The sequence below is a fragment of the Kribbella aluminosa genome, assembly GCF_017876295.1.
GTDB classification, from domain to species: Bacteria; Actinomycetota; Actinomycetes; order Propionibacteriales; family Kribbellaceae; genus Kribbella; species Kribbella aluminosa.
The window spans coordinates 3,758,314-3,988,999 of the sequence record NZ_JAGINT010000002.1; the positions used below are offsets into that span (position 1 = coordinate 3,758,314).

199 protein-coding genes, 5 pseudogenes and 1 riboswitch (2 of these 205 running past the window's edge) are annotated in these 230,686 nt (G+C 69.3%); of the genes and pseudogenes, 121 read left to right on the forward strand and 83 right to left on the reverse strand.

The window, feature by feature from the left end:
- The 10 genes from JOF29_RS39080 to JOF29_RS39125 all read left to right on the forward strand — a co-directional run.
- Positions 1–501, forward strand: the 3' portion of a protein-coding gene (locus JOF29_RS39080; RefSeq protein ID WP_209699342.1) for a class I SAM-dependent methyltransferase. It extends 204 nt beyond the left edge of the window; 501 of the gene's 705 nt are visible here — the last part of the coding sequence; its start codon lies off the left edge, out of view; it ends in the stop codon at positions 499–501.
- Positions 498–1,454 (forward strand): glycosyltransferase family 2 protein, encoded by a 957-nt coding sequence (locus JOF29_RS39085; RefSeq protein WP_209699343.1) that lies wholly within the window; start codon positions 498–500, stop codon positions 1,452–1,454. The genes JOF29_RS39080 and JOF29_RS39085 overlap by 4 nt, the downstream gene beginning before the upstream one ends.
- Positions 1,455–1,496: 42 nt before the next feature.
- On the forward strand, positions 1,497–2,753 hold the full coding sequence (locus tag JOF29_RS39090; protein ID WP_209699344.1) for a polysaccharide pyruvyl transferase family protein: 1,257 nt from the start codon (positions 1,497–1,499) through the stop codon (positions 2,751–2,753).
- A gap of 88 nt (positions 2,754–2,841) precedes the next feature.
- The gene (locus tag JOF29_RS39095) at positions 2,842–4,191 is read left to right on the forward strand and encodes an MATE family efflux transporter (protein WP_209699345.1); all 1,350 of its coding nucleotides are present in this window, start codon (positions 2,842–2,844) and stop codon (positions 4,189–4,191) included.
- Entirely contained in the window at positions 4,173–5,348 is a 1,176-nt protein-coding gene (locus JOF29_RS39100; RefSeq protein ID WP_209699346.1) for a glycosyltransferase family 4 protein, read from the forward strand. The genes JOF29_RS39095 and JOF29_RS39100 overlap by 19 nt, the downstream gene beginning before the upstream one ends.
- 196 nt (positions 5,349–5,544) lie before the next feature.
- On the forward strand, positions 5,545–7,038 hold the full coding sequence (locus JOF29_RS39105) for a sugar transferase (RefSeq protein WP_307863910.1): 1,494 nt from the start codon (positions 5,545–5,547) through the stop codon (positions 7,036–7,038).
- Between the two features lie 164 nt (positions 7,039–7,202).
- Positions 7,203–8,132, forward strand: a complete 930-nt coding sequence (locus tag JOF29_RS39110; RefSeq protein WP_209699347.1) for a GDP-L-fucose synthase family protein — start codon at positions 7,203–7,205, stop codon at positions 8,130–8,132.
- Entirely contained in the window at positions 8,129–9,124 is a 996-nt protein-coding gene (gene gmd, locus JOF29_RS39115) for a GDP-mannose 4,6-dehydratase (protein WP_209699348.1), read from the forward strand. Before JOF29_RS39110 ends, gmd begins: the two co-directional genes overlap by 4 nt.
- Entirely contained in the window at positions 9,121–9,864 is a 744-nt protein-coding gene (locus tag JOF29_RS39120) for a WecB/TagA/CpsF family glycosyltransferase (RefSeq protein ID WP_209699349.1), read from the forward strand. The genes gmd and JOF29_RS39120 overlap by 4 nt, the downstream gene beginning before the upstream one ends.
- 14 nt (positions 9,865–9,878) lie before the next feature.
- On the forward strand, positions 9,879–11,147 hold the full coding sequence (locus JOF29_RS39125) for an MATE family efflux transporter (RefSeq protein WP_307863911.1): 1,269 nt from the start codon (positions 9,879–9,881) through the stop codon (positions 11,145–11,147).
- Here JOF29_RS39125 and JOF29_RS39130 read toward each other — a convergent pair.
- On the reverse strand, positions 11,134–12,651 hold the full coding sequence (locus JOF29_RS39130) for a fibronectin type III domain-containing protein (protein ID WP_209699350.1): 1,518 nt from the start codon (positions 12,649–12,651) through the stop codon (positions 11,134–11,136). The genes JOF29_RS39125 and JOF29_RS39130 overlap by 14 nt on opposite strands.
- A gap of 57 nt (positions 12,652–12,708) precedes the next feature.
- Positions 12,709–13,005, reverse strand: coding sequence for a hypothetical protein (locus JOF29_RS44175; RefSeq protein ID WP_245359857.1), 297 nt, complete (start codon positions 13,003–13,005; stop codon positions 12,709–12,711).
- 539 nt (positions 13,006–13,544) lie between these two features.
- Here JOF29_RS44175 and JOF29_RS44180 point away from each other — a divergent pair.
- Positions 13,545–13,745, forward strand: a complete 201-nt coding sequence (locus JOF29_RS44180) for a hypothetical protein (RefSeq protein ID WP_245359859.1) — start codon at positions 13,545–13,547, stop codon at positions 13,743–13,745.
- A gap of 107 nt (positions 13,746–13,852) precedes the next feature.
- Here JOF29_RS44180 and JOF29_RS46240 read toward each other — a convergent pair.
- From JOF29_RS46240 to JOF29_RS39140, 3 genes and pseudogenes are all read right to left on the reverse strand, one after another.
- Positions 13,853–14,239: pseudogene (locus tag JOF29_RS46240) on the reverse strand (fibronectin type III domain-containing protein); the annotation flags it as partial.
- A 149-nt stretch (positions 14,240–14,388) separates the two neighbouring features.
- The gene (locus JOF29_RS44185) at positions 14,389–15,078 is read right to left on the reverse strand and encodes a LamG domain-containing protein (protein WP_307863912.1); all 690 of its coding nucleotides are present in this window, start codon (positions 15,076–15,078) and stop codon (positions 14,389–14,391) included.
- Complete coding sequence (locus tag JOF29_RS39140; RefSeq protein WP_245359861.1) at positions 15,002–16,663, reverse strand: PQQ-binding-like beta-propeller repeat protein; 1,662 nt, start codon at positions 16,661–16,663, stop codon at positions 15,002–15,004. Before JOF29_RS39140 ends, JOF29_RS44185 begins: the two co-directional genes overlap by 77 nt.
- Positions 16,664–16,841: 178 nt before the next feature.
- Here JOF29_RS39140 and JOF29_RS39145 point away from each other — a divergent pair, with 178 nt between their 5' ends.
- Positions 16,842–18,446 (forward strand): Wzz/FepE/Etk N-terminal domain-containing protein, encoded by a 1,605-nt coding sequence (locus JOF29_RS39145; protein WP_209699351.1) that lies wholly within the window; start codon positions 16,842–16,844, stop codon positions 18,444–18,446.
- The gene (locus JOF29_RS39150; protein ID WP_245359863.1) at positions 18,446–19,732 is read left to right on the forward strand and encodes an O-antigen ligase family protein; all 1,287 of its coding nucleotides are present in this window, start codon (positions 18,446–18,448) and stop codon (positions 19,730–19,732) included. Before JOF29_RS39145 ends, JOF29_RS39150 begins: the two co-directional genes overlap by 1 nt.
- On the opposite strand, the gene JOF29_RS39155 is transcribed toward JOF29_RS39150, so the two are convergent.
- A complete protein-coding gene (locus JOF29_RS39155) occupies positions 19,718–21,235 on the reverse strand; it encodes a right-handed parallel beta-helix repeat-containing protein (RefSeq protein WP_209699352.1) in 1,518 nt (505 codons plus the stop codon). The two genes, JOF29_RS39150 and JOF29_RS39155, sit on opposite strands and share 15 nt — an antisense overlap.
- A gap of 29 nt (positions 21,236–21,264) precedes the next feature.
- Positions 21,265–22,677 (reverse strand): glucuronate isomerase, encoded by a 1,413-nt coding sequence (uxaC, locus tag JOF29_RS39160; protein ID WP_209699353.1) that lies wholly within the window; start codon positions 22,675–22,677, stop codon positions 21,265–21,267.
- A gap of 147 nt (positions 22,678–22,824) precedes the next feature.
- On the opposite strand from uxaC, the gene JOF29_RS39165 reads away from it, so the two are divergent.
- Both JOF29_RS39165 and JOF29_RS39170 read left to right on the forward strand, forming a co-directional pair.
- Entirely contained in the window at positions 22,825–23,844 is a 1,020-nt protein-coding gene (locus JOF29_RS39165) for a LacI family DNA-binding transcriptional regulator (protein WP_209699354.1), read from the forward strand.
- 134 nt (positions 23,845–23,978) lie between these two features.
- Positions 23,979–25,361, forward strand: coding sequence for a mannitol dehydrogenase family protein (locus tag JOF29_RS39170; protein WP_209699355.1), 1,383 nt, complete (start codon positions 23,979–23,981; stop codon positions 25,359–25,361).
- Between the two features lie 1,247 nt (positions 25,362–26,608).
- Here the strand turns inward: JOF29_RS39170 and JOF29_RS39175 are convergent.
- The 4 genes from JOF29_RS39175 to JOF29_RS39190 form a co-directional block, all read right to left on the reverse strand.
- Positions 26,609–26,782, reverse strand: a complete 174-nt coding sequence (locus JOF29_RS39175; RefSeq protein ID WP_209699356.1) for a hypothetical protein — start codon at positions 26,780–26,782, stop codon at positions 26,609–26,611.
- 346 nt (positions 26,783–27,128) lie between these two features.
- Entirely contained in the window at positions 27,129–27,455 is a 327-nt protein-coding gene (locus tag JOF29_RS39180) for a DUF222 domain-containing protein (protein ID WP_209699357.1), read from the reverse strand.
- 63 nt (positions 27,456–27,518) lie between these two features.
- On the reverse strand, positions 27,519–29,198 hold the full coding sequence (locus JOF29_RS39185) for a right-handed parallel beta-helix repeat-containing protein (protein WP_245359865.1): 1,680 nt from the start codon (positions 29,196–29,198) through the stop codon (positions 27,519–27,521).
- A 214-nt stretch (positions 29,199–29,412) separates the two neighbouring features.
- Complete coding sequence (locus JOF29_RS39190) at positions 29,413–31,128, reverse strand: right-handed parallel beta-helix repeat-containing protein (RefSeq protein WP_245359866.1); 1,716 nt, start codon at positions 31,126–31,128, stop codon at positions 29,413–29,415.
- 73 nt (positions 31,129–31,201) lie between these two features.
- Here JOF29_RS39190 and JOF29_RS39195 point away from each other — a divergent pair, with 73 nt between their 5' ends.
- From JOF29_RS39195 to JOF29_RS39215, 5 genes are all read left to right on the forward strand, one after another.
- A complete protein-coding gene (locus tag JOF29_RS39195) occupies positions 31,202–32,413 on the forward strand; it encodes a glycosyltransferase (RefSeq protein WP_245361096.1) in 1,212 nt (403 codons plus the stop codon).
- Positions 32,414–32,486: 73 nt separating this feature from the next.
- Positions 32,487–32,912, forward strand: coding sequence for an adenylyltransferase/cytidyltransferase family protein (locus JOF29_RS39200; RefSeq protein ID WP_307863913.1), 426 nt, complete (start codon positions 32,487–32,489; stop codon positions 32,910–32,912).
- Positions 32,909–33,634, forward strand: a complete 726-nt coding sequence (locus JOF29_RS39205) for a CDP-alcohol phosphatidyltransferase family protein (protein WP_209699361.1) — start codon at positions 32,909–32,911, stop codon at positions 33,632–33,634. The genes JOF29_RS39200 and JOF29_RS39205 overlap by 4 nt, the downstream gene beginning before the upstream one ends.
- Positions 33,631–34,047 (forward strand): FAD synthase family protein, encoded by a 417-nt coding sequence (locus JOF29_RS39210; protein ID WP_209699362.1) that lies wholly within the window; start codon positions 33,631–33,633, stop codon positions 34,045–34,047. The genes JOF29_RS39205 and JOF29_RS39210 overlap by 4 nt, the downstream gene beginning before the upstream one ends.
- A complete protein-coding gene (locus JOF29_RS39215) occupies positions 34,047–35,240 on the forward strand; it encodes a glycosyltransferase (protein ID WP_209699363.1) in 1,194 nt (397 codons plus the stop codon). The genes JOF29_RS39210 and JOF29_RS39215 overlap by 1 nt, the downstream gene beginning before the upstream one ends.
- Here JOF29_RS39215 and nadA read toward each other — a convergent pair whose 3' ends face one another.
- On the reverse strand, positions 35,241–36,422 hold the full coding sequence (gene nadA / locus JOF29_RS39220; RefSeq protein ID WP_209699364.1) for a quinolinate synthase NadA: 1,182 nt from the start codon (positions 36,420–36,422) through the stop codon (positions 35,241–35,243).
- Between the two features lie 175 nt (positions 36,423–36,597).
- Between nadA and JOF29_RS45035 the strand changes: the two are divergent.
- The 9 genes and pseudogenes from JOF29_RS45035 to JOF29_RS39260 all read left to right on the forward strand — a co-directional run.
- Positions 36,598–36,750: pseudogene (locus JOF29_RS45035) on the forward strand (hypothetical protein); the annotation flags it as partial.
- Positions 36,751–36,847: 97 nt separating this feature from the next.
- Entirely contained in the window at positions 36,848–37,135 is a 288-nt protein-coding gene (locus tag JOF29_RS45040) for a nucleotidyltransferase family protein (protein ID WP_307863914.1), read from the forward strand.
- Positions 37,136–37,258: 123 nt separating this feature from the next.
- Positions 37,259–38,134, forward strand: coding sequence for an AAA family ATPase (locus JOF29_RS39230; protein ID WP_209699365.1), 876 nt, complete (start codon positions 37,259–37,261; stop codon positions 38,132–38,134).
- A 6-nt stretch (positions 38,135–38,140) separates the two neighbouring features.
- Complete coding sequence (locus JOF29_RS39235; protein WP_245359868.1) at positions 38,141–39,436, forward strand: vWA domain-containing protein; 1,296 nt, start codon at positions 38,141–38,143, stop codon at positions 39,434–39,436.
- Positions 39,429–40,544, forward strand: coding sequence for an XdhC family protein (locus JOF29_RS39240; RefSeq protein ID WP_209699366.1), 1,116 nt, complete (start codon positions 39,429–39,431; stop codon positions 40,542–40,544). Before JOF29_RS39235 ends, JOF29_RS39240 begins: the two co-directional genes overlap by 8 nt.
- Before the next feature lie 85 nt (positions 40,545–40,629).
- Positions 40,630–41,142: a (2Fe-2S)-binding protein gene (locus tag JOF29_RS39245; protein WP_209699367.1), complete on the forward strand. Its 513-nt coding sequence runs from the start codon at positions 40,630–40,632 to the stop codon at positions 41,140–41,142.
- Positions 41,139–43,538 (forward strand): xanthine dehydrogenase family protein molybdopterin-binding subunit, encoded by a 2,400-nt coding sequence (locus JOF29_RS39250; protein WP_209699368.1) that lies wholly within the window; start codon positions 41,139–41,141, stop codon positions 43,536–43,538. The genes JOF29_RS39245 and JOF29_RS39250 overlap by 4 nt, the downstream gene beginning before the upstream one ends.
- On the forward strand, positions 43,535–44,389 hold the full coding sequence (locus JOF29_RS39255) for an FAD binding domain-containing protein (RefSeq protein WP_209699369.1): 855 nt from the start codon (positions 43,535–43,537) through the stop codon (positions 44,387–44,389). The genes JOF29_RS39250 and JOF29_RS39255 overlap by 4 nt, the downstream gene beginning before the upstream one ends.
- Complete coding sequence (locus JOF29_RS39260) at positions 44,386–45,132, forward strand: SRPBCC family protein (protein WP_209699370.1); 747 nt, start codon at positions 44,386–44,388, stop codon at positions 45,130–45,132. Before JOF29_RS39255 ends, JOF29_RS39260 begins: the two co-directional genes overlap by 4 nt.
- Here JOF29_RS39260 and JOF29_RS39265 read toward each other — a convergent pair.
- From JOF29_RS39265 to JOF29_RS39275, 3 genes are read right to left on the reverse strand one after another with little or no spacing between them, the layout of a single operon-like run.
- Entirely contained in the window at positions 45,097–45,618 is a 522-nt protein-coding gene (locus tag JOF29_RS39265; protein ID WP_209699371.1) for an NUDIX domain-containing protein, read from the reverse strand. The genes JOF29_RS39260 and JOF29_RS39265 overlap by 36 nt on opposite strands.
- Positions 45,611–46,300 carry a deoxyribonuclease V gene (gene nfi / locus JOF29_RS39270; RefSeq protein WP_245359870.1) on the reverse strand — a complete coding sequence of 230 codons (690 nt, stop codon included), beginning with the start codon at positions 46,298–46,300 and terminating at the stop codon, positions 45,611–45,613. Before nfi ends, JOF29_RS39265 begins: the two co-directional genes overlap by 8 nt.
- Positions 46,264–46,659, reverse strand: coding sequence for a VOC family protein (locus tag JOF29_RS39275; RefSeq protein ID WP_209699372.1), 396 nt, complete (start codon positions 46,657–46,659; stop codon positions 46,264–46,266). The genes nfi and JOF29_RS39275 overlap by 37 nt, the downstream gene beginning before the upstream one ends.
- A gap of 176 nt (positions 46,660–46,835) precedes the next feature.
- On the opposite strand from JOF29_RS39275, the gene JOF29_RS39280 reads away from it, so the two are divergent.
- The 7 genes from JOF29_RS39280 to JOF29_RS39310 all read left to right on the forward strand — a co-directional run bounded on the left by JOF29_RS39280 (position 46,836) and on the right by JOF29_RS39310 (position 54,000).
- Entirely contained in the window at positions 46,836–48,032 is a 1,197-nt protein-coding gene (locus JOF29_RS39280; protein WP_209699373.1) for a glycerate kinase family protein, read from the forward strand.
- A 183-nt stretch (positions 48,033–48,215) separates the two neighbouring features.
- On the forward strand, positions 48,216–48,581 hold the full coding sequence (locus tag JOF29_RS39285) for a HesB/IscA family protein (RefSeq protein WP_209699374.1): 366 nt from the start codon (positions 48,216–48,218) through the stop codon (positions 48,579–48,581).
- A 165-nt stretch (positions 48,582–48,746) separates the two neighbouring features.
- Positions 48,747–49,355 (forward strand): ABC transporter permease, encoded by a 609-nt coding sequence (locus tag JOF29_RS39290; RefSeq protein ID WP_245359872.1) that lies wholly within the window; start codon positions 48,747–48,749, stop codon positions 49,353–49,355.
- Positions 49,348–50,514, forward strand: coding sequence for an ABC transporter ATP-binding protein (locus tag JOF29_RS39295; RefSeq protein ID WP_209699376.1), 1,167 nt, complete (start codon positions 49,348–49,350; stop codon positions 50,512–50,514). The genes JOF29_RS39290 and JOF29_RS39295 overlap by 8 nt, the downstream gene beginning before the upstream one ends.
- Positions 50,511–51,332: an ABC transporter permease gene (locus JOF29_RS39300; RefSeq protein ID WP_209699377.1), complete on the forward strand. Its 822-nt coding sequence runs from the start codon at positions 50,511–50,513 to the stop codon at positions 51,330–51,332. The genes JOF29_RS39295 and JOF29_RS39300 overlap by 4 nt, the downstream gene beginning before the upstream one ends.
- Entirely contained in the window at positions 51,329–52,303 is a 975-nt protein-coding gene (locus tag JOF29_RS39305; protein WP_209699378.1) for a glycine betaine ABC transporter substrate-binding protein, read from the forward strand. Before JOF29_RS39300 ends, JOF29_RS39305 begins: the two co-directional genes overlap by 4 nt.
- 299 nt (positions 52,304–52,602) lie before the next feature.
- On the forward strand, positions 52,603–54,000 hold the full coding sequence (locus JOF29_RS39310) for an MFS transporter (RefSeq protein ID WP_209699379.1): 1,398 nt from the start codon (positions 52,603–52,605) through the stop codon (positions 53,998–54,000).
- An 86-nt stretch (positions 54,001–54,086) separates the two neighbouring features.
- Here JOF29_RS39310 and JOF29_RS39315 read toward each other — a convergent pair whose 3' ends face one another.
- Complete coding sequence (locus tag JOF29_RS39315; protein WP_209699380.1) at positions 54,087–55,340, reverse strand: aspartate aminotransferase family protein; 1,254 nt, start codon at positions 55,338–55,340, stop codon at positions 54,087–54,089.
- A gap of 76 nt (positions 55,341–55,416) precedes the next feature.
- Here JOF29_RS39315 and JOF29_RS39320 point away from each other — a divergent pair, with 76 nt between their 5' ends.
- Positions 55,417–56,877, forward strand: coding sequence for an NAD-dependent succinate-semialdehyde dehydrogenase (locus JOF29_RS39320; RefSeq protein ID WP_209699381.1), 1,461 nt, complete (start codon positions 55,417–55,419; stop codon positions 56,875–56,877).
- Between the two features lie 27 nt (positions 56,878–56,904).
- On the opposite strand, the gene JOF29_RS39325 is transcribed toward JOF29_RS39320, so the two are convergent.
- Positions 56,905–57,567 carry a GntR family transcriptional regulator gene (locus JOF29_RS39325; RefSeq protein ID WP_209699382.1) on the reverse strand — a complete coding sequence of 221 codons (663 nt, stop codon included), beginning with the start codon at positions 57,565–57,567 and terminating at the stop codon, positions 56,905–56,907.
- The gene (locus JOF29_RS39330; RefSeq protein ID WP_209699383.1) at positions 57,564–58,292 is read right to left on the reverse strand and encodes a maleate cis-trans isomerase family protein; all 729 of its coding nucleotides are present in this window, start codon (positions 58,290–58,292) and stop codon (positions 57,564–57,566) included. The genes JOF29_RS39325 and JOF29_RS39330 overlap by 4 nt, the downstream gene beginning before the upstream one ends.
- Positions 58,293–58,337: 45 nt before the next feature.
- Here JOF29_RS39330 and JOF29_RS39335 point away from each other — a divergent pair, with 45 nt between their 5' ends.
- Positions 58,338–61,256, forward strand: coding sequence for an FAD-binding and (Fe-S)-binding domain-containing protein (locus JOF29_RS39335; protein ID WP_209699384.1), 2,919 nt, complete (start codon positions 58,338–58,340; stop codon positions 61,254–61,256).
- Between the two features lie 81 nt (positions 61,257–61,337).
- Here JOF29_RS39335 and JOF29_RS39340 read toward each other — a convergent pair whose 3' ends face one another.
- The 3 genes from JOF29_RS39340 to JOF29_RS39350 are packed head-to-tail and all read right to left on the reverse strand — an operon-like array spanning position 61,338 to position 64,515.
- Complete coding sequence (locus tag JOF29_RS39340; protein ID WP_209699385.1) at positions 61,338–62,528, reverse strand: aminotransferase-like domain-containing protein; 1,191 nt, start codon at positions 62,526–62,528, stop codon at positions 61,338–61,340.
- A gap of 5 nt (positions 62,529–62,533) precedes the next feature.
- A complete protein-coding gene (locus JOF29_RS39345; RefSeq protein ID WP_209699386.1) occupies positions 62,534–63,718 on the reverse strand; it encodes a M24 family metallopeptidase in 1,185 nt (394 codons plus the stop codon).
- 23 nt (positions 63,719–63,741) lie between these two features.
- On the reverse strand, positions 63,742–64,515 hold the full coding sequence (locus tag JOF29_RS39350) for a maleate cis-trans isomerase family protein (RefSeq protein WP_245359876.1): 774 nt from the start codon (positions 64,513–64,515) through the stop codon (positions 63,742–63,744).
- A 67-nt stretch (positions 64,516–64,582) separates the two neighbouring features.
- Between JOF29_RS39350 and JOF29_RS39355 the strand changes: the two genes are divergently transcribed.
- The 3 genes from JOF29_RS39355 to JOF29_RS39365 are packed head-to-tail and all read left to right on the forward strand — an operon-like array spanning position 64,583 to position 67,433.
- On the forward strand, positions 64,583–65,563 hold the full coding sequence (locus tag JOF29_RS39355) for a D-2-hydroxyacid dehydrogenase (RefSeq protein WP_209699387.1): 981 nt from the start codon (positions 64,583–64,585) through the stop codon (positions 65,561–65,563).
- Positions 65,560–66,945, forward strand: a complete 1,386-nt coding sequence (locus JOF29_RS39360) for an amidase (RefSeq protein ID WP_209699388.1) — start codon at positions 65,560–65,562, stop codon at positions 66,943–66,945. The genes JOF29_RS39355 and JOF29_RS39360 overlap by 4 nt, the downstream gene beginning before the upstream one ends.
- Positions 66,942–67,433: a DUF3830 family protein gene (locus JOF29_RS39365; RefSeq protein ID WP_209699389.1), complete on the forward strand. Its 492-nt coding sequence runs from the start codon at positions 66,942–66,944 to the stop codon at positions 67,431–67,433. Before JOF29_RS39360 ends, JOF29_RS39365 begins: the two co-directional genes overlap by 4 nt.
- On the opposite strand, the gene JOF29_RS39370 is transcribed toward JOF29_RS39365, so the two are convergent.
- The 13 genes from JOF29_RS39370 to sigJ form a co-directional block, all read right to left on the reverse strand.
- Positions 67,420–68,226 (reverse strand): MerR family transcriptional regulator, encoded by an 807-nt coding sequence (locus tag JOF29_RS39370; RefSeq protein WP_209699390.1) that lies wholly within the window; start codon positions 68,224–68,226, stop codon positions 67,420–67,422. The two genes, JOF29_RS39365 and JOF29_RS39370, sit on opposite strands and share 14 nt — an antisense overlap.
- 20 nt (positions 68,227–68,246) lie before the next feature.
- The gene (locus JOF29_RS39375; RefSeq protein ID WP_209699391.1) at positions 68,247–68,753 is read right to left on the reverse strand and encodes an amidase family protein; all 507 of its coding nucleotides are present in this window, start codon (positions 68,751–68,753) and stop codon (positions 68,247–68,249) included.
- On the reverse strand, positions 68,734–69,579 hold the full coding sequence (locus JOF29_RS39380) for an amidase family protein (RefSeq protein WP_209699392.1): 846 nt from the start codon (positions 69,577–69,579) through the stop codon (positions 68,734–68,736). Before JOF29_RS39380 ends, JOF29_RS39375 begins: the two co-directional genes overlap by 20 nt.
- 33 nt (positions 69,580–69,612) lie before the next feature.
- Complete coding sequence (locus tag JOF29_RS39385; RefSeq protein WP_209699393.1) at positions 69,613–70,740, reverse strand: amidohydrolase family protein; 1,128 nt, start codon at positions 70,738–70,740, stop codon at positions 69,613–69,615.
- A gap of 169 nt (positions 70,741–70,909) precedes the next feature.
- Positions 70,910–72,217, reverse strand: coding sequence for a M20 family metallopeptidase (locus JOF29_RS39390; RefSeq protein WP_209699394.1), 1,308 nt, complete (start codon positions 72,215–72,217; stop codon positions 70,910–70,912).
- A 17-nt stretch (positions 72,218–72,234) separates the two neighbouring features.
- Positions 72,235–73,827 (reverse strand): allophanate hydrolase, encoded by a 1,593-nt coding sequence (atzF, locus tag JOF29_RS39395; protein WP_307863915.1) that lies wholly within the window; start codon positions 73,825–73,827, stop codon positions 72,235–72,237.
- Positions 73,824–75,776 (reverse strand): 5-oxoprolinase/urea amidolyase family protein, encoded by a 1,953-nt coding sequence (locus JOF29_RS39400; protein WP_209699395.1) that lies wholly within the window; start codon positions 75,774–75,776, stop codon positions 73,824–73,826. The genes atzF and JOF29_RS39400 overlap by 4 nt, the downstream gene beginning before the upstream one ends.
- A gap of 2 nt (positions 75,777–75,778) precedes the next feature.
- Positions 75,779–76,396 carry an urea amidolyase associated protein UAAP2 gene (locus JOF29_RS39405; RefSeq protein WP_209699396.1) on the reverse strand — a complete coding sequence of 206 codons (618 nt, stop codon included), beginning with the start codon at positions 76,394–76,396 and terminating at the stop codon, positions 75,779–75,781.
- Positions 76,393–77,058, reverse strand: coding sequence for a DUF1989 domain-containing protein (locus JOF29_RS39410; RefSeq protein ID WP_245361113.1), 666 nt, complete (start codon positions 77,056–77,058; stop codon positions 76,393–76,395). The genes JOF29_RS39405 and JOF29_RS39410 overlap by 4 nt, the downstream gene beginning before the upstream one ends.
- A gap of 227 nt (positions 77,059–77,285) precedes the next feature.
- Positions 77,286–78,869, reverse strand: coding sequence for an amino acid permease (locus JOF29_RS39415; protein WP_209699398.1), 1,584 nt, complete (start codon positions 78,867–78,869; stop codon positions 77,286–77,288).
- A 56-nt stretch (positions 78,870–78,925) separates the two neighbouring features.
- Positions 78,926–79,049: riboswitch (guanidine-I (ykkC/yxkD leader) on the reverse strand.
- A 116-nt stretch (positions 79,050–79,165) separates the two neighbouring features.
- Entirely contained in the window at positions 79,166–80,104 is a 939-nt protein-coding gene (locus tag JOF29_RS39420; protein ID WP_209699399.1) for an NAD-dependent epimerase/dehydratase family protein, read from the reverse strand.
- Between the two features lie 46 nt (positions 80,105–80,150).
- Positions 80,151–81,578, reverse strand: a complete 1,428-nt coding sequence (locus JOF29_RS39425; RefSeq protein ID WP_307863916.1) for a serine hydrolase domain-containing protein — start codon at positions 81,576–81,578, stop codon at positions 80,151–80,153.
- 52 nt (positions 81,579–81,630) lie between these two features.
- Complete coding sequence (gene sigJ, locus JOF29_RS39430; protein ID WP_209699401.1) at positions 81,631–82,515, reverse strand: RNA polymerase sigma factor SigJ; 885 nt, start codon at positions 82,513–82,515, stop codon at positions 81,631–81,633.
- 130 nt (positions 82,516–82,645) lie between these two features.
- Between sigJ and JOF29_RS39435 the strand changes: the two genes are divergently transcribed.
- Positions 82,646–83,014 carry a DoxX family protein gene (locus JOF29_RS39435; protein ID WP_209699402.1) on the forward strand — a complete coding sequence of 123 codons (369 nt, stop codon included), beginning with the start codon at positions 82,646–82,648 and terminating at the stop codon, positions 83,012–83,014.
- Positions 83,015–83,018: 4 nt separating this feature from the next.
- Here JOF29_RS39435 and pulA read toward each other — a convergent pair whose 3' ends face one another.
- From pulA to JOF29_RS39460, 5 genes are all read right to left on the reverse strand, one after another.
- Positions 83,019–88,694, reverse strand: a complete 5,676-nt coding sequence (gene pulA / locus JOF29_RS39440) for a pullulanase-type alpha-1,6-glucosidase (RefSeq protein WP_307863917.1) — start codon at positions 88,692–88,694, stop codon at positions 83,019–83,021.
- Between the two features lie 176 nt (positions 88,695–88,870).
- Positions 88,871–89,599 carry an SIR2 family NAD-dependent protein deacylase gene (locus JOF29_RS39445; RefSeq protein ID WP_307863918.1) on the reverse strand — a complete coding sequence of 243 codons (729 nt, stop codon included), beginning with the start codon at positions 89,597–89,599 and terminating at the stop codon, positions 88,871–88,873.
- Positions 89,596–89,910 (reverse strand): GNAT family N-acetyltransferase, encoded by a 315-nt coding sequence (locus JOF29_RS39450; RefSeq protein WP_209699404.1) that lies wholly within the window; start codon positions 89,908–89,910, stop codon positions 89,596–89,598. The genes JOF29_RS39445 and JOF29_RS39450 overlap by 4 nt, the downstream gene beginning before the upstream one ends.
- A 13-nt stretch (positions 89,911–89,923) precedes the next feature.
- A complete protein-coding gene (locus tag JOF29_RS39455; RefSeq protein WP_307863919.1) occupies positions 89,924–90,136 on the reverse strand; it encodes a sulfurtransferase TusA family protein in 213 nt (70 codons plus the stop codon).
- On the reverse strand, positions 90,133–91,248 hold the full coding sequence (locus JOF29_RS39460) for a cysteine desulfurase family protein (RefSeq protein ID WP_209699405.1): 1,116 nt from the start codon (positions 91,246–91,248) through the stop codon (positions 90,133–90,135). The genes JOF29_RS39455 and JOF29_RS39460 overlap by 4 nt, the downstream gene beginning before the upstream one ends.
- Before the next feature lie 94 nt (positions 91,249–91,342).
- Here JOF29_RS39460 and ctaC point away from each other — a divergent pair, with 94 nt between their 5' ends.
- From ctaC to JOF29_RS39480, 4 genes and pseudogenes are all read left to right on the forward strand, one after another.
- Positions 91,343–92,230: an aa3-type cytochrome oxidase subunit II gene (ctaC, locus tag JOF29_RS39465; protein ID WP_209699406.1), complete on the forward strand. Its 888-nt coding sequence runs from the start codon at positions 91,343–91,345 to the stop codon at positions 92,228–92,230.
- Positions 92,231–92,301: 71 nt separating this feature from the next.
- Positions 92,302–93,918: pseudogene (gene ctaD / locus JOF29_RS39470) on the forward strand (aa3-type cytochrome oxidase subunit I); the annotation flags it as partial.
- Between the two features lie 66 nt (positions 93,919–93,984).
- Entirely contained in the window at positions 93,985–94,380 is a 396-nt protein-coding gene (locus JOF29_RS45780; RefSeq protein ID WP_209699407.1) for a cytochrome c oxidase subunit 4, read from the forward strand.
- 196 nt (positions 94,381–94,576) lie between these two features.
- Entirely contained in the window at positions 94,577–95,815 is a 1,239-nt protein-coding gene (locus JOF29_RS39480) for a L,D-transpeptidase (RefSeq protein WP_307863920.1), read from the forward strand.
- 50 nt (positions 95,816–95,865) lie between these two features.
- Here JOF29_RS39480 and JOF29_RS39485 read toward each other — a convergent pair whose 3' ends face one another.
- Positions 95,866–96,639 carry an alpha/beta hydrolase gene (locus JOF29_RS39485; protein WP_209699409.1) on the reverse strand — a complete coding sequence of 258 codons (774 nt, stop codon included), beginning with the start codon at positions 96,637–96,639 and terminating at the stop codon, positions 95,866–95,868.
- 41 nt (positions 96,640–96,680) lie between these two features.
- Here JOF29_RS39485 and JOF29_RS39490 point away from each other — a divergent pair, with 41 nt between their 5' ends.
- Positions 96,681–97,145 carry a MarR family winged helix-turn-helix transcriptional regulator gene (locus JOF29_RS39490; protein WP_209699410.1) on the forward strand — a complete coding sequence of 155 codons (465 nt, stop codon included), beginning with the start codon at positions 96,681–96,683 and terminating at the stop codon, positions 97,143–97,145.
- A 64-nt stretch (positions 97,146–97,209) separates the two neighbouring features.
- Here the strand turns inward: JOF29_RS39490 and qcrB are convergent, their stop codons facing one another.
- Genes qcrB through ctaE form a run of 4 tightly spaced genes read right to left on the reverse strand, consistent with a single transcriptional unit; the run spans position 97,210 to position 101,394 of the window.
- A complete protein-coding gene (qcrB, locus tag JOF29_RS39495; RefSeq protein WP_209699411.1) occupies positions 97,210–98,883 on the reverse strand; it encodes a cytochrome bc1 complex cytochrome b subunit in 1,674 nt (557 codons plus the stop codon).
- Complete coding sequence (qcrA, locus tag JOF29_RS39500) at positions 98,880–99,932, reverse strand: cytochrome bc1 complex Rieske iron-sulfur subunit (protein WP_307863921.1); 1,053 nt, start codon at positions 99,930–99,932, stop codon at positions 98,880–98,882. Before qcrA ends, qcrB begins: the two co-directional genes overlap by 4 nt.
- Positions 99,929–100,795 carry a cytochrome bc1 complex diheme cytochrome c subunit gene (gene qcrC / locus JOF29_RS39505; RefSeq protein ID WP_209699412.1) on the reverse strand — a complete coding sequence of 289 codons (867 nt, stop codon included), beginning with the start codon at positions 100,793–100,795 and terminating at the stop codon, positions 99,929–99,931. Before qcrC ends, qcrA begins: the two co-directional genes overlap by 4 nt.
- A complete protein-coding gene (gene ctaE / locus JOF29_RS39510) occupies positions 100,792–101,394 on the reverse strand; it encodes an aa3-type cytochrome oxidase subunit III (RefSeq protein WP_209699413.1) in 603 nt (200 codons plus the stop codon). The genes qcrC and ctaE overlap by 4 nt, the downstream gene beginning before the upstream one ends.
- A 142-nt stretch (positions 101,395–101,536) precedes the next feature.
- On the opposite strand from ctaE, the gene JOF29_RS39515 reads away from it, so the two are divergent.
- Genes JOF29_RS39515 through trpD form a run of 3 tightly spaced genes read left to right on the forward strand, consistent with a single transcriptional unit; the run spans position 101,537 to position 103,968 of the window.
- Complete coding sequence (locus JOF29_RS39515) at positions 101,537–102,454, forward strand: cytochrome c oxidase assembly protein (protein ID WP_209699414.1); 918 nt, start codon at positions 101,537–101,539, stop codon at positions 102,452–102,454.
- 46 nt (positions 102,455–102,500) lie between these two features.
- Positions 102,501–102,920 carry an Rv3143 family two-component system response regulator gene (locus JOF29_RS39520; RefSeq protein WP_209699415.1) on the forward strand — a complete coding sequence of 140 codons (420 nt, stop codon included), beginning with the start codon at positions 102,501–102,503 and terminating at the stop codon, positions 102,918–102,920.
- Positions 102,921–102,924: 4 nt separating this feature from the next.
- The gene (trpD, locus tag JOF29_RS39525; protein ID WP_209699416.1) at positions 102,925–103,968 is read left to right on the forward strand and encodes an anthranilate phosphoribosyltransferase; all 1,044 of its coding nucleotides are present in this window, start codon (positions 102,925–102,927) and stop codon (positions 103,966–103,968) included.
- A 47-nt stretch (positions 103,969–104,015) separates the two neighbouring features.
- On the opposite strand, the gene JOF29_RS39530 is transcribed toward trpD, so the two are convergent.
- Positions 104,016–104,690, reverse strand: coding sequence for a hypothetical protein (locus tag JOF29_RS39530; protein ID WP_245359885.1), 675 nt, complete (start codon positions 104,688–104,690; stop codon positions 104,016–104,018).
- A gap of 525 nt (positions 104,691–105,215) precedes the next feature.
- Between JOF29_RS39530 and JOF29_RS39535 the strand changes: the two genes are divergently transcribed.
- Complete coding sequence (locus tag JOF29_RS39535) at positions 105,216–105,836, forward strand: hypothetical protein (RefSeq protein ID WP_209699418.1); 621 nt, start codon at positions 105,216–105,218, stop codon at positions 105,834–105,836.
- Between the two features lie 364 nt (positions 105,837–106,200).
- Here JOF29_RS39535 and JOF29_RS39540 read toward each other — a convergent pair whose 3' ends face one another.
- The 3 genes from JOF29_RS39540 to JOF29_RS39550 all read right to left on the reverse strand — a co-directional run bounded on the left by JOF29_RS39540 (position 106,201) and on the right by JOF29_RS39550 (position 111,768).
- Complete coding sequence (locus tag JOF29_RS39540) at positions 106,201–108,381, reverse strand: hypothetical protein (protein WP_209699419.1); 2,181 nt, start codon at positions 108,379–108,381, stop codon at positions 106,201–106,203.
- Between the two features lie 1,214 nt (positions 108,382–109,595).
- Positions 109,596–109,880 (reverse strand): Lrp/AsnC family transcriptional regulator, encoded by a 285-nt coding sequence (locus tag JOF29_RS39545; RefSeq protein ID WP_209699420.1) that lies wholly within the window; start codon positions 109,878–109,880, stop codon positions 109,596–109,598.
- 79 nt (positions 109,881–109,959) lie between these two features.
- Positions 109,960–111,768 (reverse strand): DEDD exonuclease domain-containing protein, encoded by a 1,809-nt coding sequence (locus JOF29_RS39550; RefSeq protein ID WP_209699421.1) that lies wholly within the window; start codon positions 111,766–111,768, stop codon positions 109,960–109,962.
- Between the two features lie 174 nt (positions 111,769–111,942).
- On the opposite strand from JOF29_RS39550, the gene JOF29_RS39555 reads away from it, so the two are divergent.
- The 7 genes from JOF29_RS39555 to JOF29_RS39585 all read left to right on the forward strand — a co-directional run bounded on the left by JOF29_RS39555 (position 111,943) and on the right by JOF29_RS39585 (position 120,193).
- Positions 111,943–113,250, forward strand: a complete 1,308-nt coding sequence (locus JOF29_RS39555; protein WP_209699422.1) for an NYN domain-containing protein — start codon at positions 111,943–111,945, stop codon at positions 113,248–113,250.
- 108 nt (positions 113,251–113,358) lie between these two features.
- Entirely contained in the window at positions 113,359–113,562 is a 204-nt protein-coding gene (locus tag JOF29_RS39560) for a hypothetical protein (RefSeq protein WP_245359887.1), read from the forward strand.
- 298 nt (positions 113,563–113,860) lie between these two features.
- Complete coding sequence (locus JOF29_RS39565; protein WP_209699424.1) at positions 113,861–114,922, forward strand: C40 family peptidase; 1,062 nt, start codon at positions 113,861–113,863, stop codon at positions 114,920–114,922.
- Positions 114,923–115,011: 89 nt separating this feature from the next.
- Complete coding sequence (locus tag JOF29_RS39570) at positions 115,012–116,469, forward strand: gluzincin family metallopeptidase (protein WP_209699425.1); 1,458 nt, start codon at positions 115,012–115,014, stop codon at positions 116,467–116,469.
- The gene (locus tag JOF29_RS39575; protein ID WP_307863922.1) at positions 116,462–117,709 is read left to right on the forward strand and encodes a M48 family metallopeptidase; all 1,248 of its coding nucleotides are present in this window, start codon (positions 116,462–116,464) and stop codon (positions 117,707–117,709) included. Before JOF29_RS39570 ends, JOF29_RS39575 begins: the two co-directional genes overlap by 8 nt.
- The gene (locus JOF29_RS39580; RefSeq protein WP_209699426.1) at positions 117,706–118,830 is read left to right on the forward strand and encodes a glycosyltransferase family 4 protein; all 1,125 of its coding nucleotides are present in this window, start codon (positions 117,706–117,708) and stop codon (positions 118,828–118,830) included. Before JOF29_RS39575 ends, JOF29_RS39580 begins: the two co-directional genes overlap by 4 nt.
- A 196-nt stretch (positions 118,831–119,026) precedes the next feature.
- Positions 119,027–120,193: an alanine--tRNA ligase-related protein gene (locus JOF29_RS39585; protein ID WP_209699427.1), complete on the forward strand. Its 1,167-nt coding sequence runs from the start codon at positions 119,027–119,029 to the stop codon at positions 120,191–120,193.
- Here JOF29_RS39585 and JOF29_RS39590 read toward each other — a convergent pair.
- The 3 genes from JOF29_RS39590 to JOF29_RS39600 are packed head-to-tail and all read right to left on the reverse strand — an operon-like array spanning position 120,186 to position 122,872.
- Positions 120,186–121,151, reverse strand: a complete 966-nt coding sequence (locus JOF29_RS39590) for an EamA family transporter (RefSeq protein ID WP_307863923.1) — start codon at positions 121,149–121,151, stop codon at positions 120,186–120,188. The genes JOF29_RS39585 and JOF29_RS39590 overlap by 8 nt on opposite strands.
- A gap of 45 nt (positions 121,152–121,196) precedes the next feature.
- Positions 121,197–121,868 carry a hypothetical protein gene (locus JOF29_RS39595; protein WP_209699429.1) on the reverse strand — a complete coding sequence of 224 codons (672 nt, stop codon included), beginning with the start codon at positions 121,866–121,868 and terminating at the stop codon, positions 121,197–121,199.
- Positions 121,865–122,872 carry an ArsR/SmtB family transcription factor gene (locus JOF29_RS39600; protein ID WP_209699430.1) on the reverse strand — a complete coding sequence of 336 codons (1,008 nt, stop codon included), beginning with the start codon at positions 122,870–122,872 and terminating at the stop codon, positions 121,865–121,867. Before JOF29_RS39600 ends, JOF29_RS39595 begins: the two co-directional genes overlap by 4 nt.
- 103 nt (positions 122,873–122,975) lie before the next feature.
- Between JOF29_RS39600 and JOF29_RS39605 the strand changes: the two genes are divergently transcribed.
- The gene (locus JOF29_RS39605; protein ID WP_209699431.1) at positions 122,976–124,142 is read left to right on the forward strand and encodes an MFS transporter; all 1,167 of its coding nucleotides are present in this window, start codon (positions 122,976–122,978) and stop codon (positions 124,140–124,142) included.
- On the opposite strand, the gene JOF29_RS39610 is transcribed toward JOF29_RS39605, so the two are convergent.
- Positions 124,102–124,842 (reverse strand): SDR family NAD(P)-dependent oxidoreductase, encoded by a 741-nt coding sequence (locus JOF29_RS39610; protein WP_209699432.1) that lies wholly within the window; start codon positions 124,840–124,842, stop codon positions 124,102–124,104. The genes JOF29_RS39605 and JOF29_RS39610 overlap by 41 nt on opposite strands.
- Positions 124,843–124,912: 70 nt before the next feature.
- Here JOF29_RS39610 and JOF29_RS39615 point away from each other — a divergent pair, with 70 nt between their 5' ends.
- The gene (locus tag JOF29_RS39615) at positions 124,913–125,797 is read left to right on the forward strand and encodes a LysR family transcriptional regulator (protein WP_209699433.1); all 885 of its coding nucleotides are present in this window, start codon (positions 124,913–124,915) and stop codon (positions 125,795–125,797) included.
- An 11-nt stretch (positions 125,798–125,808) separates the two neighbouring features.
- Here JOF29_RS39615 and JOF29_RS39620 read toward each other — a convergent pair whose 3' ends face one another.
- On the reverse strand, positions 125,809–126,807 hold the full coding sequence (locus JOF29_RS39620) for a LacI family DNA-binding transcriptional regulator (RefSeq protein WP_209699434.1): 999 nt from the start codon (positions 126,805–126,807) through the stop codon (positions 125,809–125,811).
- A gap of 13 nt (positions 126,808–126,820) precedes the next feature.
- Positions 126,821–128,536 carry a glycoside hydrolase family 36 protein gene (locus JOF29_RS39625; RefSeq protein WP_209699435.1) on the reverse strand — a complete coding sequence of 572 codons (1,716 nt, stop codon included), beginning with the start codon at positions 128,534–128,536 and terminating at the stop codon, positions 126,821–126,823.
- Between the two features lie 109 nt (positions 128,537–128,645).
- On the opposite strand from JOF29_RS39625, the gene JOF29_RS39630 reads away from it, so the two are divergent.
- Genes JOF29_RS39630 through JOF29_RS39645 form a run of 4 tightly spaced genes read left to right on the forward strand, consistent with a single transcriptional unit; the run spans position 128,646 to position 133,010 of the window.
- Positions 128,646–129,869, forward strand: coding sequence for a hypothetical protein (locus JOF29_RS39630; RefSeq protein WP_209699436.1), 1,224 nt, complete (start codon positions 128,646–128,648; stop codon positions 129,867–129,869).
- A complete protein-coding gene (locus JOF29_RS39635; protein WP_209699437.1) occupies positions 129,866–131,104 on the forward strand; it encodes an extracellular solute-binding protein in 1,239 nt (412 codons plus the stop codon). The genes JOF29_RS39630 and JOF29_RS39635 overlap by 4 nt, the downstream gene beginning before the upstream one ends.
- Entirely contained in the window at positions 131,101–132,141 is a 1,041-nt protein-coding gene (locus JOF29_RS39640) for a carbohydrate ABC transporter permease (protein WP_209699438.1), read from the forward strand. The genes JOF29_RS39635 and JOF29_RS39640 overlap by 4 nt, the downstream gene beginning before the upstream one ends.
- Entirely contained in the window at positions 132,138–133,010 is an 873-nt protein-coding gene (locus tag JOF29_RS39645) for a carbohydrate ABC transporter permease (RefSeq protein ID WP_209699439.1), read from the forward strand. Before JOF29_RS39640 ends, JOF29_RS39645 begins: the two co-directional genes overlap by 4 nt.
- A 42-nt stretch (positions 133,011–133,052) precedes the next feature.
- On the opposite strand, the gene JOF29_RS45045 is transcribed toward JOF29_RS39645, so the two are convergent.
- The 6 genes from JOF29_RS45045 to JOF29_RS39675 all read right to left on the reverse strand — a co-directional run bounded on the left by JOF29_RS45045 (position 133,053) and on the right by JOF29_RS39675 (position 142,061).
- Positions 133,053–136,403, reverse strand: coding sequence for a S8 family serine peptidase (locus tag JOF29_RS45045; protein ID WP_281067472.1), 3,351 nt, complete (start codon positions 136,401–136,403; stop codon positions 133,053–133,055).
- 201 nt (positions 136,404–136,604) lie between these two features.
- Positions 136,605–137,264, reverse strand: a complete 660-nt coding sequence (locus JOF29_RS39655) for a response regulator (RefSeq protein ID WP_209699440.1) — start codon at positions 137,262–137,264, stop codon at positions 136,605–136,607.
- A complete protein-coding gene (locus tag JOF29_RS39660; protein WP_307863925.1) occupies positions 137,257–138,504 on the reverse strand; it encodes a sensor histidine kinase in 1,248 nt (415 codons plus the stop codon). Before JOF29_RS39660 ends, JOF29_RS39655 begins: the two co-directional genes overlap by 8 nt.
- A 4-nt stretch (positions 138,505–138,508) precedes the next feature.
- Entirely contained in the window at positions 138,509–139,273 is a 765-nt protein-coding gene (locus JOF29_RS39665; RefSeq protein ID WP_209699441.1) for an ABC transporter permease, read from the reverse strand.
- Positions 139,270–140,184 carry an ABC transporter ATP-binding protein gene (locus tag JOF29_RS39670; protein WP_209699442.1) on the reverse strand — a complete coding sequence of 305 codons (915 nt, stop codon included), beginning with the start codon at positions 140,182–140,184 and terminating at the stop codon, positions 139,270–139,272. Before JOF29_RS39670 ends, JOF29_RS39665 begins: the two co-directional genes overlap by 4 nt.
- Positions 140,185–140,273: 89 nt before the next feature.
- Positions 140,274–142,061, reverse strand: coding sequence for an AMP-dependent synthetase/ligase (locus tag JOF29_RS39675; RefSeq protein ID WP_209699443.1), 1,788 nt, complete (start codon positions 142,059–142,061; stop codon positions 140,274–140,276).
- A 105-nt stretch (positions 142,062–142,166) separates the two neighbouring features.
- On the opposite strand from JOF29_RS39675, the gene JOF29_RS39680 reads away from it, so the two are divergent.
- The 7 genes and pseudogenes from JOF29_RS39680 (at position 142,167) to JOF29_RS39710 (ending at position 147,642) form a co-directional block, all read left to right on the forward strand.
- Entirely contained in the window at positions 142,167–142,634 is a 468-nt protein-coding gene (locus JOF29_RS39680; protein WP_209699444.1) for a hypothetical protein, read from the forward strand.
- A gap of 4 nt (positions 142,635–142,638) precedes the next feature.
- A complete protein-coding gene (locus JOF29_RS39685) occupies positions 142,639–143,070 on the forward strand; it encodes an SRPBCC family protein (protein ID WP_131462701.1) in 432 nt (143 codons plus the stop codon).
- Positions 143,071–143,074: 4 nt separating this feature from the next.
- A pseudogene (locus JOF29_RS44200) lies at positions 143,075–143,761 on the forward strand (ArsA family ATPase); the annotation flags it as partial.
- Between the two features lie 313 nt (positions 143,762–144,074).
- Positions 144,075–144,395, forward strand: a complete 321-nt coding sequence (locus JOF29_RS44205) for an ArsA family ATPase (protein WP_245361131.1) — start codon at positions 144,075–144,077, stop codon at positions 144,393–144,395.
- Between the two features lie 382 nt (positions 144,396–144,777).
- On the forward strand, positions 144,778–145,749 hold the full coding sequence (locus JOF29_RS39700; RefSeq protein WP_209699446.1) for an ROK family glucokinase: 972 nt from the start codon (positions 144,778–144,780) through the stop codon (positions 145,747–145,749).
- A 61-nt stretch (positions 145,750–145,810) separates the two neighbouring features.
- Entirely contained in the window at positions 145,811–146,938 is a 1,128-nt protein-coding gene (locus tag JOF29_RS39705; RefSeq protein WP_209699447.1) for an ROK family glucokinase, read from the forward strand.
- Complete coding sequence (locus JOF29_RS39710; protein WP_209699448.1) at positions 146,935–147,642, forward strand: endonuclease/exonuclease/phosphatase family protein; 708 nt, start codon at positions 146,935–146,937, stop codon at positions 147,640–147,642. Before JOF29_RS39705 ends, JOF29_RS39710 begins: the two co-directional genes overlap by 4 nt.
- Positions 147,643–147,736: 94 nt before the next feature.
- On the opposite strand, the gene JOF29_RS39715 is transcribed toward JOF29_RS39710, so the two are convergent.
- The 6 genes from JOF29_RS39715 to JOF29_RS39740 form a co-directional block, all read right to left on the reverse strand.
- Positions 147,737–148,042 (reverse strand): phytanoyl-CoA dioxygenase family protein, encoded by a 306-nt coding sequence (locus JOF29_RS39715; protein WP_209699449.1) that lies wholly within the window; start codon positions 148,040–148,042, stop codon positions 147,737–147,739.
- A 554-nt stretch (positions 148,043–148,596) separates the two neighbouring features.
- The gene (locus JOF29_RS39720) at positions 148,597–149,346 is read right to left on the reverse strand and encodes an enoyl-CoA hydratase-related protein (RefSeq protein ID WP_209699450.1); all 750 of its coding nucleotides are present in this window, start codon (positions 149,344–149,346) and stop codon (positions 148,597–148,599) included.
- 392 nt (positions 149,347–149,738) lie between these two features.
- The gene (locus tag JOF29_RS39725; RefSeq protein ID WP_209699451.1) at positions 149,739–150,158 is read right to left on the reverse strand and encodes a YybH family protein; all 420 of its coding nucleotides are present in this window, start codon (positions 150,156–150,158) and stop codon (positions 149,739–149,741) included.
- Between the two features lie 25 nt (positions 150,159–150,183).
- Positions 150,184–151,413, reverse strand: a complete 1,230-nt coding sequence (locus JOF29_RS39730) for an ornithine cyclodeaminase, nickel-pincer nucleotide-dependent (RefSeq protein ID WP_209699452.1) — start codon at positions 151,411–151,413, stop codon at positions 150,184–150,186.
- A gap of 63 nt (positions 151,414–151,476) precedes the next feature.
- A complete protein-coding gene (locus tag JOF29_RS39735) occupies positions 151,477–152,139 on the reverse strand; it encodes a putative signal transducing protein (RefSeq protein ID WP_209699453.1) in 663 nt (220 codons plus the stop codon).
- Positions 152,132–152,902, reverse strand: coding sequence for an alpha/beta hydrolase (locus tag JOF29_RS39740; protein WP_307863926.1), 771 nt, complete (start codon positions 152,900–152,902; stop codon positions 152,132–152,134). The genes JOF29_RS39735 and JOF29_RS39740 overlap by 8 nt, the downstream gene beginning before the upstream one ends.
- Positions 152,903–153,156: 254 nt before the next feature.
- Between JOF29_RS39740 and JOF29_RS39745 the strand changes: the two genes are divergently transcribed.
- The 7 genes from JOF29_RS39745 to JOF29_RS39775 all read left to right on the forward strand — a co-directional run bounded on the left by JOF29_RS39745 (position 153,157) and on the right by JOF29_RS39775 (position 159,817).
- Complete coding sequence (locus JOF29_RS39745; RefSeq protein ID WP_209699455.1) at positions 153,157–153,921, forward strand: lysophospholipid acyltransferase family protein; 765 nt, start codon at positions 153,157–153,159, stop codon at positions 153,919–153,921.
- A gap of 42 nt (positions 153,922–153,963) precedes the next feature.
- Positions 153,964–155,337: a class II 3-deoxy-7-phosphoheptulonate synthase gene (locus JOF29_RS39750; protein ID WP_209699456.1), complete on the forward strand. Its 1,374-nt coding sequence runs from the start codon at positions 153,964–153,966 to the stop codon at positions 155,335–155,337.
- Positions 155,334–156,371: a threonine aldolase family protein gene (locus tag JOF29_RS39755; RefSeq protein ID WP_307863927.1), complete on the forward strand. Its 1,038-nt coding sequence runs from the start codon at positions 155,334–155,336 to the stop codon at positions 156,369–156,371. The genes JOF29_RS39750 and JOF29_RS39755 overlap by 4 nt, the downstream gene beginning before the upstream one ends.
- A 73-nt stretch (positions 156,372–156,444) precedes the next feature.
- Positions 156,445–157,422 (forward strand): ribose-phosphate diphosphokinase, encoded by a 978-nt coding sequence (locus tag JOF29_RS39760; RefSeq protein WP_209699457.1) that lies wholly within the window; start codon positions 156,445–156,447, stop codon positions 157,420–157,422.
- A 468-nt stretch (positions 157,423–157,890) separates the two neighbouring features.
- Positions 157,891–158,298, forward strand: coding sequence for an SRPBCC family protein (locus JOF29_RS39765; protein WP_209699458.1), 408 nt, complete (start codon positions 157,891–157,893; stop codon positions 158,296–158,298).
- Positions 158,291–159,097, forward strand: a complete 807-nt coding sequence (locus tag JOF29_RS39770) for a MarR family transcriptional regulator (RefSeq protein WP_209699459.1) — start codon at positions 158,291–158,293, stop codon at positions 159,095–159,097. Before JOF29_RS39765 ends, JOF29_RS39770 begins: the two co-directional genes overlap by 8 nt.
- A gap of 30 nt (positions 159,098–159,127) precedes the next feature.
- On the forward strand, positions 159,128–159,817 hold the full coding sequence (locus tag JOF29_RS39775; RefSeq protein WP_209699460.1) for an alpha/beta fold hydrolase: 690 nt from the start codon (positions 159,128–159,130) through the stop codon (positions 159,815–159,817).
- A gap of 17 nt (positions 159,818–159,834) precedes the next feature.
- On the opposite strand, the gene JOF29_RS39780 is transcribed toward JOF29_RS39775, so the two are convergent.
- Entirely contained in the window at positions 159,835–161,394 is a 1,560-nt protein-coding gene (locus JOF29_RS39780) for an HNH endonuclease signature motif containing protein (RefSeq protein WP_209699461.1), read from the reverse strand.
- Between the two features lie 660 nt (positions 161,395–162,054).
- On the opposite strand from JOF29_RS39780, the gene JOF29_RS39785 reads away from it, so the two are divergent.
- From JOF29_RS39785 to JOF29_RS39800, 4 genes are all read left to right on the forward strand, one after another.
- Positions 162,055–162,198, forward strand: a complete 144-nt coding sequence (locus JOF29_RS39785; protein ID WP_209699462.1) for a hypothetical protein — start codon at positions 162,055–162,057, stop codon at positions 162,196–162,198.
- Between the two features lie 702 nt (positions 162,199–162,900).
- Complete coding sequence (locus JOF29_RS39790) at positions 162,901–163,569, forward strand: SAM-dependent methyltransferase (RefSeq protein WP_245359889.1); 669 nt, start codon at positions 162,901–162,903, stop codon at positions 163,567–163,569.
- Between the two features lie 127 nt (positions 163,570–163,696).
- A complete protein-coding gene (locus tag JOF29_RS39795; RefSeq protein WP_209699464.1) occupies positions 163,697–164,089 on the forward strand; it encodes a hypothetical protein in 393 nt (130 codons plus the stop codon).
- A 10-nt stretch (positions 164,090–164,099) separates the two neighbouring features.
- A complete protein-coding gene (locus JOF29_RS39800; protein ID WP_209699465.1) occupies positions 164,100–165,209 on the forward strand; it encodes a Gfo/Idh/MocA family protein in 1,110 nt (369 codons plus the stop codon).
- Between the two features lie 17 nt (positions 165,210–165,226).
- Here JOF29_RS39800 and JOF29_RS45785 read toward each other — a convergent pair whose 3' ends face one another.
- Entirely contained in the window at positions 165,227–168,346 is a 3,120-nt protein-coding gene (locus JOF29_RS45785) for an amidohydrolase family protein (protein WP_307863928.1), read from the reverse strand.
- Positions 168,347–168,486: 140 nt separating this feature from the next.
- Here JOF29_RS45785 and JOF29_RS39810 point away from each other — a divergent pair, with 140 nt between their 5' ends.
- Together JOF29_RS39810 and JOF29_RS39815 are read left to right on the forward strand one after the other, a co-directional pair.
- Positions 168,487–169,011: a histone H3 family protein gene (locus JOF29_RS39810; RefSeq protein WP_209699466.1), complete on the forward strand. Its 525-nt coding sequence runs from the start codon at positions 168,487–168,489 to the stop codon at positions 169,009–169,011.
- A 57-nt stretch (positions 169,012–169,068) separates the two neighbouring features.
- Entirely contained in the window at positions 169,069–170,139 is a 1,071-nt protein-coding gene (locus JOF29_RS39815) for a glycoside hydrolase family 172 protein (protein ID WP_209699467.1), read from the forward strand.
- On the opposite strand, the gene JOF29_RS39820 is transcribed toward JOF29_RS39815, so the two are convergent.
- The 5 genes from JOF29_RS39820 to thiO form a co-directional block, all read right to left on the reverse strand.
- Positions 170,136–171,332: a glycoside hydrolase family 15 protein gene (locus JOF29_RS39820; protein WP_209699468.1), complete on the reverse strand. Its 1,197-nt coding sequence runs from the start codon at positions 171,330–171,332 to the stop codon at positions 170,136–170,138. The two genes, JOF29_RS39815 and JOF29_RS39820, sit on opposite strands and share 4 nt — an antisense overlap.
- A gap of 21 nt (positions 171,333–171,353) precedes the next feature.
- The gene (locus JOF29_RS39825; protein ID WP_209699469.1) at positions 171,354–172,235 is read right to left on the reverse strand and encodes a DMT family transporter; all 882 of its coding nucleotides are present in this window, start codon (positions 172,233–172,235) and stop codon (positions 171,354–171,356) included.
- Between the two features lie 108 nt (positions 172,236–172,343).
- Positions 172,344–174,287 (reverse strand): Stk1 family PASTA domain-containing Ser/Thr kinase, encoded by a 1,944-nt coding sequence (gene pknB / locus JOF29_RS39830; RefSeq protein ID WP_209699470.1) that lies wholly within the window; start codon positions 174,285–174,287, stop codon positions 172,344–172,346.
- A 73-nt stretch (positions 174,288–174,360) separates the two neighbouring features.
- Positions 174,361–175,296: a lytic transglycosylase domain-containing protein gene (locus tag JOF29_RS39835; RefSeq protein ID WP_209699471.1), complete on the reverse strand. Its 936-nt coding sequence runs from the start codon at positions 175,294–175,296 to the stop codon at positions 174,361–174,363.
- Between the two features lie 179 nt (positions 175,297–175,475).
- Positions 175,476–176,603 (reverse strand): glycine oxidase ThiO, encoded by a 1,128-nt coding sequence (gene thiO, locus JOF29_RS39840; protein ID WP_209699472.1) that lies wholly within the window; start codon positions 176,601–176,603, stop codon positions 175,476–175,478.
- Between the two features lie 42 nt (positions 176,604–176,645).
- Between thiO and thiE the strand changes: the two genes are divergently transcribed.
- Genes thiE through JOF29_RS39855 form a run of 3 tightly spaced genes read left to right on the forward strand, consistent with a single transcriptional unit; the run spans position 176,646 to position 178,119 of the window.
- Positions 176,646–177,287, forward strand: a complete 642-nt coding sequence (gene thiE, locus JOF29_RS39845) for a thiamine phosphate synthase (protein WP_209699473.1) — start codon at positions 176,646–176,648, stop codon at positions 177,285–177,287.
- Positions 177,284–177,706, forward strand: coding sequence for a guanyl-specific ribonuclease (locus tag JOF29_RS39850; RefSeq protein ID WP_307863929.1), 423 nt, complete (start codon positions 177,284–177,286; stop codon positions 177,704–177,706). Before thiE ends, JOF29_RS39850 begins: the two co-directional genes overlap by 4 nt.
- The gene (locus JOF29_RS39855; RefSeq protein WP_209699474.1) at positions 177,703–178,119 is read left to right on the forward strand and encodes a barstar family protein; all 417 of its coding nucleotides are present in this window, start codon (positions 177,703–177,705) and stop codon (positions 178,117–178,119) included. Before JOF29_RS39850 ends, JOF29_RS39855 begins: the two co-directional genes overlap by 4 nt.
- Before the next feature lie 13 nt (positions 178,120–178,132).
- On the opposite strand, the gene JOF29_RS39860 is transcribed toward JOF29_RS39855, so the two are convergent.
- Positions 178,133–179,200: a polyprenyl synthetase family protein gene (locus JOF29_RS39860; RefSeq protein WP_307863931.1), complete on the reverse strand. Its 1,068-nt coding sequence runs from the start codon at positions 179,198–179,200 to the stop codon at positions 178,133–178,135.
- 58 nt (positions 179,201–179,258) lie between these two features.
- Between JOF29_RS39860 and metF the strand changes: the two genes are divergently transcribed.
- Together metF and JOF29_RS39870 are read left to right on the forward strand one after the other, a co-directional pair.
- Positions 179,259–180,176 carry a methylenetetrahydrofolate reductase [NAD(P)H] gene (metF, locus tag JOF29_RS39865; protein ID WP_209699476.1) on the forward strand — a complete coding sequence of 306 codons (918 nt, stop codon included), beginning with the start codon at positions 179,259–179,261 and terminating at the stop codon, positions 180,174–180,176.
- A gap of 4 nt (positions 180,177–180,180) precedes the next feature.
- On the forward strand, positions 180,181–180,720 hold the full coding sequence (locus JOF29_RS39870) for a SixA phosphatase family protein (protein WP_209699477.1): 540 nt from the start codon (positions 180,181–180,183) through the stop codon (positions 180,718–180,720).
- Here the strand turns inward: JOF29_RS39870 and JOF29_RS39875 are convergent.
- The 4 genes from JOF29_RS39875 to JOF29_RS39890 all read right to left on the reverse strand — a co-directional run bounded on the left by JOF29_RS39875 (position 180,717) and on the right by JOF29_RS39890 (position 186,385).
- Positions 180,717–182,123: an alpha/beta hydrolase gene (locus JOF29_RS39875; protein WP_209699478.1), complete on the reverse strand. Its 1,407-nt coding sequence runs from the start codon at positions 182,121–182,123 to the stop codon at positions 180,717–180,719. The genes JOF29_RS39870 and JOF29_RS39875 overlap by 4 nt on opposite strands.
- 37 nt (positions 182,124–182,160) lie before the next feature.
- Positions 182,161–184,386 (reverse strand): HelD family protein, encoded by a 2,226-nt coding sequence (locus JOF29_RS39880; protein WP_209699479.1) that lies wholly within the window; start codon positions 184,384–184,386, stop codon positions 182,161–182,163.
- A 102-nt stretch (positions 184,387–184,488) separates the two neighbouring features.
- The gene (locus tag JOF29_RS39885; protein WP_209699480.1) at positions 184,489–185,796 is read right to left on the reverse strand and encodes a phytoene desaturase family protein; all 1,308 of its coding nucleotides are present in this window, start codon (positions 185,794–185,796) and stop codon (positions 184,489–184,491) included.
- Positions 185,789–186,385, reverse strand: coding sequence for a DUF4126 domain-containing protein (locus tag JOF29_RS39890; protein ID WP_209699481.1), 597 nt, complete (start codon positions 186,383–186,385; stop codon positions 185,789–185,791). The genes JOF29_RS39885 and JOF29_RS39890 overlap by 8 nt, the downstream gene beginning before the upstream one ends.
- 162 nt (positions 186,386–186,547) lie before the next feature.
- Between JOF29_RS39890 and JOF29_RS39895 the strand changes: the two genes are divergently transcribed.
- A complete protein-coding gene (locus JOF29_RS39895; protein WP_209699482.1) occupies positions 186,548–188,479 on the forward strand; it encodes an N-acetylmuramoyl-L-alanine amidase in 1,932 nt (643 codons plus the stop codon).
- A gap of 10 nt (positions 188,480–188,489) precedes the next feature.
- Positions 188,490–189,227: a nucleotidyltransferase domain-containing protein gene (locus tag JOF29_RS39900; protein ID WP_209699483.1), complete on the forward strand. Its 738-nt coding sequence runs from the start codon at positions 188,490–188,492 to the stop codon at positions 189,225–189,227.
- On the opposite strand, the gene JOF29_RS39905 is transcribed toward JOF29_RS39900, so the two are convergent.
- The gene (locus tag JOF29_RS39905) at positions 189,220–189,690 is read right to left on the reverse strand and encodes a YbaK/EbsC family protein (RefSeq protein ID WP_209699484.1); all 471 of its coding nucleotides are present in this window, start codon (positions 189,688–189,690) and stop codon (positions 189,220–189,222) included. The genes JOF29_RS39900 and JOF29_RS39905 overlap by 8 nt on opposite strands.
- Positions 189,691–190,138: 448 nt before the next feature.
- Between JOF29_RS39905 and JOF29_RS39910 the strand changes: the two genes are divergently transcribed.
- Genes JOF29_RS39910 through JOF29_RS39935 form a run of 6 tightly spaced genes read left to right on the forward strand, consistent with a single transcriptional unit; the run spans position 190,139 to position 193,857 of the window.
- On the forward strand, positions 190,139–190,552 hold the full coding sequence (locus JOF29_RS39910; protein ID WP_209699485.1) for a DUF6504 family protein: 414 nt from the start codon (positions 190,139–190,141) through the stop codon (positions 190,550–190,552).
- On the forward strand, positions 190,549–191,022 hold the full coding sequence (locus JOF29_RS39915; protein ID WP_209699486.1) for an SAV_6107 family HEPN domain-containing protein: 474 nt from the start codon (positions 190,549–190,551) through the stop codon (positions 191,020–191,022). Before JOF29_RS39910 ends, JOF29_RS39915 begins: the two co-directional genes overlap by 4 nt.
- Before the next feature lie 28 nt (positions 191,023–191,050).
- Entirely contained in the window at positions 191,051–191,278 is a 228-nt protein-coding gene (locus tag JOF29_RS39920; protein WP_209699487.1) for a hypothetical protein, read from the forward strand.
- A 10-nt stretch (positions 191,279–191,288) separates the two neighbouring features.
- On the forward strand, positions 191,289–192,500 hold the full coding sequence (locus tag JOF29_RS39925) for a DUF480 domain-containing protein (protein WP_209699488.1): 1,212 nt from the start codon (positions 191,289–191,291) through the stop codon (positions 192,498–192,500).
- 54 nt (positions 192,501–192,554) lie between these two features.
- Positions 192,555–193,301, forward strand: coding sequence for a methyltransferase domain-containing protein (locus tag JOF29_RS39930; RefSeq protein ID WP_209699489.1), 747 nt, complete (start codon positions 192,555–192,557; stop codon positions 193,299–193,301).
- A gap of 19 nt (positions 193,302–193,320) precedes the next feature.
- Positions 193,321–193,857, forward strand: coding sequence for an SCO2097 family morphological protein (locus JOF29_RS39935; protein WP_245359893.1), 537 nt, complete (start codon positions 193,321–193,323; stop codon positions 193,855–193,857).
- A gap of 59 nt (positions 193,858–193,916) precedes the next feature.
- On the opposite strand, the gene JOF29_RS39940 is transcribed toward JOF29_RS39935, so the two are convergent.
- The 3 genes from JOF29_RS39940 to JOF29_RS39950 all read right to left on the reverse strand — a co-directional run bounded on the left by JOF29_RS39940 (position 193,917) and on the right by JOF29_RS39950 (position 198,612).
- Positions 193,917–196,268, reverse strand: coding sequence for a transglutaminase TgpA family protein (locus JOF29_RS39940; RefSeq protein WP_209699490.1), 2,352 nt, complete (start codon positions 196,266–196,268; stop codon positions 193,917–193,919).
- A gap of 115 nt (positions 196,269–196,383) precedes the next feature.
- The gene (locus tag JOF29_RS39945) at positions 196,384–197,670 is read right to left on the reverse strand and encodes a DUF58 domain-containing protein (protein ID WP_209699491.1); all 1,287 of its coding nucleotides are present in this window, start codon (positions 197,668–197,670) and stop codon (positions 196,384–196,386) included.
- A 3-nt stretch (positions 197,671–197,673) separates the two neighbouring features.
- Positions 197,674–198,612 carry an AAA family ATPase gene (locus JOF29_RS39950; RefSeq protein ID WP_372446431.1) on the reverse strand — a complete coding sequence of 313 codons (939 nt, stop codon included), beginning with the start codon at positions 198,610–198,612 and terminating at the stop codon, positions 197,674–197,676.
- 570 nt (positions 198,613–199,182) lie between these two features.
- Between JOF29_RS39950 and mraZ the strand changes: the two genes are divergently transcribed.
- The 18 genes and pseudogenes from mraZ (at position 199,183) to JOF29_RS40040 (ending at position 218,795) form a co-directional block, all read left to right on the forward strand.
- Complete coding sequence (gene mraZ / locus JOF29_RS39955; protein ID WP_209699493.1) at positions 199,183–199,614, forward strand: division/cell wall cluster transcriptional repressor MraZ; 432 nt, start codon at positions 199,183–199,185, stop codon at positions 199,612–199,614.
- 234 nt (positions 199,615–199,848) lie between these two features.
- Positions 199,849–200,814 carry a 16S rRNA (cytosine(1402)-N(4))-methyltransferase RsmH gene (gene rsmH / locus JOF29_RS39960; protein WP_209699494.1) on the forward strand — a complete coding sequence of 322 codons (966 nt, stop codon included), beginning with the start codon at positions 199,849–199,851 and terminating at the stop codon, positions 200,812–200,814.
- Positions 200,814–201,482 carry a cell division protein FtsL gene (ftsL, locus tag JOF29_RS39965; RefSeq protein ID WP_209699495.1) on the forward strand — a complete coding sequence of 223 codons (669 nt, stop codon included), beginning with the start codon at positions 200,814–200,816 and terminating at the stop codon, positions 201,480–201,482. Before rsmH ends, ftsL begins: the two co-directional genes overlap by 1 nt.
- 424 nt (positions 201,483–201,906) lie before the next feature.
- The gene (locus JOF29_RS39970; protein WP_209699496.1) at positions 201,907–203,688 is read left to right on the forward strand and encodes a peptidoglycan D,D-transpeptidase FtsI family protein; all 1,782 of its coding nucleotides are present in this window, start codon (positions 201,907–201,909) and stop codon (positions 203,686–203,688) included.
- A gap of 68 nt (positions 203,689–203,756) precedes the next feature.
- Positions 203,757–205,307, forward strand: coding sequence for a UDP-N-acetylmuramoyl-L-alanyl-D-glutamate--2,6-diaminopimelate ligase (locus tag JOF29_RS39975; RefSeq protein ID WP_307863932.1), 1,551 nt, complete (start codon positions 203,757–203,759; stop codon positions 205,305–205,307).
- Positions 205,304–206,695 carry a UDP-N-acetylmuramoyl-tripeptide--D-alanyl-D-alanine ligase gene (locus JOF29_RS39980; RefSeq protein WP_209699498.1) on the forward strand — a complete coding sequence of 464 codons (1,392 nt, stop codon included), beginning with the start codon at positions 205,304–205,306 and terminating at the stop codon, positions 206,693–206,695. The genes JOF29_RS39975 and JOF29_RS39980 overlap by 4 nt, the downstream gene beginning before the upstream one ends.
- A 29-nt stretch (positions 206,696–206,724) precedes the next feature.
- Positions 206,725–207,792: a phospho-N-acetylmuramoyl-pentapeptide-transferase gene (gene mraY, locus JOF29_RS39985; RefSeq protein ID WP_245361161.1), complete on the forward strand. Its 1,068-nt coding sequence runs from the start codon at positions 206,725–206,727 to the stop codon at positions 207,790–207,792.
- Entirely contained in the window at positions 207,789–209,222 is a 1,434-nt protein-coding gene (murD, locus tag JOF29_RS39990; protein ID WP_209699500.1) for a UDP-N-acetylmuramoyl-L-alanine--D-glutamate ligase, read from the forward strand. The genes mraY and murD overlap by 4 nt, the downstream gene beginning before the upstream one ends.
- A gap of 4 nt (positions 209,223–209,226) precedes the next feature.
- Positions 209,227–210,468, forward strand: a complete 1,242-nt coding sequence (gene ftsW, locus JOF29_RS39995; protein WP_209699501.1) for a putative lipid II flippase FtsW — start codon at positions 209,227–209,229, stop codon at positions 210,466–210,468.
- A gap of 35 nt (positions 210,469–210,503) precedes the next feature.
- Positions 210,504–211,592, forward strand: coding sequence for an undecaprenyldiphospho-muramoylpentapeptide beta-N-acetylglucosaminyltransferase (gene murG, locus JOF29_RS40000; RefSeq protein WP_425557247.1), 1,089 nt, complete (start codon positions 210,504–210,506; stop codon positions 211,590–211,592).
- The gene (gene murC / locus JOF29_RS40005) at positions 211,589–213,049 is read left to right on the forward strand and encodes a UDP-N-acetylmuramate--L-alanine ligase (protein WP_209699503.1); all 1,461 of its coding nucleotides are present in this window, start codon (positions 211,589–211,591) and stop codon (positions 213,047–213,049) included. The genes murG and murC overlap by 4 nt, the downstream gene beginning before the upstream one ends.
- Positions 213,050–213,067: 18 nt before the next feature.
- On the forward strand, positions 213,068–213,808 hold the full coding sequence (locus JOF29_RS40010; protein ID WP_209699504.1) for a cell division protein FtsQ/DivIB: 741 nt from the start codon (positions 213,068–213,070) through the stop codon (positions 213,806–213,808).
- 150 nt (positions 213,809–213,958) lie between these two features.
- Positions 213,959–215,173 (forward strand): annotated as a pseudogene (gene ftsZ / locus JOF29_RS40015) (cell division protein FtsZ); the annotation flags it as partial.
- A 291-nt stretch (positions 215,174–215,464) separates the two neighbouring features.
- On the forward strand, positions 215,465–216,193 hold the full coding sequence (locus JOF29_RS40020) for a purine nucleoside phosphorylase YfiH/LACC1 family protein (RefSeq protein WP_209699506.1): 729 nt from the start codon (positions 215,465–215,467) through the stop codon (positions 216,191–216,193).
- Positions 216,190–216,909, forward strand: coding sequence for a YggS family pyridoxal phosphate-dependent enzyme (locus JOF29_RS40025; protein WP_209699507.1), 720 nt, complete (start codon positions 216,190–216,192; stop codon positions 216,907–216,909). The genes JOF29_RS40020 and JOF29_RS40025 overlap by 4 nt, the downstream gene beginning before the upstream one ends.
- A gap of 82 nt (positions 216,910–216,991) precedes the next feature.
- The gene (locus JOF29_RS40030; RefSeq protein ID WP_209699508.1) at positions 216,992–217,549 is read left to right on the forward strand and encodes a cell division protein SepF; all 558 of its coding nucleotides are present in this window, start codon (positions 216,992–216,994) and stop codon (positions 217,547–217,549) included.
- 50 nt (positions 217,550–217,599) lie between these two features.
- Positions 217,600–217,905 (forward strand): YggT family protein, encoded by a 306-nt coding sequence (locus JOF29_RS40035; RefSeq protein ID WP_209699509.1) that lies wholly within the window; start codon positions 217,600–217,602, stop codon positions 217,903–217,905.
- A 134-nt stretch (positions 217,906–218,039) separates the two neighbouring features.
- The gene (locus JOF29_RS40040; protein WP_209699510.1) at positions 218,040–218,795 is read left to right on the forward strand and encodes a DivIVA domain-containing protein; all 756 of its coding nucleotides are present in this window, start codon (positions 218,040–218,042) and stop codon (positions 218,793–218,795) included.
- 150 nt (positions 218,796–218,945) lie between these two features.
- Here JOF29_RS40040 and ileS read toward each other — a convergent pair whose 3' ends face one another.
- The gene (ileS, locus tag JOF29_RS40045) at positions 218,946–222,104 is read right to left on the reverse strand and encodes an isoleucine--tRNA ligase (RefSeq protein ID WP_209699511.1); all 3,159 of its coding nucleotides are present in this window, start codon (positions 222,102–222,104) and stop codon (positions 218,946–218,948) included.
- Between the two features lie 524 nt (positions 222,105–222,628).
- Here ileS and JOF29_RS45790 point away from each other — a divergent pair.
- From JOF29_RS45790 to JOF29_RS40075, 6 genes are all read left to right on the forward strand, one after another.
- A complete protein-coding gene (locus tag JOF29_RS45790; RefSeq protein WP_307863933.1) occupies positions 222,629–223,351 on the forward strand; it encodes a TraR/DksA family transcriptional regulator in 723 nt (240 codons plus the stop codon).
- Positions 223,324–223,935, forward strand: coding sequence for a signal peptidase II (lspA, locus tag JOF29_RS40055; RefSeq protein WP_209699512.1), 612 nt, complete (start codon positions 223,324–223,326; stop codon positions 223,933–223,935). Before JOF29_RS45790 ends, lspA begins: the two co-directional genes overlap by 28 nt.
- Before the next feature lie 23 nt (positions 223,936–223,958).
- Positions 223,959–224,867 carry an RluA family pseudouridine synthase gene (locus tag JOF29_RS40060; RefSeq protein ID WP_209700254.1) on the forward strand — a complete coding sequence of 303 codons (909 nt, stop codon included), beginning with the start codon at positions 223,959–223,961 and terminating at the stop codon, positions 224,865–224,867.
- Positions 224,868–225,083: 216 nt separating this feature from the next.
- Entirely contained in the window at positions 225,084–228,635 is a 3,552-nt protein-coding gene (dnaE, locus tag JOF29_RS40065) for a DNA polymerase III subunit alpha (protein WP_209699513.1), read from the forward strand.
- Between the two features lie 113 nt (positions 228,636–228,748).
- A complete protein-coding gene (locus tag JOF29_RS40070) occupies positions 228,749–229,279 on the forward strand; it encodes a hypothetical protein (protein ID WP_209699514.1) in 531 nt (176 codons plus the stop codon).
- A gap of 47 nt (positions 229,280–229,326) precedes the next feature.
- A protein-coding gene (locus JOF29_RS40075; protein ID WP_209699515.1) for a DUF3352 domain-containing protein crosses the window boundary here: on the forward strand, positions 229,327–230,686 show its 5' portion. The gene runs 413 nt beyond the window's last position; the window shows 1,360 of its 1,773 coding nt (coding positions 1–1,360); its start codon is at positions 229,327–229,329; the stop codon falls past the right edge of the window.

Consider the following 230,686-nt stretch of genomic DNA (forward strand, 5'->3'; position numbering starts at 1 on the left):
GACAGGCTCGGCGCGACCTCGTTGCTCGACGCACCGTGCGGCGACTTCAACTGGATGCAGCACATCGACCTCCCGGTCGAGAAGTACTACGGCGTGGACATCGTGGCGAGCGTGATCGCCGAGGACCAGCGCCGGTACGGCGACGACCGGCGGAGCTTCGCCGTCGGCGACCTGACCGAGGCCGACCTGCCGCACGCGGACGTGATCCTGTGCCGCGACTGCCTGGTGCACGTCTCGTTCGCGGACGCCGCGCTGATCATCGAGAACTTCCGCCGTACCGGCGCGACCTGGCTGCTGCTGAACACCTACCCGGAGGTCGAGCGGAACCGGAACCAGTTCACCGGCAGCAACTGGCGGCAGCTGAACTTCGGCCTCCCGCCGTTCGGGTTCCCGGAACCGGTCGAGTCGATGGCCGACGGCGGCGACGTCGACCCGAGCCGGCTCGCGCTCTGGAAGCTGCCGGACCTGCCCACCGTCCAGCCGAACGGAGCATCGCGATGACAACCCCCAGACTCAGCGTCGGCCTTCCCGTCTACAACGGCGAGGAGTACCTGCGACCCGCGCTGGACGCAGTACTCGGGCAGACGTACACGGACTTCGAGCTGGTGATCTCCAGCAACGCGTCGACCGACAGTACGGACGACATCTGCCGGGAGTACGCCGCCCGCGACCCGCGGATCCGCCTCTTCCGGCAGGAGCGGAACATCGGCGCCGCGCCGAACCACGACTACGTGTTCCGGCAGAGCCGCGGTGAGCTGTTCAAGTGGGTCTCGTCGGACGACCTGTACGCGCGCGACCTGTTCGAGCGCTGCATCACGCTGCTCGACCAGCACCCGGAAGCCGTACTGGCGCACTCGTGGGGAGCTGCGATCGACGGTGCCGGCGCCGTGACCCAGGCACTGGAGTACCCGCTCAAGACCGACTCGCCGCGGCCGTCCGAGCGGCTCCGGAGCATGATGCTCGACGGCGACACCCCGGGTGCGTTGTGTGCCGACGACTTCTACGGCGTGATCCGCTCCGACGCACTGCGGAGCGTGAGGCCGCACGGCAGCTTCTACCACGCGGACTACACGTTCACCGCTCAGCTGGCCTTGCTCGGTACGTTCGTGCAGGTCCCGGACTGGCTGTACTTCCGCCGGCACCACGCGGGGCGGCTGTCGCTGTCGGACATCAACACGGCGTGCGCGAACCTCGACCCGAAGCGGTCGAACCGGCGCCGCAATCCCGCCGTACGGCTGGTGGCCGAGTACGTGCTGAGCTGGTTCACCGCCGTCGGCCGGGCGCCGCTGGCGTTCGGGGAGCGGGTCGCCTGCTACGGCCAGATCTTCCGGTGGATCGGGAGCCGGGTGTCGCGGCGGCTGCGGCGCTGGTACCCGGCGGAGCCGCCGTCGACGTTCGGCACGGTCGACGGACTGTCGGTGCGGTCCGTGGTGGCCGGGCAGGAGGCGAGCTGAGTGGCCCGATCAGGGGCCTGTCCACAAGGCCGTGGTCGGCGGGTGGGGTTGTTCGGGCGGATCGGCGCCGGCAACCTCGGCAACGACGCGAGCCTGGAAGCTGTCCTGCGGTACCTGCGGAGGGATCATCCGGAGGCGGTTCTCGACGCGATGTTCACCGGCCCGGAGCCGGTCGGGGAGCGGTACGGTCTGCCGGTCGTCCGGCTGAACTGGCTGCGTCCGGCCGGGAGGTCGCGATCGCGGCTGCTGCACGTCCTGCTGACGGTGCTCCGGATCGGCGTCGGCGCGATCGCGGACGCGATCTGGATCGGCGCGTGGGTGCGCGGGCACGACGTGGTGATCCTGCCGGGGATGGGGCTCTTCGAGACCGACCTCGCGCAGCGGCCGTGGGAGTTCCCGTACTCGCTGTTCCTGGTGTCCGTGGCCGGGAAGCTCTTCGGTACGAAAACCGCGTACGTCAGCGTCGGCGCCACCGTGGTCGAGCAGCCCGTCACCGGCCGGCTGCTCAGGATCGCGTGCCGGCTGGCCGACTACCGGTCGTTCCGCGACCAGCCTTCGCTCGACGCGGCGCGCCGGATGGGCATGGCCGGCGCCGACGACCCGACGTACCCGGATCTCGTGTTCGCATTACCCGTACCTCCCGCGCGTCCGGAACCCACTGGTGTGGTCGCGGTCGGAGTGATGGCGTACGACGGGACGCCGGCCGACCGGAACCGGGCCGACGAGGTCCGGGCCGCGTACGTCCGCAAGATGACGCAACTCGTCCGTGCGCTGATCGACGACGGGCACCGGGTCCGGCTGATGATCGGCGACTTCAACGACGAACCGGTCGTGCGGGAGATCATCGCCGACGCGCGGGCGCGGTGGACCGGTCCGGGCGAGCCGCCGGTGATTTTCGAAGCATTGTCGACAATCCACGATGTCATGGATCAGCTCAGCCAGGCCGACGTCGTCGTCGGTACCCGGTTCCACACCGTGCTGGTGGCGCTGATGCTCGGGAAACCGACGGTGGCGATCGCGTACGGGCGCAAGCACACCGAGCTGATGAACCAGCTGGGCGTCGGCGCCTGGGTACAGCAGATCGCCGAACTCGACGCGGACCTGCTCGAGAAGCAGGTCGCCGCGCTGCAGGCCGACCGCGAGCAGATCACCCGAACCCTGGCAGAACACGCGGCAGCCAACCGGGACCAGCTGAACCACCAGTTCACAAGGCTCTCCACGCAACTGCTCGACGCCCCGAGAGAAACCGCCGCGGGAAATCCGTCGCGAGGGAATCCGCCGCAGGGGTGGCTGTCGTGAGGGAGATCGTCGCGAAGAAGACTGTCGCGGAGGAGTCCGTTGCGGGGGAGACGGCGGCGGGGGCTGGCGGCGACGTTGGCGGTGGCTCGTGACGGGGGCGCATGTGCGGGAGGGGCGGCGTGGGGTCGCCCGGCGGCTCGGGTGGGGGATTGCTGACCAGGCGGTGTCCAGTGTCGGCAACTTTCTGCTCGGGGTGTTCGTGGCTCGGTTGCTCGGGGCAACCGGCCTCGGGGCGCTCGGACTCGCGTTCCTCGCGTACTCCGTGGTCCTCAACTGTTCACGCGCGTTGTCGACCGACGCACTGATGGTCCGCTTCAGCGTGTCCGTCGACACCGACCGCCGGCAGGCGGTCGCGGCTGCCAGCGGAGTCGCCGTGCTGGTCGGCATCGCCGGCGGCCTCGTCTGCGTACTGCTCGGACTCGTCCTGAGGCTGGTCACACCGGGCTCCGAACCGGGCGCCGCCTTCGTTGCCCTGGGCATCGTTCTTCCGGGGTTGACGTTGCAGGACAGCTGGCGGTCGGCGTTCTTCGCGGCCGGCCAGGGCGTGAAGACATTCGTGAACGACAGCCTGTGGACAATCCTGTTGTTGACCGTGCTGTTCTTCGGCCGCAACCTGAACTTCGGGATCACCGCCGCGCTGCTGACGTTCGGCGGTACGGCGGCGATCGCCGGGGTGTACGGGATCCGGCAGGCGGGCGTGCTGCCGCGGCCCGCCGGGGCGATCGGGTGGTTGCGGAGTCACAGCGATCTCGGGCTGCGGTTCCTGGTCGAGAACGTCGTGCTGGGTGCGGGCGGCCAGATCCGTACCTTGATCGTGGCGGCGAGCGGGGGGCTCGCGGCGGCCGGCGCGATCCGCGGGGCCGAGATGTTGATCGGCCCGGTGGCGGCGTTGCTGATGGGTGTCGGGCAGGTCGCCGTACCGGAGGCGGCGCGGGCGTTGAGCCGGGGGCCGCAGGCACTGTGGAAGTTGTGTGCGGCGCTGAGCGGTGGATTGTCGACAATCGCCGTGTCGTGGGGTGTGGTGATCCTGGTCGTGTTCCCGCTCGGCATCGGTGAGCTCGTGCTCGGCAGCGTGTGGCCGGATGCCCGGGCGCTCGTGCTCGGCGTGGTGATCAGTGCGGCAGCCGGGTGTTTGTACGTCGGGCCGTCGGCCGGGTTGCGGGCGTTGGGGCGCGCCGACAAGACGATGCAGTCGCAGATCGTCGCGACGTCGATGTTCGTCGTACTCGCGGCTGTCGGCGGGGTGTTCTGGGAGGCGCAAGGCGTCGTGTGGGGGTCGGCGGTTGCTTCGGTGCTCGGGATCGGCGTCTGGTGGAGCCGCCTGGTGACCGCACGCCGCGAACACGTCGCCACCGCGCCGGAAGGCGCAGCGCAGGAAGGCGCAGCGCAGGAAGGCGCAGCGCAGGAAGGCACAGCGGCATGGGAGACCTCGGCATGAACGGGCGGGAGATTGTTGTCGCGACACCGATGCGGCCGGCCGGTACGTCGGGGTTGCAGAGCCATGTGCGGACATTCCACGAGTACCTGCAAGGAGCAGCACGAACGGCGACCGTGGTCAGTCCGTTCGCGTCACGGTCGCTACTGCTGACGCCGGTGTTCGCGGCCCGGATCGGCCTCCGGTGGGTCAGCAAGCCGGCCGGCGTCTGGTGGTACCGGTACTGGCACGCGCACTATCTCGAGCAGGCGCTCCGCCGTCAGATTGCAGACAATCCTGATGCAGTCATCTATACACAGTGCCCCGTCTCCGCGGGCGCCGCGATGCGAGCGCGTACGACGCAGCCGGTGGTGATGGCCGCGCATCTCAACGTCTCCCAGGCCGACGAGTGGGCCGGGAAAGGCGAGCTCCCGGAAGGCGGCAGGCTGTACCGGTCGATCCGCGCGTACGAGGAGCGGCTGTTGCCGGAGCTGGACGGGATCGTCTACATGTCCGAGTTCGCCCGTTCGGTCCTGGCGGAACGGATGCCGACGATCCGGAACGTCCCGTCCGCCGTGGTCCCGAACCCGGTCAACCCCTCGGCAGCCACCACCACAGGAACTCCGGCCGATCTGGTGACGGTCGGATTCCTTGAAGGACGGAAGAACCAGGCCTACCTGATCGACGTCCTCGGAGCCGCCGCCCGGCGCGGTCACCGCTACACGGCAGACATCATCGGCAGCGGCCCGGACCGCCGGGCCCTCCAGAGCCGCGCGGACGAGCTCGGCATCGGCGACCAGGTGCGGTTCCTCGGCTACCAGGCCGACCCGCCGTCCCTGCTGCCCGGACACCGGCTCTACTGCCACACCGCAACAATGGAGAACCTCCCGATCGCGATCCTCGAGGCGATGGCCGCCGGCCTACCGGTCCTGGCGGGCGCCGTCGGTGGTATCCGGGAGATGGTCGCCCCCGGGATCGAGGGCCGGTTCTGGCCGCTCGACGACGCCGAAACCGCGGCCGGCGTACTGATCGAGACCCTCCAGGACGAGCCTCGCCGAACGGCGATGGCAGCCGCCGCGAAGCGCCGTGCGGACACCGAGTTCTCCCGCGACGTGGTCGGCCGCCGGCTCACCGGATTCCTGGACGGCACCCGACTCAGGCAGGTTGACTCGCTGATTTAGCCGCTGGACCACTCGCCAGGACCAATCGCCTTGTTGAAGGTTCTTGACAAGGTTCGGTATCAGTCGTCGCTCGAGGCCTGCTCCCGTAGTAATCTTCGGTGACCCGCCGCCTAAGCGCGGGTTAACAAGGACACACTGCACGCCACCGCGGACACACTGCGTGGCTGAGCGGTTGCGGGAGGGAACAGGGACCGCTGTGAGCGGAGCAGAAGCGCCGGACGCGGTGGACAGCCTGGACGGTCGTCGCCCGCTCTGGGTCGTCCCGCACGAGGTGCCGGCGATCGTTCCGCTGTCGTCGCGGTCGACCGAGCCGCGCTGGGTCGGGGTGTACCGCTGGGCCGCGGTGGGTGGGGACCTGCTCGCGGCGATGCTCGGCGTCTCGATCGCGTTGCTGACCCGGTTCGGGTACCACGTCGGCTCCAGCTACCTGGTGGTGAGCAGCCTGCTGCCGATCGCCTGGGTCGCGGTCGTCGCGTTGTCGAAGGGGTACGACCCGCGGTTCTTCGGCGCCGGCCCGGACGAGTTCCGGTCGCTGCTGCGCGCCGGCGTCGGGCTGACCGCGGCGGTGGCGATGACGTCGTACGTGACCAAGGCCGAGATCGCCCGTGGCTTCGTGGTGCTGGCGATCCCGGTGCTGGTGATCGCCGCGCTGCTGCTGCGGTACGCGTTGCGGAAGGACCTGCACCGGCACCGGGTCCGGGGCCGCTGCATGCACAGGGTTCTCGTGGTCGGGCGCAGTGGCCCGGCCGCGACGCTGTGTGAGCACCTCGAGAGCCGCCCGACCGACGGCTTCCGGGTCGTCGCCACCTGCCGGCCCCGCGGCGATACCAACGGCCCGCTGCAACCCGACGAACTGGACGCGTCGGACATTCTGGCTGCCGCCGACCGGCACGCGGTGGAGGTGGTCGCGGTCGCGACCGATCCGGAGCTGGCCGGCCAGTCGTTGCGCCGGCTCTCCTGGGCGCTGGAGCAGCGCGGCGTCGAGCTGATCGTCTCGCCGGGCATCATCGAGGTGGCCGGCCCGCGGATCTCGGTCCGCCCGGTCGCCGGCCTGTCGCTGCTGCACCTGGAGCGCCCGTCGGTGAGCGGCGGCCCGCACCTGATGAAGGCGGTCTTCGACCGCGTGGCTGCCCTCGGCATCATTCTGCTGCTGTCCCCGCTGCTGATCGGGCTGGCGGTCGCGGTCAGGCTGACCAGCTCCGGCCCGATGCTGTTCCGGCAGCAGCGCGTCGGCCGCGCGGGTGCCGAGTTCACGATGCTGAAGTTCCGCAGCATGTACGTCGACGCGGAGCAGCGGCTCAGCGACCTGTACGCGTTGAGCGACGGCAACGGCGTGATCTTCAAGATGCACAACGACCCGCGGATGACCCCGCTCGGCCGCTGGATCCGCCGGTTCTCGCTCGACGAGCTGCCGCAGCTGTTCAACGTGCTGCGCGGCGACATGTCGCTGGTCGGCCCGCGCCCGCCGCTGGCCGAGGAGGTCGCGCTGTACGCCGCGGACGACTCGCGGCGGATGCTGGTGAAGCCCGGGATGACCGGCCTGTGGCAGGTCAGCGGCCGCAGCGACCTGTCCTGGGACGAGTCGGTCCGCCTCGACCTCCGGTACGTCGACAACTGGTCGATGACGCTGGACCTGCTGATTCTCTGGAAGACCGTGCGCGCGGTGATCTACGGCGCGGGAGCTTACTAGGGCATGTCTCCTGATCCCACGCCTGCTGCGGGGCACTCGGTGCGGCATCTCGCCGCACGGGTGCAAAGGCCACGATGCTCCGCATCGAGACCTTCGCCCCCGCGCGCCGAGCTACCGCACCGAGCACCTCCTCGCTACGACGTGGGATCAGGAGACATGCCCTGATGGATCTGCACGCACCGGTGTACGTCGCCGGCCACCGTGGTCTCGTCGGTTCCGCGATCTGGCGGCGCCTGGACGCGGCCGGGTACACGAACCTGATCGGCGCGACCTCCCAGGAGCTGGACCTGCGCGATCGCGAGCAGACGTTCGCGTTCCTCCGCGAGCACCGGCCGGCCGCCGTCGTCGATGCCGCGGCCCGGGTCGGCGGCATCCTGGCGAACCGGGACCACCCGACCGAGTTCCTCAGCGACAACCTGCGCATCCAGGTGAACCTGATGGACGCCTGCCTGGAGGTCCGGACGCCGCGGCTGCTGTTCCTCGGCTCGTCGTGCATCTACCCGAAGTACGCCGAGCAGCCGATCCGCGAGTCGAGCCTGCTGACCGGCGAGCTGGAGCCGACCAACGACGCGTACGCGATCGCGAAGATCGCCGGCATCATGCAGGTGCAGGCCGTCCGCCGGCAGTACGGGCTGCGCTGGATCTCCGCGATGCCGACGAACCTCTACGGCCCGAACGACAACTTCGACCCGGTCAGCTCGCACGTCCTGCCCGCGCTGATCCGCCGCTTCCACGAGGCCAAAATCAACGCCGCGGAGGAGGTGGTGCTGTGGGGGAGCGGTACACCGAGGCGTGAGTTCCTGCATGTCGACGACCTCGCGGACGCGTGCCTGCACCTGCTCGAGCACTACGACGAGCCGGAGCCGATCAACGTCGGCGTCGGCACCGATGTCACGATCCGCGAGCTGGCCGAGCTGGTCGCCCGCGTGGTCGGCTACACCGGTGCCGTGAGCAACGACATGTCCAAACCGGACGGCACCCCGCGCAAGCTGCTCGACGTGAGCCGGCTGCTGGCGCTGGGCTGGAAGCCGTCGATCGACCTGGAAGCCGGTGTGGCCGCCACCTACCGCTGGTACGTGGAGAACGTCACATGAAGAAAGCCATAAAAAAGGCACTGATCACCGGGATCACCGGCCAGGACGGTTCGTACCTGGCGGAACTGCTGCTGGCCAAGGGGTACGAAGTACACGGCCTGATCCGCCGGGCGAGCACCTTCAACACCAAGCGCATCGATCATCTGTACGAGGATCCGCACGAGCAGGACAAGCGGCTGTTCCTGCACTACGGCGACCTCACCGACGGCTCGCGCCTGGTCACGTTGCTGGCGTCGATCCAGCCGTCCGAGGTGTACCACCTGGCCGCGCAATCGCATGTGCGGGTCAGCTTCGACGAGCCGGAGTACACCGGCGACACCACCGGCATGGGGACCACCCGGCTGCTCGAGGCGATCCGGATGATCGGGCTGGACTGCCGGTTCTACCAGGCGTCGAGCTCGGAGATGTTCGGCGCGACGCCCCCGCCGCAGAACGAGGACACCCCGTTCCACCCGCGGTCGCCGTACGGTGCCGCGAAGCTCTACGGCTACTGGATGACCCGCAACTACCGCGAGGCGTACGACATGTTCGCGGTGAACGGGATCCTGTTCAACCACGAGTCGCCGCGCCGCGGTGAGACGTTCGTGACCCGGAAGATCACCCGCGCCGTCGCGGCCGTCAAGACGGGTCGCCAGGACCGGTTGTACCTCGGCAACCTGGACGCATGCCGGGACTGGGGGTACGCCCCGGAGTACGTCGAGGGCATGTGGCGGATGCTGCAGCACGACACCCCCGCGGACTACGTGATCGCGACCGGCACGTCGTACTCCGTGCGCGACTTCGTGGCGCTGGCGTTCGAGCACGCCGGGCTGGACTGGGAGAAGTACGTCGACCACGACCAGCGGTACGAGCGCCCGACCGAGGTGGACTCGCTGATCGGCGACGCGTCGAAAGCGAACAGCGAACTCGGCTGGAAAGCCCAGGTACACGTCCCCGAACTGGTTCGCATCATGGTCGACGCCGACCTCGCCGCGCTGCGGGAGGACGCATGAGGGTAGACGTCCTCGGGATCCACGTCAGCGTGACGAATCTGGACCGGACGGTGGAGACGTTCGCGCGCTGGATCGACGACGGCGAGCGGAAGCTGGTCTGTGTGTCGGACATGAACGCGCTGCTGCACGCCCGCGCCGACGCCCGGCTGACCGAGGTCTACAACACGTCCGGCCTGACCGTCCCGGACGGCATGCCGCTGGTGTGGGCGGGGAAGAAGGCCGGCTTCGCGGAGATGGACCGGGTGGCCGGGCCGGACCTGCTCGAGCGGGTCCTCGCGGAGGCGGCCGACCGCGGCTGGACGCAGTACTTCTACGGCGGCGCGGACGGCGTCGCGGAGGAACTGCGCGAGCGGTTCCAGGACCGCCACCCGGCGTTGAAGGTGGTCGGCGTCGAGTGCCCGCCGTACCGCGCCCTGACCGGCGCCGAGGACGCGGAGGCCGTCGCCCGGATGAACGAGGCGCGGCCGGACATCGTCTGGGTCGGGCTCGGCGCGCCGAAGCAGGAGCGCTGGATGGCCGACCACCGCGACCGGCTGAACGCGACGATCCTGATCGGCGTCGGCGCGGCGTTCGACTTCCACACCGGCCGGCTGGACCGCGCGCCGCGCTGGATGCAGCGCGCCGGGCTGGAGTGGAGCTTCCGGCTGTACAGGGAGCCGCGGCGGCTCTGGAAGCGGTACGTGCTGGGCATCCCGCGGTTCCTGCTGGGCGTGCTCCGGCATCCGCCGCGTCCCGTCTAGTTTAGGTTGGGGCGGTGACGTTCCGGCGGCCGAAGTTGCGTCGGCTGGCCGGTCCGGCCGGTCGCGCCACCTGGGGTTTGGCCGACCAGGGCCTGTCGAGCCTCAGCAACCTCGCCGTCGGGGTGGTCGTCGCGCGGTCGAGCACGGTCGCGGACTTCGGCGTCTACGCTCTCGCGTTCGGCGGCTACACGATCGCGCTGAACGTCTCCCGCGCAGTCTCCACCGAACCCCTGGCCGTCCGGTACTCCGGCGCCCGAACCCCCGACTGGCAGCGTGCTGTCCGGGCCGGCACGGCGACCGCCGTCTTCTGCGGTTTCCTCGCGATGCTCGTCGGCCTCGCGATCGCCGCGTTCCCAGGCGTTCCGTCGAGGGGCGTCCTGATCGCCTTCGCCCTCACCATGCCCGGACTCCTTCTCCAGGACGCCTGGCGCTGGGCCTTCTTCGTCGTCGGCGAAGGGCAGAAGGCGTTCCTCAACGACCTGATCTGGCTGCTGGCGATGCTCGCGATCTTCGGCGGTCTTTATCTGACCAGGACCACTTCTGCCTTCACGCTGACGTTCGCGTGGGGCCTCGGCGCGGTGATCGCCGCGATCGCCGGCCGCTTCCAGTCGGGCGTCGCACCCCGCCGGCAGCTGATCCGCGAATGGGTCCGGCGGAACTGGGACCTGAGCCCGAAGTACGTCGGGGAGATGCTCGCGGTCTCCGGCACCATCCAGGTCTACATGCTCGGTATCACCGCGGCCGCCGGCCTCGTCGCCACCGCGGGCATCCGCGGCGCCCAGGTCCTGCTCGGCCCGGTCAACGTGCTGAACCAGGGGATCCGGATGATCTCGGTCCCCGAGGCGGCGCGGGCGCTCAGGCACTCGTACCGCCGGCTGTGGCTGGTCGGCCTGGCGATCTCGGTCGGCGTCGGCGCCGGGGCGCTCGCCTGGGGCGCCGTCTTCCTGCTGCTGCCCGCCGTCGTCGGCCGGGAACTGCTCGGCCCCGGCGTCTGGACCCAGGCGCACACGGTCCTGATCCCGGTCATCCTGCTGCAGGCACTCGGCGCCTCGAACGCGGGCGCCTTCGCCATCCTTCGCGCCCTGACCGCCGCCACCCGCGGCCTGCGCGTCCGGCTGATCTCCTCGGTGATCCTGATCGTCTGCGGTGTCTCCGGCGCCTACCTGTGGGGCCCGAAGGGCGCGGCCTGGGGGCTGGCCGGCGCCTCGTTGACCACCTTGCTGCTGTGGTGGAACGAGGCCCACCGAGCCATCGCCGCCCATCGGCGGATCAGCGCACCGTGACGGTGGCGTAGCCGCCTCGTACGGCGCGACGCCCGTCGGAGACCTCGATGCGATAGGACTGGGTGGTTCTCGACGGAGCAGTGGTGTCCGTGAGCCGGACGGTCGGGCGGGACCAGAACGCTGAGCTGACCCTCGTGGAGGCGACGACGGTGCTGGTCGCCCCGCGGAGCAGACGATAGGTGAGGCGGACGTCGTCGTTGTCCAGCGACGCCCGAACCGTGGCCTGCACCTGACCTATCGCCGGACGGGACAGCGTCGGCACCGCGGGCGTGAGCGGCGCGGCGTCGGCGCCGAGATTGGTGAACCGGGTCAGGCCCTGCTGCCCGGCGCCGTTGACCTCGGTGAAGTCGCCGCCGACCCACAGATCGCCTCCGCCGCTGGCCGCCACGAGGGGACCGACCAGCGTCGGCGGCCCGCCGTTCGTGTTCGGGAACCACGGCCCCAGGGCGCCGGTCGCCGGATTCTGCAGGAGCAGGAAGTGCGTGCCGCTGCCGTCGGCGAACGTACGGGGACAGCTGTGCGCGTGCGACCCCTTGAACAGCCACCCGTCCACCATTGCCAGCGCCTCGGTCGCGCCCAGGCAGTTGCTCTTCCAGAGGAGTTTGCCGGTGGCAACGTCCGCGGCCCAGGTTCCGTCGAAGCAGCCCCGGCCGTCACCGGCGTCGGCGAAGAACACCCGGCTCCCGGACGTCTCGATGTCCTTCACCCGCGAGACGCACGTACTGGTCGGCAGCGGTACGGCGGACGCCGCGGGGAAGGGCAGCAGCGCGCCGGTCGAGGTGTTCACGCTGCCGACCGCCCAGCGACTCGTCCCGCGGAGCGTGCCGAACGTCCCGCCCAGGTAGACCCTCGAGTTGTCGGCGGCAACGCCGATCGCGTACACGTCGTCGTCCGCGTCCGGGTTCCACGGCAGCAGGGCACCGGTGACCGTGCTGAGCGCGGCCGCCCGGTTGCGGGTCACGCCGTTCACGAGCCCGAACGAGCCCCCGAAGTACAGGCTGGTCCGGCCGATCGCGAGCGCCTTCACCCGGTACGACACCCGCGGCGCGATGCTCGCGACGAGCCGGCCGGTCGCGGTGTCGAAGGCGGCGAGCCGGTTCCGGACCAGACCGTCGACCCGGGTGAAGTCGCCGCCGACGTACACCCTGGAACCGTCGGGCGACGCGACCACCGCCCAGACGAACCCGTTCAGGTCGTGGTTCATCGCGGTGTCGAGCGCGCCGGTGCGCCGGTCGAACGCGGCCAGATAGGTCCGGGTCACCTCGCGGGTGCCGGCCGGTGCGCCCGGTGGACGGACGGTCGTGAACCGGCCGCCGACGTACACCCTGCCCCTGGCAACGGCCAGGCCGAGCACGCTGGCATCGGTTTGCCAGGTGGAGGCGGCGACGGCCGTCAGCCCTGCTCCGGCGCTGTGCGCGGGCAGCGGTGGCAGCACCTCCAGTGCCCCCAGTACCCCCAGCCCGATGCCACCGATGCTCAGTGCAACGAAGTGTCTTGTCCCCATGATCGATCCCCCCAGTCACCAAGCTACGACTGAGAGTGCCGATCCGGAAGGGGTCGGTTACGGGATCTTCACCGTCGTGGTAGCGCCCTTCGTGATGTTCCGGCCGTCGTGCACCTCGATGTGGTACGCGTACGTCGAGCCGCGCTTCAGTCCGCGGTCGACGACCTGGTAGGTCTTGCGGGGCTGCCAGAAGTACGTCGTGTACTTGTTCGAGCCGACGTTCAGCGAACCGCGGAACACGTTGTACGTCAGCGACAGGTTGTCGGCGTCGTACGAGTCGGAGTAGCTGACGTAGACCCGGCCGGCCGTCGTCGCGGTCAGCGTCGGTGCCTTCGGTACGGCGGGGGGCCGCACCGCCCGGCGCGTTCGTGAACCGGGTCAGGCCGACCTGCAGCTGACCGTTCACGTGCAGGAAGTCGCCGCCGACCCACAGATCGGTGCCGGTGCCGGCCATCGCCAGCGGGCCGACCTTCGTGGTGCTCTTCGGGTTCGCGTCGGTGTTCGGGAACCACGGCCCGAGGTTGCCGTTGACCGTGCTCTCCACCAGCAGGTAGTGCGTGCCGGTACCGTCCGGGAATCCGTTCGGCGACGAGCTGCAGTTGTGCGCGTGCGAGCCCTTGTAGAGCCAGCTCCCGATCGCCTTGATCGCTTCGGTGGCGCCCAGGCAGTTGTTCTTCCACAGCAGTTTGCCGGTCGACACCTGCGCGGCCAGTACACCGTCGTAGCAGCCGTTGCCGTCGCCGCCGTTGGACACGTACACGTTGTCGCCGAGGGTGTCGATGTCCTTCACCCGCGTCGTGCAGGTCGCGGTCGGCTTCGGGATCGCGGCCGCCGCCGGGAACGTGAAGGCGGCGCCGGTGGTGTTGTTCAGCATCGCCAGCGAGTAGTGGTCCTTGCCGTTGATGGTGCTGAACGGGCCGCCCACGAAGACCCGGGTGCCGTTGTCGGACACGTCGATCGCGTACACGTCGGCGTTGGCGTTCGGGTTCCACGGCAGCAGGTCGCCCTGGATCAGCCGGACCGCGCCGAGGCGGTTGCGGACCGTCCCGTCGATCCTGCCGAACGCGCCGCCGATGAACACGCTGTTGCCGTAGATGGCCAGCGCCTTCACCCGGGCCGCGACCACCGGGTCCCAGGCCGCGACCAGCTTGCCGGTGGCGACCGAGAACATCGCGATCTTGCTGCGCCGGACGCCGTTCACGACCGTGAAGTCGCCGCCGATCACGACCCACTTCCCGTCCGCGCTGGTGGCGATCGCGTACACCGGGCCGTTGAGGGTCGGCGCGAACGCGGTCGGTGCACCGGTCTTGCGGTTGAACGCGGCGACGTACGAGCGCTTCGTCTCCGGCGCCGCGCCGGAGGCCTTCCCAGGCTGCCGGAGCCTGGTGAACAGACCGCCCGCGAACACGGTGTCACCCGCGATCGCCAGCGCGTTCACGCTGTTGTTCGTCTGCCACGACGTCTGCTTGATCGCAGACACCGCGGACGCGAAGCCCGGAGTCGCCGCTTGCACAGGCGGTCCCGAAGGGATCAGCGCCGCGGCCAGAACGGCCGCACCGGTGACAAGGGCCAGCACTAACTTCTTCATTTGTGTCCTAACACAGGCGGGGTCCTACAGCGCGTGCCTCATCACGCACCAGCGTCGGACACTAGCGCTGCAGGAGGCCCACTGGAAACCGGCCTCCTGCTCGCGTTATGACTTTGTGCCAGAGACGCCATTTCACATTGAAACGCAGCTCACCTGGCCGCGTAGTGAGACTGGACCTGGACCGGGGTCAGCGCGTACGGGTACACGGCCGCCTCGTCGATGCCCATCCCGGTCTGCGTCGCCCCGCCGCCCGGCCACGAGTTCGTCAGGTCGTAGCCGACCCGCCACCACCCGTAGTACAGCGAGGCCGGGCCCACCTGCGCACTTCCGCGCAGCATGCCGTCGACGTACAGCTTCATCGCGCCGTTGTCGTACGTGCCGACGACGTGGTGCCAGTTGCCGTCGTTCTTGCCGGACAGGCCGGTCAGGGTGCGCTGCGAGCCGTCGTTGACGCCGAACACGATCGACCCGTTGGTCCGCATGTACAGCATCCGGTCGTTGATCGCACTGCTCGCGGTCTTCGAGTTGCCGAACCCGATGATCCGGCCGCCGCGGTTGGTCCCGCTCTGCTTGACCCAGGCCTCGACCGTGAACTGCTGCGGCATGCTGGAGGCCTTCTCGCCGACCATCCGCCCGGTCGTGGTGCTGATCGTCATCGCGGTGTTGCCCGCGATCGCCCCGGCACCGCCGAGCGTGACACCGGTGAACGGCCCGTTGTTGCTCTGCCCGGAGGAGTCGACCGACGTCGCCGTACCGACCGGCTCACCGAGTCGCCAGTACGCCTGCGGCCCGTCCGCGTTGACGATCTGGTCGTACGCCGTGGACGCGGTCGTGGCCACCGTGATCGGGTCCGAGTAGTTGCCGCGGATCGTCGTACTGCCGTCGGTGACCTCGACGCGGTAGTTGGTCTGCTCGCCGGGCGTCACGCCGGTGTCGGTGTACTGCACCCACGGCCGGTCCCACGGCGTCGACCTGACCGTCCAGGTCGCGATGGTGGTGTTGCTGAAGCCGCGGAGCAGCCGGTACGTCAGCGTGCTGTCGTCGTTGTCGACGACTGTCGGAAAGCTGATCTGCACGGCGCCCGGACGGACGCTGTACGGCGTCAACTTGGCCGGCTTGGCCGGGGGCCGCGCCGGGCAGGGCGTTCGTGAAGTGCGTGAGGCCCTGCTGGGCGGCGCCGTTCACGTGCAGGAAGTCGCCGCCGACCCACAGGTCGTCGCCACCGGTCGCGAACGCCAGCGGGCCGACATTGGTCACGCTGTTCGGGTCGGCGTCGGTGTTCGGGTACCAGGGGCCCAGGGTGCCGTCGGACAGCTTCTCGGAGAGCAGGAACCGGTAGTCGAAGCCCTGCGGGAAACCGCCTGCGCCCTGGTTGGCGCAGTCGTGTGCGTGAGAGCCCTTGTACAGCCAGCCGTTCACGACCTTGACGGCCTCGGTCGCACCGAGGCACTGGTTCTTCCACTTCAGGGTGTTGGTCGCGATGTCGACCGCCCAGGTGCCGTCGAAGCACCCGCCGCCGTCACCGCCGTTGCCGAAGTACACCGTGTCGCCGCTCGCGTCGATGGTCTTCACGCGGGTCGTGCAGGACCCGGTCGGCAGCGGTACGGCGGAGGCGCCGGGGAACGGCAGTACGGCGCCGGTCACCGGGTCGAGGCTGGTCACCGTGTTCTGGTCGGTGCCGTTGACGGCGCTGAACTGCCCGCCGGCGTACACCTTGGACGCCCCACTGACACTGTCGGCCGCGTCCACGGCGTACACGTCGCCGTTGACCGACGGGGCCCAGGGCAACAGCGTCCCGGTGTCGGTGGTGACTGCGGCGAGCCGGTTGCGGGTCAGGTTGTTCACCAGGCCGAACGAGCCGCCGAAGTACACCGTCGTCCCGGAGACCGCGATCGTCTTCACCCGGTACGAGACCGAGGGTTTCCAGTTCGCGACGAGGGCGCCGGTGGCGGTGTCGAAGGCGGCGATCCGGTTCCGGGTCTGGCCGTTGACCGTGGTGAAGTCGCCGCCGACGAAGATCCGGGAGCCGTCCGCCGACGCGGCGACCGCGTAGACCTGACCGTTCAGCACCGGGTTGAACGAGCTGACCAGGGCGCCGGTGCCGGCGTCGAAGGCGGCCAGGTACGCCTGGGCGACCTCGCCGGTGCCGGCCGCGGCGCCCGGCGGCCGGACGCTGGTGAAGCGCCCGCCCGCATACGCCTTGCCGCCGGCGACCGCGAGAGCCTGCACGCTGGCGTTGGTCTGCCAGCTCGAGCTGTTGACCGCCGACAGCGACGCCTCCACGCTCTGCGCGGGTGGCGCGAGCAGTAGGGTCCCCGCGATCGCCAGCAAGGTCCCCGTGATGCCCAGTCGTATGCCCAGTCGTATGCCCAGTCGTATGCCCAGCCGTATGCCCAGCCGTGTGAACAGCCGTCGTTTCGTCATGTCCCCCCTAGGACAATCGGCGCCGCCTCACGACGCCGTACGCAAGCCTTCTCCGAAGCTCCCCCAGACAGAGAGTAGGGCACGAGAGCGAGATCGTCTGCTCAGGGCATCGGGGCCTGTGGATATCCTGGGGCGCTGGCGGGTGTCGGCACGGGTATCGAGTCGAATGAGGTACTGCATGGAACCGGGGACTGTGGTCTGGCGGGAGACCGCGCAGTCACTGCTGCGGCAGAAGTGGCTGATCATGGGCTGCGTCCTGCTCGGGCTGCTCGGTGCCTCGGTGTTCGCGCTTTCCCAGACCATCCGCTGGACCGCGTCCAGCCAGCTGGTGATCGGCCCGGCCGTGCCGCCGGCCCTGGTCGGGAAGCTGTCCGCCGGTGCGGACAAGACCGGGCCGCTCGGTATGGACCTGCCGGCCGAGACCCAGGCCCGCGTGATGGCCAGCCCGACGCTGCTCGCCGCGGTGGTGAAGGCGCTCGGCATGCCGAACAACGACCAGACCATCCAGGAGCTGGCCGCGGTGACCCGGGTGAAGGCGGTCACCGACAACGCGTACCTGATCACCACCGACGGCCCGACCGCGCAGAAGGCGGTCGACCGGGCGAACGCGATCTCCACGATCTACCTGAACCAGCGCAACAACGAAGCCAAGGCGCTGCTCACCAACCTGGCGGAGCAGGCGCAAGGACGCTCGAAGACAGCGACCCAGCAGTCGCGCGGACTGGCCAGCCAGATCGACGAGGCCGTCGGCCGGGGCGACAGCCAGACCGCGGCGGCGCTCCGGGACCAGCGGGTCACGCTGGCGACCGAGGCCCGGCAGGCCGCGGACGACGCGGCCGCGATGCTGAAGGCGCTGTCGACGGTCGGCGCCGGCAGCCAGCTCGTGACGCCGGCCACGACCGACACGGCCAGCTCGTCGCCGATCGTTGCCCGCGACATCCTCGTCGGCGGCATCCTCGGCCTGGTGCTCGGCTTCGGTCTCGCGCTGCTCCGCTCGCACCTGACGCCGTACATCCTGACCCGTGACCAGGCGGCGCGGGCCGCGAGTGCTCCGGTGATGGCGGCCTCCGAGGGGCATCGCCGCCGGATCTGGCAGCGGTCGGCCCCGGAGCTTCCGCAGTACGAGATCACCGCGCTCGGCGCCGAGGCGAGCGGTGCGCTGGCGCGGCGCGAGCTGAACCCGCGCGCGATGGCCGGCGGCAGCCCCGGCGCGCTGCTGGTCGTGTCCGCGTCCCCGACCCCGAACTCCGCGGGTATCGCGCTGGCCATGGCCGAGGCGAACGCCCGCGACGGCCGCGAGACCCTGCTGGTCCTCGCCGACCTCGAAGGTACGCCGGTGCTCCCGCACCTCACCGGTCACGAAGGACTCACCGACCTGGTCAACGAGCCGGCCGCCACCCGGGCGATCCGCGCCCGCAAGCTGTTCCGGCCCGGCACCGTCGCGGACCTGTACGTGCTGCCGCCCGGTCTGAACCACGAGGAGACCGCAGAGGCGGTCGGCCCGTCGCTGGTGCCTGGCATCGTCGCGGACCTGCCGCCCGGGTACTCCGTGGTCGTCCACGGCCCGGCCTCCGTCGGGCGGCACGGGATCTCGCCGCTCGCCGCCGCGGTCGACGCCTCGGTGCTGGTGGTCCAGGTCGGTCTCGACAAGGAGATGGACGTCGCGCGGCTGACCGGCGCGCTGCAGTTCGCCGGCGCTCCGGTGCTTGGCGTCGTACTGATCGGCACGGCGACCCAGGACGAGACGCTGGGCATCCCGCTGAACTACAAGCCGCTGGACTGATGGCTGCGTTGATGTCGTCGGGGACTCTGGCGCCACCCGTCGAGGGCACGGTCGAGAACGCGAACGAGCGACCGGCCTGGTTCTGGCTGATGCTGTGGTGCTTGTTCGTACTCGGCGTCCAGCCGTGGTCGGCCGCGGTCGCGACCCCGCAGGGTACGACGGGATCCACGAACAGCACGGCCAAGGGCCTGCTGCTCGGTGCGGTCTTCCTGGTCGCGCTCGCGGCGACGAAGCCCGGGTTCCGGACCCGGGTGAACCCGGCCAGCTGGATCTACGTCATGTACGTGCTGTTCGCGTGCGCGACGGCGTTCCTGCTGGCCGAGCCGATGGGGCCGCTGACCCGGCTGGCCCGGTTCCTGCTCGGGCTGGTGTTCGTCTTCCTGCTGTGGCGTCCGCTGGTGCAAGTACCGGAGCGGCTGGTCCGCGCGCACCTGTGGGCCCACCTGTTGCTCGGGGCAACCGTCGTACTGAGTCTGGCGTACTCGCCGTCGGAGGCCTGGCGGCCGCTGACCTCGCTCGGCACCGGGTCCCGGCTGCAGGGCGTGATCATCCCGATGCTGCCGCCGCGGGTCGGCGAGGTCGGTGCGATCCTGCTCGGGCTGGCGCTGATCGGGCTGGTCTGCCGGAAGCTGTCCGTGCTGCCCGGGTTCGCGTTGATCGGCCTCGGCGGCGTGCTGATCGCGGCCAGCCGGACCCGTACCTCGGCCGCGGCCGTCGCGTTCGGGCTGGTGATCGCGCTGATCGTCACGCGGAGGACGTGGCTCGCCCGGATCGCCTGCCTCGTCGTACCAGGGCTGCTCGGTCTCGCGTTCCTGACCATCGGGTCGCTGCACGACTGGCTCCTGCGCGGCCAGAGCACCCGGCAGATCAGCTCGCTGAGCGGCCGGACGACCAGCTGGAGCGCGGTCATCGACGAGAAGGTGTCGACCCAGACCGCGATCATCGGCCACGGCCTCGGCAACAAGCGGGTGCTGCTCACCCGCGGCGAGGGCAATGTCGGCGTGATGGCGATCGACAACAGCTGGCTCAGCCTGTACTGGGAGACCGGGCTGCTCGCCGTCGCGATCGTCGCGCTCGCGCTGATCCTCGCGTGGGTGTCGGTGCTGCGCGCGCCGACGCCGTACGTCAGGGCCTGCGGTGCGCTGCTGCTCGGGTACGTGACCGCCGCCTCGCTGAACGAGAGCGGCCTGTCCGACCTGTCCTCGATGACGGTGCACCTGCTGGTGGCGGCCGCGATCTGCGACGCCGACCGGCTCAGGCAGCGGCGACGTTCAGCTGCTCACTGAGTCCTGGTCGAAGCCGGACTGCTGCCACTCGGACCAGGTCAGCGACTTGCCGTGGTACGCGAAGCGATCGGCGCCCTGGTAGCTGTTCCGGCGGAAGGTGATCGCCCCGGGCTGCGTCGGCGAATTCTTGTTCTCCACCACGCCGAGCGTCGACGACGGGTTCGTCATCACGATCAGGTTGCCCTCGATCAGCACGTTCCGCAGTACGTACGTACCGCGCGGCCCGTCGCCCCGGGTCCGGGACTGGATCGACAGCGCGTTCCGGTTGTCCTTGACGAGATTGCCGCGGACCTGTACGTCGGACGACGTGTTGACGTTGATGCCGCCGCCGTCCCAGAGCGTGCCGCCGGAGCCGCGGCCCGTGCCGAACCCGTTGTGCTCGACGACGTTCTGGTCGATCACACCGGTGTAGCTGATCTCGTACCGGATGCCGTCGGCCGCGTTGTCGCGGATCCGGTTCCCGGTGATCCGGCGGTCGTACTCCGCGATGTCGCTCCACATCCCGACGCCCCGGTTCGCGACGATGTCGTTGCCGCTCACCTCGCCGGAGGACCGGGTGGACTTGATCCCGCCGGACTCCCAGTCCGCGATCCAGAACCCGTCGGTGTTGTTGCGGGCGACGAGGTTCGCGCTGATCCGGACGTCCGCGGACCGGTACTGCCCGATGCCGAGCTGCCCGTTGTCGGCGACGGTGTTCCGGGTGACCTCGGCGTGGTCGCCCTCGATCACCATGATCCCGACGGCGTGGTTCCAGCGGACCTCGTTCGACAGCACCTTCCAGCCGGTGCCGGCCTGCAGTGCGCCGGCCTGAGGGCGGCTCGCGAAGTGCTCGATCGTCAGCCCGGTGACGGTCACGTCCTCGGCCGTGTTCGCGATGGCGGTCTGGGTGCGCGACATCTCGGTGAGGTGCCCGTCCGGGTCGTCACCGACGTACAGGGTGTTGGTGTTGTAGTCGCCGTAGAACGTGCCGGGCTTCACCTGGGGCAGGCTCATCACCCGGGCCAGGTGCTTGCCGTCGACGTACAGCTGCTCGCCTCGTTGGCAGGGGTTCGTCGTGTTGTCCTCGCACTGGCCCTTGAGCGGGTACGTCGGGGGCAGGACGCCTGTTAAGGCCCAGCTTGTCCCGGTCCGCTTCCAGCCGGTGAGGCGGACGGCACCGCTCAGTACTGCGCCTGGTTCGCCGCCCAGGGTGTCGCCCTTGCGTGGCTGGATCGCCCGGGTGAGTCGGTGCAGGCCTTTCGCGAAGCAGAACGTCGTGGCTTCGGGGGCGGCGTCGATGATCGGCTGCGGGTCGGTGCCGACCGGGAGCGCCGTTCCGCTGCAGGGCTTCGCCGTACCCGGGCCTGTCGGTCCGAGTACGGCGGCGGCCGCGGCCGGGGGAGCGGTGGGGACGGTTACCGTCACGGTCCGGCCGTTGGTGGGCTCGGGTCCTGCGTCTTTGCTTGAGCAGCCAGCCAGCAACAGCACCGCGGCACCAGCTGCCGCGACGGCCCCACGCCTCATGGCAATCCCTTCAACAAGATTGCGTGAGACTACCTGTTGGAGAGGTACGTGTCCTTCGCGAGGTCGTACGCGAGCGCCTTCGCGACCTGCAGCGCGTCGTCCTCGTCCAGCCGGTGCTGTACGACGAGGTTCGCCAGGTATCCGGCGTCGATCCGGCGGGCCAGGTCGTGCCGCGCGGGAATCGACAGGTACGCACGGGTGTCGTCGACGAAGCCGGACATGTTGTAGAACCCGGCCGTCTCGGTCACCAGCTCACGGAACCGCCGCATGCCGTCCGGACTGTCCAGGAACCACCACGGCGCCCCGAGGCGGACGGCCGGGTAGACGCCGGCGAGTGGCGCGAGCTCCCGGCTGTACACGGTCTCGTCGACGGTGAACAGCACCAGCCGGAACCCGTCCGCGTGCCCGAACCGCTCCAGCAGCGGCCGCAGCGACCGGGTGAACTCGGTCGCCACCGGGATGTCGTGCCCCTGGTCCGGGCCGTACGTCGCGAAGATCGCCGGGTCGTGGTCCCGCAGTACGCCGGGGTGCAGCTGCATGACCAGCCCGTCCTCGGCCGACATCGTCGCGAACTGGTACAGCATGTGGCCGGCGAACGCCGCCGCGTCCTCGGGCTTGACCTCGTTGTGCAGCGCGGCCGCGTAGATCCGCGCGGCCTGGTCGTCGCCGAGCGGTACGGCGGCGGCGGTCAGGTGACCGTGATCCGTGGCGCGGGCACCCGCCTCGATGAACTTTCGGCGCCGCTGCCGGAGCGCCTGCAGGAACCCGTCGTACGTCGTGGTGTCGACGTCGGCCAGCTCGCCCAGCTGCGCGACCAGCTGCGGCCAGCCGTCCCGGTCGACGTGCGCGACCGCGTCCGGGCGGAACGTCGGGACCACCCGGCCGGGCAGGTCCGCGGCGAGCTTCGCGTGCTGGGCGAGGTCGTCGGTGGCCGCGTCGGTGGTCGAGATCAGCTCGATGTTGAACCGGTCGAGCAGCGCCCGCGGCCGAAACTCCGGCTCCGCGAGCCGCACCATGATCTGGTCGTACAGCTCGTCGGCGGTCTCCGCGGACGGGTGCACGGTCAGGCCGAGGACCTCGGCGAACTCGTGCTCCAGCCAGTACCGGCTCGGCGTACCGAGGAACAGGTGCCAGTTGGCGCAGAACTCGCGCCAGATCTCCCGCGGTTCGGCGCTCTGCTTGCCGTCCCGGCGCGGCAGGCCGAGCTTGCCGGGGGAGACGCCCTGGGAGACCAGCATCCGGGTCACGTAGTGGTCCGGGACGACCAGCAGCTCGGCCGGGTCGCCGAACGGGGCGTCGGTGGCGAACAGCCCGATGTCGACGTGGCCGTGCAGACAGAGCAGTGGCAGGTCCTTCGTCGAGTCGTGGATCCGGCGCGCGACGTCACGCGCCGGGCCGGCCGGCAGGGCACGGTCCGGATGGGGCTGCAGGGCCTTCGGCATCTGTCCTCCGAGCTGCGTTGAACTTCTGGGCAGTTCTGCAACGGGCACTGCAAAGGATTGCAGCCGATGCTTGTCAGCACAAGGACGAGTTCTTGACACAGACTGCAACCGATTGCAGACTCGTGCTCGACTGTTGAGGAGATAAGCGTGGCGGCGACGATTCGGGATGTGGCACGGCTGGCCGGTGTGTCGGCGTCCACGGTGTCCCGTGCGCTCTCGCTGCCGGAGATGGTCAACGCCGCCACCAGGGCCCGCGTGGCCGCGGCCGTCGAGCAGCTCGGGTACGAGCCGAACCGAGCCGCCCGCGGCCTGATCACCGGCCGCACCGGGACCATCGGCCTGGTGGTGCCGGATCTGGCCAACCCGTTCTTCGCCGGCGTCGCCAAGGGCGTGCAGGCGCGTGCCCGCCGCCACGACGTCGCGGTGTTCGTCGCCGACACCGACGAGGACCCGGCCGCCGAGTCGGGCCTGGTCCGGGCGCTCGCCAAGCAGGTCGACGGCGTCGTCCTGTGCTCACCCCGCGGCACGGACGACGAGCTGGCCGCGATCGCTCAGGACACCACGGTCGTCCTGGTCAACCGCGCCGCAGCGGGGCTGCCCGGGATCAACTACGACAACGAGGACGGGATGCGGCAGGCCGTCGCGCACCTCGTTGCCCTCGGCCACCGCCGGATCGCCTGGGTCGGCGGGCCGGCCTCGTCGTGGTCGACCCAGCACCGCGGCGTCGGCCTCCGGAACGCGGTCCAGGCGCTGCACGTCGAGCTCGCACCGGTCGGCAACTTCGCGCCGACGTACGAGGGCGGTATGGCCGCCGCCGACCAGGTCGTCGCGACCGGCGCGACCGCGGTGATCGCCTACAACGACCTGGTCGCGATCGGCCTGCTGGCCCGGCTGCACAGCCGCGGCATCTCGGTGCCCGGGGACCTGAGCGTGGTCGGCGTCGACGACATCGCGATGTCCCGGATGGCCCGGCCGGCGCTGACCACGGTCCGGATGCCGAAGCAGGAGGCCGGCCGGTTGGCCGTCGAGCTCCTGCTCTCCCTCCTCGACGACCCGGATGCTGCGGCGGCCGGGACGGTTCCGGCGGCCGCGACGTACGAGGACCTGCACGGGGAACTGATCGTCCGGGATTCCACCGGACCAGCACTCGGAAGGCCCGGCGCCTGAGCTGGCCGGCAAGATCAAGGCCCGGCAGAACGGCGAACCGCGTCGGCATCGACCTGGTGCGACCGAACTCGCGGCCCGGGTGAAGGAAGAACCCTCCGGACAGCCGTGCTTCCCAACAAGAAAGGTATGGACGCTTGACCAGGCTGAGTCTCACCAATCTGCCCGTCGCCCCCGCGGTCGACCCGAACGCGTTGTCGGTCGGCATCGTGCACCTCGGGATCGGCGCGTTCCACCGCGCCCACCAGGCCGTCGTCACCGAACGCGCGGCGGTCGCAACCGGCGAGACCCGCTGGGGGATCACCGGGGTGAGCCAACGTTCGGCCACGGTCCGCGACCAGCTCGCGCCCCAGGACGGCCTGTACTCCGTACTCGAACGCGGCCTCGGTGACCCGTCGATCCAGGTGATCGGCAGCGTCCGCGACGTACTGACCGCGCCCGAGGACCCTGAAGCCGTGGTCGCACGGATCGCGGACCCGGCGGTTTCGGTGGTGACGCTGACCGTGACCGAGAAGGGGTACCGGGCCGCGAGCGACGGGCTGAACCTGGACGACCCGGAGATCCAGGCCGACCTGGCCGGCCGCCCGCCGCGGACCGTCATCGGTCAGCTGGCTGCGGCGCTCGCCCGCCGGGACGAATCGTTGACAATCCTCTCCTGCGACAATCTGGTCGCCAACGGCCCGTTCCTGCGGAAGCTGATGGTGGACTACTTCGATGCCCTCGGCAAGGTTCCGCCGGCGTTCGAGGCGACCCGGTTCCCGGCCGGCATGGTCGACCGGATCGTCCCGGCCACCACCGCCGCGGACCGCGACGAGGCCGCCCGGATGCTCGGTGTCCGCGACGAGGCAGTGGTGGTCGCGGAGCCGTTCCTGCAGTGGGTGATCGAGAACGACTTCGCCGGCCCCCGCCCCGCGTGGGAACGCGGCGGCGCGGTCCTCACCGCCGACGTCGCCCCTTGGGAGCAGGCGAAACTCCGGATGCTCAACGCGACCCACTCGATGCTCGCCTACCTCGGCGCCCTCCGCGGCTACGAGACGATCGCCGAGGCGGTCCGCGACGAGGAACTCGGCGGCCTCGCCCGGCAGCTGATGACCGACGACGTGATCCCGACCCTCACCCCACCCGACGGCCTCGACCTCCCGGCGTACGGCGCGACGGTCCTGGAACGCTTCGAGAACCCGGCCCTCAAACACCGCACCCGCCAGGTCGCAATGGACGGCTCCGTCAAACTCCCGGTCCGGATGCTCGGCACCGTCCGCGACCGCCTCACCGCCGGCGCCGAACCGCACACCATCTCGCTCGCAGTCGCCGCCTGGATGGTCTACGTCCTCCGCACCCCCGACCTCGACGACCCCCAGGCCCCCCGCCTGCAATCCGCCGTCTCCGGCATCACCGACCCCACCAAACTGGTCGACGCCCTCCTGTCGATCGACACCATCTTCACCCCCGACCTCCGCGACTCCACCGTCTTCCGCGACCTCCTGACCACCCACACAACCGCCCTCCTCCACCACCTGTAACGTCCAACCACCCTCACCCACCCGCAGCCCCGGCCCCCCGAGCCCCGGCGTCCCCCGTGCACGGCCCCCGGCGTCCCCCGTGCACGACGCACGGGTGCCCCGTCGTACACGGCGCCCTTCGTGCACGGTGCCTTCGTACACGGCGCCCGGATACCCCCTCGTACACGGCGCCCGGCGTCCCTGGTGCATGGCGCGCAGGTGCCCTTCGTACACGGCGCCCGGCGTCCCTGGTGCATGGCGCGCGGGTGCCCTTCGTGCATGGCGCGCGGGTGCCCTTCGTGCACGGCGTCCGGGTGCCTCTCGTGCACGGCGTCCGGCGTCTCTCGTGCACGGCGCGCGGGTGCCTCTCGTACACGGCGCCCGCGCCCCTCGTGCACGGCGCCGGGGCGCCCCTCGTGCACGGCTGGCGCTGCTCGGAGCGCCACCTCCGACCTGACACGTCGACCGCATCCGCGAAGCGCCGCGCTGCCGATCGCCACGCCGACGTACCCCTGAACATCAGCCAGGGCGTGATCCCAACCCCGCGCCCACTGCGCTCTCGGACTCCGGTCCCGGTCCCGGTCCCGGTGCGGGGCTCGCCGGCCCGGCGCCCCCTGCGCCACGTCAAGCAGCGTCGAGCCTGTCATCATTTGAGTGGTTCACCCCTGAAATGGTCCGTTTGCCGCCCGCATGCGGCTTGCTAACGGACCACTCCAGGGGTGAACCACTCGAACGGGCTCGGCTCAACCGTGAAGGCCTCAAACGTAGGCCTTGAGCTCGGTCGCGACGGTGTCACCCAGTACGGCGAAGCGAGCCGCCGCTGCGAGGGCAACGTCATCGTCTCGCAGTCGTCTCGCGCAGGTGCTCCCGCCGACATGCGCGCGCCTGCGAGTGGTACTTGGTGCGTGCCCGATCAAGCATCGGGTGGTGCAGCAGCGGGCCCACTGGCAGCGGGCCCCGGAGCAGCGGCAAGTCGCGCAGCAGAGGTGCTTCGGTGTCGTGTCGTGTCGTGCAGGCGCGCGTGACCCTCGTTTGCCGCCGCGAGATGCTGGCGTCTCTCGCGTGTGCTGGGCGAGCTTGGGTGCCTCGGATCTTGAGGTACCAGCAGCCCTGGACTGGCAGCGCTTTGCCTGGCAGCGCTTTGCCTGGTCGCGAAGGCATCCGGGCCTGCGGTGCTGGTTTCGGTGCAGGGTGGTGGGTGGTGCAGGACGGTGCTGGGCGGGACGTGTTTTCTGCGTGCGGGGATGGCGTTTGCTTGGTCGCGGCGGTCAGGTGGTGGCGAAGGAGGGTGGGCCGGGGCGGGTTTCGGTGTGGTGTGGTGCTGGGGTGGTGTCGCCCCAGACGGCGAAGCGGACTGCTGCCTGAAGGGTCGCGTCGTCGGCCTGCCAGCGGCTGGTTCGTACGCCGGTCGTGCTGGCCGCGGGCAGACCTGTCCCATCCACGGGTCGTCGTCATCTGTGGACGGTCCGTCGGCGCGAGCACCTGACTGGGCGGGGCGTCCGGAAGTATCACCCGGTGGGGCGTGCGGGGGTACCCGTCCGGCAGGGTGGGCGTGCGGGGGTACCGGCGGGGCGGGGCGGGGCGGGGCGGGGCGTGGCGTGCGGGGGTATCTCCTGGCGGGCGGGGTGTGCGGGGTACCTCCCGGCGGGGCGGGGTGTGTGGGGGTACCTCCCGGCGGGGTGGGGAGTACCACCAGGGTCCGGTCCCGGCGTACCGGATCTGTTTGGTTGGGGTGTTCGCGGTGCGGCGTTTGGTGGCTGGTTGGGCGTGTCGGCGCGTGTGGGGGCGTCACCCGGTGGTCGGCGTGGGGTGTTTGGTGGGTGGCTGGGGGTGCTGGCGGGCGTTGTCGACTTTGGCGTACCTCGGGAGTGCGCGGGCGAGGCGGACGTCGCGGGATGCTTCGGCGCGGTCGTGGCGGTGGCGGAGGGCGAGGAGTTCGACGGTGTCGCGGGCGCCGGGCTCCTGGGCGTGGCCGGTGTCTTCGATGCGGGCGATGACCTGGAGGCGGAGTGCTTGCCGGCGGTTGATGTCGGCGTCGAGTTCGTCGAGGGCGGGCAGGGGCTCGTGGTTGGTCAACGCCACCTGCCGCCCGTTCAGAACATCGAGAACATCCATGCCCCCAACGGTAGCGACCCCCTCCGACAGTTTCCAAAGCCGAAGGCCCTTGTTTTCAAGGGGTCAGCCGTCTGTCGGCAGGATGGTGAGGATGCCGGTGGCGTTCAGGACCGCTCTGCCGAGGGTGAAGATGCTGGAGGTGTCCTGGCCGGTGGCCTGCCACTGTTTGGCGGTGTACCACTGGCCGGTCTTCTGGAAGCGATCCGCGGTCAGACTGTCGAGGATGTAGACGTTGTCGTTGAGGGTGACTGCGCCGGCGGGGATCGCCGCACCGGAGTTCTGGACCATCCCGGTCGCGGTGGTGCCGCCGCGCATCGTCACCTGGTTGCCGGAGACAACGATGCCGCGGAGCAGGTTCTGGCCCCACGGGCCGGAGCCGCGGGTCCGGGACTGGATCGAGATCCCGTTCACGTTGTTCGCCACGATGTTGTCGCGGACCTGGACGTTCGACGACGTGTTGACGTTGATCCCGCCGCCGTCCCACAGCGACGTACCGGAGCCGCGCCCGGTGCCGAACCCGTTGCCGCTGACCGTGTTGTTCTCGATCACGCCGTTGCGGCCGATCTCGTAGCGGATGCCGTCCGCCGCATTGTCGACAATCTGATTGTTGCTGAACGTCCGGCTGTCGTCGTACGCGTCACTCCACAGCCCGATGCCCAGATTGTCTGCAATCAGATTGCCGGCCACCGAGCCGCCGGAGGACCAGGTGGTCTTGATCCCGCCGGACTCCCAGTCGGCGATCCAGAAGCCGTCGGTGTTGTTGCCGCTGACCTCGTTCGCGGCGATCGTGCCCTTCAGCGTGCTGTACTGCCCGACGCCGAGCTGGCCGTTGTCGTGGATCCGGTTCTGCTCGAGGACGGCGCTGTCCGCGTTCACCAGCATCGCGCCGACGGCGTGGTTCCAGCGGATGTCGTTCGCGTACACGTGCCACCCGAGCCCGAGGACCACGGCGCCGGACTGCGGGGGAGTGGCGAAGTGCTCGATCGTCAGCCCGCGGACGACCACGTTGTTCCCGCCGGGCTCGATCGCGGTCGGCGTACTCGCCATCTCGATTGCGTGGCCGAACGGGGTGTCGCCGAGGTAGACGGCGTTCGCCGTGTAGTCCGCGTAGAAGGTGCCGGGGGCAACCTTGTCGCGGGACGTCACCCGGGTCAGGTGTGTGCCGTCGCGGAACACCTGCTCGCGGAAGTAGCAGATGTTCGCCTTGTCGTCCTCGCACTGCCCGGTCTGTGCGTACGTCGGCGGAAGTACCCCGGTGGTCACCCATGCAACGCCGGCGCCGGTGCCGGCGGTGGTGCCAGGTGCGGTGTACGACGGGGTCCAGTGGTTGAGGCGGACCGAACCGGTGAGAACGGCTCCGCGGTCGCTGGCGAGCACCTGGTCGGCCTTCGGGTGGATCGTGTCGCGGATCCGGTGCAGGCCGGCGGTGAAGCAGAACGTCGTACCAGCCGGTGCCTCGTCGACGATCGCGGCGGCGTCGTCAGCGGTGCTGATCGGTACGCCGCTGCACGCGGGCGCGAGCGCCGGCCCGGTCCGGAACGTCCCGTCGGCCGGCGGCGTGGCGGCGGTCTGCTCGTCTCCTGTCAACAATCCGACAGCCTGTTGACCGTCGGGCAGCAAACCGGCGGTCTGCTGGTTTCCGGGTGCCGGGGCGGTCGTGATCGGTGCGCTGCTCGCGGGTAGTGGGCCGACGGCAACCAGACTGGTGCCGGCGACAACGACTGCCAGAAATGCGGTCTTCATAGCGGAGCCTCCGGTGGCACAGGTAGCCCTGAGCGCACCCCCCATGGCGCGGCTTCGCTACGCAGGTTACCCCTACGTCACGTAGTCATGGCAATACGTAGCGCACAAACATGTTGCGAAAGGCAAGCGAAAGGCAAGCGAAACCCCGTACGAACGCCTGGGCATCGCGGGTGTCGGTGAGGCAAGCGAAAGGCAAGCGGCCGCCGAAACGGCGTCAGTTGGCGAGGAAACTGCCGACCTTGTCCAGCCCGGCCTGCCGCCAGCCGGCCGGCGTCAGCTTGGTGCCGAAGCGGGCGAACCGCTGGGTGCCGAGGCTGTCCAGGACGTACTTGTTGCCGCTGAACACGACCTCGCCAGTGGGTACTTCGGCGCCGGAGTTCTGGACCATGCCGGTCGCTTGCGTCCCGCTGGTCATCTCGATCGTGTTGCCGCTGACCTGGACGTTGCGCAGTACATAGGTGCCCCACGGGCCGCTGCCACGCGTCCGCGACTGGATCGTCACGCCGTTGACGTTGCCCGCGACCCGGTTCCCCTTGATCGTGACGCCGGTCGACGTGTTCACGTTGATCCCGCCGCCGTCCCACAGCGACGTACCGGAGCCGCGGCCGGTGCCGAAGCCGTTGCCGGTGATCGTGTTGCCCTCGATCGTGCCGTTCCGGCTGATCTCGTAGCGGATGCCGTCCGCCGCATTGTTGACAATCTGATTGTCGCTGATCACCCGGCCGTTGTCGGCGACGTCGGCCCACATCCCGATGCCCCTGTTCGACTTGATCACGTTACCGCTCACGGTCCCCGACGAGCGGGTCGACTTGATCCCGCCGGACTCCCAGTCGGCGATCCAGAAGCCGTCGGTGTTGTTCGAGCTGACCACGTTCCGGGTGACGTTCGCCGCGGCGGAGCTGTACTGCCCGAGGCCGAGCTGCCCGTTGTGGTGGATCAGGTTCTTGTCGACAATCGTATTGTCTGCGTCCACCAGCATGACGCCGACCGCGTGGTTCCAGGAGACGTCGTTCGCCGTCACCTTCCAGCCGGGTCCGGAGACGAGGGCCCCGGCCTGCGGCGCGCTGGCGAAGTGCTCGACGGTGAGCCCGCGGACCACGACGCCCCGCGCGTTCGACTCGATCGCGGTCGCGGTCTTCGACATCTCGACGTCGTGCCCGGACGGGCTGCTGCCGAGGTAGACCGCGTTCGCCGCGTAGTCGGCGTAGAACGCGCCGGCCCGCACCGCCGACACGCTCGCGACCCGGGTCAGGTGCGTACCGTCGAGGAACAGCTGCTCCCGCAGGTAACAGATGTTCGCCTGGTTGTCCTCGCACTCACCGCTCTTGCCGTACGCCGCCGGCAGCGCGCCGCGGACGACCCACGCGGACCCCGAGCGCACCCACCCGGTGAGCGGCACGGACCCGGTCAGCACGGCGCGCTGCGCACTCGCGAGGACCTGGTTCGCCTTCGGCCGGATCGTGCTGCTGATCCGGTGCACCCCCGCCGCGAAGCAGAACGTCGTACCGGCGGGCTTCGAGCTCACGATCGACTGCGCGTCCTGCCCGGGCTTGATCACCACCCCGACGCACGGACCGGCGACGGCGGGGCCGGCCTTGTCCGAGCTGACCACCGGCGGCTTCGGGACCGTCGGCTCGGCAGGCTTCGTCGGCCTGGTCGCCGTCGCCGTCGGCGTAAGGCCCGTGCCCGGCTTCGTCGTCGGGTGCGACCCGGGCGTCGGCGAAGAGGTCGGCTTCGGCTTGGCGGTCGGCCGGGTTGTGGGCGTCGCACCCGGACGATGCGAAGGCAGCACCCGGGACGCGGCCTGCTCGGACTCCTGGAACCTCGCCGTCGCCGTCCGAGCCTTGTGCTCGTTCGCGATCACCGGCACGGCGACCGCGACCACGGCCACTGCCGCAGCAAGCAGCGCTGTGAGCCACAACTTCCTCAATGCACTCTCCTGGGAGTGGGCGAGACCAGGCTGTAGTTACCGCGGGACTTAAGGTAGTGCCATGCGGGTCGCAATGCTGCACAACCGTTACCGGACCGGTCAACCCAGCGGTGAGAACACCGTTGTCGCGCAAACGGTTGATTTGTTGCGGGACTCCGGCCACGAGATCGACCTCTACGCCCGGAACAGCGACGACATCGCGACCATGAGCCGAAAAGATCGCGCGCTGTTACCGTTCCGTTCCGTTTGGTCATTTTCGGCGGAACGCGATTTAACACACCTATTGCAAGCGCAACGGCCCGATGTGGTGCACGTTCACAACACATTTCCGCTGTTCAGCCCGTCCGTACTGCGCGCGGCTCGCCGGCTGAACCTCCCCGTCGTCGCGACCCTCCACAACTTCCGCCTGCTGTGCGCGAACGCGGTCCTGCAGCGCGACGGGCGGCCCTGCGACTCCTGCATCGGCAAGTTGCCGCTCGCCGCGATCAAGCACAGCTGCTACCGCGAGTCGCGCGTCCAGACGCTCCCGCTGGCGACCAGCATCGGCGTGCACAACACGCTGCACACCTGGCAGCGGTACGTCGACACCTTCGTCGTACCGTCCGGGTTCGTCCGCGATCGGTACGTCGCCGCCGGGTTCGACGCGGAGCGGTTCGTGGTGAAGCCGCACGCCGTACCGCATCCCGCCGGGGTGCGTACCGGAGCGGGCGACGCGATGGTGTTCCTCGGGCGGTTGAGCGAGGACAAGGGGTTCGCGGATCTCCTGCAGGCGTGGGATTCCGGGCTCGGCCGTCTGGTGGTCGTGGGCGACGGGCCGCTGCGCGCCGCGGCCGAGGAACGGGCCCGCGAGGACCTGTCGGTTCAGGTGCTTGGTCAACTACCGTGGGCAGCCGGCATGGATGTGCTGCGATCCGCGCGCGCCGCCGTCGTACCGGCCCGTTCGTATGAGACGTTCGGACTCGTGGTCGTGGAGGCTTTCGCACAAGGAGTACCGGTGGTCGCGTCCCGGCTCGGGGCGCTCGCGGAGCTCGTCGACGACGGACGGACCGGCGCGCTGACCGAGCCCGGCGATCCGGAAGCACTGCGGAAGGCGATCGGGATGGTGGCTGATCCCGTGACTTCGATAGCCTGCGGCGAACGAGCCCGCGAGGACTACCTGAAGCGCTTCACACCGGAGCGTGACCTGGTGGCCACGGAAAGGATCTACACCGATGCGATCGCCCGGCACACCGCCCGTGGCAGGTCGGGTGCGGAACGTTGGGCAGGTCGTGCCCGACAGGTATAAGGTCACGGCACGGGGCGGCGCCGGGCAAGAGGGAATGCGGGATTTCGTGTTGGGGGAAGGCAGTGTGGCCACCGTGCCGCGGACCGGATGCGTCGCCGGGGTTTTCGACCTGTTCCACGTCGGACATGTCGACGTGCTCGAGCGGGCGCGGCAGTTCTGTGACCGGCTGGTGGTCGCGGTGCTGTCCGACGAGTGGGCGCTGGACGCCTGGGGCGCGCGGCCGTTCGTGCCGCAGCTCGAGCGGGCGCAGATCGTCGAGCACCTGCGGTGCGTCGACGAGGTCGTCGCCGTGGACGCCGTACTGGCCGACCGGCTGACCGGCGTACTGAGGGTACAGACCGTGTTCGCCGCGAGTGCCGCGGACGGCGTGCTGGGTGTCGCGGAGCTGGCCGGGCTGCCGGCCGGGCTGATCACCGTGCTGCCCGCCGGCCGGCGGTCCCGCAGCCCGATCCTGCGCGCCGCGATCGACCAGCGGCAGTCGCGCAGCTCGGTCGCATGAGCGGTTTACGCGACACCGTCGCGCGGCTTTCCCAGGCACAGAAGCCGTCCGCCGGTACGCCGGCGTACTCGCGGTTCGTGAACCGCCGGATCGGCCGGGTGTTCGCGGCCGCGGCGTTCCTCGGACGCCGTACGCCGAACCAGGTCAGCCTGGCGTCCGGGTTCTGCTCGCTGATCGGGATCGTGCTGGTGGCAACAGTCCGCCCGTCCCTCGGTACGGCGGTGCTGGTGACCGCGCTGCTCGTCCTCGGGTACGGCCTGGACTCCGCGGACGGGCAGCTGGCCCGGCTGCGCGGCGGCGGCTCGCCGCTGGGGGAGTGGCTCGACCACATGATCGACGCGGTGAAGATCGTGCTGCTGCACAGCGCCGTACTGATCTCGTTCTACCGTTTCGATGCCTTCAGCAATCACCTGGTGCTGCTGATCCCGCTCGCGTACGTGTGCATGTCGTCGGTGCTGTTCTTCGGCCTGATCCTGATCGACCAGCTCCGCCGCCGGTACGGTGCGGCCGCGAACCCCAACCAGCGTGGCGATTCCGTGGTCAAGTCGTTGCTCATCGCACCGACCGACTACGGCGTCCTCTGCCTGGTCTTCCTCGCCTTCGGTACGCCGTCCGTGTTCGTCGTGCTGTACGGCGCCCTCCTGCTGCTGAACGTACTCTTCCTGGCCGCCGCGCTCGGCAAGTGGTACCGCGAGATGGCCGTCCTGGGGGTGCGTGCATGACGATCGTCGGCTACGCGCCCGGGGTGTACGACATGTTCCACATCGGCCACCTGAACATCCTGCGCCGCGCCCGCGGGCACTGTGACCACCTGATCGCCGGCGTCGTCGAGGACGAGGTGGTGACCCGGATCAAGGGCCGCCCGCCGGTGGTTCCGCACGCCGAACGGATGGACGTGATCCGGGCGCTGGACCTGGTCGACGAGGTGGTCAGCGACTGGTCCAGCGACAAGTTCGAGATGTGGGGGCAGCTGCGGTACGACATCCTCTTCAAAGGGGACGACTGGAAGGGAACCGAAAAGGGGACCAGACTGGAAAGGCTGCTGGGTGAGGTCGGCGCACAGGTGCACTACTTCCCGTACACCGCCTCCACCTCGAGCACCGATCTGCGCAGGCTCCTGGAGGGGATGAGCTGATGCCTGGCCGGACGCGCCCCAAGGTACTGCTGAGCGCGTACGCCTGCCGGCCGTCGGGCGGGTCCGAGCCGGGCGCCGGATGGGCGTGGGCGAAGGCGGCGGCGCGCGACCACGACGTCTGGCTGCTGACCCGGCGCAAGTTCGTGCACGAGATCCACGAGGAGCTCGCGGCGCGGCCGGTGCCGGGGCTGACCGTCGTACCGCTGGAGATGCCTCGGTGGATTCTCCGGCTCCGGCGACGGCCCGCGGACGTGTACTGGTACTACCCGTTGTGGCAGGGGCTGGCGCGGCGTACGGCGCGGGAGCTGCATGCGTTGCACTCGTTCGACGTGATCCACCACCTGACGTTCGCGGTGGACTGGATGGGCGCAGGTGTGGTCGAGGAGTCGTCGGCCAAGGTGATCTGGGGTCCCGTCGGCGGGTCGACGACCGCGCCGCTGTCGATGGCGCACTGGCTCGGTGCTCGGGGCGTGGTGGGCGAGCTGGTACGGCGGGCGTACACCGGCGTACGGCGGCGTCTGACCGGACGGCGGATGGCGCAGACCGCGGACCTGATGGTTGCCCAGAACAACGACGTCGCGGAGGCGTTCGCGCCGTACGCTCAGCAGCTCGTCGTCCAGCCGAACGTCGCGATCCAGCGGTTCACCGCGTCCGGGCCGTACGAGCCATTCAGTCGTAGCGTGAAGACGGCCCTGTTCGTGGGGCGGTTGATCCCGTGGAAGGGCGTGCTGCTGGCGATCAGTGCGCTGGCGCGTCCGGAGGCGTCCGGCTGGGAGCTGCGGATCATCGGCGACGGTCCCGACTGGGGACGCGCCGAGAGCCTCGCCTGGCAGTTGGGTGTCCGCGACCGTGTCGAGTTCATGGGCGCGCTGCCGCGCGAGGAGGTGCTGGCCGCGATGTTCCGCGCGGACGCGCTGCTCGCACCCGCGTTCCGGGAAGCCGCCGGCTGGGCGGTCACCGAAGCCCTGGCGTCCGGCTGCCCAGTCGTCTGCGTGGACCGCGGCGGCCCGGCCGTCATCGTCGGACCCGAGGAAGGCGTCACGGTCCCGTGGCGCGGCGACGTCGTCGGCGAACTCGCCCGCGGCCTGTCCACCCTCACCGGCCGCATCACCCCCGTCGACCGCTGGGGCCCCGACCGCCTCCCGGAACTCCTCTCCGACTGGTACACCACCGCCCGCGTCGCCGCGGACTAGTCAGTCGCGGGCGGTCTTGCCGGGGAGGGCGAGCATCTGGTTGAGGGCGACCTTGGCGTAGTGCTCGGTGTCGGAATCGACCTTGATCGGGTTGACCACGTGGCCGGCGACGAGGTTCTCCAGCGCCCAGACGAAGTGCGGGAGGTCGATGCGGTTCATCGTGGCGCAGTAGCAGACCGCCTTGTCCAGGAACACGATGTTCTTGTCGGTGTGCTGCTTCGCGAGCCGCTGCACCAGGTTGAGCTCGGTGCCGACGGCCCACGACGTACCGGGCTCGGCCGTCTCGAGAGCCTTGATGATGTACTCCGTCGACCCGACCTGGTCGGCCTTCGTGACGACCTCGTGACGGCACTCGGGGTGGACGATCACGTTCACCCCGGGCACCCGCGAGCGGACGTCGTCGACCGACTCGGGGGTGAAGCGGCCGTGCACCGAGCAGTGCCCGCGCCACAGGATCATCTTCGCCGCCGCCACCTGCTCGCGAGTCAGCCCGCCGCCCGGCTTGTGCGGGTCGTACACCACGCAGTCGTCGAGCGACATGCCCAGCTGCAGTACGGCGGTGTTCCGGCCGAGGTGCTGGTCCGGGAGGAACAGCACCTTCTCGCCCTGCTCGAACGCCCAGTTCAGCGCGGTCTCCGCGTTGCTCGACGTACACACGACACCACCGTGGCGGCCGCAGAACGCCTTGATGTCGGCACTCGAGTTCATGTACGTGACCGGCACCGTCACGTCCGCGACGCCCGCGTCGGCGAGCGCGTCCCAGGCTGCCTCGACCTGCTGGATCCGGGCCATGTCGGCCATCGAGCAGCCGGCCGCGAGGTCCGGCAGGATCACGGTCTGCGCGTCGTTGGTGAGGATGTCGGCGGACTCGGCCATGAAGTGCACACCGCAGAACACGATGTACGGCGCGTCCGGCCGGGCGGCGGCGTCGCGGGCCAGCTTGAACGAGTCACCGGTGACGTCCGCGAACTGGATCACCTCGTCGCGCTGGTAGTGGTGCCCGAGCACGAACACCTGGTCACCGAGCGCCGCCTTCGCCTTCAGCGCCCGCTCCACCAGGTCCGGGTCGGACGCCGGCGGAAGCGCGCCCGGGCACTCGACACCGCGCTCGGAATGCGGGTCGGTGTTCTGCCCGAGGAACAGCAACGGAAGGGACTTCGAGCCGTCTGCGATCGTCGTCACGTCAGATATCGTGCCACGCCTGCCGCCGGACACCGCGTGGCACACGTCACTGCCCAGAGTGTGAAATCAGTACGCTGCAGCTGTGAAGACAACAGGGCGCCCGGACGCGGACCCAGCCGCCCGCGCTGACGCCCGTACGGCGGGCTTGGTGCTCGCCGCCGGGGCCGGGCGCCGGATGGGCACCCCCAAGGCGCTCATTCGTGACGCATCCGGCATCCCGTGGGTCGTCCGTACCGCTCGGATACTGACCGAGGCAGGCTGTACTCCGGTAGTGGTCGTTCTTGGAGCCGCCGCCGAAACAGTCCGCGCAGAGCTGTCCACCGAACCGGTCGAAATAGTCGAAGCAACCGACTGGCCCGAAGGCATGAGCGCCTCCCTCCGCACCGGCCCTGACCCGTGTCACCAGCGCTGGCAGCGTGGACGCGGTGGTTGTGGTGCCAGTGGATGTGCCTGGGCTGACGGTGGCGGCGGTCGAGCGAGTTGCTGCGGGAGCGGGACCTGCGGCGTTGGTACGGGCGACGTACGGCGGGATGCCGGGGCATCCGGTGGTCATCGGGCGGGCGCACTGGGGCGGCGTGATCGCGTCGGCGCGTGGTGACGAGGGGGCCCGCGCGTACCTCCGCGAGCACCGGGCGGACCAGGTGGAATGCGGCGACGTCGCGGACGGCGCCGACGTCGACACCACCGCGGACCTACCACCCGGCCACCACTGAGATTTCCGGAACATTTTCGCCGCCCAGCCGCGGATTGTTACCGGAAAGGGCAGCTTGTTACCGGAAAGGGCAGCCGACGGGTCGAGGGTTGGCATCCCGGCGAAGTAGGTGAATGCTGAAGAAGTGCGTGCCGTCGGTTCGGCGGGGGAGCTTGCCGGGTGTTTGCGGGCGACCGGGTACTTGGCCGGTGAAGGCCTTGCCACGGTCGGTTATCTCGCGCTCGCACTGCACCGCCCGCTCCTGCTCGAAGGCGAACCCGGTACCGGAAAGACCGCCCTCGCGGAGGCCCTCGCCGAGGCGCTCGGGATCGACCTGATCCGCCTGCAGTGCTACGAGGGCATCGACGCCTCGCAGGCGCTGTACGACTGGGACTTCCCGCGCCAGATCCTGCATCTGCGCACCGTCGAGGCGACCAGCTCCGAGGCGGCGGTCGAGGAGGTCGAGAAGAGCCTGTTCGACGAGCGCTTCCTCTTGTCCCGTCCGGTACTGCGAGCGCTCCGCGAGAGCCCCGCCGTACTGCTCGTCGACGAGATAGACCGCGCCGACGACGAGTTCGAGGCGTTCCTGCTCGAGGTGCTGTCGACGTACGAGGTGACGATTCCCGAGCTCGGCACGATCGCCGCCGACGTCCCGCCGATCGTCGTGCTCACCTCGAACCGGACCCGCGAGGTGCACGACGCGCTCAAACGCCGCTGCCTGTACCACTGGATCGACCACCCCGGACTGGCCCGCGAGATCGAGATCGTCCGCACGCGCCTGCCCGAGGTCTCCGCGCGCCTCGCCGAACAGGTCACCCGCTCCGTCCAGCGGATGCGCGACCTCGACCTGCTGAAGCCGCCCGGCGTCGCCGAGACCCTCGACTGGGCGCGCGCCCTCGACGCGCTCGGCACCGACGTACTCGACGTCGAGACCGCGGCGGCGACGCTCGGCGCCGTACTCAAGTACCGCGAGGACACCGACCGCGTCCGCGAATCCCTCGACCGCCTGCTGGCGAGCTGACCCCCGATGACCCACCACCCAACCCCACCCGACAACCACCCACCCACGCCCGACCACCCGACCCCCGCCAACACCCACCCGCCCACCGCGCCGGACGAGCCGGTGCCCTCCGGGGCGCGCCCGCCCACCGTGCCGGACGAGCCGGTGCGCTCCGGGGCGCACTCGCACACCGTGCCGGACGAGCCGGTGCGCTCCGGGGCGCGCCCGCACACTGTGCCGGATCTTGCGTTCGCGGGGTTTGCCGCTGCCCTCCGGTATGCGGGGCTTGCGGTGACGGCTGATCGGGTGCAGCTGTTCCTCCGAGCGGTGGCCGTCCTCGACGCGACCCTGACCGCCGACGTGTACTGGGCCGGCCGGGCCGCGCTCTGCAGTGGTCCCGACGACACCGCCCGGTACGACGAGGTGTTCGCGGCCTGGTTCACCGGCGACCGTGGCCGCGGTGCCGTCCCGAGCCGTACCCCGCAAGCCTCCGTCCAAGCCGCGCTCGACGCCTCGGACGCAGGCTCCGAGGACGAAGGCGACCACACCCTCAACGTCTCCGCCAGCACGGCGGAAGTCCTCCGCCATCGCGATGTCGCAGGATTGTCGGCAATCGACCGTGCCGAGCTCGCCCGCCTCTTCGGCACCTTGCACCCGCAGGTCCCGCTGCGCCGCGCGAACCGCCGCCGCCCGTCGCATCGCGGCGAGATCGACCCGCGCCGCACGCTCCGCGCCCAGCTCCGGCAGGTCGGCGAACCGGCCCGCGTCCACTACCGCCGTCGCGGCGTCCGCCCGCGCCGTGTCGTCGTACTGATCGACGTCTCCGGCTCGATGCGCCCGTACGCCGACAGCCTGCTCCGGCTCGCCCACGCGATGGTCCAGCAGGCGCCGCGGATTGTCGAAGTGTTCACAATCGGCACGCGATTGACCCGCGTGACCCCGGCGCTCCGCCACCGCGACCCCGAGTTCGCGCTGCGGGCAGCCGGGGACGTCGTACCGGACTGGTCGGGCGGAACCCGGCTGGGCGAGGTGCTGAAGGTCTTCCTCGACCGCTGGGGACAACGCGGTACCGCGCGGCGGGCCGTCGTCGTCGTGTGCAGCGACGGCTGGGAACGCGGCGACGCCGCGCTGCTCGGCGCGCAACTGCAACGCCTGGCGAGCCTCGCACACCGCGTGGTCTGGCTGAACCCGCACCGCGGCAAGCGCGGCTACGAACCGGTGCAGGCCGGGATCGTCGCCGTACTGCCGCACCTGGACGATCTCGTCGCCGGGCACAGCCTGGCCAGCTTCGCGGAACTACTGGAGGTGGTCGCCGATGCGTGACGTCCTCGATCGGTTGCTGACGTGGTGGAAAGCCGGCGAATCCGTTGCCGTCGGCACCGTTGTCGCGACGTTCCAGTCGGCGCCGCGGCCGCCGGGTGCGGTGATGCTGGTCGGTCCCGGGCTGGAGGTGGTCGGCAGTGTGTCGGGCGGCTGCGTCGAGGGCGCGGTGTACCAGCTCGGTGAGGAGATCCTGGAGTCCGGCGAGCCGGTGCTGCAGCGGTACGGCGTCAGCGACGAGTCGGCGTTCGCCGTCGGGCTGACGTGCGGCGGGATCATCGACGTGTTCGTCGAGAAGGTCGACCGTGCGACGTTCCCGGAACTGGCGGAGGTGGCGGCGGACATCGCCGAGGGCCGGCCGGTCGCGGTGGCGACCGTGGTGGCGCACCCGGATCCGGCGCGGATCGGCCGCCGGCTGATCGTCCGCCCGGACGGGCAGTTGGGGAGTACCGGCTCGGATCGTGTCGACGATGCGATTGTCGACGATGCACGCGGACTGCTGGCGAACGGCCGGACCGAGACGCTGGAGTACGGACCGGACGGGCAACGGCGTGGCGACGGGATGCGCGTCTTCGTCTCTTCGTACGCACCGGTGCCGCGTTTGCTGGTATTCGGTGCGATCGACTTCGCAGCTGCGGTTGCCCGGCTCGGCACGTTCCTGGGTTATCGGGTGACGGTCTGCGATGCGCGCGCGGTGTTCGCGACCGCGTCCCGGTTCCCCTTTGCCGACGAGGTGATCGTCGACTGGCCGCACCGGTACCTGTCCGACGAGGCCGCCGCCGGCCGGATCGACGACCGTACGGTGATCTGCGTACTGACGCACGACCCGAAGTTCGACGTACCGCTGCTGGAGGTCGCGCTGCGGTTGCCGCAGGTCGCCTACATCGGCGCGATGGGTTCGCGGCGGACCCACGACGATCGGCTGAAACGCTTACGGGAGGCGGGTTTGAGCGAGACCGAGGTCGCCCGGCTGGCGAGCCCGATCGGCCTCGACCTCGGTGCCCGCACCCCGGAGGAGACCGCGGTCAGCATCGCCGCCGAGATCATCGCCCAACGCTGGGGTGGCGCGGGGCAACGACTCTCGACCGCCGCGGGACCGATCCATCACTGAACGCCGGCACTTGAACCTTGTGGTCGAGAACACAACAGGAGCACGATCGAAAGTACGGCGAGTACTGACATCTGGAGGCGGGGCGATGACCCGGATCACGGTCAAGGTCGACGGAAGCAGCTTCACGGACGACGTGGAGCCGCGCACGTTGCTGGTGCATTATCTGCGCGAGCAACTGGGGAAGACGGGCACCGTGGTCGGTTGCGACACCAGCAACTGCGGCGCCTGCACCGTGCACCTGGACGGGCGCAGCGTGAAGTCGTGCTCGCTGCTCGCGGTCCAGGCCGACGGTCACGAGATCACCACGATCGAAGGGCTCGCGACCAACGGCCGGCTGCATCCGATGCAGCAGGCCTTCCACGAGAACCACGCCCTGCAGTGCGGCTACTGCACCCCGGGGATGATCATGCAGTCCCTCGATCTGATTGCCGACAATCCGAATGCCGACGATGAACAGATCCGGCTCGGCCTCGAAGGCAACCTCTGCCGCTGCACCGGCTACCAGAACATCGTGAAAGCAGTACGCGCCTACGCGGCGGCCGCCGCGGGTGAGCCGGGCGCCGCGGGTGAGCCGGCCGCGGCTGGAGGTGTGCAATGACCACCACCGAGGAACGCCCCGCAACCGAGGTCGGGAAGGCGCGGCTCCGTAAGGAGGACGCCCGGCTGATCACCGGCCGGACCCGCTGGACCGACAACATCGTGCTGCCCGGCCTGCAGCACCTCGCGATGGTTCGCAGCCCCTTCGCCCACGCCCGGATCACCTCGATCGACACCAGCGCCGCCAAGGCCGCGTCCGGCGTCGTCACCGTGATCACCGGCGCCGACATCGCCGAGGAACAAGGCGCCCTGCCGAACGCCTGGGCCGTCGTACCCGACCAGAAGGCCCCGCCGCACCCGTCGATGGCGGTCGACCGGGTCGCGTTCGCCGGCGAGATCGTCGCGATGGTCGTGGCCCGGACGGCAGCCGAGGCGAACGACGCCGCCGACCTGGTGGACGTCGACTACGAAGAACTCGAACCCGCCCTCGAACTCAAGGCCGCGGCCCGCGACGAGGTGCTCGCGCATCCGGATCTCGGGACGAACGTGTCCGCGGTCTGGTCGTACGACTCGGCCGAGTCCGGCACCGGAGGCGACGTCGAGGCGGCGATCGCTGCGGCCCGCGACGGCGGCATCCTGATCGAGCAGGAGTACCGCCAGCAGCGGCTGATCCCGGCGTTCATGGAGCCACGGTCGATTGTCGTCGATCCGACGACCGAACAGATGACAGTCTGGTCGTCGACGCAGGTGCCGCACTTCGTGAAGATCTTCATCGCGCTCGTGCTCGGCATCCCGGAGCACAAGATCCGGGTGATCGCGCCCGACGTCGGCGGCGGCTTCGGCGGCAAGCTCCAGTTCACGCCGGAGGAAGTACTTACGGTGCTCGCGGCCCGGCGTACCGGAAAGCCCTGCAAATACACCGAAACCAGGTCCGAGTCGTTGATGGCCGCGCACCACGGCCGCGACCAGTGGCAGCAGCTGACCCTCGCCGCGACAGCCGAAGGTACCGTCACCGGGCTGAAGGTCGAGCTGACCGCCGACATGGGCGCGTACCTCGGCCTGGTCACGTCGGCGATCCCGTTGCTCGGCGCGTTCATGTACAACGGGATCTACAAGTTCCCGGCGTACCACCTCGGCATCACCAACGTGTTCACGAACAAGACCTGGACCGACGCGTACCGTGGCGCCGGACGGCCCGAGGCGACGTACGCGATCGAACGCCTGATGGACGAGCTCGCCGCCCGGGTCGGCGTCGACGCGCTGGAGATCCGCGAGCGGAACTGGATCAAGCACGAGGAGTTCCCGTTCTCGACGGTCTCCGGGCTGCGCTACGACTCCGGCAACTACGAGGCCGCGACCGCGAAGGCACGCGAGCTGTTCCGGTACGACGACCTGCGCAAGGAGCAGGCGCAACGCCGGGCGTCCGGCGACCCGGTGCAGCTCGGCATCGGCGTGTCGACGTTCACCGAGATGTGCGGGCTGGCGCCGTCGCGCTGGCTCGGGTCGATGGGGTACGTCGGCGGCGGCTGGGAGCACGCGTCGATCCGGATGCTGCCCACCGGGAAGGTCGAGGTGGTGACCGGGACCAGCCCGCACGGGCAGGGGCACGAGACCGCCTGGAGCCAGCTCGTCGCGGACCGGCTGGGCGTCGCGTTCGAGGACGTCGAAGTACTGCACGGTGACACGCAGGTCGCCGTCCGCGGACTGGACACGTACGGATCACGGTCGCTGGCCGTCGGCGGGATGGCCGTGCTGGCCGCGGCGGACAAGGTGATCGAGAAGGCGAAGCCGATCGCGGCACAGCTGCTGGAGGCGAACGCCGACGACCTCGAGTTCTCGGCCGGGCGGTACGGCGTGCGCGGGACGGACGCCGGGATGACGCTGGCGGAGCTGGCGTTCGCGGTGTTCCAGGGGCACAAGCTGGACGGTGCCGGCGACGGGTCGCTGGACGCGGACGCGACGCTCGACCCGGACGACTTCTCGTTCCCGCACGGCACGCATCTGTGCGCGGTCGAGGTCGACACCGAGACCGGGGCGACGAAGCTGCGCTCGTACGTGTGCGTGGACGACGTCGGCGTGGTGGTGAACCCGTTGATCGTCGAGGGCCAGGTGCACGGCGGTCTCGCGCAGGGGATCGCGCAGGCGCTCTACGAGGAGGCGATACACGACGACGCCGGGACGCTGATCACCGGGTCGTTCGACCAGTACACGTTGCCGGCGGCACCTGATCTGCCCACGTTCGAGACCGCGCGGACCGAGACGCCGGCGACCACCAACCAGCTCGGCGTGAAGGGGGTCGGCGAGGCCGGCACGATCGCGTCCACGCCGGCTGTCGTCAATGCGATTGTCGACGCTCTACGACCGCTCGGGGTCACCGACGTGCAGATGCCGTGTACGCCGTACCGGGTGTGGAAGGCGATCCAGGCGGGCGCCCAGGCGAAGGAGACACGCTCATGATCCCGGTGGCGTTCGACTACTACGCGCCCACGACGGTCGACGAGGCGCTGGCGCTGCTGCGCGAGCACTCCGACGCGAAGGTGCTCGCCGGCGGGCAGAGCCTGATGCCGGCACTCCGGCTGCGGCTCGCAGCGCCCGAGACGATTGTCGACATTGGGAAGGTCGACAATCTGCGCGGGGTCCGCGACGACGGCGACGCGCTGGTGATCGGGGCGATGACCCCGCACAGCACGGTGCAGTCCGATCCGCTGGTGCTCGAACACGCCACGCTGATCTCGTTGGCCACGGCAACGGTCGGCGATCCGCAGATCCGGCACCGCGGGACGTTCGGCGGGTCGCTGGCGCACGCGGATCCGGCGGCCGACCTGCCGGCGGTCGCGGTGGCGCTGGACGCGTCGTTCGAGATCGCGGGCCCGGGCGGGCGGCGTACCGTGCCGGCGTCGGAGTTCTTCCAGGGCGTGTTCAGTACCGCGCTCGCCGAGGACGAGCTGCTGGTCGAGGTGCGGGTGCCGAAGTACACGGGCTGGGGCGCGCACTACGAGAAGTTCAACCGGGTCGCGCAGGGCTGGTCGATCGTGTCGGTCGCGGCGGCGGTCCGGCTGGACGGCGACCGGATCGCGGAGGCGCGGGTCGGGCTCGGCAACATGGGCTCGACACCGGTACGGGCGACCGCGGTCGAGGCTGCTCTGGTGGGGCAGCCCGCGACGGCCGACGCGGTACGGGCGGCGGCGGCGCGGGCCGCGGACGGGACGTCGCCGGTGAGCGACAGCAACGGCGACGCGGACTACCGCCGGCATCTCGCGACGGTACTCACCCGGCGCGCGGTCCTGGCAGCGGCGGGTACGGCGTGAAGCTCGAGCACAAGTTCGTCGTACCCGCGCCCGTGGAAGAGACGTGGGCCGCGTTCAACGACCTCGAACGGGTGGTGCCGTGTTTCCCCGGCGCCACCCTGGCGTCGTACGAAGGCGACGACTTCACCGGCGCATGCAAGGTGAAGCTCGGCCCGGTGTCACTGCAGTACACCGGCACCGGCACCTTCGTCGAGCGCGACGGGGCGACTCACCGAGCAGTGATCGAAGCCAAAGGCAAGGACCGCCGCGGCAACGGCACCGCCGCCGCCCGCGTCACGGCCAACCTCACCGCCACCTCCGACACCACCACCGAGGTAACGGTCGACACCGACCTGACCATCACCGGCCGCCCCGCCCAATTCGGCCGCGGCCTCATCCTGGACGTCTCCAACAAACTCCTGGACCAGTTCACGACCTGCCTGACGACGAAGCTGAACACGACCCCCGAACCCGGCCTCGATCCGCCCGACAGCGCGCCGCCCGGCTCCTTGGGCGGATCGGCCGCGGCTGGCTCCTTGAGCGAATCCTCGGCCGGCTCGGCCGATTCCGGCTCCTCGAGCGAGTCGTCCGTCGGCTCCTCGGGCGGATCGTCTGTTGGCTCGGATGGCTCTGCTGCCTCCGAGGAGGAGGCGGCGGTGCTGGATCTCGGGAGCGCGCTGCTGCCGATGCTCGCCCGGCGGGCAGCGCCGTACCTGATCGGCGCCGTACTAGCGCTGATCGTGCGCCGGCTGTTCCGCCGCTGACGGATCGAAGTACAGCTCGCCGGCGTAGACCGCGGGCAGCAGCGGCCGATGCCCGGCGATCACCGTCAGCTCGGCGGCCTCGGCCGACGTGCACCAGCGGCTCTCGCTCACCTCCGCGGACGTGCCCGCCGTACCGCCGACGGCTTCCGCGCGGAACACCATGCCGACGATCTGCACGCGGTTGCCGTCGGGATAGACCACGACCACGTCCGGGTTCGAGTACACGCCGACCAGCCCGGTGACGCGGACCTCCAGCCCGGTCTCCTCGAACGTCTCCCGCTCGGCCGCCTCCGCCGGACGCTCGCCCGGCTCGATCGCACCGCCCGGCAGGCACCACTCGCCGTTGTCCGTACGCCGCGTCAGCAGCAGCCGCCCGCCGTCCAGCACTGCCGCGGCCGCCCCGACGCGCAGCCGCGCGGTCGCGCCGATCCGTTCGCCGTACTCGTGCCGCGTGTACCCCGGCACCCGAGGTGTCTCGTCAACCATCGCGCAACCCCGCTCGGCACGCTCGATCCGCGAGCCGCGTCGTCTCCGGCAAACGGTACGCGGGAGCGAGCCGCAACACGTGCGCCACCGCCGTCGCCAGCGTCACCCGGTGCCCGACGGACACGTACACCGGCTTCACCCCGTCCTGCGTACGGACCGCCGCACCAACCACCTCATCGCCGTCCACCAGGTCAGCCGTCGTACCGCGCTCGTGCCCGAGCTCCTGATGCGTTCCCACGTACGTCGTTTTCGCCACCCCGATCGAAGGAATCCCGGTCAGCACGCCGAGATGACAGGCCAGCCCGAACCGCCGCGGATGCGCGAGCCCCTGCCCGTCACACACCAGCAACCCGGGCCGAACCGTCAGCCTCTCCAACCCGGTCAGCAGCGACGGGATCTCACGAAACGCGAACAGCCCCGGTATATAAGGAAAGGTCGTCTCGCCAAGCACCACCGCGCGATCGACCTCGCCGAGCGTCGCGGCGTCCAGCACCACGACCGCAGCCGCCAGCCGATCCCGGTCGTACGCCACGTCCAGGCCCGCGACGTACCGCGCCGGCGCACCGACGTCCGCGACCTCGACCAGCCCGCGCAGCTCTTCCTGTACTGCGATCGCCTCCGCGGCAGTCGTCGGCCACTCGACCATCACGCGTCCGGCGTCGGCGGACCGCCCGGCGGCCATTCGACGAGCTCGAGCCGATAGCCGTCCGGGTCGACGAGCCACGCCGTCTTCGGCCCGTCCGGCCCGTGCACCACTGGCTCACCAGGAGCCAGCCCGGCCTCGGTCAGCCGGTCCACGGCGGCGCTCAGCGACTCGACCTCGATCGCGAAGTGCTCGAACCCGCGAACCTCCACCGGTCCGTCGGCAGGGCGATGGACGAGTTCGAGGGACACCGACGTCTCGCCGGGCAGCCGCAGCCAGACCAGGCTCGACCCGTCGTCGAACGGGACCTTGCCGAGGTCGACGTACCCGACCGTGGTGTAGAAGGCGAGCGACCGCTCCAGGTCACTCACCCGCAGGGCGAACAGGATCGACTTCATGCTGACGATCTAACCGTGTACCGGTACCGAACGACGGGTAGTCCCCTGGCGTCGCGGCGGATTCGCGGTGTGCTCAGGCGGGCGAAGGCATCTACGTATACGACTACGTCCTGTTCTTACGTCCCGGCGATGGACGGGCGGTCCGGCGGGCGGGTGGAGTGGGGGAGGATGTGCGCATGCGGATTCTGATTGCGCCGGACAAGTTCGCGGGAACGCTGACGGCCGTGGAGGCTGCGGCGGCGATCGAGGAAGGCTGGCGGCGGCGCGACCCGGGCGCCGAGGTACTGCTGGCGCCGATGGCGGACGGCGGCCCCGGGTTCATCGACGTACTGTCGGCGGTCGTGGACGGGAAGCTGCTGTCCGTCACCGTTCGCGGACCGCTCGGCGAGGAGACGCCGGCGACGGTGCTGCTCGCGGGGGAGACGGCGTACGTCGAGACCGCGCAGGCGTGCGGTCTGCACCTGGTGGAGCCGAAGAGCCGGCGCCCCGAGGATGCGAGCACGTACGGCGTCGGGCAGCTGATCACAGCAGCCGTGGACGCCGGCGCCAGGCGGATCATCCTCGGCCTGGGAGGTTCGGGGACGAACGACGCCGGAGCAGGCCTGCTTGCCGCGCTCGGTGCAACCGCGACCGCCCGACTGGACAGCTCAGAGCCGGCGGACGGCGCGGGGCCGGCGGACGGCGCGTGGCCGGCGGGAGGCGCGGGGCCGGCGGGCGGCGCGGGTGCTGCGAGTGGTGGGCGGTTGGATGGTGGGGCTGCGGGGCTGGCTGGGTTGGAGGCGGTGGATCTGAGGCCCGCTCGGGAGCGGGTCGCGGGGGTCGAGTTCGTCGCAGCCAGTGATGTCGAGAACCCGATGCTCGGGCTGCGCGGCGCGACGAACGTGTTCGGCACCCAGAAGGGGATCCCGGACGAGCGGAAGCCGGAGGTCGACGGCTGGCTGACGCGTTTCGCCGAGCTGGCCGACCGGAAGACCGCGGACCAGAAGGGGGCCGGCGCCGCGGGCGGGCTCGGGTACGCGCTGCTGCTCCTCGGGGCCGAACGCGTCTCCGGTATCGACCTGGTCGCCGAGCTGACCGGGCTGAAGCGCAAGGCCTCGCAGGTCGACCTGGTGATCAGCGGTGAGGGCGCGTTCGACTTCCAGTCCCGCGACGGCAAGGTGATCGCCGGCGTCGCGAAGATCGCGAACGACGCGATGCGCCCGTGCGTCGTACTCGCCGGAAAGGTGCTGATCGGGTCCCGCGAGATGCGCGCGATGGGGGTCGAGTCCGCGTACGCGCTGGTCGACACGGTGGGTGAGGAGCAGGCCTTCGCGGACCCGCATGGCTCGCTCGCCGCGGTCGCCGAACGGGTCGCCCGGACCTGGGCCCGCTGACCGAGCGTGACGACCGGGCCGCGGGTGGAGTGATCAGCCCGCGACCGGGTTGGTTGATCCGTGAAAATGGTGTGCGACCATGGGAATGAGCGCGGGACGGCGGCTGTTGTCCTGTGTTGACAAGAGACTTCCGTGCCGACGGAGTTCGTGCGTAGGCACTTGAGTAGATGACTGGAGTCAGGGATGACTGAAGCGCAGACCGAGCAGGCTGAGCAGGCAGCGGCCACGGGTGTTCTCCTCAGCGACGGAGCCGCCTCGAAGGTGAAGGCGCTGCTCGACCAGGAAGGCCGCGACGATCTCGCGCTGCGGGTCGCCGTGCAGCCGGGTGGTTGTTCCGGGCTTCGGTACCAGCTGTTCTTCGACGAGCGGCAGCTCGACGGTGACGTGCTGGCCGACTTCGGTGGTGTGAGCGTCGTCACCGACCGGATGAGCGCGCCGTACCTGAAGGGTGCGACGATCGACTTCGTCGACACCATCGAGAAGCAGGGCTTCACGATCGACAACCCGAACGCGACCGGCTCCTGCGCCTGCGGGGACTCGTTCAACTGAGCCTCAGCTGAGGAATTGCTGAACCGAAAAACCCCTGGTCACCCACGCGTGATCAGGGGTTTTGCCATGCCCGGACTTCGGTAGCGACCGTGCCGATGTGTAAGCCAACGCTTGTTGGGTACCGATGGCCGTGTGTGGGACTACATAACTGAGCGTCATTCACAATTGCTCTATCAGAGCTACCAGCACCTGAGTCTGGTCATCCAGTGCGTACTGCTGGCCACCGTGATCGCGGTCGGTCTGGCGGTCGTCGTGCATCGCACTCCGCGGGTCGCGTCGCTGGCCGGCGCAGTCAGCGCGGTCGGTCTGACCATCCCGTCGTTCGCGCTGCTCGGGCTGATGATCCCGGTGGCCGGGATCGGTACCGCGACCTCGGTGATCGCGGTCACCTTCTACGCCTGCCTGCCGATCCTGCGGAACGCCGTCGTCGGCCTGGCCGGCGTCGACACGACGCTGATCGAGTCGGCGCGCGGGATGGGGATGGGCGCGATCCGGACACTGCTCCGGATCGAACTACCACTGGCCTGGCCGGTGATCCTGGCCGGCGTCCGGGTCTCGGCCCAGATGTCGATGGGGATCGCGGCCATCGCAGCGTACGTGCTCGGCCCCGGCCTGGGCAGTTTCATCTTCACCGGTCTCACCCAGATCGGTGGCAAGAACGCCCTGAACTCCGCGCTGGTCGGCACGATCGGCGTCGTCCTGCTCGCTCTGATCCTGGACGCCATGCTGCTGCTCGTCGGCCGCCTGACCACCTCGAGGGGTATCCGTGCCTGAAACCGAACCTGAAGTCAGCGGCGTCGACATCGAGTTGACCGATGTCGTCAAGCGGTACCCGGGGCAGAAGAAGCCCGCCGTCGAGGGGCTGTCGCTGCACATCCCGGCCGGCGAGATCGTGATGTTCGTCGGCCCGTCCGGTTGCGGCAAGACCACCTCGCTGAAGATGATCAACCGGCTGATCGAGCCGACCTCCGGCAGAATCCGGATCGGCGGCGAGGACGTCGGCAAGCAGAACGACGACGACCTGCGGCGCCGGATCGGGTACGTGATCCAGGGCGGCAGCCTGTTCCCACACATGACCGTGACCCAGAACATCGCACTCGTCCCGGGCCTGCTCGGCTGGGACAAACGCCGTACGGCGGAACGCGTGGACGAACTGCTCGAACTGGTCGGCCTGGACCCGGACCGGTACCGGGGCCGCTACCCGCGGGAGCTGTCCGGCGGTCAGCAGCAGCGGGTCGGCGTGGCCCGCGGGCTCGCCGCCGATCCGCCGGTGATCCTGATGGACGAGCCGTTCGGCGCGGTCGACCCGATCACCCGGCAGCGGCTGCAGGACGAACTGCTCAGCATCCAGGAGGAGCTGCGCAAGACGATCGTTTGCGTCACCCACGACTTCGACGAGGCGGTCAAGCTCGGTGACCGGATCCTGATCCTCACCGAGGGCGCGAACATCGCGCAGTACGACACCCCGGAGGAGATCCTGGCGAACCCGGCCAACCGGTTCGTCGCGGACTTCGTCGGCGCGGGTGCCGCGCTCAAGCAGCTGACCCTGAGCCGGGTCAGCGAGATCGAGCTCAACCAGCCGACGGTCGCGGAGATCGGCGACCCGGCCCCCGAGGTACTGCGGGCCGCGAAGGCGGCGGGCGACGACTGTGTCGTCGTACTGGACCGCCGCCGGCGCCCGATCGACTGGATGTGGACATCCGACTTGTCGGACGTCGACAATGTGCCGGCGCCGCACGAGGACACCGACCTGGTCACGATCGACCGGCGCGCGACGCTGAACGACGCACTCGACACGATGCTGATGTCCAGCCACGGCAGCGCGGTCGTCACCGGCCGCCGCGACGAGTACCTCGGCGTCGTCGACTTCCAGGCCGTCCTCGCCCGGATCCAGGACGGCAACGGCCAGCCGGAGGCGGAGGTCGCACAATGACAGCTTTGGATCCGGGACCGGACCTGCAGCAGAAGGAGACTCTCGCCGACGCGAAGGCGACCGCGGCCGGACTCGCGACCAGGCGGGCCCGGCGGCCGTCGTGGGGCACGCTGATCGGGCAGCCGCTGTTCGTCGCGATCGTCGTCGGAGCCTGGGTGATCTGGCGTTCGCAGGCCGAGCTCGACTCGATCGAGCAACGGCAGCTGGAGTGGAAACTCGTAGGACAGTTGACAATCCAACACCTGAAGCTGACCGCGGTCGCCACGGTCATCGTGCTGCTGATCGCCGTACCGCTCGGCATCATGCTGACCCGGCCGCGGTCCCGCAAGGCCGCGCCGGTCGTGGTCGCGGTGGCGAACGCCGGCCAGGCCGCGCCGGTGATCGGCCTGATCGTGCTGCTCGCGATCTGGCTCGGGTTCGGCTTCTGGACCGCGATCGTGGCGCTCTGCCTGTACGCGATCCTGCCGGTACTGCGGAACACGATCGTCGGCCTGCAAGGCGTCGACCGGACACTCGTCGAGGCCGGGCGGGGGATGGGGATGTCGAGCCTCGCCGTCCTCGGCCGGATCGAGCTGCCGCTCGCCGTACCGGTGATCATGGCCGGCATCCGTACCGCGCTGGTGCTGGTCGTCGGTACGGCGACGCTCGCGACGTTCATCGACGCCGGGGGACTGGGCAGCCTGATCACCACCGGCATCCGGCTGCTGCGGTACCCGGTCCTGATCAGCGGCGCGCTGCTGGTCGGGGCACTCGCGCTGCTGATCGACTGGGCGGGCCGTGTCCTGGAAGAAGTGACCCGACCGAGAGGGCTCGGATGAAGCGGCTGGTGGCGGCAGCGTCCGCCCTCCTCCTCGTCGTACTGTCCGGGTGTGGCCTCGGCACCAGCGGCGGCTTCGTACCTTCCGGGACGCTCCAAGGCGACTTGCGATCGGTGAAGAACCTCGACGGCCTGTCGATCGGGATCGGGTCGAAGAGCTTCCAGGAACAGCTGATCCTCGGCAAGATCGCCGCGATCCTGATGCGCGCGGCCGGCGCGAACGTCCAGGACCTGACCAACATGCCCGGCAGCGACACGTCCCGGCAGGCGATGATCCAGGGCCAGATCCAGATGGCCTGGGAGTACACCGGCACGGCGTGGATCTCGTACCTGGGCCACGACACCGGCATCCCGGACAAGCAGGAGCAGTACGACGCGGTCGCGAAGGAGGACGCGGAGAGGTACGGGCTGATCTGGCTGAAGCCCGCTCCGATGAACAACAGCTACGGCTTCGCGATGACCCGGAAGGAGTCGGACCGGCTGCACATCACCAAGCTGTCGCAGGTCCAGTCGTTGCCGGTGAAGGACCGTACGTTCTGCGTCGAGTCAGAGTTCGCGAACCGGAACGACGGGTTCGAGCCGATGCTGAAGCACTACGGGATCCCGATGGGCAGCGGCGTACCGCGGAACAACATCCGGACCCTGGACACCGGCGCCGTGTACGCCGCGACGAGTCACGGGGACTGCCGGTTCGGGGAGATCTTCACCACCGACGGCCGGATCAAGTCGCTCGACCTGGTGGTGCTGCAGGACGACAAGAAGTACTTCCCGGCGTACAACGTGGCGCCGGTGGTCAGCAAGAAGGTGCTGGACAAGTACCCGCAGCTGCGAGACCTGTTCCAGCCGGTGTCGGACAAGCTGACCGATCCGGTGCTGATCGACCTGAACGCCCAGGTCGACGTCGAGGGGCGCGAGCCGGCCGACGTCGCCATGGACTGGCTGGTCAAGGAAGGCTTCATCAGCCGCGACTGATGGCATCGCCCGGCCCTGATCAACCAAACTCGGAGAACAGCGCCGGCCGCTGCCGTAGGACAGCCCCGTCCGCTGCCCGAAGAAGGGCGGCAGCCGGGGCTGTTGCATGTGGGTTTGAGTGCTTGTGGTTCACGAATGCACATGGTTAACCTTCGGATTGTCAACAAAACTACGACTCGACTCTCGTGGGGCGTGTGGGTTGCGTGTGGGGTGGGCACTCGGGTGGGGCCGTATGACGACAGGAGGAAATCGTGGACGCCGACACCCCGCCGCCAGTGGAGCCGCAGGATCGTCCGCCCGTGAGCACGCCCGGTAACCCGGCGGGCACTACGTCCAGGCCGCCGACCGAACAGGAGCAGCCCCCAGGAGTACTGAAGAAGGCGATCGCCGCCTCGGCGATCGGTAATGCGACGGAGTGGTTCGACTACGGCATCTACGCGTACGGCGTGACCTACATCTCGGCCGCGATCTTCCCCGGCGACACCCAGAGCCAGACCCTGCTGGCACTGATGACGTTCGCCGTGTCGTTCCTGGTCCGCCCGCTCGGCGGCCTGGTCTGGGGCCCGCTCGGCGACCGGCTCGGCCGCAAGCACGTGCTGGCGATCACGATCCTGATGATGTCCGGCGCGACCCTGTGCGCCGGACTCGTCCCGTCGTTCCACACCATCGGGTACTGGGCTCCGGTGCTGCTGGTACTGCTGCGCATGGTCCAGGGCTTCTCGACCGGTGGCGAGTACGGCGGCGCCGCGACCTTCATGGCGGAGTACGCGCCGAGCCGCAAGCGAGGGTTCCTCGGCAGCTTCCTGGAGTTCGGCACGCTGTCCGGGTTCTCGCTCGGTGCGCTGCTGATGCTGGGCTTCTCGCTGGTACTCGGCGACGAGAAGATGCACGCGTGGGGCTGGCGGTTGCCGTTCCTCGTGGCCGCACCGCTCGGTCTGGTCGGCGTCTACCTGCGGTCCCGGCTCGAGGACACGCCGGTCTTCCGCGAGCTCGAGGCGAAGGGCCAGAAGGAAGAGGCGACCGCGACCCAGTTCCGCGACCTGCTCTCCGGCTACTGGCGGCCGATCCTGCGCCTCGGCGGCATGGTGATCGCGCTGAACGTCGTGAACTACACCCTGCTCACCTACATGCCGACGTACCTCGAGAAACAGATCGGCCTCAGTGCGGACAAGTCGCTGATCGTGCCGATCGTCGGAATGTTGACAATGATGGTGTTCGTCCCGTTCGCCGGGCGTGCCTCGGACCGGATCGGGCGAAAACCGTTGTGGTGGGCGTCGTTGGCCGGGCTGTTCGTGTTCGGCGTACCGATGTTCCTGCTGATGGGCACGAACCTGGTCGGCGCGATCGTCGGCTTCGCGGTGCTCGGCCTGCTCTACGTACCGCAGCTCGCGACGATCTCCGCGACCTTCCCGGCGATGTTCCCGACGCACGTCCGGTACGCCGGCTTCGCGATCGCGTACAACGTGTCGACGTCGCTGTTCGGCGGTACGGCGCCCGCGGTCAACGACTGGCTGACGGCGAAGACCGGTGACTCGCTGGTCCCGGCGTACTACATGATGGCGGCCTGTGTGATCGGTGCGCTCGCGCTGGTGAAGGTGCCGGAGACGTCCCGCTGCCCGATCAACGGCACCGAGATCCCGGGCACCGACCTGGCCCCGCCACCGGTGGCCCTCGAGCCGGCTCACGCGAAGGCCTGACAGCAGTCCGGCCCGCCTCTCCGGAAACAACTCGTCGCATACTGCGAGGTTGTTTCCGGAACGGCGGGCCGACCGCTTTCGGCGGGTCAGTCGAGGACGGCGGAGACGGCGTCCGACCAGAGGCCGGCGGCCTCGTCGACCTCGTCGGGGGACACGACCAGCGCCGGGATGAACCGTACGACCTGGCCCCAGGCGCCGCAGGTGAGCAGCAGCAGTCCGCGGCGGGCGGCCTCCTGCTGTACGGCGGTAGCCGTCGCGGCGTCGGGCTTGCCGTCCGCGTCCCGGAACTCGTTGCCGATCATGAGGCCGAGTCCGCGAACGTCGGTGATCTCCTCGTGCTTGTCCGCGACCAGTTGCAGCGCCTGCTTCAGCTGTGCGCCGCGGTCGGCCGAGTTCTGGACGAGCCCTTCGTCCCGGATCACGTCGAGGGTCGCGACGGCCGCCGCGCACGCGACCGCGTTCGCGCCGTACGTACCGCCCTGCGAACCCGGCCAGGCCTTCTCCATCAGCTCGGACGGCGCGGCGATTCCGGACAGCGGGAAGCCGGACGCCAGCCCCTTCGCGGTGACGAGTACGTCCGGGTGCGAGCCGAAGTGGTCGCCGCCCCAGAACTTCCCGGTCCGCCCGAAGCCTGTCTGTACTTCGTCCACCACGAGCAGGATTCCGTGCGCGTCGGCGCGGTCGCGGAGCCCGGCGAAGAACTCCTCGTTCGCGGGGACATAGCCACCTTCGCCGAGCACGGGCTCGACGAAGAACGCCGCGGTGTCGGCCGGCGCGCTCAATGTCTGCAGGACGTAGTCGAGCTGCTTCAGCGCGAACTCCGTTGCCTGCTCGACCGGCCAGCCGAAGTGGCCCGGGTCCGGGAACGGCGACACGTGGACGCCCGCCATCAGCGGGCTGAACCCGGAGCGGAACTTGGTGCCGGACGTCGTCATCGACGCCGCGGCGACGGTCCGGCCGTGGAAGCCGCCGTGGAACACGATCACGTTCGGCCGGCCGGTCGCCTGCCGGGTGAGGCGCAGGGCCGCCTCGATCGCCTCGCTGCCGGAGTTCGCGAAGAACATCCGGTCGAGGTGCCGGGGGAGTACCTCGCCGAGCCGGTCGACCAGCGTCAGCAGCGGCCGGTGCATGACGGTCGTGTACTGCGCGTGGATGATCCGGCCGACCTGCTCCTGGGCGGCCGCGACCACGCGCGGATGGGAGTGCCCGGTCGACGTGACACCGATACCGGCGGTGAAGTCCAGGTACCGGCGGTCGTCCTCGTCGAACAGTTGAACGCCCGTACCGCGGGCGGCGATCACGCCGGTCGCCTGTTTCAGGATCTGCGAGAGCTCGGCCACGGACTTCCCTCCACGCGCCAGATGGTAGATTGTTGACAATCCTACCTCAGCTGTTCAGGCCGGTGAAGGGGTGCAGATGGACGAGTTCACAGTGGTCCAGGCCGTCGAGAAGCGGCTGTTCGTCGACGGGAAATGGGTCGACGCGACCGGCGGTACGACGTTCGACGTCGTCGATCCGTCCACCGGCGAGGTGCTCTGCGCGGTCGCCGACGCATCGCCGGCCGACGGTCGCGCCGCGCTCGACGCAGCGGTCACCGCGCAGCCGGACTTCGCCCGTACGTCACCACGCGAACGGTCCGACCTGCTGATGACGGCGTACCGGCTGCTGATGGAGCGGGTCGACGAGCTGGCGCTGCTGATGACGCTCGAGATGGGCAAACCGCTGGCGGAGGCGCGCGGCGAGATCGCGTACGCGGCCGAGTTCTTCCGGCACTTCTCCGGCGAGGCGCTGCGGATCGACGGCGGGTACCAGACGGCGCCGGCCGGCAACGCCCGGTTCCTGGTCACCAAGCAGCCGGTCGGCCCGTGCCTGCTGATCACGCCGTGGAACTTCCCTATGGCGATGGGCACCCGCAAACTCGGCCCCGCGATCGCGGCCGGCTGCACGAGTGTCATCAAGCCCGCGCACCAGACGCCGCTGTCGATGCTCGCCCTGATGGGGATCCTGGCCGAGGCCGGCCTTCCGGCGGGCGTGGTCAACTGCGTCACCGCGATGGACGCCGGCGGCGTGATGGAGCCGCTGATCAGGTCCGGGCTGGCGCGGAAGCTGTCGTTCACCGGCTCGACGCGGGTCGGCCGGATCCTGCTGGAGCAGTGCGCGGAGAAGGTACTGCGGACCTCGCTCGAGCTCGGCGGCAACGCGCCGTTCATCGTGTTCGAGGACGCGGACCTGGACGAGGCGGTCAGCGGCGCGATCGCGGCGAAGATGCGGAACATGGGTGAGGCCTGTACCGCGGCCAATCGTCTTTTTGTCCACAATACGGTGATCGACGATTTCGGCCGCCGGCTCGCGGAGCGGATGGGCGCGCTGACCGTCGGACGCGGTACCGAGCCGGACGTGAACGTCGGCCCGCTGATCGACGAGGCAGGCCGCGAGAAGGTGCGCGCCCTGGTCGCGGACGCGGTCGATCGCGGCGCGACCGTGCTCACCGGCGGAGAAGTTGCCGCGGGCAACGGGTACTTCTATCCGCCGACGGTGCTCACCGGCGTACCGCGGGAGGCGGCGATGGCGGACCAGGAGATCTTCGGGCCGGTCGCGCCGCTGACCCCGTTCAGCACCGAGGACGAGGTGGTGCGCGCCGCCAACGACACGGAGTACGGGCTGGTCGCCTACGTGTTCACGAACGACCTGCGGCGGGCGCTCCGGGTGGCCGAGGCGATCGAGACCGGGATGGTCGGGCTCAACCAGGGCGTGGTGTCGAACCCCGCCGCACCGTTCGGCGGGGTCAAGCAGTCCGGCCTCGGCCGCGAGGGCGGTGCGATCGGGATCGACGAGTTCCTGGAGACCAAGTACATCGGCATCGCGGTCGGCAACTGAGCCGCCGCCCCTGAGCCCCGACCCCGGTCAGTTGGTCTTCTTCTTGTTGACGAGGCGCTCGATGGCATCCTCCATGTGTTCCGACAGCAGCTCCTCGGTCCTCTCGATCTCGCAGTCCCGGATCGCCGCCGCGATCCGGCGGTGCTCGAGGTAGCGGTTGTCGGCGGCGGCGTACGTCGCCTCCAGCGCGTGGATGCACATCCGGGTCTCGATGATCTGGGTCCGGTGCATCCGCACCAGCCGCGGGCTGCCGGACGCCCGGACCAGGAACTCGTGGAACTGGATGTCGATCTCGCCGACCGCGGCCGGATCGTTGCGGACGGGCTTCATCTGCTCGGCGATCGCGTGCAGGTCCAGCCCGACCGTCTCGAAGTCGCCGTCGCGGAGGATGAGCATGGCCGCGGCCCGCTCGATCGCCTCGCGGGAGTAGTACATGTCGCGGATCTCGGCCGGCGTCATGTCGATGACGAACAGGCCGCGGTTGCGGATCGGGACCAGCAGTCCTTCCTGGGTCAGCCGCTGCATCCCCTCGCGCAACGGCCCGCGGCTGACGCCGAGCTTGCGGGCCAGGTCGGCCTCGACGAGCTGGGCGCCGGGCTTGAACTCCCCGTGGCCGATGGCCTTGCGCAGTTTGTCGGCGATGATGCTCGGCGTCGACTCCTGAGCCAGCGGCTCGATGTAACTGGTCACGACTGAATCTCCCCCTGCGCGAACAGCGTCCCCAGACCTGGCAGCGACGGCACCGGACCGACGAGCTCCAGGCCCTTCCAGACGGTCACCTGGTTCGCGGTCAGGACCGCGCCGCCGGTGGCGGTCTCCAACTCGTCGATGATTCCGAGCGTGTGCAGCGCGGTGTCCGGGATCAGCACCGCGTCGGCCTGCCGGTGGTTCGCGGCCTTGGCCATGCTGATCACCTGCTCCGGCTCCAGCGTCCCGACCTCCGCGGCGGTGACGATCCCGCTGCTGCCCATCGACACCACCTCGATGCCGGCCGCGGCGAGGAACCGGACGAAGTGCTGGGCGACGTCCTCCGGGTACGACGCGGCGATCGCGACCCGGTAGATCGCCATCGCCTTGCAGGCCTCCACGAACGCGATCGAGGTGGACGACGCCGGTACGCCGACCGCCTGCGCCACACCGCCCGCCTGGATGTTCGCGCCCTCACGGCCGAACACGAAACTGCCCGAGGTGCACGCCCACATCACCGAGTCCGGTTGCGCCTGCTTGAGCTGCGCGGCGCCTTCGGCGAGACGCTCCGCCCGGCCGAGGTCGAGGAGCGCGTCCACGCGATGGGCGTCCTCGCCCACCGAGGTGATCACGACCGGCAGCTTGACCCGGCCGTTCAGTCTCGCCTCGAGCATGGAATAGTCGTCCTCGGCGCTGTGTCCGGGATAGAGCAGCCCTACCGTGACCATCGGACCTCCTGGCTTGATGTGCACCGAATGGGTAGATTGTCGACAATGCTAACCCCAGAGCGTCCGGAGTCCGGGTCCGCTGCGCAGCACCCTGTGGATAACTCGGCGTACGACGTTCAGGGCCTGTTGCGCACGCTCCGTGGAGAGCTCCGGGGCGCCACGGCTGACGATCGCCGGACCCGCGCGCTGTATGCGGCGGACGGTTCGAACTACCGCGCGGTCCCCGATCTCGTCGTCGTACCGGCCGACGTCGACGACCTGGCAGCGGCAGTATCGCTGACCGCGGCCGCGGGTGCGCCGGTGGTACTCCGAGGCGGCGGTACGTCGATGGCCGGCAACGCGATCGGCGGCGTGCTGATCGGCGGCGTGGTGATCGACGCGTCGCGGCACGTGAACCGGATCCTCGACGTAGACGCCGGTACCCGGACCGCCGTGGTGGAGCCGGGTGTCGTACTGACCGATCTGCTCGCCGCCGCGAAGCCGCACGGGCTCGCGTTCGGCGCCGATCCGTCGTCGGCGAGCCGGGCGACGCTCGGCGGGATGATCGCGAACAACGCCTGTGGCGCGCACTCGGTCGCCTGGGGTACGACTGCCGACAATCTGCAATCGCTCGATCTGGTCCTCGCCGACGGGACCCGGCTGACGGTCGACTCGGTTGCCGACCGGGCCGTCGCCGCCGCACGACCTGGACGGGAAGGCGAACTGCACCGGGCGCTCCAGGCGTTCGCGGACCGTCACGAGTTGGTGATCGGTCGGCGGTTCGGGCAGTTCACCCGGCAGATCTCCGGGTACGCGTTGCATCGGCTGCTGGGCGACTACAACGTCGCCGGGCTGCTCTCCGGGAGTGAAGGCGGTCTGGCAGCGACGCTTCGGGCCACGGTCCAGCTCGTCGAGTTGCCCAAGGCAAGGGTTCTGTGCGTACTCGGGTTCGCCGACTCGATCACCTCGGCGGACTGTGTTCCGGTCGTACTGCGGCACGCGCCGCTGACGATCGAGTCGATCAACAACGAGCTTGTCGACCGGCTGCCGAAGGAAGTGCGTGATGCCGCGGTTCACGCCGGTATGCCGGACGGCGACGCCTGGCTGCTGGTCGAGGTCGGCGCTGCGGACGAGGCGGCGGCCACAGCGGCGGCCCGCTCGATGCTGGAGGAGTTGCGCGATTCGGGCGCGACCGCCTCGCTGGTGACCGATCCTCAGGCACAGGCCGTGCTATGGCGTTGCCGTACGGACGCTGCCGGCCTGGCGACGCGGCGCGCGGACGGGGCGGAGGCGTGGGGCGGTTGGGAGGACGCCGCCGTACCTCCCGAACGTCTTGGTGCGTACCTGCGTGGTCTCGACGAGCTGCTCGGGCGGCACGGGTTGTCGGGGGCGTCGTACGGGCACTTCGGCGAGGGCTGCATGCACATGCGGATCGACTTCGACCTGTTGAGCCGGCGGGGGATCGCGACGTACCGGGAGTTCGTCGAGCAGGCCGCGGACCTGGTGGTCGGGCTCGGCGGATCGGTGTCCGGTGAGCACGGCGACGGGCGGGCGCGCGGCGAGCTGCTGGCGAAGATGTACGGCGCGGACGGGGTCGCGCTGTTCGGTGAGCTGAAGCGGATCTGGGATCCGGCGGGTGTTCTGAATCCGGGGATGATCGTCGACCCGCCGCCGCTGGACATCGCGATCCGGCACGACGGCCCGGCGAAGGATCGTCAACTGTTGACAATCTTCAGCTATCCGGACGACGGGCACGACTTCGCGCAGGCGCAGCGGCGGTGCGTCGGGATCGGGAAGTGCCGGCAGACGACGGGCAGCGTGATGTGCCCGAGCTATCAGGTGACCCGCGAGGAACTGCACTCGACGCGCGGGCGGGCGCATCTGCTGTGGGAGATGTTGCAGGGAGACCTGATCGCGGATGGCTGGCGATCCACGGAAGTACGCGACGGCCTCGACCTGTGCCTGTCGTGCAAGGGCTGCTTGTCGGACTGCCCGGTGAACGTCGACATCGCGACGTACAAGGCCGAGTTCACCCACCATCACTACGCTCGCCGCCCCTGGGCCCGGCCGTTATCGCACTGGTCGATGGGCTGGCTGCCGCTGTGGTCCCGGCTCGCGTCTCGCGCTCCGAAGCTGGCGAACCGCTTCGCCGCGCTGCCGCTCACGAAACGGCTGGGTGGAATCGCCGCCGAGCAGGACGTCCCCGGCTTCGCCTCGCAGCCGTTCACCCAGTGGTTCAAGGGTGGTCGCCGTACGCCGGGAGACGCCGGGCGGCAGGTGGTGTTGTGGCCGGACACCTTCACGAACTACCTGGCGCCGGAGATCGGGCGGTCCGCGGTCGCCGTACTGGAGGCTGCCGGCTTCGAGGTCGTACTGCCTGACAAGCCCGTCTGCTGCGGCCTCACCTGGATCTCGACCGGGCAGCTCACGACCGCGCGTCGCGTCCTGAACCGATCGCTGGCCGTTCTCGCTCCGTACCTCACCGCAGGCACACCGATCGTCGGCCTCGAACCGAGCTGCACGGCGGCGATCCGTCATGACGCGGCCGCGCTTGTCGACAATCCTCTTGTCGGATTGGCGACTGCAAACATTCAGACGTTCTCCGAGTTCCTCGTCGACTCCGGCTGGGCGCCGCCGCAAGTCGGGGGAGAAGCGTTCGTACAGCCGCACTGCCACCAGCACGCCGTACTGGGCTTCGACGCCGACCGCAAACTGATGGCAGCCGCCGGCATCGACATCGACCTCGCAGCGCCCGGTTGCTGCGGCCTGGCCGGCAACTTCGGGTTCGAACGCGATCACTACGACGTCTCCAAGGCAGTGGGCGAACGCACTCTGCTGCCGGCGGTACGGTCGTTGCCGGCGACAACGACCGTCCTCGCCGACGGCTTCAGCTGCCGAACCCAGATCGCCCAAGGCACCCCACGCACCGCCCGCCACCTGGCGGAACTCCTGGCCGACGCTCTCCCCGACAAGCGCCGCTCCTGAGGCTGACGTTCTCCCCGGCAGGCGCCGGTCCTGAGGGCGACGCTTTCCCGGCCGGCCGGTCCTGCGGTCGACTCGGCCGGGTCAGCTCGGGGCTAGTTTGTCGGCGGCGCGGCGGAGCCGGGTGACGCCTTCCTGGATGCGGTCGGGCGTCGTCGACGCGAAGCAGATACGGAACGCGTCGGAGAAGCGCCCACTGGGGGAGAAGGCAGGACCCGGGATGAACGCCACCCCTTCCGCCAGCGCGATCTCGAAGAGCTCCTCGGTGTTGATGCCGTTCTCCAACGTCACCCAGAGGAAGAAGCCGCCCTCCGGATCCGTCCACCGGGCGATGTCGCCGAAGTGCTCCGTCAACGCGGCGTGCATCGCCTCCTTGCGCAGCCGGTACTCCGCGCGCTGCCGCACCAGATGATCCGCCAGATGACCACCGGCGAGGAACCCGGCCAGCAACCGCTGCGCCGGCAGGTTCGTGCACGTGTCCATCGCCTGCTTCGCGTTGATCAGCAACTGCTGCAGCTCGGGATCCGCATCGACCCACCCGACCCGCAGCCCCGGCGCGACGATCTTCGAGAACGTCCGCACGGAGAACACCAGTGGATCGCCCGCACCCAGCTCCCGCAACGTCGGCAGCGGATTGCCGGCGAACCGGAGCAACCCGTACGGGTCGTCGTCGATCACCATCGACCCCCACGACCGCGCCAGCTCCAGAAGCTGATGCCGCCGAGCCAGCGACAGCGTCGCGCCGGACGGGTTCTGGAACGTCGGAATCGTATAGATCGCCTTCGGCCGGCGTCCGTCCAGCAGTTTTGGTAGATCGTCGACAATCATCCCGTCGTCATCCACCGGGACCTCGAGCAGTTCCGCGCCGTACGACAGCGCCGTCGCACTGCCGTTCGTGTACGTCGGGGACTCCACGACGACAAGGTCGCCCGGGTCGACGAAGATCTTGCAGAACAGGTCGAGGCCCTGCATGCCGCCGGCCGTGACGGTGAGGCGGTCCGCGGTCGTCTCGTCGCCGGTACCGCGCAGCATCTCCAGTAACGCGGCGTGCAGCGGCGGATCGCCCTCGGTGGCCGCGTAGTCGTAGGCGTCCGGGCGGGCCAGCTCGTCGGCCGCGATCGCGGACAGGATCTGCGACGGTACGGCCTCGGCGGCGGGCGAACCCATCGCGAAGCGGACGATGTCGTGGGTCTGCTTGTGCAGGAGCGACGTACTCGAGTCGATCACCGAACCTACGAGTCCGGCCGCGCGTGCTGCGTACGGGAGTGCTGACAAGGGGGTTACCTCCTGATCGTGAGTTCGTGGGACAGACCGGTCAGTCGTTCCACGCCGTCGGCGGTGACCACCACGGGCTCGGACAGCTCGTATCCCCAGCCGTCCATCCACATCCCGAGGATGACGTGGAACGCCATTCCCGCGGTCAGCACGGTGGTCTCCTCGGGGCGCAGGCTGACGGTGCGTTCACCCCAGTCCGGCGGGTAGCCGATACCGATCGAGTACCCGATCCGCGATTCCTTCACCAGGCCGTGCGCGGCGATCACCTCGTGGAACGCGGCGTGCACGGCGCTCCCGGTGACACCTGGCCGGATTGTCGACAATGCGGCGCGCATACCGTCGGCAACGATCTTCGCGGTCTCCCGGAGCCGGTGCGGCGGGTCGCCGAGCATCATCGTCCGCGCGAGTGGGGCGTGGTACCGGCCGAAGACCCCGGCCAGTTCGATCGTGGTCGCCTCGCCGGCGAGGAACGGGCGATCGGTCCAGGTCAGGTGCGGAGTACCGGCCGCGTTGCCGGTCGGCAGCATCGGCACGATCGCCGGATAGTCGCCGCCGTGCTCCGGCGTACCGGTGGCCTGCGCGGCCAGGATCTCGGCGACCAGATCGCACTGCCGGCGCCCGGGCCGGAGCTGGTCCAGCGCGATCCGCATCGCCTGCTCGGCGATCACGCCCGCGATCCGCAGTTGGCGCAGCTCGTGCTCCGACTTCACCAGCCGGACCCAGTTCACCAGCTCGGCCGAGTCGACCAGCCGGCGGCCGGGCAGCCCGTTGCCGAGGGCAAGGTATCCGCGCGGCGTGAAGTAGTGCGCGTCCGCCTCTACCGCGACGTCGGCGCCGGCCGATACGAGGTCGCGGCAGACGCTCGCGATCCAGTCGTACGGATGGGCGTCCGGCCGGTGCACCAGCTGCTCCGGGTAGCCGTGGATCTGGTCGGCCCGCAGGTTGCAGGTGTACGACGCACCGGCCGCGTCCATCGCCCGCGCGAACAGCTGCACCTCACCGTCGGCGGGGACCAGCAGACATTGAGGCGTGTAGAAGGACCATGCGTCGTACCCGGTCAGATAGAAGAGGTTCGCGGGGTCGCTGACCACCAGCGCGCCGAGGCTGCGTTCGGCCAGGACGGCGCGGACCCGGGCCAGCCGGCCGGCGTACTCGTCAGGCTCGACCGCCTGCTCCAGCAGGTCGGACACGGGCTCACCCCTTCCCGGTTCGCTCATGAGTAACTTGCCGCCGGTCGTGCGGTCAGCAGGTGCTGTCCCGGCCCGATCCCGGTGTGACCGGCGAGTTCCAGGACGGCCCACATCGTGACCTGGTTCGCGGTCAGCACCGGCTTGCCGAGCGTCGCCTCCAGGCCGGCGATCACGTCGTACGTCGGCAGGTTGGTGCAGCTGATGAAAATCGCCTCGACCGTAGGATTGTCGACACTCCGCACAAGTTCGACGGTCGTCTCGTAGGGCACCGCCCAGATCTGCGCGATCAGCCCGAGCCCGGCCGTCGCGACCACCTCGATGCCGGCCTCGGCCAGGTACGCGGACAGGCCCGCGGTCAGGTCGTTCGTGTACGGCGTGACGGTCGCGATCCGGTTGATCCCGAGCCGACGGAGCGCGAGCAACAGGGCTCCGCTGGTGGTCACCGCGGCCGGTGCCCCCGCGCCGACCATCGCGTCGACGAGTGCGAGCTCGCCGTCGAGCCCGCCGACGAAACTGCCGAAAGTACAGGCGTACGCGACCGCCAGTGGGGCGACCGCGAGTACGTCGTACGTCGTCCGCGCGATGAGGTCCGGATCCGAGATGTGCACCGCCATCTCGACGGTGGCGGCCATCGGAGCGTAGGGCGTCCGGGTGAGGTGCAGGGTGACGTCGTCGGGGACCCAGCGCCACAGCTCCCGGTCGAGCGCGAAGTCGTACGGCGCGACGACACCGATGCCGGTCTGCAACAGCGGCGGGACCGCTGCCGGCATCGGGTTGGTGATGGGACGCGTGCTCATGCGAGTCAGTGTGCGGCCCGGGGGAGATTGTTGACAATCCTACCAGCGAGTTCCTAGCCTCGAACCTGTGCCGGCCCCCGTCGAACGCCCAGTCGTCGCGGTGCTCTGCGAGCGGGCGACGGACCGCCCTCCGGGTCTCGACGGCCTGCCCGTCGACTTCCGGTACTGCTCCGCGGACGGCCTACGGGGCGCGGTGCAGGGCGCCCGGGTGTTGTTGCTCTGGGACTTCTTCTCGACAGCGGTACGTGATGTCTGGGTGGACGCCGGATCGCTGGAGTGGATTCATGTCACTGCCGCCGGGGTCGACACGCTGCTCTTCGACGAACTGCGGGACTCGGCGGTCGTAGTCACGAATGCACATGGGGTGTTCGACCGTCCGATCGCGGAGTACGTACTGGGTGCGGTGATCGCGCACGCCAAGGACAGCCTGCGCAGTTTCGACCTGCAGCGCGAGCGCCGGTGGCAGCACCGCGAGACCCGGAGCGTACTGGGCGCGAAGGCGCTCGTCGTCGGGACCGGGGCGATCGGCCGGGCCACCGCCCGGCTGCTTCGCGCCGCCGGGCTGCAGGTGCGGGGCGTCGGCCGGGTCGCGCGTGGGGACGACCCGGACTTCGGCGAGATCGTTGCCAGCAGCAATCTGTCCGCCGAGGTCGGCTGGGCGGATCACGTGGTGCTCGCGGCGCCGTTGACCGCTGCGACCCGAGGGCTGGTCGATGCCGGCGTACTGGCTGCGATGCGGCCGGGATCGCACCTCGTCAACGTCGCCCGTGGTCCGATTGTCGACGAAACCGCACTGCTCGACGCCGTTGCCACCGGGCGCATCGCGGCCACCCTGGACGTGTTCGACCGCGAACCGCTGCCGCCGGACCACCCGCTCTGGACGGCGCCGAACCTGACGGTCACCGCGCACATGTCCGGCGACGTGATCGGCTGGCGCGACACCCTCGCGGCCCAGTTCGCGGACAACGTGAGCCGCTGGCTGGCCGGCGAACCGTTGCTGAACATTGTCGACAAGAAACTTGGCTACATTCCGACAGGAGATCGATGACTCAAGCAACCGAGTTGGTCGAGGGCTACCGAACCGGAGCGCTGTCCCCGGTTGACGCGACGCAGGCCGCGCTGGACGCGATCGAGCAGTACGACGCGCAGGTGAACGCGTTCGTCCTGGTCGATGCCGAGGGTGCACTCGCCGCGGCCAAGGAGTCCGAGAGCCGTTGGCGCGCCGGCCGGCCGCTCGGACCCGGTGACGGGGTGCCGACGTCGGTGAAGGACGCATTGTGGACAAACGGATGGCCGACAATGCGCGGCAGCACGATGATCGACCCGGCCGGGCCGTGGGACGAGGACGCGCCGTCGGTCGCCCGGCTGCGTGAGACCGGCGCGGTCATCCTCGGCAAGACGACCACGCCGGAGTACTCGTGGAAAGGCGTCACCGACTCGTTCACGTACGGCGCGACCGGCAACCCGTGGGATCCGACGAAGACCTCGGGTGGTTCGAGTGGCGGCTCCGCGACCGCGGTCGGGCTCGGCATGGGCGTGTGGTCGCTCGGTACCGACGGTGGCGGCTCCGTGCGGATCCCGGCGGCGTTCACCGGCACGGTTGCGTTGAAGCCGACGTACGGACTGATCCCGCTGTTCCCGCCGAGCGCATTCGGCACGTTGTCGCACGCGGGTCCGATGACGCGGACCGTGCGGGACGCGGCGGCGCTGCTCGACGTGGTGACCGGCTTCGACCCGCGGGACTGGTCGGCGATGCCGACGCCGGCCCGGTCGTTCCTGGACGGGCTGGACGACGGGGTCGCCGGACTGCGGATCGGTTTCTCGGCGGATCTTGGTTTTGTTGACAATGATCCTGAGGTCGAGGCGCTGGTGCGCTCGGCGGTCGACGTTCTGGCCGCCCTCGGCGCCGAGGTGACCGAGGTGGATCCTGGTTTCACGGACCCGATCGACGCGTTCAACGTGCTCTGGTGGTCCGGAGCGGCCAAGGTCCTTTCTGGTCATATTGTTGACAATCGGGTTGATCCCGGGCTGCGCCGGGTCGCCGAGCTGGGCGCGGCGTACACGGCCTCGGACTTCCTCGACGCGACCGCCGTCCGGATGGAGCTCGGCACCCTGATGGGGCGGTTTCACCAGCAGTACGACGTACTCGTCACGCCGACGCTGCCGATCACGGCGTTCCCCGTCGGGCAGGACGTCCCGGACGGATCGGCGTCGCCCGACTGGACTGACTGGACGCCGTACACGTATCCGTTCAACCTCACCCAGCAGCCGGCGCTGATGGTGCCGTGCGGGTTCACAGTGGCCGGCTTGCCTGTCGGATTGCAGATTGTCGGCAATCGCCATGCCGACGCGTTGACGCTTCAGGTCGGTCAGGCGTACCAGGCCGCGACCGACTGGCACCGGCTTACCCCGAGCTTGGAGGCACGATGAAGCACCTCACGGTCAGCCTGGACAAGCGCGGCGTGAGCTGCGTGGCGAAACTGCTCGACGACGTCGCGCCGCGGACGTGTGCAGCGGTGTGGGATGCGCTGCCGCTGTCGGCGCCGGTGTTCCACGGGAAGTACGCGCGGAACGAGATCTACACGTTGCTGCCCGGGTTCGCGCCCGACCCGGGGAAGGAGAACACGACGATCACGCCGATCCCGGGGGACCTGTGCTGGTTCTCGTTCGACTCCGACGATCTCGGGAATCCGGCGTACGGCTACGAGAACACGACCGGTACGGGTACGACGGGTGCGATTGTCGACCTTGCCGTCTTCTACGGGCGGAACAACCTGCTGATCAACGGTGATCAGGGCTGGGTGCCCGGGAACGTGTTCGGGGCCGTCACTGAGAACCTCGCCGAGTTCGCCGCGGCGTGCCAGGACCTGTGGATGGGTGGCGCGCGCGGGGAGACGCTGTCGTTCAGCCGGTTGTGAACGGTTGCTGCAGCTCGGTGACCCAGTCCTGCGGGTTCTCCGGCGTGTCGAGGTAGAGCTCTCGAGCCGGTTCCGCGGCACGTCTGCCGTTGTCTTCGAGCCAGCGGGCGAGTGCCTGCCAGGACGGAAGTACCTGGTCGATGGGTCCGCGGTGGACGAGCGTTGCCGCTTGCGTCGCCGGTAGGTCGATCACGTCGAGTCCGTTGAGGTTGCCTTCGGCATCGACCGCGGCCGGGACTGTTGCGCGTACGACGATGTCCGTCTGCTGCTCGTACAGGCAGGTGAGACGGCCGGCCGGATGTACGTCGGCGTGCGGCAACCGGCGGCCGAGTTCCGCGCACAGCGGGTGTACCACGGGCGTGATGTCGTCGGGCGTGAAGCTCGCCGCCGTTGTGGTCAGGCCGACCAGACGTACTGCGGGCAGCTCCTTGACGACGATGTCGTTGGCTGGGACATCTGCCTCCAGGCCGCGGAGCCGCGACTCGACCTGGGCGAGTCGCGCATAGCTCTCGGCCAGGCCGGTCTCCAGTTGTGCGCGTCGCATCGTGAGCATCGCGCGCAGCTCGGTCGGGCCGAGATTGTCGGCAATCATCTTGTCGACCTGATCGAGCGAGAACCCGAGGTCCTTCAGCGCGACGATCCGGTTCAGGTCGGCGAGCTGGGCGGCGGTGTAGCTGCGGTACCCGGTCGCGGGATCGACGTACGCCGGCCGCAGCAGCCCGATCGCGTCGTAGTGCCGCAGCATCCGGACCGATACCCGGCCGTGCCGTGCGAACTCCCCGATTGCGAACATGCCGACAGTCAACCAGCTCTCTAGCGCGATCCGAGGTGTTGAGCGAGGAGTTCGGCGAAGGTGATCGCGGTGTCGTCCTCGTGCCACGGGCCGATCACCTGAGCCGCCGTGGGGAGGCCGGTCGCCGTACGGCCGATCGGCATGCTGAGCGCGGGATGGCCGGTCAGCGAGGCGTGAGCGATCCAGAACACCTGCGCTTCGTACGGGCGCCCGTCGATCGTTGTCGAACCGTGCGGGAACGCGACGGTGAAGCTCGTCGGGCACAGGAACACGTCGATGTCCTCAAAGTACCGCTGCCACTTCGCCCTGGCGGCCAGACGGTTGCGCTCGGTGGTGAGCAGTTGGTCGACGGTCATCGTGGTCGGCTCGCCGCCGTGGAGCGCGAAGAACAGTTCGACCTGGCGGCTGAACTCCTCGGCCTGTTCGTCCGGGTCGACGCCGTCCGGCCAACTGTCGACAATCTTCGCGCCGGTCGCGGCGATCCGGTCGATCGTGTCGGACAGCGCGTCACCGACTTCGCTCGTCACCGGTGCTGCCGGGTGATCGGTGACGATGCCGACGCGATAGTCCTTCAGGGCGCGGTGCCGTGGGGCTGCGAGGTCGTAGGTGTACGGCGCCTCGGGGGCCGGCGGTGGCGCGGAGCGCGATCCGCAGGTCCGCGGCAGAGCGGGCGAGCGGTCCGATTGTTGACAATATGGGCATTTCACTGGGGACGTACGGCGTCCCCGGCACCTGGAATCCGCCTTGCGGGACGAGCCCGTTGGTGGGCTTCAGCCCGTAGACACCGCAGTACGCCGCCGGCAAACGAATCGACCCGACCAGGTCGGATCCGTACTCGAGATACGTAAGCCCCGCCGCAAGCGCCGCCGCCGCACCACCGGACGAGCCGCCCGGTGTGCGGGTCACGTCGGCAGGGTTGTTGGTCCGCCCGTAGATCTCGTTCGCCGTCTGCCCGAAGTCGCCAAGCATCGTGTGAACATTCGTCTTGCCGACAATCTGCGCTCCGGCCCGCTGCAACTTCTTCACGACAACCGCGTCCTCGTCCGCGACGTAGTCAGCGAACGCCGGATTACCCCACGTCGTATGCATCCCGGCAACGTCAAAACAGTCCTTCACCGTCACCGGAACCCCATGCAGCGGCCCTAGCCCACACCCCTCAAGCGGCTTTTCCGGCTGGGCGACCCGTGCTGCGTCGGCGCGATCCGCGGCGGTCAGCGCGTACTCGCGCCGTATCTCGACGACCGCATTGACCTCGGTGTCAGCCGCGATCCGGCCGAGTAGCTCCTCGGTGACCTCCCGCGACGTCACCTGCCCCGTACGAATCCGCTCCGCAATCTCTCCAGCTGTGAACATGAGGATTGTCTACGGTCTGACACCGTGTGAGAGTCAACGCTCAACCTCGACCCCGTTGTGAAACACCCGGCGGATCCGCTCCTCCACCGCGGTGCAGTCCAGCGTCGTACCGTCCAGCACCACCAGATCAGCCCGCTTGCCGGCCGCGATCTCGCCCCGGTCGTGCGCCAGCCCGAGCAACCACGCCGCATCGATCGTCGCCGCCCGCAACGCGCCCGCATCACCCAGACCGGCCGTCGATAGGTGCCGCAGTTCCCACAACGCCTCCGAGTAGGGCCGCACCGGATTGTCCGTCCCCATCGCGATCCGCACCCCCGCGTCGATCGCCAGCCGCATCGACTCCCGATGTGCCTCGGCTGCTCCGTCCGGCACCTGCTCCGGATCGGACTGCGTAACCGACAACGTCGGCACGTACCACGTCTTGTTCTCAGCCATCGCCTCGACCGCGTCCAAGTACGTCCCATGCTCCACACTCGCAGCCCCGGCCCGCGCCGCCAGTTCAGCCGCTCGGGCTCCGTGTGCGTGCACCATCACCCGCCGCCCACCACGCCGCGCCGCCTCGTCGACCACAGCGGCCAACTCCTCGAACGTCAGCTGCACATCGTGTACGCCGGACCCGAGCGCGATCGACCCGGTCGCCGTCACCTTGATCCAGTCGGCCCCCGCGCGCACCATCCGCCGTACGACGGCCCGTCCCGCGTCAGCCCCGTCGAAGATCGGATCCGGCAACGACGGATCACCGTAGTAGTCGAGCGATCCGGTGCGTGGCGCCCAGAGGTCGCCGATCGCCCCAGTCGTACCGACCTGCCGCAAACTCAGCAGCAGATCGGGCCCCTCGATCCACCCGTTCTCGATCGCGAGCCGCACACCCGCGTCCGCACTCCACGCGTCCCGCGCCGTCGTCACCCCGAGCCGTAGCAACGTCCGCAACGCCGGAACCGCCGACAACACCCGAGCCGACCGCGGCACCCGCAACGCGTCCATCCCGGCTGGCCCGAAGCACACATGCGTATGACAGTCGACGAACCCGGGCACCTCGAGCGACCCGGCGCAATCGATTCCCTCGTCCCCGTCCAACCCGATCCCGACGCCGACAATCCGATTGTTTGCGAGCACGACGTCCGCCGTCCGCACCGCACCGGACCCGACATCGAGCACCATCCCCGAATGCAGAACCCGCCGCCTCACGCCGCCCGCCCCCAGGAGTTCCCTCGGGATCCAGCCGAGGAAGCAACCCCACTCATCCCGTCGTGCGAGCCAGCCCGGACGTGCCAGCAACTCCTGTCGTGCCAGCTGCTCCCGTTATGTCGGCTCATCCCGTCGTACCGGTTCACCCCGTCGTACCGAGGAGTCGCAGTGCGATCAGCGCGTACGCGCGGGCCGCGGTGACGAGTTCGGCGATCGCGACGGACTCGTCCGCGCGGTGCGCCTGGGTGGTGACCGAACCGGGGCCGAGGACAACCACCGGTACGCCGAGATCGCGTGCGACGTACCCGCCGTCGCACGCTGCGGTCCACCCGGCGAGCGGCATCGGCGGACCGCCGGCGTCGAACCGGGCGGCCTCGGTCGCGCGGACGAGGTCGTGGTCCTCGGATGTCTCGAAGGCGGGCATCTCCATCGGCATGGAGAGTTCGACGGTGAGCCCGCGGTCCTCCAGCCGGAGCGAGGCGACGCGAGCCTCCAGGTTGGCGAGTACCTCGGCGGGGGACTCGCCCGGGAGGAGCCGGCGGTCGGCGACCACCACGCAGTCGGCCGGGACGATCGAGCCGCCCGTGCCGCCGTTGATCTGGCCGACGCTCCAGGTTGCCGGGCCGAGCAGGGGATGGGGCGCGGCCGCCAGCTCCTTGTGCAGGCGTTCGATCTCGGCGACCACCGCGGCCGCTCCGTAGATCGCGTTCGCGCCGCCGTCCGGGTTGCCCGCGTGGGAGGCGCGACCGTGTACCGAGACCTGTAAGTACGAGTCGCCCCGCGCCGCGATGATCGTCTGCAGGTCGGTCGGCTCGGCGGTGATGCATCCGACGTACTGACGCGATGCCCGGCGGGCCTGCTGGGTGATCGCGTTGGGTGAGTAGTGTTCCGCCCCTGTCCTTTCCGCTTCAAGTCTATCGGTGTGAGCGTTGGTCGGGCTGGAGTTATCCACAGGGGGCTGCAGGGTGGAGGCTATGTAGGCGCGGATGCCTTTGCCGGTTTCCTCTTCGTCGACTACTGCGGCGAGGTCGACCGGCCCGTTGAGTGAGGTGCCACGGAGTGCGGCGAGGGCGGCCAGGGCTGCGGCGAGGCCGCCTTTCATGTCGGATGCGCCGCGGCCGTAGATCCGGCCGTCGCGCAGGAGCCCGCCGTACGGGTCGACCGTCCAGCCGTCACCGACCGGGACGACATCGGTGTGGCCAAGTAGCAACAGGCCAGGAGCATCGCCTCCGGACAGCCTGACCGAGAGGTTGTCCCGGCCGGTCTCGACGGGCGAGGTCCGTACGTCGAGGCCGAGGTCCCGCGCCGCCCCAGCGAGGACGGCCACCGTCGCGGCCTCCTCGCCGGGCGGATTCTGGCCGGGCGCCCGGACCAGTTCCTGCGTCACCCGTACCAGCAGGTCCTCGTCGATCCGGTCCAGTACTGTCCATTCGGCACGCGTCAGGCTCATGCCGACCAACGATAGGGTCAGCTCCCGGCCAGGTACGCCCGCCAGCCGCCTGCGGCGGTGATGTCACGGGCCGGGTCGGCGGCGTCGGCCGTACACACGAAGCCGAGTACCTGCTCTCCGTCCGACAGCTCCAGTGGACCGATCGCCAGTGGAGGATCGACGGTCGCCGCGAACCCACCGAGTTCGGCGGGCGGCAGCCTCCACACCTCGACCTCGATCCCCGGACCGTCGTGAACCGGACCTCCCGCCGGCGTCCGGGTCAGACCCGGACGCGGTCCGTCGACGAGGAACATCCGGTACGACGCCGCGGTCCGCGCGGTGAACGCGAGCCGGGCACCACGGCGTACCAGCTGATCATTGAGTGGCTGGCCGGACAGGTGGGCGCCCGCGACAGCGAGCAGGATCTCGCTGTCCAGAGCCGAAGCCGGCACGGACTCACCACGCCAGCGAGCCGCCAGGCCGATCAGCTCGAGGTCGTGACCGGCCGGCGCCAGCAGCTGGATCCCGAACGGCAGACCGTCGGCGCGATCCGTTCCTGGGAAGGCGATTGCGCACAGGTCGAGGAGGTTGACCATGTTCGTGAAGCGGCCCAGTCGGCTGTTGACCCCGATCGGATCGGCCTCGACCTCCGCCAGCGTGGGATGCCCTGGCGTCACCGGCAGCAGCACCGCGTCGACCCGCGTCCACAGGTCCTCGCTCGCACGGGCCAGCGTCGCAAGCCGGTCGAAGCCCGCGAACGCGGATGCCGCGGTCAGCGCCGCGCCGCCCCGCACGATCGTCCGCACAGTCGGGTCGACCGCCGGATCGTCGTCCAGCCTGTCCCCGAAGGCCAGCCAGCGCTCGGCCAGCCACGGCCCGGAGTACAGCAGGTCCGCGGCCTCGAGCAGCGGCCGTACATCCACCTTCACGACTTCGCCGAGCCGATGAGCCTCGGTGAGCGTCTCCTGCCAGGCCGCCTCATGCAACGGTTCCAGCTCCAGCCCGACATCCGGTACGCCGATCACCGCGCCGGACACCGCCCGGTGACGGGACAGATCCGCGGCCCGGCGCGACCACGCGTCGTGCGGGTCGTACGCAACCATCACGTCGTACGCCGCCCGCGCGGTGGCCACGGTGCGGGCCATGACGGTCACGCAGTCGAGCGACCGGCACGCCGGTACGACGCCGCGCGCCGACACGAGTCCGCGACTCGGCTTGATGCCGACGATCCGGTTGAAGGCGGCCGGTACCCGCCCGCTACCGGCCGTGTCGGTCCCGAGCGCGAAGTCGACCTGGCCTGTCGCGACGGCGACGGCACTTCCCGAGCTCGACCCGCCCGAGATGTGCCGGTCGGAGAAGACCGAGTGACAAGCACCGTACGGCGATCGAGTGCCCACCAGCCCGGTCGCGTACTGGTCGAGGTTTGTCTTCCCCAGCGGCACGGCGCCGGCGGCGATCAACTGGTCGACGACGAAGGCGTTCCGCTGCGCGGGCCGTGAATTGCGCGGATCGCCGGCCGTCGTGGGCACCCCCGCCAGATCGATGTTGTCCTTGAGAGCCATCGTCAGCCCGTGCAACGGTCCGGGCCTGGGCACGGTCGGGGTGACCCGGGTGATCCACTCGTTGTTCACGCCCCCCACCGTGCCCGTTCCGCTTCGAAGGCGGCGCGGCGTCTGGCCCGTACGGTCGCTATTTCCACAGGTGCCTCCTGCTCGATCCGGCGTACGTCGGCGATCGAGAACGTCGCCGGTGCGGTCTTGAGATCCGCGCGTCCGGCGGCGATCTCGGCCCGCTCGTGGGCCAGTTGCTCCGCGCTCACCGGGGTGAATCTGATCAGATCGAACTGCCTCAGCAACCACGGTTGCTCGTCGGCGGGGGAGATCCGCCAGACCGGGACCGTGCGCCCGACCAGCTGGTACCCGCCGGGGCCCTCCATCCCGTACACGCACAGGTAGATCCCGCCGATCCCGACCGCGTTCTGCGGCGTCCAGGTACGGGCCGGGTTGTACTTCGTGGTGACCAGGCGATGCCGCGGATCGATCGGCACCGCGACCGGCGCGCCGAGATACACGTCCCCGAGACCGACCACGAGGTACGTCGCGGCCTGCACGATCTCGAACACCTCGTCCCGCGCGCCGAGATCGTTGACCCGCCGGATGAACTCGACGTTGTCCGGGCACCACGGCGCGTCCGGCCGGACCGACGTCGCATACCGGCGCATCGCCTCGTGCGCCTCGGGGTGGTCGAACGCGATCGGCAGCACCACCTCGCGCGCCGGCAGTACGACCGTTTCGGGATCATCCAGCCCGGCGGCCAGGAACGCGAGCCGTTCCGCGAGCCCGGTCAAGGCGATCCGGGCCGAGTCGACCGCGACGAGCAGCGACCGCACACCCTCGACGATCTCCGTCACGCCGGCCGGCCGATCGACACGGAGGGCCTGGGCCAGTAGGTGGACCCAGACCCGGACCGTGAGGTCGAGCTCGGCCGGTCCCGCCTCGACCAGCAGGTGCCGCTCGCCCGCGTACCTGATCGTGTACGCCGGTGCCGTACCGGCCGGATCGCCGCGATGCAGGAAATTCGGGCGTTCCGGCGAACTCGTCGACGGGGTGACGGGCGCCGGCTCCTGCCGCAGATCGGCCAGCCAGCGGCGCCGGGACCGGATTGCGTCGGCTGCCACCTCCTGGGTCACCGGGACCAGCTGAACGGAGTCGCCGGCGGCCAGCTGGCCGAGCATCCACCGGTCGGCCTCGATGGCGACGGCGGGTACGACGAACCCGCCGAGAGACGGTCCGTCCTTGCCGACGATGACGGGGGTGTCACCGGACAGCATGATGCCGCCGACCGGGTACGCGGAGTCGTGAACGTTCGACGGATGCAGTCCGGCCTCACCGCCGTCGGTCCGGGCCCAACCGGGAGTCGGCCCGATCAACCTGACCCCGGTGCGATCGGACCGATGGTCAACAATCCAGTTGTAGGCGAAGAACGCGTCGACACCTTCGGCGGTCAGATGTTCCGGTGCGCCATGGGGCCCCGGGATGACGCGCAGCTGCCAGGACGCCGACATCGCCGGCAGTTCCACCGACAGCGGAGTCAGCAGGTTCTCCTGCCGGCCCAGGACGAGCCGGTCACCGGCCGCGAGCGGCCTACCGTCGTGACCACCGAATCCGCCGAGGATGAAGGTGGACCGGCTACCGAGCACCCGAGGCACGTCCAGCCCGCCCTGGATCGCCACATACCCGCGCATGCCCGGTCCGCCGAGCGGGCCGATGTCCAGCACGGATCCAGCCGGCCACCGGACGACCAGCCCCGGCCTGATGTGCAGATTGTCGACAGTCGCGTTGTGGACGGCGCCGCCGACGCAGATCAGCCGATCCTCGTCGCACGTCAGGACCGGTCCGGCGAGCACACACTCCAGGCCGGCCGCGGTGTCGGGATTGCCGACCGCGGCGTTGACCAGCGCGAACGTGAGCTCGTCGGCAGCGCCGGACGGTGGGACGCCGACGTCCCACAGACCCGGCCGCCCAGCAAGATCCTGCACCGTCGTTTGGACACCAGGATTGTTGACAATGATGACGGCCACCGTCACCACCAGCCCAGCAGCTGGATCGGCGTCGGATTCCAGCCGTTGCAGGGATTGTTGACCTGCGGGCAATTGCTGATCAGCGCGAACAGGTCGCGGCTCGCGGTGATCTCGACGTACTTGCCGGGCGCGGACAGGCCGTCCTCGAACGTCAGGCCGCCACTCGGCGTCACCGGCACGTTCATGAAGAAGTTGATGTTGTGGGTGAGCTGACGCTGGCCGATGCCGGCCTTGGCGCCGTACCGCAGGAAGGTCTGCCGGCAGGCGTGCTGGTGCCGGGTGGACTCGCCGTACCGGATGACGTTGCTCTCCTGCGAGCACGCCCCGCCGACGGTGTCGTGCCGGCCGCAGGTGTCGTCGGTGATCACGGCGAGTTCGTCGAGCCTGGTCGACACCAGCCGCGACCCGATGGTCAGGAACACGGCCCGCTGTTCGCGGATCGTGTCGAAGGCGGAGTAGCGGTTGTCGATGTCGTGGGCGTCGTAGAACAACGTGTCCACGGCCTGGTTGCCGTACAGGTCGACAATCTGCAATCGTCCGCCCGCCGGCACGGTCACGAGTGCGCCGTCGCCCGCTTCCACTACAGAGTCGAGGGCAACGGTCGTCGCGGTGACAGTCATGCGATCAGCTCCCGAGTCAGGCGCAGTGCGCGGACTGCTTCCTCCCGCAGTTCGGGATCCTCCACGTGCACAGGGGTTTCGAGGCGCACGAGGGTTTCGAGGTGCGCAGGGGTTTCGAGGTGCGCAGGGGGTTCGAGCTGTACGGCGACACTCGCGGCGGTCCCGTCCGAGAGCGCGTGGGGTGCGGTCGAGACGAAGATCAAGAGGTCCTGGTCGGCGCGGAGCGTGACAGTGTCACCTGCGTGGGCATGGTCCGGGACGAACGCGAGTGACGCGCGCGGGTCGTCCGCGACGGCGACCTTGCTGAAGAAGTTGACGCAGCCGTGCAGATCCGCTTCGCCGAGACCGTGCTTGACGAGTTCGAGCAGCAGAAGCCGGTCGGGGCGAGCGCCGGTGAGGCAGTCGTGCCAGTCGAGGCTTGAGGCGATGACGGTCGCGAGCGCGAGGCCGCGGTCCGACATCAGAACCATGCCGGGCTTGATCCGCGCCGACATCTGGGACTTCAGCGTGTCCGGGATGTTCAGGCGGTCGAGGCGGTCGGTGCCGATGATCAGCATCGTCGCGTTCGCGCCGTCGGCGAGTGCGGTCAGCGTGATGGTGCGACCCGCACGGACCGGTGCCGACCACGCGGCATCACCGGGGACCTCGTGAGCGTGCGTCAGGCCGCCAGCCGTGTCGCCAGCCCGACCGCCAGCCGTGTCGCCAGCCCGGCCGCCAGTGGGACCGCCGGTAGGGGCGCCAGCCGGAACGCCAGTGGGACCGCCGGTAGGGGCGCCAGCCGGAACGCCAGTGGGACCGCCGGTAGGGGCGCCAGCCGGAACGCCAGTGGGACCGCCGGTAGGGGCGCCAGCCGGAACGCCAGTCGGATCGCCCGCGGGGGCGGCGGGGCTCATGCGCTGGCGCCTTCCGCCTCGACGGCCGGGGTCGCGGCGTGCACGGGGGCGCCGATCGAGGCGTGGTACGCGGTGCGCTGGGCGCGGTACGCCAGGAGCCCGCCGGCCGCGACGACCGCGAGAGTGACCAGCGGGAGGTAGTGGAGGTACCACCCGTCGCCGGCCGGGTCGTACACCTCCGCGCGCGGCCAGCCGAGGTTGATCGCCATCGCGAGTCCGTAGGCGACCGCGACGATGTTGACGACCAGGCCGAAGCGCCCGAGCGAGAACAGCGGCCGGCCGTTCTCGTCCACGCCGGCGGGTAACCCGCCGCCGGTCAGGCGTCGCACCAGCAAGGGCGTGGTGACCATCAGGTACGCGACGTACAGCAGCATGATGCAGACGCTGGCGAGACCCAGGAACAGGCCCGCGTTCCCCACGTTCACGACCAGGCAGACAGCGGCCAGCACACCCGGTACGACGGTTGCGGCCACCGGCGTGCCGGTGCGCTCGGACACCTTGCGCAGTCGGCGGGATCCCGGCAGCACGTTGTCGCGTGCCATCGAGAAGATCATCCGGGCCGCGGCTGTCTGGATCGCGAGCGTGCACACGCAGACCGCGAGGGCCACGTCGAGCAGCAGCAACTTGCCGGCCGTCGTACCGAGTCTGCTTGTCAGCACGTAGGGGAGACCTTGGGCGGCCAGGTCTCCGTCGGTCAGCGACGGCGCGGCCATCAGCGCCGCGACGATGAGGAACGCACCGCCGATGCCGGAGGCAACGACCGCGCGGATGATCGTCCGCGGTGTCGTCGCGCGTGGCTTGTGCGTCTCCTCCGACAACTCGCCCGCGCTGTCGAATCCGACCAGCACGTAGGCCGCCATCAACGCCGAGACGAGCAGCGGTACGACGTACCCGGTCGAGCTGTCCAGGTTCGTCGTATGCAGGACGACGGACGGTCCGCGCTCGGCGCGGCTTGTCAACAATATGACGATCAGGACGACGCCGATCAGCTCACACGTGACGCCGACCGAGTTGACGACCGCGGTGACCCGCACGCTGGTCGCGTTGAGCAGAGTGGTCGCGGCGAGCAGCAGACAGCCGAGGAGTACGGCGTTCGCGGCGCCGTCCTTCGACGCGAGGGCGGGATCGGTACCGACCAACTGGAAGCCGGGCCAGACCGCGGGCAGGACGACCTGCAGCGCGATCGCGGCCGTGGCCAGTGTGATGATCTGCGCGATCGCCATCGTCCAGCCCGCGAACCAGCCGACGACCGCGCCACCGAGACGGCGGGCCCACTGGTAGATCGCGCCGGACAACGGGTAGCGCGCGGCCAGTTCGGCGAAGCACAAGGCGACCATCAGCTGGCCGGCCAGGACAGCGGGCCAGGTCCAGAAGAACGCCGTGCCGCCGAAGCCGAAGCCCAGGCCGAACAGCTGGAAGACGGTGGTGAGGATGGACACGAACGAGAAGCCGGCCGCGAACGACGCGTAGCTTCCGACGCGGCGTGAGAGCTGCTGGGCGTAGCCGAAGTGGCCGAGGTCACGCGCGCCCACTTGATCGGTGGTCAGGGCTTCGGGGGTTGCTGCACTCGATGCTGGCATTTCCGGCCTCCGCTGGATCGGCCCGGAATGCGCACAGCAGCCCGGGGCCTTTCAAGGCCTCCCGGGCTTTTGTCCCGCCGTGGAACGGCGCCGCCACGACAACCTCGACGGCACCGTCTCCCCTCTCGGACCAGACCTGCCATCACCTTGACCGGCAGCGGAACCCTAGGGGCGCCCCGCCGTTCAGGCGGGTCCCATTCAGTTCAGGACGCGCCGGTTTCAGCGGTCGTCCCCGCGTGTGACACAGAAGTTAAGGATTCCTCTCACCTGCCGCCGCGACAGCGCGGGGATTGAGATCACAGCCCGTTGCGGAAGCCTTCGCGCCACGAGGCATAGCCGGGTTGCCAGCCGAACGTGGACTTGGCGAGGGCGTTCGCGGCGCCGCGGATCTCGGTGAAGGCGGCCACACCGACGTCGCCGACCGCCAGCCGCCCGATCCAGGACGGGATGTGGCGCGGTGCTTTCGCCCCCAGGATCCTGGCGAACTCCGGCAGCCAGACCGCCGCCTGCGCCGCGTCGTCGTCCGCGATCTGGAACACGCCGGTGACGTCGCTCTCGACCGCCTTCACCGTGGCGGCGGCCGCGTCGTCGTAATGGATGAACGACCAGACCCCAGTGCCGTCGCCGATGATCGGGAGCCGGCGCTTCTGGATCAGCTCCACCATCGAGCCGCCCTTGCCGAGGTCGGCCGTCGGGCCGTAGAAGTTCGCGTACCGGAGCGCGACGCCCTCGATGCCGTCGGCGTTCAGTACCGCGGACTCGAGGTGCTTGATACCGGCCATCGTCTGAAGTTGCGCGGGCGCCGGGGCCGGGTCGAGCGGGTCGGCCTCGGTCTTGGTGGCGGATCCGCCGTGCTGCAGGTTCCAGCCGGCGTACGACTGGACGACGAACCGTCGTACGCCGGCAGCTTGTGCGGCGACAATCAGATTGTCGACACCTGACGTACGCAGCTTGTTCGTCGTGGCGAAGCTGTCGTCGAAATGCTTGAAGTCGATCCCGCCCTTGAGCGCCGTCATCTGATGGATGACGACCTCGGGGCGGACCGACAGCACGGCGGCACGTACGGCGTCCGCGTCGAGACCGTCGGCGAGTACGACGTCCGCGCCGAACGCCCGGACGCCGGCCGCGCCGGACCCGGACCGGATCATCCCGGTCACCTCGTGCCCGGCCGCGACCAGCTGCGGTACCAGTGACCGGCCCAGTCCGCCGGTCGCTCCTGCTACCAAGACCTTCATTTCGTCCTCCGTCGTCTGTGATTACGACCGGAGGACACGCGCCGGCTCAGCTGTGTGACATCGGCTCCGAAACCACTGTGAACTCGGTCGGCCCGAACGACACGTTGAGCTTGGCGTCGACCGTCATCGCACCGTCCGCGACCCGGCAGGTGAGGACCGCGACGAACGGTGTCTCGACCCAGCGGATCGTTGCCACGAGCGCGTCGCCGTCGGCATATGCGCTGGTCACGACCCGGATGCCGGTCTCGAGGCTCGCGTCGTCGGCTGCTCCCGGCATCGTTCCCGGAGCGGACCGCTCCTGCCAGTCGCCCGCGGCGCAGACCAGGTCGTGGGTGCCGCCGTCGTCACCCATGTCGCGAATGCCGAACGTCGCCGTACCGTCCGGGTCGATCCGGACCGCGGCGAGGCCCGCCGCGTTGTCGGCGGTGATCCGGTACGTCTGCCCGTCTCCGGCGGCCGGCGCCGAACCGCTCGGCGCCGGGAGCTCCAGCTTCTCGGGCCTGGCGACCGGCGGGACATCCTTGCCCTCCAGGGCTGGGAGGAGGTAGTCCCACACCGTGTTCAGGATCGCCTGCATGTCGGTCGTCGCGCTGGTCACGATCAGTACAGCGTCGTACTCCGGGAACACCAGGCAGAACTGCCCGAACGCGCCGTCGCCGCGGTACGTGTTGTGGCGGCCGCGCCAGAACTGGAAGCCATACCCCTGGTGCCAGTCCGGGTTCGCCTCCTGGTCATTGGGCACCTGCTTCGAGGTGGCCGCCTCGTACCACTCAGCCGGGACGAGTTGCTTGCCGTCCCACTCGCCGTGCTGCAACAGCAACTGCCCGAAGCAGGCCAATGACTCGGTGTTGATGCTCAGACCCCACCCGCCGACCGTGATGTCCTCCTTCGACACCTGCCAGGTCGCCTCTGTCGCACCGAGCGGCTCGAACAGCCGTGGCCGCAGGTAGTCGAGCAGCCGTTCACCGGTGACCCGCTGCACGATCGCGGACAGCATGTACGTCGCGCCGCTGTTGTAGACGAAGACCGTGCCCGGCTCGTGCTGCACCTCGAGGCCGAGGAACATCTTCACCATCCGGCGGTCCCGGCTGAGCGCCTCGACGGTGTCCTGGGAGTGGCCGGTCGTCATCGTCAGCAGGTGCCGGACCTTCATCGCGGCGAGGTTGTCGCTGATCGTCTCCGGCAGCTCGTCCGCGGTGAAGAACGAGATGACCGGATCGTCGATTGTCAACAATCCTGCGTCGATCGCGAGGCCGACCGCTGTCGAGGTGAAACTCTTCGACACCGAGAACAACAGGTGCCGGTCGGTCAACCGGTACGGCGCCCACTCCTCCTCCAGCACCACGTGACCGTGCCTCATCAGCATCACGGTCTGGATCTCCGGCTGTCCGTCATTCAGCGCTCCGACAAAACTGTCCAGCGCCGCATCCGACAAACCCTGCGCCTCTGCCGTACTCCGCGGAAGTCTGCTCACCCTCAGCACGCTATCTCGCCGCGCCGACAGACGGGCGGCTGTTCGCGCGCCGTCACGGTTGGAGGTGGGTGAGCTTGTCCGGATTCACGATTCCGTGGATTGCCGACACTTGACTGTCGACAATGGTGAAGGACCAGATCGCGACCGTACGATCCGCCCGATCGTGGATCCGGAGCGCCGGCTGGCCGCCTACATGCACAACCTCGACAATCAGTGCGCCGGGCCCTCTGAGTCCTGCAGGCCCGCCGCCGGGACGATCGTCCGGAGCGGTGAACTTGCCGAAGGAGCCGATCACCAGGCGAGCGATGTTGGGAGCGCCGTGGACGGGCCGGGGAAAGCCGCCCTTGCCGCCGCCGTCCCCGGTGAAGGTGGCGTCGGGAGTGAGGAGGGCGACGAGGGCCTCGAGGTTGCCGTCCTCGGCGGCCGCGACGAAGCGGCGGAGCAGTTCGTCGCGTTCTTGCGGGGACGGGTCGAAGCGCGGTCGATTGTCGGCAATCCGACGACGGGCGCGGACGGCGAGCTGGCGGCAGTTCGCCGGGGTCTTGCCGAGGATGGCGGCCAGGTCGTCGTAGGAGTAGCCGAAGACGTCGCCGAGCAGGAACACCGCGCGCTGGTCGGGGGAGAGGCGCTCGAGTACGACGAGGAACGCCGTGGAGAGCGAGTCCGAGAGCGCGGCCCGGTCCGCGAGGTCGACGTACTCGTCGACGGCCGGCTCCGGCAGCCACGGCCCGAAGTACTGCTCCCGCTGCCGCCGCGCCGACCGCAGCTGATCGATCGCCAGCCGGGTCGTGACCGTGGTCAGGAACGACTTGGGCGAGGTCACCTCGGGCTCGCTGTGCAGGCGCAGGTACGCCTCCTGGACGACGTCCTCCGCGTCACCGAACGTTCCGAGCATCCGGTACGCGATCGACAGCAGCAGCGGTCTGAGTTCCTCCATCACACCCATCACAGACGATCGAGGTGGTCTCCCGGTGACAGCTCCCGGTGACAGCTTCACCACGGTTCACCACGGTTCACCACGGTTCAACGCTGTCACAGATTGGATTGTCGGATCGTCTGCAATCTGCATGAACACAATCGTCTGGATCTTCACCGGCGTGCTGGGCGTGGTCTTCACGATCTCCGGCGTACTGAAGGCCACCATGTCCCGCGCGCGCCTGATCGCCACCGGCCAGACCGGGATCGCACCGTTCCCGATGCCACTCGTCCGTGCCGTCGCCGTCTGCGAACTACTGGCGGTGGCCGGCTTGTTCGCGCCGTGGCTGACCGGCACCGCCCGCATCCTCACCCCACTCGCCGCCGTCGGACTGTGCGTCGTGATGGTCGGCGCCGCGACCTCTCACTCGTCACTTCGCGAGCCGCGCTCCACGGCCGCCAACACCGTCCTCCTGGCATTGGCGGCCTTCGTGGCAGCGGCCCGCTTCGCGACCCTCTGAGAGATCAGCGCTGAACCAGTACGGCGACCGTCCGCGGCGGCACAGTCGCCGTACCGGTGCTGGACGACCACGTGGTCTGCTTGACCACCTGATCGGACCCGTTCGCCTGTACAGGGGAGAGGCTGAAGTTGGTCCCAGCCAGGCCCGGGACCTGTTGGGAGACGGCGGCGTTGGTGGAGTTGAAGACGACCACGACCCCCTTCAGCGTCGGGTCGACGTCCGCGCCGACCGTGTCGTCGACGCGCATCGTGATCACTCCCGGCGTCGTACCGCTGAGCGGGAAGCTCAGCTTCTGGTTGATGAGCGCGGCGGACCCGAGGCGGAGGAGCGGAGTGGAGAAGCGAAGCTTCAGCAGGTCCGCTGCCGCCGCGGAGGCGGTGGCGACGTCGGTCGCGGACGGCTTCAGCGCCGGATCGGCGAGCAGCGGCTTCATGAACGGCCACTTCGCCTCGTTGTCGGCCTTCGGCGGCAGACCGTGCCCGAAACCGTTGTCCGCGCCGGTCCAGTCCAGCGTGTTGAACCAGTCGCCGGAGTCGTAGGAGTTGCGGTCCAGCGACTTGCTCCGCAACAGGTCGGCGCCGGCGTGCCAGAACGACGGCGTCTGCGCCAGCGCGGTCGTTGCCAGCGACAACGTGTTCATCCGGATCCGGTCCGCCATCGGCAGGTCGGCCGGCAGCTTGTACGTCAGCGTGTCCCACAACGTTTCGTTGTCATGGGCATCGACGTACGTCACCACCTCGTCCGGCTGATCGGCGTACCCGGCCGGCGAGCCGTTGTAGTCGACCTGGTCACCGCGGACCTCAGCCCCCGACGACACCGACTTGAACGTGAACGAACGCAGGTTCCCGGCCAGCCCGAGCTGGACCAGGTCCGTGTCGTGCGCGAGCCGTTTCGCGCGTTCGGCCGGCGTACCGTTGACCGCTGCGCCGTTCGGGTCGCTCGCCTCGCCGGAGCCGAAGCCCTGTACGCGCGGGTCGTCGTCGAACGGCCCGCCGCCCCGTACGGCGTCCCGCAGCCGGTCGGAGAACGTGCCGATCCCGGTCCCGCCGAGGTTGCCCTGCCGGGCCTGGACGAACAGCGCGTCGTTCGCGACCTCGCCGAAATTCCAGCCCTCGCCGTACAGGTAGATCGACTTGCCGTCGACGCCGTCCTTCGCGAGCGTCAGCTTGTCCAGCGCGGCGCGGATCTTCAGCATGTTCGCCTTGGTGTGGTGGCCCATCAGGTCGTACCGGAAGCCGTCCACGTGGTAGTTGCGTGCCCAGCTCACTGTGCCGTCGACCATGATCTTCTCGGCCATCGCGTGCTCTGTGGCGATGTTGCTGCAGCAGGTGGAGTTCTCGACCTTGCCGGTCGCGTCCAGCCGCTGGTAGTACCCGGGCACGATCTGGTCGAGCACTGACGTCGGGGCCTGACCTGCGGCGGGCGTGTGGTTGTAGACCTGGTCCAGTACGACGCGTAGGCCGGACTTGTGCAGGCCGCCGACCATTGTACGGAACTCGGAGACCCTGGCCAGCCCGTCCTTCTGTGTGGCGTACGACCCCTCCGGGGCCAGCCAGTGGTACGGGTCGTAGCCCCAGTTGAAGCCGTCCTTCCCAGCGACAGCAGTAACGCAGGCCTGCTGCTGGTCCGAGTCGGGTGGCAGAGACTTGAGGTCACAGGCCGGTGTCTGCTGCCCGGTCTCTGGAATCGAGGCGATGTCGAAGGTGGGTAGCAGGTGCACTGTGTTGAGCCCGGCTGCTGCCAGTGACCGCAGGTGCTTCGTGCCGTTGCCGTCGTCTGCGAAGGCCAGGTACGTACCGCGGTGCGCTGCGGGAACGGCGCTGTCGTTGATGGAGAAGTCCCGCACGTGGAGCTCGTAGATCGTCGAGTCGACGCCACGGGCGAGCTTTGGCGACGGGGTCTTGGCCCAGAGCGCTGGCTTGCCCGCTGGATCGTCCAGGTCCGCCGCAACCGAGTAGACGGAGTCTGTCGTCAACGCAACCGAGTACGGGTCTGTGACGACGTTCTTCTCTACCTTTCCGGTACTGGGCGCATAGACCGTGACCTCGAAGCGGTACGAGGTGTCCTTCCAAGAGCGGGGCCCAGTGACGGCCCAGGAGCCATCTGAGTTGCGGTGCATGGCTACAGCCGAGGTGCCCACCAGCAGACGGACGTTCTGGGCGGTAGGAGCCCAGACAGTGAACGTGGGCTTGCCGGCCTGCCAGGTGACGCCGTAGGAGCGCTTCACAGCACTGCCGTAGACGTCGTCGAGCACACCAGGGATCTGCACCCCAGTGGCGTCCAGCAAGCGACCCGTGTCGTCGTACTGCGCCAGACCGAGCTGCCCGGTGAGGATCTTGCCGACATCGGTATGGTCGAGCCGTAGCGTGGTGTAGCCAGGCTTGACCTCCTTCGGGTCGTAGTGCAGTGCTGCCGACGAGCCACCGATGTCGTCGGTGTCCACCTTCAACGAGCCGGTGTCCGACCAGTGCAGCCGCCAGCGGTACCGCTCCGGGTGGTCGACAGCAGGTACGGCGAGTGTGTCGCGGTTGAGCCAGTACGCCTTCGCCTGGCTGAGGTCCGGATGCGCACCGGGCTTGGACGTGGTCACCGCGAGCTGATGGGTCGCGAGCACGTACGAGAACGTGGTGACCAGTCCGTCGCTCGGTACCACGACCGGCACGTTCTGAGCCGGGTAGCTCTCGTCCCAGGACAGGTTGTGTGCGACCTTCGCCTCATAGTTGCCCGCCTTCAACTCGCTGGTGGACCAGGTGTAGGTCCCGTCACCGTCCTCGTCGGTCAACCAGGGTCGCATGCAGGACGGATCCCAGTCGGTCGGGCAGCCCAGTGCTGTCTGGAACGAGCCTGGCACCGTGATGATCGGGCCCTGAGCGCTGGACGTGACGTAATGTCGGCCGTGCTCGTAGTAGAACGTGACAGGCCCGCTAGGCGCCGTGTATGAGATGTTGGCGCCGTTAGCGACCCCACCGGCTCCGTAGTTCTCGTCCCAGCTCTTGTTGACGGCCGCCTTGTAGGCGTGCTCACCGGCCGGAATGGTGTAGGTGCCCTTCCACACGTTGTCCTTCGGGTCCAGCTTCAGCTGTGCCTGGTCGCAGTCCGGTGACCAGTCCGCGGCGCAGCCCATCTCGCTGTTGTGATCACCCGGCACCGACACGTTGTTCGGCTGTACGACCGGCCCGGTTGAGCCGCCGCCACCACCTGGCGCAGGAGCATCGCCCACTACGCCGTACGAGCCGGACACCGAGTAGTTGCCCGAGGCGTCCCGTAGTACAGCGCGGTACTCGATCAGCGTGCCCTTGGCCAGCCCACTGACGTCCTGGAACACGCGGTACGGCGCGTTGTCGTCGCTGCCGAGCCGCTTCCACTCCGTCGTACCCACGGGGCGGTAGCCGAAGGTCACAGTGGCCGGTGTGTTCTCCGGGACCGCGGCTGCGATCTCCGCGCGCCCGCCGACCGTCGCACCGAGTTCCGGCGAGCTCAGGTAGACACTGGGTGCCTTGGCGCGCGGCGGGACCTTGGTCTGCGCCTGGTACACCGTCACGGACAGGGGACTCTGGCTGATGGCAACGCGGCCCTCACGGTCGGTCTTGACGGACCGCAAGCCGCCATAAACCGGCTTGAGCCACGTGTTCGGACCGTACGTCGGTACCGTCGCGGACGCCGCCGTCTTCGAGTTGTTGGCCACCACCAGGTACTCGACGTTGTCGCTGCCCAGCCGGCTGAACGCGTACAGCCCGTTGCTGTTGGACGAGTACCGGTTGACCTGACGCCCGTCCGACAACGCCGGGTACTTCGCCCGCAGCTGCGCCAGTGCGGCGATGTGCTTGTACATGGGCGCGTTGACGTCGTACCGGTCCTTGCTGCCGATCGTCGTCGTACCCGTGCCGTCAACGACCTCGTTGTTCGCGTAGTCGGCGGTCTTGGTCGCAAACATGTCCTGCCGCGCGGCCTTGTCACCGCCGGCACCTGTGAAGCCCTGCTCGTCGCCGTAGTACACGACAGGCTGCCCACGCGTCAGGTACATCAAGGAGTGCGCCAGCTCGTCCCGTGCGAGCAGCTCCTGCCCTGACGCACCACCCTGCTTCAGGAACATGCCGACACGTCCCATGTCGTGGTTGCCGAGGAACGTGGGCAGCTCGTACGCGTTGGAGTCCGTGTCGGTGTAGTAGTCGTCGTTGGCGTAGAAATCCTGCAGCTTGGTGCTCGGGTCGCCCTTCGCGTACGCCACCGCGTTCTGCTGCAACCCGAAGTCCAGGGTCGCCTGCAGGTCGCCCTTGGTCGTGTAGGTCGACATGAACTGCGGGTTCGCGTCGTACACCTCGCCGAACATGAAGAAGTTCTTCGCGCCCGCACCCCGCGCCGCGGCCAGGATCGCCGGCGAGAACTTCTGCCAGAACTCGATGTTGACGTGCTTCACGGTATCGATCCGGAACCCGTCGATGCCGAACTCGGCCCACGTCTTGTAGACGTCGATCATCCCGTCCCGGACCTTCGGCTGCTCGGTGAACAGGTCGTCCAGCCCGGAGAAGTCGCCGTACTCCGCGCTCTCGCCGGCGAACGTGGAGTCGCCGCGGTTGTGGTACAGCGTCGGGTCGTTCAGCCAGGCCGGCACCTTGACGGTCTCGTCGGCCTTGCTGTGGAAGATCGGCACGTTCGGGAACGACGTGTTCCGGTCCAGCGCCGGGAACGTGTCGCCGGCCGCGTACTGCTTGTCGTCGAAGACGTTGCCCTGAGCATCCTTGTACGGCGCCGCCGACTTCGGGATGTACCCGTGGTTGCCGGACTGGTAGTCGATGACGTCAGCGGTGTGGTTGGTGATGATGTCGAAGAAGACCTTCATGCCCTTGCGGTGCGCGAGGTCGATCAGCCGTTTCATGTCCGCGTTGGTGCCGAGGTGCGGGTCGATCCGGGTGAAGTCGGTGATCCAGTACCCGTGGTACCCGGCGCTCACGTCGGCACCCGAGCCCTGCACCGGGCGGTTCTTGAACGACGGGGTGAGCCAGATGGCCGTCGTACCCAAGGACTTGATGTAGTCGAGCTTCTGGATCACACCGGCCAGGTCGCCGCCGTGGTAGAAGCCCTTGTCCGTCGGGTCCAGCCCGGTCTGCAGCCGGTCGCCGGTGAGACCGCCGGCGTCGTTCGACTTGTCGCCGTTCGCGAACCGGTCCGCCATCAGGAAGTAGAAGCGTTCCTTGGTGAGGCCCTGGCGCAGGCTTGGCGTCGCGAGCGCCTTGTCGGCGGCCGTCACCGTCTGGCCGGCCAGGTCGACCGGCTTGACCGTTACGACGTGACTGGTGTCGCTGTAACTGAACTGCAGCTTGGCCGGGCCTTCGATCCGCAGCGGGATGTTCTGCCCGTTCAGTACGCCGCCGGCACCGTAGTTCTCGGCCCAGCTCTTGTTGACCGTGACCTTGAACTCGTACGACCCCGCCGGTACGTCGAACACCTTCGTGTACGGCGCTCCGCTACCGAGACTGGTCGCGTCGCATCCGGGGTCCCAGTCGCCGGTACACCCCAGCTCGCTCTGCAGCGACCCGGTCAACGTGATGACCCGATCGACTGCCTCCTGTGCCGGCGCCGGTGACGCCGTACCCAGCCCCAGCACGACCACCGCAGCCGCGGTGAAACCTGCCGTCCAACGCCTGAACCCGCGCATCCCGGTCCCCTCCCGCCGATCCACCTGCGGGGGACGCTAACCAACGGTTGGTCGCAGCGGAAGAGCACGGCGAGTACTCAGGTGCGCACCACCTCGCCGTGGTTACTGCCCTCGACGGTCCATCTCCACAGCGATGAGCGTCTCCCGGACCCAGCCCCGACCCTTCCGAGGCCGCGCTCCGGTTGCTGGCCGGCGAGTGGTCAGCCGACGAGTGACGGCAGGGTGGTTTCGATGGGGGTGTGGAGGACTGTGGTGGCGTGTTCGTCGTAAGGGGTGGGCTGGGCGTTGAGGATGACCAGGGGCTTGTCTGCGTTCAGGGCCAGGTCGCAGAGGCCGGCGGCCGGGTAGACCTGCAGTGAGGTGCCGACGGCAAGGAACAGGTCGGCGGACTCGGTGGCGGCGACGGCTCGGTCCAGAACGGCCCGGTCGAGGGACTGGCCGAACGAGACCGTTGCGGACTTCAGGATGCCACCGCAGACCTCACAGGCCGGATCCTCGTCACCGGATTCGAGCCGGGGGAGTACGTCGGCCATCGGGATGCGCCGGCTGCACCGGAGACAGTCGACGTACCAGACCGTCCCGTGCAGCTCGTGGACAAGCTCCGGGGACGATCCGGCCTTCTGGTGCAGCCCGTCGACGTTCTGAGTGATCAGTCCGGTCAGACGACCCTGTCGCTCCAGCTCGACCAGGGCGAGGTGACCCGGGTTCGGCTCGGCTGTCCAGGCCGGTACGGCGAGACGGTGCTTCCACGTCGCCACGCGGACCTCACGACTCCCGACGTACTCGTCGAAGTCGAACATCGCCTCTGCGGCCGGGTCCTTGGTCCACACACCCTCAGGCCCGCGGAAGTCGGGGATGCCGGAGGCCGTGGAAATGCCCGCTCCGGTCAGTACGGCGATACGGTCCGCGTCCCTGAGAGTGTCGCTCACACCCTCGACGGTATCCATTCGGTGGCCACGACGGACATCACGATCTCGTCGACCCACCTCGCCGTCCCGGAGCAGCGCGTCCCGCAGCACGCCCTCTCTTGAACCCGGAGGTCCAGCCGGTCGGTCTGGTCGTTGCGGGTCGGCATCCACTCGCGGGCCCGCTCCTCACCGATGTCGCCGTGACTGCCGGTGAAGCGAGCCACCTCCGGGTCGTCCAGGGCCGCGGCCAGCGCGTCGTAGTCGCTCTCGTCCATCGGATGCAGCACCACCAGGTCCCCGGTCAGCGTGGGCTTGTACGCGAGGTCGGTCACGCCGCGCGGCGGGTCAGCTGACCCGCCGTACGACGTACTCCTCTTCTGCAGCCGACACCAGCTCCTGGGAGCGCATCCGGCACCAGGCCGGGATGTCCGTGGCCGCAGCCGGGTCGTCGGCCAGCACGGTGACGGTGTCGCCGACAGCGACGGTCGGCAGGGTCTTGGCCAGCTTGATCACAGGGAGTGGGCAGAGCAGGCCGGTGCAGTCCAGGTCCACGTTCACATCCCCACCGCCGCCCTGATGCGCTGCACTATCCCCGGCAGCACGGCACAGAACCGCAGTACGTCGTCATGCTTCGTGTCACGCGTCAGCGAGAGCCGGACGTTACCGTGGGTCAGCACGCCCATGGCCGCGAGCACGTGTGACGGCCGCAGCGTGCTGGACGTACAGGCAGAGCCACTGGAGACAGCGAAGCCCTCCGCATCCAGGGCGGTCACCAAGGCCTCACCGTCCACGTAGAGACACGAGAACGTGAGTATGTGCGGCAGCCGGTCGTCCGGGTCGCCTACTACCTCCACATCGGGTATGTCGGCCGCCACACGGCGCCGTACCTCGTCCACCCAGGCCCTGTGCTGGTCGTTGAGCTCCGTGGCCTCAGCCAGCCTGGCCTGTAACGCTGCGGCCGCAGCCAGCGCGTTGGGCACGTTCGGGAAGCCGGGGGAGAGGCCGTCCTCCCTCTCGTCCATCGGCCACGCCGGCGCGATCCGCGTGCCCTTCCGTACCGCCAGCAACCCGACACCGGCCGGGCCACCCCACTTGTGGGCACTTGCCGCCAGCATCGACCACCCGGTCGGTACGGCGTCGTGCCCGATCGAGGCAGACGCGTCAACAAACAGCGGTACGTCGCCACACGCGGTGGCCGCCGCCTCGACGGGTTGACGTGTCCCCACCTCGTGGTTCGCCGACTGCAGCGCCGCCACGGCCACGCCGGGTCGCCGTACCGCCGCAGTGAACGCATCCAGGTCCACCCGCCCCAGCTGGTCCACCCCGACCTCGACAGCGTCCTCACCGGCCGTGTGCAGTACTGCGGAGTGCTCGACGGCGCTGTGCACGACCGACGTACCTGTACGTCGTCTGGCGGCACGTACCGCGGTGAGCCCGTCCCGGATCGCCGCCGTACCGGAGGTGGTCAGGTACAGCTCGTCCGGCCGTACGCCGATCGCGTCCGCGAGTACGGCGCGGGCGTTGTCCAGCAGGAGCCTGGCGGTCCGTCCCTCGTGGTGCAGACGCACCGGATCGGCCCATCCGGAATCCACTGCCGACAGCAACATTTCCCGCGCGGCGGGGTGCATCGGCTCGGCCGACGCGGCATCCAGATACGTACGCTCGATCACACGGGAAACGCTAAGCCCTACCTATCCGCAGAAGCCGGATGGGTGTCCAGTAGGGTTTGGTCGTCAGTCTCACTTGGGAAGGGAAAGGCGCCCCGTGGGTTCGAACGGCACGCCCGGAGTGGAGGAGCGACCGGCAGGTTCTGCCGGCGCCACACGTCCGGCGAAGCGACGCCTGCTGGTCGGTGCGGCACTGGTGCTCGGCACCACGCTGCTGACCGGTTGTTCGTCGGCGACCACTGAGCAGTGGAAGCGACTCGGTCTGCCCGAGGGCGCATCGGACCGGACCGAGGCGATCCGCAGCCTCTGGATCGGTGCCTGGACCGCCGCTCTGATCGTCGGCGTGATGGTCTGGGGCCTGATCCTCTGGGTCAGCGTGCGGTACCGCAAGCGCAACGAAGACGCTCCCCGGCAGGTGCGGTACAACCTGCCGCTCGAAGTCCTCTACACACTGGCGCCGTTCGCGATCATCGGTGTGCTCTTCTTCTACACCGTGGAGCACGGCAACACGGTGACGAAGATGGACGCCAATCCGCAGCACACCGTGAACGTGGTGGGCCAGCAGTGGCAGTGGACCTTCAACTACAAGGACACCGTCGACGGGCAGCAGGGCGTCTGGGAGACCGGCACGCTCGACAAGCCCGCGACGCTGTGGCTGCCGGTGAACGAGTCGGTGCACTTCGACCTGACCTCGCCGGACGTGATCCACTCCTTCTGGGTGCCGTCGTTCTACTTCAAGCTCGACGTGATCCCGGGCCGGACCAACAAGTTCCAGCTGACCCCGACCAAGATCGGCACCTTTGAGGGCAAGTGCGCGGAGCTCTGCGGGCTTTACCACAGCCGCATGGTCTTCAGCGTCAAGGTCGTCACCCGCGCGGAGTACGACCAGCACCTGAAGGACCTGGCCGCCAAGGGCCAGACCGGAGCCGCCACCGGTGGCGCCGACGCCACCACCATTCCCGGTTCAGGGGAGGGCCAGAAGTGACCGAGTTCGCCGAGCGCACCGGCGCCATCGGTAGCACCACCGCGCTGCCCAGGCGGCGCACCAAGGGCCAGATGCTGGTCAAGTACCTGACGACGACCGACCACAAGCTGATCGGGCACATGTACCTGGTCACGTCGTTCATGTTCTTCCTGATCGGCGGCGTGATGGCGTTGCTGATGCGCGCCGAGCTGGCCAGGCCAGGCTTGCAGATCGTGAACGAAGAGGTCTACAACCAGCTCTTCACGATGCACGGCACGATCATGCTGCTGCTGTTCGCGACCCCGCTGTTCGTCGGCTTCGCGAACGAGATCATGCCGCTGCAGATCGGCGCCCCGGACGTCGCGTTCCCGCGACTGAACATGTTCAGCTTCTGGCTGTTCCTGTTCGGCGGCCTGATCACGATCAGCGGCTTCTTCACCCCGGGCGGCGCGGCCGACTTCGGCTGGTTCGCCTACGCCCCGCTGTCCAACGCGGTCCGCTCGCCGGGTGTCGGTGGCGACCTGTGGATCATGGGTCTGTGGATGGCCGGTCTGGGCACCATCCTCGGCGCGGTGAACTTCATCACCACGATCATCACGATGCGGGCACCGGGGATGACGATGTTCCGGATGCCGATCTTCACCTGGAACATCCTGGTGACATCGATCCTGGTCCTGATCGCGTTCCCGATCCTGGCCGCGGCGCTGCTGGTGCTGGAGGCGGACCGAACACTCGGGGCCCATGTCTTCGACGCAGCCAACGGCGGGCCAATACTCTGGCAACACCTGTTCTGGTTCTTCGGGCATCCCGAGGTGTACATCATCGCGCTGCCGTTCTTCGGCATCGTCACCGAGATCCTGCCGGTCTTCAGCCGTAAGCCGGTCTTCGGCTACATCGGCCTGGTCAGCGCGACGCTCGGTATCGCGGTGCTGTCGGTGGCGGTGTGGGCGCACCACATGTTCGTCACCGGCGCGGTGAACCTGCCGTTCTTCTCGTTCATGACCTTCCTGATCGCGGTACCGACCGGTGTGAAGTTCTTCAACTGGATCGGCACGATCTGGGGCGGGTCGGTGTCGTTCGACACGCCGATGCTCTGGTCGGTCGGCTTCCTGACGACCTTCCTCTTCGGCGGTCTGACCGGCGTCATCCTGGCCTCGCCGGCGCTGGACTACCAGCTCTCCGACTCGTACTTCGTGGTCGCGCACTTCCACTACGTCGTCTTCGGCACCGTGGTGTTCGCGATGTTCGCCGGGTTCTACTACTGGTGGCCGAAGTTCACCGGGCGGATGCTCGACGAGAAGCTCGGCAAGCTGCACTTCTGGCTGCTGTTCATCGGCTTCCACACGACGTTCCTGGTGCAGCACTGGCTGGGTGTCGAGGGCATGCCGCGGCGGTACGCCGACTACAGCCCGAACGAGGGCTTCACCACGCTGAACGAGGTGTCCAGCGTCGGTGCCTTCATCCTCGGCGCGTCGATGCTGCCGTTCTTCTACAACATCTACAAGTCGCGCAAGACGCAGCCGGTCGGCGTCGACGACCCGTGGGGCTGGGGCCGTTCGCTCGAATGGGCGACCAGCTGCCCGCCGCCGCGGCACAACTTCGAGTCGCTGCCGCGGATCCGTTCGGAGTCGCCCGCCTTCGACCTGCACCACGCCGAGCTGGCCATGGCCGACCGCCCGGTGAGCGCGGGCCGGTTCGGACAACCTGCTCGACGCCGACGATCGGAAGCCGATCGCGGAGGCCGGCAAGCCGGAGACCGACGGGAAGGACGAGGCGTGAAGGTCGAGGCCTGGGTCTTCGGGATCCTGAGTGTTTTCCTGGTGGTCGTCACGCCGATCTACTGGCTGATGTCGGAGGACCCCACCGGTACCACCGCGCTGGTCATGACGTTCTTCCTGTCGCTGCTGGTGGCGTTCTACCTGAGCGTGACGGCGCGCCGGATGGACGCCCGCCCGGAGGACCGCAAGGAGGCGGAGGTCGTCGACGGAGCCGGCGAGCTCGGCTTCTTCCCGCCGTACTCCTGGTGGCCGCTGTGGTGCGCGCTGACCCTGTCGGTGGTCGTGCTCGGCGTCGTGTTCGGCTGGTGGCTGTTCATCGCCGGCGTCGGGATCGGCATCATCACGCTGAGCGGGTTCATCTTCGAGTACTACCGCGGTGACCACGCTCACTAGTTGAGAGTCGTACGAAAAACGCCGTCCGGGAACGAACCGGGCGGCGTTTTCGTGCGTCTTAAGGGTGTTGTGGGTGCGGAGGGTTCTGGTCCGTACCAATACGGTTGCGTGCGATGCATGGAATTGTCGCCGCGGCAGGTTACCCTTACCGCGGTCTGACTAAACAGGGGAGAGCTGGGGAATGGTGAACGGTTCGGTGAGGAAGTACGGCCTTGCCGTGGCGGGAATCTGTGTCCTGCTGCTGGCCGGTACGGCGTGCGGCGACACGAAGGCCAACGGTAGCGGCGGGCAGTCGACGCCTGGCGCCTCCACGTCGCAGAGCAGTACGCCGGGTGCCTCGAGCACGCCCGGTACGTCGACCACTCCGTCGAACAGCCCGGCCGCCAGCATCGCTGTAGTGCCCGCCAAGGGCGCCACGTCGGTGCAGCCGGACAAGCCGGTCACGGTCACCAGCACGGGCGGCAAGCTGACGGCGATCACGCTGAAGGACGACAACGGCGACAAGGTCACCGGGAACTTCAACGCGGACAAGACGCAGTGGACATCGGCCGACCTGCTGATGCCGGGCGCGACATACACCCTGAGCGGCTCGGCCGAGGGCACCGACGGCGCTACCGTGCCGGTCAGCTCGAGCTTCAAGACGCTGAAGGCGAACAGGACTCTGAAGTCCGCGATCGCTCCGCTGAACAACGACACCGTCGGCGTCGGGTACCCGGTCCAGATCTACTGGACCAACCCGGTCAAGGACCGCGCCGCGGTCGAGAAGCGGCTCTCGGTGAAGACGTCGGTCCCGGTCGACGGCACGTGGCACTGGGTGAACAGCACGCAGGTCAACTACCGGCCGAAGAACTACTGGCCGGTCGGCACCAAGGTGACCGTGAAGGTCGACCTCCAAGGTGTGAACGCCGGAAACAACACCTGGGGCGTGTCGAACCGGACGGTCGACTTCACGATCGGCAAGTCCGTGGTCAGCCACGTCGACGTGAAGAAGCACGTGATGACGGTCACGATCAACGGCAAGCTGGCCCGGACCATCCCGATCACCGCCGGCAAGGACGGGTTCACCACCCGCAGCGGCGTCAAGCTGATCATGGAGAAGTTCACGACCAAGCGGATGGACGCGGCGACCGTCGGCATCAAGCCCGGCGACCCGAACTACTACAACATTCCGGACGTGAAGTGGGCGCAGCGCGTCACCAGCTCCGGCGAGTTCATCCACGGCGCACCGTGGTCGGCCGGCAGCCAGGGCAGCGCCAACGTCAGCCACGGCTGCGTCGGCATGAGCCTCAATGACGCCCAGTGGTACTTCGGCCAGACCCTGGTCGGCGACCCGGTCACCGTCACCGGCACCTCCCGCACCATGGAGCCCGGCAACGGCTGGACCGACTGGAACACCACCTGGGCCGCCTACAAGTCCGGCTCCGCCCTGTCCTGACCACGCACTCCCTGACCGGCCCTGACACCCGCCCGGGTGTCAGGGCCGTTTCATATGCCCAGAGCCGCGATCAGCTCGTCGGCATGGAGGGCTGGGAGCGAGTGGTGGGTGGCAGTGGGCAGATGGACGACGGCTGCGCCGGCTGAGGCCGCTCTCTGGGCCAACTTGTGTGGGTCGTGAGCCTTGGTGCGGTCGGCAACCACAACGACCGTTTGTGGCAGGTCCTGGAAGCTCCTGGGGTGCTGGGGCTTGACGGGGCGTGCTGTTGGCTGACAAGAGCCCAGAGCGGCCAGTCCGAGCCAACTGGGGTCTACTGGGAGGCCCTGGGTCTCCCAGTAGATGAAGGACTCGTAGCGGGCTTCTGAGGGGCGTAGGAGCATTGGGAGGGCGCGGGCCACGTACGTCGGCTTGAGGCCCGTGAAACAGTCGGTGGGGTCTATCAGGCCAAGCTTCCGGACGCGGGCCTGGAGTGCGTACGTGAGCGCTATCCAGGCGCCGTACGAGTGGCCGATCAGCAGTGGTTCGTCGAGGCCCTTCAGGACGCCGGACAACCACGTCATGAGGTCGGTCACGGTGCGAGGTGGGGGAGCGGTACTGAGGCCTGCGTCGCCTGGGAGGTCCGGTGCATAGACGCGGTAGCGCTCCGCGAGGAGTGGCGCGACCGCGAACCACACGGGTGCAGTCGCGCCGTGGCCCGCGAGTAGAACGGCTGGTGGGGCGTCCGGTGGGCCACAGACGTTGACGTGGGTGCCTGCGATGTCGAAGTGCTCGACCGGTACGCCCCAGCGTTCGAGCAGCGCGGCGTACGCGTCCTGAAAGCTCATGTCGCCGACAATAGCTCACTGAGTGAGGTAAAGTGCGGGTCATGCGTGAAGGAGTGACACCGGCCGACCCCGAACGGGCGGCCGCGCTGGAGGTCGTACACCTGCTGCGAGACGTCGCGCTGCGGCTCGAGCTCGCGGTCGGGGAGTTCGCCCGTACGACCGGACTGCACGGGACCGACGTACGGGCGCTGGTCCGCCTTCTGGACGCCGAACGCGCCGGAACCGAGGCCACGCCCAGCTGGCTCGCTCAACAGCTGGGAATGACCTCTCAAGCAACAACGGCAGTCATCCACCGCCTGGAGGCCGCCGGCCACGTAGAACGCCTCAGAAGCCGCTCAGACGGCCGCAGCACCCAGCTGCAGGTCTCCGACGGCGCAGTCGAACTCGGCTGGCACTTCTTCGGCCCCCTCCTCAACCGAATGGCCGCCCAGACAGCCGAACTGAGCTCCGCTGACCAGGAATCACTCAAGCAGTGGCTCACAGCGATGGCGCAGGCGATCGGTTGATCGACGCGCAAAAAGCGAACGGCCCCAGGCGTTTGCCCGGGGCCGTTCGCTTGGTGCTTGAGCGTCAGGAGTGGTCGCTGGTGACCTCGCGGTAGGTCTCCGTGTCCTCCGTCAGTTCGTGGATCTCGTCGGCGTCGTGAGCGTGCTCGTGCGCCTCCTCGATCTCCTCTGTGGTCGGCTTCTGGACCGCGTCGGCGTAGTAGAACCGGGACAGGGCGGCGCGGGCCTTGTTCAGGGCCCTCCGCGGAGCGCGGACGCCGTTGTCGTCGGTGTCGGGGCCGATCTCCTGCGGCAGGATGCGGTCCCGCGCGGTGAGCGAGTAGGCCTCGTACGTCGAGATCGGCTGGTGCTTCTCGGTGTACTTGCCCTCGGCGGACCGGACGATCACACCGGTCTCCAGGCCGTGCAGCAGGCGGTCCTGATCGGCCCGCTGCAGCGAGATCGCCCAGCGGCGGGTGATCCAGAAGGCCAGGATCGGGCCGAGGATGACCGCGAACCGCAGGAACCAGGTCACGCTGTTCAGCGAGATGTGGAAGTGCGTGGCGAGGACGTCGTTACCACCACCGACCCACAGCAGGGCGTAGAACGTGATGAACGCGACGCCGATGCCGGTCCGGGTCGGCACGTCCCGGGGCCGGTCCAGCAGGTGATGCTCGCGTTTGTCGCCGGTGATCCACCCCTCGATGAACGGATAGAGCGCGACCAGGGTGACGAACGCAGGTGGCACGATCAGCGCCGGGATGATCAGGTTCCAGCTCAGGGTGATGCCCCAGAAGTGCGACTCGAATCCGGGGAAGATACGCACCGAGCCTTCCAGCCAGCCCATGTACCAGTCCGGCTGCGAACCCGCGGTCACCGCGGCCGGGTCGTACGGCCCGTACAGCCAGACCGGGTTGATCTGCATCAGCGCACCCATCAGCGCGGTGATACCGAAGACCACGAAGAAGAAGCCGCCGGCCTTGGCCGTGTACACCGGGAACAGCGGGTAGCCGACCACGTTGTTCTGCGTCCGGCCGGGACCGGCGTACTGCGTGTGCTTGTGGTACACGACCAGGAACAGGTGCACCGTGACGAGGCCGAGGATGATGCCCGGGATCAGCAGCACGTGTGCGATGAAGAACCGGGAGACGAAGTCGCCGCCGGGGAACTCGCCGCCGAAGATGAAGAAGTTCATGTACGTGCCGACCACCGGTGAGGCCTGGATCATGCCGTTGGTGATCCGCAGACCGGTACCGGACAGCAGGTCGTCGGGGAGGCCGTAGCCGATGAAGCCCTCGATGATGCCGAGGAACAGCATCCCGAAGCCGATCAGCCAGTTCAGCTCACGCGGCTTGCGGAACGCGCCGGTGAAGAACATCCGGAGCAGGTGCACCATCATCGCGGCGATGAACAGCACGGCCGCCCAGTGGTGGATCTGCCGCATCAGCAGACCGCCGCGGATGTCGAAGCTGAGGTTCAGCGTGGAGGCGTAGGCCTCCGACATGTGCACGCCCTTGAGCAGGCTGTACGAACCCTGGTACTGGACCTCGGCCATCGAGGGCTTGAACCAGAAGGTCAGGAAGGTGCCGGTCAGGATCAGGATGATGAAGCTGTAGAGCGCGATCTCGCCCAGCATGAAGGACCAGTGGTCCGGGAAGATCTTCCGGAGGTTCTTCTTCCCGATCTTCGCGATGCCGAGGCGGTCGTCGAACCATTTCACCGGTCCGGGGAACTCTGTGCTTGTTGACACTGTTGTCACCCTCGTTCGAAGAAGCTCGGGCCGACCGGCTCGGTGAAGCCGCTCTGCGCAACCAGGTAGCCCTCACTGTCCAGTGCCAACGGTAGCTGAGGAAGCGGGCGGGCAGCAGGTCCGAAGACGACCTTGGCGCCGTCGGAGAGGTCGAAGGTCGACTGGTGGCACGGGCAGAGCACGTGGTGGGTGGTCTGCTCGTACAACGAGATCGGGCAACCGACGTGGGTGCAGATCTTGGAGTAGCAGAGGATCCCGTCGATGCCCCAGTTCTCCCGGCCGGGCTTGGTGCGGATCTCGCTCGGCTTGATCCGGACCATGATCACCGCGGCCTTCGCCCGGGCGTTCTGGTACTCGACCGGGTTCTGCTCCTGCAGCGGGGCGAGGTTCGCCGGCGCGCCGTTGACCAGTTGGCCGACGACCAGGTCGGACGGCTTGATCGGGCGGTTCGTGACGTCGTTGACGACCCGGATGCCCTTCGCCCAGATCGTGTTGTACAGCGCGCGGCCGGGCAGCGGGCCGAGGTCGCGGAGCAGCACGATGGCCGGCAGCCCGAGGGCGCCGAGGGCGCCGATCAGCGAGTTCCGGATCATCTTGCGGCGGCCGAAGCCGGATTCCGCGGCGCCTTCCTTGAACGCCTCGGTGATCTCGGCGATCTGCTCCGGCGACGAGTGCGCGGCGTGCCGGTCCTCGGCGATCTCCTCGTCGACCATCAGCTTCTTGGCCCACTGGATCGCGCCCGCCCCGATCAGGAACAGCGCGAGCCCGATGCACAGGCCGAGGGTCATGTTGTTCGCGTTGCCGGTCAGCGGCCCGAACTGGATGTAGGCGTCCCGCGGGATCGCGAAGTACGCGACACAGGCGCCGAGCACCAGCAGCGTCGCCAGGCCGAACATCGCCGACACCTGGCGCTCGACGCGGTCGGCGGCCTTCGGGTCGATGTCGGTGATCCGCGGCTCGTGCGGCTCCATGCCGGGGTCCGGGATCGGCTCCGCCACCTCGACGGCGGTGCCGTGCTCGTCTTCCACCTTCGCCGGAAGGTTCTTCTCGTCGCTCACTCGGCCTTCGCTCCCTTGGCCTTGGCGCCCTTGGCGCCGATCCAGACCGCTACCGCGACCAGCAGGCCGATTCCGACGACCCAGCCCCACAGACCCTCGGAGACCGGGCCGAGCCGGCCGAGGCCGAAGCCGCCCGGGTCCTTCTGGTTCTGCAGCGCCTTCAGGTAGGCGATGATGTCCTGCTTGTCCTGCGGCAGCATGACCTGGTCGGAGAAGACCGGCATCTGCTGCGGGCCGGTCAGCATGGCCTCGTAGATGTGCTTCTCACTGACACCCATCAGCGACGGCGCGTACTTGCCGTTCGGCAGCGCACCGCCGCGGCCGGCGAAGTTGTGGCACGCGGTGCAGTTGGTGCGGAACAGCTCGCCGCCCCGGGTGACCTGCTCGTCGGTGGCCTTGCTCACGTCGTACGAGTCCGCGGCCGGGACGGCCGGGCCGGGGGCCAGCGAGGCGACGTACGCGGCCAGGGCCTCGATCTCGGCCTGCGAGTAGACCGGCGTCTTGCGCGGGATCTGCGCACCCGGCTGCTGGGCCGGCATCCGGCCGGTACCGACCTGGAAGTCGACCGCGGCCGCTCCGACACCGATCAGCGAGGGCGCGGTGAACTTGCCCGCGCCGTTCGTACCGCCCTCGGCGTTGAGACCGTGGCAGCTGGAGCAGCCGACCGCGAAGAGCTTCTTGCCCTCCTCGATCTGCTGCGACTGGGCCGAGTTGTCCGCCACGGCGTTGTCAGGGGCGAAGGCGGCGTACGCCGAGCCGACTGCCAGGAGGCCGAACAGGAGCACGACGAGGCCGGCGGACCGGTGCCGTCGTCGCGCGGAGAGAAAGCGCGCCGGTGACAAGGGATTTCTCTTCTCACTCATTTGAGCAGGTAGATGGTCGCGAACAGGGCGATCCAGACCACGTCGACGAAGTGCCAGTAGTACGACACGACGATCGCCGAGACGGCCTGTTCGTGGGTGAACTTACGAGCCATGTACGTCCTGGCCAGGACGAACACGAAAGCGATGAGGCCGCCGGTCACGTGCAGGGCGTGGAACCCGGTGGCCAGGTAGAACACCGACCCGTACGCGTTGGACGAGATCGTCAGGCCCTCCTGCACCAGCCCGGTGTACTCCGTCACCTGGCCGGCGACGAACACCGCGCCCATCAGGTAGGTGAGGATGAACCACTCGCGCATGCCCCACGTCCGCGGGTTCAGCGCCGAGCCGGTCCGGCCGACCCGGCCGTGCTCGGCCGCGAAGACGCCGAACTGGCAGGTGAACGACGACAGCACCAGGATCGTCGTGTTCACCGCGGCGAACGGGACGTCCAGATGCTCCGTCATCAGCTTCCAGAGCGTGTCCGTTCCGGGAGCTGCGGCGGCGGTCGTCACCGACCGGATGGTGAAGTACGCCGCGAACAGGGCGGCGAAGAACATCAGTTCGCTCGAGAGCCAGACGATCGTGCCGACACTGACCATGCTGGGACGGTCGGCATGACCGTGTTCACGAGACGCTGGGAGCGCGGTTGCAGTGGCCACGCGGTCATTATGTCGGTCCGCGCGTTCAACGCTACGACCACCCCCGTGCATGTCGCCGGCCAGCTGTTCCTACTGTGGAACCGTGCTTCCCCTTCACGCCACTCCGGGTGACCGGATCGAGCCGCTGACAGCGCTCCGGTTGCTGACGGCATGGACCTTCGAACCGGTGTTACTCGGCGTGATCGTGGTGCTCGGAGCGCTCTATCTGTACGGCGTCCACAAGCTGCGCAAGCGCGGCGACAAGTGGTCCCGCGGCCGGACGTTCGCGTTCGTCGGGGTCGGTCTGGGCAGCGCCGTGATCGCCACCCAGTCGGCGCTCGGGACCTACGACACGGTGCTGATCAGCGTGCACATGGTCCAGCACATGATCCTGTCGATGCTGACGCCGCTCGCGCTGGCGCTCGGCGCCCCGGTCACGCTGGCGCTCCGGACGCTGCCGCAACCGCCGCGGAAGTGGTTGCTGTCCGTGCTGCACTCGCGGTTCGCGAAGGTGATCTGCTTCCCGCTGATCGGGTTCACGCTGTTCGTGCTGAGCCCGTGGGCGCTGTACTTCAGCGGCTGGTACGACGCGACGCTCCGGTCGACCGTGCTGCACGACCTGCTGCACCTGCACTTCATCCTGGTCGGATCCCTGTTCTTCTGGCCGCTGCTCGGGCTGGATCCGGTGCCCGGGCGGGTGATCTACCCGTTCCGGCTGTTGATGACGTTCCTCACGTTGCCGTTCCACGCCTTCCTCGGGATCACGATCATGTCGGCGAACAAGCTGATCGCGGAGGACTGGTACACCAGCTTCGCCCGGGCCTGGCCGCCGTCGCCGCTGCACGACCAGTACATCGCGGGCGGGTTGCTGTGGGGCTCCGGCGACATCGTGGGCGTGATGTTCTTCGCCGTACTGTTCGTCCAGTGGGTACGGGAGTCGCAGCGTGAGGCGCGCCGCGAGGACCGGCGTCTGGACCGGTTGGAGGAACAGGCTCGCAGGGCCGGACAGGTGCCCCGGTAGCATTCGGGTGTCCAGTCTTCTTTAGAACACAGCTTGGGATGGATCGATGAGTTCAGAGCGTCCGCTGAGGGTCCTGGTCTACAGCGACGACCGTACGACGCGGGAGTCCGTCCGGCTGGCCCTCGGCAAGCGGCCGGCGGCCGATCTGCCCGAGCTCGAGTACGTCGAGTGCGCGACCGAGCCGGCCGTCATCAAGACCATGGACAAGGGCCGGATCGACCTGGCCATCCTGGACGGCGAAGCCGTTCCGGCCGGTGGCCTGGGGATCGCGCGGCAGTTGAAGGACGAGATCTTCCAGTGCCCGCCGGTGCTGGTCCTGACCGGTCGCCCGCAGGACGCGTGGCTGGCGACCTGGTCGCGGGCCGAGGGCGCGGTGTCACACCCGATCGACCCGATCAAGCTCGCCGAGGTCACCGCGGACCTGCTCCGGCAGCGGCTGGCCACGCTCCCTGCCATCACGTCCTGACTCCATGGTCGCCTACACCTGGTCCCACGTCATCGGGCCGCTGCTGCAGCACGAGGACCTGGAGGCCGCCGCCACCGCGTGGGCGATGGAGCAGATCCTGTCCGGGGCCGCGACGCCGGCCCAGCTGGCCGGGTTCGTGATCGCGCTGCGGTCCAAGGGCGAGACGGTCACCGAGGTCGAGGGCCTCGTGCAGACGATGCGCGAGTTCGCCACCCCGATCACCGTCCCCGGCCGGACGCTGGACGTGGTCGGGACCGGCGGCGACCAGGCCCACACCGTGAACATCAGCACGATGTCCGCGATCGTCGCCGCCGGTGCCGGCGCGAAGGTCGTGAAGCACGGGAACCGGGCGGCCTCGTCCGCGTGCGGCGCCGCCGACGTACTCGAGGAACTCGGGATCCCGCTCGACCTCAGCGGCCCGCAGGTGGCCGAGGTGGCGGAGCGGGCCGGGATCACGTTCTGCTTCGCGGCCGCGTTCCACCCGGCGCTGCGGAACGCCGCGGTGCCGCGCCGCGAGCTCGGCGTACCGACGACGTTCAACCTGCTCGGCCCGCTGGCGAACCCGGGCGACCCGTCGGCGCAGGCCGTCGGGGTCGCCGACGGGCGGGTCGCCGGGCTGATGGCCGGGGTGCTCGCGCGGCGCGGGATCGACGCGCTGGTGTTCCACGGCGACGACGGGCTCGACGAGCTGACCACGCGTACGACGTCCCAGGTGTGGGTCGTCGGCGGCGGGAAGGTCGAGGGGCCGGTCACGCTGGATCCTCGGGAGCTGGGCATCGAGCCGGTGTCCGCGGACGCGTTGCGGGGCGCGGACGCGACGTACAACGCGAAGGTCGTGCGGGCGCTGGTCGAGGGCGAGCCGGGGGCGGTGCGGGACGTCGTACTGCTGAACGCCGGTGCGGCGCTGGCGGCGTACACGCCGGTGGCCGGCACCGTGACCGAACGGATCCGGACCGGGATGGACCGGGCCGCCGAGGCGCTCGACTCCGGTGCCGCGAAGGACGTGCTGGACCGGTGGATCGCGGCCTGCGCCGAGGTGCGTGGCTGATCGCTGCTGTGCGAAGGGGCCGGCCGGGTTTCCGGCCGGCCCCTCTGCTACTTGCTGATCTTGATCTGGCTGACCTTGTTGCGCCAGACGTTCTGCCAGGCCGGGGTGGAGCCGGCGATGTCCGCGATCGACACGTCCGCCGTACCGTCGCCGCGGTCGACCACCGCGATCATCACGGTGGAGTACGTCTCGGCCAGCTTCGGCACCTTGACGACCACCTTGGCGACGATCTCGTGACCCGGGTGGCCGTTGACCGAGATCGCCTTGTGCTGCGTGCCCTTCATGACCTGTGCGTTCTTGTCGTACAGGTTGGTGATCGCGCGGACCCCGACCTGGATCGCGGCCGCTTTGAGACCGGCCGGGGTGTTCTTGTACGCGATGTCCGGCGGAAGTTGGCCGAAGGACGTGTAGTTGCCCCAGGTCGCGCCCTTGCCGTCGTAGTTGTTGTGCACGGTCAGCCAGATCGCGGCGCCGCCCCACAGCCCGGTGCGCTCGTACGAGTTGCCCCAGGCCGAACTCATGATCGGCATCGTGTCGGTGTTCGAGGCAACGATCTCGGTGCCGATCACCTTGCCGTACGGCGTTTGCGTCTTGGTCGGCTTCGCCGACGGGTTGACGGTCTCGAGCGGCTTGCCCGTGGAGGGCAGCGCGACCGGGGTGAGGGCGTCGGCCTTGTTCCAGACCCAGCCCGCACTCAACCCAGTAGCCGCCAATGCGACCATGACCAGCACCACGGCCCCAATCACCCGCGCGCGGCCGTTACCCCCCACCGACCCACCACTCAACCAACCACCAACACCCCCTCCCGAGTGCGCCCCACCGGAGCTCGCGCCACCGAAGTGCGCCACACCGGAGTGCGCGCCACCGGAGCTCGCGCCACCGAAGTGTGCCGCACCGGAGTGCGCGCCACCCGACTGCGTGCCAGCACCCTGCGAGCCGGCACTACTCTGCCCGGCGGCCCCTGGCCCCGCACCGTATGCAGCCGAGCCGCCGTGCCCACCAACTGCACCTGACCCTGGTGTGTGGCCGCTTGTGGGAGAGCTGTGCCCAGCCCTCTGTCCACTCGCGCCATGCCCACCAGTTGCCGGCGTCGCATACGGCCCAGCCGCCCGCGAGATCGCCTCACCCAACGCAGCAGGCGCCGGCCGCCCACCGGGCGCACCACCGACCTGCCCACCGGGCTGGCCGCTGTACGGACCACCCTGGGGACCGCCCTGTGTACCCGGCGGTCCGCCCGGAGGCGCTGCGTGCTGACCTGGCTGCCGGGCGCCTTGCGCACCTGGCTGCTGGCCGCCCTGAGGTCCACCGTGCTGACCGAGCCGTTGCCCGTCCTGCGGCCCCACGTTCTGCATGCCTGGCCGCCCAGCCTGCGGACCGCCCAGCGTGCCACCTTGGGAACTGCCGGACTGGCCAGCCTGCTGTCCGCCAGCCTGCGGTCCCATCGCCTGCGCCTGCCACCCAGCCTGCCGCTGCCCGGCCTGCTGCCCGGCCTGCTGCGGCGCCTGCTCCGCAGCCCACGCCTGCCCGCCCTGCCCTGGTACACCTGGCGTCTGACCGGCGTGCCCAGCCCCAGCTTGACCGCCCAGCCCCGGTGCGCCCGGCGCGTGGTCGGCTTGTCCGCTCGGACCTTGCCAGCCCTGTGGCTGGCCCGGCTGGTTGTGTGGGATTGGTTGTTGCTGCTGAACGGGGTACTGCGGGCCTGCCGCGGGAGCCGCGTGCTGTGGACGTGCCTGTTGCGCTCCTGGCTGCTGACTTGGCGACTGCTGTTGGCTCGACGGCTGCTGGCCAGGTGCCTGCGCCCCGGGCTCCTGCCGGCCATCCGACCACTGCGGACTCGCTTGCCAGCCACTCACCTGCTGGCTACCTAACTGCTGGCCGCCTGACTCACTCGGCTGCTGTGCACGCGGCTGTTGGCCACCTGGCCGCTGGCCGCTCGGCCCAGCCGGCTGCTGGGCGTCCGGCCTTTGTTGGTTGGTCCAGGGGGGTTGTTGGGGTGGGGCCGCGTGTTGTGGGCGGGGCTGGGGCGGTGGTGCTGGTGCGGGGGACTGGCCGAACAGGGCGTCCGATGAGGGTGGTTCGTTGGGGTCCGGCTGGTTGGGGCGGGGCGCCGGTGCGGGGGGCGCCACCGGCGTACCGGCCAGCGGATCGCCTGCCGCGGAACGTGCCTCACTGCCCGTCGTACCCGGGTAAGGCTCAAAGCCGTCCTCGGCAGGCGGATTCTGTTCGTTGTTGTCAGCCAACTTGAATTCCCTTAAAGGCCTCGTCTGCGGCCGTTTTCAGATCCGGGCGGTTGTTCGGGATCTCGCTGATGTACGCGACCGCAGTACCGTCGCCGAGATCGAAGACGACCACCGTCAGCGTCAGCACGCGATCGGTCACCTTGGCGGCCGTCGTTGTCACGGTCTGCTGGACGAACCAGCCGGACTTGTCGGATCGCTTCACAGCGCCGTTCGCGAGCGGCTTGAAGGTGACCGGGATGTTGCCGTACATGCCGCCGTCGTGCAGTTGCGCCGTCAGCGACAGCGCGGTCGCCTTCGGGTCGCCGGTGAACCCGGACCCGGTACCGAGCCCGCCGACGAAGATGTCCGCGGACCAGTCGTCCGAGCCGACGGCGCTCTCCGTCAGTACGATGCGCTGGCCGTTCGAGTGCTGGAGCTGCTGGATCAGCCGGATGCGGTCCGACCACGGCGGCTTCCGGCGCGGGAACGAGATCGCCGTCGACGCGATTCGGCCGGTGCCTTCGTGCAGCTTCGGGTTCTTGGACTGGCCGGGCGTGGCTCCACCCGTCGGCTCCGGCGACGCGTTCTGTGTCGGCGTACCGGTCGGGTCCGGGTTTGCGGTCTTGTCGTTGTGGTTGGTGAGCAGGACGATCGTGGCCACGATCAGCAGTACCAGCGCGATGCCGCCGCCGACCACCAGTGGCAGCTTCCCACCGAACGGTCCGCCGCCACCGGGGCTCTTGGCCTTCTTGCTCTTGCCCTTGTCCCGCTTGCCGACTCCCGAGCTCAGGTCGGCCTTACCGCCCCAGGCTTCGTTCCCGTCCTCGCCCCAGGCCTGCTGCGGCGCCTGCTGGGTACCCCTGCCTTGCTGAGCGCCCCACTGCTGGGGGCCGCCCTGCTGACCGGTCTGCTGCTGGTTGTTGCCCCAGCCGTTGTTGGGTTGCTGGTCGGCGGGCTCTTGCACTGGCCAGCTCTGGCCGTTGTTCTGCTGGCTGTCCTGGGCTTGCTGGCCCCACGGGCCTGATTCTTGTACGCCGTGCTGGTCGCCTACGCCCCAGCCGTTGTCGGCCGGCGCGTCCGTACCTGCTGCGCCCTGCTGCGAGCCCCAGGTCTGCGGGGGCTGTGCAGACTGCTGTTCGGTGCTGGACTGCTGGGCGTTCCAGTTCTGGCTCTGCTGCTGGGGCTGCTGGTTCCAGTTCTGGTTGCCGACTTGCTGGTCGCGCCAGCCCTGGTTCTGGTTGGCGGGCTGCTGGTCGGTCCTCGACTGGTTCTGGTTCTGGTCGCCCCAGAGTTGGACAGGCTGGTCCGGTGTGGAGTCGGTCGACTCGGGCACGGTCCAGAGCGGGCTGGCCTTCTCGGGGGTCGTCAGGTCGTCTTCGTCGCCGGCTTCGACACCCCACGCGGGTACGTCGCCCGCCGGGTCGGACTGATCCCCACCACCCTGGCTACCCCAGTCAGGCTGCAGCACAGCCGCCTCGGAGTCCTCAGCCGCCAGCCGAGCCGCCTCGTCATCCGCTGCTCGCACCGCCGTCTCCTCCACCACCGCCGCGCCATCCGCGCCACCTGCCGCCGACGACGTATCGGTGGGTTGGGTGGAGGTGTTCGGTGGCGCGTCGGACGCTTGCTGAGCGGCCGCGGCTGCAACTGCCCCACCTAACGCAGCCGCTCCACCCAGCGCAGCAGCCGTGCCTACACCGGCAGTCGCCGACCTACCAGCGCCTGCTGGCGGGGCTCCTGCTGCTTCCGCGTCCGCTGGTGGCGTGGCGGCCGACGGTGCGTCGGCGGCCTGCGGGCCTGGGCGCTGGGTGGTCGTTGGCTGTGTGCCGGTCGGGGCGGGTTCGGCTGTGGGGGCTGGGGCCAGCCGGAGCGTGGGGGCGGTGGGTTGTTCTGGGGTTGGTTCGTCGGCGTTGGCGGCCAGGGCGGCTTCGGCTGCTTGGACTTCGGCGATGTCGCGTTGGGTCCAGTGTTCGGCGGGGGCTGGGGCGAGTACGGGGGCGCCCCAGGTGGCGCGGGCGCGTTCGGCTGGGGTTGGGGCGTTGTCTGGGGTGGGTACGTCGGTGCGCTGGACGTCGGGGTGCTGGACGTAGGAGTGCTGGACGTCGGGGTGCTGGACGTAGGAGTGCTGGACGTAGGAGTGCTGGACGTCGGCGGGGTGCGCGGACGCCTGCGGCTGGACGTACTCGTCGGGGGACACGGCGCGGAGGCGAGGGCCGTCGTTCGCGGGGGTGGTGTCGGCGGACTGTGGTGTGCCCCAGAGTTGCGGGGTCGCGGACGGTTGCCACCAGCCGGCGTCGGCTTGGGCGTCCTGGGGAGCGTTGGTTGCATCGGATGCGTTTACCGATCGCAGGCTGGACGTACGTGTTCCTGGGGTGTCAGGGGTCTGTGTGGCGTCCCGTGGACCCGCGTCGTCCGATTGCACAGGACTCGTCTGCTGGGGGGAGGCGGGAGACGGCTGGGCAGGGCTCGTTTGTGCGGTTGCCGGCGGTGTGGTTGCCAGCTGGGGGCTCTGCGTCTGTCCGCCGTCGGCCAACTGCTCTGGCTGGTCGGCCGCAGGTGTGTCCTGTGACGGCCAGGGCTGTTGCGGCTGGGGGGCGGGCGTGTGTTGGCCGTCTGGCTGTTGCTGGGGTGACCAGGGCTGGTTGGCTGCGGTTGCGTCGTTGGCGGGCCAGGGCTGGTTGTCTGGGGCCTGGGTATTGGTTGGCCAGGGTTGTGAGCTGGCGGGCTCGTTTGACCAGGGCTGTTGGGTTGGCCAGGGGTGTTGTGGGGCGTTCGGCTCTTGGTGATTGCCGTCGGCTGGCCACTGGTCTGGCGTGGGCTGGTCGTAGGACGCGAACTGGTCAGCGGCCCAGGGCTGTTGGTCGCCCGACCACGGCTGGATCTGGGTTTGCTCGGTGTTGGGGTCGGCCTGGTCGTAGGAGGTGAACTGGTCGGCGCTCCACGGCTGTTGGTCTGCGGACCACGCCGGTTGGTCAGGCGTGTTGGACTGCTGGCTCGACCACTGGTCGTCGCGGGGGTGCTCCTGGCCGGACCACGGCTGCTCGGTGGGGGCGGTCTGCTCGGGCCACGTCGGCTGGTTGGGCGTGCTGGGCGGCTGTGGCGTCGCGTCGGGCGCAGACGGCTCTGGGGCAGCGGCGGGCGTGGCGGGGACTTCCGGCAGTGTTGCGGAGAGGCGGTCGGCCTGGTCCTCGTGGTCGGTTTGGTTGGTCCACTTCTCGCCGTTCCAGAAGCGGATCGTTTTCGGTTGGCCGGTGGGGTCGGGGTACCAGCCGGCGGGTGGGTTGCTCATCCGCGTCCTCGCTGCACCGTCGGCGCGCACGCGCGGAGCTGGTCGGCGACGAACTGACCCCAGACGTTCATGTGCTCACCGTAACTTCAGCTCGTGTCAGTCGGACCGGAATGGACCAGTCCTCAGACACCGTCCTCGCCCAGGCTGAAGGCTGCTTCCAGGTCGTGGCTGGAGTACGCGCGGAACGCGATGTGCGTCTCCGTGCTGAGCACCCCGGCCACCCGGTTCACGTGCTCGGGGATGACGGTGGCCAGGTCGTCGTGGTGCGCGACCCGGACGAGCGCGATCAGGTCGAGCGCGCCGGTCACGGAGTACACCTCGCTGACGCCGTCGATCGCGGCCACCGCCTCGGCGACCTCCGGGATCCGTGCGACGTCGGCCTTGATGAACACGATCGCGGTGACCATGCCGTCCTCTCCTCTGAACACTCTGAACCCAACCGAAACAGACCCGCTGAAGCATAGTGCGGTCGTCGTGGACCGACGCTCAACCCACCCGGGCCGGGCCGAGCGGGCGCAGGTGGCGGCGGCGTTCGGTGGGGTGCTGGTGCAGGTCGCTGCGGGCGTTGTCGAGGCGGGTCAGGTGCCGGCCGGCGCCGCTGACCGGGCAGGTCCAGGTGCCGTCCATTTCGACCAGACGGACGCCGGGGAGCTCGAGCCAGCGCAGGATCAGCTCGATCTCCTCCGGTGACGCCGTCGCGACCGGGCCGATCCCGGGGAGCACCGTCTCGGCCGACGCCCGGAGCATCTCCAGGTGCCGGCGCGGGTCGGTCCCGCGCGGGCTGAACCCGGCCGCCGCGAGCCGGCCGCGGCGGATCACGTGCAGCTCCCAGCCGCCGTCGTCGTCGGTACGCCGCGCCGCGCAGATCTCCGCACACCCGGTCACCGACGCCATCCGCTGCATCCGCGCCGAGCTCCGCACGAACGCACTCAGCCGGTCCCGGTGCACAGCGGCGTCCTCGAACCGCTCGTCCGCCGACAGTACGTCGATCCGCCGGTCCAGCGCGTCGACGACCGGCGTCGGGTCCACGGTCAGCGCGGACCGCAGCCCGGTGACGAACTCGCCGTACGAATCCGCCGAGATCCGCCCGTCGCACGGCGCGACGCAGCGGCCCATCTCGGCCAGCACGCACGGCGACAGCGACGGGCGCTTCGACATCCGCGCGGTGCACTGCCGGATCGGGAACGCCTCGTGCAGCGCGGCCATCGCCCGCTCGGCCGTCTTCCGGGAGCTGAACGGACCGAGGTACCCGGCGTCGTCGTCGCGGATCTGTTTGACCAGCGACAGCCGCGGAAACGGTTCGACCGTGACCTTCAGCCAGTGCTGCCGCTCGGGGAACTTCGACTTCCGGTTGTACCGCGGCTTGTGCTCCGCGATCAGCCGGAGCTCGCGGACCGCGGCCTCCAGCGGCGTACCGCACTCGATACCGCGGACGCCGGTGGCGATGCCGACCATCTCGCCGATCCGGTTCCGGGTCTCGGAGGCGGTGAAGTACGAGCGGACGCGGGTGCGCAGGTCCTTCGACTTGCCGACGTACAGCACCTCGCCGCGGTCGTCGGTGAACAGGTACACACCCGGTGCGTGCGGCAACGACTCGGCCAGGTGCCGCTTCTTCCGGACCGCGGGCGCGACCCGGGACGAGAACGTCTGCAGGTCCTCCAACGTTTGCACGCCCAACGACCCGACCCGCTCGAACAGGCCGTGCAGCACGTCGACCGTGGCGCGCGCGTCGGACAGCGCCCGGTGGTTGGGCGTGGTCGTCGTGCGGAACAACTTGGCCAGTGTGCCGAGCTTGCAGTTCGGCGCCTCGTCCGGGGTGATCACGCGGCGCGCCAGCAGTGCGGTGTCGACGACCGCGAAGTCGGGCCAGTCGTACCCGTGCACCTGGGTCTCGTGCTTCAGGAAGCCCATGTCGAACGGCGCGTTGTGGGCGACCATCACACAGCCGTGCGCGAACTCCAGGAAGGCCGGCAGCACCGACTCGATCCGTGGTGACGAGGCAACCATCAGGTCCGAGATGCCGGTCAGTACGGCGATGAACGGCGGGATCGGCTCGGACGGATGGACCAGCGTCTGGAACTCGCCGATCACCGCACCGGCCCGCACCTTCACCGCGCCGATCTCGGTGATGCCGCCCTCGCCCGGAGGATTGCCGGTCGTCTCCAGGTCGACGATGCAGAACGTGATGTCGCGCAGCGGCGTACCCAGGTCGTCGAAACTGTGCTGGACACCGCGGATCGGCAGCTGCGAATCCAGTGCTGATCCTTGGGCCGGTGCACGCCCTGGGCTGGTCATGGTCACGACGCTAGGAGCCGCCACCGACAATTCCGCAGGTGACACGCCTGCAAGTCGACTAGGCTCTAGGTATGCGTACACAGGCGATCACTCAGGATCAGGGCCGGCGGCCCGGTCGGTGTGGTCTGCGTCACCGGCCGTTCCCGGTCGCCGTTCCAGCCGGACTGCGGACCGGTGACTGAGGCCGGCACCGCCGCGAGCTCTGCCGCCACGACTCTGCCTGAACCGGTCCGGCAACGCGTCCTGACCCTCGCCGCGCACGCACTCGGCCAGCTCCCCGCGACCGACATCCCGGCCCCGCTGCGCCGGTTCGCCAGCTTCGCGCCGGCCAAGCGCGCGAAGCTCTCGGCGTCGGTGCTCGGCCCGATCCTGGAGACCGACGACCACTTCCGGAAGCTCACCGCGTTCGAGGTACGGCGGGAGCACCCGGAGCTCGGCGACGCCGTCGCGGACGGCGTACCGGTACCGGCCGCGGACCCGGTGGAGGTCGCGGCGCTCGCCTACCTGCTCCGTCCGGACGACTGGGAGCAGCATCTGGCGGCGGCCGCGCAGGTCCCGGTGGAGAACCCGCGCGCCGACGCCGAAGCTGTCCATCGGCTGTCCGACCAGCTCGACCAAGCCCGCACCGAGACCCGTCAGGTCCGCGAACGCCTTCGTGAACAGGTCAACGAGCTGAAGGCCGAGAACGTCACGCTCCGCCGCAAGCTGAACGAGACCCGGCAGCGGATCACCGGTCTGCACACCGAGCTCGAGCAACGCACGAAGGAGGCCGCGACCGCGGACGAGCGGGTCGACGCGGCACGGGCCGAGGTCGATCGTGAGCTGCGCAAGCTGCGCGCCCGCATCACCGAGCTGGAAGCGGTCGAGCACGCAGCCCGGCGTACGGCGGGACAAGAGCGCGAGCTTGCGACGACACGTACCCGGCTGCTGCTGGACACGTTGCTGGAGGCAGCGAGTGGCCTGCGCCGTGAGCTGGCACTCCCGCCCGGGGGAGAGTTCCGTCCGGCGGACACGGTGGCCGGTTCCGCGCCCGAGGCGGCGCCGGTCGGACGTACGGCGCCCGAGGACGACCCGGCGCTGTTCGACGAGCTCCTGTCGTTGCCGCAGGTGCATCTGATCATCGACGGGTACAACGTGACCAAGACCGCCTGGCCGAACTCGCCGCTACACTCGCAACGGCAGCGCCTGGTGACCGCTCTGGGGGCACTGGTTGCGCAGCGTCGCATCGAGGTCACGGTGGTGTTCGACGGCGCCGAGTTGTCCGGGCCGGTGCAGCTGAACCCGCCGCGCGGCGTCCGCGTGCGGTTCAGCCCGGCCGGTGTGATCGCCGACGAGGTGATCCGGCAACTGGTCCGCGCCGAGCCGCCGGGCCGCCCGGTGGTGGTCGTCTCCACCGACCGCGAAGTTGCCGAGAGCATCGTCAAACTCGGCGCCCGCGCCCTCACGTCGGCCAGCCTGGTCACCCGGATCGCGCGGACGTAGTCGCAGAAACTGTCGGTGGGGGTCTCTAGCGTCCTTCTCAGCCGGATGCAAGTCCGGGTGCTTCCCCACTTGGAGGATGTTGTGCTGATCGACTGCGACGCTTGTGTGATGAAGGGTCCGGGATGCCAGGACTGTGTCGTCACGGTGGTGCTTGGGTTGTCGGCCGAACGGTCCGGCAGTCTGCGCATCGACGACGACGAGAAGGCCGCCCTGGACGCGCTGGCCGACTCGGGTCTGGTCCCGCCGCTGCGGCTCGTGCACGCGGTCGGCAGCATCGAGCCGGACAACCGGCCCGACGAGCAGACCGGCTGACACGCCGGTGTTTGTCAGGACTATCCTGCCGGTGGTGGCCGGAACCCCTGTAACGGAAGGCGAAACGGCCGTTTGGCCGGGAACTCGCTTCGTTAATTTTCGATCAAACCCGAGGGGCGAATTGCACTGGTCACGAAACGGTCACTACTGTACGTCTCGTTGCCTCAGGGTGTCGGCCGCTCCGGCCGACCGGGCAGCGGCAAGCCGAGGGAGTGACCCGGCGGATCCGCGGACGTGATGTTCGCGGCCGGCCTGGTCAACGGGGACGGCGCGAGCAGAGGAAGGGACCGACCGGGCTGTGTCCATCGGACGCATCAACCGCACCAAGGGAATCGCCCTCGCCGCCATCACCAGCACGGCTGTCGCTGCGGGCGTGATCCTGATCCAGGGAGCGGCCGACGCCGACCCCACACCCTCTCTGGCGGACGCGAAGAAGCAGGTCGCCGCGCTCCAGCACCAGGCCGAGGTGGCCGGTGAGTCGGCGAACGGCCTGCGCGGCCAGATCGACGCCTCGAAGGCGCGGGTCAAGGCGCTGCAGGCCGGGATCGCCAAGCAGCAGGCGCAGGTGGACGGTGTGAAGCGGCAGATCGGCTCCCTCGCGGTGGCCGGCTACCAGACCTCGGGCATCTCGACGACCGCCCAGCTGCTGCTCTCGACGAACCCGGACCAGTTCCTCAACCAGGCGTCGACCGCCCAGGCGTTCGCCGGCCAGCAGAACTCGGCCCTCCGCCGGTACCAGCTCGCCCAGGGCAAGCTCACCGACCTGCAGGCCAGCGAGCAGACCGAGCTGGGCGCTCTGCAGGCCGTGCAGTCGAAGCAGTCCGGTTTCGTCAACCAGCTGAACGCGAACCTCGACACCGCGCAGAAGGTCCTCGACAAGCTCAGCGCGGCCGACCGCAAGCGGATCCAGGAAGAGAACGCCAAGGCGGCGGAGAACGCGCGCAAGCAGCGCCCGACCCGCGACGGCAGCCGGACCAGCAACGACAAGAGCCTGCCGAACATCCCGGCCAGCGGCCGCGCGGCGATCGCGATCAACGCGGCGCTGGCGCAGCTCGGCGACCCGTACGTGTGGGGCGCGGCCGGCCCGAGTTCGTTCGACTGCTCCGGTCTGACCATGTACGCCTGGGGCAAGGCCGGCGTCTCGCTGTCGCACTCCGCGGCTGCCCAGGCCGGCGAGGGCCGCCCGGTCAGCAAGTCCGAGCTGATGCCGGGCGACCTGGTGTTCTTCTACAGCCCGATCAGCCACGTTGGCATCTACCTCGGCAACGGCCGGATCGTGCACGCCCCGCGTCCGGGCAAGAGCGTCGAGATCGCCCCGCTCGACGAGAACCCGTACAACTCGGCTGTCCGCCCGGGCTGACCTGCACCGTTGACATCCTCGTCGGCTCCGGGAGTTCCCTCCCCGGAGCCGACGACGTTTCGTGATGCCGTACTGTCGGAGGAGGCCGGGTGTCCCGCCTGACTGGGGCAGGTGAGCAGCGAGGGGCCGAGGTGATCGACGAGCATGGCGATACGGTTCCGCTGCCGGTGGTCCCGTCCGGCGGTGACCCAGAGAAGCTGGACTACCACCCTGGGAAGTCGCGTGCGGTCGCGCCGATCCTGAAGAAGGTCGCTCTCGGGCTGGCCGTCTGCCTGGTCGCCGGAGCCGGGTACGCCGGACTGCAGTACATCGCCAACGCGCCCGCCGGCCCGAACACGCGGGGATCGCACCAGCCGGTCTCGACGCCGAGCGCGGACCAGGCGCAGGCCGGTGTCCAGCGCGCGGTCGCGGGCGAAGCCGTACTGCAGAAGATGGCCGACGCGGTCGCGACCGACCACCGCAGCGAGTTCCTGAACACCATCGACCCGAACTCGACCGCCTTCCAGGCCACCGCGCGGATGATCTTCGGCAACCTGAGCACACTCCCGCTCGGCACGTTCCAGTTGCGCTACGTGAGCGAAGACGCCAGCGGACTGACCCCGGACCGGAAGCTCGAGCTCGGCGGGACGCAGGCGTGGCTCGCGCAGGTCGAGGTCTCCTGGCAACTGTCGGGGTTCGACGTGACGCCGGCCCGCGAGACCCTCCCGGTGACGTTCGTGACCCGCGACGGGAAGACGTACGCCGCATCGTTCTCGGAGCGGTTCGCGGCCGGGCAGCGGCGTCCGGTGTGGGCGCTCGGTCCGCTCGAAATGGCCAAGGGCAAGCGCAGTCTGGTGATCGGTCTCGGGTCGGCGACCGACGCGAAGAGCTACGTCCCGGTCGCCGACAAGGCGGTCGAGTCGGTGTCCAAGGTGTGGGGCAAGAAGTGGCGGCAGAAGGTGATCGTCTACCTGCCCGCCAGACAGGCCCAGATGGAGGGCATCCTCGGCGCCCAGCCGAACACGTACACCCAGATCGCCGCGGTCACGATGGCCGAGCTGGACCAGCCGGCCGCGAACGCCCCGGTGCGGATCGTGGCGAACCCGAAGCTGTTCGAGGAGCTCGGCAAGCAGGGGCGCCGGATCGTGCTGACCCACGAGACCACCCACGTCGCCTCGAACGCCACCGCCTCGCCGGTCCCGTTGTGGCTGGCCGAGGGGTTCGCGGACTACGTCGCGTTCACCGCCGTACCGGTGCAGGACGACTCGGCGGCGAAGGAGCTGTTCAAGGCGGTCCGGGCCGGGAAGGTGCCGGCCACGCTGCCGACACCCGAGGCGTTCGCGGCGTCGGCGGCCGACCTGCCGCAGGCGTACGAGTCGGCGTGGCTGGCGAACCGGCTGATCGCGGAGCGTGAAGGGCAGGACAAGCTGGTGGCGTTCTACCGCGCCGTGGACCGGTCGGGGAGCACGACCGGCCTCGCGGATGCGTTCAAGTCGGTGCTGGGCATGACCGAGGCCGAGTTCGTGGCCCAGTGGCAGAAGTACCTGAAGAGGCTCGCCGGTGCCTAAGCGCCCGGCCGGCGTGTGGGCTCCGCGCGCGACGGGCGGTCTGCTCGCGCTCGCGCTGGTCTTCACGATCGCCGTCAGCACGCCGTGGCACCTGATCGACCTGCCGAAGCCGGACGCCGCGCTGGACTTCACCAGCGCCCAGATCGCCCGCCAGAACGCGTTCCGGCACGAGATCCTGAAGTGGTCGACGACGTCCTGGATCATCTCGGTCGTGGTCCCGCTGGTGATCGGCTTCAGCCCGCTGGGCCGCCGGCTGTACGACGCGCTGCGCGTCCGCCCGTGGTTCCTCGCCGTACCGGTCACGGTCGCGGGCATCGCCCTGATCACGAACCTGCTCACCGTCCCCACCGACGTGCTCGCGGAGCGGGTCAGCCTGAAGTACGGACTCTCGGTCGAGAACTGGCGGTTGTGGGTCTGGGACCGTGGCGTCAACTGGCTGCTCACGTCGCTAGGCGTCGCGGTGATCGCGGTCCTGCTGATCGCGCTGGCGAAACGCTCGCAGCGCGGCTGGTGGTTGCCGGGCGCAATCATCGCGGCCCTGCTGGTGCTCGGCGTGTCGTTCGCGTACCCGGTGCTGGTGGAGCCGCGCTTCAACCACTTCACGTCGATGCCGGCCGGTGCCCTGCGCAACGATTTCCTGAAGCTCGCGGACCAGGACGGCGTACCGGTCAAAGACGTGCTGGTCGCGGACGCGTCGAAGCGGACGACGGCCTTGAACGCGTACGTTTCGGGCTTCGGGTCGACCCGCCGGCTGGTCGTGTACGACACGCTGCTGAAGGACACACCGCCCGCGCAGATCCGGCTCGTGGTCGCGCACGAACTCGGGCACGCGGCCGAGGACGACGTACTGCACGGCACGCTGATCGGTGTGCTCGGTACGGCGTTCGGGATCACCGTGCTGTACTTGTTGCTCGGGGCCCGGATGGCGGATCCGCGCCGGACCGGGTTGTTCGTCGCGCTGGTGGTCGCCGCGACCACACTGGCGAGTCCGGTGCAGAACCTGGTCAGCCGGAAGATCGAGGCGCGCGCCGACTACCACTCGCTGCGGCTGACGAACGATCCGCAGGACTTCGTCGCGATGCAGCGCGATCTGGCGGTCCGGAACATCTCCGGCCTGGACCCGAGCGGCTGGCGGTACTGGATGTTCGCGACGCACCCGACGCCGCCGGAGCGGATCGCGATGGGACGGGCGTGGGCGGCGCAGAACGGCTCCACGGTGCCGCCGCTGGCGAAGCGATGACCGTTCTGGTCGTCACCAACGACTTCCCGCCGCGGCAGGGCGGGATCGAGACGTTCGTGCGCTCCCTGTGTGATCAGCTGTGCGACGAGCTTCCGGACGTCGTCGTGTACACCTCGCGGGAGCCGGGCGACACGGCGTACGACGCGCGGCTGCCGTTCCCCGTCGTACGCGACCGGACGTCGATGTTGTTGCCGACGGCCCGCGTTACGAAGCGGGCCGTGGGTTTGATGCGGTCGTACGGCGCTGATCGGGTGCTGTTCGGGGCGGCGGCGCCGCTCGGGTTGATGGGGCCGGCGTTGCGGCGGGCGGGGGCGCGGCGGATCGTCGCGATGACGCACGGGCACGAGACGTGGTGGGCCGGCGTACCGGGGCCGCGGCAGGCGTTGCGGCGGATCGGGGACGCGGCCGACGCGCTGACGACGGTGTCCGGGTGGTGCGAGGAGCAGATCAGGCCTGCGCTGTCGTCAACAGCCGTAGTACGGCGGCTGACGCCAGGGGTGGATTCGGTGCGCTTCCATCCGGGGGTCGGTGGGGAGCAGATCCGTCAGGGGCTCGGGCTGGCCGGGGTTCCGGTGGTGGTGTGCGTGTCGCGGCTGATCCGGCGGAAGGGGCAGGACACGTTGATCCGGGCGTGGCCGCGGGTGCGGCAGGCGGTGCCGGAGGCGCGGCTGTTACTGGTCGGCGGTGGTCCGGATCGTGGGTATCTGGAGGAGCTGGCCGGTCGGTACGGAGTGGCCGATGCGGTGGTGTTCACGGGGCCGGTGCCGTGGGCGGAGATTCCGCCGTACGTCGATGCCGGGGACGTGTTCGCAATGCCGTGCCGGACGCGGCGGTTCGGGTTGGAGCCGGAGGCGCTGGGGATCGTCACGCTGGAGGCGTCCGCCTGCGGGAAGCCCGTTGTCGTGGGGGATTCGGGTGGGGCGGGGGACACGGTTCTGCACGGTACGACGGGCTACTTGGTCGATCCGTACAACCCGGCGGCCGTGGGTGCGCGAATTGCCGGATTGTTGACAAACGCCGGGCACTGCGCCGAGTTGGGGACAGCCGGCCGGAAGTGGGTCGAGAGCGAGTGGGGCTGGGGGCGGTCGGGCGGCACGCTGCGAGAACTGCTGGACATCTGACGGCGGAGGTCGTGTACTCTGGCCGACATGCACCGGATGTTCCGACTTGCCGCAGCCGTACGAGCTTCATGCTCTCCGGCTGCCGCGGCCTGACTCCTCTGAATCCACCACCGGCGACCGGAAACGGTTCGCCGGTGTTGTTGTTTCCGTAGCCGGTGGTCTGGTTCCGGTCCTGTCATCACAAAGGACACGAACCATGAACATCAGCAGGAACTTCATCGACTTCTTCAGCGACCGCGGCCACGTCCCGACGACCGGGTCCACGCTCATCCCGCGGCCCGGTGATCCGGTGCTCTTCACCACCTCGGGGATGCATCCGCTCACGCCGTACCTGGAAGGCGAACCACATCCGCTGGGGCGCAGACTCACCGGTGTCCAGCGATGCCTGCGCACCACGGATCTCGACGAGGTCGGGGACTCCACCCACCTGACCGTGTTCGAGATGCTCGGCTCCTGGTCGCTCGGGGACTACGGGAGCAGCCAGACTCTGGGCTGGGGATACGAGCTGCTCACCGAGGGCTTCGGCCTGGACCCCAAGGACCTGTACGTGACCGTCTTCGGCGGCGACGACCAGGTGCCGCTCGACCAGGTGCCGCTCGACCAGGAGTCGCTGCGTACCTGGCAGGAGCTCGGGCTGCCGATCGAGCTGACCACCGACGACAACTGGTGGTCGAACGGCCCGACCGGTCCGTGCGGCCCGGACTCGGAGATCTTCGTCTGGACCGGCGACGGCGAGCCGGAGGGTACGCCGACCACCGACGACCGGTGGATCGAGGTGTGGAACCACGTGATGATGCGGTACCGCCGGCACGACGACGGCTCGCTCGAGGAACTGAAGCAGCAGAACATCGACACCGGGCTCGGTCTCGAGCGGCTGACGATGCTGCTCGAGGGCAAGTCGTCGGTGTACGAGACGTCGCTGTTCGAGCCGTGGATGCGGATCATCCCGAAGCTCTGGACGCTGGACGAGCGTTCGCAGCGGATCGTGATCGACCACCTGCGGTCCAGCATCGTGATCGTCGGCGACGGCGTGCACCCGTCGAACACCGGCCGCGGCTACGTGCTTCGCCGGCTGATCCGCAGAATGTTGACAATCCTCTGGCAGGACGACGAGTCGCGTTCGTTGTCCGACGTGCCGGTGGAGTTGTTCGAGCACACCCAGAACCACTTCCACCAGGGCGAGACGGTGACGCTGATCCGGCGGATCCTGATCGACGAGGAGATCCGGTTCGGCGACCTGCTCGACCGCGGCCGGAAGGTCCTCAGCCACGAGCGCTTCCACAAGTCGCTCGACGACACCGACTACGAGTACCTGCACGAGACCCACGGCCTGCCCCGCGAGCTTGTCGACTCGCTCAGGTGACCGGGTCCAGCACGTCGGTGCGGGGAGGCTCGGGGACCTCCGGGGAAGCGACCTTCCCGACCGACGACTGGGCCACGAACGCGCCGGCCAGTACGATCACGCCGCCGATGATCTGGTTCGTCCGGAGCATCTCGCCGAGCAGCACCAGCGCGAAGACGCAGGCCGCGACCACCTCGAGGTACGCGACCGCCCCGGCGATCGGTGCCGACAGCCGCTGCACGGCGGCCGCACCCGCCAGGTACGCGACGACCGTACTCACCACGATCAGCCAGGCCGCCATCACCCACCCGGGCGCGTGCCGGTGGCCGATCGCGATCGTGTCGCTGAGCACGTGCCACGGCGTACCCCAGGGTGCCGCGATCAACGTCAGTACGACGGCTCCGACCACGCTGCCGGCCGCGGTCATCACCAGCGGGTCCGCGGCGCCGGTCAGCCGGTCGATCAGGATGAAGTACGTCGCCTGGCAGGCGGCCGCGCCGAGCCCGGCGAGCAGTCCGATCGCGTCGATCCGCAACCCGGACCAGATCTCCGCCACCGTGGCCAGGCCGACGACCGCGATACTCACCCCGATCGCGGCCGACCGCGGTACGGCGGCCTTCGCGCCGAACTTGAGCCACGCGACCACCAGCACCGGCCCGGAGAACTCGAGCATCAGCGCCACGCCCACCGGCAGCCGGCTCGCGGCGATGAAGAACAGCGTCTGGCAGCCGGCGATCCCGGTCAGGCCGTAGAGCACCAGCGCCTTCCAGGACGCCCGCGCCGCGCGCAGCCCGGCGCGGCCGCGGAACACCAGCACGAGCGGGACGAGCACCACGGCGGCGCCGAGGATCCGTACCCAGGCCGCCTGCTGCGGCGTGAAGCCGGCCTCGATCAAGGCCTTGGCGAACGGCCCCGACCCACCGAACGTGACCGCGGAGAAGACCGCGAACCCCAACCCCACCGACTTCGTGCTGTACACGTGCATAACGGTCTCATGCCCATTACACGCCTGTCGAGTGGGATCTCAGAGCACGTTCACCGCGCGCGCCGCGACGATGGCGATTGTCAACAATGAGATTGCCGACTGGATGCCCATCAGTACCTTGGTCCGGGCGCTCAGCGGCATCGTGTCGGTCGGGCTGAACGCGGTCGCGTTGGTGAGCGCGACGTACAGGTAGTCGGTGAACCCGGGGATCCAGCTCTTCCAGCCGTCCAGGTCGACGGTCATCTGCGGGAACAGCAGGTCCGCCCGCTCGGCCTCGCGCTCGTGCTCCGGCGCCCGCGCGAACGGCCCGCCGCGGTCCACCTCCCAGTACCAGACCGCGAACGCGACCACATTCGTCACCCAGATCAGCAGCGCGCTCTTCACCAGCACCTTGCCCTGGTTGGCGTCGCCGTGGCCCAGGTAGAAGATCATCCCGGCCAGGTAGTACGCGTTCACCGCGACCAGCACGCCGACCAGGACGATCGCGACGGACCGCAACCACGGCTCGTCGCGGCGCAGGTGGAACGGGTTCATGTACACCAGCGGCAACAGCAGAAGCGCACCCAGCGCAGGCATCAGCCACCGCGGCAACGCGTTCACCTGCGTCGGTACCAGCAGTTGGAGGACCAGAACCGAGATCACCGCCAGCGATGCCGGCCATCGCCTGGTGTGGCGGATGCTGGGCCCTCGGACCTTCATCGGCTTGCTCACGTCAACATTCTGACGCCGGAGGACGGTTGTCCGACGGAGGCGTCGATAACGGCCTGTCCCACCTCGCTGCGCCGGTAGTGCACCTGATGGCCGGTACGCCGTCGGGTCGCGAGGCCGGCGTCGGACAAGGCGGACAGGTGTTCGGCGACGGTGGCGAGGGCGAGACCGTACTGCGTGGCGAGGGCGCTCGTGGTGGCGGGTGGGTCGAGGGCCACGAGAAGCGTCGCGCGGGTACGGCCGAGCAGGCGGGCGAGCGCGTCCGGGGGAGCGGGGGCGTCGGACCAGAGGCGGGCGGCGCCGCGGGCCGGGTAGACCAGCGTCGGGTGGTACGCCGGGTCGACGACCATCACGAGGTGCGGCCAGGCGAAGACACCGGGGACGAGCAGGAGGCCCTGCCCGGACAGGTCGCGGTCGGCGGAACGGTACCGCGTGGCGATCAGCCGGTCGTTCTCCCAGCTGAGCGTCGGGTGCAGGTCGTCGAACAGCCCGGCCAGCCCGCCGTCGGTCAGCTGCCGGCCGCGGTACGCGATGTCGTCCTCGAGTACGCGGCTGATCATTGGCCAGTCCGGTCTGACCAGCGCCTCCCACGCGCTCTCGATCTCGTCCGCGAGCCGCTCCCGGGTGCCGGGCAGGTCGGCGAGCATCTTGTCGATCTCGGGTGCGGCCGGGTTCTGCAGCTCGTCGCGGGACTGGACGAGCTCCGCGCGGACCTTCTCCAGCGAGGCACCGCGGACGCGCGCGATCTCGGTCGCGAACTTCGCGCGGGAGGCTTTCGGCGGCGGGGTCAGGAAGTCCGGCGTGAACCCGGCGCGCGGCTGGACGGCCTTGAGTCCGCGCAGGTCGAGGCCGGCTGCTGCGTCACGTTTCGTATCCAGCCAGTCGTCGTACAGGGAACGGCGCCGGGACTGGTGCAGGACCCGGACGGCCGACATCGTCTCCCACAACGGCGAGGCGCCGAAGCGGCAGCGGAGCGCGTCGGCCTGCGTGAAACGCAGTACCGTCATCGGACAGAACTTTCGGCCACAACCAAAACTCTACGCCCGCGGGTGCCCGATGCCGCACTCTCGCAGCGTGAGGTCCTACCGAGCTGTACTCCAGGTTCCCGGCATGCGTGCCGTGTACGCCGCGCACACCGTCTCCATGCTCGGGACGGTCGGCGCACAGGTGGCCCTGTCGATCCTGATCTTCGAGCGGACCGGTTCGCCGTTGCTGTCGGCGCTCGTCCTGGTGTGCTCGTTCCTGCCGTACGCCATAGGCGGGGTGCTGTTCTCGTCGATGACGGACCGCTTCCCGGCGCGGCGTGTACTCGTGACGTGCGACCTGCTCAGTGCGACTTGTGTGCTTGCCATGCTGCTGCCGGGGATGCCCATCGCGGGGCTGCTCGGTCTGCTGGTCGGGCTCGGGATGATCGCGCCGATCTTCGCCGGTGCCCGCGCGGCGAGTCTGGCGTACCTGTTGCCGCAGGACCTGTTCCCGGTCGGGAGGTCGTTGCTGCGGGCAATCGGTCAGACGGCGGTACTGACCGGGTTCGCGCTCGGCGGGATCGCGGTGGCGGCGATCGGCGCGCGGTCGTTGCTGATCGTCGAAGTGGTGACATTCGGATTGTCGGCAATCCTGATCGGCACCGGAACGCCGAGCACGCCGCCGGGGGAGCGCGCCCGGAGCGCGGTCCGGGACTCGTGGACCGGCCTGCAGCTGGTGTTCGGGAACGTGAAACTCCGGAACCTGATCCTGCTGACCTGGGTGGCGCCGGCGTTCTCGTCGCTGCCGGACGGACTCGCCGTCGCGTACACCGCCCAGGTCGGCACCGCAGCCGCGGCCGCCGGTGCGTTGTTCACCGGATATGCGGTCGGCGGCGTGTTCGGCGAGCTCGTCGTCGCACGGTTCACCCCTTCCGTGCGGCGACGGCTCGTCGTTCCGTTGCTGCTCACCAGCCAGCTGCCGGCGGTCGCGTTCCTGACCGTGCCGCCGATCCCGGTCGCGGCTGTACTGCTGGCGATCTCCGGCGCCGGGTACGCGTTCAATCAGGGCGTCGACCCGCTGATCCTGAACGCCGTCGACCCGGCGCGCCGCGGTCGATTGTTCACAATCCAAACGAGCGGCCTGATGGCGATCCAGGGCGTCAGCATCGCCCTCGGCGGCGTGATCGGCTCCTTCCTCGCCCCGAACCTGACGATCGCGCTGGCCGGCGTACTCGGTACGACGACCACGCTGCTGGTCGCGCGTCAGGCCCTCACCACGGCGCCACGTCGTCCAGCGACCCAGGTCCTCTGAAGACACCGGTCGGCCCGTCGGCCGGGAGAGTTGCCAGCGCGACCGGTACGGCGGCGCCGTCGGCGACGGTGCGGGTTCCGCGCGGTACCGCGGCTTGGGTGTTCAGGTCCGTGGGGACGAGACCTGGCGTCGCGGCGTTCACCTTGATGCCGTCGGCGCGCAGTGCGCTCGCGTACACGAGCGTGAGCGCGTTGAGGGCGGCCTTCGAGGAGCTGTACGCGAGCAGGCCTTGTGTCGTGAGGCGCCCGTCGAGCTCCGACAGCAGGTTCATCGAGCCGAGACCGCTCGACATGTTGACGATCCGCGCGTTCGGAGAGCGCCGGAGCAGCGGCACGAACGCGTTGATCGCGGACACCACGCCGAACACGTTCACGTCGTACGCCGTCCGTACCTGCTCGGCGGTGATGTCCGCGACTGAGGTGCCCCATTCGGCGACGACGCCGGCATTGTTCACCAGCACGTCCAGTCGGCCGGAGTCCGCGTCGACCTGCTTCGCGGCGGCCGCGACCGACTCCACGTCGGTCACGTCGAGCTGGACGAACCGTACGTCCCCGCTCAGCCCGGCCGCGGCCGCCGTACCTCGCGCGGCGTTCCGCGCTCCGAGGTAGACCGTGAACCCGCGGCTCGCGAGTTGCCGGACGATCTCGTGGCCGATGCCCTTGTTCCCGCCCGTGACGAGGGCGACTTCGTTCTGATTCATGACACCAGTCCAGCGCGCCGGGACCGGCGTACACCAACACCGATCGGGTGGCCCGCCATACCCTGGAGGTATGCCGGAGCCCGAGATCCGCGAACTGCGCTATTTCCGTGCCGTCGCCGAAGAGCTGAACATCACCCGCGCCGCCGAGCGGTTGGGGATCGCGCAACCGCCGTTGTCGCGGGCGATGCGGCGGCTCGAGCACCGCCTCGGGGTCGAGCTGTTCGACCGGTCGGGGACGCGGCTCGGGCTGACGACGGCGGGGGAGACGCTGTTCAAGGAGTCCGGGCCGGTGCTCGACGCGCTGGACTCGGCGGTGCGGCGGACGCAGCGGGCGGCGCAGTCCGCTCAGGGGCTGGTGGTGACGGCCAAGCCTGGGGTTGCGACCGAGCTGCTGCACCGGATCGTGAGTGAGCTCCGGGATGAGCTGCCGGGGGTGCGGGTGGTGGTGAGCGGGTTCGGCGAGCAGGCGGACATGGTGCGGGACGGGCGGGCGGACGTCGCGCTGGTGAGCCGGCCGTTCGACGACCCTGGGCTGGAGATGGAGGAGCTGTACGAGGAGCCGCGGGTGGCGGCGTTGCCTGCCGGGCATGCGTTGGCCGGGCGGGAGGTGCTGCGGGCCGAGGATCTGGCCGGGATCCCGGCGCCGCGGTGGAATCGGGCGAACGTTGCTGAGCGCAACTACTGGTCGGCGCGGCCGGACGATCCGGTGGACGGGCCGGTGGTGCAGGACTCCTCGCAACTGCTGGAGGTGGTCGCGTTCGGGCAGGCGGTCGCGCTGGTGCCGCGGTCGATGGCCGAGCGCAACGTCCGGCCCGACGTCGTGTACCGCCCGGTGCTCGACGTGGAGCCGTACCGGATGCTGGTGGTCTGGCCGGCCGGCAGCCGCTCCACCGACCTGGCCGCGTTCGTCGAGGCCGCAATCCGGCACTCCAGCGAACCGCCGCCCGCGCGGTGACGGGTCGGCGGTCAGGCGCTCGAGCGGACTACGAGTGGTGCGGGGACCAGGCGGCCGGGCTCGTCGGGTTCGCCGGCGATCTCGTGGAGGGCCCGGGTGAACAGGCAGCGGGCGATGTCCTGGAGTGGTATCCGGGCCGTGGTCAGCGGGGTGTCGAGCATGCTCGCGAACGGGAAGTCGTTGAACCCGGTGACCGCGACCTCCTCGCCGACCGCGATCCCGCGCCGCTGCAACGTCCGCATCGCGACCACCGCGTACGCGTCGTTGTCGGCGACGATCGCGTCCGGAACCTCCGCGTCCCCGAGGTACGCCGCCACCGCCTCCAGCGAACCGAACGAACGCACCTCGGTCGCCGGGAACCCGCGCACGAACCCGTCCCGCCGCTGATGCACCCACGGCAAAGCGCTGTCGGTCGCCAGGTACACGGCCCGCTCCCGCCCTGTCGATTGTAGATAGTCTGCAATCCCCGCCATCGACGTCGCGTTGTCGACGTCGACCCAGCACTGCCGCTGGTCGGCCGCCGTCTGCCCGAACGCGACGAACGGGAACCGCCGCCGGCTGAGGAACTCGATCCGCGGATCGTGCGGCATCGTCTCCAGCACGACGATCGCGTCCACCTGCCGCGCCGCGATCAACTTCTCGTACAACGCGATCTCGGTCGCACCGTCGGTCGGCGTCGTCACGTGTACGCCGTACCCGGACACGGCGGCCGCCTTCACCAGCCCGCCGAGCAGCCCGTGCAGGAATCCGCCGAGCCCTGTGTCGTCAGCGTCGTCCTCGTCGTCGAAGTACAGCGGCAGCCCGATCACCTGGCTACGCCCGGACGACAGCGCGCGGGCCGCGTGGTTCGGGATGTACCCGAGCTCCTCGATCGCGGCGCGCACGGTCTCCACCGTCGGCGCCGCGACCCGGTGCGGCGCGTTCAGCACGTTCGACACCGTCATCGCCGACACCCCGGCCAGCCGGGCGACGTCCGCGACCGTCGTCCGCCGCGGCTTCTGTGCAACCAAGTCGAGATCCCCCTTAAGTCCGTACGATCCGGGCCAAGCCGCCGACCGGTACGTCGATCACCCAGACATCGGGCGCGGTCGTGGTCTCCCGGTGCACCTCGTGGCCGGAGCAGTCCGACACTACGAGGCCGACCGATCCGGCCGCACCTTCGACATACAGCCGGCGCCCGGGGCTCCCGTTGACCACAACCGTGCAGGGGTCCTCTACCCGTACGACCGGGTCGGTGAACACGGCAACGACAGTTTCGTCGGCGCCGACCGCGCGCACCTGCGTGTAGCGAGCGTCCGGCCGGGACGGCAGCAGTACGCCGTGCAGCAACGCATCGGCGTGGTCGTGCATGAATCCGAGCCAGTACCGGACGACCTGTTCGTGCTCCGCGGACAGGTCGTCCAGCTCCATCGACACCTGCGCCGTACTGAACAGCGATCCGATGAACTGCTGCGCGACGTTCTCCGCCGACGCGGACGGGTGCCACATCAGCATGTCCGAGTGCACCGCGCGGTCCCCCGCCAACAGTCGACAATCGACAATCCGCACGCGGTTCTCGACCGGGTCGAGCGCGCAGTCGCCGGCCCGCAGGAACGTGCCGAACTGCCACAGCCGCGGGTGCACGTAGTCCTGCCGGAACTCGATCAGCACGTCGGACCGCAGGCTGCGCAGCTCGTCGGTGACCGCTTGCAGGAAACGCTCGACACCTTCGTCGACCGAAGAACAGTCGGCACCCGGTCCCGCGGGAACGGGGTCCCGCGCCCAGGAGTCGATGAAGTCGATCTTCAGCCCGTCGACACCCCAGTCCCGCACGGGACGGATGCAGCACTCCAGCAGATGCTCGCGGACCTCCGGGTAGCGCGGGTCCAGCACCGCGGTCACCTCACCGTCGGCGAAGCCGAGAGTACGGTCCTTGAACCGATCCCAGGCCTTCGAGTAGACGCCGATCAACGGCGGCGCGAGCCACAGCACGTACCGCTGCCCGAACTCGTGCACCCGCCGTACGTGCTCGAGCATGTCCGGGAACGTCGCGCCGGTCGGCTCCCAGTCGCCGCAGTACGCGTACCCGCGCCGCGTGTCGTCGGTCTGCCAGCCGTCGTCGACAATCACCGCCTTGGTCCCGTACGCCGTACCCGCCCGGGCGTGCCGCTCCACCGACGCGGCCGACACGTGCTGGTGGTCGCTGTACCAGGTCGAGTACATCGCCTCCCGCGCAACCTCCGGCACCGCCGCGATCCGGTCACCCAGCTCGGCAGTCCACTCGGCGGTCACCGCACGCAAGGCGTCGGCGAAGTGCTGGGCGCGAAGGTCGATCCGCAGGGTGAAGCCTTCGCCCTCGACATCCGTCACGGTCAGCTCGATCAGCTGCTCGGCGGTCTCCTCGTTGACGCCGACCGCGAAGTCGCAGGTCCGGACGCTTGCCGACAAGGAGATTGTCAACAAACTACTGCTCCGCGCATCGACGAGCGACGCCACCGGAGCCGAGCGGACGGAGCGGATCTCGCGGTGCGAGCCCCAGTCCGTCGGGAGCTCCCGATGCGAGCCCTGGGTCGCCCGCCAAAGGGTCACCGCATCCCCGGCCGGCCAGGTCCAGCGCAGCGTCACCGGGCCGTCGGCCACCACGTCGTACCGCTGCACGCCGGTCTCGGCGGCCGGCCGCGCGGTCAGCGCACCGGGTCCGCCCAGGCTCCCCGTCCGAACGGTGCGTCCGTCGGGAGAGCGGATCTCGAATGTCGTCACAGGCTGGACTATAGCGGTAAAACGCATCCCCAAGAAGGTATTGACGAGACCGGATCAGGTCTCTAGTTTTACCGCTAATATCAAATTTTGCATCTTGCGAGGAGATGCCGTGCTGGCTGTCAGCTCCGACCTGGCCTACGTCGAGGACGCCTTCACCTGGGCCCGGGACCGGGCCCTCGCCTGGGTGCAGACGGGCGACGGCAACCTGCCGTCGTACTGGGCCGGCTACCCGTCCCGGCCGATGTTCTACTCCCGGGACGTCTGTCACCAGGCGGCCGGCGCCCACCTGCTCGGCCTGGACGCGGAGAACTTCGCGATGTTCCGGCACTTCGCCCGCTCGGCGACCCCGGCCCGGAAGTGGTTCCCGATCTGGGCGTTCCACTTCGACGGCCGGATCGCCGCCCTCGACTACCACTCCGACGAGCACTTCGTCCGGGAGATCCCCGCGGTGTTCGACCTGACCTACCGGGCGCTGGAGCAGTACGACTGGACCGGCGACCGGCGCTGGATCGACGACCCCGACCTGGCGGCGTACTACCGGCACAGCGCCGGCGAGTTCGTCGCGGCCCATGACGGCGACGGCGACGGCATCCCCGAAGCCGGCGGCACCGCCGACATCTTCCTCGGTACGGCGACCTACAACGAACGTGAGGCCCCCCTGCTCGTCGCGGGCGACGGCCTCGCGACGCAGTACGCCGTCCTCCGCAAGCTCGGCCGGCACGCCGAGGCCGGCAAGATCCAGGCCACCTACGACGGGTGGTGGAACGGCGATCACTTCGCTCGCGGTATCACCAAGGACGGGCTCGACTTCGACTGGGGACTGGAGTCGCACACGCTCGTTCCGCTGTTCGGGCTGAGCGGGTCGGGGGAGCGCAACGAGCGGTTCCTCGACTACCTCGAGGAGCAGATGGAGGCGCACCCGCCGCTGAACATCGAGTCGTTCAGCTACTGGCCGGAGTTCCTCTTCGACCACGGCCGGGTCGAGTCGGCGTGGCGCTGGACGAAGCACCTGATCGACAGCCGCGACGACTACCCGGAGATCTCGTTCACGGTCGTCGAGCACCTCGTCGCCGGCCTGCTCGGGCTCCGCCCGGACGCGCCGAACGCCACCCTGACCGTCACGCCCCACCTGCCTGCCGAGATCGGCAATCTGATTGTCGACAATCTGCCGATTGGTGGCTGGACTCTCCGGATCCAGCAAGAAGGCAGGCGCAGCACCGAAGTCACCGTGCACAGCGGACCAGGCCTGCTCACCGTGATCGTCGGTTCCGAGACCCATTCCCTCGCACCCGGCCGGACCGTCCGGGTCGTCCACCCCAAGGACCTGTCATGAAGAAACTCCTCCCCGCCGCGTTCGCCGTACTCCTGGCGGCCGGATGCGCGACCGGCAACGCCCCCGCGTCGAACCAGGCCGGCGACAAGGCCGAGATCACCTTCTCGTTCTGGGGTACGAACTCCGAGGCCGCCTCGCTGAAGGCGATCGCCGCCGCCTTCGAGAAGGCCGACCCCGGTACGAAGGTGACCACCAACTGGATCCAGTCCGACTACGAGCAGAAGCTGCAGACGTCGATCGCGGCCGGCACGCAGTCGACCGTGATGGAGATCAGCAACACCAGCCTGGCCGGGTTCGCGCCGAGCTTCGCCGAGCAGACCGTCGACCCGGGCAAGTACGTGCAGCCGAACATCTCGGCCGCGATGCAGTACCAGGGCAAGTACTACGCGATGCCGTTCGCCGCCAAGCCGAAGGTGATGGCGGTCAACACCGACGCGTTCAAGGCCGCCGGCGTCCCGTTGCCGAGCGCAACGACACCGCTGAGCCTCGACGAGTTCGAGGCGATCACGGCCAAGCTGTCGCACGGCGACGGGAAGGCCCGCGTCTACGGGTCCAGCAACCTGTGGTTCCGCGGCTGGCTGACCGCGGCCGGCGGCAGCTACTACACCACGGACGCGACCGCATGTACCTTCGGCGACGCGACCGGCGTGAAGACCGCGCAGTACGTCGTCGACATGCAGAAGAACCGGTACTCGCCGACGTCGATCGACATCCAGGGGCAGGACCAGGCACAGTGGTTCGCGGCCGGCCGGCTGGCGACGTACAGCGACTTCGGCCCGTGGACGGTGGCCGACTTCGCCAAGATCAGCAAGCCGGGCTGGACGCTGGTGCCGGTTCCCGGCAAGGGGTTCCCGATGGAGGTCGACGGGCTCGGCATCGCGAAGAACGCGAGCGGCAAGCAGCTCGAGACCGCGAAGAAGTTCGTCGAGTTCGCCAGCACGCAGCAGGTTGCTCAGGACCTGCTGATCCAGGGGAACACGGCGCTCGGTGTGCCGATCATCGAGGCGTCCTCGCCGACCCTGGAGAAGGTGCTGCCGGCCGGCCGGAACCTGGCCGCGTTCACGACCGCGCTGAAGTCCGGCGTGGTGGGCGCGTCGGTGCCGAAGGAGGCGCAGATCTCCGGTGACGCCGAGAAGGGCATGACCAGCTACACCGCGCTCGGCACCGGCAAGGACGACGTCGCGAAGGTCCTGCCGCAGCTCGCGGAGAAGTGCACGCAGGCCTTGAAGAAATGAATCCGACCATCGGCTGGATCCGGAACCTGGCGTCGTCCTGGGGTGTCCCGAGCGCCCTGGTCCCGCTGGTCCCGTTCCTGCTCCTGCTGATCGTCCTGTACGCCGTCATCGGACTGGCGGCGTACGGGGCGCGGCGGAAGTGGCCGCGGGCCGACAGGACGATCGCGTTCTGGCTGTTCGTCTCGCCGTGGCTGATCGGGTTCGGCCTGTTCACGGTCGGCCCGATGGCGTCCTCGGTCTACGTCAGCCTCACGTCGTGGGACCTGATCACGCCCCCTCGATTTGTTGGCCTCGCCAACTACACGGAGGCGTTCCAGGACCCGAAGGTCGTGCAGGCGCTGAAGGTGACGCTGCTGTACGCCGTGATCAGCGTCCCGCTGCAGACCGTACTGGCGTTCCTCGTCGCACTGCTGCTGAACACGGACCTCCCGGGAATGCGGCTCTTCCGGACGATCTGGTACCTGCCGTCGCTCGTGTCCGGGGTCGCGCAGATGGTGCTGTTCCTGTGGGTGTTCAACCCGCAGTACGGCCTCATGAACGACGTACTCGGCCGCTTCGGGATCGACGGGCCGGGCTGGTTCGACGACGCGGCGTGGGCGCTGCCGACGGTGATCCTGATGAGCCTGTGGACGGTCGGCGGTGCGATGGTGATCTACCTCGCCGGGCTGAAGGACGTGCCGTCCAACCTGTACGAGGCGGCCGCGCTCGACGGCGCCGGGGCGGTCCGGCAGTTCTGGCACGTGACGCTGCCGCAGATGTCGCCGATCATCCTGTTCAACGCGCTGACCGGCATCATCGGCTCGCTGCAGATCTTCACCCAGGGCTTCATCGCGAAGGGCGGCCCGAAGGACTCGCTGCTGTTCTTCGTCTACTACCTGTACGACAACGCGTTCCAGAACTTCCGGATGGGCTACGCGTCGGCGCTCGCCTGGATCCTGTTCGTGGTGATCCTGGCGCTGACCGCGGTCACCCTGCGCGGGAGCGCGTTCGCCGTGTACTACGAGACCGAGCTGTCCAGGAAGCGGAGACGCCGATGACTGCCGTGGCAGAACCCTTGGTACTGCGGGCCGACCGGCCGTTCTGGCGCCGCAACCTCGCGACGACGATCGTCCTGTACGTCGTCCTCGCCCTGGGCTCGCTGGTCTTCGTGTACCCGTTCCTGTGGATGATCGCGACGTCGTTGCGCTCGCTCGCGGGCGTCGGCAGCTCGGGGGCGAGCGTCGTACCGCACGAGTTCCTGTGGAACAACTATGTGCGGGCGGTGACGTCGTTCCCGTTCTGGCGGTACGCGCTGAACTCGGTGCTGACCACGCTGATCCCGATCGTCGGCACGGTGTTCTCCTGCTCGCTGGCCGGGTTCGCGTTCGCGCGGCTGCGGGTGCGGTTCTCCGGCGTGCTGTTCGCCGTCGTACTGGCGACGATGCTGCTGCCGGGGGAGGTGACGATGGTGCCGCAGTTCATGCTGTTCAACAACTTCGGCATGGTCGACACGCTGTACCCGCTGATCCTGCCGGCGTTCTTCGGGTCGCCGTTCTACATCTTCCTCTTCCGCCAGTTCTTCGCCCGGATGCCCGACGAGCTGGCCGACGCCGCGGTGGTCGACGGCTGCGGCTGGTTCAAGATGTTCCTGCTCGTCTACCTGCCGCTGGCACGCCCGGCCGTGGTCGCGGTGTCGATCCTGCTGTTCATGGGCTACTGGAACAACTTCCTCGGCCCGGCGATCTACATCAACTCCGACCAGTGGAAGACGCTTCCGCTCGCGCTGGCCGGCTTCCAGTCCGTCAACGGCACCGACACCCCGTTGCTGATGGCAACCTCCGTACTGATCACCGTCCCGTGCCTGCTGATCTTCTTCGCCGCCCAGAAGCAGATCACCAACGGCATCACCTTCACCGGCGGCAAATAGCCGCGGACGGGGACCATGCCGTGGTCCCCGTCCGGGTCCACATCAGTTGACGAGAATCTTGCTGACCTTGATGGTTATGCCTTTGACGAGCGGCGTGGAGGTGCCGGTGGTTACCGAGCCGGTGCCCTTCTGGACGCCCTTGACGTTCATCGAGTACGTCAGCGTGCCGCCCGGTGTGCCCGGGGTCGACTGCACGACGAGGTCCGTGGTCGGCGGTCCGGTGAGCTGGCTGCCCGCCGTACCGTCGAGGTTCTCGGCGCCTACCGTCAGGCCGTAGCCCGCGGGTGGGGCGGCCGGGAGGTTGCTCGGGTCGTAGGTGAAGCTGATGTCCTCGGCGCCGTTGACGCCGATCCACTGCTGGAACACCCGCCCGCTGGTCGTGCCGAACACGTTGACCTTCCACTCGATGACGATCCAGGAGTTCACGCCGTCGGTCAGCGTCGCGATCTGGATACCCGGTGCACCGGTGCCGTCGAGGTCGGTCCAGAACGGCGCGAGCACGTTGTTCGGCCGCGCCGGGTCCGGCAGGTTCTGCGGTACCGGCTGCACGTCGGCCGCGGACGTCGTACCGCCGGCGACCGTGTAGCCGTCGGAGACCACCCCGATCGAGCTGTACGTCTGGCCGGCATAGATGTACGGCGGGACGTTGAAGTTCAGCGCCTGCTCGTCACCGATGGGTGTCGGCGTGATCCCGAACGCGTCGAGCGGTAGGTAACCCGCCGGCGTCGTACCCGGTCCGACGACCGGCCGGTCGGGCTGGCGCCCGGCCAAGGTTGCTGTCTTCGTGGCGATCTGGCTGCCGATCCTGGTCGCACCGGTCACGCTGTTCAGCCGCAGTTGCGAGCTGAGCGCGCTGGCTGCCGTCACACTCGTGGTCTGCAGGCTGTTGTTCTGCACCGTCACGGTGCACGTCGACTGGCCGGTGTTCCGCGCGATCGTGGACGGCGTACAGGCCTGGTCGACCGGCACGATGCCCTGCTGGCGGAAGAACGCGACCGGCAGGTGCAAGGCCCGGCTGCCGCCGACCTGCGTGAGGTTGACCTGGCCGAAGTACTGGCCGTCGGGCAGATCGGGGGCGGTGATCGCGATCGTCAGCTTCTGCGTCTTGCCGGGCTTCACCTGGAACGCCGGCGGCAGCACAGTGATGCTCGCGCCGTTCACCGTCGTACCACCGGCCTTGAAGGTCAGCGTCTGGTTGGTGACGTTCTTGACTGTCCGCGTGGCGGTGATCAGCCCCGGCATCGTCGGTGCGTTCACCGACGGCAGGTTGAGATCGATCCGGTCGAGCGCGTCGGCGGCCGAGGCCGCGTAGTTCGCCGCCGTCTCGTCCATCGTCAGACCCGGGTCGCCGGCCTTGGTGAGGTCGATCCGCCCGCCGCCGTCGTCGAACGGGTCGGCCGGTGTGACCCGGTCCGGCTTCGTGACGGTCGTCTTCGCGGTCGTCTCGAGCGCGGACTTGACCTGGCCCGGCGTCCACGACGGGTGCAGGGCGAAGATCAGCGCGGCCGATCCGGCGACGTGTGGCGACGACATCGACGTACCGGCGATCACCTGGTAGAGGTTCCCGGGCGGGCCGGCGGCCGGGGAGTCGGGCGTCGGCGTCTGGCCGGCCATGATCTGCAGGCCGGGCGCGGTGACGTCGGGCTTGAGGAAGTCGCCACCGGGGCCGCGCGACGAGAAGTACGTCATCACGTCGCCCTGCCAGGTGGTCTTCGCGCCTTGCGTGAACGCTGCGGTCGCACCCGGGTGCGCCGCGACGAACGCCAGCAGCGTGTCGGAGTCCGGCTTCTCCAGCTGTACCGCGGGCAGCCAGTGGTTGTCCGTGAACACGTCGAACGGTGCCGAGTTGTACATCAGCATGCCGGCCGCGCCACCCTGCAGGACGTTGAAGCCCTTCATGATCCGGCCGGAGCTGAACTGGCAGAGCACGATCTTGTTGACGAAGATCCCAGGCGGTGCAGGGGCCGTGCACTGCGCGTTGCTGTACGGCGGAGCCGACGCGAGCACCATCTGGTGTGCCCCGGTGCCGCTGGTGATCGAGGCGCCCGACACCGTGGCGGTCGCGCCGCCACCGGACAGCGTCACGGTCGAACGGAACGTACGGCTCTGTGTGGACGCAGCGACCGTGGTGACCCACGGGCTGCGGTGGTCTGTGGTCGCGGCGGTCGGACCGGAGTTCCCGGCCGAGGCGGCGACGAACACTCCGGCCGCGTACGCGTCCAGGAACGCGAGTTCGACCGGGTCGCTGTACGGGTTGCTGCCGCCGGAGATCGAGTAGTTGATCACCCGTACGCCGTCGAGGATCGCCTGCGCGACGGCCTGCACGGAGTCGCTCTGGAAGCACCCGGTGGCGCCGCAGACCTTGTACACCGAGACCTCGGCCGATGGGGCGATGCCGAGGATCGGGCCGCGGTCGATGCCCAGCGGGTTGGCGTTCGCGACCGGGCCGCCGGCCGACGTCGACGCGGTGTGCGTACCGTGGCCGTCGGAGTCGCGCGCCGAGTCGGGGTAGACCTCGCCACCGACCACCGCGTTGTAGGTGGCCAGGAACGGCTGCCCGCCGATCAGCTTGTGGTTGCAGACGAACACGTCGGTCGCCGGTGTCAGCGGGTTGTCGCCGAAGTTGCAGGTGCGCGGCGTACCGTCGGCCTTCGCGGCCGGTGCCGGCAGCGTGCCCGGATCCCGGAACGACGGATGCTCCGGCCAGACTCCGCTGTCCAGCATGCCGACGACGACGCCCTTGCCCGAGCCGGCCGAGCCGCCGAGCTGGCTGTAGATCGTCGGTGCGCCGATGAAGGATCCGCTGGAGTCGGTCAGCAGCTTCTCCAGGCCGTCCTGCTGTACGGCGGCCACACCGGGAAGCTTCAGCAGGTCACGTGCCTTGTTCGCGGGCAGGCTGACCGCGATACCGCCGTACACGGTCCGCAGCCGCTGGCCGGCCGTCGCACTCGGCACCTTCGACCGCAGCGCGGCCAGGAAGTCGTTCTCGAGCGAGCCGACGTGCTTCAGGTACTTCGTCGCGTTCGCACTCTTCAGGTCGAGACGCTTGCCGGTGACCGCCGGGCTGGTACCGGGCAGGCCCTTGAGTCCGCCGCGGTACGCCGCCAGCGAGTCGTAGTCGAGTTTCACGACGACGCGGACCTGTTTGCCGGACGTACTGTTCACGATCGCCGGGTCGCTCTTCGCGAGTTGGCCGCTCGGCGACTTGGCGCCGTTCACCGTACTGGTGAGTGTCAACGGTTTCGCGGTCCAGGGCCGGCCGTTCGGCGCGGTGGGGGACGGGTCGCCGGCTGCCGCGGTTCCAGCGGGCAGTAAGGCGGCGACCAGCAGACCGGCGGACACCCCGGCCATGGCGGTACGGCGAGAACTTCGTCGGTGGATCGGTGACCTCATGCACGGGCCTCCCATGAGACGGAACGCCGTCACGGCAGGGGGCAGCACGGGACGTCAGGTGACCTCCCAGGACAAACGCAACAGACCCCTCAGTCCTTCTGACCGAACCCCCCGGACCGGCGTACGGCGGGCGCCCCCTCGGCACCTGCCTGAGCCGAGGCTATGCCCAGAACCCGGGCACGACCAGACCTCAGCGAATTGTCAGGTGCGCCCGAGGATCCCCTGGTCGTAGCCCTTGGCAACAGCCGCGGCGCGATCGGTGACGCCGAGCTTGGTGAAGACGTGGCTGAGGTGGGTCTTCACCGTGGCCTCGCTGATGAACAGCTCGCGGGCGATGTCGCGGTTCGACGTACCTTTCGCCACCAGCTCGAGGACCTGGCGTTCGCGGGCGGCCAGTGGGGCCGGCGCGGGGGAGCGGACAGCCGAGACGAGCCGGGACGCGACCGCGGGGGAGAGGACGGTACGGCCCGCGGCTGCCTGGCGGACCGCGTTGAACAGCTCGTCCTGCGGGGCGTCCTTCAGCAGGTACCCGGTGGCGCCGGCCTCGATCGCGGGCAGCGTGTCGGTGTCGGTGTCCCAGGTCGTGAGGACCAGCACCTTCGAGCGGATACCGCGGCGGGTCAGCTCGGTGATCGCGTCCAGTCCACCGCCGCCCGGCATCCGCAGGTCCATCAGGACCACGTCGGGGTCGAGCTCGGCGGCGAGTTCAACCGCTCGTACGCCGTCCGGCGCTTCGGCGAGCACGGTGAAACCGGGAGCGGCCTCGAACATTCCGCGCAGGCCGTTCCGGACGACGGGGTGGTCGTCGACGAGCAGCAAGGTGATGTCAGGCGTGTCAGGCGTGTCAGGCGTGTTAGGCATGGAGCACCAACGGTACGTGAGCCGAGATCGCCGTACCGAAGCCCGGCTCGGCCTCGACGGTGAGCGAGCCGGCGATCCGTTCGGCCCGGGCCCGCATGCCCTCCAGCCCGAACCCGCCGGTGCCCGACCGGGCCGGCAGTGCCAGCGGGTCGAAGCCCTTGCCGTCGTCGCGGATGTCCACCGTCACCTCGTCGTCCATGAAGCTGAGGGTCACGCCGACGCGGGTCGCGGCGGCGTGTTTCGAGACGTTCGCGAGCGCCTCCTGCGTGATCCGCAGCAGGGTCGCGGAGAACTCGCCGTGCAGGTGCTGCGCCGTACCGGTCAGGGTGAACTCGGAGGGTACGCCGGTCCGCTCCGACCACTGGTCGACGGTCTTGCGCATGGCTTCGGGCAGACCGTCGTACGACAGGCCGGCCGGGGCCAGGTTCTGCACCGAGCGGCGGGCTTCGCCGAGGCTGTGCCGGGCCAGCTCGCTCGCGCGGCCGACGCGGTCCTGGACCACGTCCGGGTCGGAGGTGTTCGCGACCGCCTGGAGCTGGGCGATGATGCCGGTCAGGCCCTGCGCGATCGTGTCGTGGATCTCCGCGGCCAGCCGGCGGCGTTCGTCCGCGATACCCGCCTCGCGGGCCTGCACGAGGAGCTGGGCCTGCAGCGCGGCGTTCTCCTCGTGGGCCTGCTGGAGCTCGGTGATGGTGTCGGCCCGGGCCCGCGACCGGGCCTCCTGCTGGTCGGCGATGTGCTTGACGACCGTCAGCAGCACGTTGTTCGCGACCACGAGGCCGGCGAACACCAGCCAGCCGGCGCCGTGCAACGGGAACCCGCCGGTCTGCGCGCCGGCCACCGGGATCGTGCACGCGAACAACGCCAGCCGGCGCCGCTTCCGCCCCGGGATCAGCTCGTCGGCGTCGTAGTACCCCGCCACCACGTAGAACGCGAAGAACCCGTTCAGGATCGTCAGCGCGAACCCGATCGCCCAGCGCAGTATGTAGTACGTCACCGAGATCGCGTTCGGACCGCGGTGCAGCCGGCCGCTCCAGCTCCACCAGAGCTGCATCACCAGCGCGGTCCCGACCAGTGCCATTGCCGCTTGCCGCCGGTCGTCGAACGGCATCAGCCAGCCCGAGGCGGCGAGCGCCAGCAGGGTGCCGAGGCCGAGCAGGAAGTACGGCGCCCAGCGCTGGAAGGCCGCCTGGCGCCGATCGAGCTCGCTCTCGGCCATCGTCACCAGCCCAGTCTGCACGAACCTACTCCCAGCGGAACCAGCGCGCCGCCGCCACCGACACCACGACCGTCCAGCCGGCCAGCACCCCGAGGTGCGACCACGCCGGCCACTGCCCGGCCGCCGCCTGGTCGAGCGCCCGCGACGCCGCACCGAACGGCAGCAGTACGACGATCTGCCGCAACGTGTGCGGCATCGCCTGGACGGGGAGCCACAGCCCGGCGGAGAACAGGCTCGGGAAGAACAGTGCCATCCCGAAGGCAGTCGCGAGCCGGGCCGTCCTGGCCAGCGCTGAGACGAGTGCGCCGAGCGCGAGTGCGGCGGCGGACGTGAGCAGCAGGGCCAGCACATAGCCGACGAGCTGATGCGGCAGCTTGACGTCGAACGCGAGCCGCCCGATCGTCAGGCAGATCAGCGCCGACGCCAGTCCGGTCGCACCGTGCAGCCCCATCTGTGCGGTCAGCAACGCGGACGGCCGGACCGGGGTCGCGGACATCCGGCGCAGGATCCCGCGCTCGCGGTATCCGGTGATGATCGGCGGCATCGCCTGCAGGCCGACGACGATCTGCCCCACCAGCACCAGCACCGGCACGTAGAGGTCGATCAGCCGGACGCCGAGCCCGGCGTCGACCCGCCGGAAGCTCGGGATCGAGCCGAGGATCACCAGCAGCACCGGCGGGAAGCCGAGCACCCAGAACAAGGTGCCGAACTCCCGCACGTACAGCCGTGCCTCGGTCCGCAGTACGGCGATCCGCGCCGAGGGGCGACGTACCGCCATGGTGCTGCTCATCGGGTGGCTCCTGTGAGGTCGAGGAAGGCGTCGTCGAGGGTGGCGTCGGTGACGCGGAGCTGGTGGGCGGTGATCCGCTGACGGGCGAGCAGCGACAGCAGCGCGGTCACGGTCTCGTCGGATCCGCCGAGGGTGAGCCGGCCGTCCTTGTCGTCGACCGAGGCGAGTGCCGGCAGTGCGGCCAGGTCCTCGTCGTCGAGCTTTTCCGACGGCGTGAACGAGATGATCGTTGATCCCGCCGTACTGCTGATCAGGCCCTGCGGTGTGTCGAGCGCGGTGATCCGGCCCTTGTCGATCAGCGCGATCCGGTCGCAGAGCCGCTGCGCCTCCTCCATGAAGTGCGTGACCAGCAGCACCGTGACGCCGCGGGCGCGGATGTCCTCGACGACCTCCCAGGTGTCGCGGCGGGCGCGCGGGTCGAGGCCGGTGGTCAACTCGTCGAGTACGACGACGCGCGGGTTGCCGATCAGTGCGAGCGCGATGAACAGCCGCTGCTTCTGACCGCCGCTGAGCACGCCGAAGCGGGAGTTCAGCTGTGCGCTCAGGCCGAGGCGTTCAGCCAGCGGGCGCCAGTCGGCCGGGTTCGGGTACAGGGCGGCGTACAGCTCGAGGGCCTCGCGGACGGTGAGCTTCGCCTGCAGCTCGCTCTCCTGGAGCTGGGCGCCCAGTACCTGCGTGACGGCCGTGTGGTCGGCCACCGGGTCGAGCCCGGCGACCCGGATCCGCCCGCCGTCCGGAATGCGCAGACCCTCGACGCACTCGACGGTGGTGGTCTTACCGGCACCGTTCGGCCCGAGGATGCCGAAGATCTCCCCCTCGTCGACGGTGAACGACACCTCGTCGACAACAGTCCGCGCCCCGTACGCCTTCCGCAGCCCGCTGACTTCGACAATCGAAGATTTCCTGGTCATACCCCAAGCTTCGCGAACCCCCCACCACCCGCACATCGCCCAACGGGCTCCTCCCGGAATCAACCAATCGGCTGACCCCGGGGTACTACCTACTTCGTGTACAGCGCTTCGACGTCGTTGGTGTGGTTTTTCATGACCACGTGGCGGCGGAGGGAGAGTTTCAGGGAGAGTTCGCCGGACTCCTGGGTCCAGTCGATCGGGAGGATCGAGAACTTCTTGATCGCCTCGGCGTGGGAGACGGAGGCGTTCGCGTCGTCGATCGCCTTCTGTACTTCGGCGATCAGGTCCGGGTCGTCGGTCAGCGACGCGACGTCGGTCGGCTTCCCGTGCTCGGTCGCCCAACCGACGATGGTCTCCGGGTCGATCGTGATCAGCGCCGCGATGAACGGTTTGCCGTCGCCGACCACCATGCACTGGCTGACCAGCGGGTGCAGCCGGATCTGGTCCTCGAGCAGCGTCGGGGCGACGTTCTTGCCGCCGGCCGTCACCAGGATCTCCTTCTTCCGGCCGGTGATCCGGACGAACCCGTCGACGTCGAACTCGCCCAGGTCGCCGGTGTGGAACCAGCCGTCCGCGTCGATCGCCGCCGCGGTCGCCTCGTCGTTCTTCCAGTACCCCTGCATCACCTGGCCGCCCTTGAACAGCAGCTCACCGTCGTCCGCGACACCGACCGTCACACCAGGAAGCGGCCGGCCCACGGTGCCGATGCGGATGTCGTCGGGCAGGTTCACCGACACCGCGGCGGTGGTCTCGGTCAGGCCGTACCCCTCCAGGACCGGTACGCCGATCCCGCGATAGAAGTGGCCGAGCTTGCCGCCGAGCGGGGCGCCGCCGGACACGGCGTACTGCACCTGTCCGCCGAGCACCGCGCGGAGCTTGCTGTAGACGAGCTTGTCGAACAGCACGTGCTTGGCCTTCAGCCCGAAGCCCGCGCCGCCCTTGTCCTGCGCCTGCGAGTACGCGATCGCGGTCTCGGCGGCGGCGTCGAAGATCTTGCCCTTGCCGTCCGCGTGCGCCTTCTGGGCGGCCGAGTTGAACACTTTCTCGAACACCCGCGGCACGCTCAGGATGAACGTCGGCTTGAACGCGCCGAGGTCCTCCACGAGGTTCTTCACGTCGGCGCTGTGCCCGACCTTGACCCGCTTCATCACACAGCCGACCTGGATGATCCGGGCGAACACGTGCGCCAGCGGCAGGAACAGCAGCGTGCTGGCGCCGGTGGTGTCGAAGAGGTTGTCGAGGATCTTCACCGCCGGGCCGAGCTCGTCCATGAAGTTCGAGTGGCTGATCTTGCAGCCCTTCGGGCGTCCCGTCGTACCCGAGGTGTAGATCAGCGTGGCGAGGTCGGCCGGGGTGACCGCGGTACGGCGCTTGTCGAACTCGGCGTCGGTGACGTCCTGGCCGAGCGCGGTCAGCTGGTCGACGGCGCCGGCCTCGATCTGCCAGACCTCCTGCAGTGCCGGCGCCTCGGCCCGCGCGGAGTCCACGACCGCGCCGTGGGCCGCGTTCTCGACGATCGCGACGACCGCCTCGGAGTCGGTCAGGATCCACTGGATCTGCGCGGGGGAGGAGGTCTCGTAGATCGGCACCGTGACCGCGCCGATGCTCCAGATCGCGTAGTCGATCAGGGTCCACTCGTACCGTGTCGGGCTCAGCAGCGCGACCCGCTCGCCGGGCTTGACCCCGGCCGCGATCAGCCCCTTCGCCACGCCCGTCACCTGCTGCGCGAACTCCGCCGCTGTGACATCTGTCCACACCGAGCCCGTACGGCGGCTGAAGACCGCGGTGTCAGGATGGGAGGACGCGTTCGCCCACACCGGGTCGCTCAGGCTCCCGGTGGGCGGTTCTGTCACAGCAGGAACGGTGTACTCACGCATCCGCGTCTCCTCAGTCGGTCACGAATTGTCGACTTCCGGCGCACGCTACAGTCACCTACCCGTAAGTAGCCAGGTTTATGTGACCCACGGAACTAGGTTCTAGCCATGCCACAGCTCGACATCAGTTGCGACGACCTGGTCGTTGCTGATCCAGCCTACGTCGCCGAGCGGCTCGGTTCGGACACCCTCTGGCGCGAATGGTGGCCGGACCTCACGCTGACCCCGTCCGAACGGCGCGGCGTCGAGGGCGTGCGCTGGTCGGTGACCGGGGCCGCGACCGGTACGGCGGAGTGGTGGCTGGAGGCAGTCCGGGACGGCGTCGTCGTGCACTGGTACCTGCGGGTCGACCCGGCGAACCCTGTCCGCGGTCGGGCGGCCGAACGGCTCAAGGAGCGGTACGTCGCGGCCTACCGGGAGCGGCTGTGGCGGTTCAAGGACGAGATGGAGGAGGGCCGCGCGGCGGGCGAACGCCGTACCGGATCCGATCCCGCGATAGTCTCCGGGGAGGACGCGGATCCATCGGGGGGTCCGGCAGTCGCTCCCAGCACTCGTCCCAGCAAAGGTAAGAGGTGAATCGATGGCGGAACAGACCACCTCGACCATCCAGGTGAACGCGACCCCCAAGGAAATCATGGCGGTCATCGCGGACTTCGCGGCGTACCCGGAGTGGGCCGACTCGATGCGGGAGACCGAGGTGCTGTCCACCGACGAGGCGGGCCGGCCGAACAAGGTGCGGTTCAAGGTCGACGCGGGGGCGATCTCCGACGAGTACACGCTGGCCTACGTCTGGTCCCGCAACGAGGTGACCTGGACGCTGGTCGAGGCGAAGATGGTGAAGGGGATGGACGGGGCCTACGTGCTCCGCGATCTGGGTGCGGAGGGGACCGAGGTGACGTACCGGCTGGCCGTCGACGTGGCGATCCCGATGATCGGCATGCTCAAGCGGAAGGCCGAGAAGGTCATCATCGACACGGCTCTCAAGGGCCTGAAGAAGCGCGTCGAGTCGTAAGCCGGTGACTCGCGTACTGCTTTACACAGGTAAGGGCGGCGTAGGCAAGACGACCTCCGCTGCCGGTACGGCGACGCTCGCCGCGCTCCGCGGGCTCCGGACGCTGGTGCTGTCGACGGATGCCGCGCACTCGCTGTCGGACGCGTTCGACTCCGAGGTGGGCCAGGAGCCGACCGAGATCGACGACCTGCTGTTCGTCCAGCAGATCGACGCGCAGCGGAAGTTCGAGCGGTCCTGGGGCGACATCCAGAACTACCTGCGGTCGGTGCTGCACCTGGTCGGCGTCGACCCGATCGAGGCCGAGGAACTGACCGTGCTGCCGGGCGCCGCGGAGGTGCTCGCGCTGCTCGAGGTGCGCGACCATGTCCGGTCCGGCCGCTGGGACGTGATCGTCGTCGACTGCGCGCCGACCGCGGAGACGCTGCGGCTGCTCGGGCTGCCCGAGGCGCTGAACTGGTACCTGGAGCGGATCTTCAACGCCGAGCGCAAGATGATGCGGACGTTCCGCCCGTTCCTGAGCCGTGGGTCGAGCATCCCGATGCCGGACGACACGGTCTTCGACGCACTGCGGCGGTTGCAGAGCGACCTCGCTGACATCCGCACGCTGCTGGCCGGCCCGGACGCGTCGGTGCGGCTGGTGCTGACGCCCGAGGCGGTAGTGGTCGCGGAGGCACGCCGGTCGCTGACCAGGCTCTCGCTGTACGGGTACCGCGTGGACGGCGTCGTCGCGAACCGGGTGTTCCCGGCGGGCCGGCGCGGACACCTGGCGCCGGCAGTGGGTCGCCGCGCAGCGGGGCATCCTCGAGGAGGTCGCGGACTCGTTCCGGCCGCTGCCGATCTGGGAGTCGCCGTACCGCGTCTGCGAGCCGGTCGGCGTCGAGGAGCTGGCGGCGTTCGCGGTCGAGATGTACGGCGGGGACGACCCGTTCTCCCGCGCCACCGACGACACGTCGTTGTGGGTGGACCGGCACATCGACACCGACGGGCGCACGTACACGCTGACGATGCCGTTGCCGCTGGCATCCGCCGACGAGCTGGAGCTCGCGCGGCACGGGGACGAGTTGATCATCACCGTCGGGTCGTACCGGCGGGTGCTGCCGCTGCCGGCCGCACTGGCGCGCGGTGTGGTCGCGGGCGCGCGGCTGGACGAGGGACGGCTGCAGGTCCGGTTCGCGCCGAAGGAGGCTTCGCGTCCAGCGGTGCCCGCCGATGTGCCGAGTGGTGCTGGTCCGTTGGAGTCCGCGCAGGAGCTGGCGCAGGGGCTGACGGCGGAGTACCACGAGCAGCTCGCGCGACGGGAAGCGGCGATCGGGGACGGCCGGTGAAGGAGCCGGTCGGTTCGGTCGCCGAAGAGGCGGCCAAGCTGTTCGCCGTACTGCAGAACGCTGCTGCCGAGGAGCAGCCTTCAGACGAGCAGCCCGCAGACGAGAAACATGAGCACAAGCTCGGGCCGGACTGTGTCTGGTGCCCGGTGTGTCAGCTGATCCATCGGGTGCGGAACACCAGCCCCGAGACGATCGAGCAGCTGTCCACCGCGGCCGCGCATGTCCTGGGCTCGCTGAGGTCACTGCTGGAGGCCGCCGCGGACGCGGCCCGGCAGACGCGCGAGGACGCAGCGTCGCGGTCCTCGCCACCGGAGGAGGAACCGGCCCAAGAATCGACCCGGTCCCGGGTGGACCGGATCGACGTGAGTGAGGACCCCGAACCATGGGACTGACGATCGGCATCGATGTCGGCGGTACGAAGATCGCGGCCGGCGTGGTCGACGAGCAGGGCACGATCATCGCGCGCACGCATCGTGACACCCCGGCGGACTCGGTCGACGCGACCGCCCAGGCGATCTGCGACGCGGCCGCCGAGCTGATCGCCGCGCACGACGTCGAGGCGGTCGGGATCGGCGCCGCCGGTTTCGTCTCGTCGGACCGCTCGACCGTGCTGTTCGCGCCGAACCTGGCCTGGCGGGACGAGCCGCTCGGCGCCCGGGTCGCCGAGCAGCTGAAGATCCCGGTCGTGGTCGAGAACGACGCGAACGCGGCCGCCTGGGGCGAGTTCGCGTTCGGCGCCGCGAAGGACGCCGAGCACATGATCTGCATCACGGTCGGCACCGGCATCGGCGGCGGCGTGGTGATCGGCGGCCAGCTGCTGCGCGGCGCCCACGGTGTCGCGGCCGAGCTCGGCCACATGCGCGTCGTACCCGGTGGGCACCGGTGCGGGTGCGGTGCCCGCGGCTGCCTGGAGCAGTACGCGTCCGGTACGGCGCTGGTCCGCGAGGGCCGGGCCCGCGCGGAGTCGGGGTCGCTCGGGGCGGCGCAGATGCTGAGCGTGTGCGGGATCACCGACCCGGCGGAGCTGACCGGGCCGATGATCACCGAGGCCGCGCTGAAGGGCGACCCGTGCGCGGTCGAGCTGCTCGAGGACCTCGGCCGCTGGCTCGGCGAGGGGCTGGCCAGCCTGGCGACGATGTTCGACCCGAGCCAGATCGTGATCGGCGGCGGCGTGAGCGCGGCGAAGGACCTGCTGATGAAGTCCGCGCAGCAGGCGTTCGAGAAGAACCTGCCGGCCAAGTCGAACCGCCCGCACGCGAGCTTCGGGCTCGCCGAGCTGGGCAACGATGCCGGGCTGATCGGCGCCGCCGACCTGGCCCGGCAACCGGCCCCGGCGCCGGAAAAGCACCGATGATTGTCCTGACCTGGGATACTGGAGGCAGTCCGGCGGGGGTTACCGCGAGGAAGGGCGTGGCGTGGCTCTGACGCAGGCTTTGACGATCGGCATCGACATCGGCGGCACCAAGGTGGCCGCCGGGGTGGTCGACCCGGAGGGCAACATCCTCGACCGGCTGCGCCGGGACACCCCGACGAAGGACCCGAAGGAGACCGAGGACGCGATCGCGGACATCGTCCACGACCTGGAGTCCCGGCACGACGTGATTGCCGTCGGCATCGGCGCGGCCGGGTTCGTCGACGGGACCCGGTCCTCGGTGCTGTTCGCGCCGCACCTCGCCTGGCGGCACGAGCCGCTGCGGGACGCGGTCGAGCGCCGGCTCGGGCTGCCGGTCGTGGTGGAGAACGACGCGAACGCGGCGGCCTGGTCCGAGTGGCGGTTCGGCGGCGGCCAGGGCGAGAGCCACCTGGTCTGCGTCACGCTCGGCACCGGGATCGGCGGCGCGATCCTGAACGACGGCGCCTTGCAGCGTGGGAAGTTCGGCATCGCGGGCGAGTTCGGGCACATGCAGGTGGTGCCCGGCGGCCACCGTTGCGAGTGCGGGAACCGCGGCTGCTGGGAGCAGTACGCGTCCGGCAACTCGCTCACCCGGGAGGCGCGGGAGCTGGCGCTGTCCGGTTCGCCGGTCGCGCACAACCTGCTGCGCGCGGCCGCCGGCGACCCGCGGAAGATCAACGGCCCGATGGTGACCGAGCTGGCCAAGGACGGCGACCCGGTCGCGGTCGAGCTGCTCGAGGACGTCGGCCGCTGGCTCGGCATCGGCCTCGCGAACCTCGCCGCCGCGCTGGACCCCGGTACGTTCGTGATCGGCGGCGGCGTGTCCGACGCGGGCGAGCTGCTGCTGGCGCCGGCACGGGAGGCGTTCAAGCGGACGCTGACCGGCCGCGGGTTCCGTCCCGAGGCCCGGATCGTGCGCGCGGTGCTCGGCCCGGAGGCGGGGATGGTCGGCGCGGCCGACCTGGCGCGCGAGGAGGCGACCTGGCTGCGCCGGGTCCGGGTGAAGACCACGGCGGTGACGGCGAAGACGGCCGCGGCGCGCTCGACCCGGTTGGAGCGGGCCGCCCGCAAGTCCGCGGCCCGGCGTACCGGAATGCGCGCGGACGCCGACCTGCACCACGCCGACGTGAACGGCGACCCCGACGCATGAGCCTGCGGGTCCTCTCGTACAACGTGCACCGGTATGGCGATGACCACGAGGCGTTGGCCCGGGTGGTTCGCGCCTGCGCACCGCACGTCGCGATGCTGCAGGAGGCGCCGACCTGGCTGGGAACGCGGCGCACGCGTCAGGTGATGGCCGACTCGCTCGGTCTTCGGTACGTCGGGTGGTCGTCGCGCAACGCGATCCTGGTTGCCGAGGGCATCGAGCTGAAGGAGCTCCGGCGGCGGCGGGTGTGGCGCCCCTTCTTCCGGCGCTACCCCAGGCCGCGAATGATCGCGACCCAGCTGCCAGGTGGAACGATCGGCGCCAGCCTCACCGTCGAGGGCGTCGATCTGGCGCTCGTGGTCTGTCACCTCGGCCTGCAGAAGCGCGGCCGCCAGCACGAGATCGAGCAGATCCTGACGCTCTGTAAGTCATTCGGTCTTCCCTACCTCCTGGCGGGTGACCTCAACGAAGTACCGGACGAACCGGTCTGGCGCCGACTGGCAGCAGAAGGCCTGACGGACCTGGGCAGCGACGCAGGCCCGACCTTCAACTCCAGCACTCCGGACAGGCGCATCGACGCCGCCCAACTGTCCCCCCAGCTGACCGGCCGCCTCCTCCCCATCCCCGCGGCTCCCGCCGACCTGGCCGCCGCCACCGACCACCTACCCCTCCTGATCGAACTCAAGCCCGGAACTCCAGTCCGGTGACCGTCGGCGCCACGCTCGCCGAGGTACGCGCCGAACCCGAGATGAGTGCCGGGCCAGACGTAGAGGTTGCCGCGGTCAACGTCCTCGTGCGGCGTCAGCCACAGGCCGGCGAGCACCGTGAACGTTCCCGGCGAACCGTTAGCAGGACGAGATCCGGGCGCAGCAGGTGGGCGGCCAGGTCCGCGATTCCCGCCGCGCGGTACAGCCTCAGCAAGGGGTGCGTGTCATTCAGTTGCGGCCACAGGAAGTGCGCGCCGACGCCCTCGGGCGGGTTGCGCTCGAGCATCGCCGCGACGACCCGTCGGCCCGCCGCGACCTGGGCGTCGGTGAGTACGCCGGGCACGACGACGTACCCCTGGGTGCGGAACTGCTCCCGCTGGGCGTCTGTGATCTGCTGCATACGGTCAGTCCAACAGCGGGCGGGACGACAGGCAAACAGATTCCGCTGCTGCCGTTCCCGTAGGTCGCCGTTTTCTGCTGCTCGGCAGTACGTACACCTCTGGTACATAGCGCACCTCTAGTACACAGCGCCTGCACGCCTAGCGTCCTGCTTCCGAAGTTCGGGCCATGAGTGCGCTGGCGTCGGTACCCGCCGAGGCTTCGCGGTCGTCCGGGGGTGTTGTAGGACTCCCCGGTCGCAGTCGCGGGCCTCCCCAAACCCGGCCAGTGCCGTTGCCACCGCCTGGCAGTCGGCGCAGGGCTGGTCAGAACCCATCTTTGAGAAGCCACCAACCACATCGGGCGGCGAAAAGTGGTCGGTAGGTTCTCAAAGATGCCCGGTCGGCAGAGGCGGCGGCCGCGGATGCCATCGTGCCGGCCGGTTCCTGGCCAGCGCGGTGACCGGACGACTTGTCCCACGAGCTTCCGACTCAGGACACGAGCGTCGGGTTCGACATATACGTACTGTCGAGCTGCAGGGCGCGACGACCCCCCGAAGACGACAGTAGAGGCGAATTACTTCTTCTTGCGGGTCAGGAAGGCGAGCATTGCTTCCTGGGCGGCAGGGGAGCCGAAGAGTGAGGCGGACAGGGCGGCGAGGTCTTTGCCGCGGGTGTCGATGTCGGCGAGGAGGGTGCGGTTGAGGAGCTTCTTGGTTTCGCGGAGGCCCTGGGGAGCGCCCTTCAGGAGGGAAGTGAGGACCGTGCTCAGCGCCTCGTCGAGGTCGGCGTCGGGGACGGTCAGCGTGAGGAGACCGAGGCGTGAGGCCTCCATGGCGTCGAAGCTGTTGCCGGTCAGGAACGTGTACGCCGCGGCGCGGTCGGTGAGGCGGGGGAGTACGGTCAGCGAGATCGTCGCCGCCGCCAGCCCCAGCCGTACTTCGGTCAGCGCGAACGTCGCGCTCTCCCCGGCCACGCTGATGTCGGCCGCCGCCACGATGCCGATCCCGCCCGCGCGGACCGGACCCGCCACCCGCGCCACCACCGGTTTCGGGTTCGCGACAATCGCCCGCTGGACGTCCACCATCCGCTGCGCGCCGACTCCCATCCCGACCGTCGTCGCCTCGGACAGGTCGGCCCCCGAACAGAACACCTCCAGCGCCGACCGAACCACGATCACCCGTACGGCGTCGTCCGCACCGGCCGTCTCCAGGTGCGCCAGCAGTTCACCGGTCAACTGCTGCGACAACGCGTTCTTGTTGTGCGGCGAGTCCAACGTGATCGTCGCCACACCGTCGGACACCGCCAGCTGCACGAGTTCGGTCATGAGCCCATCCAACACCCAACGGACAGTCGACGAACCCCTCGCCTCACTCGAATCCGGCTGCACCGACAGGTCCAGCGAGGAGTCTGCATGTTCGACATCGACCCCAGAGACGCCCAGCAATCGGTCGCGTTCGGCCGGGTTGTCAGCGGCACGCAGGTGATCGCTGCCGTGCAGAGCCTCGCGGAGGAGCCGTCCGAGTCCACGCCCGAGCAGAAGGCGCAGGCGGTGGGAGACTTCGCGACCGCGTTGCAGGACAGCGTCCGGCAGCAGCACGCCGCCTCCGTCGGGCTGGACCGCGGTCCGGTCGCCCGAAGCGGTAAAGACAGTGGCGAGAGCGCTCAGAGGCCGGCGGGGACCGATCCCAAGCGGACGGCAAGCACCTCACGCGCTGATCAGGCCGGCGGTGCCGCCGTCGGGTTCAGTGGGTCCGCGTGCCGGTGGGTGATCTTCCACTCGCCGTCCTCGATGCGGAAGATCATCGTGGCGCGGAGTACGTGCGGGACCGGCGCCGGCTGGGTGACGTGGTGCACCCTGCAGCGTTCGATCGCGACCGTGTACGCCGTGTCCGTGCCGACGTGGCTGTCCAGGTACTCGAAGTCCACCGGGTTCCCGGTGTCGTGGAACTGCGCCGACGCCCACTCGTACCGCGGCCCGATCTCGGACCAGCCGACCTCCTGGCCGCCGAATCCGCCGAAGATCGAGGTGTGCTCGCTTCGCGACACCAACGGCAGCCACAACGACGGGTCGCCGTTCACGAACGCGCTGTTGGCCTCCTCGAAGCGGCGCAGGAATGTTGCGAAGTCCTCGGTCATACTCCCAGCCTGTACGCCGCCGGGGTCACTTCTCGGCGGCGTACGTGGGAGACAGCTCACGCGCCAGGTGCTCGATGAACAGCCCGACGTCGGTGACGATGCCACGCGCCTGCGACGAGCCGCGGTCGGCGAGTTTGGTCACGGTCGCCGGGTTGATGTCCACACAGGTCAGCGGGACCGACGCCGGCAAAATGTTGCCAGTAGCAACCGAGTGCAGCATGGTCGCGGCCATCAGGCAGTACCCGACACCGTCCAGCTCGGCCCGCATCGCGCGCTGACCCTCGAGTACGTCGGTGTAGACGTCCGGCAACGGCCCGTCGTCGCGCACCGACCCGACGAGGACGAACTTCCCGCCCTTCTTGACCAGCGCGTGCATCACACCCGAAGTGAGCACACCCTGCTCGACCGCGGCATCGATCGACCCCGCCTTGCGGATCGTGTTGATCGCGCGGATGTGGTGCTCGTGCCCGTGCTCGACGCCGCGCCCACGGGCCAGGTCGACGCCCAGCGACGTCCCGTACAGCGACGACTCGATGTCGTGCGTCGCGAGCGCGTTGCCGGCGAACAGGACGTCGACGTACCCGGCCTCGACGATCGCGACCATCGCCGGGGCCGCCCCGGTGTGCACGATGCCGGGGCCGCCGACCCACAGGACCTTCAACCCGTTCGCCTTCGCCTCGCGCATGCCGTCCGCGACCTGCTTGACCAGCACCCGCTGCGGCTTCTCCGAGGACACGTCGGACTCCATGAAGCCGAAGCCCTCCTCGGTGTTCACCACGATCGGGGGCGTGACCCGGACACCCTGAGCGCTGGTGATGATCTGCATGCCGGCGCGGACGTCGGACATCGGGATGGTGCGCACCGTGGTGCCTTCGACGAGCAGGCCGCAGTCCATCTCCGGGTTCTGTACGGCGACCCAGTGGCCGCCGAGCCGGACGCTGGTCGGCAGGTTCGTGGTCGAGTAGAACCCGTCCGGGAACACGCCGTCCTGGGTGACCTCGGTGATCTCCGGCGTACCCGGGTCGACCAGGTTCGCGCCCTTGGTCTGGATCCGCATCAGCAGCCGCTGCAGCGACTCCTCGTCCTCCGCGCCGACCGTCATCCGGACGGTGGAGGGGTCGTCCTTGTCGTACCCGAGGTCGAACTTGTCCAGCGTGTACTCGCCGCCGTACCCGCGGATGTCGTCGAGGACGCGGGACAGCAGCCCGGAGTCCATCAGGTGGCCGGTGATCTCCACCGTCTCGGTGACCTGCACGGCGGTACCTCCCAAACGCGATGTCGTCGGATTGTCCGACGATCCGCACTCTAGCTCAGAAGCTCAGACGACCGCCCCGTCGTCCCCGCCACCACCGGGCGGCAGCCGGTCCTTCATCCGGAGCACCAGCGTGAGGAAGCCGCCGATGAACCCGATCACCGCGAGGGTGGTGATCCGCCCGGTGCCGAAGCCGAAGATCGCCGCCGCGATCAGCAGCAGCGGGCCGCCGAGCAGGCCGAGCCAGGCGAGCCGGCTGACCCAGTCCAGCCGCGGGCCGCGCGGCGGCTCCGGCGGGACGAAGTGGTCGTGCGGGTCGTCCGCCTTCTTGGCTGGCCGCGCGTCCTCGGGTGGGATGTCGTCCTGGACGGTGAGCCCGGTCGGTACGTCGATCAGCGGCTCGTACTTCTCGTCGACGTCCTCGCTGGCCGGCCACCGCGGCACCGGGTCCTCGCTGCCGTCGTGCCCGGGCGCCGACGGCTTGTTGAACTGCTCGACGAGCGACCTCCACTCGGCGTCCTCGGTACTGCGGTCGATCACCGGACGGGCCCGTTCCACCGCCTCGGCGTCGACGAAGATCTCGTCGTACCCCACTGACGTCCCGCTCTGGCTGTCGCAGTACGCCGCGATCCCGGCCGCCTTGAGCGCGTCCAGCACCGGCTCGGCGACCAACGGGTCGATGCCGCCGAGCGACGTGTACGACGTCGCGGTCAGTCCGTTGTCACGCATCGTCTCGACCGCTCAAGCGGCCGACGAAGGCTGCGGAGTCCGTGAAGATCCGCGGTGCGTCGTTGTCCAGAGTTGCCACGTGATAGCTGTCCTCGAGCAGGGTCTCGGTCACATCGCGGGACGAGATCGAGGACAGGATCGTCCGCCCCGAGCTCGGCTCCACCACATGATCGACAGTACTGCGGAACAACAGCACCGGCTGCGTGATCTTCGCCAGATCCGCGCGGGTGACCTTCCACAGGTGCGACAGCGAGAGCAGCGCGCGCAGCGGCATCCGGTCGTACGCGCCCTCCTCGACGCCGGGCTTCTTGATGTCGTTCGAGATGCCGGGGAACGACGGCAGCACCCGGGCCAGCACCGGGAGCAGCGCCAGCCGCTTGTCGTCGGTCTGCACGGACGGGTTGACCAGGACCAGACCGGAAATGTCGGTGCCGTGCTCCTCGGCGAGCCGCAGGGTCAGGCAGCCGCCCATGGACAGGCCGACCACGAACACCTGGTCGTGCTCCTTGCGGAGCCGCTCGAGCTCATTGTCGAGGACGGCGTACCACTCCTGCCAGGTGGTCCGGTTCATCTCCTGCCAGCTGGTCCCGTGACCGGGCAGCCGCGGCACCGCCACGCCGTACCCGGCGGCGGCCAGGTGCTCGCCGAACGGGCGCATCGAGCGCGGCGAGCCGGTGAATCCGTGACTCAGCAGTACGCCGACGGCGGCGTTCTCCCCGGTCCCGGGACTGCGAAACTCCTCCGCGTGGGCTTGCACTGGCACGCTCGACTCCTCGCCGTTCACGGTCCTCACCGATACGCGCTCAACTACGTCTCCGAGCGCGTGACAATCGTCGCATCTGGGCTGCATCCAGTCTGCATCCAGGTGACAACACGGTGAGCAATACCCACATTCCTGGCGGTGACATTGCCTGAGGGGGAAGCTGGAACGTAGTGTCCGCACCGGAACGGTTGACGCGCCGGGGTTGTCGTGTCTGGGTAGATGTGTGTCGGGCGAGTTGACGGAGGTCGAGGCGGATGCTGTATCTGTTCCTGAGACGGTTCCTGGTCGCGCCGCTGGTCAAGCTGCTGTTCCGGCCGAGGGTGACCGGGCTGGAGCACGTACCGACCGAAGGCCCGGCGCTGCTGGTCAGCAACCACCTGGCGTTCTGCGACTCGATCTTCCTGCCGGTGTCGGTGCCGCGGCAGATCGTCTTCCCGGCCAAGTCGGAGTACTTCAACGGCCCCGGCCTGAAGGGCAAGCTGGTCGCCACGTTCTTCCGCTCGGTCGGCCAGATCCCGATCGACCGCTCCGGCGGCCGCGCGTCGCTGGCGGCGCTGAACACCGGCCTGGGGATCCTCGAGCAGGGCGGCCTGTTCGGGATCTACCCGGAAGGCACCCGGTCGCCCGACGGCCGGCTGTACAAGGGCAAGACCGGGGTCGCCCGGATGGCGATCGTGGCCGGCGTACCGGTGATCCCGGTGGCGATGATCGACACCGAGAAGCTGCAGCCGGCGGGCCGGATGAAGCCGACGCTGTTCCACCGCGAGAAGGGCCGGCTGCTGCCGCGCCTGGTCCGCCCGGGCGTCGCGTTCGGCGAGCCGATGGACTTCTCCCGGTACGAGGGCATGGAGCGGGACCGCTTCGTGCTGCGGTCGGTCACCGACGAGATCATGTACGCGCTGATGGGCCTGTCCGGCCAGGAGTACGTCGACATGTACGCCGACAAGGCCAAGGAACTGCTCAAGGCCGGCGAGTCCATCGACGAGCACGTCCGGCTGGGTGACACCAAGGCCAGCTGAGACGGTGAGCGTCCGTTCTGGCGGTTCGCCTAGAGTTGGGGCATGCAATTCGCGACGTTGACGACGGGACAGGTGCCGGGGGTTCCGACGCTGGACGAGCTGCGCGGGCTGAAGCCGCTGCAGCAGCCCGAGTGGCCGGACCAGGGTGCGCTCGAGCGGGTGATCGCCGAGCTCCGGACGTTGCCGCCGCTGGTGTTCGCCGGTGAGTGCGACGACCTGACCACGAAGATCGGCGCGGTCGCCCGCGGCGAGGCGTTCATCCTGCAGGGCGGCGACTGCGCCGAGACCTTCGCCGGCGTGACCGCGGAGAACATCCGGGCCAAGCTCCGGGTGCTGCTGCAGATGTCCGTCGTGCTGCAGTACGCAGCCAGCGTCCCGGTGGTGAAGATCGGCCGGATCGCGGGGCAGTACGCGAAACCGCGCTCGTCCGGTGAGGAGACCCGGGACGGCGTGACGCTGCCGTCGTACCGCGGAGACGCCGTCAACGGCTTCGACTTCACGCCTGAGTCGCGGATCCCGGACCCGACACGGCTCCGAGGCGTCTACAACGCCGCGGCCGCGACGCTCAACCTGACCCGCGCCTTCACCACCGGCGGGTACGCCGACCTGCACCAGGTGCACGCGTGGAACACCGACTTCGTGAAGTCGTCGCCGGTCGGCCGGCGCTACGAGCAGCTGGCCTCCGAGATCGAGCGCGCGCTGGCCTTCATGCGGGCCTGCGGCGCGACGTCCGACGAGTTCCGGACCGTCGACTTCTACGCGTCCCACGAGGCGCTGATCCTCGAGTACGAACACGCCCTGACCCGGATCGACTCGCGCACCGAGCAGCCGTACGACGTGTCCGGCCACCTGCTCTGGGTGGGGGAGCGGACCCGGCAGCTGGACGGCGCGCACGTCGAGTTCCTGGCCTCGCTGTCGAACCCGCTCGGCGTCAAGATCGGCCCGACCACGACCCCGGAGTACATCCGGGCGCTGATCGACAAGCTGAACCCGAAGGGCATCGAGGGCCGGCTGACCTTCATCACCCGGATGGGCGCCGGCACGATCCGGGAGGCGCTGCCGCCGCTGCTGGAGGCGGTCCGCGACCACGGCTCGCCGATCGCGTGGGTGTGCGACCCGATGCACGGGAACACCTACGAGACGCCGAACGGGTACAAGACCCGCAACTTCGACGACGTGATGGACGAGGTGCAGGGCTTCTTCGACGCGCACGAACAGGTCGGGACCTGGCCGGGCGGCGTACACATGGAGCTCACCGGTGACGACGTCACCGAGTGCCTCGGCGGCGGCGAGGCACTGGTCGCGGAGGACCTGGCGAGCCGGTACGAGACGGCCTGCGACCCGCGGCTGAACCGGCACCAGTCGCTGGAGCTGGCCTTCCTGGTCGCCGAGCGCCTGCGGGGTGCCCGGGCATGAACGCGCACCTGATCGACCTGCGATCGGACACCGTCACCCGCCCGTCGGCGGAGATGCTGGCGGCGATGACGTCGGCGCCGGTCGGTGACGACGTGTACGGCGAGGACCCGACCGTCAATGCGCTGGAGGAGCACGTCGCCGGCCTGCTCGGGCACGAGGCCGGGCTGTTCACGGTGACCGGCTCGCTGGCGAACATGCTCGGCGTACGGGCACTGGTACCGCGTGGCGGCGAGGTGCTGTGCGAGGCGAGCGCGCACATCGTCCGCGCCGAGCTCGGATCGCACGCTGCCTTCGCGGGTGTCACCACGCGGACGTGGAGCGCGCCGGCCGGGCAGATCGACCTCGAGCAGATCCGCACCCTGATCGCGCCCGACCTCGGACCGTACTTCGTGATCACGTCGGCCGTCTCGGTGGAGAACACGCACAACTTCGGCGGCGGGTCGATCCAGCATTCCTTCGACGCTCTGGCCGACGAGCTGGATGCTTCCGGGCTTCCGCTGCATCTCGACGGCGCGCGGCTGTGGAACGCCGCCGTCGCGACCGGCCGGACGGTTGCTTCGTACGGTGTGCGGGCGGCCGCGGCGAGCGTCTGCCTGTCGAAGGGCCTGGGCGCGCCGGTCGGCTCGGTGCTCGTCGGGTCGACGGAGCTGATCCGCGAGGCTCGGGTCTGGCGGAAGCGGCTCGGTGCCGGGTGGCGCCAGGCCGGCGTACTGGCTGCTGCCGGCCTGTACGCCGTGGAGCACAACGTCGAGCGGCTGGCCGAGGACCACGCGAACGCCCAGGCGATCGCCACCGTGCTCGCGGACGCGGCGCCTGGTTCGGTGAAACCCGACCAGGTCGAGACGAACATCGTCGTCGTGGACCTCGCCGGCACCGGCCACACCGTGCCGGAGGTAGTGGCCGGGGCGCGCGACGCCGGCGTACTCGTCGGCGGTGTCGGGGCGACCCAGCTGCGGATCGTCACGCACCTGGACGCCTCGGCGGCGGACTGCCGTACCGCGGCGGAAGTACTGGCCCGGATCATCGCCGGCTGACGGACCCGGCGCCGGATCCGCGGCAGGGCGAGATAGGGTTCAGCTGTTCGGGTCGCAGCATTCGGGGAGAGCCGTGCGAGAGATCGTCGTGTTCAGCGGAAGTGCCCACACCGAGTTGGCGGAGCAGATCTGTAGTGATCTCGGCGTGCCGCTGTCTCCGGTCGAGGTTCATCGTTTCAGCAACGACTGCCTGCAGGTCCAACTGCAAGCGAACTGCCGGCAACGAGACGTGTACATCGTGCAACCTCTCGTACCGCCGACGCAGGACCACCTGATGGAACTGCTGCTGATGATCGACGCCGCCCGCGGCGCGTCGGCCGCGCAGATCACCGCCGTCATCCCGCACTACGCGTACGCACGCTCCGACAAGAAGGACGCCTCCCGGATCTCGATCGGCGGCCGCCTCGTCGCCGACATGCTGACCACCGCGGGCGCCAACCGGGTACTGACCATGGCGCTGCACGCGCCACAGGTGCACGGGTTCTTCTCGGTCCCGGTCGACCACCTGACCGCGATCGGCGTACTCGCCGACCACTTCCGCGGCCGCGACCTGTCCGACACGGTCGTCGTCAGCCCCGACCTCGGCAACGCCAAGACCGCCACCCAGTTCGCCCGCCTGCTCGGCGTACCTGTGGCCGCCGGCAGCAAGCAGCGCCTGGCCGACGACCGCGTGATCATCGACGCCATCGTCGGCGAGGTGGCCGGCAAGCGTGCCATCGTCCTCGACGACGAGATCGCCACCGGCGGCTCCATCATCGAACTCCTCGACCGCCTCAAGGACCAAGGCTGTACGTCGGCCGCCGTCGCCTGCACCCACGGCCTGTTCGCCGGCCCCGCTGTCGAGCGCCTCCGGTCGCACCCGTCGATCACCGAGGTCATCAGCACCGACACCGTCCCCCGCCCGCTCGGTTTCCCCGAACTCGAAACCACCTCAGTAGCCGGCCTCTTCGCCGAAGCCATCAAACGAATCCACGACGGCGAATCCGTCAGCAGCCTCTTCGACGGCGTAGACCCCACCCACGCCCCACCCCAACCCAAACTCCCCTTCTAGAGAGCCACCCGGCCGAGGCGATTGGTCACCTCGGGAACTTGGCCAGTGAAGAGCGAAGCGGCCAACCCCGCCTGCTACCTCCGTCCGGTCCCTCCCGCCCCCGCTCCGCGTGCCACGCACTCGCTTGGCGCGCTGCGCTGCCTTCCCGCGGTTGCTCCGGGCCCCCTCCCACCTTCCGGCGAGTGCTGGCGCATTCAGTTGCCGGCTGCCCGCGAGCTGCTGGCTGGCGGCCGCGTGGTGACTGCCTGGCGGGCGCCCGTGGGGAAGCAGGTCCACCGTCTGCGGCGGCCTACCAGGGGCAGCTGTGATGAAGGGTGCTGCTGGTCGTCGGGCACGCCGGACCGTCCCTCGGATCGGGTTTGCGAACAGCTCGGCGAGCTTGAGGTCTCTGGACTGCGGGTCGCTCGGGATGTTCGGCGCCATCGCCTTGAGCTGTTGCAGTGGCGGAGGGGACATGGGTCTGTTGAGGTGACCGGGCAGTGTGCGGCGAGGCCCGAGCGGGTGTTCGAGGTGTTGGCTCAGCCGGAGAGGTGGGCGGAGTGGAATGCGGGGGTGGCCCGGATCGAGGTGCATGGTCCGTTTGCGGCGGGGACCGAGGCGGTGATGGTGTTGCCGAATTCGACGGCGCTTCCGTTTACGTTTGCTTGGGTTGAACCGGGCAAGGGGTTTGAGGACGTCACCGAAGTACCGGACGCTGGGGTCGTCGTACGCGCGCGGCATGAGCTGGCACCGATCGCTGGTGGCACTCAGATCACGTACCGCTGTGAAGCCCACGGTCCTGCCGATGCCGCCGCCGAGGTGGGTGCTGCTGTCTCGTCGGACTTTCAGGAAGTGATCGCGGCTCTCGGCGCGCGTGCGGAGCGGCTCGGTGGGTGAAGCGCTCGAGCCACGTGAGAGCCCGGGGCTGCGGCTGTGGCGCGCGACCCTGAGTTGGCAGCGGCAGATGACGTTGACGCTGAAGCCGCTCGGGCTGACGCACGTACAGTTCGTGCTCGTCGCCAGCACCTGGTGGCTCAACCACGTCGCCGGCGAATCCCCGACCCAACGCCGCATCGCCGACCACGCCAACACGGATCCGATGATGACCTCACAGGTCCTCAGAACCCTGACGGCCAAGGGCTTGCTGTCCCGAACCCCCGATCCCACCGACTCGCGCGCAGTCCTCGTAGAGGTCACTCCCACCGGAGCAGCTCTTGCCAAGCGTGCAGTCAAACTGGTCGAAGAAGCCGACAAAACCCTTCTTCAAAACCGTGCCCGACGGCAACGCCCTGATGGACGTACTCCGCGCACCAAGCCAGTGAGCCATGCACGTGCTGGCAAACTGCTGGCTATGACTGACCTAGCTGGTGCCGACTGGTTTGCGGTGCGATGCGTCTTCCGACTCGGGCGTCCGGCGGGAGTCGACGGTAAGGGATACGAAGAGCGGATCACGTTGTGGCGGGCTGATTCGTTCGATCATGCCATCGAGCGCGCCGAGGCCGAGGCGCTTGAGTATGCGTCGATGGTGGCAGACTCTCCGGACGAGTATTTGGGTCTCGCACAGGCGTATCGCCTGGCGGACGTGCCGGGTGATGGCGCCGAGGTCTTCTCCTTGATACGGGAGAGCAAGCACAGGCCGCAGACGTATGTCGACCGGTTCTTTGACACCGGAACTGAACGTCAGGGCTTCTCCTGACAGGCGGTGCCGCCTGCATAGGATGGCGCGGTGGAGTTTGTGATGGTGCCGGGTGGTTGGCAGGGTGGGTGGGCTTTCGGGTCGGTGGCGGGGGAGTTGCAGCGGCTCGGGCATCGGGTTGAGGCGGTGACGCTGGCGGGGCTGGAGTTGGAGGGGCCGGCGGATGTGGAGCGGCCGGCGAATCTCGATGCGCATATCGACCAGGTCGCCGCGATCGTCGAGCAGCGAGACGGTACGTCGGTTGTGCTGTGCGGGCACAGCTACGCCGGGCTCGTGATCGCCGGGGTCGCGGATCGGCTGGGGGACCGGCTGGAGCACCTCGTCTTCATCGACGCGTACGTACCGGATGACGGCGACTCCTGCTGGTCCCTGACCAGCGACATCTTCCGGGAGATGTTCATCGCGGGGGCGAGAGCTGACGGGCGGTGGGTCGGCGTACCTGAGGGGATGGATCCTCGGGCGCGGGCGCATCCGTTGGCGAGCTTCGTCCAGGCCGTCAGGCTGGAAGGCAGCACCTGGCCCGCACTCAGCCGTACGTACATCAGTGGTGGTGAATGGGCGGGGAGTCCGTTTCTGGAGTTGACGGAGCGGTTGCGGAACGACCCAACTTGGCGCGTGCACGAGATCCCGGTCGGGCACAACATTGCTCGGCGTGATCCGCAGCGCCTCGCTGCTGTCCTCGATGCCTTGCCTTCGGCCGATGGAGCAGTTGCCAGGTAGTAGCGGGGCGATGCTGTTCACGGTCGACGGTGTTGGCGCGGTCTGCGGCTGCCCGGTTGGCGGTGTGGGAGTGGGCGGGTGCCGGTGTGGTCGACGTGGAAGCGGAATCCGTGGGGGCTGGTCCATTCGATGGCTCCTGTGGGCAGGCGTCGGTTGCTCCAGCCGCCGTGGGTTTTGGCGCGGTGATGGAGTCGGCTTTGCGGTATGAGATTGCCGATGCTGGTTTGGCCGGGTGGGCCGGCTCGGTCGTACGGCGTGATGTGGTCCTGATCCATCCGGGGCGTTGCCTCGGCGGCGCCGTACGGGAACATGTCGACGGGATGTCGTAGCCGCACTCGTTCGCGGATCCGGTCGGGGATCTCGTAGCTGTGGACGCTGACCTGGTCGTGCAGGTCGATGACCGGTTTGACGATCACCTGGTCGTGGCCGAGGAGCTCGGTCAGTTGGCCGGCGAGGAGTGGGCCGAGCTCTTCGACCCGGAGTACGCCGTTGCCGGTGGCAAGGGTGTGGTCTGTGAGGTGCACGTACAGCGTGTGCTGCCTGCGCTTGCCGCCTCCGCCGAGGCCGTTGCTGTAGGCATCGTGTTTGACTGCGGCGAGCCGCGCCTGCAGGGTCTCCGCCAGAGCCAGCCGCGTGAAGGCATCCTCAGTGGTCACGTCGCCGTCCGCACCAGCAACTGAGGCCCCCTCAATACCGTCACGCTGATCAGGCCGGGGATCGCCCGTGGAGGCTATGGGCGTCGCGGCCGCCGGGTCGGCCGGGGCGTTGGCGGAGGTTGGCTCGGTTGGTTGCGTGCGGGCGAGGTGCCGGGCGACTTCGAGGAGGTGCTGGGCGGCAGCGGGGTCGGCGATCCAGTCGATGGCCTTGGCGCGGCGTTCGTCGAGGGTGTCGGTGTCGCCGAGGGCCTTGAGCGCGTGGGCGAGATCGTCGATGGTGGCGTCGAAGCGGATGACCGCGCCGGTGGCGGCGCGGACCCAGATGCGCTTGGTGCCGTGGTCGTCGGCCGGGTCGGACTGGGAGACGAACACACCGCGGGTGCGGGCGGTGGCTTCGGCGTAGGCCTGGGCACGCTCGGGGGCGGCCTGCCAGAACGCCGCAGTGACGATCTTCGCGAGTTGGCCGGGGGTCACGGTGTTCACGAGACCCGCGACGCGCTGGTCGACGAGCGCGGCGGCCTCGAGCGGTAGCGGCAGGCAGGCGTGGGCGATCTTGCGGGCTCGCCACGCGACCGCGTTCCCGGCCAGGACGGCTGCCCAGACCCGGGGGAGACGGTGGCGCAGGGCGAGGGCCTCGCCGATCAGGGATGCGGCCGCGCCGGAGGACATGCGCAGTACGGCGCCGAGCTCGATCGGAGCGAACTCGGCGACTCCGGGGCAACCTTCGCCGCCGTAGACCTTGATCCGTTCGTAGCCGGGCGGTGGTTCGCCGTCGACCCATTCGACGACCGCGTTGCGGTCGGCGAAAGCCAGCGTCGTACGAAGGATGCCGACCGCGGCCTGCTCCTGGTCGTGGGCGTACTCGGCTGCCACGGCCAACAGGTCCGTGGTGTCGAGGTCGTCCAGATCAGGGTCGAACATGTGTTCCATTGTATGTCACGAGACGATCGCATCCAAATCGCCTCGTGCTGGGAATCCCTTGTGGACAAGGAGAAAGTGGTGGCGCTCCAGATCCGGCCGTCCGGGCTGCTGGTGTTCGCAGTGGTGTGGATGCGACCGCGCCCACAGGGCTATCGTCGGGGTATGGGTGGGTGGGAGGGACTGCGGGTGGAGTTGCGGCGCTTGATTCTGGAGGCGCCGGATGCGTTGATGGCGTTTCCGGATCCGGAGAGTGAGCCGACGCGGACGCCGGTTCGGATCATGCTGGCGGCTTGGGCTACTGAGATTGCGGCCGGGTTGCATGCGAGGTATCCGGAGCTTGTGGAGTTGCATGTGGGGGCGATGCGGTTTCCGGCGAGGGAGTTGCTCAGGAATGTGTGGGTGCCTGAGTTGCGTGGGGAGCCGGCTGCGGATCTTGGGTTCGATGTGGAGGCCCTTGCTCCGTTGACGGTTCGGAGTGGGTGGGATGCGAGGCGGGACGTGCTGGTGACGAATCGGAGCGCCCGCGACCAGGTGCTGTTTACTATGGGCGAACTGTCGTCGGTGGTGACCGACAGTTCGGGGCGCGTGGTCGGGCGGTTCGCGGGCCCGCAACCCTTGCCTCTGGTCGGGTTCGCGATTGGGGCTCAGGAGAGTCGGCCGGTGCCCGTTCTGATCGGTACGGCGTCGATGGTTCCGCAACTGGGGTACGCCGTTCCGCCCGGCCGATGGAGCCTGGTGATCGCGCTGCAGACGGAGACCGGCGAGGGAGGACTCGCGTCGCTGGAGCTCACCGTCACCCCGTAGACCGCTTGCCGTCCGGCGGGTCGCCGATCGTCGGTCCAGGGCTGTGAGCACCGGCTCCAGGTCGCGCCCCCGGTCGGTCAACTCGTACGCGGAGGTGCTGCTAGGGGCGAAGCGGTGTTTGCGCACCGATTCCGCGGTCTCAGGCTCGCGGAGGCGGACGGACCCTGCACATGTGTTCGGCGCGTCGTCGGGTGGCGCGTTGGTGCTGGATGCGGCGGCGACGCTGCCTGTTGCGCGAGTCGCCGAGTACGAGCTTCCGTACCTGAGCGACGACGCGATGGTGGCCAGTGGACGGCGTACGTCGAGCGGCGGTCCAGTTGTTCATGCAGCCGGCAGGGTCTTCGGACGACGCGGTCGCCGCGGTTCGCGAGTCGCCGCTCTGGAAGGGCTCGCCCCCGACACTGGCGTACGACGCGGCCCCAGCTGGGCTTCTTCGACGCGGCCGCAGACGCCGTCGGCGCAGCCCTCTCGAACAGTGAACGCCGCATCGTCACCGGTCAGGCCCACGTCGCGGACCCCGCCGCGCTCGCCGACGTACTCACGGAGTTCTTCACCTGGTAACTGTGAATAACTGTTTGCGTGGGTGGGGTGGTGCGCGGAGACTTCGGGCGCATGGATGATGCTGAGCTTGAAGTGCTGCTGAGGAATGAGCGGTATCCGCGGGCTGCGGGATACTCGGCCCGGTGGATGGTTGATGCTTCGATGGGGCCCAATCCGGTGTGGCAGGCGGAGGCGCTCGTCGGGTTGATGCCGCTCGAGCCGGGGATGCGGGTGCTCGACCTGGGGTGTGGGAATGCCTGCAGTTCGGTGTTCCTGGCCAAGGAGTTCGGGGTCGAGGTTTGGGCTACCGATCTGTGGATCAAGCCTGAGGAGAATCTGCGCCGGGTGGTTGAGGCCGGGGTGGAGGGCCGGGTTCATCCGGTCTACTCGGAGGCTCGGTCGTTGCCGTACGCCGAGGGGTTCTTCGATGCGATGGTCAGCATCGGCGCGTATCACTACTTCGGGACGGATGATCTGTATCTGGGGTATTTCTCGCGGTTCGTGAAGCCTGGCGGTCGGATCGGGATCGTCCAGCCGGGGCCGGTCGAGGAGTACGAGACACTGCCGCCGGCGCATCTCGAGGAGTACTGGAAGTGGGACTTCTGTGCCTGGCACAGCCCGGCCTGGTGGCGGCGGCACTGGGAGAAGACCGGACTCGTCACGGTCGAGGTCGCTGACCAGTTGCCGCACGGGTGGGACGACTGGCTGCAGTGGAACGAGGCCTGCGATCTCGACGGTGGTACGCCGGGCCGCGAGGAAGCCCGCATGCTCCACGGTGACGGCGGCCGAACGCTAGGTCTGACTCGCCTCGTCGCGCATCGGAACAGTTAGGTACTGCGACACTGTGGGCATGGCCAGGTGGCGACGGAGGAAGACCCCAGGCGTCTCGGCGGATCGCGGAAACGGCAGCTTGCACGAACCAGCAAGTGTCGCGCGCCGGCGGACCGAGGTCGTCGGCGTGAGCGTCGATCCTCGGCACGACCTCGCCAGCGGTGGCACCGGGTTGTTCGAGTTCTGGACCGACCAGGGTGTTCCTGTGTACCTGCACGACATGGATCTCTCCAGCGCGGAAGTGCGACCGGTCGATCGGGTCTTGGTTCTCCAGTTCGAGTACACCGAGCGGCCGTGGACGCCCGCGGCAGCGGCTCCGACGCCTGTGGTCGTGATGCGCTTCGAGGGGGTCACGATTCGCGGGTGGAACCAGGAGGCGGCGGCGCCGGTCCATGCGCTGGGTCAGGTCGAGGACTTCGAGTACGACGGCGAGGAGGCGTTCAAGCTCACGACGTGCTCGGCGATCATGGAGTTCACCGCCGCGCGCTTGACCATCACGCCCCGGTCGATGCGCGAATAGCATTGTGGGTATGGCGGATTGCGTGCGGATTGGGGTTGTTGGGGCGGGGAGCATTTCGGTTCGGGGGTTGCTTCCGCATTTGTCGCAGGGGGATCTTGCGGGGCGGGTGGAGCTGGCGGCGGTGTGTGATCCGGTGGTGGGGCGGGCGGAGGCTGCGGCCGGGCGGTTCGGGGTGGGGCGGGCGTTCGTGGAGTACGAGGAGCTGCTGGCGCACGGTGATGTCGACGCGGTGACGATCGCGTCGCCGATCGGGTTGCACTACGAGCAGGGGAAGCTCGCGTTGCAGGCGGGGAAGCACGTGCATTTCAACAAGACGATGACGCTCTCCGTCGCCGAGGCGACGGAGCTGATCGAGCTCGCCGAGGACCGTGACCTGAGGATCGTCGCCTCGCCGGGGGAGATGCTGCGGCCGCATCACGTGCGGACGCGGGAGCTGATCGCGGACGGTGCGATCGGGACGTTGTCGTGGGTGAGCTGCGGGGCGGCGTTCGGCACGTATCACGAGGACGAGTCGGTCCGCGGCGGGAGCGACGTACTGACGAACATCGATCCGTCGTGGTACTTCCGCAAACCGGGCGGCGGGCCGGTCTACGACATGACCGTGTACGCGTTGCACTCGGTGACCGGGATCCTCGGCCCGGCGAAGCGCGTGACGGCGATGTCCGGCGTACGCGTCCCGGTCCGCAACAACGTGCAGACCGACGCCGACGACAACACCGTGATGCTGATCGACTTCGGTGACAACCTGTTCTGTGTCGCGACCGGGACCGCCGCGGGCGGGATGCGCGGCGGTTTCGGCGGGGCCTATTACGGTACGGCGGGAACGATCGACGGCCTGCTGCTGAACGACGAGCCCTTCGACTTCCCGCACCGCGACCCGGCCGAGCTGTCGCCCCGCGGCCCGGGGAACCAGGCGTTGCTTCCGCACGTGACCGGCGTCCATCGGGAGATCGAGGAGCAGCACGTGTACGAGGACGTCATGCAACTCGTCGACTGGGTCCGCGACGGCAAGCCGTCGATCGTCACCGCCGAACACGCCCGCCACGTGATCGACATCATCGAGTCGGCCTACCGCGCCTCCGCCACCGGCCGGACGCAGGACCTCACGACCACGTTCTGACGGACCTCTCGGCTCGGTCAGCCCTCGCAGCAGGCTCGGTGGAGCCATTCGGGCTCGTGCCACCAGTAGGCGTCGTCGTGAGCGTGCGCCTGCTCCCGGGTGAGCGGTTGCGGGGCGCTGGCCGTCCGGACCGCGGGTTCGACCCGGTTGCTGGTGGTGTACGGCGCCAGCAGTTCGTCGACTGTATGGAGGTTGCCCGCGATCATCACCTGCTCGACAGCGGCGGCCGCGCGGATGTCTGCGAGCGGATCTCCGGCGACGAACGACAGATCGGCCTGGGCGCCGGGCCTGACGACGCCCAGCTTGTCCTCGAGGTTGAGCCACCTGGCCGGGTTGTGGGTTGCGGTGGTGAGGGCCTCGTACGGCGTGAAGCCGCCGGCGACCATCGACCGCAGGTTGGCATGGAGCGAGACCGCCATGTTGTCGAGCGGCGTATCGGTGCCGGAGATGACCAGGCCGCCGCCGCGGTGGATCCGTAGCACCATGTCGACGTTGCCGCGCAGGAGTTCGCGGGTGGTGATGCCGGCCGGGCCCTTGGCGGTGTTCACCTTGGCGATCAAGGCGTCGTACTCCCACGACGGGTAGAGGGTCGTCGTACGGCGATCCGTCAGCAGCGACGGGTCGTCGACGTGCGCCATCGTCGAGTTGAACAACGTCGGCGTCACGGACAGACCGGCGCGTGTGAACAGCGCCACCACATCGGCGTACGCGCGGCCGAGCCGGCTGACCGTGTGCGAGTACCCGAGCCGGTTCGTAGCGCCGGTGTGTTCCATGCCGTCCATGCCGAGGTGTTCGGCCGGGTAGAGGTAGTGCGACGACAACTGCAGCCCCAACCGATGTACGGCGGCAATCGCCCGGCGCTGGTACTCGATCGGCAACCGCACGTAGGTCTTCACCAGGTCGTACGCCAGCCCCTCGACCCGGTCGAGCTCCAGACCGAGCTGCCGCACCGACAGCGTCGGACGCATGAAGTTGTAGAACACCCGCGACCCGTCGATCGCCTCGCCCGTCGCGAAGTACCGCGGCCCCCTGAGCGTCCCGTTCGCGAGCGCCTCCCGGGTCTCCTGCATCTGATACACCGGGTCGCCCGGGGAGCGGGTGGTCGTGATGCCGTACGCCAGCCACAGGTTCCCCTGACGCGCACCCCAGGCCCGGCCGCGAAGGTGCCAATGGTTGTGTGCATCGATCAGCCCCGGCATCACGGTCAGCTTCGACGCATCGACATCGGCGCGACCTTGATGCGGACGTACGGCGGCGATCCGCGAGCCGTCCAGTACGACGTCGACGTCGTGGCGGAGCGTGGTCGCGCGGCCGTCCCAGAGCGCACCGGCGTGGATCGTGACGTGCTGGTTGATCGTGGCCCGCCGGTACTGGAGATCGAGCCGGACGGTCTCCGCCGGGCCGCCGGTGATCGTTGTCCTGCGCAACTTTCCGTTCGACAGGTAGAGCAGGGTCTGGTCGTCCTGCCAGGCCGGCGAGTCCGTGACCTCGCTGGTGATCGCCCGTGGCTCGCCGGTGAAACGGCCACGGGTGTCGACGGGTACGACGTACAGCAGGCTCTCGACGACGAAGGCGAGGTGGGCACCGTCAGGGGAGAAGACCGGGCCGTCATCGCCGCGGGTGGCCAGCGAGCGGAACGGCATCGGCTCGACGTACTCGAGCGCGGCGGTCGCGACGTCGACGTACAGGAGTTGGCTGGTGCCCTCGCGGAAACGTTTGGAGAAGGGCTTGACGGCGGCCAGGACGAGGGTGCGGCCGTCGCGCGACCAGCTGACCCGGCCGGGCTGGAACAGGGTCGGCGTGAGCTGGCGAAGCTGACCGGATGCGATGTCCAGAACCCGGGCGATCCCGTCCTGGTCCTGGTAGGCGATCTGCCGGCCGTCCGGCGAAAAGCGCGGCGCGGTCTGGGCGCCGGGCAGGCCTGAGAGTTTCGTGTCCGTGCCGGTCGCCAGGTCGTGCAACCAGAGGTCCGCCGTACCGTCGCGATCGCTTGCGTAGAGCAACTTCTTGCCGTCGGGCGAGAAGTCGGGATCCGAGTTGAAGTAGCCGTCTGCAACCAACGTGCGCGGCCGGCCCTTGCCGTCGGCCGCCGCCAGCCAGAGCGCGTTCAACGCCCGGAACGCGAGCCACTTCCCGTCCGGCGACACGGTCGGACTCGCGATCCCGCGGACCGTCCGCTTCGCCGTCGACTCGAGGTCCGGCGCCTTCGGCCGCGGCCGCTTCGACGTCACCGGCACAGTGGCCGCGAACGGTACGACGGTGTGCTCGCCGCCGACGTGGTAGCGATGCACCGTGCCGTCGGCCGTGTAGAACACGTCGGTTGCAGACGCCCAGGACGGCGGGAGGGCGAAAACGTCCTTGCCTGTCGTCACTTGCAGATTGTCAACAATCAGATTGCAGGCCGGTCCCGTGAGCCGGACGTAGGCCAGCTTGCCGACGGGGGAGTACGACGGCCCGAACAGGCTGATCCCGGTCTGCGCCGCGACGAGCGTCGTACGGGCCCTGGTGGTGAGGTCTAGTTCGACGATGGAGCCGGTGTCGACGGTGAAGGCGACCTTCGTACCGTCCGGCGATACGACCGGCTCGGCTTCCTCGCTCGGCTCGTCGGTGAGCGCCACGCTCGTGCCACTCGCGAGCACGAGCCGGTGAATTCCGTAGCTGCCGTTGCCGCCGCGGTCGGAGGAGAACACAATCGATCGGCCGTCGGGCGTGACCTGCGGCTCGCGGTGGTCGTACCGTCCGGTGGTCAGCTGCCGGAGCCCGCTGCCATCGGGCCGGATTGTCCACAAGTGGAAGTTGCCGTCGCGGTACGACTGGAAGACGATCCACTTCCCGTCCGGCGACCAGCGCGGCCGGGTGGCGTCCTGCAGGTCGTCGGTGAGCCGCCGCGAAGTTCCGCCCGCGGCCGGCGTCACCCAGATCGCCGTCGCCAGGTCGAACGCCAGCCACTTCCCGTCCGGCGACACCGCCACCATGAAGTTGGTGCCTTCCCGGAGTACAGCCTGGTTGCCGGCCGGCGGAGGTCCTGCCTGCGCCGGTAGTTGTACGGCGCCGACGGCAGCGACGCCTCCGCTGAGCTGGAGCGCACGACGCCGCGAGATGCTCCACGGTCCAGGGTCCTCGGTCACATCGCTCACGATCCGGATCCAATCCCTAGGGGGCGGTGGGACCCCTCCGAATCTGCCAGGACCATCCGCATCACACGATCCTGACCGGCGCGCCTCGCGCCCAACGGGCGCTAGCGTGCGACGAACGGTGAGCGTCTATCGTCTGCGGCATGCAATCTCTGTCTCCACGGGCCCGGGCGCTCGGTGCGGCCGTGCTCTGCCTGGTGATCGCCGTCGCGGCCGGACTCGCGGTGGACGGCCGGCTCGACCGGCACTGGATCCTGCGCGGCCTCACGGTCATCCTCGCGGTGTGCTGCGCCGCGCTGCTGCTGGCCGATCAGACCCGGCGGCTGCGGCAGATCATCACCGCGGTGGGGCTGGCGATGTTCGGGGTGGTGATCCCGGTGACGCAGACGACGTGGTCGAAGCCGCCGGAGATCAAGTTCGCGTTGCAGATCGCGACCGACGCGAAGGCCGCGGCGCAGAAGGGCGGCCGGAGTACGGTCGGCGTCGCCGACGTGAAGGCGGCCGCCGAGGCGCGCGGGGGAGCCATCGGGTCGCTCCCGACCGGCAAGACCCCGGAGGTGCACGGCACGGACGCCTACCCACTCATCGTCCGCGCCAAGCGCGACCACGGCCGCCCCTGGGCCTGCCTCTCCTTCACCGGCCTCGAGGCCAAGGTCCGCCCCTGCTGAGTCCGAGTTGCGGGCAATCGATTTCTCATAGGCTCCGGGACCGCTAGGGTCGCGGGTATGACTCTTGGGAACCTCACCGGTATCAGCGCGCTCGCCGACGTCGAGACGCGTTCCATCAGTGCGGAGAACCCGACCGGCGAGCCCGGTCAGGGTGGGCGGCGGACCGAGGGGACGGGAGCGCACGCGGCCCGGGACCTCGGGCAGGGGTGGAAGGTCTCGCCGTCGATCGAGATCGGGCCGGGGGAGACCGCGACGCTCGCGGACATCGCCGGGTCGGGGTGCATCACGCACATCTGGCTGACCACGCACGTCGACTATTGGCGCCGGCTGGTGCTGCGGGCGTTCTGGGACGGCGACGACGCGCCCGCGGTAGAGACGCCGGTCGGCGACTTCTTCTGCTCGGGCTGGGGCAAGTTCGCCCAGGTCAACTCGCTGCCGGTCGCGGTGAACCCGAACGGCGGGTTCAACTGCTACTGGGAGATGCCGTTCAACCAGCAGGCCAAGCTGACCATCGAGAACACCCACGACGAGCCCGTGGTCGTGTACTTCCAGGTGGACTACTGGCTGGGTGCCGTACCGGACAAGGCGGCGTACCTGCACGCCCAGTGGCGCCGGAGCAACCCGCTCGAGGCCAAGACCGTTCACACGCTGCTGGACGGTGTGGAAGGGCCCGGACACTACGTGGGGACGTACGTCGCGTGGGGCGTCAACAGCACCGGCTGGTGGGGCGAGGGCGAGGTGAAGTTCTACGTCGACGGTGACGACGAGTTCCCGACCATCTGCGGCACCGGGACCGAGGACTACTTCGGCGGTGCCTGGAACTTCGACGTCCCCCACCTGGGCGGCTACACCGAGTTCAGTACGCCGTACCTCGGGATGCCGCAGGTGATCCGCCCGGACGGGCAGTACCAGAGCCAGCAGCGCTTCGGCATGTACCGGTTCCACCTGCCGGACCCGATCCGCTTCAAGGAGCGGCTGCGCGTCGACGTACAGGCCCTGGGCTGGCGCTCCGGCGGCCGGTACCTCCCGCTCCAGGACGATATCGCGTCGACCGCGTTCTTCTACTCCGGCAAGACCAGCACCAACCGGCCCGTTACCCCGAGCCATGACGACATGGAGATCTGCTAGGGGATCGGCAACGGGTTCTGCAGGGCTGAGTCGGTAAGGATGACCAGGGCCGCGGTCCAGGCGAGCGGAGCCTCGCCAGCCGGCTGCAGGTCGCGGTTCACCTTCTCGGGGAGCGCTCCGGCCGTGGTGCGGTGGTGGTCCAGCCACGTGAGAAGCGCGGTGGCCGTGGCCTGATCACCACGTGCTGCCGCGCTCAGCGCGAAGAGGGCGGTCTGGGGTGTCCACGACACCCCGTCCGCCCTCCAGTCCTCTCCTGGTGTCACTCCGCCGTTGGGTTGCGTCAGTACGTCGTACGCGGCGTCGATCGCCATGCTGACCACCGGACGGGCCGGTGCGAACGGCGGGCCGAGAACGGTGACGATCGCGTCCCGGCCGCCTTCCAGCGACACCGGCTCGACGCCGGGCTCGACGAAACTGGTGGCCTCCGCCGGGATCCGCGGATAGTCCGGGCCGAACACCCGATCGATTGCCGCGGACAACTTTTCCGCGGCGGTCCACCAGCGCGCGGCCTCCGGTGAATGGTGCAGCGTCGTGGCGATCCCGGCCGCGGCGCGGAGCCCGGTCAGCAGCGGGGCGACGGTGCCGAGCGTGACGTCGCGCTCGGGCCGCTCCCAGTAGTCCGGCGAGGCACCCGGCAGACCGTTCGGGCCGAGCTCGGACACGATCTCGTCGGCGGACTGGCGGACCATGTCCCAGTACTTGTCGCCCGCGCGGCAGAACCACGTCGCCCACAGCACCCACCCGGACCCGTCCAGTTGCGGCGTACGGCCGTCGCCGACGTGCGCCCCGGTCTCCGTGTACCGCGCCTCCCACCGCCCGCTCGCCGGCCGCACGCGGTTGAGGAACGCCAGTACGTCGAGCGCCTTGTCGTACTGCCCGATCGCGCACCGGGCGACGGCGACGAACGACGCGTCCCGCGGCCACACGTACCGCCACGGACCGTTCCGGCCGGCCAGGGTGGCGCCGTTCGGGAGCGTGAGCGCGTCGAGGTCGGCCAGCGCGTGCCGCACCATGTCGTCGTACGGCTCATTCCCGAGAGCCGAGCGCACCGACGCATGCCGGATGCCCTCGGAGACCAGTTGCGGCTGCGGGTGCCGGACCAGGCCGCTGGTCGTCCCGCCGGCGAGCACCGCCAGCAGCAGGGTGATCACGACGTACGGGAACCACCGATCGCGTGACCGGTTCTCCCGCATGGTCCCTCCCTCCCGTGCACGCTACTGAGCCAGGTGCTGCACTTCCGCCTCGAACTTGCGTCGTGGTGCCAGCTCGACCAGATACATCGCCGACACCACCAGTGCGCCGCCGACCAGCATTCTCCAGGTCAGGCTGTCCGAACCGAACAGCACTGCGAACGCCGACGCGAACACCGGCTCCATTGTCATCGCGATCGCCGCGCGGGTGGGAGTCAGGTGTGCCTGTGCCCAGGTCTGCACGATCAGCGCGAGCGCCCCGGCGACCAGCGCCATGTAGACCACGCTGATCCAGTCACGGCCGGAGGAAGGCACCGAGAACCCGCCAGGGATCGCGCCGACCGCGCACGTGCAGGTGATCACGATCATCTGCAACGACGACAGGCCGAAGGCGTTCTTGGGGGTGGACCACGCGCCGAGGCCGATGATGTGCAGCGCATACAGGCCGGCGGACGCGAGCGTGAGCAGCTCGCCGGTGCCGAGACTGAACCCGCGCAGCGACAGTACGCCGAGACCGACCGTGGCGAGGATCACAGCGACCCAGGCCCAGCGCCCGATCCGGTGCCGCAGGATGACCGCGGCGAGCAGCGGCGTGAACACGACGTACATGCCGGTGACGAACCCGGACACGCTCGCCGACGTGTGCCGCAGGCCCTCGGTCTGGACCAGCTGGGCGATGCCGTACGTGATGCCGAGGGCAACGGCCCGGCCGCGGTCCAGGCGGCTGAGCCGGGCGATCGCGGGCGGGTGGATCAGGAGCAGCGCGACCGACGCGATCAGGAACCGCAACGCCAGGTAGTCGGCGACGTCCATCCTGGTGAGCAGGTCCTTGGTCAGGAAGAACGTCGACCCCCAGGCCGCCGCGACAGCCAGCAACGCCAGTACAGCAACACGAGGGTGATTCACGCCTTACATCAGATCAGATCCCTTACTTGCAAGGCAAAACGGCACCTCCAGGGGAGGCGAAAGGAAGGAGCAGAAGCCCGGGCGTGGGTATGCAAGGCACAACGGGGGTCAGAGGACGGTGATCACGATCGTGCTGCCGGGTTTCACCTTCTGGCCGGGACCGGGGTTCTGCGCGGCGACGATGTTCAGGCCGAGGTTGAACGGCGCCGTCTGGACGGTGACCTTGAAACCGGCGCCGGTGAGGATCTGCTGCGCCTCGGCGGTGGTCTTCTTCTTCACGTTCGGTACGTCGACCAGCGGCGGCCCGAGCGAGACGACCAGCGCGACCTTGTCCTTGGCGAACAGGGTGCCGTTGTTCGGCGTCTGGCTGATCACAGCGCCCTCGGGGACCTTCTCGTCGTACTGCGTGCTGCGCGTGACGACGAACCCGAGCTTCTTCAGGTCCTTGTTCGCGTCCCGGTACGGCTTGCCGGTCAGATCGGGAACGCCGATCGGCCGTTTGCCCTTGCTGACCGCGAAGTTCACCGCGGTCCCGGGCTTCACGACCGTGTTGAACTTCGGGCTGATCGCGATCACCCGCCCCTGCGGGACGGTCTCGTCGTACTGCTCGGTGATCTGCCCGGTGATCAGCTTGATCGGCGACAGCGCCTGCTGCGCCGCGTCCAGCTGCAGGCCGACGAGCTGCGGCACCCGGTACCGCTCGGGTCCCTTCGAGACGGTGAGGCCGATGTCGCCGTTCTTCCGGATCCGGTCGCCCGGCGCCGGATCGGTACGCATCACCTCGCCCTTGCGGATGTCCTCCGAGAAGTCCTGGTTGTCCAGGCTCGTCTTCAGCCCGGCCTTCTCCGCCGCGGCCGCGGCCGCCGCGGGCTCCATCCCCACGAGCGACGGCGTGGTCGTGTAGCGGTGGATGCCGTAGTACCAGGCGGCGGTCCCGATGCCGACCGCCAGCACCAGGATCACGATCAGCGCGATCGGCCCGCGCGATCTGCGCCGCGGTGGCGTCGGCGTTTTCACCGGTGGCTCGGCGGGAGCGCCCGTTGGCCGCCCGTGCTCGACCGGTACGACGATCGTCTCGTGCCGGATCGGCTCGCCGCGCGTGTACCCGTCGTCGTACCCGCTGTCCTGCCGGATCTGCTGGATCGGCACGGTCAGGTCGCCGGTCAGCTCCGGGTCGTCCGGCAGCCCCTCGCCGAGCGCGCTGCGGACCCGGTGCACCTGCCGGCTGAACACCCGCGCGTCGGTCGGCCGCAGATCCCGGTCCCGCGCCGTGGCACGCTGCACGAGCGCATCGACGTACGGCGGGATCCCGGGCTGCTCGAGCGACGGCGGCGGTACGTCGTTGTGGACGTGCGCGTAGGCGACCTGGATGGGCGTGTCGCCGGAGTGCGGCTTGTTGCCGGTGAGCATCTCGTACAGCAGGATGCCCGCCGAGTACACGTCCGACCGGGCGTCGGCGCTGCCGTCGGTGACCAGCTCGGGCGCCAGGTACGACACCGTGCCCATCAGCAGGCCCTGGGTGGCGGTGTTGCCGCTGGCGCTGACCGCGCGGGCCAGGCCGAAGTCGGCGACCTTCACCGTGCCCTTGTCGGAGATCAGCACGTTCTCAGGCTTGATGTCGCGGTGCACGATGCCCGCGTCGTGGGCGGCCGAGAGCGCGGACAGGACCGGGGTCAGCAGGTCCAGCGCGCGGGCGGGGGAGAGCGGGGCCTCCTCGCGGATGATGTCCCGCAGCGTGCGGCCGGGGACGTACTCCATCGCCAGGAACAGCGTGCCGTCGTCGTCGCCCTGGTCGAAGACGGCCACCACATTCGGGTTGGACAGCTTGGCGGCGGCCCGGGCCTCGGCCACGAACCGGCGGGTGAACTGGGCGTCGTCACCGAGCCCGTCGTGCATCACCTTGAGCGCGACGGTCCGGTCCAGCCGCATGTCGAGCGCCTGGTAGACGGTGGCCATCCCGCCCTTCGCGACGCGCGCGCCCACGCGGTACCGACCGTCGAGCACGCGCCCGACGAGGCGGTCGCTGACCTGCGTGTCCACGTCGTCCGTCACTTGCGGTGCGCCGCCTCTCCCCAAACCGTTCTGGAGAGAGTGTAGATAACGCCGCAGCGTTACTGAGCCAGGCTCACCGCAGGGGGTCCCAGCCGCGTTCCAGCTGGGCCTTGATCCGGAGCACGTTGGTCACGTACGCCTTGGTGTCGGCGTACATGCCGTTCTTCTTCACCCCGCCGAGACCCTGGTAGTAGCCGGCCACCGCGATGTCCAGCTTGGCGGCCCCGGTCAGGCGGCTGAGCAGTACGACGCCCGCGGTGACGTTGTCGTGCGCGTTCAGCAGGTCCAGATCGCGGCCGACGATCCGGGAGGCGAACCGGCCGGTGGACGGGATCACCTGCATGGCGCCGATCGCGTTCGCGGGGGAGACCACGCGCTGCTTCCAGCCGGACTCCTGCCACGCGACGGCGAGCGCGAGCTGCGGGTCGACTCCGTACCGCTTCGACGCACTCACGATCAGTGACCGCATCTGGGTCCGGGTCGGCTGCTTGCGCTGCTTCAGGATCGCCCGGTTGCGGTTCGCCTGGGCGACGATGTGGTCCGCGTACGTGCGGCCGGCGAACGTGTTGTCGGTCCGCGCCTTGGGCCGGATCTTCACCGGGACCTGCAGTGACTTGCCGGCGAAGATCGGGTCGCTCGGCTTCAGCTTGTTGGCGGCGAGCAGGTTCGCCTGGGAGCAGTTGAAGCGCTTCGCGATCCCGGAGATCGTGTCGCCGGACTTCACGACGTACGTCACCCGGCCGAGCTGTGACCGCTTCGCCGGTGTCTCCGCGGTGCTGGTCGCGGGCACCTTGAGGACCTCGCCGGCGTAGATCGCGTTGCCATTGCCCGGGAGCTTGTTCAGCGCGACCAGGTTACTGACCGTGGTGCCGTAGCGGCCGGCGATGTGGCTGAGGGTGTCACCCTGCTTGACCTTGTAGGCGCCGAGCCCCGGCGAGCCCGCGGTGATCACGGCCGCGGCCAGCACCGGGACCGCGATCCCGGTCAGGATCCGAACAACGTTGCGCATTGCAACCAACTCCCCGTTGTAAACGTCACCTGACCCTATGTGCTGATGCTGATGTGACAACAGGTGCTGATGGGGTCAGTGTTACGCCTGTAACGTAAAGGTTACAATTCAACGCTGAACTACATTGTTGTCGTTCACAATCATTCCGGTTGCTGACGGCAACTGTGCCGATCTGTGCGTCAGCGGACGAACCGACTGACCAGGAAGGGTTTTGCGACGTCCGGGAGCGTCCCGGTGCGGATGGTGTCGGCCAGCACCTGTGCGGTGACCGGCGTCAGCAGGACGCCGTTCCGGTAGTGGCCGGTTGCCCAGAGCAACCGATCCAGGCCGGACGGGCCGAGCACCGGCGCGTTGTCCGGCGTCGCGGGCCGCAGACCCGCGATCGTCTCGACCAGCTCCAGCTCGTCGATGATCGGCAGCACCGTCCGCGCATCGCGGAGCAGGTTGAACACGCCGCCGGCGAGCACGCGGGTGTCGTAGCCGAGCTCGGTACTCGTCGCACCGACCACCAGCTCGCCACCTGGCCGCGGTACGAGATACACCGAGAAGCCGCGGGCAGTCGCCCGTACGGTGTGCTGCAGCGCCGGGCGGTACGCCTCGGGAACCCGCAAGCGCAGTACCTCGCCCTTCACCGGACGTACCGATGGCCGCAGTTCTTCCGGTACGCCGTCCAGCTGCGACGACCACGGCCCCGCCGCCACGACGATCTGCCCCGCGTCCACCGTGTCGCCGTTGTCGAGCTGTACGCCGGTTGCCGTCGTACCGGAGGTGATGACCCGCGTCACGCGCCGCCGGATCAGCTCGACGCCGGACAGCTCAAGGGCCTTCAAAAGTGTCGCGAGGGCCTGCCTGTTGTCGACGGAGTGATCACCTGGGACCCACACGCCGCCGGAGACCCCTGTGGCGAGCATGGGCTCGCGGCGGCGGGCGTCCCGACCGGACAGCTCCTCCACCTCCAGGCCGAGCCGCCGCTGGTAGTCCGCGACGCGGCGGAGCACTGCCATGTCGTCGACGTCGTACGCGACCGAGAGGGTGCCGGTCTGGTATAGCCCGGCCGGTTGCCCGGTCAGCTGCTCCAGCTCGGCGGCGAAGGCGGGCCACGCGTCGACCGAGGCAAGGTTGAGCGCGAGCAGGTCGTCCTCGCCGAACTCCACCTCGGTGACCGGGGCCAGCATGCCGGCCGCGACGTACGACGTCTGCGCGCCAGGAGTCGGGTCGCACACGGTGACCTGAAGGCCGTCCACGGCCAGCCGCCACGCTGTCGCCAGCCCGATCAGTCCGCCACCTATCACCACTACATCAGGCATGCCGCAACCCTACGTCTGGCCGGTCATGGCAGGCTTTGGGGTGTGACTGACCACACCGACCGCCTCGCGGATGCCCGGCTGTACCTGTGCACGGACGCGCGGGAGAAGCAGGGCGATCTCGCTCAGTTCCTGGACGCCGCGCTGGCCGGTGGCGTGGACATCGTGCAGCTCCGGCAGAAGGAGATGGAGGCCGCGGACGAGCTGGCCGCGCTGGAGGTGTTCGCGGACGCCTGCAAGCGGCACGGCAAGCTGCTGGCGGTCAACGACCGTGCGGACCTCGCCTTCGCGGCAGGCGCCGACGTGCTGCACCTGGGGCAGCGTGACCTGCCGGTGCACGCGGCCCGGGCGATCGTCGGGCCGGGGCCGATCGTCGGGCGTTCGACGCACTCGTTCAGCCAGGTGAACGCCGCGGTCGACGAGGTCGGTTCGGACTACTTCTGCGTCGGGCCGACCTGGGCCACGCCGACGAAGCCTGGCCGCCAGGCGGCCGGGCTGGAGCTGGTGTCGTACGCCGCGGGCCGCCGGCAGTCGAAGCCCTGGTTCGCGATCGGCGGTATCGACCTGGAGCGGCTGGACGAGGTGCTCGAGGCCGGCGCGACCCGTGTGGTCGTGGTCCGCGCGATCACCGAGGCGGACGACCCGGGCGCGGCGGCGGCCGGGTTCAGCCGGAGGCTCAGCAGGTGATCAACAACCAGAAGACCGCGAAGATCGTCGCGGTCGTGGTGATCGCGATGCTGGTGATCACCCTGGCGGCCTCGCTGTTCGGGTGCTCCGCGGGCACCAAGCCGGCGTCCGTCGATCCGGCCAGTGGGCTCAAGTACGTCGCGGTCGCGGACCTGCCGAAGGAGGCGCAGGACACGCTGAAGCTGGTCGACCAGGGCGGGCCGTTCCCGTACAGCCGCGACGGCGTGGTGTTCGGCAACCTGGAGAAGATCCTGCCCAAGCACGACCGCGGCTACTACCACGAGTACACGGTGAAGACGCCGGGGGCGAAGGACCGCGGCGCCCGCCGGATCATCTCCGGGAACACGGGCGAGCGGTACTACACCGATGACCACTACAAGTCGTTCCGCCGGATCGCGGAGAACGGGGGCACGTCATGAGCAAGCTGAGTGCGCTACGGCCGGGGGTGTACCGCTGGCCGGATGCTCCCGGCGCCGACGACGTACGGCGGGAAGCTGCCGCCGCCGGGTTCGGGTTCGTGCTGCTGGACACCGGCGAGATCCACGACAAGACCGGGTTCCTGGACCTGTGCGCGACGGCGTTCGACCTGCCGCGCTGGTTCGGCCGGAACTGGGACGCGCTGGCCGACTCGCTGAGCGACCGCTCGACCGGCACTCCCGAGGTGGTGCTGTGGACCGGCATCCGGAACCTGCTCGAGCACGACCACGACACCGTCGACGTCGCGCTGCAGATCTTCACCGAGGACACCACGAACTCCGGCCAGCTCCGGGTCCTGATCGCCGAGGCGAGCACGCCGGACCTGTTGAGCTCGTTGCCGCAAGTCAACTTTTGAGACTGAGTCCGGCTTACAGGTTCCGCGAAGTGGCCGCGATCGCCAGGTCGGTGAGCGCCTTGCGGGCGGTGTCGTCGGCCAGCGGCGCCCGGTCGAGGGCGTCCAGCGCGTCCTCGGTGCGATCGGTGATCAGCTCCTCGCAGGCCTGGACGGCGCGGGAGTCCTGAAGGATCTCGCGGAGCAGCTGGATCTCGTCGTCGTCCAGGTCCGGACGCCCGAACAGCCGGTTGAACTCGGTCAGCTGGATCTCCGACGCGTGGTCGACGGCGTACGCGATCAGCACCGTCCGCTTGCCCTCGCGCAGGTCGTCCCCGGCCGGCTTCCCGGTGAGTGCCGGGTCGCCGAACACCCCGAGCAGGTCGTCCCGGAGCTGGAACGCCTCGCCGAGCGGCAGCCCGTAGCCGGACAGCGACGCGACCAGCCGGTCGTCCCCACCCGCCAGTGCGGCGCCGATGTGCAGCGGCCGCTCGATCGTGTACGTCGCCGACTTGTACCGCAGAACCCGCAGGGCGAGGTCCATGTCGGACTCGCCGCTGGCCTGCGCGACGAGGTCGAGGTACTGCCCGGCGGTCACCTCGACGCGTACTGCGTCGAAGTACTGCTCGGCCCGGGCCAGCGCCGCCGCGTCGAAGCCGGACGTGTGCAGCAGCTCGTCGGCCCAGATTAGGCACAGGTCGCCGAGCAGGATCGCGGCGCCGACCCCGAAACCGACCGGGTCACCGCCGCGCCCGGTCTTCTCGGCACGCTCGCGCTGCAGTGCTTCGAAGCGCCGGTGAGCGGCCGGCGCGCCCCGGCGTACGTCGGAGGAATCCATCACGTCGTCGTGCACCAGAGCACTGACGTGCAGCATCTCCAGGCTCGCCGCGGCGGTCAGGATCGGCAGCTCCGGATCACCGCCGGCGGCCCGGTAACCCCAGTAGCAGAACGACGGCCGCAGCCGCTTCCCGCCGCTGGTCGCGTCGCGCGCCGCCTGTACCTGCTCGGTCAGCTCCGGCCCGATCGCCGCCAGCCGCTGCTCCTGCCGGTCGAGGAACTCACTCAGCGCCTGCTGGATCCCGGCCGGAACGTCCACGTCATCCACGTCTCGGAGCGTAGTCGGTGGGCAGACGGCCAGGTTCACCGCGGGTAACCTGAGGCGCATGGCGAACGGACTTCCCTCGACGCTTCCCGGCGGTGCGCCGACGATCCGTGAACTGCTCGCGTCCGGGGAGCGGTCCTTCTCGTTCGAGTTCTTCCCACCGAAGACGCCCGAGGCGGAGGAGGTGCTGTGGCGCTCGATCCGCGAGATCGAGCAGCTCCGGCCGACGTTCGTCTCGATCACGTACGGCGCCGGCGGCAGCACCCGGGACGGCACCATCCGGGTCACCGAGCGGGTCGCGCAGGACACCTCGCTGACACCGCTCGGGCACCTGACCTGTGTCGCGCACTCCCGCGACGAGCTCCGCTCGGTGATCGGTGCGTACGCCGGATCCGGCGTCCGGAACATGCTCGCGCTCCGCGGCGACCCGCCGGGCGGGCCGAGCCAGCCGTGGGTCGCGCATCCCGACGGGCTGAACCACGCGATCGAGCTGGTCGAGCTGATCCGTTCGCTCGGCGACTTCTGCGTCGGCGTCGCCGCCTTCCCGGACAAGCATCCGGAGGCGGTCTCGCGGGAGGCCGACGCGCAGGTGCTGGCCGCGAAGGCACAGGCCGGTGCGGACTATGCCATCACCCAGATGTTCTTCGGCGCCGACGACTACTTCCGGCTGGTCGACCGGGCGGCCGCGCTCGGCTGCGACATCCCGGTGCTGCCCGGCATCATGCCGGTGACGAACATCAAGCAGATCCAGCGGATGGCCGAGCTCACCGGCATGGCGCTGCCGGCGCCCGTCACCGACCGGCTGCACGCGGTCGAGGACGATCCGGCCGCGGTCCGCGAGGCCGGCATCGAGATCGCCACCGAGCTGTGCGAGCGCCTGCTCGCCGGCGGCGCACCCGGCATTCATTTCATTACCTTGAACAGATCCACCGCGACACGACAGGTCTTCCTCAACCTGCGCAGCTCCGTCGTATCCTGACGCAATGGCTGACCCGTCGGACCTGTTGATCGACCGAACTCTCGTCCTGCTCCGGCACGCGAAGGCAGTGCCGCCGGAGACCAATCCGGAGCTGCCGGACCTCGAACGCCCGCTCGCCGAGCGCGGCCGTGCGGACGCGAGCGCGGCCGGCCGGCACCTCGTTGCCCAGGGCATCGAACCGGACCTGGTGCTGTGCTCGCCGTCGAAGCGCACCCGGGAGACCTGGAAGGTCGTCGCCGAGGCCGGCGTCACCGCCAAGGACGTCTGGTACGACAAGCGGATGTACAACGCCGACACCGACGCCCTGCTGGACGTCATCCACGAGGCCCCGGCGGAGGCCCGCACTGTCGTCGTGGTCGGGCACGCGCCGGGCATCCCGTGGCTGGCCGACGAGCTCGCGCTGGACGGCACCAGCCCGGAGCGGATCGAGCTCACCCAGAAGTATCCGACCACCGGACTCGCGATCCTGCACCTCACCACCCGCTGGGCCGACCTCGCCGCGAACGAGGCCGACCTCGTGGAGTACGTCGTACCGCGCGCCTAGTTGGGGGCCGGGCAGTTGCCGTCCGCCGGTAGCTGCCCGGTCAGCAGGTACTTCTCCGCCTTGCCGTCGACACACGGATTGTTCGAGAACAAGTACGACGCGTGGTTGCCGCCGTCGTCGGTGAGCAGCCGGGAGCCGGTGAGTACCGCCCGCATCCGGCGCGCGCCGAGCAGCGGCGTCGCCGGGTCGTAACGGCTCTGCAGGAGCAGGACCGGTACGGCGGACCGGATAGGCGCCTGCTTCACCGGGGCGACCGGCCAGAACGCACACGGCGCGCTGTACCACGTGTTCATCCAAGCGAACTGCGGTGCGCGCCGATCGGCGACCGTGGTGTCCCAGTGCCACGCGTGCCAGCTCCGCGGCCAGCCGGGGTCCGTGCAGTTGTAAGCGAGCAGCCCTGGGTCCACCGACTGCAACGCGAACTGGTCCGTGATCGACAGCAGCCCGGACGGGTCACCGTGCCGGTACTGAACCAGCGCGTCGGCCAGCGACGACCACAGGTCGTCCGTGTAGAGCGCAGACGCGAGCATGTCGTCCAGCTCGGCCGCACCGGCCCGTCCACCGGCCGGCTTCTTCGCCAGGTCGCCACGCGCCTTCTGCCACACGGTCGCGACAGCCTTCGCCGTCGTACCCAGGTGGTACGTCTTGTTCTGCCCTGCGATCCACCCGAACATCTGACCGGCCCGTGCCTGGAAAGCAGGGTCTTGCTCGTACGTCGTCCGGTACGTCGACACCAGCGGGTCGACCACGCTGTTCAGGATCATCCGCCCGGTGTGCTGCGGGAACAGCGTCGCGTACGTCGCTCCGAGCTTGGTGCCGTACGAATAGCCCAGGTAGTCGAGCTTGTCGCGGCCGAGCGCGATCCGGATCCGGTCCATGTCGCGGGCGGCGTTCTCGGTGGTGATGTACGGCAGCAGGTCCTTGGCGTCGCGGCCGCACTGCTGTGCGATCTGCTTGGCCTGCTGCACGCGCTGCTGTTCCTCCTGCGCGTTCGCCGGCTTGTAGGGGAGCGCGGGGTGCTTGACCAGTTTGCTGGTGTCACCACAGCTCACTGGCGTACTGTCCCCGACGCCGCGCGGGTCGAAGCTGAACACGGCGTACTGCTCGGCCACCTTCTCCGGCAGCGCTGCGTTCACCATCTGCTCCAGGCCGATCCCTGGCGCGCCCGGGCCGCCCGGGTTGACCAGCAGGGCATGCGGTGCGGACAGGCTGCCGACTCCGGAGATGGTCAGCGTGATCTGCTTCCCGTTCGGCTTCGCGTAGTCGAGTGGGACCTTGATCGTCGCGCAGGACACCTGCCGGAACGCCCCGGAGTCGGGTGGGCACTCGCCCCATTTCAGCTTCGGTGCGGCAACTGCGGGCGCAGTGAGTTGCGCGGCCATCGCTACGACAGCGACGGCCACGCCCAGAACCTTGGTCAAAGCGCTACTTCCTGGTGCGTCAGGAGTCGCGGGCGGGCAACCAATGGGTAGTGCTGTTGATGGTAATCAAACGTTGGGTCGCCCGGGTCAGTACGACATACAGCGCGCGCACACCGCCCAGGGTGTCGCTGACGATCCGGTCCGGCTCGACCACCACGACACCGTCGTACTCCAGGCCCTTCGAGTCCAAGGGGCTGACGGCAACCACCCGCGGATCGCCGAGCTCGGCCAGCACCGGGTCGACCGCCGGCCGGAGCGCCGGCGGCACGATGACGCCGACGGTGCCCTCGACCAGCTGCAGCAGCTCCACGGCCGCGTCGCCGGCCGCCTCCGCGACCTTGCCCGCGTCGAATACCCGGTGCTCCGGGCCCACCCCGGTACTGCGGACCGCCTTCGGCAGGTCGGCGTCCGGGATCGACTGCCGGATCACCTCACCGGCGAACGCGTAGATCTCGGCCGAGTTCCGGTAGTTGGTGGACAGCCGGAAGGAGTGCCGCTGCAGGTGCGACAGCATCGAGTCCATCGCGGCCTGCGCCTCGGCCGGGTCCCGCCAGGAGCTCTGCGCCAGGTCGCCGACGATCGTCCAGCTGGCCTGCGGGCCGCGCCGGGTGACCATCCGCCACTGCATGGGGGAGAGGTCCTGCGCCTCGTCGACCAGGACGTGCGCGTACTCCTCCGGCTCCTCCGCCTCGCGGGCAGCCGCGGCCCGGGCTCGACGCTCGGAGCTGGTCAGCACCTCGTTGACGCCGTCGGTCAGCCCTTCCAGCCAGTCGAACTCCTCGTCGGTGTTCTCCACGACCGGCGGCCGGCCCAGGATCGTCGTCAGCTCGTCCAGGAGCGCCACGTCCGCGACGGTGAACTCCTCCGTCGTACGGATCGCGGTGGCGAGGGCGTCGACCTCCCTCGGGGTCAGCTCGTTGCGGGCCCAGCGCTGCAGGCGGCGCGGGTCGCCGAGCCAGCGCAGTACCGACTCGGCGGTCAGCACCGGCCACCACTGGCTGAAGAACGTCCGGAACGCGGGGGTGTCGGTGATGCGGTCACCGAACGCCTCGCGGTCGCCCAGCGGCCCGTTCCGCAGATCCTCCGGGAACCGCTGCCAGAGCGCGGCGATCAGACCCTTACGCGCCTCGGCGGCCGCGCGGTTCCGAGCAGTACGCCGGAGCGCGTTGCGGCGGACGTTGTCGAGCTGGTTCGCGTCCAGCTCGACCGTCGCACCGCCAAGGAACACCCGGAACGTCGTCGGCGCGTTCGGCACCCGGTCGCGGGCAGCGCGGGACAGCACGCCGCGCATCCGCAGCGAGCCCTTGACCGCGGCCGCCGCGGCGCTGTCGACAGCAGTCGCCTTCACCCCGTCGACCAGCTCACCGACGGCCCGCAGCGAGACCGTGTTCTCGCCGAGGCTCGGCAGCACCCGCTCGATGTACGCCATGAAGGCGGCCGACGGTCCGACCACCAGGACGCCGCCGCGCTCGAAGCGCCGGCGGTCGCTGTAGAGCAGGTACGCCGCGCGGTGCAGCGCGACCACGGTCTTGCCGGTACCGGGACCGCCGCCGATGACCGTGACGCCACGGGCCGGTGCCCGGATCGCCTCGTCCTGCTCGGCCTGGATGGTGGCGACGATGTCCCGCATCGTGTGCCCGCGGGCCCGCGACAGCGACGCCATCAGCGCGCCCTCGCCCATCACCAGCAGGTCCTCCGGCGCGCGTTCCGGTGCCAGCAGGTCGTCCTCGAGGCCGGCGATCCGGGCGCCCTTGTTCCGCAGCACGCGGCGCCGGACGACCTTCTGCCGGTCGGTCGGGGTGGCCCGGTAGAACGGCTCGGCGGCAGGCGCCCGCCAGTCGATCACGAGCGGTTCGTACTCCGCGTCGCGGACGCCGATCCGCCCGACGTACAGCTTGTCGAGGTCGGCCGCGGACGCGGCGGCCGGCTGGTCGTCGCCCCGGTCGGAGTCGAGCCGGCCGAACACCAGGCCCTCGTGCTCCGCGTCCAGCTCGGCGATCCGGCGGGCGGCCGCGAACACCAGCACGTCCCGCTCGTACAGACCGGTCTGCTCCTCGTCGCGGACACGGCCGACGTTCTGCGCCTGGCCACGCTGGTGACCTTCGACCGCGATCCGGGACGCGGACCGGGCGGCTTCTTCGACCCGGCCGTACACCCGGTCGACGTGTTGTTGCTCAGCCGCCAGCTCAGCCCGCTCCACCTTGTCGTGGTTGTCGTGATCGGCCGTTGTGGGGGTTTGATCCACCGAGGTCCTCTCTACCGCCGGGCTCAGTTCCCGACTCAGCCCGACTCAGAACACAGGAACAACCAATCTTAGTTGCCCTGGTCGTTCAACCCCACAGCGGTCTCAGGCCTTCCCGATGGCGTCCGCCACAATCGCGGCGCCGAGCGTGGTCGCGGGCACACCGGAGCCCGGGTGAGCGCCCGCTCCGACGCAGTACAGGCCCTTCACCGGCGACACGTTGGAGGCCCGGCGGCGGGCGGTCTTGTAGCCCTCCCAGGCGACACCGGCCCACCAGGACGGCGACGTCTGCCGGGAGACCACGTTCTCGCGGACAGGCAGGCCACGGGCGACCAGGAGGTCCAGTACGTCGTCGGTCGGGTACCCGTGGACCAGCACGGACCACGCCTGGTGACCGGCCGGCGCCGTACCGCCTGTCCGTACGACGACAGTCGGCGTACCGTGCAGCACGGTCTCGAACGGGAGCTCCGGCACCGGGTCCTTGAGCCCCAGGTGTACGACGTACGCCGCCTGGGCCTGGTGTGTCGACAGGATCCGCTTGCGCGCCTTCTTGGCGGCCGGGTCGTCCAGCAGGGACTCGTAGAGCACCCGTGGGTCGATGTCGGTCACCACGATGTCCGCGCGTACCTCCTCGCCGTCCGACAGCCGTACGCCGGTGACTGCGCCGTCGGCGGTGTTGACCGCCACGACCTCGGCACTGGTCCGTACGGTGATCTTGCGCTCGCCGGCACGCTGCACCAGCGCGTCGGCCAGGGCACCGAAACCGCCGTCGATCGTCCAGCGGCCGAACGTGCGCTCCAGGTACGACCAGACGCCGACGTACCCGGGCGTCAGGCCGGCGTCCGAACCACCCTGGGCTGCGAAGTGCCGCAGTACCGCACGAGCGCGGTCGTCGGTCAGCTCCCGCTGTGCGACCTTCTCCAGCGACTGCCAAGGCTTGAGCGCGCGGATGGTCTTGATCGGCAGCTTGTCCTCGAGCGGTGGCTCCAGCGAGGTCTTCCGAAGCAGTTGCCACGTGTCGCCGTACGCGTCGACCAGCTTGGTCCACTGCGCGGCCACAGGTGCACCTGCCAGGTCCGTCCACGCCTCCTCCTGCGCACCGCGGTCGCTGACCGGCAGGTCGAGTACGGAGCCGTCGGAGAACATGTGGCGACGTGGCTCGGTCACCGGCTCCAGCTGGACGAGGCTCTCGATGGGGCGCCCGCTCTTACGGAACAGGTCGCGCAGGGCAGCCGGGAGCGTCGTACTGGCAGCTCCTGCGTCCCAGGTGAAGCCGTCGGCGTCTACGCGACCCAGCACACCGCCCAGGTGCTCGTCGCGTTCGCAGATGGTCACCTGGTGGCCGAGCTTCGCCAGCCGCACAGCACTCGCAAGACCGGCCAGACCGGCCCCGACCACAATCACATCAGCCACTGCTGTTCCCACGTTTCTCTCGCCACGCCTTGAACCTGACATACCCGCGCCGGATCAGCCTGAACGCGAAGTACACCGCGATCAGCCCGAGGATCAGCAGCACGCCGGCGATGATCAGCGCGGCCTCGGGATGGAACGCGGCCAGCGAGACCACACCGGCGACCGCGACATCCTCTCCCGACGACGCGGCGATGTTCGTGATCGGCTCGGGGGAGGTGTTGATCGCGAGCCGCAGACTCGACTTCACAGCGTGCGAGAGCAGCGCCACCAGACCGCCGGTGGTCGCGATCACGGCCTGGTGCAGCGTGCTCGCCTGACCGGACATCAGCGCGGCCAGGATCGCGCCGATGGCCGGCCGGATCACGGTCGAGATCGCGTCCCACGCGGAGTCGACGTACGGGATCTTGTCGGCCACGAACTCGAACGCGAACAGCACACCCGCGGCGATCAGCACCGGCGTCGTGGTCAGTGCGTGCGGCACCTCGCCGGCGCCGGCGAAGCGGCCCAGCAGACCCAGGACCAGCACGCAGGCATAGGCGTTCACCCCACTGGCCCAGCCTGTCGTCACCGCCAGCGGCAGCGCTTCCATCGTGGTACTCCGTAACCGTCGGTACCCGGCATGTTTTCGTCAGTATCGAACCCGTCGACGTGAGTTTTGGTTAACCGTTGACATCCGCGACGGGCCGACTCACAGTGACTAGGCTGCCAGTCTGTGTGACCGGCACCCCGCCCACGGGTTCAGGAGATCATCATGCTGCGTCGTCCGAAGATTCTTGCCGCACTCGCTGCGGTAGCGCTGCCGACCGCACTGGTCGGCGTGTCGTTGGGAAGTCCACCAGCCGAGGCGTCACAGCCGCCTGCGCCGACCAGTGCGAGCGCCAGGGGTATGTCGGCGTACGGCGCCGCCGCTGCGAAGTACGGCGTACCGGAGCAGGTGCTGCTGGCCGTGTCGTACGCGGAGTCCCGGTGGGACGACCACGCCGGCGCGCCGAGCACCACCGGTGGGTACGGCCCGATGCACCTCACCGGCCTCGGCGCCTCCGAGGTCGCCGACCTGTCCGGAAAGCAGAAGGTGGCCACGGCCGAGTCCCTGCAGACGCTCAAGAAGGCGTCCGAGCTGACCGGCCTCGACCAGTCTACGCTGCGCACCGACACGACCGCCAACATCGACGGCGGCGCCGCGGTGCTCGCGTCGTACCAGAAGTCGCTCGGCCTGCCGACCGGCGCGAACACCTCCGCCGCCGACTGGTACGGCGCGGTGGCGTCGTACGCCGAGGCCGGGGACAAGGTCGGCGCGGGCGGCTTCGCCGACGACGTCTACTCGATCCTGGCGAAGGGCGCCGCCCGGACCACCAACACCGGCCAGCAGATCGTGATGCCGGCGCTCGCGGTGAAGCCGGACAAGTCCCAGCTGAGCAAGCTGTCGCTGCCGGCCGGCGTACAACCGTCCAAGTCGAACGTGGAGTGCCCCGCGTCGCTCGGCTGCGAGTGGCTGCCGGCGCCGTACTCCGAGTTCGGCACGGCGGGCGACTACGGCAACCACGACCTCGCCAACCGGCCGAAGACCGGCAAGATCAACTACATCGTCATCCACGACACCGAGGGCACCTGGCAGGGCGTGCTGAACCTGGTGCAGGACCCGACGTACGTGAGCTGGAACTACACGATGCGCTCGTCGGACGGCCACGTCTGGCAGCACGTGAAGGCCAAGGACGTCGCCTGGCACGCCGGCAACTGGTACGTGAACATGCACAGCATCGGCATCGAGCACGAGGGCTTCGCGCCGCAGGGCGCCACCTGGTTCACCGAGTCGCTCTACCGCAACTCGGCCAAGCTGGTGCGCTACCTGGCCGTGAAGAACAACATCCCGCTCGACCGTGCGCACATCATCGGCCACGACCAGGTGCCGGGCACGGTCCCGTCCACGGTCGCCGGCATGCACTGGGACCCGGGACCGTACTGGGACTGGGAGCACTACTTCGACCTGCTCGGCGCGCCGATCTGGGGCAAGTCCGTGCTGCCGGTGAAGGCCGGGTCGGTCGTCACGATCAAGCCGGGCTTCGCGGGCAACGTCCAGGTCGTCAGCAACTGCGACGCCCCGGGTACGCCGTGCAAGCCACAGGCCACTAACTTCGTGTACCTGCGCCAGGCGCCGGACGACAACGCCCCGCTGGTCAAGGACATCGGCCTGCACAAGGACGGCTCGGACGGTACGACGGACGTGGCCGACATGGGCTCCCGGGCGGCGGCCGGCTCGCAGTACGTCGTAGCGGAGCGGCAGGGTGACTGGGTGGCTGTCTGGTACCTCGGGGCGAAGGGCTGGTTCAAGAGCCCGGTCTCCGCGCCGGACGCGTTCGCCAAGCCCAGCCTGGTCGTGAAGCCGAAGGCGGGCCGTACGTCGGTGCCGGTGTATGGACGGGCGTACCCGGAGCAGGCGGCGTACCCGGCCGGGATCCCTTACCAGACGGTGACTCCGCTGCAGTACACGATCGGCGCGGGCCAGGCCTACCCGGTCGCTGACCTGCGCATCGAGACCGACTACTACCGGGCTGTCACGTTCAACGGTCAGGCGCCGGCGGACCACGTACAGGTGCTCGGCAAGGACAGGTACTACGAGATCTGGTTCGGCCACCGGATGGCATACGTCCGGGCTGCCGACGTAGACGTACGGCCGGCCGTCTAGGCTGCCGCACGTGATCGACGAAGCCGTCCAGCCGTTGCTGGACGGCTTCGTTACGTCTGTACGGACTGTCGCCGACGTCCGGGCCGTCTGGCTGCACGGGTCGCTGGCGCTGGGGGACTACCAGCTGGGCCGCAGCGACCTGGACGTGATCGTCGTCGTGTCCGGGCCGCCGCCGCCCTCCGTCGCCGAGGTACACCAGGAGCTGATCCGGTCGGACCCGCTGGCCGCCAAGCTGCACTGCTCGTACATGACGGACCTCGCGGACCTGTCCGTGCGGCACCCGACGTTCGCCCAGCAGCGGTACTTCGACCGGCCGGTGACGCCGGTGACCCGCCGGGAGCTTGCCATCGGCAACCGATCGCTCTACGGGCCGCCGCCGGCCGAACTGCTCCCGCCGGTGTCCGACGAGGAGCTGTTCGAGTTCGTCCGCCGGGACCTGCGCGACTTCTGGCTGCCGGCCGCGCGGAAGCGGGAACGGTGGTACCGCGACATCTGGGTCGACCTGAGTCTGCTCACGATCGCTCGGGCGCACGTGACGCTGGCGACCGGAGACCTGATCACCAAGCGGGCCGCGCTCGACATCCTGCCGCGGCTCGGGGCGCCCGCGGACGTCGTCGAGGACATCCGCCGGCGCCGGTACGGGCCGGAGTTCCGGATCGGGCCGTGGTGGCGGCACACCCGCGCCGGGCTGACCCGGCGCTTCGTGCGGACCGCGATACCCACGGTCCTGGGTCAACAGCTCAGTTGACGGTGATCTCGGTGCCGCCGGTGAGCTTCAGCAGCTCGTCGTAGCTGGTCGGGAAGACCGAGTGCGGGATGCCCGCCGCGGCCCAGATCACGTCGTACTGCGCCAGCGCGGTGTCGACGTACGTCGGGACCCGGCCCGGGTGCCCGACCGGGGCGACGCCGCCGATCGACTGGCCGGTGTGCTCCTTGACGAACTCCGGGGTGGCCCGCTTCAGCTTCCCGATCCCGAGCCCGGCGGCCACCTTCGCGGTGTCCACGCGGTGCGCGCCCGAGGTGAGGATCAGCACCGGGGCGCCGTCGCCGCTGAAGATCAGGCTGTTCGCGATCGCGCCGACCTCGCAGCCGAGCTCCGCCGCCGCGGCCGCCGCGGTCGGCACCGCCTCGTCCAGGATCACGATCTCTCCGGTGGCACCGGCCGCCTGCAGCGCGTCGGCCACCTTCTGCACATTGGGATGACTGCTCACCCTGGTGAGCTTAGGCGCCCTGTCATCCGGGTTTCGGGCCCCGTCCGAAACCGGCTTTCCGAAAACTGTCGGTGGCCCCCGGCACGATGAAGTCATGGAGACCGGAACCGTGCCCAGCATGCCCGCCCCCGCGGTCGCGGCTGCCCGCGTCCCGGTCCCCGGCGCGCCGGCACCGGTTCCCGTTGACGACTGCCGGCAGGCGACGATACGCTTCCAGTGTTCGAACAGATGTTCGATTGCCTCGGACCCGGCTTCGTCGGGAGGCCGGACCGGGGTGGACCGGACAGCTGGACGACTCCGGTGCGGAGTTGCGGCCGCATCGGAATCCGGTGGTCCCGGCGGGCCGGGCACCGGGGTGGACCTCGACCCCCACCCCGGGCTCACCCGCCGGGCCGCCGACCAGGGACCGGCCGTTCAGCAGGGCGTGGAACACAGGAGGCGATGGAGCATGTGGGAGTTCGACGACGCCGTCGAGGTGCACTCGGTGCCCGTGGACGGCGTGCAGATCCCCGACCAGTTCCTCTGGCGCGGCCGGCTCTGGCGGGTCCGCGCGGTCCGCTCGCAGTGGACCGAGACCGCCGCCTGGTGGGAGCGCGGCGTGATCGGCACCGGCCGGATCCACGACCCGCTGGCCTCCACCCGCCCGGCGTCCGACGGCGACTCGCTGGCGCGGATCGACGCGGCCACGGTCGCGGAGGTCTGCTCGGCGGCCGTCGGCGTGCTGGACGCGGAGTGGGGTCCGGAGCGCTCGGTGTTCCGGGTGGAAGCCGGCTGCGGCCGGTTCGGACGGCAGGAGATGTTCGATCTCGCCCACGACCCGCACTCGGGCCGCTGGCAACTGGAGAGGGTGACCGACCGATGACAGTTTCACCGGTATCGCCGGCTGCGGCCGGTGCGGCCAGCCGCGAGCTGTTCCGTGCCCGGGCCGCGCTGGCCGAGGCGACCGAGACCACCGACCACCTGATCCGCTACTCGAGCGCGCACATCGCGGCGCTCCGGGTCGCGGCCGCGGTCCTCGCCGTCCGCGCCCGCCCGGTGCGCTCGGGCAGCCGCCGCCGGGTGCAGCGCAACGCCTGGGTGCTGCTCGCCGAGGTCGCGCCGGAGTTCGGCGAGTGGGCCACGTTCTTCGCCGCCGGGGCCGCCCAGCGCGCGGCTGCCGAGGCCGGGCTGGCGCGCGCCGTCAGCACCCGCGAGGCCGACGACCTGGTCCGCGCGGTCGACACGTTCTACACCCAGGTGGAAGCGAGCCTGCGGCTGTCCACCAGCCCGGTGCTCACCGCGACCACCGACCCGCAGTCCGTCCTCACCCAGTCCTGGATGCAGGCGAGCTGACCAACCCGTAGTTGAGGAGATCCCGACCGTGAGCGAAACCACGAGAGGCCTGGGCAAGGACCTGTGCGCTCGCGTCCATGCCGTTACCGGCGACGAGTGCTACCTGCCGGACACCCACTACCCCCGTCCGCACCAGTCCCTGTCCGGCGTCTCGTGGCACGACGGCCTCTGCACCCGGTGCGCCGGCTCCGGCCTGCACGCCGACGGCCTCTGCCCAGCCTGCAACGGCACGTCGTTCGAGCCCCTCACCATTTAAGGTCGGCGGGGTGACTGGACTTCCGGTACTGGATGGTGAGGAGCAGCGGGTTCTCGGGAGCTTGCTGGAGAAGCAGTTGACCGTGCCGGCGTCGTACCCGTTGACGGCGAACGCGTTGCGGATGGCCTGCAACCAGGCCAGCAATCGCGAGCCGGTCGTGGACTACGACCAGGGCGCCGTCGAGCGGGTCGCCCGCGGACTGCGGGATCGCGAGCTGCTGCGGATCGTCTGGGTCGACATCGGCCGCCGGACGCTGAAGTACCACCAGATCCTGGACGAGACACTCGGACTCGGCGAGGACGAGCGAGCGCTGATCACCGTGCTGCTGCTCCGCGGCGCGCAGGCGCCGGGGGAGTTGCGGACCCGGACCGAGCGGCTGCACCGGTTCGAGGACCGCTCCGCCGTCGAGGCCTGCCTGCAACGGATGGCCGCGCGTCCCGAGCCACTCGTCCGCGAGCTCGAACGCCGCGCCGGTCAGCACGATCGCCGCTGGATCCACCTGCTCGGCCCGGTGCCCGAGGCGGAAGCCGTCGCCACGGTGGAGCCGGTCGACCGCGACACGGTGATCGCCGACGGCACGGCGGCCCGTGACGAGCGGGTGCGTTCGGCGTACGACGCGGTGGCGACGGCGTACGCGGACGAGCTGCTGGACGAGCTCGACGGGCTGCCGTTCGAACGTTGGCTGCTCGACCGGGTGATCGCCGACGCCAACGGCCGCCCGGTCGTCGAGGTCGGCGCCGGGCCTGGGCACGTGACGGCGTACCTCGCCGACCGGGACGCGGACGCGACCGGCGTCGACCTGTCGCCGGAGATGGTTGCCGAGGCACGCCGACGGTTCCCGCGGCTCAGGTTCGAGGTCGGCGACCTGCGGCGGCTCGGTCGCCCGCCGGCCAGTCCCGGCTGGGCGGCGGTGCTCGCGTGGTACTCGCTGATCCACCTCGCCGCCTCGGAGTTGCCGGAAACGATCGTCGCGCTGACCCGCCCGCTGGACCCCGGCGGCCTGCTGGTGCTCGCGCTGCACGCCGGCGACGAGGTCCGCCACGTCGACGAGTTCCTGGGCCACGAGGTCAGCCTCGACTACGTCCTGCACAACCCCACCCAACTGGTCCACCTGCTCGAAGCCGCCGGCCTGACCGACATCGAGTGGTACCTCCGTGGCGCGATCGCACCCCGCGCCGAATCCACCAACCGCCTGTACGTCGTGGCCCGTACGCCGTCCTGATCGTCGCGTGCCAGTAGGGTGTGGCGCGGCGGTGTGCACTGAGCTGGAGGGTTGATGGTGGAGCGGCGGCGGCGTGGGGTACGGACGGCGTTGGTCGGCGAGGCGCTGCGGGTTGCGCTGGCGGCGCGGGAGCGGACCGATCCGGGTGCCGGCCTGGACATCGTCGACCTCGGCGGCGGGACCGGTGGGTTCGCGGTGCCGCTGGCGGTCGAGGGGCACCGGGTGACGGTCGTCGACCCGAGCCCCGACGCGCTCGCCTCGCTCGAACGCCGGGCCCGCGACGAAGGCGTCAGCGAACTCGTGCGCGGCGTCCAGGGTGATGCCGCGGAGCTGCTGGGTCTGACCGGGGAGTCGACCGCGGACGCCGTCCTGTGCCACGGGGTGCTGGAGGTCGTCGACGACCCGGTGCAGGCTCTGCAGGCGATGGCGTCGGTGCTGCGGGAGGGCGGCGTACTGAGCCTGCTCGTTGCCCAGCGCAACGCTGTCGTGCTCGCCCGGGCACTCGCCGGGCACCTGGCCGAGGCGCGGATCGCGCTACAGGACCCCGACGGGCGCTGGGGCGTCACCGATCCGATGCCGCGCCGGTTCGACGAGGCCGGGATCACGGCGCAGCTGGCCGACGCCGGGTTCATGGTGCACACGGTGCACGGTGTCCGGACGTTCGCCGACCTGGTGCCGTCGGCGTTCGTCGACTCGGAGCCGGGCGCGGCCGATTCGCTGGCCGAGCTCGAGCGGGCGGCGAGCCAGCACCCGGCGTTCCGCGCGCTGGCCACCCAGCTGCACATCCTCGCCACCCGCTGAGCGGTTGTAACGCAGAGTGATGGCGGCGGCACCTCGCGCGGGCAGTTGCGCGACCGTGACGCGCTGGACAGGCGGTCAGGGTTTCGTGTGGCGCGGGCGCGGCCTAGACTGGAGGCGGCCTATCGAGATCGCGCTCATCATGGAGGGATCGACGGTGCCCCTCTCGGAAGAAGAGCAGCGCCAGTTCGAGCAGCTCGAACGTGCCCTTGCTGCGGAAGACCCGAAGTTCGTTTCCGCCATGCGTGGGACCAATGTGCGCTTGTATTACCGCCGCCGGGCAGTGCTCGCCGGCGTTGGATTCGTGCTGGGCATCGTGGTGCTGATGACCGGCGCAATTCTGCCGAACACCGTCATCGGAGTCATCGGCTTCGTGATGATGGTGGCCTGTCTGTACGTCGCAGCGCTGAGCATGAAGCGGATCAGCAACGCGGGAGAGTCCGACGACATCCCGCCGCCTCCGCCGGCGAAGCGCCACCGGACCAAGCACGAGTCGTCCGGCACGTTCATGGAGCGCATGGAGGACCGCTGGCGCCGCCGCCGCGAGGAAGACCTCTGACGGCCCCCACCACCTGACTTCCGGCCACACCCGCGCCCCCACGGGCCGGGTGTGGCCGTTTATGCAGTGCGCTTCCGGAGGAGCAGGGAGCGGAGCCGGGCCAGCAGCAGGTCGAACTCGTCCAGCAGGTCGGACGCCTCGGCGGTGCCGCGGCTCAGGTACCACCGCCAGGACGGCGGCAGCAACCGTGCCCGCCACCGGCGCCGGGTGGGCGCCTGCACCCATAGAGCCTGCCGTACGGCGGCCGTGTCGTCGCGGAGGTCCAGTTCGAGGTTCGAGTCGCCGGCGTACCGGAGTGCCTCGATGCCGCGGGCCAGCCGGCGCGCCGCCGGGTGGGTCTCCTCCGGGAGCTTCGACACCAGCCACTGACCGGACTGGCGCGGCGTCGAGATGTCCGACCAGTCGAGGTGCAGGTCCCGCGCGGTGTCCCGGACCTCCGCCCACAACCCTTCGGCCCCGGCCCGTCCCGGCGGGCGCAGGTACCGTCGCCGGCGGGTGAGCGTCCGGACCAGCCACGGGATGCAGATCAGCAGGATGACGCCGAGCACACCGGCGATCGCCTGCCCGCCGCCGTTGCGGAACCAGTTGCCGCTGCCGATCGCCGTACCGGTCTGGTCCGGCAGGTTCGGGTCGTGCCGCGGCTTGTCGATCGGCGCGGTCTGCTTGCCGCCCGGTGTCGCCGGCTCGCTGGTCGTCGGCGTGGTGGGGGTGGTCGTGGTCCCGCTCGCGGGGACGGTCCAGCCTGGCGTGGTCGCCACCCGGGCGGACGGCGTCGGCTCGAACCGGACCCAGCCGGTGCCCTGGAAGTACAGCTCCGGCCAGGCGTGCATGTCGTGCATCCGGACCGTGTACTCGCCGTCCTTGCCGGCCGTCCCGGGCAGGAACCCGATGCCGACCCGGGCCGGGATCCCGAGGATCCGGGACATCAGCGCCATCCCGGTCGCGAACTGCTCGCAGTACCCGGACTTGCTGGTCAGCAGGAAGTCCTCGAGCGCGGCCATCCCGCTGCCCTTGACGTTCTGCGTGCTGTACGTGAACCCGCCGCCGGTACGGAACCAGTCCTGCAGCAGCACGGCGGCCTCGAACTTGTTGTCCTTCGCATCCGCCGTCACCCGGTAGGCCAGCTGCTTGATGCTCTCCGGCGTCGTCTCCGGTACGACCATCGTGTACCGGTCGGGAGCGCTGGTGGTGATCGAGTCGTGCAACTGCTCCGGCGTCGGCTGTAGGTCGTACGACGTGAGCCTGTACTCCTTGCCCGCGGCGATGCTGCCGTCGTTGGACATCACGTCCAGTGCGCCGGGGTCGTAGCTCCAGCCCTGCCTGAGCGAGATCGAGTGCAGCGGGTAGGGGACCGGGACGAGCTGCGAGCGGAGGTCCCGGGTGACGCTGATGTCCATCGTGGTCTGCGGGACGTTCGACAGGTCGCCGGTGAAACCGGGCGGCGGCGTCAGGTCGCCGTTCAGCTTGTTCTCCTGGCCGCGGGGCGCGATCTGCCAGGTGTTGCCGTCGAACAGGTCGAGCGCGGTGAGCCGCAGGTAGCTGCCGCCGGACGGGCCGCCCTTGTAGGTCAGCGCGACCACGTTCTCGCCGCGCTTGAGGTTGCGGCCCATGTCGAGCATCGGGTTGGTCGACGAGATCGACGCGCCGGTCCCGGTGCCGGAACTGCCGCCTGCCAGGCCGTTGCCGAGCACACCTTCCGGCAACGCGGGCAGCAACGCGGGCAGCAGCGCGGCGATCGCGACCACGGTCAGCCCGATCCGGCGGCCGGCCTGACCGAGCGCCGACGCCTCCACGGGCTCGGCCGCGTCCAGGTGCGAGACGCCCGAGATCCGCCGGCCCCAGCGACTCAGCCGGCTCCGTCCCTCCGAGGACAGCAGCACGATGTAGCCGATCGCCGGCGGGATGAACAGCAGCCACGGCAGCCCGCCGTGCACGGTCGCGGCCGGCACCGTGTACATGATCAGCAGCAGCAGGCCGGACCACGCCGCCTGCCGGAGCTGGACCGCGATCACGTGGATCAGGAACCCGGTCACCGAGATCACGGTCACCGCGAACAGCGTCAGGTGCGGGTCCTGCGGCAGCGGCGCGCTGAACCGGTTGATCGAGTCCATCGCGTCGACCAGCTGCGAGTTGAACTCGATCGCCGTCGCCTTCCACGGGAACAGCCCGAACTTCATCGTGCTGTGCAGGAAGAACAGCGAGAGCAGCTCGGTCAGCACCAGCAGCTGGACGATCGGTACGACGACCCGCGGGATGCGCAGGTTCTGCAGCAGGACGCCGACGCCGGTGATCAGCGCACACAGGAACGCACTGACGAACACGAACGGCCCGGAGAATACCGGCGTCAGCACCAGCGACCCGAGCGCGGTCGCGCCCCACGCGGCAATGGAGATCCTTGCGTGACCGGTCATCGGGCCTCCCGGCCTGGACTGAGGAGCGGAGGGAGCGAAGCGACCGGAGCGACGAGGGAAGGCCGGGAGCAACAGCCCGATGACCTGCCGCGACGGAGTCGGGGCATATGTGCTGTCATGCGATACGTCCGCTCCTCAGGCCCAGGCCTGACCACACAGTGGGGAGGTGGTCGCCGCGGCGGACTCTGGCTACTCGCCAGCCGTTGCGGCGGAGTTCGTTGTCGGTGGCGTCCGTGGCCGCGGTCAGGCGGGCCGCCTTCTCGGTCGCCTCGGCGCCGACCGCCCAGCTGGCCGCGTCCAGCACCAGCGCGACACCGGTCGCCTGGCTGGTCCGCCACCGGTTCAGGGCGATGACGTCATCGATGCTGCAGGCGCCCAGGACGGCGATCACCAGGCTCGGCTCCTGCGCGTGCCGGTCGACGCTCAGCAGCGGACCGAGCTCGGCGTACTTGTGCTCCTCGACGGTCGCGCACTCGGTCAGCAACTGCTGCTGGCTGAGCGGCTGGTGGACCGCGGCGGACGTCCGGTGCGTGATCGCGGACAGCGTGGTCGGCCCGCCGAGCATCGTGGTGACGTACCCGCGGCGCAACCGGTCGATGCCGATCGACGCGACCGCGCTGACCGCCCACTCCAGACTCGACGACGGCCCGTGCCCGTGGTGCGAGATCATCCGTGCGTCCAGGAACAGCGAGCACCGGCTCTGCCACGGCTGCTCCTCGCGGCGGACCATCAGCTCGCCGCGGCGCGCGGTCGACCGCCAGTGCACCCGCCGCAGGTCGTCGCCGTCGCGGTACTCGCGGACGGTCGCGTCCTCTTCACCGGCAGCTGCGATCGCCCGCGGCCGGTTCTCGCCGGAGCCGGCCCGGTCAGCGCCCAGCCGTACTTCGGGAAGCTTGTAGACCCGCGGCGTCACCAGCAGGTGCTGGCTGCGGGTGAACGTCCGGCTCGTCTCCACCAGCCCGAACGGGTCCGCGACCGTCAGCATCAACGGCCCGACCTGGAACAGCCCGCGGACGTCGGACTTGACCGGGTACGTGACGGTACGGCGCCAGTTCGGGCTGACCCGGTCGACGACGAACCGCGGCCGGTGGCCCAGTACGTAAGGAATCCGGTCCTCGAGCAGCAGCAGCCCCGCGGGCATCCGGCCCTGGTTGCTCAGCGTCAGCTCGACCGTCGCCTGCGTTCCGACCGGGACCTGGTCCGGCGCGAGGCTGCGGCGTACCTGCAACCGCAGCCGCGTCCGGCCGACGACCAGCGCTGCCACCACCGGCAGCGCGGCCAGCAGGATGCCGACGCGCAGCAGGTCCTTCTGGCCGAGCAGCAACGCGCACAGCGACGCAGTGATCCCGGCAGCGACGAACGCCCGCCCTCTGGTGGTCAGTCCGCGCAGTGCCTGCCGCATGTCTCAGTCCCGACGACTACGGGGGAGCGGCACGCTGGCCACCAGCCCGGCGATGATGTCGGCCGCGCCGCGCCCACCGAGATGCGCCTCGGCCGCCGGCAGCACGCGGTGCGCCAGCACCGGTACCGCCAGTTCCTGGATGTCGTCCGGCAGCACGAACTCGCGGGCGTCGAGAGCAGCCGCCGCCCGCGCCGCCCGGACCAGGTGCAGCGTCGACCGCGGGCTGGCCCCCAGCCGGAGCTCCTGCGAGCGGCGGGTCGCGCCGACCAGCGCCACGGCGTACTCCTTCACCGACTCCGACACGTGCACCGACTGCACGGTCTTGACCAGCCGGAGGATCTGCTGGCCGTCCGTGACCGGCTGCAGGATCGCCAGCGGGTCGTCGGCCGCGTGCCCGTCCAGCATCCGCAGCTCGGCGGCCGGCTCCGGGTAGCCCATCGACACCCGCGCCATGAACCGGTCGCGCTGTGCCTCGGGCAGCGGGTACGTGCCCTCCATCTCGATCGGGTTCTGCGTCGCGATCACCATGAACGGCGCTTCCAGGCTGTACGTCGTGGTGTCGACGGTGACCTGGCGCTCCTCCATCGACTCCAGCAGCGCGGCCTGGGTCTTCGGCGAGGCCCGGTTGATCTCGTCACCGACCACGATGTTCGCGAACACCGCGCCCGGCTTGAACTCGAAGTCGCGGATCTCCTGGTTGAAGACCGAGACGCCGGTGATGTCCGACGGCAGCAGGTCCGGCGTGAACTGGATCCGCCGCACGGTGCAGTCGATCGACTTCGCCAGCGCCTTGGCCAGCATCGTCTTGCCGACGCCCGGCACGTCCTCGATCAGCAGGTGCCCCTCGGCCAGCAGAACCGTGATGGCGACCTCGATGACGTCGGGTTTGCCCTCGATCACCTGCTCCATGGCCCGGCGGACGCGGCCCGCGACCTCGGACAGCTCGTCGAAGTCCCCGGCTCCTGCCAGCGGCGAGCTGGTCGCGGTGGTGCTCACTCCGATGCCTCCCCATTCGTTGACTGCCGACACATTCTCACCCGCTGTAGGGGTCTGGCCCAGTCCGGGCCGATATTCGTTACCTGGAGTTTCGGTGTTCATCGGCGCACGCCCTTACGGCGGGTCGGTCTCGGTGCGAGACAAATGGCGGTCCTCCCAGCGTACGGGGACGGAAGAAGCGTGCGGGGCGTACGACGCCACGAATCGGTACCTGGTTCACGGCTCGTCACAACGAATGGTTCATCGCCTACCTGCCGACCGTCCTCCACTTTCCTCCACCGGGTCCTCCATTCCGCTCCACACGCCGGTTCGGGAGGGCAGTTGAGGCGGCAGCGACACGCGGGTGCCGAGCGTGGATTCAGGCGGCACGGAGGCGGCACGGGGGCGGCACGGGGTCGGAATGGGGCGGAAGTTGGTTGACGGTGGTGGAAAGTGGAGTAAGGTGGAGCGCAGTGGAACTGAAGTGGTGGAAAGCACTCGCCTGGAGTCGGAGAGTCCGCAACGGGGAGGTGGAGCGTGTTCCTCGGAACTCACTTCCCCAAGCTCGACGACAAGGGGCGGCTGTTCCTGCCGGCGAAGTTCCGCGACGAGCTGGCCGACGGTCTGGTGATCACACGAGGGCAGGAGCGATCGCTGTCCGTGTGGCCGGAGCGTGAGTTCGTCCAGCTGACCGAGCAGTTGAAGCAGGCTCCGATCACCAACAAGGGTGCGCGGGACTACCTACGGATGTTGTTCGCCGGCGCCTCCAACGAGATGCCGGACAAGCAGGGCCGGGTCACCATCCCACCGATGCTTCGTGACTATTCAGGACTTGATCGCGACTGCGTCGTCATCGGGGCGATGAACCGGGTGGAGATCTGGAACACGGAGAACTGGAACCGGTACTCCGCGGAGCAGGAGCAGGCGTTCGCCGACCTGTCCGAGGAAGTACTGCCAGGCATCTTCTGAAGCAAAGCTGAACAGTGTGCGAGGACCGAGACACACCGACCGTCCGGTGAGATCACGGGTCCGACTTCCGACCTGGAGTGTTGGCGTCACTTCCCCGGCGCCAAGACCGAGCAGGTACTTCCCCGGAAGGCGTACCCGCGATCTGACCGGACGGTGCTGTCTACCCACGCACACCACATGACCTGCGGGGGCAGGGTCGCTCCCGCAGTGCAGGAACTGACGGGAAGGGTCGAGATGGACGCTGCGGAGCGGCATGTGCCGGTGATGCTGGAGCGCGTGGTCGCGCTGCTGGCACCGGCGCTCGCGCGTCCCGGCGCTGTCTTCGTCGACGCGACCCTCGGCCTCGGCGGGCATTCGGAGGCGTTCCTGCGGGCGTTCCCCGAGGTCCGGCTGATCGGCTTCGACCGGGACCCGAACGCGCTGCGGCTGGCCGGCGAGCGGCTCGCGCCGTACGACGAGCGGATCACCCTCGTGCACGCGGTGTACGACGAGTTGCCGCGGGCGCTCGCGGATCTCGGCGTACCGGCGATCGACGGCATCCTGTTCGACCTGGGCGTCTCGTCGATGCAGCTGGACGAGGCCGACCGCGGGTTCGCGTACTCACAGGACGCGCCGCTGGACATGCGGATGGACCCGACCGGCGGGACCACCGCGGCCGACATCGTGAACACGTACAGCGCGGCCGACCTGGCCCGGATCCTGTTCCAGTACGGCGAGGAGAAGTTCGCCCGCCGGATCGCGGACCGGATCGTCCGGGAGCGGGCGGCCGAGCCGTTCACGAACAGCGCGCGGCTGTCCGAGCTGGTCCGGGACGCGATCCCGCAGGCCGGCAAGCGGACCGGTGGACACCCGGCGAAGCGGACCTTCCAGGCGCTCCGGATCGAGGTGAACGGAGAGCTCGACGTACTGCGTCGCGCGCTCCCGGCCGCGCTCGGTGCGCTGGCGCTGCACGGCCGGATCGTGGTGATGAGCTACCACTCGCTCGAGGACCGGATCACCAAGCAGGCGTTCGCGCCGGGCACGAAGTCCGACGTACCGGACGACCTGCCGGTGATCCCGGCCGGGCACGAACCGTATCTGAAGCTACTGACCCGGGGCGCCGAACGGCCGACCGAGGAGGAGGTCGCGGTGAACCCGCGCGCCGCCTCCGCTCGCGTCCGGGCGGCCGAGCGAATCCGGGAGAAGGGACTGGTGGCCTGATGAGTACCGTCTTCAGCCCGCAGAAAGCGCGGGTGACGCCGGCCCCTGTTGCGAAGAAGGAGCAGCCGCGGCTGCGGGTGGTGTACGGCGCACCGTTCCGGCCGCCGCGGATGCCGTTCGTGATCTTCGTGGTGTCGCTGCTGGCCGCCGGGCTGGTCGGTCTGCTGCTGCTGAACACGCAGCTGCAGAGCGGGACCTTCGACATCACCAAGCTGAACAGCCAGGCGAACGACCTGCGCGACCAGCAGCAGCAGCTGGAGAAACAGGTGCGGGCGCTGGAGTCGCCGCAGAACCTGTCCGACCGGGCCCTGCGGATGGGCATGGTGCCGAACCCGAACCCGGTGTTCCTGCGGCTGTCCGACGGGCGCGTGCTCGGCGTACCGGCGGAAGGCAAGGCCGGGGCCGGTACGGCGATGTTCGGCCAGCAGACGCCGACCGCCAAGACGACAGCCAAGCCGGTCACCCCGGTCAAACCGGTGAAGCCGGTGACGCCCGTCAAACCGGTGACACCGGTCAAGCCGACGACCGGGACCGCGACCACGCACACAGCAACCGGGCACACGGCAACCGGGCACACGGCAACCGGGCACACGACAACCACGACCAAGCCGCCGGCCGGCACCAAGCCGCCGGCCACGACGAAGCCCGCCACGACCACACGGGGATGATCGGATGACGGACCGACGGGGAAACGAGCCGCCACGCAAACGTGGTACCGAACCAGGTAGGGGCAATCCACCCCGCAAGGCTCAGCCCCGTCGCCCGTCCGCTACAGACAGTGCCCGCAACACCCCCCAGCGCCCCGAGTCCACCCGAGACCGCCTCCTCCGCCAAGCGGAGGAGGAGCGTAAGGCAACACGCGCGAGTGCGTCCGCGCCACGTGCGCAGGCGGCTCGGAAGGCGCCGGCCAAGAAGGCTGCAGGCACGCCGCGCCCTGTCAGCGCGAAGAAGTCTGTCGGTACTAAGAAGGCTGCCGGGCCGCGGCCCGTGGGGGCTAAGAAGGCTGTCAAGAAGGGTTCTGGGAAGAAGCGGCCTCCGCAGAATCGGCCTCAGGCTCGGCCTGCGAAGCGGAAGGTGCGGAAGGCGCCGCGGATGTTGCGGCTGGGGCGGCCTGCGCTGCGGCTGCGGCTGACCTTTGGCGTGATGGCGTTCGTACTGTCGTTGTTCGCCGGCCGGCTGGTGCTCCTGCAGGGCGTCGACCCGAACAGCTACGCGGCCGCGGCGACCAAGGAGAACGCGCGCGCGTTCATCCTGCACGCCGATCGCGGCACCATCCAGGACCGTAACGGCGTCGAGCTGGCGGTCACCGAGGACGCGGTCGCGATCACCGCCGACCCGAAGCAGACCAAGCCGGTCGCGCAACAGCTGGCCGCGATCCTCGCCCCGAAGCTGCCCGGTACGAAGGTCGCCGACCTGATCAAGTCGATGTCCGGCCCGGGCCGGTTCGCCTACGTCGCGCGCCAGGTCAGCCCGACCACGTGGAGCGCGATCCAGGCCGAGATCAAGGCCGCGAACCTGCCGATCAGTAAGCAGAACAGGGGCAAGCCGCAGGAGCAGCAGGCCACGCTGCTGGGCGGGCTGTACACCGAGGAGAACCCGATCCGCAGCCACCCGAACGGCAGCATCGCGGCCACCCTGGTCGGTGTCACCAGCAAGGAGGGCAAGGGCCAGTCCGGGCTGGAGTACGGCCTGAACGACAAGCTGTCCGGCCAGGACGGCAAGGCGGTCTACGAGGTCGATGCCAACGGCAACCAGATCCCGAACGCGAACCACACCGTCCAGGAGCCGAAGCCCGGCATCGGCCTGCAGCTGACCCTGGACACCGACCTGCAGTTCTTCGCCGAGAAGCGGATCCAGCAGGCGGTCCAGCAGTACAAGGCGAGCGCGGGCACCGTGGTCGTGCTGGACGTGAAGACCGGCGAACTGCTGGCGCTGGCCAACTACCCGTCGTTCGACCCGAACAAGCCGTACACCTCGGCGGACCTGAGCAACACCGCCCTGCAGCGCAGCTACGAGCCGGGCAGCGTGCAGAAGGTGGTCACGATGGCCGCCCTCGCCGACGCCGGGAAGATCGACCTGAACACCAAGCTCCAGGTGCCCGGCACGATCGACGTACAGCGCCGGACGATCAAGGACCACTGGGCGCACAACACGATGAACCTGACCATCTCCGGGGTGATCGCGAAGTCGTCGAACGTCGGCACGATCATGGTCTCGCACCGGATGCCGATCCCGCAGTTCGTGAAGTACCTGCACGACTTCGGCTTCGGCGAGCCGACCGGGCTGAACTTCCCCGGCGAGACCAACGGCCGGCTGGCCCCGGGTGACGAGTGGCCGGAGATCACCCGGTCGAACGTCGCGTTCGGCCAGGGCCTGTCGGTGAACGCCGTACAGGAGGCCGCCGCGGTGAACGCGGTCGCGAACGGCGGTGTCTACGAGCCGCCGAAGCTGATCCGCAACTACATCCAGGCCGACGGCACGCTGACCCCGAACCAGACCGCACCGGCCCGCCGGGTGGTCAGCGAGAAGGCAGCCAAGGAGGTCACCACGATGATGGAGTCGGTGACCGCGAAGAAGGGCACCGCCCCGCTGGCCGCGATCGACGGATACCTTGTGGCCGGCAAGACCGGTACGGCGCAGCAGGTCGTCCCCGGCACCGGCAAGTACGGCGCCTGGGCGACGTCTTTCGCCGGATTTGCCCCGGCCGACAACCCACGGTTCGTGACGTACGTCGTACTGCACGATCCCCAGGGTGCCCGGGGTGGTGGTCTCCAAGGAGGACCGGTGTTCCGAGACGTGATGAGCTACGCGCTGCAGAAGTACGTCGTCCCGCCGACCGGGGCGGCGCAGCCGACCATCCCGCTGACCTGGTGATGAACCAGCAGTTGGTGACGCAGGGTCAGGTAGGAGTCACAGGGTCCGTGGCGGTAGCCTCAGGGCCCGTGTCCACCCCTACCGCCGCCGGCGGCGCGGTCGCAGCGATCCGGCCCCGGCACGTCGTGCCGGTCGGCCTCGCCGACCTCGCGAACGTCGCCCACGCACAAGCTCCGGCAGAGTCGCCGGCAGCCGCGCAGGTGCCTGCGAATGTGCACGTGACCGGCGTATCCCTCGACTCGCGTTCCATCTTTCCGGGCGACCTGTACGCCGCGCTGCCCGGTGCGGTCACGCACGGTGCGGAGTACGTCGCGAAGGCCCGGCAAGCGGGCGCCGTCGCCGTACTGACCGACCCGTCCGGTGCCGGGCGCGCCGCGGCAACCGGTCTCCCGGTGCTGGTCGTCGACCGGCCGCGGAGCGTGCTCGGCGCGGTCGCCTCCCGGATCTACGGCGAGCCGACCAGCGAGCTGCGGCTGATCGGGGTGACCGGCACCAACGGCAAGACCACCACGAGCTACCTGCTGGATTCCGTGCTGCGGCGGCTCGGCCCGGCGGCGCTGATCGGGACGATCGAGACGCGGGTCGGCGACGAGGTCGTGAAGAGCGTCCGGACCACACCTGAGGCCACCGACCTGCAGGCGCTGTTCGCGGTGATGCGCGAGCACGCCGTCGAGTGGTGCGCCATGGAGGTGTCCAGCCACGCGCTGGCGATGGGCCGGGTCGACGGCGCGCGGTTCGCGGTCGCGGGCTTCCTGAACCTGACGCAGGACCACCTGGACTTCCACAAGACGTTCGAGGAGTACTTCCAGGCGAAGGCCTCGTTGTTCACCCCGCAGCGCTGTGATGTCGCGGTGGTGACGATCGACGACGAGTACGGGCGCCGCCTGGCCGCGCAGACCGTCGTACCGCTGGTCACCGTGTCGGCGAAGGGTGACGCGGACTGGACCGTCACGCACCGGCACCGCTCCGAGCACGGGACCACGGTGCTCGACATCCAGGGCCCGGGGGAGACGCTGACGGTCGAGATCGGGCTGCCGGGCGACTTCAACGTGGCGAACGCGCTGCTCGCGACCGCGATGCTGCGGCAGCTCGGCGTCCCGGCGGAGGCGATCGCGGCCGGGCTGCGGACCGCGAGCGTGCCGGGGCGGATGGAGACGTTCACCCGCGAGGACGGGCTGGCGGTGATCGTGGACTACGCGCACACGCCGGACGCGGTCGCGCTGGCGCTGAAGGCTGCTCGCGGCGCGACCAAGGGCAGGTTGTTCGCGGTCGTCGGCTGCGGCGGCGACCGGGACCCGTGGAAGCGGCCCGCGATGGGCGCCGAGGCCGCGAAGGCGGCGGACGTGGTGATCGTCACCGACGACAACCCGCGCAGCGAGGACCCGGCCGCGATCCGGGCCGCCGCGCTGGCGGGCGCCCGCGACGCCGTACCGGAGGTGAACCTGCACGAGGTCGGAGACCGCCGGCAGGCGATCGCGTCGGCGATCCGGCTGGCCGGCCCGGGGGACACCGTCGTCGTACTCGGAAAGGGCCACGAGACAGGCCAGGACGTCGGTGGTGTGATCCACCCGTTCGACGACCGCGAAACCGTGCGTGAGCTGTTGGAGGCAGATCGGTGATCCCTGTCAGTTGCGGCGAGATCGCCGACATCGTCCGCGGCGCGCTGGTGGGGGTCGACCCTGCGGCCGTCGTCGACGGCGCGGTCACGATCGACTCGCGGGAGGCCGGCCCCGGTGGGCTGTTCGTCGCGCTGGCCGGCGAGCGCGTCGACGGTCACGACTTCGTCGGTACGGCGACCGCGGCAGGCGTGACGGTTTCGCTGACCACCCGACCGGTCGACGGCAGCCCGTGCATCGTCGTCGACGACGCGGAGCGTGCGCTCGGCGACCTGGCCCGGCTGGTGATCGGCCGGCTGCCCGGCCTGACCGTGATCGCCCTGACCGGTTCGACCGGCAAGACCAGCACCAAGGACCTGATCGGCCAGCTGATTAGCCCGTACGGCGAGACCGTCTGCCCGGAGGGCTCGTTCAACAACGAGCTCGGCCACCCGCTGACCGCGCTGCAGGCGACGCCGGACACGAAGTACCTGGTCGCCGAGATGGGTGCCCGGCACACCGGCGACATCACGTACCTGTGCGGGATCACGCCGCCGGCGGTCGGCCTGGTGCTGAACGTCGGCACCTCGCACATCGGCGAGTTCGGGTCCCAGGACAACATCGCGATCGCCAAGGGCGAGCTGATCGAGGCTGTGAAGCCGGACGGTACGGCGGTCCTGAACGCCGACGACCACCGGGTGGCGGCGATGCGGAGCCGGACGCCGGAGAAGGTGCTGACGTTCGGCGAGGCGCCCGAGGCGGATGTCCGCGCCACGGACGTGAAGGTCGACGGCGAGGGCCGCCCGGCGTTCACGCTGCACATCGGCGACTTCAACGCCGCCGTACAGCTGCAGCTGATCGGTGAGCACCACGTCTCGAACGCGCTCGCCGCCGCGGCTGCCACGCTGGCGGCCGGGCTGACGCCGGAGCAAATCGCCGACGGGCTGAACGCCGCGCGGCGGGTGTCGGCCGCACGGATGGAGCTGACGGAGCGTGCGGACGGCGTCACGATCATCAACGACGCGTTCAACGCGAACCCGGACTCGACCCGTGCCGCGCTCAAGTCGCTGGTCGCGATCGGCCGCTCCCGGGGCGCGCGGACCTGGGCGGTGCTCGGCGAGATGCTCGAGCTCGGCGACACCTCGGGCGCCGAGCACGACGCGATCGGCCGGCTGGCCGTCCGGCTGGACGTGAACCGGCTGGTCGTGGTCGGCGCGGGCGCGAAACCGATGCATCTCGGTGCGTCGCTGGAAGGCTCCTGGGGCAACGAGTCCACGTTCGTCGAGACCATCCCCGAGGCGCTCGAGCTGCTGCGCGAAGAGCTGCGCGCGGGCGACGTCGTACTGGTGAAGTCCTCGAAGGCGGCCAAACTCCGCAGCCTCGCGGACGCCCTGGTGGAGGCACAGCAGTGATCACGATCCTGTTCGGCGGCGCCGTCTCGATGGTGCTGACCCTGATCGGCACCCGCTGGGCGATCAAGTGGCTGGCCCGCCGCGGCTACGGCCAGGAGATCCGCGACGACGGCCTGAAGTCGCACCAGGTCAAGCGCGGTACGCCGACCATGGGCGGCATCGTGTTCATCGGGGCCACCATCATCGGGTACTTCAGCGCCAAGGTGTTCGTCATGCTCACCACGGGCGCCGGCAGTGCGCCGAGCGCCTCGGCGCTGCTGGTGCTGTTCCTGTTCGCCGGAATGGGCGCGGTCGGCTTCCTGGACGACTTCATCAAGATCTTCCGGCAGCGCAGCCTCGGCCTGCGCAGCAAGGCGAAACTGGCCGGCCAGACGCTGGTCGCGGTGGTGTTCGCGGTGCTCGCGCTGCAGTTCCCGGACGACCGCGGGCAGCGGCCGGCGTCGCCGTTCATCTCGTTCATCCGGGACATCGGCTGGCTGGAGCTGCCCGCCATCCTGGTCATCATCTGGATCCTGCTGCTGATCGCGGGGATGTCCAACGGTGTGAACCTGGCCGACGGCCTGGACGGTCTGGCCACCGGCGCGTCGATGATGGTGTTCGGCGCCTACACGCTGATCTGCATCTGGCAGTTCAACCAGAGCTGCGCGACCGAGCGCGGGGTCGGTGCCAAGTGTTACGAAGTACGGGATCCCCGTGACCTCGCGGTCGTGGCGGCCTGTCTGACCGGTGCGTTGTTCGGGTTCCTGTGGTGGAACGCGTCGCCGGCCAAGATCTTCATGGGCGACACCGGTTCGCTGTCGCTCGGCGGCGCGCTCGCCGGCATGGCCGTGATGACCCGCACCGAGCTGCTGGTGCTGGTGCTCGGCGGACTGTTCGTCGTCATCACCGCGTCGGTGATCCTGCAGGTCGGCTACTTCAAGATCACCAAACAGGCGACCGGCGTCGGGAAACGCCTGTTCCTGATCGCGCCACTGCATCACCACTTCGAGATGCTCGGCTGGGAACAGGTCAACGTGGTGATCCGGTTCTGGATCATCCAGGGCCTGTGCGTGGTGATCGGCCTCGGCATCTTCTACGCGGAATGGGTGACCGGATGAGTCTCGAGACCCGTACGTCGGACGGCTGGGCGACGACGCGGTTCGTCGTGCTCGGCTTCGGTACGGCGGGCTACGCGTGCGCCGACTCGCTGCTCCAGGCCGGCGCGGAGCACCTCGTCGTACTGGACGACCGGGACAACGGGGCGCTGCGGGAGAAGGCGCAGATCCTGGAGACGCTCGGCGCCACGATCACGCTCGGCCCGGGCAGCACGCAGGAGCTGCCGAAGGACGTCGACGTCGTCGTCACGTCTCCCGGCGTACCGCCGCACGCGCCGCTGCTCGCGCAGGCGGCCGAGCGCGAGGTGCCGATCTGGAGCGAGATCGAGCTCGCCTGGCGGCTCCGTGACCCGGCGAACGCCGCGCCCTGGCTGTGCATCACCGGGACCAACGGCAAGACCACGACCGTGCAGATGCTGACCGCGATGCTGCAGGCGGCCGGCCACCGGGCCGTTGCCGCGGGCAACGTCGGGCTGCCGTTGCTCGAGGCGGTCATGGACCCCGAGCCGTACGACGTGATCGCGGTCGAGCTGTCGTCGTACCAGCTGCACTTCACGCACTCGATGTCGGCGCACTCGGCCGCCGTACTGAACATCGCCCCGGACCATGTCGACTGGCACGGCTCGCTCGCGGCGTACGCCGCGGACAAGGGCCGGATCTTCGACAACTGCCGGGTCGCGTGCGTGTACAACGTCGCCGACCCGGCCACCGAGCACCTGGTCGAAGAGGCCGACGTGGTCGAGGGCTGCCGGGCGATCGGTTTCACCCTCGGTACGCCGGGACTCTCGATGCTCGGGCTCGTCGACGACCTGCTCGTCGACCGCGCGTTCGTGGAGCAACGCAAGACGTCCGCGCTCGAGCTGGCCTCGATCGACGACATCACGCCGCCCGCGCCGCACAACGTCGCGAACGCGCTGGCGGCGGCCGCGCTGGCCCGCGCGTTCGGCGTACCGGCGACCGCCGTTCGGGACGCCCTGCGGGGTTTCCGGCCGGACGCGCACCGGATCGCGCAGGTCGCGGAGGTTGCCGGGGTCAACTATGTCGACGACTCGAAGGCGACCAACCCGCACGCCGCGCAGGCCTCGTTGCTGGCGTACGAGCACGTGGTCTGGATCGCCGGCGGCCAGGCCAAGGGCGCGATGTTCGACGACCTCGTCACCGCAGCCCGCGAACGTTTGCGGGCCGTCGTACTGCTCGGCCAGGACAAGGCCGTGATCGCCCAAGCTCTCGAGCGACACGCACCGGATGTCCCGAGGTTCGTCGTCGAGTCAACGGACACTGGTGCCATGGAGATCGTGGTGGGGGAGGCGGCGAAGCTCGCGCAGGTGGGTGACACCGTGCTGCTCGCTCCCGGCTGCGCATCCTGGGACATGTTCGCCAACTACGGAGCCCGTGGGGACGCGTTCGCCGAAGCTGTGCGCCGGCTGGGGTGATCGCGTGACGTCGGTCGCAGATCAGCCGGACCAGAAGAAGCAGAACAGCACCGAGCGGCCGTGGATCGCGGCGATCCGGGACGTGCTGGACCGGCCGCTGACGTCGTACCACATCGTGCTCGGCGCGACCGGGCTGCTGCTGGTGCTCGGACTGATGATGGTGCTGTCGGCGTCCAGCGTGCTGTCGTTCCGCGTGTACGGGAGCAGCTACACGATCTTCACCCGGCAGCTGATCTGGGTGTCCGTCGGGCTGCCGATGGCGTACGTCGCCTCCCGGATGACGCCGCGGCACTTCCGGATGCTCGCGTACGTCGCGCTGCTCGGCTCGACGTTCCTGCTCGTGCTGACCTTCATCCCGGGCCTCGGCGTCGGCGTCAACGGCAACACCAACTGGCTGCGCCTCGGCGGACCGCTGCAGATCCAGCCGAGCGAGTTCGCCAAGCTCGCGATGGTGCTGTGGTGCGCGGACCTGTACGCCCGCAAGGAGAAGCTGCTCACCCAGTGGAAGCACCTGCTGGTCCCGATGGTCCCGGTCTGCGGCCTGGTGATCGCGCTGGTGGTCGGCCAGCACGACCTCGGTACGGCGCTGGTCCTGATGGCCGTGATGATCGGCATGATCTGGGTCGTCGGCGCGCCGACCCGGTTGTTCGTCTCGACCATCGCGGTGGTCGGGCTGGTGGCGACGTACTTCGTCAACGCGGAGAAGTACCGGATGCAGCGGGTGACGTCGTTCCTGGACCCGTTCGGTGACCCGTCCGGCGTCGGCTGGCAGGCGTACCACTCGTTCTACGCGCTCTCGACCGGCGGCTGGTGGGGCGTCGGGATCGGCAACAGCCGGCAGAAGTGGGGCAACCTGCCCGAGGCACACACCGACTTCATCTTCTCGGTGATCGGTGAGGAGCTCGGCCTGGTCGGTTCGCTGACCGTGCTCGCGCTGTTCCTGCTGCTGGCCTACGCCGGGGTGCGGATCGCGACCCGGAACACCCAGCCGTTCGTCCGCTACGCGGCGGCCGGGATCACCGTCTGGCTGATGGCGCAGGCCGTGGTCAACCTCGGCGCCGTGATCGGACTGCTACCCATCGTGGGTATCCCGCTCCCGCTTTTGTCGTACGGTGGTTCCGCACTGCTGCCGACGCTGATCGCGATCGGCATGCTGCTGTCCTTCGCGAAGGCCGAGCCCGGCGCGCAGGCCGCCCTGAAAGAATCCCGGCGACCTCGTTTCGGCTGGCTGCCTTCGCGGCGTTAGTCACACAAATGAACCCCGCGGGAGCGTTGAAAGCTGTGCCCAGCATCGTTCTGGCCGGTGGCGGTAGCGCCGGCCACACCTCACCCCTGATCGCCACGGCGGACGCTCTGCGCCGGATCGACCCGACCATCGAGATCCTGGCCCTCGGGACCGAGCGCGGCCTGGAGACCCGGGTGGTTCCGGAGGCCGGGTACCGGCTGGAGCTGATCCCGCCGGTGCCGCTGCCGCGCAGGCCCACGCCCGCGCTGTTCGCCGTACCGGGCAAGATGCTCGCCTCGGTGAGCGCCGCCCGGAAGGTGCTCGACGAGGCGAAGGCGGACGTCCTGGTCGGCTTCGGCGGCTACGTGTCCACCCCGGCGTACGTCGCCGCCTGGCGGCGGAAGACACCCATCGTCGTGCACGAGGGCAACGCGGTGCCGGGGATCGCGAACAAGTTCGCCGCCCGGTACTGCACCGAAACCGTGTTGACCTCGTTCCCGGGCACCGACCTGCCGCACGCGGAGTACGTCGGGCTGCCGATCCGGCGGGCGATCTCGACGCTGGACCGGGCCGCGCTGCGCGCCGAGGCCCGGCAGTTCTTCGGGCTGCACCCGGACGCGCCGACGCTGTTCGTGACCGGCGGCTCACAGGGCGCGCAGCGGATCAACGAGTCGGTCTCCGGCGCCGCCGCGGACCTGCAGGCGGCCGGTATCCAGGTGCTGCACGCGATCGGCCCGAAGAACACGCTCGAGGTCCCGCAGACCGGCCCACTGCCGTACGTCGTACTGAACTACGTCGACCGGATGGACCTCGCGTACGCCGCCGCGGACCTGGTCGTCTGCCGGTCGGGCGCGAACACGGTCACCGAGGTGTCCGGCGTCGGGCTCCCGGCGATCTACGTCCCGCTGCCGATCGGTAACGGTGAGCAGCGGCTGAACGCGAAGCCGGTCGTCGACGTCGGCGGCGGCGTGCTGATCGACAACGCCGAGCTGACCGTCGACTGGGTGCGGGCCAACGTGCCGCAACTTCTGCTCGACCGCGAGCGTCTGACAGCCATGTCCACAGCTGCGACCGGTGTGATCCGGACCGACGCCGACGACCGGTTGGCGCGGATCATCCTCGATGTGGTGAGGTCTGCGTCGTGATCGTCACCGCTCCTGAAACGCTCCTGCCTGCCGAAAAGCTGGGCCGCGTGCACTTCGTAGGCATCGGCGGCGCCGGCATGTCCGGGATCGCCCGGATCATGGCGGCGCGCGGGATCGAGGTGTCCGGCTCGGACGCCAAGGACGGCAAGGTGCTGGCTGCGCTCCGGGCGCTCGGCGCGACCTGCTGGGTCGGGCACGAGGCCGCGCACGTCGCCGCCGTGGACACCGTGGTGGTCTCCACCGCGATCCGCGAGACCAACCCCGAGGTGGTCGCCGCCCGTGCGGCCGGGATCCCGATCCTGCCGCGGGCCGCCGCGCTCGCGTCGGTGATGGTCGGCCGCCGGACGATCGCGGTCGCCGGTACGCACGGCAAGACCACCACCACGTCGATGCTCACGGTCGCGCTGCAGCACTGCGGCGCCGACCCGTCGTACGCGATCGGCGGGAACCTGAACGAGTCCGGGTCGAACGCCCACGGCGGCAACGGCGACCTGTTCGTGGCCGAGGCGGACGAGTCGGACAAGTCGTTCCTGACCTACTCGCCCGAGGTGTCGATCGTCACGTCGGTGGAGCCGGACCACCTGGACAACTACGGCGACGAGGCCAGCTACCGCAGGGCGTTCGAGGAGTTCTGCGCCCGGGTGCTGCCCGGCGGGTTCATGGTGATCTGCCAGGACGACGCCGGCGCCCGGCAGCTGGCGTCGTACGCGCGGGACAGCGGGATCGACGTCCGGACGTACGGCGAGTCCGAGGACGCGGACCTGCGGGTGACCGAACTCACCGCGACCGGGGCGACGCAGTCGTTCGTGCCGGTGTACCGCGGGCGCAAGCTGCCGGTGGTGAACCTGCAGCAGGCGGGCAAGCACAACGCGCTGAACGCGTCCGCCGCGCTCAGCGCCGGGCTCGGGCTCGGGTTCTCCGCGGCCGACCTGGCCGAGGGGCTGGCCGCCTTCACCGGGACCGGCCGGCGGTTCGAGTTCAAGGGGCTCGAGGACGGTGTCCGGGTCTTCGACTCGTACGCGCACCACCCGACCGAGCTGGCCGTCGACCTGACCGCGGCCCGCCAGGTGGCGGGGGAGGGGCGCGTGATCGCGTGCTTCCAGCCGCACCTGTTCAGCCGGACGCGGATCTTCGCGACCGAGTTCTCGGAGGCGCTGGCGCTGGCCGACGAGGTCGTGGTGATGGACGTCTTCGCGGCCCGTGAGGACCCGGAGCCCGGCGTCACCGGGGCGCTGATCGCGAACCACGTGCCGCTGAAGCCGGACCAGGTCCGGTTCGAGCCGTCCTGGTCCGCCGTACCGCAACTCGTCGCGGACCTGGCCGAGCCGGGTGATCTGGTCGTCACCCTCGGAGCCGGCGACGTGACGCTGATCGGCCCGGAAGTCGTTGGCCTGCTGGCCGAACGCGCCGCCACCCGCGAGCCTGCCGAGGCAACGCTCACACCTGTGGTGGAGTAAAAGGGTGGGGTTCGTCGAATGAGCCAGAGCGTCGATCTGGCTCGGGCACAGCAGCGGTTCGCGCGCCGGCAACGGCTGGTGCGGTGGCGCAGCTGGCTGCCCTGGGCCATCGGCGGCGGGCTGGTCGTGCTGGCCGGCCTGATCGTCTGGCTGTTCTACTTCTCCTCCGCGTTCGCGGTCTCCGGGGTCCGGATCAGCGGTGCCGACACGGTGCCGGTGGCAACGATCGAGCAGACCGCGGCGGCCCCGATCGGCACCCCGCTGGCGAACGTGGACCTGCGGGCGATCGCGGACCGGGTCCGGACCATCCCGGCGGTCGCGGACGCCCAGGTGACCCGGGCGTGGCCGCGGAAGATCGTGATCGTGGTCACCGAACGGGTTCCGGTCGTGGTGGTCACCGACGGCTCGCGGTTCGAGCTGGTGGACGCCACCGGTACGTCGTACCGGACGGTGCCGGACCGGCCGGCCGGGCTGCCGGAGGCGAAGATCACCGGTGTCCGGCGGGACGTCACCGTGCACTCGGTGGTGACGGTCTCGGCGGCACTCCCGGAATCCCTGCGGACCCGGGTGGGATCGATCACGGCGACGTCGCCGGACTCGATCACCCTGAACCTCAGCTCCGGGGTGAAGGTGGTGTGGGGCAGTTCCGATGACAGTGCGCGCAAGGCGGGGATACTCAGCGTACTGATGAAGCGGGACGCGAAGGTGTACGACGTCTCGGCGCCCGATCTCCCTGTCACCAAAGGGGAAAAACGGTGACGGGTCGTCTCGCGGCGAGGCGCGTGGACTTTGGCGGGAAGCGTCCCGTAGCGTTCCACGTAATCTAAAGTTGACATAACTCTAAGCATCCACTTGAGGTTCAGTCTTTTCGCTGGACAACGGGAAACGAACGAGGCGAGAGGCGCGGACGTGGCGGCACCGCAGAACTACCTGGCACTCATCAAGGTCGTGGGCATCGGCGGCGGCGGCGTGAACGCTGTCAACCGGATGATCGAGCACGGTCTGAAGGGCGTTGAGTTCATCGCCATCAACACCGACGCGCAAGCGCTGCTGATGAGCGACGCGGACGTCAAGCTCGACATCGGCCGGGAGGAGACCCGGGGCCTCGGCGCCGGTGCGAACCCGGCGATCGGGCAGAAGGCCGCCGAGGACCACGGGGAGGAGATCGAGGAGGCGCTCAAGGGCGCCGACATGGTCTTCGTCACCGCGGGCGAGGGCGGCGGCACCGGCACCGGTGGCGCGCCGGTGGTGTCCCGCATCGCGCGCTCGCTCGGTGCGTTGACGATCGGTGTGGTGACCCGGCCGTTCTCGTTCGAGGGCAAGCGCCGCGCGACCCAGGCGGAGGAGGGCATCGCCGCCCTGCGCGAAGAGGTCGACACCCTGATCGTCATCCCGAACGACCGGCTGCTGACGATCTCCGACCGCGCCGTGTCCGTGCTGGACGCGTTCAAGCAGGCCGACCAGGTGCTGCTGCAGGGTGTTTCCGGTATCACCGACCTGATCACCACGCCCGGTCTGATCAACGTGGACTTCGCGGACGTCAAGGCGGTGATGTCGAACGCCGGCTCCGCGCTGATGGGGATCGGCTCGTCGCGCGGCGAGAACCGCGCGGTCGCGGCGGCCGAGGCGGCCATCTCGTCTCCGTTGCTGGAGGCAAGCATCGAGGGCGCGCACGGCGTGCTGCTGTCGATCGCGGGCGGCTCCGACCTGGGCCTGTTCGAGATCAACGAGGCCGCGCAACTGGTGTCGGAGTCCGCGCACTCGGACGCGAACATCATCTTCGGCGCGGTGATCGACGACGCCCTCGGCGACGAGGTCCGGGTCACGGTGATCGCGGCCGGCTTCGACGGCGGGATGCCCAAGCGCCGCGAGCAGGCCATGAACCAGGCCCGCCCGCAGTCCTCCCGGCCGGCGAACCAGAACTACTCCCAGCCGATGACGGTCTCCAACCCCACCCAGACCCCGCCCCCGCCCGCCAACCCGCAGGGTGGCCAAGCGGGTCAGGGCCAGCCCGGCTCGGTTCCTCTCCAAGCGGTCCCGGGCCAGCAGCCGGGTCAGCCTCAGGCGGCACCGACGCCGCCTCAGCCGACCGACGACACCGTCCCGGTCCCGGCGCCGACCGAGCCCCGCCCGGGAGCAGGCACGACGAACTCCGCCCGCCCGCCCGCGGGTGAGGGTGTGCGGACCGTCCAGTCCGGCCCGCAGTCGGCTCAGCCCGCCCCCCACACCCCTGCCTCCCCGTCGACCCAGCACTCCTGGCCGACCAACGGCCCGAGCAACGCCGCCGGCAACCCGCCGGCCGGCACGACCGGCGCGGCCCAGCCGAAGCCGAAGAAGCCCGAGCCCGAGGAAGACCTCGACATCCCGGAGTTCCTCAAGTAACCCTGCCGGCGGGCGGCTGGGTAATCTTCAGTCGTGTTCGGTTATGACGAGATCCACTCCGCCGCCCGGCTCGCCTTCACCGACCGCTTCGGCGGCGCCAGCAAACCGCCGTACGGCGAGCTGAATCTGGGTAGCGCTTCGGGACCGGACGGTGCGGGTGTCACGGCGAACTTCCGGCTGATCGCCTCGGAGTTCGGCGTGCCCATGGAGCAGGTGGTGCGGGTCAGCCAGGTGCACGGTCGCGACGTCCACGTCGTACGTCCGGGTGACGAACTGCCGATCCAGCCGATGCCGAGGGCCGACGGTCTCGTCACGACCCGCTCCGACGTCGTCCTCGCGGTCCGCGCCGCCGACTGTCTCCCGGTGCTGCTGTACGCCGACGGTGTGGTCGGCGCCGCACACTCCGGCCGCAAGGGCATGTACGTCGGCATCGTCCCCGCGACCGTCGGCGCGATGCGCGACCTCAGCGCCGGGCGGATCACCGCCGTCCTCGGCCCGTACGCCTGCGGCAAGTGCTACGAAGTACCCGACGAGATGCGCGCCGAGGTCGCCGTACAGGTACCGGCGTCGTACTCCGAAACGAGCTGGGGGACACCCGCGCTCGACGTGGCGGCCGGCGTCCGGGCCCAACTGGCCGACCTCGACGTCGAGGTCGTCGACGCGACGGCCTGCACGATCGAGTCCGGGGACCTGTACTCGTACCGCCGCGAGGGCCCGGAGAGTGGCCGGATGGCCGGGCTGATCAAGCTGGCCGGCTCATGACCCGCGCCGACGAGCTCCGGGCGAATCTGGAGCAGGTGCAGGAACGGATCGAGAAGGCGTGTCAGGCGGCCGGGAGGGGCCGGGACGAGGTCACCCTCGTGGCGATCACCAAAACCTTCCCAGTCAGCGACGTACGGGCGCTGGCGGACCTCGGGGTCACGGACGCCGGGGAGAACCGCGAGCAGGAGCTGAAGGAGAAGGCGCCGGACTGCCCGGACCTCACCTGGCACTTCGTCGGGCAACTGCAGTCGAAGAAGTCCCGGTCGGTGGTGCGGTACGCGTCGGTCGTGCACTCGGTCGACCGGCCCGCACTCGTCGACGCGTTGTCGAAGGCCGCGGTCGCGGAGCAGAAGTCGGTGCGGTGCCTGATCCAGGTGAGCCTGGCGGCGTACGGGTCCGCGGCCAGTTCCGGTACGGCGACCGGCGCGAGCCGGGGCGGGGTCGCGCCCGCCGGCGTACCGGAGCTGGCCGCGGCGATCGTGGCGGCGGACGGGCTCGAGCTCGGCGGGGTGATGGCGGTCGCACCGCTCGGATCGGAACCCGGGGAAGCCTTTGCGGGACTGCACGACGTAGCGTCCCGGCTACGCTCCGAACATCCCGGTGCGGACTGGATCTCGGCCGGGATGACCGGCGATCTGGAGGCCGCGATCAAGGAGGGTGCGACACACGTTCGGCTCGGGCGCGCATTACTCGGTACGCGCACTCCGCTGGGTTAGTGTCGACATCGAGCGGGTTTCGCTTCCTGCTCACTGTTGTCGTCGAGTTGCCGTCGAAATCGGATCGAGGTGCTGAGGGGCCATGAGCGGCGCACTGCGCAAGATGGGTGTGTACCTCGGCTTGGTCGAGGACGGGGAGCGCTACAACGCCCGTTATGACGACACGTACGACGACGAGTTCGACGAAGCCGAGGTCGACGAGGCAGTCGACGGGGACTCCCAGGAAACCGTGCCGGTGGCAGCCGGCCGGGAGAGCCGCGAGACCCGGGAGCGCCGCGAGGAGCGTCCGGAGCCGAGCGGTGCCACGGTCAGCAAGTTCCCAGACCGGCGCGGGGTCGCGCCGTCCCCGGAGGTTACCGAGTTGGCCCGCATCACCACCGTGCACCCGCGCAGCTACAACGAGGCGCGCGTCATCGGTGAGCACTTCCGCGACGGCACGCCCGTCATCATGAACCTGACCGAGATGGATCACTCCGACGCGAAGCGACTCGTGGACTTCGCCGCCGGCCTGATCTTCTGCTGCCGGGGCTCGATCGAGCGGATCACCACCAAGGTGTTCCTGGTCTGCCCGCCGAACGTCACGGTGGCCGCCGAGGAGAAGGAGAAGATCGCCGCGGACGGGTTCTACAACCAGAGTTGAGGCTCTGGTTGGCGACCGCGCTTTCGGCGTCTTCTACACTCGTTGTCGACATGAATGCTCTAGCGCTCGTCCTCATCGTTCTTTACTGGGTGCTGCTCGCCTTCTTCCTGGTGCTGGTGGCGCGGTTCGTCCTCGGACTGATCGTGATGTTCGCGCCGCAGTGGCACCCGAAGGGGCCGCTGCTGCTGCTGTTCGAGCTGATCTACTCGATCACCGACCCGTTCCTGCGGCCGCTGCGGCGGATTCTGCCGCCGATCGGGGCCGGTGGTGTGCGGATCGATCTGTCCACCTTGATGCTGTTCGTGATCGTCTCGGTGGCGATGGCCATCAACTCGACGGCCCTTCGATCGTTGTAAGGGTGAGGACCACGAGGAGTGGGTAGATAGAGCCCGGATTCCGTTCTAAGACAACGAAGCGATAACGTGATCTACTGAGTCGCCAAGGCGAGGCCACGGGGACTCCGCCAAGACACAGACAAACGAGGTGAAAGATGCCGCTGACGCCGGATGACGTCCGCTCGAAGCAGTTCACGCCCGTCCGACTACGGGAGGGCTACGACGTCACAGAGGTCGACTCCTTCCTCGACGAGGTGGAAGCCGAGCTGGAGCGACTTCTCGCCGAGAACGAGGAGCTGCGGGCCAAGCTCGCGGCGGCCCAGCGCGCAGGCGCGGACCAGCAGCGGCCGGTCGACCAGACCGCCGCGCTGCCGCCCGTCGTGCAGCAGCCGAAGCCCCCGGTCGTGGTCGAGAAGCCCGAGGAGAAGCCGCCGGTGGTGGCACCTGCTCCCGGGGCGGCCGCAGCGGCCGGCACGGTCGGCGACGCGTCCAGCTCCGCCGTGCGGCTGCTGGAGATGGCCACCAAGCACTCCGACGACCTGGTCCAGGAGGCGAAGGACACCGCCGACAAGATCATCGGCGAGGCCCGCGCCAAGGCCGAGCGGCTGGAGAACGAAGCGCGTGGCAAGGCCGACCGGATGACCGGTGAGGCCCGCGCCCGCGCCGAGAAGCTCGACGGCGAGATCGCCGAGCGGCGCGCGCAGATGCTCGGCACCCTGGAGAAGCAGAAGGGCCAGCTCGAGCGCACCATCGACGACCTGCACGCGTACGAGCGGGAGTACCGCAGCCGCCTGAAGACCTACTTCACCGAGCAGCTCAAGGCGCTCGGCAACGGCGACGACACGCTCAGCCCGCGGAACGGTTTCCGTCCCGAGGCCCGCGCCCAGGCCCACGGCGGCCACGGCGTCTGAAGATCCTCTGACAAGAGGCGGTGCTTTCCGGCGGCACCGCCTCTTCGTCATGTCCGGACCCGTTTCACTCACTGTGGCCCGCCGATGACGTTACGTCCGAAGAACCTGAGGCTACAACCCACAGTTCTTCGGACGTAACGGCCAGGTGAGCTAGGCCTTGGTGAGCCAGTAGGTGAGTTGCATGTCCTCTTCGGTGCCGGTGGCAACGTCCGACTCCGACGGCGCCGACAGGTTGAGCTCGACGGCGAGGACCTCGCGGGCGATCTCGTCGGCGTGTTTGCCGAGGGCATCGGAGAGTTCGGCGTCGGTGGAGGTCAGCCAGACCTTGATCCGGTCCGACACCTCCAGGCCGGCGCTCTTCCGGGCTTCCTGCAGCGTGCGGACCACCTCACGCGCCAGGCCGGCCTGCTTCAGTTCCGGAGTCACCTCGAGGTCGAGGGCAACGGTCTCGCCCTGCTCGTTGACCACCGACCAGCCTTCCTTCGGCCGCTCGGACACCAGCACCTCGGCAGCTCCGACCTGGACGTCCTCGCCGTCGACGAGCACGGTCGCCGTACCGGACTCCTTCAGCGCGGCCGCCAGCGCACCGGCGTCCGCCGCCGCGATCGCCGCCGCGACCACCGGGGTCTGCTTGGCGAACCGCTTGCCGAGCTCCCGGAAGTTGCCCTTGGCAGCGAACTCGACCAGGTCCGCCCCGGCCGACGACAGCGGCGCGACGGTACCGACGTTCAGCTCGTCGGCGATCTCCTGGAGCAGTTCGGGGGACAGGTCCGCGATCGCCGCGGATCCGACCAGTGCCCGGGCCAGCGGCTGCCGGGTCTTCACCCTCGCCTCGGCGCGGGCCGACCGGCCGAGCTCGACGACCCGGCGGGCCATCGACACGTGCTGCGCCAGTACGTCGTCGATCAGCGTCTCGTCGTACGTCGGGAAGCTCGTCAGGTGCACGGACTCCGCGAGACCGGGCGTGACCGGGCGGAACACGTCCTGCCAGACCCGCTCGGTGACGAACGGCATCAGCGGCGCCATCACCCGGGTCAGGACCTCGAGCGTCTCGTGCAGGGTCGCCAGCGCGCCGGCGTCACCGGACCAGAACCGGCGGCGCGAACGGCGGACGTACCAGTTCGAGAGCACGTCGACGAACGAGTTGATCAGCGAACCGAGCCGCTGCGTGTCGAACGCGGCGTACGCCGCGTCGGTGTCGCGGACCAGCCGGTGCGTCTCGCTCACCAGCCAGCGGTCGAGCACCGAGCGATCGGCGACCGCCGGAGCGTCCGCAGGAGACCAGTCGGCCAGCCGTGCGTACAGGGCGTGGAACGCGACCGTGTTCCAGTAGGTGATCAGCACCTTCCGGACGATCTCGTTCAGCACGTTCGGCCCGATGCCGCGGGCCTTCCACGGCGACCCGGAGGCGGCCATGAACCAGCGCACCGCGTCCGCGCTGTGGTTGTCCATCAGCGGGATCGGCTCCAGGATGTTGCCCAGGTGCTTGGACATCTTCCGGCCGTCCTCGGCCAGGATGTGCCCGAGGCAGACGACATTGCGGTACGACGACTCGTCGAAGACCAGCGTGCCGATCGCCATCAGCGTGTAGAACCAGCCGCGGGTCTGGTCGATCGCCTCGGAGATGAAGTCGGCCGGGTAGGTCTGCGCGAACTTCTCCTCCGAGCCCTCGACCCACGGGTAGCCCCACTGCGCGAACGGCATCGAGCCCGAGTCGTACCACGCGTCGATCACCTCGGGCACCCGGTGCGCCTCGGCGCCACAGGTCGGGCAGTCGAACGTGATGTCGTCGACGTACGGCCGGTGCGGGTCGGTCGTGCTCAGGTCGCGGCCGGCCAGCTCGCCGAGCTCGGCCAGCTCGCCGAGCTCGGCCAGCGAGCCGACGCACACCTGGTGGTCCTCGGCGCAGCGCCAGATCGGCAGCGGCGTACCCCAGAAGCGGGAGCGCGAGACGGCCCAGTCGATGTTGTTGCGGAGCCAGTCGCCGTACCGGCCCCACTTCACCGACTCCGGGTACCAGTTGGTCTTCTCGTTCTCGCGGAGCAGGGCGTCCTTGACCTGGGTGGTGCGGATGTACCAGGACGGGAGCGCGTAGTACATGACAGGGGTGTGGCAGCGCCAGCAGTGCGGGTACGGGTGCTCGTACGGGACGTGCTTGAACAGCAGGCCGCGGTCCTTCAGGTCCGCGACCAGCGCCTCGTCGGCCTTCTTGAAGAACTGCCCACCGACCAGCGGTACGTCGGCGTTGAAGTGCCCGGTCGTGTCCACCGGGTTCACCACCGGCAGGTCGTACGCGCGAGCCACCGTGAGGTCGTCCGCGCCGAACGCGGGGGACTGGTGCACCAGACCGGTACCGTCCTCGGTGGTGACGTACTCCGCCAGCACGACGTAGTGCGCGGACTCGTCGAACGGCACCAGCTCGAACGGCCGCTGGTAGGTCCACCGCTCCATGTCGCGGCCGGCGTACTCACCGGTGACCGTCCAGCCCTCGCCGAGCCGGTCCAGCAGCGGCTTGGCCACGACCAGCGACTCGGTGCCGTCGGTGGCGACGACGTACTCGACGTCGGGGTGTACCGCGACCGCCGTGTTGGAAACGAGTGTCCACGGTGTCGTCGTCCAGACCAGGAGCGACGCCGTACCGGCCAATGGTCCGGAGGTGAGCGGGAAGCGGACGTAGACCGACGGGTCGACGACCGTCTCGTAGCCCTGGGCGAGCTCGTGGTCGGACAGGCCGGTGCCGCAGCGCGGGCAGTACGGCGTGATCCGGTAGTCCTCGACCAGCAGGCCCTTGTCGTGGATCTGCTTCAGCGACCACCAGACCGACTGGACGTACTCCGGGTCCATCGTCTTGTACGGGTGCTCGAGGTCGACCCAGTACCCCATCCGGACGGTCAGCTCACGGAACGCGTCGACGTGCCGGAGCACCGACTCGCGGCACTTCGCGTTGAACTCGGCGATCCCGTACGCCTCGATGTCCGGCTTGCCGCTGAAGCCGAGCTCCTTCTCGACCGCGACCTCGACCGGCAGGCCGTGGCAGTCCCAGCCGGCCTTGCGCTCGACCCAGAAGCCCTTCATGGTCCGGTAGCGCGGGAACACGTCCTTGAAGACGCGGGCCTCGATGTGGTGCGTACCGGGCATGCCGTTCGCGGTCGGCGGGCCTTCGTAGAACGTCCACGGCGTACTCCCGGCGGACTGTTCGAGGCTCTTGGCGAAGGTGTCGTGCTCGTCCCAGAGGGTGAGCACCTCCCGCTCGAGCGCGGGGAAGTCGACCTGGGCGGGGACCTGCCGCCAAGGGGTGTTTGCCGCCATGTTCTGTCCTTCGTCGCGTCCTGCTGCTGGACGAGGGACGAAGCACCCGGTCTGTGCCGGCTACCGCGCGGTACCACCCTCCTTGGTGACTGTAAGTACGGTCACCCACTTCCTTTACGACACGCTGCCGGTTCTAATAGGTCGCTGTAGGACCGTTCTTCCGGCGGCTCCGGGGTGATGGCCCCATCACGGCCTTGCGGTTCGCGGTTGCCAGTGTACGGCGTCGTACTGGGTGACTACGAATCGTTAACGAGTGGTGCAGTAGGAATCCGGCCATGAGAATTCTGCTGGGGAGGCGAAGGACATCCGGGAACGGCTCGAGCGATTGCGGGGCTGACCTGGGAAGTGTTACGGACAGTGATGTCTGCAACACGCTTGTGATGTGCGGAACATCGAGCGGACTTGAAGAACCGACTACCTTATGTCCACGGTCTGCGAGTCGGGCTGGCACGTGCTGAGCACGTGTCCTACTGTCTTGCGACCAGTCCGCTCCAGTCTCCGACGAAGGCAGGGGGTAGCTGACCATGGCTACATCGGCACGGAAGAAGTCCGCCCCCGAACGCACTGCCGCGGCCAAGAAGACAGCCGCGAAGCTGAGTGGCACCAAGAAGGCCGAGCCGGTCCAGAAGACAGCGGCCCGGAAAAGCCCGGTGAAGACCTCGCCGGCCAAGAAGACCACCGCGGTGAAGAAGTCGGCAGGAACCTCCCCAGGGACCTCCGCAGCGACCACAGCGGCGAAAAGCACAGCGGCTAAGACCCCTGCCAAGAAAGCTCAGACGAAGAGGGTGGCCATGAAGACCAACGAGAACAGGACCCCGGCGACGGCGCCGGCGAAGTCCGCAGCACACACGGCCGAGACCTTCATGGTGAAGCCGGGCGAAGACCCGTGGACCGCCGCCGAGATCGCCGAGTTGCGCGCGGAACTGGAGGGCGAGGTCGAGCACCTCAAGCAGGAGATCCACAACGCCGAGCAGGAGATCGTTGGCCTGTTCCGGGACGGCAGCGACGGGGCCGGCAACGACCAGGCGGACGTCGGCTCCACGACCCTCGAGCGGTACCACGAGCTGTCGCTGGCGGACAACGCACGGGACATGCTGAACCAGATCGAGTTCGCCCTGACCAGGATCCACGACGGCACGTACGGCGTCTGCGAGAACTGCGGCAACGCGATCGGCAAGGGTCGGCTGCAGGCATTCCCGCGTGCGACACTGTGTGTCTCATGCAAAGAACGCCAGGAACGCCGCTGAACGACCCCGCCTCGTCCCCTCAGGTGGAGGACGCAGCCACCCCCGAACCGGCCGACGAACAGTCGGCCGGTTCTCCGTCGTCCCCCGGCGGCCGGTCGTGGAAGTGGATTGTGGTGTTCGGTGCGGTCGGGCTGGTCGTGCTGTTGCTGGACCAGGTGACGAAAGCTCAGGCGCTGGCTCATCTGACACCGGGTGAGCCGGTGAACGTGATCGGGAGCCTGCTCAAGTTCAACCTGATCCGGAACTCGGGAGCGGCGTTCAGCCTGGGGGCCGGCTACACGCCGTACATCAGCGCGGTGCAGATCATCGTCGCGATCGGCGTGATCTACCTCTCCCGCAAGCTCGGGTCGGCCGGCTGGGCGGTCGCGTTCGGCTTGTTGTTCGGGGGTGCGGTCGGAAACATCCTGGACCGCATCTTCCGCGAGCCGTCGCCGTTCCACGGGCACGTGGTCGACTTCCTGCAGACCCCGCACTGGGCGATCTTCAACGTCGCGGACATGGCCGTCACCTCGGCCGCCGTACTGCTGGTGATCCAGACCCTGCGCGGCGTCAAGCTCGACGGCACCCGGGAGCACCGGCAGTGACCTCGGGGAACTCCCGGACCGTGATGGTGCCCGACGGTCTGGCGGGCGAGCGGCTCGACGCGGCCCTGTCCCGGCTCTTCGGCGTCTCCCGGACCAAGGCAGCCGAGCTGATCGAGTCCGGCCTGGTCCAGGTCGACGGCTCCCCGGCGCCGAAGTCGTCCCGGGTCGCGGCCGGCGTACTGCTCGACGTCGAACTGCCCCCGCCGCCGTCCGAGGTGACCGTCGTACCGGAGACCGTCGAGAACCTGCGGATCGTGTACGACGACGACGAGATCGTCGTGGTGGACAAACCCGTCGGCGTCGCCGCGCACCCGTCACCCGGCTGGACCGGCCCGACCGTGATCGGCCACCTGGCCGGCGCGGGCTTCAGCATCTCCACCAGCGGCGCCGCCGAGCGCAAGGGCATCGTGCACCGCCTCGACGTCGGTACGTCGGGGCTGATGGTGGTCGCGAAGACGGAGTACGCCTACACCGTGCTCAAGCGCGCCTTCAAGGAGCGCACGGTCAAGAAGATCTACCACGCGCTGGTCCAGGGCCACCCCGACCCGTTCACCGGTACGGTCGACGCCCCGATCGACAGGCATCCGCACCACGACTACAAGTTCGGCGTGGTGGCCGGCGGGAAGCCGAGCGTCACGCACTACGAGACCCTCGAGGCGTTCCGGTACGCGACCCTGCTGGAGATCATCCTGGAGACCGGCCGCACGCACCAGATCCGCGTGCACATGGCCGCGATCGGCCACCCGTGCTGCGGCGACCTGACGTACGGCGCCGACCCGGTGCTCGCCGAACGCCTCGGCCTGTCCCGCCAGTGGCTGCACGCGATGCGCCTCGGCTTCACCCACCCCGGCTCCGGCGAGTACGTCGAGTTCACCTCGAAGTACCCCGAAGACCTCGACCACGCCCTCGATCTGCTGGTTGACGCCGAGTAACTCCGCCGATCCTTCGCATCGACGGCACGGTGCTGACTGTCGCGGGTCGACGCTCGAGGCCGGACGATGCGGTCGCGCTCGTGCTGGACGCCGGAGGCTGCACGCACGGATAGCGGGCGGTGGGTGGTCTGCCGGTGAGCCGATTCCGAACTGTCGGCGGCCCCGCATAGGCTGTCTCAGTCTCGCTCGCTCACGCCCCGGGAGGTCCGCGCAAACATGGCGTCCGCCGACAGCTTCGTGCACCTGCACAACCACACCGAGTACTCCATGCTGGACGGCGCGGCGAGGATCGACGAACTGTTCAAAGCCGCAGCCGAGAAAGGTATGCCGGCCCTGGCAACGACGGACCATGGGTTCGTCTTCGGTGCGTACGAGTTCTGGCGGACCGCGCAGAAGTACGACGTCAAACCGATCATCGGCTGCGAGGCGTACCTCACGCCGGGAACCCACCGTACCGAGCGGCGCAGGGTGAAGTGGGGAGACGCCAGCAACAACAGCAGCGAGGATGTATCGGGCGGCGGCTCTTACACACACATGACCCTGCTCGCGAAGAACACCGGGGGTATGCACAACCTCTTCAAGATGGCCTCGCTGGCCAGTCTCGAGGGCTACTACTTCAAACCCCGGATGGATCGGGAGCTGCTGCAGACGTACGGCAAGGGTCTGATCGCGACAACTGGGTGCGTCGGCGGCGAGGTGCAAACCCGGCTGCGGCTCGGCCAGTACAAGGAGGCTGTCGAGGCAGCGGCCGAGTTCCGGGACATCTTCGGCGCGGAGAATTTCTACTGCGAAGTGATGGACCACGGCATCGACATCGAGCGGCGGACGCAGAATGACCTGCTCCGACTCGCCAAGGACCTCAACCTGCCGTTGGTAGCGACCAACGACCTGCACTACACGCACAAGGAGCACGCCCCCGCGCATGCGGCGTTGCTGTGCGTCCAGTCCGCATCGACCCTGTCGGACCCGAACCGGTTCAAGTTCGACGGTGACGAGTTCTACCTCAAGTCGCCGGAACAGATGCGCGAACTGTTCCGGGACCATCCCGAGGCGTGTGACAACACGCTGCTGATCGCGGAGCAGTGCGACGTCAGCTTCACCGAGGGCGAGGGCCGGTTCATGCCGCGCTTCCCCTGCCCGGAGGGGGAGAACGAGGAGTCCTGGTTCGTCAACCGGGTCGAGGTCGGCCTGCACGAGCGCTACCCGGGCGGGATCACCGACGAGATCCGCAAGCGGGCCGACTACGAGATCGAGATCGTCGTCTCCAAGGGGTACGCGGGCTACTTCCTGGTCGTCGCCGACTTCATCAACTGGGCCAAGAAGCAGGGCATCCGGGTCGGCCCGGGCCGTGGTTCGGGCGCCGGTTCGATCTGCGCGTACGCGATGCGGATCACCGACCTCGAGCCGCTGCGGCACGGGCTGATCTTCGAGCGCTTCCTGAACCCGGAGCGGATGTCGATGCCCGACTTCGACATCGACTTCGACGACCGCCGCCGCCCGGAGGTGATCCGGTACGTCTCCGACAAGTACGGCGACGACCGGGTCGCGATGATCGTCACCTACGGCACGATCAAGGCCAAGCAGGCGATCAAGGACGCCGGCCGGGTGCTGGACTACCCGTTCGCGATGGGCGACCGGATCACCAAGGCGATGCCGCCGACGGTGATGGGCAAGGACGTCCCGCTGTCCGGGATCTTCGACCCGCAGCACAAGCGGTACTCCGAGGCCGGCGAGTTCCGCCAGTTGTACGAGGCCGACCAGGACGTCCGCAAGATCGTCGACACCGCCCGCGGCCTGGAGAACCTGAAGCGCCAGTGGGGTGTGCACGCGGCCGGCGTGATCATGTCCAGCGAGCCGCTGATCGACCTGATCCCGATCATGCGCCGCGAGCAGGACGGCCAGATCATCACCCAGTTCGACTACCCGAGCTGCGAGACGCTCGGCCTGGTCAAGATGGACTTCCTCGGCCTGCGCAACCTGACGATCATGGACGACGCGGTCAAGAACATCGAGGCCGCGCACGGCATCACGATCGACCTCGACGCGCTGAGCCACAGTCTGGACGACGGTCCCACCTTCGACCTCCTCGGGCGCGGCGACACCCTCGGCGTCTTCCAGTTCGACGGCGGCCCGATGCGGGCGCTGCTGCGGCTGATGAAACCGGACAACTTCGAGGACATCTCCGCCGTCGGCGCGCTCTACCGGCCAGGCCCGATGGGCGCGAACTCGCACACCAACTACGCGCTGCGCAAGAACGGCCAGCAGGAGATCAGCTACCTGCACCCGGAGCTGGAAGAGGCGTTGAAGCCGATCCTGGGTCCGACCTATGGCCTGATCGTCTATCAGGAGCAGGTGCTGAAGATCGCTCAGGAGCTCGCGGGCTACAGCCTGGGCAAGGCGGACCTGCTCCGCAAGGCGATGGGCAAGAAGAAGAAGGAAGTCCTCGACGCCGAGTACGTCGGCTTCGAGGGCGGGATGAAGGACAACGGGTTCAGCGCGGCCTCGATCAAGGCGTTGTGGGACGTCCTGGTCCCGTTCTCCGACTACGCGTTCAACAAGGCGCACTCCGCGGCGTACGGTCTGGTGTCCTACTGGACGGCGTACCTGAAGGCCAACTACCCGGCGGAGTACATGGCCGCCGTCCTGACGTCCGTGAAGGACGACAAGGACAAGATGGCCATCTACCTGAACGAGTGCCGCCGGATGGGCATCAAGGTGCTGCCGCCGGACGTCAACGAGTCCGACTCGAACTTCACCCCGGTCGGTACCGACATCCGCTTCGGGCTGTCCGCGATCCGCAACGTCGGCGTGAACGTCGTCGGCGAGATCGTCGCGGCCCGCGAGGAGAAGGGCAGGTTCAGCGACTTCGTCGACTTCATCGACAAGGTGTCGCTTCCGGTCTGCAACAAGCGCGTGATCGAGTCACTTTCCAAGGCCGGCTCGTTCGACTCGATGAACCACGCACGGCGCGCGATCGTCGCGGTCCACGAACAGGCCGTCGACGAGGCCATCGACCTCAAGCGGAACGAGGCGCACGGGCAGTTCGACCTGTTCTCGATGGGTGACGACGACGCGGACGAGGGCGAGGGCAACAGCCGGCTGACCGTCACGGTCCCGGAGATCGAGGAGTGGGACAAGGCCACCAAGCTGGCTCACGAGCGCGACATGCTCGGGCTGTACGTGTCCGACCACCCGCTGTTCGGCGTCGAGCACGTGCTCACCAACGGCTCCGACTGCACGATCGGTCAGCTGCTCGCCGACGAGGACCGCCCGGACGGCAGCCGGGTGACGATCGGCGGCCTGGTCACCGCGGTCCAGCGGAAGGTGAACAAGCGCGGCGACATCTACGCGATCGTCACCATCGAGGACCTCGAAGGTTCGATCGAGGTGATGATGTTCTCCTCGGCGTACCAGCTGCACGCACATCTGCTCAGCAACGACGCGATCGTCCTGATGAAGGGCCGCATCCGGCGCCGCGAGGACCGGGTCGAGCTGAGCGGCGACGAGGTCGTCGTACCGGACCTCACCGAAGGCCCGAGCGGCCCGGTCGTCCTCACCATGCCGGTCAACCGCTGCACCCCACCGGTCGTCGACCAGCTGAAGGACATCCTGACCTCACACCCCGGCATGACCGAGGTCCACCTCCGCCTCCAGGCCCGCCAGAAAACCACCGTCATGCGCATCGGCGACCGCTTCCGCGTAACCCCCACCTCATCCCTGATGGCCGACCTCAAAGCCCTCCTGGGCCCCTCCTGCCTGGCCAGCTGACAGCTATGCGTCACACTGGCGTCGTGAGTCAACCGGAGTCGTTTCAGCCTGCGCCTTACGGGGCGTCGTCGTCGGTCAGTCCTTTGGGAGGGGCGGGGGCGGAGGAGTCGCGGATGCCCTGGGCCAAGGCTGTGGTGGTGACGGTCGTGGTGTTCCTGGTGGCCGGGGTGGTTGCCGGGTGGGCCTGGCAGCAGTTCTCGCCGTTGGCGCAGTACACGGTGGACGCGCGGGGTGGGGAGCTCGGCGAGGAGCAGATGACGCGGATCTTCGGGCCGGACGGGACGTTCACCGCGATCGGGTTCGTGGCTGCGGTCGTGCTCGGCGGGGCGTTGTTCTGGTGGTTGCGTAACCACGGTCCGTGGTCGGTGGCGATCGTCGTGCTCGGCGCCTGCCTCGGCTCCGGTGTGTCGTGGGGTGTCGGCATGCTGCTCGGGCACGACCCGCTCGACCCGCGGTTGCGGGCGGCGCACGTGGGCGATCTGGTGAATGCGCCGCTCGAGCTGCACACCTGGACACCGCTGGTGTCCTGGCTCGTCGGGGCGGCGTTGGCGTGTGCGGTCATCGCGGCCGCGACCTGGCGGGCCGAGCCCGTTGCAACCACTTCGCAACCTGCTGCGTCAGAAGCTGCACCGCCGGTCCACTAGCCTTTGCAGGTCCGGCGGTGAGGCCACCGGAGCCAGCGAGGGAGCATATGTCCGACCAGAACCAGCCGCCGACGTACCCAGGTGCCGGCGGCCAGCAGCCGCAGTACGGTCCGCCCCAGGGCCAGAACTTCCCGCCGCAGCAGGGCCGTCCGGGTCCGCAGCAGCCGGGCCGGCCCGGCTACCCGCCGCCGCAGGGCCAGCAGTACGGCGGTCCGCAGCAGGGTGGTGCTCAGCAGGGTGGTCCGCAGTACGGCCAGCAGTACGCGCAGCAGGGCGGCTCGCAGTATGGGCAGTCGGCGCAGGGGTCGTACGAGCAGCTGCGCATCGGCGGGCAGCCGCCGCAGGGGCCTGGGTACGGCGGTCCGCAGCAGTGGCAGCCGGAGCCGAAGAAGAAGCGCGGCAAGCTGATCCCGATCATCGCGGCGCTCGCGATGGTGCTGGTGGTCGCCGGCGGAGGCATCTTTGCCTACGGCAAGCTCGGCGGCGGCGGTAAGCAGCCGGCCGACGTACTGCCGGGCACGGCGGTCGGGTACGCCCGCATCGACCTGAACCCGTCGGCCGGCCAGAAGGTCAACGCGATCCGGTTCATGATGAAGTTCCCGTCTGTGAAGGACAACCTCGGCCTCACCGGTGAGCAGGACGACCTGCGGCAGAAGCTGTTCGAGCAGATCAAGAAGTCGGTCGGCAGCGACCTCGCGGACGTCGACTACGACAAGGACATCAAGCCGTGGCTGGGGGACCGCGCCGGGTTCGCCGCGCTGCCGCCGGCCGAGGGCAAGAGCTCGCCGGTCCCGGTGGTCGCCGTCCAGGTGAAGAACCAGGACGCCGCGAACAAGGGCATGGACAAGCTGCTCGCCCACCAGGACAAGAAGCCGGGCCGCGCGTTCACCGACGGCTACATGATCCTCGGCGAGGACCAGGCGACCGTCGACGCGGCCGTGGCCACCGCGAAGGACAACCCGCTGAGCAAGAACGCCAAGTACAAGGCGGACATGGACAAGCTCGGCGAGCAGGGCTTCGTTTCCGGCTGGGCCGACATCAAGGCGATCGCGTCGATGAGCGGCAAGGTCGACTCCGGCCAGCTGGCCGGTCTCGGTGACGCGACCGCGGCGGTGGCGCTCCGGTTCGACTCGTCGTACGTCGAGCTGAAGGGCATCGCGCACGGCGACAAGAGCGTCAAGGTCGGCTCGGCCGACGCCGGCGACCTGGTCGGCAAGCTGCCGGACAGCACCGCGGGCGCGATCGCCGTCTCCGGTGGCGAGTCGCTGATCGACACCGCCTGGCAGCAGGTGCAGAAGGCGGGCGGGCAGAACCTGCAGCCGATGATCGACCGGATCGCCGAGGAGACCGGCCTGAAGCTGCCGGACGACCTGAAGACGCTGGCCGGCAAGAACCTCGCGGTCGCGA

Coding starts and splice junctions, on each gene's coding strand:
- JOF29_RS39780 (WP_209699461.1), bottom strand. CDS start 161,394: ATGTTCGACCCTGATCTGGACGACCTCGACACCACGGACCTGTTGGCC.
- JOF29_RS39675 (WP_209699443.1), bottom strand. CDS start 142,061: ATGCGTGAGTACACCGTTCCTGCTGTGACAGAACCGCCCACCGGGAGC.
- JOF29_RS39185 (WP_245359865.1), bottom strand. CDS start 29,198: ATGAAGACCGCATTTCTGGCAGTCGTTGTCGCCGGCACCAGTCTGGTT.
- gmd (WP_209699348.1), top strand. CDS start 8,129: ATGAAGAAAGCCATAAAAAAGGCACTGATCACCGGGATCACCGGCCAG.
- JOF29_RS39330 (WP_209699383.1), bottom strand. CDS start 58,292: ATGGTCACGGTAGGGCTGCTCTATCCCGGACACAGCGCCGAGGACGAC.
- sigJ (WP_209699401.1), bottom strand. CDS start 82,515: ATGGAGGAACTCAGACCGCTGCTGCTGTCGATCGCGTACCGGATGCTC.
- JOF29_RS40070 (WP_209699514.1), top strand. CDS start 228,749: ATGCCCTGGGCCAAGGCTGTGGTGGTGACGGTCGTGGTGTTCCTGGTG.
- JOF29_RS39150 (WP_245359863.1), top strand. CDS start 18,446: ATGGCTGCGTTGATGTCGTCGGGGACTCTGGCGCCACCCGTCGAGGGC.
- JOF29_RS39680 (WP_209699444.1), top strand. CDS start 142,167: ATGCCACAGCTCGACATCAGTTGCGACGACCTGGTCGTTGCTGATCCA.
- JOF29_RS39750 (WP_209699456.1), top strand. CDS start 153,964: ATGCAATTCGCGACGTTGACGACGGGACAGGTGCCGGGGGTTCCGACG.
- JOF29_RS45045 (WP_281067472.1), bottom strand. CDS start 136,403: ATGAGGTCACCGATCCACCGACGAAGTTCTCGCCGTACCGCCATGGCC.
- JOF29_RS39725 (WP_209699451.1), bottom strand. CDS start 150,158: ATGACCGAGGACTTCGCAACATTCCTGCGCCGCTTCGAGGAGGCCAAC.
- JOF29_RS39435 (WP_209699402.1), top strand. CDS start 82,646: ATGAACACAATCGTCTGGATCTTCACCGGCGTGCTGGGCGTGGTCTTC.
- JOF29_RS39930 (WP_209699489.1), top strand. CDS start 192,555: ATGGTGGAGCGGCGGCGGCGTGGGGTACGGACGGCGTTGGTCGGCGAG.
- JOF29_RS39820 (WP_209699468.1), bottom strand. CDS start 171,332: ATGCGGGAGAACCGGTCACGCGATCGGTGGTTCCCGTACGTCGTGATC.
- JOF29_RS40040 (WP_209699510.1), top strand. CDS start 218,040: ATGCCGCTGACGCCGGATGACGTCCGCTCGAAGCAGTTCACGCCCGTC.
- JOF29_RS39145 (WP_209699351.1), top strand. CDS start 16,842: ATGGAACCGGGGACTGTGGTCTGGCGGGAGACCGCGCAGTCACTGCTG.
- JOF29_RS39485 (WP_209699409.1), bottom strand. CDS start 96,639: ATGAGCTTTCAGGACGCGTACGCCGCGCTGCTCGAACGCTGGGGCGTA.
- thiO (WP_209699472.1), bottom strand. CDS start 176,603: ATGCCTGATGTAGTGGTGATAGGTGGCGGACTGATCGGGCTGGCGACA.
- dnaE (WP_209699513.1), top strand. CDS start 225,084: ATGGCGTCCGCCGACAGCTTCGTGCACCTGCACAACCACACCGAGTAC.
- JOF29_RS39835 (WP_209699471.1), bottom strand. CDS start 175,296: ATGCGCAACGTTGTTCGGATCCTGACCGGGATCGCGGTCCCGGTGCTG.
- JOF29_RS39300 (WP_209699377.1), top strand. CDS start 50,511: ATGACAGCTTTGGATCCGGGACCGGACCTGCAGCAGAAGGAGACTCTC.
- JOF29_RS39110 (WP_209699347.1), top strand. CDS start 7,203: ATGGATCTGCACGCACCGGTGTACGTCGCCGGCCACCGTGGTCTCGTC.
- JOF29_RS39610 (WP_209699432.1), bottom strand. CDS start 124,842: ATGAATCAGAACGAAGTCGCCCTCGTCACGGGCGGGAACAAGGGCATC.
- uxaC (WP_209699353.1), bottom strand. CDS start 22,677: ATGCCGAAGGCCCTGCAGCCCCATCCGGACCGTGCCCTGCCGGCCGGC.
- JOF29_RS39180 (WP_209699357.1), bottom strand. CDS start 27,455: ATGGATGTTCTCGATGTTCTGAACGGGCGGCAGGTGGCGTTGACCAAC.
- JOF29_RS39745 (WP_209699455.1), top strand. CDS start 153,157: ATGCTGTATCTGTTCCTGAGACGGTTCCTGGTCGCGCCGCTGGTCAAG.
- JOF29_RS39580 (WP_209699426.1), top strand. CDS start 117,706: ATGACCGTTCTGGTCGTCACCAACGACTTCCCGCCGCGGCAGGGCGGG.
- JOF29_RS39655 (WP_209699440.1), bottom strand. CDS start 137,264: ATGCCTAACACGCCTGACACGCCTGACACGCCTGACATCACCTTGCTG.
- trpD (WP_209699416.1), top strand. CDS start 102,925: ATGGTCGCCTACACCTGGTCCCACGTCATCGGGCCGCTGCTGCAGCAC.
- JOF29_RS39855 (WP_209699474.1), top strand. CDS start 177,703: ATGAGCAAGCTGAGTGCGCTACGGCCGGGGGTGTACCGCTGGCCGGAT.
- JOF29_RS39755 (WP_307863927.1), top strand. CDS start 155,334: ATGAACGCGCACCTGATCGACCTGCGATCGGACACCGTCACCCGCCCG.
- JOF29_RS39335 (WP_209699384.1), top strand. CDS start 58,338: ATGCTAACCCCAGAGCGTCCGGAGTCCGGGTCCGCTGCGCAGCACCCT.
- JOF29_RS39720 (WP_209699450.1), bottom strand. CDS start 149,346: ATGACCGAACTCGTGCAGCTGGCGGTGTCCGACGGTGTGGCGACGATC.
- qcrC (WP_209699412.1), bottom strand. CDS start 100,795: ATGAGTGAGAAGAGAAATCCCTTGTCACCGGCGCGCTTTCTCTCCGCG.
- JOF29_RS40060 (WP_209700254.1), top strand. CDS start 223,959: ATGGTGCCCGACGGTCTGGCGGGCGAGCGGCTCGACGCGGCCCTGTCC.
- JOF29_RS39365 (WP_209699389.1), top strand. CDS start 66,942: ATGAAGCACCTCACGGTCAGCCTGGACAAGCGCGGCGTGAGCTGCGTG.
- murD (WP_209699500.1), top strand. CDS start 207,789: ATGAGTCTCGAGACCCGTACGTCGGACGGCTGGGCGACGACGCGGTTC.
- JOF29_RS39490 (WP_209699410.1), top strand. CDS start 96,681: ATGCGTGAAGGAGTGACACCGGCCGACCCCGAACGGGCGGCCGCGCTG.
- JOF29_RS39890 (WP_209699481.1), bottom strand. CDS start 186,385: ATGGAAGCGCTGCCGCTGGCGGTGACGACAGGCTGGGCCAGTGGGGTG.
- JOF29_RS39420 (WP_209699399.1), bottom strand. CDS start 80,104: ATGAAGGTCTTGGTAGCAGGAGCGACCGGCGGACTGGGCCGGTCACTG.
- JOF29_RS39385 (WP_209699393.1), bottom strand. CDS start 70,740: ATGGTGCTCGATGTCGGGTCCGGTGCGGTGCGGACGGCGGACGTCGTG.
- JOF29_RS40030 (WP_209699508.1), top strand. CDS start 216,992: ATGAGCGGCGCACTGCGCAAGATGGGTGTGTACCTCGGCTTGGTCGAG.
- JOF29_RS39085 (WP_209699343.1), top strand. CDS start 498: ATGACAACCCCCAGACTCAGCGTCGGCCTTCCCGTCTACAACGGCGAG.
- JOF29_RS39235 (WP_245359868.1), top strand. CDS start 38,141: ATGACCCACCACCCAACCCCACCCGACAACCACCCACCCACGCCCGAC.
- JOF29_RS39255 (WP_209699369.1), top strand. CDS start 43,535: ATGATCCCGGTGGCGTTCGACTACTACGCGCCCACGACGGTCGACGAG.
- metF (WP_209699476.1), top strand. CDS start 179,259: ATGGCGAACGGACTTCCCTCGACGCTTCCCGGCGGTGCGCCGACGATC.
- JOF29_RS39520 (WP_209699415.1), top strand. CDS start 102,501: ATGAGTTCAGAGCGTCCGCTGAGGGTCCTGGTCTACAGCGACGACCGT.
- JOF29_RS39265 (WP_209699371.1), bottom strand. CDS start 45,618: ATGGTTGACGAGACACCTCGGGTGCCGGGGTACACGCGGCACGAGTAC.
- JOF29_RS39285 (WP_209699374.1), top strand. CDS start 48,216: ATGACTGAAGCGCAGACCGAGCAGGCTGAGCAGGCAGCGGCCACGGGT.
- JOF29_RS39710 (WP_209699448.1), top strand. CDS start 146,935: ATGAGCCTGCGGGTCCTCTCGTACAACGTGCACCGGTATGGCGATGAC.
- JOF29_RS39615 (WP_209699433.1), top strand. CDS start 124,913: ATGCCGGAGCCCGAGATCCGCGAACTGCGCTATTTCCGTGCCGTCGCC.
- JOF29_RS39715 (WP_209699449.1), bottom strand. CDS start 148,042: ATGCAGCAGATCACAGACGCCCAGCGGGAGCAGTTCCGCACCCAGGGG.
- JOF29_RS39215 (WP_209699363.1), top strand. CDS start 34,047: ATGCCTGGCCGGACGCGCCCCAAGGTACTGCTGAGCGCGTACGCCTGC.
- JOF29_RS39550 (WP_209699421.1), bottom strand. CDS start 111,768: ATGACCAGCCCAGGGCGTGCACCGGCCCAAGGATCAGCACTGGATTCG.
- JOF29_RS40025 (WP_209699507.1), top strand. CDS start 216,190: ATGACCCGCGCCGACGAGCTCCGGGCGAATCTGGAGCAGGTGCAGGAA.
- JOF29_RS39155 (WP_209699352.1), bottom strand. CDS start 21,235: ATGAGGCGTGGGGCCGTCGCGGCAGCTGGTGCCGCGGTGCTGTTGCTG.
- JOF29_RS44205 (WP_245361131.1), top strand. CDS start 144,075: ATGCCGTTGCCGCTGGCATCCGCCGACGAGCTGGAGCTCGCGCGGCAC.
- JOF29_RS39600 (WP_209699430.1), bottom strand. CDS start 122,872: ATGACGGTACTGCGTTTCACGCAGGCCGACGCGCTCCGCTGCCGCTTC.
- JOF29_RS39130 (WP_209699350.1), bottom strand. CDS start 12,651: ATGGGGACAAGACACTTCGTTGCACTGAGCATCGGTGGCATCGGGCTG.
- JOF29_RS39210 (WP_209699362.1), top strand. CDS start 33,631: ATGACGATCGTCGGCTACGCGCCCGGGGTGTACGACATGTTCCACATC.
- JOF29_RS39895 (WP_209699482.1), top strand. CDS start 186,548: ATGCTGCGTCGTCCGAAGATTCTTGCCGCACTCGCTGCGGTAGCGCTG.
- rsmH (WP_209699494.1), top strand. CDS start 199,849: ATGGACGCTGCGGAGCGGCATGTGCCGGTGATGCTGGAGCGCGTGGTC.
- JOF29_RS40010 (WP_209699504.1), top strand. CDS start 213,068: ATGAGCCAGAGCGTCGATCTGGCTCGGGCACAGCAGCGGTTCGCGCGC.
- JOF29_RS39305 (WP_209699378.1), top strand. CDS start 51,329: ATGAAGCGGCTGGTGGCGGCAGCGTCCGCCCTCCTCCTCGTCGTACTG.
- JOF29_RS45790 (WP_307863933.1), top strand. CDS start 222,629: ATGGCTACATCGGCACGGAAGAAGTCCGCCCCCGAACGCACTGCCGCG.
- JOF29_RS39405 (WP_209699396.1), bottom strand. CDS start 76,396: ATGACTGTCACCGCGACGACCGTTGCCCTCGACTCTGTAGTGGAAGCG.
- JOF29_RS39530 (WP_245359885.1), bottom strand. CDS start 104,690: ATGGTCGCATTGGCGGCTACTGGGTTGAGTGCGGGCTGGGTCTGGAAC.
- JOF29_RS39700 (WP_209699446.1), top strand. CDS start 144,778: ATGGGACTGACGATCGGCATCGATGTCGGCGGTACGAAGATCGCGGCC.
- JOF29_RS39415 (WP_209699398.1), bottom strand. CDS start 78,869: ATGCCAGCATCGAGTGCAGCAACCCCCGAAGCCCTGACCACCGATCAA.
- ileS (WP_209699511.1), bottom strand. CDS start 222,104: ATGGCGGCAAACACCCCTTGGCGGCAGGTCCCCGCCCAGGTCGACTTC.
- JOF29_RS40035 (WP_209699509.1), top strand. CDS start 217,600: ATGAATGCTCTAGCGCTCGTCCTCATCGTTCTTTACTGGGTGCTGCTC.
- JOF29_RS39665 (WP_209699441.1), bottom strand. CDS start 139,273: ATGAGCAGCACCATGGCGGTACGTCGCCCCTCGGCGCGGATCGCCGTA.
- JOF29_RS39390 (WP_209699394.1), bottom strand. CDS start 72,217: ATGAGCCTGACGCGTGCCGAATGGACAGTACTGGACCGGATCGACGAG.
- JOF29_RS39815 (WP_209699467.1), top strand. CDS start 169,069: ATGACTCTTGGGAACCTCACCGGTATCAGCGCGCTCGCCGACGTCGAG.
- JOF29_RS39735 (WP_209699453.1), bottom strand. CDS start 152,139: ATGCGTGACAACGGACTGACCGCGACGTCGTACACGTCGCTCGGCGGC.
- ftsL (WP_209699495.1), top strand. CDS start 200,814: ATGAGTACCGTCTTCAGCCCGCAGAAAGCGCGGGTGACGCCGGCCCCT.
- ctaE (WP_209699413.1), bottom strand. CDS start 101,394: ATGGTCAGTGTCGGCACGATCGTCTGGCTCTCGAGCGAACTGATGTTC.
- JOF29_RS39250 (WP_209699368.1), top strand. CDS start 41,139: ATGACCACCACCGAGGAACGCCCCGCAACCGAGGTCGGGAAGGCGCGG.
- JOF29_RS39645 (WP_209699439.1), top strand. CDS start 132,138: ATGACTGCCGTGGCAGAACCCTTGGTACTGCGGGCCGACCGGCCGTTC.
- JOF29_RS39140 (WP_245359861.1), bottom strand. CDS start 16,663: ATGACGAAACGACGGCTGTTCACACGGCTGGGCATACGGCTGGGCATA.
- JOF29_RS39545 (WP_209699420.1), bottom strand. CDS start 109,880: ATGGTCACCGCGATCGTGTTCATCAAGGCCGACGTCGCACGGATCCCG.
- JOF29_RS39940 (WP_209699490.1), bottom strand. CDS start 196,268: ATGACCGGTCACGCAAGGATCTCCATTGCCGCGTGGGGCGCGACCGCG.
- JOF29_RS39350 (WP_245359876.1), bottom strand. CDS start 64,515: ATGAGCACGCGTCCCATCACCAACCCGATGCCGGCAGCGGTCCCGCCG.
- lspA (WP_209699512.1), top strand. CDS start 223,324: ATGCAAAGAACGCCAGGAACGCCGCTGAACGACCCCGCCTCGTCCCCT.
- JOF29_RS39585 (WP_209699427.1), top strand. CDS start 119,027: ATGAACATCAGCAGGAACTTCATCGACTTCTTCAGCGACCGCGGCCAC.
- JOF29_RS39370 (WP_209699390.1), bottom strand. CDS start 68,226: ATGTTCGCAATCGGGGAGTTCGCACGGCACGGCCGGGTATCGGTCCGG.
- mraY (WP_245361161.1), top strand. CDS start 206,725: ATGGTGCTGACCCTGATCGGCACCCGCTGGGCGATCAAGTGGCTGGCC.
- JOF29_RS39635 (WP_209699437.1), top strand. CDS start 129,866: ATGAAGAAACTCCTCCCCGCCGCGTTCGCCGTACTCCTGGCGGCCGGA.
- JOF29_RS39605 (WP_209699431.1), top strand. CDS start 122,976: ATGCGTGCCGTGTACGCCGCGCACACCGTCTCCATGCTCGGGACGGTC.
- JOF29_RS39240 (WP_209699366.1), top strand. CDS start 39,429: ATGCGTGACGTCCTCGATCGGTTGCTGACGTGGTGGAAAGCCGGCGAA.
- JOF29_RS39275 (WP_209699372.1), bottom strand. CDS start 46,659: ATGAAGTCGATCCTGTTCGCCCTGCGGGTGAGTGACCTGGAGCGGTCG.
- JOF29_RS39120 (WP_209699349.1), top strand. CDS start 9,121: ATGAGGGTAGACGTCCTCGGGATCCACGTCAGCGTGACGAATCTGGAC.
- JOF29_RS39945 (WP_209699491.1), bottom strand. CDS start 197,670: ATGCGGCAGGCACTGCGCGGACTGACCACCAGAGGGCGGGCGTTCGTC.
- JOF29_RS39360 (WP_209699388.1), top strand. CDS start 65,560: ATGACTCAAGCAACCGAGTTGGTCGAGGGCTACCGAACCGGAGCGCTG.
- nfi (WP_245359870.1), bottom strand. CDS start 46,300: ATGGCCGCCGGGCGGTCCGCCGACGCCGGACGCGTGATGGTCGAGTGG.
- JOF29_RS39205 (WP_209699361.1), top strand. CDS start 32,909: ATGAGCGGTTTACGCGACACCGTCGCGCGGCTTTCCCAGGCACAGAAG.
- JOF29_RS39380 (WP_209699392.1), bottom strand. CDS start 69,579: ATGTTCACAGCTGGAGAGATTGCGGAGCGGATTCGTACGGGGCAGGTG.
- JOF29_RS39790 (WP_245359889.1), top strand. CDS start 162,901: ATGGGGCCCAATCCGGTGTGGCAGGCGGAGGCGCTCGTCGGGTTGATG.
- JOF29_RS39870 (WP_209699477.1), top strand. CDS start 180,181: ATGGCTGACCCGTCGGACCTGTTGATCGACCGAACTCTCGTCCTGCTC.
- JOF29_RS39685 (WP_131462701.1), top strand. CDS start 142,639: ATGGCGGAACAGACCACCTCGACCATCCAGGTGAACGCGACCCCCAAG.
- JOF29_RS39560 (WP_245359887.1), top strand. CDS start 113,359: ATGAAGGGTCCGGGATGCCAGGACTGTGTCGTCACGGTGGTGCTTGGG.
- JOF29_RS39320 (WP_209699381.1), top strand. CDS start 55,417: ATGGACGAGTTCACAGTGGTCCAGGCCGTCGAGAAGCGGCTGTTCGTC.
- JOF29_RS39800 (WP_209699465.1), top strand. CDS start 164,100: ATGGCGGATTGCGTGCGGATTGGGGTTGTTGGGGCGGGGAGCATTTCG.
- JOF29_RS39640 (WP_209699438.1), top strand. CDS start 131,101: ATGAATCCGACCATCGGCTGGATCCGGAACCTGGCGTCGTCCTGGGGT.
- JOF29_RS39280 (WP_209699373.1), top strand. CDS start 46,836: ATGCGGATTCTGATTGCGCCGGACAAGTTCGCGGGAACGCTGACGGCC.
- JOF29_RS39245 (WP_209699367.1), top strand. CDS start 40,630: ATGACCCGGATCACGGTCAAGGTCGACGGAAGCAGCTTCACGGACGAC.
- JOF29_RS39910 (WP_209699485.1), top strand. CDS start 190,139: ATGTGGGAGTTCGACGACGCCGTCGAGGTGCACTCGGTGCCCGTGGAC.
- JOF29_RS39100 (WP_209699346.1), top strand. CDS start 4,173: ATGGGAGACCTCGGCATGAACGGGCGGGAGATTGTTGTCGCGACACCG.
- JOF29_RS39935 (WP_245359893.1), top strand. CDS start 193,321: ATGGCGGCGGCACCTCGCGCGGGCAGTTGCGCGACCGTGACGCGCTGG.
- JOF29_RS39970 (WP_209699496.1), top strand. CDS start 201,907: ATGTTGCGGCTGGGGCGGCCTGCGCTGCGGCTGCGGCTGACCTTTGGC.
- JOF29_RS39195 (WP_245361096.1), top strand. CDS start 31,202: ATGCTGCACAACCGTTACCGGACCGGTCAACCCAGCGGTGAGAACACC.
- JOF29_RS39670 (WP_209699442.1), bottom strand. CDS start 140,184: ATGACCAGGAAATCTTCGATTGTCGAAGTCAGCGGGCTGCGGAAGGCG.
- JOF29_RS39915 (WP_209699486.1), top strand. CDS start 190,549: ATGACAGTTTCACCGGTATCGCCGGCTGCGGCCGGTGCGGCCAGCCGC.
- JOF29_RS39810 (WP_209699466.1), top strand. CDS start 168,487: ATGCAATCTCTGTCTCCACGGGCCCGGGCGCTCGGTGCGGCCGTGCTC.